Origin of the sequence: Mammaliicoccus sp. Q-M61 (assembly GCF_022386055.1) — a bacterium.
Classification (GTDB): domain Bacteria; phylum Bacillota; class Bacilli; order Staphylococcales; family Staphylococcaceae; genus Mammaliicoccus; species Mammaliicoccus sciuri_A.
In genome coordinates this window covers 57,672-227,673 of the sequence record NZ_JAJNJL010000004.1, presented here as the reverse complement: position 1 = coordinate 227,673, position 170,002 = coordinate 57,672, and the positions used below count along the sequence as shown (strand labels likewise).

179 protein-coding genes (1 of these 179 running past the window's edge) are annotated in these 170,002 nt (G+C 32.1%); 52 read left to right on the top strand and 127 right to left on the bottom strand.

The window, feature by feature from the left end; all coding sequences use genetic code 11:
• Window positions 1–441 precede the first annotated feature (441 nt).
• The 7 genes from eno to LQ677_RS08145 form a co-directional block, all read right to left on the bottom strand.
• A complete protein-coding gene (gene eno, locus LQ677_RS08175) occupies window positions 442–1,746 on the bottom strand; it encodes a surface-displayed alpha-enolase (RefSeq protein WP_025904549.1) in 1,305 nt (434 codons plus the stop codon).
• A gap of 31 nt (window positions 1,747–1,777) precedes the next feature.
• Window positions 1,778–3,310 (bottom strand): 2,3-bisphosphoglycerate-independent phosphoglycerate mutase, encoded by a 1,533-nt coding sequence (gene gpmI / locus LQ677_RS08170; RefSeq protein ID WP_239748269.1) that lies wholly within the window; start codon window positions 3,308–3,310, stop codon window positions 1,778–1,780.
• Complete coding sequence (gene tpiA / locus LQ677_RS08165; RefSeq protein ID WP_025904547.1) at window positions 3,310–4,071, bottom strand: triose-phosphate isomerase; 762 nt, start codon at window positions 4,069–4,071, stop codon at window positions 3,310–3,312. The genes gpmI and tpiA overlap by 1 nt, the downstream gene beginning before the upstream one ends.
• A gap of 22 nt (window positions 4,072–4,093) precedes the next feature.
• Entirely contained in the window at window positions 4,094–5,284 is a 1,191-nt protein-coding gene (locus LQ677_RS08160) for a phosphoglycerate kinase (RefSeq protein WP_025904546.1), read from the bottom strand.
• Window positions 5,285–5,398: 114 nt separating this feature from the next.
• A complete protein-coding gene (gene gap, locus LQ677_RS08155; RefSeq protein WP_025904545.1) occupies window positions 5,399–6,409 on the bottom strand; it encodes a type I glyceraldehyde-3-phosphate dehydrogenase in 1,011 nt (336 codons plus the stop codon).
• A gap of 48 nt (window positions 6,410–6,457) precedes the next feature.
• Window positions 6,458–7,474, bottom strand: a complete 1,017-nt coding sequence (locus LQ677_RS08150; protein ID WP_239748268.1) for a sugar-binding transcriptional regulator — start codon at window positions 7,472–7,474, stop codon at window positions 6,458–6,460.
• Between the two features lie 150 nt (window positions 7,475–7,624).
• Entirely contained in the window at window positions 7,625–7,870 is a 246-nt protein-coding gene (locus tag LQ677_RS08145) for a glutaredoxin family protein (protein ID WP_191836335.1), read from the bottom strand.
• A gap of 442 nt (window positions 7,871–8,312) precedes the next feature.
• Between LQ677_RS08145 and clpP the strand changes: the two genes are divergently transcribed.
• Window positions 8,313–8,903, top strand: coding sequence for an ATP-dependent Clp endopeptidase proteolytic subunit ClpP (clpP, locus tag LQ677_RS08140; RefSeq protein WP_025904542.1), 591 nt, complete (start codon window positions 8,313–8,315; stop codon window positions 8,901–8,903).
• Window positions 8,904–8,953: 50 nt separating this feature from the next.
• Here clpP and whiA read toward each other — a convergent pair whose 3' ends face one another.
• From whiA to LQ677_RS08020, 24 genes are all read right to left on the bottom strand, one after another.
• On the bottom strand, window positions 8,954–9,898 hold the full coding sequence (whiA, locus tag LQ677_RS08135) for a DNA-binding protein WhiA (protein ID WP_025904541.1): 945 nt from the start codon (window positions 9,896–9,898) through the stop codon (window positions 8,954–8,956).
• A gap of 130 nt (window positions 9,899–10,028) precedes the next feature.
• On the bottom strand, window positions 10,029–10,181 hold the full coding sequence (locus LQ677_RS08130; RefSeq protein ID WP_185805774.1) for a hypothetical protein: 153 nt from the start codon (window positions 10,179–10,181) through the stop codon (window positions 10,029–10,031).
• Between the two features lie 144 nt (window positions 10,182–10,325).
• Window positions 10,326–11,312 carry a gluconeogenesis factor YvcK family protein gene (locus tag LQ677_RS08125; RefSeq protein ID WP_191836336.1) on the bottom strand — a complete coding sequence of 329 codons (987 nt, stop codon included), beginning with the start codon at window positions 11,310–11,312 and terminating at the stop codon, window positions 10,326–10,328.
• On the bottom strand, window positions 11,309–12,214 hold the full coding sequence (gene rapZ / locus LQ677_RS08120) for an RNase adapter RapZ (RefSeq protein WP_037588755.1): 906 nt from the start codon (window positions 12,212–12,214) through the stop codon (window positions 11,309–11,311). Before rapZ ends, LQ677_RS08125 begins: the two co-directional genes overlap by 4 nt.
• Window positions 12,215–12,700: 486 nt before the next feature.
• Window positions 12,701–13,648 (bottom strand): thioredoxin-disulfide reductase, encoded by a 948-nt coding sequence (gene trxB, locus LQ677_RS08115; protein WP_025904538.1) that lies wholly within the window; start codon window positions 13,646–13,648, stop codon window positions 12,701–12,703.
• Window positions 13,649–13,711: 63 nt separating this feature from the next.
• A complete protein-coding gene (locus LQ677_RS08110; protein WP_239704774.1) occupies window positions 13,712–15,148 on the bottom strand; it encodes a tetratricopeptide repeat protein in 1,437 nt (478 codons plus the stop codon).
• Between the two features lie 8 nt (window positions 15,149–15,156).
• Complete coding sequence (locus LQ677_RS08105) at window positions 15,157–15,639, bottom strand: acyltransferase (protein WP_159315301.1); 483 nt, start codon at window positions 15,637–15,639, stop codon at window positions 15,157–15,159.
• 18 nt (window positions 15,640–15,657) lie between these two features.
• The gene (gene lgt / locus LQ677_RS08100) at window positions 15,658–16,476 is read right to left on the bottom strand and encodes a prolipoprotein diacylglyceryl transferase (protein WP_191836338.1); all 819 of its coding nucleotides are present in this window, start codon (window positions 16,474–16,476) and stop codon (window positions 15,658–15,660) included.
• Window positions 16,476–17,408 (bottom strand): HPr(Ser) kinase/phosphatase, encoded by a 933-nt coding sequence (gene hprK, locus LQ677_RS08095; RefSeq protein ID WP_025904534.1) that lies wholly within the window; start codon window positions 17,406–17,408, stop codon window positions 16,476–16,478. Before hprK ends, lgt begins: the two co-directional genes overlap by 1 nt.
• Window positions 17,409–17,540: 132 nt before the next feature.
• Window positions 17,541–17,867 carry an SHOCT-like domain-containing protein gene (locus LQ677_RS08090; RefSeq protein WP_126476656.1) on the bottom strand — a complete coding sequence of 109 codons (327 nt, stop codon included), beginning with the start codon at window positions 17,865–17,867 and terminating at the stop codon, window positions 17,541–17,543.
• 17 nt (window positions 17,868–17,884) lie between these two features.
• Window positions 17,885–20,719 carry an excinuclease ABC subunit UvrA gene (uvrA, locus tag LQ677_RS08085; RefSeq protein ID WP_191836339.1) on the bottom strand — a complete coding sequence of 945 codons (2,835 nt, stop codon included), beginning with the start codon at window positions 20,717–20,719 and terminating at the stop codon, window positions 17,885–17,887.
• A gap of 5 nt (window positions 20,720–20,724) precedes the next feature.
• Window positions 20,725–22,707, bottom strand: coding sequence for an excinuclease ABC subunit UvrB (uvrB, locus tag LQ677_RS08080; protein ID WP_037588751.1), 1,983 nt, complete (start codon window positions 22,705–22,707; stop codon window positions 20,725–20,727).
• 132 nt (window positions 22,708–22,839) lie between these two features.
• A complete protein-coding gene (locus LQ677_RS08075) occupies window positions 22,840–23,070 on the bottom strand; it encodes a DUF2198 family protein (RefSeq protein WP_025904530.1) in 231 nt (76 codons plus the stop codon).
• Window positions 23,071–23,078: 8 nt separating this feature from the next.
• Entirely contained in the window at window positions 23,079–23,729 is a 651-nt protein-coding gene (locus LQ677_RS08070) for an HD domain-containing protein (protein WP_025904529.1), read from the bottom strand.
• Window positions 23,729–24,304: a TlpA family protein disulfide reductase gene (locus LQ677_RS08065; RefSeq protein WP_037588750.1), complete on the bottom strand. Its 576-nt coding sequence runs from the start codon at window positions 24,302–24,304 to the stop codon at window positions 23,729–23,731. Before LQ677_RS08065 ends, LQ677_RS08070 begins: the two co-directional genes overlap by 1 nt.
• A 123-nt stretch (window positions 24,305–24,427) precedes the next feature.
• Complete coding sequence (locus LQ677_RS08060) at window positions 24,428–25,312, bottom strand: CHAP domain-containing protein (protein WP_126476658.1); 885 nt, start codon at window positions 25,310–25,312, stop codon at window positions 24,428–24,430.
• 319 nt (window positions 25,313–25,631) lie between these two features.
• On the bottom strand, window positions 25,632–25,952 hold the full coding sequence (cccB, locus tag LQ677_RS08055; RefSeq protein ID WP_025904526.1) for a cytochrome c551: 321 nt from the start codon (window positions 25,950–25,952) through the stop codon (window positions 25,632–25,634).
• A gap of 142 nt (window positions 25,953–26,094) precedes the next feature.
• A protein-coding gene (gene prfB / locus LQ677_RS08050) for a peptide chain release factor 2 (protein WP_126476659.1) occupies window positions 26,095–27,205 on the bottom strand; the annotation gives its coding sequence in 2 pieces (ribosomal slippage) (window positions 26,095–27,132 and window positions 27,134–27,205; 1,110 coding nt in all).
• 12 nt (window positions 27,206–27,217) lie between these two features.
• Window positions 27,218–29,749 (bottom strand): preprotein translocase subunit SecA, encoded by a 2,532-nt coding sequence (secA, locus tag LQ677_RS08045; RefSeq protein WP_037588747.1) that lies wholly within the window; start codon window positions 29,747–29,749, stop codon window positions 27,218–27,220.
• A 166-nt stretch (window positions 29,750–29,915) separates the two neighbouring features.
• A complete protein-coding gene (gene hpf / locus LQ677_RS08040; RefSeq protein WP_037588746.1) occupies window positions 29,916–30,488 on the bottom strand; it encodes a ribosome hibernation-promoting factor, HPF/YfiA family in 573 nt (190 codons plus the stop codon).
• Window positions 30,489–30,536: 48 nt separating this feature from the next.
• The gene (locus LQ677_RS08035; protein WP_185805775.1) at window positions 30,537–31,070 is read right to left on the bottom strand and encodes a ComF family protein; all 534 of its coding nucleotides are present in this window, start codon (window positions 31,068–31,070) and stop codon (window positions 30,537–30,539) included.
• Between the two features lie 146 nt (window positions 31,071–31,216).
• Complete coding sequence (locus tag LQ677_RS08030; RefSeq protein ID WP_191836341.1) at window positions 31,217–32,503, bottom strand: DEAD/DEAH box helicase family protein; 1,287 nt, start codon at window positions 32,501–32,503, stop codon at window positions 31,217–31,219.
• A gap of 54 nt (window positions 32,504–32,557) precedes the next feature.
• Window positions 32,558–33,424 (bottom strand): fatty acid kinase binding subunit FakB1, encoded by an 867-nt coding sequence (fakB1, locus tag LQ677_RS08025; RefSeq protein WP_037588743.1) that lies wholly within the window; start codon window positions 33,422–33,424, stop codon window positions 32,558–32,560.
• A gap of 73 nt (window positions 33,425–33,497) precedes the next feature.
• Window positions 33,498–34,013 (bottom strand): hypothetical protein, encoded by a 516-nt coding sequence (locus tag LQ677_RS08020; RefSeq protein WP_025904519.1) that lies wholly within the window; start codon window positions 34,011–34,013, stop codon window positions 33,498–33,500.
• An 80-nt stretch (window positions 34,014–34,093) separates the two neighbouring features.
• Between LQ677_RS08020 and LQ677_RS08015 the strand changes: the two genes are divergently transcribed.
• Window positions 34,094–34,744, top strand: coding sequence for a YigZ family protein (locus LQ677_RS08015; RefSeq protein ID WP_191836343.1), 651 nt, complete (start codon window positions 34,094–34,096; stop codon window positions 34,742–34,744).
• A gap of 6 nt (window positions 34,745–34,750) precedes the next feature.
• Here LQ677_RS08015 and LQ677_RS08010 read toward each other — a convergent pair whose 3' ends face one another.
• Window positions 34,751–35,806 carry a glycosyltransferase family 4 protein gene (locus LQ677_RS08010; protein WP_191836344.1) on the bottom strand — a complete coding sequence of 352 codons (1,056 nt, stop codon included), beginning with the start codon at window positions 35,804–35,806 and terminating at the stop codon, window positions 34,751–34,753.
• Window positions 35,807–36,062: 256 nt separating this feature from the next.
• Between LQ677_RS08010 and gdpS the strand changes: the two genes are divergently transcribed.
• From gdpS to pepT, 4 genes are all read left to right on the top strand, one after another.
• Complete coding sequence (gene gdpS, locus LQ677_RS08005; protein WP_037588737.1) at window positions 36,063–37,133, top strand: GGDEF domain-containing protein GdpS; 1,071 nt, start codon at window positions 36,063–36,065, stop codon at window positions 37,131–37,133.
• Window positions 37,134–37,231: 98 nt separating this feature from the next.
• Entirely contained in the window at window positions 37,232–37,999 is a 768-nt protein-coding gene (locus tag LQ677_RS08000) for a threonine/serine exporter family protein (RefSeq protein WP_037588735.1), read from the top strand.
• A gap of 13 nt (window positions 38,000–38,012) precedes the next feature.
• Window positions 38,013–38,477 (top strand): threonine/serine exporter family protein, encoded by a 465-nt coding sequence (locus tag LQ677_RS07995; protein WP_025905428.1) that lies wholly within the window; start codon window positions 38,013–38,015, stop codon window positions 38,475–38,477.
• Window positions 38,478–38,513: 36 nt separating this feature from the next.
• Window positions 38,514–39,740 (top strand): peptidase T, encoded by a 1,227-nt coding sequence (gene pepT / locus LQ677_RS07990; protein ID WP_191836345.1) that lies wholly within the window; start codon window positions 38,514–38,516, stop codon window positions 39,738–39,740.
• Between the two features lie 49 nt (window positions 39,741–39,789).
• Here pepT and LQ677_RS07985 read toward each other — a convergent pair whose 3' ends face one another.
• Together LQ677_RS07985 and ytxJ are read right to left on the bottom strand one after the other, a co-directional pair.
• Window positions 39,790–40,911 (bottom strand): glycerate kinase, encoded by a 1,122-nt coding sequence (locus LQ677_RS07985; protein WP_037588731.1) that lies wholly within the window; start codon window positions 40,909–40,911, stop codon window positions 39,790–39,792.
• A gap of 101 nt (window positions 40,912–41,012) precedes the next feature.
• A complete protein-coding gene (ytxJ, locus tag LQ677_RS07980) occupies window positions 41,013–41,333 on the bottom strand; it encodes a bacillithiol system redox-active protein YtxJ (protein WP_025905425.1) in 321 nt (106 codons plus the stop codon).
• Between the two features lie 176 nt (window positions 41,334–41,509).
• On the opposite strand from ytxJ, the gene LQ677_RS07975 reads away from it, so the two are divergent.
• A complete protein-coding gene (locus tag LQ677_RS07975) occupies window positions 41,510–41,743 on the top strand; it encodes a hypothetical protein (protein ID WP_025905424.1) in 234 nt (77 codons plus the stop codon).
• Window positions 41,744–41,786: 43 nt separating this feature from the next.
• On the opposite strand, the gene LQ677_RS07970 is transcribed toward LQ677_RS07975, so the two are convergent.
• Entirely contained in the window at window positions 41,787–42,674 is an 888-nt protein-coding gene (locus LQ677_RS07970; RefSeq protein WP_037588729.1) for an EMYY motif lipoprotein, read from the bottom strand.
• 96 nt (window positions 42,675–42,770) lie between these two features.
• Here LQ677_RS07970 and LQ677_RS07965 point away from each other — a divergent pair, with 96 nt between their 5' ends.
• Window positions 42,771–43,292 (top strand): GrpB family protein, encoded by a 522-nt coding sequence (locus LQ677_RS07965; RefSeq protein ID WP_159315306.1) that lies wholly within the window; start codon window positions 42,771–42,773, stop codon window positions 43,290–43,292.
• Between the two features lie 69 nt (window positions 43,293–43,361).
• A complete protein-coding gene (murB, locus tag LQ677_RS07960; protein WP_025905421.1) occupies window positions 43,362–44,279 on the top strand; it encodes a UDP-N-acetylmuramate dehydrogenase in 918 nt (305 codons plus the stop codon).
• Window positions 44,280–44,685: 406 nt separating this feature from the next.
• Here murB and LQ677_RS07955 read toward each other — a convergent pair whose 3' ends face one another.
• From LQ677_RS07955 to nrdI, 8 genes are all read right to left on the bottom strand, one after another.
• The gene (locus tag LQ677_RS07955; protein ID WP_159315307.1) at window positions 44,686–45,723 is read right to left on the bottom strand and encodes a ferrated catecholamine ABC transporter substrate-binding lipoprotein SstD; all 1,038 of its coding nucleotides are present in this window, start codon (window positions 45,721–45,723) and stop codon (window positions 44,686–44,688) included.
• Between the two features lie 102 nt (window positions 45,724–45,825).
• A complete protein-coding gene (locus LQ677_RS07950) occupies window positions 45,826–46,626 on the bottom strand; it encodes an iron ABC transporter ATP-binding protein (protein WP_126476667.1) in 801 nt (266 codons plus the stop codon).
• The gene (locus tag LQ677_RS07945; protein ID WP_159315308.1) at window positions 46,623–47,588 is read right to left on the bottom strand and encodes an iron chelate uptake ABC transporter family permease subunit; all 966 of its coding nucleotides are present in this window, start codon (window positions 47,586–47,588) and stop codon (window positions 46,623–46,625) included. Before LQ677_RS07945 ends, LQ677_RS07950 begins: the two co-directional genes overlap by 4 nt.
• Window positions 47,578–48,549: an ABC transporter permease gene (locus LQ677_RS07940; protein WP_025905417.1), complete on the bottom strand. Its 972-nt coding sequence runs from the start codon at window positions 48,547–48,549 to the stop codon at window positions 47,578–47,580. The genes LQ677_RS07945 and LQ677_RS07940 overlap by 11 nt, the downstream gene beginning before the upstream one ends.
• A 126-nt stretch (window positions 48,550–48,675) precedes the next feature.
• Window positions 48,676–49,092, bottom strand: a complete 417-nt coding sequence (locus LQ677_RS07935; protein WP_025905416.1) for a FixH family protein — start codon at window positions 49,090–49,092, stop codon at window positions 48,676–48,678.
• 150 nt (window positions 49,093–49,242) lie between these two features.
• Window positions 49,243–50,214 carry a class 1b ribonucleoside-diphosphate reductase subunit beta gene (nrdF, locus tag LQ677_RS07930; RefSeq protein WP_025905415.1) on the bottom strand — a complete coding sequence of 324 codons (972 nt, stop codon included), beginning with the start codon at window positions 50,212–50,214 and terminating at the stop codon, window positions 49,243–49,245.
• Window positions 50,215–50,242: 28 nt separating this feature from the next.
• Window positions 50,243–52,348 carry a class 1b ribonucleoside-diphosphate reductase subunit alpha gene (gene nrdE, locus LQ677_RS07925; RefSeq protein WP_191836346.1) on the bottom strand — a complete coding sequence of 702 codons (2,106 nt, stop codon included), beginning with the start codon at window positions 52,346–52,348 and terminating at the stop codon, window positions 50,243–50,245.
• The gene (nrdI, locus tag LQ677_RS07920) at window positions 52,311–52,709 is read right to left on the bottom strand and encodes a class Ib ribonucleoside-diphosphate reductase assembly flavoprotein NrdI (RefSeq protein ID WP_037588716.1); all 399 of its coding nucleotides are present in this window, start codon (window positions 52,707–52,709) and stop codon (window positions 52,311–52,313) included. Before nrdI ends, nrdE begins: the two co-directional genes overlap by 38 nt.
• Window positions 52,710–53,084: 375 nt before the next feature.
• On the opposite strand from nrdI, the gene LQ677_RS07915 reads away from it, so the two are divergent.
• The 4 genes from LQ677_RS07915 (at window position 53,085) to LQ677_RS07900 (ending at window position 58,521) form a co-directional block, all read left to right on the top strand.
• Window positions 53,085–53,969 carry a DMT family transporter gene (locus LQ677_RS07915; protein WP_037588714.1) on the top strand — a complete coding sequence of 295 codons (885 nt, stop codon included), beginning with the start codon at window positions 53,085–53,087 and terminating at the stop codon, window positions 53,967–53,969.
• Entirely contained in the window at window positions 53,969–54,469 is a 501-nt protein-coding gene (queF, locus tag LQ677_RS07910; RefSeq protein WP_037588713.1) for a preQ(1) synthase, read from the top strand. The genes LQ677_RS07915 and queF overlap by 1 nt, the downstream gene beginning before the upstream one ends.
• Before the next feature lie 296 nt (window positions 54,470–54,765).
• Window positions 54,766–56,280 carry a peptide MFS transporter gene (locus tag LQ677_RS07905; RefSeq protein ID WP_037588711.1) on the top strand — a complete coding sequence of 505 codons (1,515 nt, stop codon included), beginning with the start codon at window positions 54,766–54,768 and terminating at the stop codon, window positions 56,278–56,280.
• 738 nt (window positions 56,281–57,018) lie between these two features.
• Entirely contained in the window at window positions 57,019–58,521 is a 1,503-nt protein-coding gene (locus LQ677_RS07900) for a peptide MFS transporter (RefSeq protein WP_037588709.1), read from the top strand.
• Between the two features lie 39 nt (window positions 58,522–58,560).
• On the opposite strand, the gene LQ677_RS07895 is transcribed toward LQ677_RS07900, so the two are convergent.
• From LQ677_RS07895 to LQ677_RS07870, 6 genes are all read right to left on the bottom strand, one after another.
• Window positions 58,561–59,142, bottom strand: a complete 582-nt coding sequence (locus LQ677_RS07895; RefSeq protein ID WP_025905408.1) for a 5' nucleotidase, NT5C type — start codon at window positions 59,140–59,142, stop codon at window positions 58,561–58,563.
• A gap of 64 nt (window positions 59,143–59,206) precedes the next feature.
• Window positions 59,207–60,274 carry a histidinol-phosphate transaminase gene (gene hisC, locus LQ677_RS07890; protein ID WP_126476671.1) on the bottom strand — a complete coding sequence of 356 codons (1,068 nt, stop codon included), beginning with the start codon at window positions 60,272–60,274 and terminating at the stop codon, window positions 59,207–59,209.
• A gap of 102 nt (window positions 60,275–60,376) precedes the next feature.
• On the bottom strand, window positions 60,377–61,891 hold the full coding sequence (locus tag LQ677_RS07885) for an ABC transporter permease/substrate-binding protein (protein WP_037588706.1): 1,515 nt from the start codon (window positions 61,889–61,891) through the stop codon (window positions 60,377–60,379).
• Window positions 61,888–62,850 carry an ABC transporter ATP-binding protein gene (locus LQ677_RS07880; protein ID WP_191836349.1) on the bottom strand — a complete coding sequence of 321 codons (963 nt, stop codon included), beginning with the start codon at window positions 62,848–62,850 and terminating at the stop codon, window positions 61,888–61,890. Before LQ677_RS07880 ends, LQ677_RS07885 begins: the two co-directional genes overlap by 4 nt.
• A gap of 88 nt (window positions 62,851–62,938) precedes the next feature.
• Window positions 62,939–64,717, bottom strand: a complete 1,779-nt coding sequence (gene recQ, locus LQ677_RS07875; protein WP_025905404.1) for a DNA helicase RecQ — start codon at window positions 64,715–64,717, stop codon at window positions 62,939–62,941.
• Window positions 64,718–64,739: 22 nt separating this feature from the next.
• Window positions 64,740–66,611: an ABC-F family ATP-binding cassette domain-containing protein gene (locus LQ677_RS07870; RefSeq protein ID WP_196307550.1), complete on the bottom strand. Its 1,872-nt coding sequence runs from the start codon at window positions 66,609–66,611 to the stop codon at window positions 64,740–64,742.
• Window positions 66,612–66,696: 85 nt separating this feature from the next.
• Between LQ677_RS07870 and LQ677_RS07865 the strand changes: the two genes are divergently transcribed.
• Entirely contained in the window at window positions 66,697–67,512 is an 816-nt protein-coding gene (locus LQ677_RS07865; protein ID WP_037588700.1) for a ZIP family metal transporter, read from the top strand.
• A 688-nt stretch (window positions 67,513–68,200) separates the two neighbouring features.
• Here the strand turns inward: LQ677_RS07865 and ltaS are convergent.
• From ltaS to LQ677_RS07835, 6 genes are all read right to left on the bottom strand, one after another.
• The gene (gene ltaS / locus LQ677_RS07860; RefSeq protein WP_159315313.1) at window positions 68,201–70,141 is read right to left on the bottom strand and encodes a polyglycerol-phosphate lipoteichoic acid synthase LtaS; all 1,941 of its coding nucleotides are present in this window, start codon (window positions 70,139–70,141) and stop codon (window positions 68,201–68,203) included.
• A 200-nt stretch (window positions 70,142–70,341) separates the two neighbouring features.
• Window positions 70,342–71,346 (bottom strand): 5-oxoprolinase subunit C family protein, encoded by a 1,005-nt coding sequence (locus LQ677_RS07855; RefSeq protein ID WP_191836354.1) that lies wholly within the window; start codon window positions 71,344–71,346, stop codon window positions 70,342–70,344.
• Entirely contained in the window at window positions 71,337–72,038 is a 702-nt protein-coding gene (locus tag LQ677_RS07850; RefSeq protein ID WP_191836355.1) for a carboxyltransferase domain-containing protein, read from the bottom strand. Before LQ677_RS07850 ends, LQ677_RS07855 begins: the two co-directional genes overlap by 10 nt.
• Window positions 72,039–72,078: 40 nt before the next feature.
• Complete coding sequence (locus tag LQ677_RS07845; protein WP_025904760.1) at window positions 72,079–72,291, bottom strand: hypothetical protein; 213 nt, start codon at window positions 72,289–72,291, stop codon at window positions 72,079–72,081.
• Window positions 72,292–72,352: 61 nt separating this feature from the next.
• Window positions 72,353–74,101 carry a chorismate-binding protein gene (locus tag LQ677_RS07840; protein ID WP_239748267.1) on the bottom strand — a complete coding sequence of 583 codons (1,749 nt, stop codon included), beginning with the start codon at window positions 74,099–74,101 and terminating at the stop codon, window positions 72,353–72,355.
• Window positions 74,079–74,681 (bottom strand): anthranilate synthase component II, encoded by a 603-nt coding sequence (locus tag LQ677_RS07835; protein WP_126476677.1) that lies wholly within the window; start codon window positions 74,679–74,681, stop codon window positions 74,079–74,081. The genes LQ677_RS07840 and LQ677_RS07835 overlap by 23 nt, the downstream gene beginning before the upstream one ends.
• A 203-nt stretch (window positions 74,682–74,884) precedes the next feature.
• Here LQ677_RS07835 and queC point away from each other — a divergent pair, with 203 nt between their 5' ends.
• From queC to queE, 3 genes are read left to right on the top strand one after another with little or no spacing between them, the layout of a single operon-like run.
• Window positions 74,885–75,553 carry a 7-cyano-7-deazaguanine synthase QueC gene (gene queC / locus LQ677_RS07830; RefSeq protein ID WP_191836357.1) on the top strand — a complete coding sequence of 223 codons (669 nt, stop codon included), beginning with the start codon at window positions 74,885–74,887 and terminating at the stop codon, window positions 75,551–75,553.
• The gene (gene queD, locus LQ677_RS07825; RefSeq protein ID WP_191836358.1) at window positions 75,553–75,984 is read left to right on the top strand and encodes a 6-carboxytetrahydropterin synthase QueD; all 432 of its coding nucleotides are present in this window, start codon (window positions 75,553–75,555) and stop codon (window positions 75,982–75,984) included. Before queC ends, queD begins: the two co-directional genes overlap by 1 nt.
• Window positions 75,977–76,687 carry a 7-carboxy-7-deazaguanine synthase QueE gene (queE, locus tag LQ677_RS07820; RefSeq protein WP_239748266.1) on the top strand — a complete coding sequence of 237 codons (711 nt, stop codon included), beginning with the start codon at window positions 75,977–75,979 and terminating at the stop codon, window positions 76,685–76,687. The genes queD and queE overlap by 8 nt, the downstream gene beginning before the upstream one ends.
• A 96-nt stretch (window positions 76,688–76,783) precedes the next feature.
• Here the strand turns inward: queE and LQ677_RS07815 are convergent, their stop codons facing one another.
• Both LQ677_RS07815 and LQ677_RS07810 read right to left on the bottom strand, forming a co-directional pair.
• Complete coding sequence (locus LQ677_RS07815; protein WP_185805776.1) at window positions 76,784–77,452, bottom strand: DUF1129 family protein; 669 nt, start codon at window positions 77,450–77,452, stop codon at window positions 76,784–76,786.
• The gene (locus LQ677_RS07810) at window positions 77,445–77,783 is read right to left on the bottom strand and encodes a PadR family transcriptional regulator (RefSeq protein WP_025904753.1); all 339 of its coding nucleotides are present in this window, start codon (window positions 77,781–77,783) and stop codon (window positions 77,445–77,447) included. The genes LQ677_RS07815 and LQ677_RS07810 overlap by 8 nt, the downstream gene beginning before the upstream one ends.
• 185 nt (window positions 77,784–77,968) lie before the next feature.
• On the opposite strand from LQ677_RS07810, the gene LQ677_RS07805 reads away from it, so the two are divergent.
• Complete coding sequence (locus tag LQ677_RS07805) at window positions 77,969–78,610, top strand: hypothetical protein (RefSeq protein ID WP_037589261.1); 642 nt, start codon at window positions 77,969–77,971, stop codon at window positions 78,608–78,610.
• Window positions 78,611–78,661: 51 nt separating this feature from the next.
• Window positions 78,662–78,910: a GlsB/YeaQ/YmgE family stress response membrane protein gene (locus LQ677_RS07800; RefSeq protein WP_025904751.1), complete on the top strand. Its 249-nt coding sequence runs from the start codon at window positions 78,662–78,664 to the stop codon at window positions 78,908–78,910.
• A gap of 55 nt (window positions 78,911–78,965) precedes the next feature.
• On the opposite strand, the gene LQ677_RS07795 is transcribed toward LQ677_RS07800, so the two are convergent.
• The 9 genes from LQ677_RS07795 to LQ677_RS07755 all read right to left on the bottom strand — a co-directional run bounded on the left by LQ677_RS07795 (window position 78,966) and on the right by LQ677_RS07755 (window position 88,056).
• A complete protein-coding gene (locus LQ677_RS07795) occupies window positions 78,966–79,697 on the bottom strand; it encodes a YwiC-like family protein (protein ID WP_239745068.1) in 732 nt (243 codons plus the stop codon).
• Between the two features lie 76 nt (window positions 79,698–79,773).
• The gene (locus tag LQ677_RS07790; RefSeq protein WP_239748265.1) at window positions 79,774–80,601 is read right to left on the bottom strand and encodes an aldo/keto reductase; all 828 of its coding nucleotides are present in this window, start codon (window positions 80,599–80,601) and stop codon (window positions 79,774–79,776) included.
• Between the two features lie 13 nt (window positions 80,602–80,614).
• A complete protein-coding gene (locus tag LQ677_RS07785; RefSeq protein ID WP_107572598.1) occupies window positions 80,615–81,337 on the bottom strand; it encodes a pseudouridine synthase in 723 nt (240 codons plus the stop codon).
• A gap of 205 nt (window positions 81,338–81,542) precedes the next feature.
• The gene (locus LQ677_RS07780; protein WP_025904747.1) at window positions 81,543–81,860 is read right to left on the bottom strand and encodes a DUF3817 domain-containing protein; all 318 of its coding nucleotides are present in this window, start codon (window positions 81,858–81,860) and stop codon (window positions 81,543–81,545) included.
• Window positions 81,861–81,863: 3 nt separating this feature from the next.
• Window positions 81,864–83,210 (bottom strand): hemolysin family protein, encoded by a 1,347-nt coding sequence (locus tag LQ677_RS07775; RefSeq protein WP_025904746.1) that lies wholly within the window; start codon window positions 83,208–83,210, stop codon window positions 81,864–81,866.
• Window positions 83,211–83,444: 234 nt separating this feature from the next.
• Complete coding sequence (locus LQ677_RS07770; RefSeq protein WP_037589265.1) at window positions 83,445–84,233, bottom strand: alpha/beta fold hydrolase; 789 nt, start codon at window positions 84,231–84,233, stop codon at window positions 83,445–83,447.
• A 203-nt stretch (window positions 84,234–84,436) separates the two neighbouring features.
• On the bottom strand, window positions 84,437–86,368 hold the full coding sequence (locus LQ677_RS07765) for a PTS fructose transporter subunit IIABC (protein ID WP_191836361.1): 1,932 nt from the start codon (window positions 86,366–86,368) through the stop codon (window positions 84,437–84,439).
• An 18-nt stretch (window positions 86,369–86,386) separates the two neighbouring features.
• A complete protein-coding gene (gene pfkB, locus LQ677_RS07760; protein WP_037589267.1) occupies window positions 86,387–87,298 on the bottom strand; it encodes a 1-phosphofructokinase in 912 nt (303 codons plus the stop codon).
• Complete coding sequence (locus LQ677_RS07755; RefSeq protein WP_126476684.1) at window positions 87,295–88,056, bottom strand: DeoR/GlpR family DNA-binding transcription regulator; 762 nt, start codon at window positions 88,054–88,056, stop codon at window positions 87,295–87,297. The genes pfkB and LQ677_RS07755 overlap by 4 nt, the downstream gene beginning before the upstream one ends.
• 173 nt (window positions 88,057–88,229) lie before the next feature.
• Between LQ677_RS07755 and LQ677_RS07750 the strand changes: the two genes are divergently transcribed.
• Window positions 88,230–89,423, top strand: coding sequence for a M20 metallopeptidase family protein (locus tag LQ677_RS07750; protein WP_126476685.1), 1,194 nt, complete (start codon window positions 88,230–88,232; stop codon window positions 89,421–89,423).
• A 70-nt stretch (window positions 89,424–89,493) separates the two neighbouring features.
• Here the strand turns inward: LQ677_RS07750 and LQ677_RS07745 are convergent, their stop codons facing one another.
• The gene (locus LQ677_RS07745; RefSeq protein WP_025904740.1) at window positions 89,494–90,402 is read right to left on the bottom strand and encodes an aldo/keto reductase; all 909 of its coding nucleotides are present in this window, start codon (window positions 90,400–90,402) and stop codon (window positions 89,494–89,496) included.
• Window positions 90,403–90,413: 11 nt separating this feature from the next.
• The gene (locus tag LQ677_RS07740; RefSeq protein ID WP_191836362.1) at window positions 90,414–91,343 is read right to left on the bottom strand and encodes a CobW family GTP-binding protein; all 930 of its coding nucleotides are present in this window, start codon (window positions 91,341–91,343) and stop codon (window positions 90,414–90,416) included.
• Window positions 91,344–91,544: 201 nt separating this feature from the next.
• Here LQ677_RS07740 and LQ677_RS07735 point away from each other — a divergent pair, with 201 nt between their 5' ends.
• On the top strand, window positions 91,545–91,991 hold the full coding sequence (locus tag LQ677_RS07735; RefSeq protein WP_025904738.1) for a MarR family winged helix-turn-helix transcriptional regulator: 447 nt from the start codon (window positions 91,545–91,547) through the stop codon (window positions 91,989–91,991).
• Window positions 91,992–92,085: 94 nt separating this feature from the next.
• On the opposite strand, the gene cydC is transcribed toward LQ677_RS07735, so the two are convergent.
• Both cydC and LQ677_RS07725 read right to left on the bottom strand, forming a co-directional pair.
• The gene (gene cydC, locus LQ677_RS07730; protein WP_191836363.1) at window positions 92,086–93,753 is read right to left on the bottom strand and encodes a thiol reductant ABC exporter subunit CydC; all 1,668 of its coding nucleotides are present in this window, start codon (window positions 93,751–93,753) and stop codon (window positions 92,086–92,088) included.
• Complete coding sequence (locus LQ677_RS07725; RefSeq protein ID WP_191836371.1) at window positions 93,750–95,363, bottom strand: ABC transporter ATP-binding protein/permease; 1,614 nt, start codon at window positions 95,361–95,363, stop codon at window positions 93,750–93,752. Before LQ677_RS07725 ends, cydC begins: the two co-directional genes overlap by 4 nt.
• 160 nt (window positions 95,364–95,523) lie before the next feature.
• On the opposite strand from LQ677_RS07725, the gene LQ677_RS07720 reads away from it, so the two are divergent.
• From LQ677_RS07720 to LQ677_RS07710, 3 genes are all read left to right on the top strand, one after another.
• Window positions 95,524–96,369, top strand: a complete 846-nt coding sequence (locus tag LQ677_RS07720; protein WP_025904735.1) for an undecaprenyl-diphosphate phosphatase — start codon at window positions 95,524–95,526, stop codon at window positions 96,367–96,369.
• 84 nt (window positions 96,370–96,453) lie between these two features.
• Window positions 96,454–97,290, top strand: a complete 837-nt coding sequence (locus tag LQ677_RS07715; protein ID WP_239704780.1) for a hypothetical protein — start codon at window positions 96,454–96,456, stop codon at window positions 97,288–97,290.
• Window positions 97,290–97,745: a YaiI/YqxD family protein gene (locus tag LQ677_RS07710; RefSeq protein ID WP_227531867.1), complete on the top strand. Its 456-nt coding sequence runs from the start codon at window positions 97,290–97,292 to the stop codon at window positions 97,743–97,745. Before LQ677_RS07715 ends, LQ677_RS07710 begins: the two co-directional genes overlap by 1 nt.
• Window positions 97,746–97,763: 18 nt before the next feature.
• On the opposite strand, the gene LQ677_RS07705 is transcribed toward LQ677_RS07710, so the two are convergent.
• Window positions 97,764–98,015, bottom strand: a complete 252-nt coding sequence (locus tag LQ677_RS07705) for a hypothetical protein (RefSeq protein WP_078099953.1) — start codon at window positions 98,013–98,015, stop codon at window positions 97,764–97,766.
• 75 nt (window positions 98,016–98,090) lie between these two features.
• On the opposite strand from LQ677_RS07705, the gene LQ677_RS07700 reads away from it, so the two are divergent.
• Complete coding sequence (locus LQ677_RS07700; RefSeq protein WP_037589271.1) at window positions 98,091–98,660, top strand: LOG family protein; 570 nt, start codon at window positions 98,091–98,093, stop codon at window positions 98,658–98,660.
• Here the strand turns inward: LQ677_RS07700 and LQ677_RS07695 are convergent.
• The 10 genes from LQ677_RS07695 to LQ677_RS07650 all read right to left on the bottom strand — a co-directional run bounded on the left by LQ677_RS07695 (window position 98,635) and on the right by LQ677_RS07650 (window position 108,459).
• Window positions 98,635–99,105, bottom strand: coding sequence for a 2-thiouracil desulfurase family protein (locus tag LQ677_RS07695; protein ID WP_126476690.1), 471 nt, complete (start codon window positions 99,103–99,105; stop codon window positions 98,635–98,637). The two genes, LQ677_RS07700 and LQ677_RS07695, sit on opposite strands and share 26 nt — an antisense overlap.
• A gap of 12 nt (window positions 99,106–99,117) precedes the next feature.
• Window positions 99,118–99,657 carry a GNAT family N-acetyltransferase gene (locus LQ677_RS07690; protein ID WP_037589273.1) on the bottom strand — a complete coding sequence of 180 codons (540 nt, stop codon included), beginning with the start codon at window positions 99,655–99,657 and terminating at the stop codon, window positions 99,118–99,120.
• A gap of 68 nt (window positions 99,658–99,725) precedes the next feature.
• A complete protein-coding gene (locus LQ677_RS07685; protein ID WP_025904728.1) occupies window positions 99,726–100,058 on the bottom strand; it encodes a DUF779 domain-containing protein in 333 nt (110 codons plus the stop codon).
• A complete protein-coding gene (exaC, locus tag LQ677_RS07680; protein WP_103362177.1) occupies window positions 100,059–101,579 on the bottom strand; it encodes an acetaldehyde dehydrogenase ExaC in 1,521 nt (506 codons plus the stop codon).
• A gap of 675 nt (window positions 101,580–102,254) precedes the next feature.
• The gene (locus LQ677_RS07675) at window positions 102,255–103,826 is read right to left on the bottom strand and encodes a DNA-binding protein (protein WP_191836365.1); all 1,572 of its coding nucleotides are present in this window, start codon (window positions 103,824–103,826) and stop codon (window positions 102,255–102,257) included.
• Between the two features lie 86 nt (window positions 103,827–103,912).
• Window positions 103,913–104,206, bottom strand: coding sequence for a hypothetical protein (locus LQ677_RS07670; protein WP_037589276.1), 294 nt, complete (start codon window positions 104,204–104,206; stop codon window positions 103,913–103,915).
• 68 nt (window positions 104,207–104,274) lie between these two features.
• Complete coding sequence (locus tag LQ677_RS07665; protein WP_239748264.1) at window positions 104,275–105,126, bottom strand: SA0632 family lipoprotein; 852 nt, start codon at window positions 105,124–105,126, stop codon at window positions 104,275–104,277.
• A gap of 70 nt (window positions 105,127–105,196) precedes the next feature.
• Window positions 105,197–107,239: a cation:proton antiporter gene (locus LQ677_RS07660; RefSeq protein ID WP_239748263.1), complete on the bottom strand. Its 2,043-nt coding sequence runs from the start codon at window positions 107,237–107,239 to the stop codon at window positions 105,197–105,199.
• Window positions 107,240–107,257: 18 nt separating this feature from the next.
• On the bottom strand, window positions 107,258–107,695 hold the full coding sequence (locus LQ677_RS07655) for a GNAT family N-acetyltransferase (RefSeq protein WP_239748262.1): 438 nt from the start codon (window positions 107,693–107,695) through the stop codon (window positions 107,258–107,260).
• Window positions 107,696–107,706: 11 nt separating this feature from the next.
• The gene (locus LQ677_RS07650) at window positions 107,707–108,459 is read right to left on the bottom strand and encodes a sulfite exporter TauE/SafE family protein (RefSeq protein ID WP_239704797.1); all 753 of its coding nucleotides are present in this window, start codon (window positions 108,457–108,459) and stop codon (window positions 107,707–107,709) included.
• Between the two features lie 144 nt (window positions 108,460–108,603).
• Between LQ677_RS07650 and LQ677_RS07645 the strand changes: the two genes are divergently transcribed.
• Window positions 108,604–109,287, top strand: coding sequence for a DUF1129 family protein (locus tag LQ677_RS07645; RefSeq protein WP_239748261.1), 684 nt, complete (start codon window positions 108,604–108,606; stop codon window positions 109,285–109,287).
• 378 nt (window positions 109,288–109,665) lie between these two features.
• Here the strand turns inward: LQ677_RS07645 and LQ677_RS07640 are convergent, their stop codons facing one another.
• From LQ677_RS07640 to LQ677_RS07615, 6 genes are all read right to left on the bottom strand, one after another.
• The gene (locus LQ677_RS07640; RefSeq protein WP_239748260.1) at window positions 109,666–110,181 is read right to left on the bottom strand and encodes a hypothetical protein; all 516 of its coding nucleotides are present in this window, start codon (window positions 110,179–110,181) and stop codon (window positions 109,666–109,668) included.
• 57 nt (window positions 110,182–110,238) lie between these two features.
• Entirely contained in the window at window positions 110,239–110,766 is a 528-nt protein-coding gene (locus LQ677_RS07635; RefSeq protein ID WP_037589282.1) for a GNAT family N-acetyltransferase, read from the bottom strand.
• A gap of 115 nt (window positions 110,767–110,881) precedes the next feature.
• Window positions 110,882–111,586: an amino acid ABC transporter permease gene (locus tag LQ677_RS07630; RefSeq protein ID WP_239748259.1), complete on the bottom strand. Its 705-nt coding sequence runs from the start codon at window positions 111,584–111,586 to the stop codon at window positions 110,882–110,884.
• A 5-nt stretch (window positions 111,587–111,591) separates the two neighbouring features.
• A complete protein-coding gene (locus LQ677_RS07625; protein ID WP_037589283.1) occupies window positions 111,592–112,287 on the bottom strand; it encodes an amino acid ABC transporter permease in 696 nt (231 codons plus the stop codon).
• A gap of 11 nt (window positions 112,288–112,298) precedes the next feature.
• A complete protein-coding gene (locus LQ677_RS07620; RefSeq protein ID WP_103362169.1) occupies window positions 112,299–113,126 on the bottom strand; it encodes a transporter substrate-binding domain-containing protein in 828 nt (275 codons plus the stop codon).
• Between the two features lie 10 nt (window positions 113,127–113,136).
• A complete protein-coding gene (locus tag LQ677_RS07615) occupies window positions 113,137–113,880 on the bottom strand; it encodes an amino acid ABC transporter ATP-binding protein (RefSeq protein WP_239748258.1) in 744 nt (247 codons plus the stop codon).
• A gap of 190 nt (window positions 113,881–114,070) precedes the next feature.
• Between LQ677_RS07615 and LQ677_RS07610 the strand changes: the two genes are divergently transcribed.
• The 4 genes from LQ677_RS07610 (at window position 114,071) to nfsA (ending at window position 118,559) form a co-directional block, all read left to right on the top strand.
• Window positions 114,071–115,354 (top strand): homocysteine synthase, encoded by a 1,284-nt coding sequence (locus LQ677_RS07610; protein WP_037589286.1) that lies wholly within the window; start codon window positions 114,071–114,073, stop codon window positions 115,352–115,354.
• A gap of 502 nt (window positions 115,355–115,856) precedes the next feature.
• On the top strand, window positions 115,857–116,165 hold the full coding sequence (locus LQ677_RS07605) for a hypothetical protein (RefSeq protein WP_239748257.1): 309 nt from the start codon (window positions 115,857–115,859) through the stop codon (window positions 116,163–116,165).
• 254 nt (window positions 116,166–116,419) lie between these two features.
• Window positions 116,420–117,610, top strand: a complete 1,191-nt coding sequence (locus LQ677_RS07600) for an MFS transporter (RefSeq protein ID WP_239748256.1) — start codon at window positions 116,420–116,422, stop codon at window positions 117,608–117,610.
• A 193-nt stretch (window positions 117,611–117,803) separates the two neighbouring features.
• Window positions 117,804–118,559 carry an oxygen-insensitive NADPH nitroreductase gene (gene nfsA / locus LQ677_RS07595; protein WP_239748255.1) on the top strand — a complete coding sequence of 252 codons (756 nt, stop codon included), beginning with the start codon at window positions 117,804–117,806 and terminating at the stop codon, window positions 118,557–118,559.
• A 53-nt stretch (window positions 118,560–118,612) separates the two neighbouring features.
• Here nfsA and LQ677_RS07590 read toward each other — a convergent pair whose 3' ends face one another.
• Both LQ677_RS07590 and LQ677_RS07585 read right to left on the bottom strand, forming a co-directional pair.
• On the bottom strand, window positions 118,613–119,290 hold the full coding sequence (locus LQ677_RS07590) for an ABC transporter ATP-binding protein (RefSeq protein ID WP_107565335.1): 678 nt from the start codon (window positions 119,288–119,290) through the stop codon (window positions 118,613–118,615).
• A 2-nt stretch (window positions 119,291–119,292) separates the two neighbouring features.
• Window positions 119,293–120,345 (bottom strand): ABC transporter permease, encoded by a 1,053-nt coding sequence (locus LQ677_RS07585; RefSeq protein WP_239748254.1) that lies wholly within the window; start codon window positions 120,343–120,345, stop codon window positions 119,293–119,295.
• A gap of 179 nt (window positions 120,346–120,524) precedes the next feature.
• On the opposite strand from LQ677_RS07585, the gene LQ677_RS07580 reads away from it, so the two are divergent.
• Window positions 120,525–120,944: an OsmC family protein gene (locus LQ677_RS07580; protein ID WP_037589290.1), complete on the top strand. Its 420-nt coding sequence runs from the start codon at window positions 120,525–120,527 to the stop codon at window positions 120,942–120,944.
• A 55-nt stretch (window positions 120,945–120,999) separates the two neighbouring features.
• On the opposite strand, the gene LQ677_RS07575 is transcribed toward LQ677_RS07580, so the two are convergent.
• A complete protein-coding gene (locus tag LQ677_RS07575) occupies window positions 121,000–121,899 on the bottom strand; it encodes a DNA-3-methyladenine glycosylase family protein (RefSeq protein ID WP_239748252.1) in 900 nt (299 codons plus the stop codon).
• A gap of 136 nt (window positions 121,900–122,035) precedes the next feature.
• Here LQ677_RS07575 and LQ677_RS07570 point away from each other — a divergent pair, with 136 nt between their 5' ends.
• Both LQ677_RS07570 and LQ677_RS07565 read left to right on the top strand, forming a co-directional pair.
• The gene (locus LQ677_RS07570; RefSeq protein WP_107576910.1) at window positions 122,036–122,935 is read left to right on the top strand and encodes an ABC transporter substrate-binding protein; all 900 of its coding nucleotides are present in this window, start codon (window positions 122,036–122,038) and stop codon (window positions 122,933–122,935) included.
• Between the two features lie 977 nt (window positions 122,936–123,912).
• Window positions 123,913–124,470: a TetR/AcrR family transcriptional regulator gene (locus LQ677_RS07565; protein WP_239748247.1), complete on the top strand. Its 558-nt coding sequence runs from the start codon at window positions 123,913–123,915 to the stop codon at window positions 124,468–124,470.
• Window positions 124,471–124,552: 82 nt separating this feature from the next.
• On the opposite strand, the gene LQ677_RS07560 is transcribed toward LQ677_RS07565, so the two are convergent.
• The 3 genes from LQ677_RS07560 to LQ677_RS07550 all read right to left on the bottom strand — a co-directional run bounded on the left by LQ677_RS07560 (window position 124,553) and on the right by LQ677_RS07550 (window position 127,342).
• Window positions 124,553–124,885 (bottom strand): hypothetical protein, encoded by a 333-nt coding sequence (locus LQ677_RS07560; protein WP_159315799.1) that lies wholly within the window; start codon window positions 124,883–124,885, stop codon window positions 124,553–124,555.
• A gap of 63 nt (window positions 124,886–124,948) precedes the next feature.
• On the bottom strand, window positions 124,949–126,382 hold the full coding sequence (locus tag LQ677_RS07555; RefSeq protein WP_239748242.1) for a sucrose-specific PTS transporter subunit IIBC: 1,434 nt from the start codon (window positions 126,380–126,382) through the stop codon (window positions 124,949–124,951).
• Between the two features lie 123 nt (window positions 126,383–126,505).
• The gene (locus LQ677_RS07550; RefSeq protein WP_239748241.1) at window positions 126,506–127,342 is read right to left on the bottom strand and encodes a hypothetical protein; all 837 of its coding nucleotides are present in this window, start codon (window positions 127,340–127,342) and stop codon (window positions 126,506–126,508) included.
• A gap of 151 nt (window positions 127,343–127,493) precedes the next feature.
• Between LQ677_RS07550 and LQ677_RS07545 the strand changes: the two genes are divergently transcribed.
• On the top strand, window positions 127,494–128,435 hold the full coding sequence (locus LQ677_RS07545; RefSeq protein WP_025905703.1) for an agmatinase family protein: 942 nt from the start codon (window positions 127,494–127,496) through the stop codon (window positions 128,433–128,435).
• A 28-nt stretch (window positions 128,436–128,463) separates the two neighbouring features.
• A complete protein-coding gene (locus LQ677_RS07540) occupies window positions 128,464–129,687 on the top strand; it encodes an Nramp family divalent metal transporter (protein WP_239748240.1) in 1,224 nt (407 codons plus the stop codon).
• Between the two features lie 60 nt (window positions 129,688–129,747).
• Here the strand turns inward: LQ677_RS07540 and LQ677_RS07535 are convergent, their stop codons facing one another.
• On the bottom strand, window positions 129,748–130,332 hold the full coding sequence (locus LQ677_RS07535) for an adenylyl-sulfate kinase (protein ID WP_239748239.1): 585 nt from the start codon (window positions 130,330–130,332) through the stop codon (window positions 129,748–129,750).
• Window positions 130,333–130,386: 54 nt separating this feature from the next.
• Between LQ677_RS07535 and LQ677_RS14845 the strand changes: the two genes are divergently transcribed.
• Complete coding sequence (locus LQ677_RS14845) at window positions 130,387–130,488, top strand: type I toxin-antitoxin system Fst family toxin (protein ID WP_239704784.1); 102 nt, start codon at window positions 130,387–130,389, stop codon at window positions 130,486–130,488.
• A gap of 157 nt (window positions 130,489–130,645) precedes the next feature.
• On the opposite strand, the gene LQ677_RS07530 is transcribed toward LQ677_RS14845, so the two are convergent.
• Complete coding sequence (locus LQ677_RS07530) at window positions 130,646–131,017, bottom strand: hypothetical protein (RefSeq protein ID WP_025905698.1); 372 nt, start codon at window positions 131,015–131,017, stop codon at window positions 130,646–130,648.
• 159 nt (window positions 131,018–131,176) lie between these two features.
• Here LQ677_RS07530 and LQ677_RS14840 point away from each other — a divergent pair, with 159 nt between their 5' ends.
• Complete coding sequence (locus LQ677_RS14840; RefSeq protein WP_159315940.1) at window positions 131,177–131,263, top strand: type I toxin-antitoxin system Fst family toxin; 87 nt, start codon at window positions 131,177–131,179, stop codon at window positions 131,261–131,263.
• Between the two features lie 165 nt (window positions 131,264–131,428).
• On the opposite strand, the gene LQ677_RS07520 is transcribed toward LQ677_RS14840, so the two are convergent.
• On the bottom strand, window positions 131,429–131,836 hold the full coding sequence (locus LQ677_RS07520) for a GNAT family N-acetyltransferase (protein WP_239748238.1): 408 nt from the start codon (window positions 131,834–131,836) through the stop codon (window positions 131,429–131,431).
• Between the two features lie 806 nt (window positions 131,837–132,642).
• Between LQ677_RS07520 and LQ677_RS07515 the strand changes: the two genes are divergently transcribed.
• Complete coding sequence (locus tag LQ677_RS07515) at window positions 132,643–133,443, top strand: ABC transporter permease (RefSeq protein WP_239748237.1); 801 nt, start codon at window positions 132,643–132,645, stop codon at window positions 133,441–133,443.
• A 77-nt stretch (window positions 133,444–133,520) separates the two neighbouring features.
• On the opposite strand, the gene LQ677_RS07510 is transcribed toward LQ677_RS07515, so the two are convergent.
• Window positions 133,521–134,039 (bottom strand): GNAT family N-acetyltransferase, encoded by a 519-nt coding sequence (locus LQ677_RS07510; protein ID WP_126476709.1) that lies wholly within the window; start codon window positions 134,037–134,039, stop codon window positions 133,521–133,523.
• A gap of 106 nt (window positions 134,040–134,145) precedes the next feature.
• Between LQ677_RS07510 and LQ677_RS07505 the strand changes: the two genes are divergently transcribed.
• A complete protein-coding gene (locus LQ677_RS07505; RefSeq protein WP_049319665.1) occupies window positions 134,146–134,589 on the top strand; it encodes a YtoQ family protein in 444 nt (147 codons plus the stop codon).
• A gap of 51 nt (window positions 134,590–134,640) precedes the next feature.
• Here LQ677_RS07505 and LQ677_RS07500 read toward each other — a convergent pair whose 3' ends face one another.
• Together LQ677_RS07500 and LQ677_RS07495 are read right to left on the bottom strand one after the other, a co-directional pair.
• Window positions 134,641–135,102 carry a threonine/serine exporter family protein gene (locus LQ677_RS07500; RefSeq protein WP_037589302.1) on the bottom strand — a complete coding sequence of 154 codons (462 nt, stop codon included), beginning with the start codon at window positions 135,100–135,102 and terminating at the stop codon, window positions 134,641–134,643.
• A gap of 10 nt (window positions 135,103–135,112) precedes the next feature.
• Window positions 135,113–135,871 (bottom strand): threonine/serine exporter family protein, encoded by a 759-nt coding sequence (locus LQ677_RS07495; protein WP_037589303.1) that lies wholly within the window; start codon window positions 135,869–135,871, stop codon window positions 135,113–135,115.
• A 229-nt stretch (window positions 135,872–136,100) separates the two neighbouring features.
• Here LQ677_RS07495 and LQ677_RS07490 point away from each other — a divergent pair, with 229 nt between their 5' ends.
• Window positions 136,101–136,541, top strand: coding sequence for a MarR family winged helix-turn-helix transcriptional regulator (locus LQ677_RS07490; RefSeq protein ID WP_126476710.1), 441 nt, complete (start codon window positions 136,101–136,103; stop codon window positions 136,539–136,541).
• 44 nt (window positions 136,542–136,585) lie between these two features.
• On the opposite strand, the gene LQ677_RS07485 is transcribed toward LQ677_RS07490, so the two are convergent.
• From LQ677_RS07485 to LQ677_RS07470, 4 genes are all read right to left on the bottom strand, one after another.
• Window positions 136,586–137,155: a DNA-3-methyladenine glycosylase I gene (locus LQ677_RS07485; protein ID WP_191836281.1), complete on the bottom strand. Its 570-nt coding sequence runs from the start codon at window positions 137,153–137,155 to the stop codon at window positions 136,586–136,588.
• A gap of 10 nt (window positions 137,156–137,165) precedes the next feature.
• On the bottom strand, window positions 137,166–137,651 hold the full coding sequence (locus LQ677_RS07480) for a DUF1648 domain-containing protein (protein ID WP_159315806.1): 486 nt from the start codon (window positions 137,649–137,651) through the stop codon (window positions 137,166–137,168).
• Between the two features lie 86 nt (window positions 137,652–137,737).
• A complete protein-coding gene (locus LQ677_RS07475; RefSeq protein ID WP_025905003.1) occupies window positions 137,738–138,952 on the bottom strand; it encodes a NupC/NupG family nucleoside CNT transporter in 1,215 nt (404 codons plus the stop codon).
• Between the two features lie 180 nt (window positions 138,953–139,132).
• Window positions 139,133–139,342, bottom strand: coding sequence for a hypothetical protein (locus LQ677_RS07470; protein ID WP_025905002.1), 210 nt, complete (start codon window positions 139,340–139,342; stop codon window positions 139,133–139,135).
• 202 nt (window positions 139,343–139,544) lie between these two features.
• On the opposite strand from LQ677_RS07470, the gene LQ677_RS07465 reads away from it, so the two are divergent.
• The 3 genes from LQ677_RS07465 (at window position 139,545) to LQ677_RS07455 (ending at window position 143,222) form a co-directional block, all read left to right on the top strand.
• On the top strand, window positions 139,545–140,375 hold the full coding sequence (locus LQ677_RS07465) for an aldo/keto reductase (protein WP_078355470.1): 831 nt from the start codon (window positions 139,545–139,547) through the stop codon (window positions 140,373–140,375).
• A 49-nt stretch (window positions 140,376–140,424) separates the two neighbouring features.
• Window positions 140,425–141,357: an aldo/keto reductase gene (locus LQ677_RS07460; RefSeq protein WP_037589370.1), complete on the top strand. Its 933-nt coding sequence runs from the start codon at window positions 140,425–140,427 to the stop codon at window positions 141,355–141,357.
• Between the two features lie 824 nt (window positions 141,358–142,181).
• The gene (locus tag LQ677_RS07455; protein WP_159315941.1) at window positions 142,182–143,222 is read left to right on the top strand and encodes an NAD(P)/FAD-dependent oxidoreductase; all 1,041 of its coding nucleotides are present in this window, start codon (window positions 142,182–142,184) and stop codon (window positions 143,220–143,222) included.
• 77 nt (window positions 143,223–143,299) lie between these two features.
• On the opposite strand, the gene LQ677_RS07450 is transcribed toward LQ677_RS07455, so the two are convergent.
• Both LQ677_RS07450 and LQ677_RS07445 read right to left on the bottom strand, forming a co-directional pair.
• On the bottom strand, window positions 143,300–143,437 hold the full coding sequence (locus tag LQ677_RS07450; RefSeq protein WP_239748236.1) for a hypothetical protein: 138 nt from the start codon (window positions 143,435–143,437) through the stop codon (window positions 143,300–143,302).
• A gap of 93 nt (window positions 143,438–143,530) precedes the next feature.
• Entirely contained in the window at window positions 143,531–144,328 is a 798-nt protein-coding gene (locus tag LQ677_RS07445; protein WP_239748235.1) for a hypothetical protein, read from the bottom strand.
• Window positions 144,329–144,506: 178 nt separating this feature from the next.
• Between LQ677_RS07445 and LQ677_RS07440 the strand changes: the two genes are divergently transcribed.
• Both LQ677_RS07440 and LQ677_RS14705 read left to right on the top strand, forming a co-directional pair.
• Complete coding sequence (locus LQ677_RS07440; protein WP_239748234.1) at window positions 144,507–145,007, top strand: hypothetical protein; 501 nt, start codon at window positions 144,507–144,509, stop codon at window positions 145,005–145,007.
• A gap of 121 nt (window positions 145,008–145,128) precedes the next feature.
• A complete protein-coding gene (locus tag LQ677_RS14705; protein WP_258236944.1) occupies window positions 145,129–145,263 on the top strand; it encodes a hypothetical protein in 135 nt (44 codons plus the stop codon).
• A 148-nt stretch (window positions 145,264–145,411) separates the two neighbouring features.
• On the opposite strand, the gene LQ677_RS07435 is transcribed toward LQ677_RS14705, so the two are convergent.
• The 20 genes from LQ677_RS07435 to LQ677_RS07340 form a co-directional block, all read right to left on the bottom strand.
• Entirely contained in the window at window positions 145,412–146,653 is a 1,242-nt protein-coding gene (locus LQ677_RS07435; RefSeq protein WP_239748233.1) for an FRG domain-containing protein, read from the bottom strand.
• Window positions 146,650–147,216: an ImmA/IrrE family metallo-endopeptidase gene (locus tag LQ677_RS07430; protein WP_239723648.1), complete on the bottom strand. Its 567-nt coding sequence runs from the start codon at window positions 147,214–147,216 to the stop codon at window positions 146,650–146,652. Before LQ677_RS07430 ends, LQ677_RS07435 begins: the two co-directional genes overlap by 4 nt.
• A 966-nt stretch (window positions 147,217–148,182) precedes the next feature.
• Window positions 148,183–148,869, bottom strand: coding sequence for a hypothetical protein (locus tag LQ677_RS07425; protein WP_204173871.1), 687 nt, complete (start codon window positions 148,867–148,869; stop codon window positions 148,183–148,185).
• 519 nt (window positions 148,870–149,388) lie between these two features.
• Complete coding sequence (locus LQ677_RS07420; protein WP_204173870.1) at window positions 149,389–149,595, bottom strand: hypothetical protein; 207 nt, start codon at window positions 149,593–149,595, stop codon at window positions 149,389–149,391.
• Between the two features lie 57 nt (window positions 149,596–149,652).
• Entirely contained in the window at window positions 149,653–154,080 is a 4,428-nt protein-coding gene (locus LQ677_RS07415; protein WP_239748232.1) for a tape measure protein, read from the bottom strand.
• Between the two features lie 161 nt (window positions 154,081–154,241).
• Complete coding sequence (locus LQ677_RS07410) at window positions 154,242–154,508, bottom strand: helix-turn-helix domain-containing protein (protein ID WP_204168710.1); 267 nt, start codon at window positions 154,506–154,508, stop codon at window positions 154,242–154,244.
• Between the two features lie 12 nt (window positions 154,509–154,520).
• Window positions 154,521–155,006, bottom strand: coding sequence for a helix-turn-helix domain-containing protein (locus LQ677_RS07405; protein ID WP_204168711.1), 486 nt, complete (start codon window positions 155,004–155,006; stop codon window positions 154,521–154,523).
• Window positions 155,006–155,584: a hypothetical protein gene (locus LQ677_RS07400; protein ID WP_204168712.1), complete on the bottom strand. Its 579-nt coding sequence runs from the start codon at window positions 155,582–155,584 to the stop codon at window positions 155,006–155,008. The genes LQ677_RS07405 and LQ677_RS07400 overlap by 1 nt, the downstream gene beginning before the upstream one ends.
• Before the next feature lie 10 nt (window positions 155,585–155,594).
• Window positions 155,595–156,074, bottom strand: a complete 480-nt coding sequence (locus tag LQ677_RS07395) for a hypothetical protein (RefSeq protein WP_204168713.1) — start codon at window positions 156,072–156,074, stop codon at window positions 155,595–155,597.
• A gap of 109 nt (window positions 156,075–156,183) precedes the next feature.
• Entirely contained in the window at window positions 156,184–156,447 is a 264-nt protein-coding gene (locus tag LQ677_RS07390) for a helix-turn-helix domain-containing protein (RefSeq protein WP_204168714.1), read from the bottom strand.
• Window positions 156,448–157,352: 905 nt separating this feature from the next.
• The gene (locus tag LQ677_RS07385) at window positions 157,353–157,607 is read right to left on the bottom strand and encodes a hypothetical protein (RefSeq protein WP_204168715.1); all 255 of its coding nucleotides are present in this window, start codon (window positions 157,605–157,607) and stop codon (window positions 157,353–157,355) included.
• Window positions 157,608–157,863: 256 nt separating this feature from the next.
• Window positions 157,864–158,064, bottom strand: coding sequence for a hypothetical protein (locus LQ677_RS07380; protein ID WP_239748231.1), 201 nt, complete (start codon window positions 158,062–158,064; stop codon window positions 157,864–157,866).
• Window positions 158,065–158,204: 140 nt separating this feature from the next.
• Complete coding sequence (locus tag LQ677_RS07375; protein WP_204168717.1) at window positions 158,205–158,402, bottom strand: hypothetical protein; 198 nt, start codon at window positions 158,400–158,402, stop codon at window positions 158,205–158,207.
• A gap of 11 nt (window positions 158,403–158,413) precedes the next feature.
• Window positions 158,414–159,292, bottom strand: a complete 879-nt coding sequence (locus LQ677_RS07370; RefSeq protein ID WP_204168718.1) for a DnaA ATPase domain-containing protein — start codon at window positions 159,290–159,292, stop codon at window positions 158,414–158,416.
• Window positions 159,293–159,306: 14 nt separating this feature from the next.
• Window positions 159,307–160,140, bottom strand: a complete 834-nt coding sequence (locus LQ677_RS07365) for a DnaD domain-containing protein (RefSeq protein ID WP_204168719.1) — start codon at window positions 160,138–160,140, stop codon at window positions 159,307–159,309.
• Window positions 160,141–160,218: 78 nt separating this feature from the next.
• A complete protein-coding gene (locus LQ677_RS07360) occupies window positions 160,219–160,413 on the bottom strand; it encodes a hypothetical protein (protein ID WP_204168720.1) in 195 nt (64 codons plus the stop codon).
• Window positions 160,406–160,597 carry a hypothetical protein gene (locus tag LQ677_RS07355; RefSeq protein ID WP_204168721.1) on the bottom strand — a complete coding sequence of 64 codons (192 nt, stop codon included), beginning with the start codon at window positions 160,595–160,597 and terminating at the stop codon, window positions 160,406–160,408. The genes LQ677_RS07360 and LQ677_RS07355 overlap by 8 nt, the downstream gene beginning before the upstream one ends.
• A 15-nt stretch (window positions 160,598–160,612) precedes the next feature.
• Window positions 160,613–160,981, bottom strand: coding sequence for a hypothetical protein (locus tag LQ677_RS07350; protein WP_204168722.1), 369 nt, complete (start codon window positions 160,979–160,981; stop codon window positions 160,613–160,615).
• A gap of 16 nt (window positions 160,982–160,997) precedes the next feature.
• Window positions 160,998–161,264, bottom strand: coding sequence for a helix-turn-helix domain-containing protein (locus LQ677_RS07345; protein WP_204168723.1), 267 nt, complete (start codon window positions 161,262–161,264; stop codon window positions 160,998–161,000).
• A gap of 136 nt (window positions 161,265–161,400) precedes the next feature.
• Window positions 161,401–161,601, bottom strand: a complete 201-nt coding sequence (locus tag LQ677_RS07340) for a hypothetical protein (RefSeq protein ID WP_204168724.1) — start codon at window positions 161,599–161,601, stop codon at window positions 161,401–161,403.
• 133 nt (window positions 161,602–161,734) lie between these two features.
• Between LQ677_RS07340 and LQ677_RS07335 the strand changes: the two genes are divergently transcribed.
• From LQ677_RS07335 to LQ677_RS07315, 5 genes are all read left to right on the top strand, one after another.
• Window positions 161,735–162,643: a helix-turn-helix domain-containing protein gene (locus tag LQ677_RS07335; RefSeq protein ID WP_308193312.1), complete on the top strand. Its 909-nt coding sequence runs from the start codon at window positions 161,735–161,737 to the stop codon at window positions 162,641–162,643.
• An 18-nt stretch (window positions 162,644–162,661) separates the two neighbouring features.
• On the top strand, window positions 162,662–162,916 hold the full coding sequence (locus LQ677_RS07330; protein WP_204168726.1) for a hypothetical protein: 255 nt from the start codon (window positions 162,662–162,664) through the stop codon (window positions 162,914–162,916).
• A 184-nt stretch (window positions 162,917–163,100) separates the two neighbouring features.
• Entirely contained in the window at window positions 163,101–163,943 is an 843-nt protein-coding gene (locus LQ677_RS07325; RefSeq protein WP_204168727.1) for a hypothetical protein, read from the top strand.
• Window positions 163,944–164,231: 288 nt separating this feature from the next.
• Entirely contained in the window at window positions 164,232–165,188 is a 957-nt protein-coding gene (locus LQ677_RS07320; RefSeq protein ID WP_204189395.1) for an Abi family protein, read from the top strand.
• 19 nt (window positions 165,189–165,207) lie between these two features.
• On the top strand, window positions 165,208–166,425 hold the full coding sequence (locus LQ677_RS07315; protein WP_204168729.1) for a tyrosine-type recombinase/integrase: 1,218 nt from the start codon (window positions 165,208–165,210) through the stop codon (window positions 166,423–166,425).
• 145 nt (window positions 166,426–166,570) lie between these two features.
• Here LQ677_RS07315 and LQ677_RS14795 read toward each other — a convergent pair whose 3' ends face one another.
• Together LQ677_RS14795 and glpT are read right to left on the bottom strand one after the other, a co-directional pair.
• Window positions 166,571–167,392, bottom strand: a complete 822-nt coding sequence (locus LQ677_RS14795) for a helix-turn-helix transcriptional regulator (protein WP_204189398.1) — start codon at window positions 167,390–167,392, stop codon at window positions 166,571–166,573.
• A gap of 302 nt (window positions 167,393–167,694) precedes the next feature.
• Complete coding sequence (gene glpT / locus LQ677_RS07305; RefSeq protein WP_037589310.1) at window positions 167,695–169,056, bottom strand: glycerol-3-phosphate transporter; 1,362 nt, start codon at window positions 169,054–169,056, stop codon at window positions 167,695–167,697.
• A 186-nt stretch (window positions 169,057–169,242) separates the two neighbouring features.
• On the opposite strand from glpT, the gene LQ677_RS07300 reads away from it, so the two are divergent.
• Both LQ677_RS07300 and LQ677_RS07295 read left to right on the top strand, forming a co-directional pair.
• A complete protein-coding gene (locus LQ677_RS07300) occupies window positions 169,243–169,824 on the top strand; it encodes a TetR/AcrR family transcriptional regulator (protein ID WP_159315832.1) in 582 nt (193 codons plus the stop codon).
• A gap of 12 nt (window positions 169,825–169,836) precedes the next feature.
• Window positions 169,837–170,002 carry the start of a hypothetical protein gene (locus LQ677_RS07295; RefSeq protein WP_191836277.1) on the top strand. The gene runs 380 nt beyond the window's last position, so only the first 166 of its 546 coding nucleotides appear in the window; it begins with the start codon at window positions 169,837–169,839; its stop codon lies beyond the right edge, outside the window.

The window sequence follows — 170,002 nt, the reverse complement described above, 5'->3', positions numbered from 1 at the left end:
TTTTATTTTGAATTTAAAATCATACTTTTTCCTCATAAGAATGCACCCCAATAGTTTGATTTGTTTAGGTCAAATATTTGGGTTCACATCATCTTCTTCAATCTCGTGAGTTTACTACCTCTTTAACTCACATCTTTAGCAATCTCGTGTGTTTACTACCTCTTTAACTCACATCTTTAGCAATCTCGTGTGTTTACTACCTCTTTAACTCACATCTTCTCCAATCTCGTGTGTTTACTCCACCTTTAACTCACATATCCCGATAATCCACTCCGTTACTCACCCAACCGCTCCGACCACTCCACCCTTCCTCTATCTATTTTCTCCACCAAACACCTCCCTACTTTACCTACCAAAATTTCTATAGCAACTATAAAAAGCCCAAAAGATGTGACGACATCTTTTGGGCTTTATGTGAACCATTTTTATTTATATGCTCAATTATTTTGATAAGTTATAGAAAGCTTTGATTCCTTCGAATTTACCTGTTTCGAATAATTCATCTTCGATACGTAATAATTGGTTGTATTTAGCAATACGGTCAGTTCTTGATAATGAACCTGTTTTGATTTGGCCAGCGTTAGTTGCTACTGCGATATCAGAGATTGTAGTATCTTCTGTTTCACCTGAACGGTGTGATACAACTGCAGTGTAACCAGCTTTTTGAGCCATTTCGATTGCTTCAAATGTTTCTGTTAATGTACCGATTTGGTTAACTTTAATTAAGATTGAGTTACCGATACCTTTTTCGATACCTTCAGATAATTTTTCAGTGTTAGTTACGAATAAATCGTCACCTACTAATTGTACGCGGTCGCCGATACGGTCAGTAAGAAGTTTCCAGCCGTCCCAGTCATTTTCATCCATACCGTCTTCGATAGTGATGATTGGGTATTTGTTTACTAATTCTTCAAGGAAGTCTACTTGTTCTTCAGAAGAACGTTTAGCACCATTTTCACCTTCGAATTTAGCATAGTCGTATACGCCATTTTCGTAGAATTCTGATGCAGCACAGTCGAATCCTAAGAATACGTCTTTACCTGGTTCTAAACCAACTGCTTTGATTGCTTCTAAGATTGTTTCAACACCGTCTTCAGTACCTTCAAATTTAGGAGCGAAACCACCTTCGTCACCTACTGCAGTTACTAAACCACGAGATTTTAAGATTTTAGCTAAGTTATGGAAGATTTCTGCTCCCCAACGTAAAGCTTCTTTGAATGATTCAGCACCTACTGGTAAGATCATGAACTCTTGGAATGCGATTGGTGCATCTGAGTGAGAACCACCGTTAACAATGTTCATCATTGGTACTGGTAATTGAACACCGTTGAATCCACCAAGATATTTGTATAATGGTTGACCTAAGAAGTCAGCTGCAGCACGAGCTACTGCGATAGAAACACCTAAGATAGCATTAGCACCTAATTTAGCTTTGTTTGGTGTACCGTCTAAAGCGATCATTAATTTGTCGATAGAAACTTGTTCTAATACTGAGAATTCACCTTCAATGATTTCAGGTGCAATGATTTCGTTAACGTTTTCTACAGCTTTAAGAACACCTTTACCTAAGTAACGGTCTTTGTCTCCGTCACGTAATTCTACTGCTTCATATTCACCTGTTGAAGCACCTGATGGTACTAAAGCTCTACCAAAAGCACCGCTTTCAGTTAATACTTCTACTTCTACTGTTGGATTACCACGAGAGTCTAATACTTCGCGTGCATAAATATCTGTAATAATTGGCATAATTAAAACTCCTTTATAAATTTATAATTTATTATTTAATTAATGATTCACCAGTCATATCTTCTGGTTTTTCTACTCCAAGTAAGTCTATAAGTGTTGGTGCTAAGTCTGCTAAGCGGCCTCCACTTCTTACTTCTACCCCTTCTTTTGTCACAATAACAGGAACAGGGTTTGTTGTGTGAGTTGTCATAGGTGATTCGTCATCTGTTAACACTTCATCAGAGTTACCATGGTCTGCTGTAATGATAGCTGTACCATTCATTGATAAAATTTTATCAACAACTTCACCTAAACATTCATCTACTGCTTCAATTGCTTTAATTGTTGGTTCAAGCATACCACTATGACCAACCATATCAGGGTTCGCAAAGTTTAAGATAATTAAATCTAAATCACCTTTATCTAACTCACTGATTAAAGCATCTTTTACTTCATATGCACTCATTTCAGGTTTCAAGTCGTATGTTGCGACTTTAGGTGAATCGATTAATACTCTTCTTTCACCTTTAAACTCTGCATGATTACCACCACTCATGAAATAAGTAACATGAGGGAATTTTTCTGTTTCAGCAATTCTTAATTGATTTAAATTATTTTTCTCAGCTACTTCACCGATTGTATTTTTGATATCAACTGGTTTAAAAGCAACTTCGGCAATAACATCATCACTATAGTTTGTAAAAGTAACAAAGAATAAATCATCTAGTTTACGTTTAATTTCAAAACCTTCAAATTTTTCATTTGTATATACTTGGCTAAGTTGTGCCGCTCTATCTGGACGGAAGTTAAAGAATACCATAGCGTCATGGCTATTTACACCAGTGTTTTCTACACCTTTTTCTTCGTCTTTAACGATAAATGGCACAACAAATTCATCTGTTAGACCTTCTTGATAATTAGCTTCTACACCTTCAACTGCAGTTGCATATACAGGTCCAACGCCATTAGACATTGCATCGTAAGCTTTCTCTTCACGATCCCAACGTTTATCTCTATCCATAGCGTAATAACGACCAGAAATAGAAGCGAATTGACCTATACCTAGCTCTTTAAATTTATTTTCAGTTTCTTCAATATATTTAAGTGCTGATTTTTGATCAACATCACGTCCGTCTAAGAATCCGTGAACATAAACTTTTTTAACACCTTGTTTTTTGGCTAATTCTAATAGTGCAAATAGATGTTTGTAGTGACTGTGAACACCACCATCTGATAAAAGTCCCATTAAATGTAGCGTTGAATCATTTTTTACAACGTGATCCATTGCTTGTTTAAGTGCGTCAATTTCAAAGAAATCGCCATCTTCAATTGATTTATTGATTCTAGTTAAACTTTGATAAACAATTCTTCCTGCACCAATGTTTAAGTGACCTACTTCAGAGTTACCCATTTGACCTTCTGGTAGACCTACATCTAAACCACATGCTGATAATTCGTTATGTGGATATTTGTTGTAATATCTATCAAAATTTGGTTTGTTGGCTTGTTTTACCGCATTACCATGCTCTTCTTCACGATTAGCAAAACCATCAAGAATGATAAGTGCTATTGGTTGTTTAGCCATTATTTAGCACCTTCTAATAATGCTACGAATGAATCAACTTTTAATGAAGCGCCGCCAACTAATGCGCCATCGATATCTGATTGAGCCATATATTCTTTAATGTTTTCTGGTTTAACACTACCACCGTATTGTACACGTAAAGCATCAGCAGCTTCTTGAGAGAAAGCACCTGCAACAACGTTACGTACGTGTGCACACATTTGGTTAGCATCTTCAGAAGTAGAAGATTTACCAGTACCAATTGCCCAGATAGGTTCATAAGCGATTACTGTCGCTTTAACTTGATCTTCTGTGAAGCCTTTAAGTGCTGCTTCAACTTGACCACCTACTACTGATTCAGCTTTACCTGCTTCTCTTTCTTCTAATGTTTCACCAACACAAATAATTGGTGTCATATTATGAGAAAATACAGCTAATGCTTTTTTATTAACATCTTCGTCAGTTTCGTGGAAGTATTCACGACGTTCAGAATGTCCTAAAACGACATACTTAACACCTAAATCTTCAAGTGCTGCTGGAGATGTTTCACCAGTGAAAGCACCATTATCTTCAAAGTATGCATTTTGCGCACCAATTTGTAAGCCTTGTGCTACGCCTTCTTTAGTTAAGTTAACAAGTGCATCTAATTGTAAAGTTGGTGCACAAATTACTGAATCTACCTCATTAGTATCTGGTAATGCTGGAAGTTCATTAACAAAGTCTTTTGCTTCTTGAACTGTTTTATTCATTTTCCAGTTACCTGCGATAATTGGTTTTCTCATGATATATAAACTCCTTTTATGATTATTTTTCAGAAATTGCTTCGATACCTGGTAATGCTTTACCTTCTAGATATTCTAGAGAAGCTCCGCCACCTGTAGAAATGTGTGTGAAATCATCAGCAAATCCTAAGTCCATCGCTGCTGCAGCTGAATCTCCACCACCGATAATTGTTGTAGCATCTTTTAAGTTAGCGATTGCTTTACATACGCCAATTGTACCTTGTGCAAAGTTACTAAATTCGAATACGCCCATTGGACCATTCCAAACAACTGTATTTGAACCTTGTAGAGCTTCACTAAATACTTCAACTGATTTAGGACCGATATCCATTGCTTCTTGATCAGTAGGAATTTCATCAGCAGAAACAACTGTAATTTCAGCATCATTTGAAAATTCTTTAGCTACTTTACAATCAACCGGTAAAATAATTTTATCACCAGCACGTTCAAGTAAATCTTTAGCAAAATCTACTTTGTCTTCTTCAAGAAGTGATAAGCCGATTTCTTTACCTTGTGCTTTGAAGAATGTATATGCCATTCCTCCACCGATGATAACTTTATCAGCAATTGTTAATAAGTTTTCGATAACACCAATTTTATCAGACACTTTCGCGCCACCTAAAATTGCTACTAAAGGACGTTCAGGTTCACTTACAACGCCGCCGATAAATTTAATTTCTTTATCCATTAAGAAACCTGATGCTGTTTCAATATTAGATGCAATACCTACGTTAGACGCATGTTCACGGTGAGCTGTACCGAATGCATCGTTGATAAATACATCACCTAATGAAGCCCAGTATTTACCTAATTCAGGATCATTTTTAGATTCTTTTTTACCATCAACATCTTCGAAACGTGTATTTTCAAATACTAATACATCGCCTTCAGATAATCCGTCGATTGCGCTTTCTAACGCTTCACCACGAGTTTCTGGTACGAATGTTACTTCTTTATTTAATAATTCACTTAAGCGTTCTGCTACTGGTTTAAGTGACAATCCTTGTTTATCTTCTTCAGTTTTCACTTTACCTAAATGTGAGAATAAAATAACTTTACCGCCTTGTTCGATAATGTATTTTATTGTAGGAAGCGCTTGAACGATTCTGTTATCGTTTGTAATTGCACCATCTTTCATTGGTACATTAAAATCTGCTCTTACAAGTACTTTTTTACCTTTTAATTCTACGTCTTTAACATTCTTCTTTGCCATGACTTGTCTTCCTCCTCTAGATAATAGAAAATACTTTACGATTAAAAATAAGCGGAGAAGCGTTGTGCTCCCCGCTTACTCATAAGCATAACCTATTTAGTTCAATTATTTAAATTATTTGTTAGCTTGAGCTGCTAAATATTCTAAAGTACGAACTAATTGTGAAGTGTAAGACATTTCATTGTCATACCAAGATACAGTTTTAACTAATTGACGATCTCCAACTGTCATAACACGAGTTTGAGTTGCATCGAATAATGAACCGTAAGTGATACCAATGATATCAGAAGATACGATTTCGTCTTCAGTGTAACCGAATGAATCATTTGTAGCATTTTTCATTGCTGCATTGATTTCTTCAACTGAAACTTCTTTGTCTAATACAGCTGTTAATTCTGTTACTGAACCAGTTGCTACTGGAACACGTTGAGCTGATCCATCTAATTTACCTTTTAATTCTGGAATTACTAAACCGATTGCTTTAGCAGCACCAGTTGAGTTAGGTACGATGTTTTGAGCAGCTGCACGAGCACGACGGAAGTCACCTTTAGCATGTGGAGCATCTAAAGTATTTTGGTCACCAGTGTAAGCGTGAATTGTCATCATTAAACCTTCAACGATACCGAATTCATCATTTAATACTTTAGCCATTGGAGCTAAACAGTTAGTTGTACAAGATGCACCTGAAACGATTTCTTCAGATCCGTCTAATTCGTCATGGTTAACGTTATAAACGATAGTTTTTAAGTCACCTGATGCTGGAGCTGAAATTAATACTTTTTTAGCACCTGCTTCGATGTGAGCTGAAGCTTTGTCTTTGTCAGCGAAGAAACCAGTACATTCTAATACTACATCGATATCTAAATCGCCCCATGGTAATTCTTTAGGGTTAGGATTTTCGAAAGTTTTGATTTCTCTACCGTTTACGCGGAATCCGCCTTCGATAACTTCTACTTCGTCTTTGAAACGACCTTGTGTTGAATCATATTTTAATAAATGAGCTAACATTGCGTCATCTGTTAAATCGTTGATTGCTACTACTTCGATATTTTCAACTTCTTGTAATCTTCTAAATGCTAAACGACCTATTCTACCAAAACCATTAATTGCTACTTTAGTTGCCATTATGATGGCCTCCTTTTTATTTTTTATTCAAAAAGGTTAAATAACCTTTTATTCCAAATTGATTATTGCTTTTGCAGCACCTTCGTCGGTGATAAGAATTGTATTCTTTGGCGCAATCTCAAGATAAGCTTTTATCGCTTCTGCTTTAGATGTCCCACCTGCTACTGCAAAAATGTTTGTCTTTGTTGTTAAGTCTTCTAGTTGCAAACCGATTGTCTTAACACGATGCACGACCTCACCTTTGTCATTGAAATAATAACCAAAAGCTTCTCCGACAGCATGATGATGTTTCAATTGGCTTAATACTTCTTCAGAAGTCTTCCTTCTTTCCGCCATCTTCAGCGCATCACCAATACCGTGAATAATAAAATCTGAACGACCTATTGCATCTAGCACCTCAATAACTGCAGGTTCTTTCAGCAAAGTTTCGTATGAACTTTCACTCACTTGGTCTGGAACATACAAGACTTTATATGACCCACCTGTACGATTTGCCATACTTGCGCAAATTGTATTCGCTTGAAACACAACGTTTTCACCCAAACCACCACGCGCTGGCGTGAACAAAATGTCTTTATCTAATGGATGTAATGACTCACTTACTCTTGCCATTGTTGAACCACCAGTTACTGATACTGAAGCATGATCGTATAATGACTGTTCTAGTAATTCAGCAGTAACATTACCCATTTCTGCTTTAACCATCTCATCTAAATCCGAATTACCTCTCACTATATGAGTTTTCACACCATATCGATTAAAAATTTCTTCTTCAATATGATTAAAACTAGAATAAAGTGTTAAATAATGTGATAAAGAATCAAGCGTTTGCTCGCCTGTTTCAGTCAATTTCATACCAGTTGACCGAACGCTGATTAAATCTTGTTGTTTTAAAATTTCTATCTCAGTTCTCAATACCCGTTCAGTGACATTCATAACATCACTCAACGTTCTTCGACCTATAGGCTGCTTCTTCTCGATTGTCGATAAAATATTAAAGCGTCGATACATCTTGTCAATCAAATCAGGAACTAGTCTATGTTGTACTTTTAGTAAATCTTCCATAAACAAGTCGCCTCCTCAAAGATTAACAGATGGGCAATATCTAACCTGGGTTAGACGTTTTTCGTCCCATGCGGGTCAAAAAAATAATATCTGTTTACAGTTTTATAATACACCCCTTATATATAGAATGCAAGTTAAAAGCGTTTCCTATTATTTCAATTGATTATATGCCTCTGTCAATGTGATGAAATCAATATTTCCTTCTTGTAGAACTTGTCCATCATATTCAACAACTGGAATTCTTAACATATATTTTTCGAGTAATGAATCATCTTCTTCAATATTAATAGTATCTATTTTTATTTCATGATCGTACGATTCTTTAAAAAATTCAATTTGAATCTTAGCATCTTCACATAAACCACAATTTGTTCCAACATAAAATTTAATTGTCATCCAAATCATCCTTTACAAAGTAAGCCTCCCCGAGACGAATCGAACGCCCATTTCAAGAACCGGAATCTTGCGTGTTATCCGTTACACTACGGAGAGATAAGTCTTAATAAACACTTTATATCTACTTAATATATTGTCGATATAATAGGATTATCAACTATTAAGGAGTGAAGCAAAATGAATACAACTCAAAGGGAGTATTTCATCAGAAAAAGATGTGACTATTTTAATATAGAAGTCACACAAATTCACTGCACACAGCTCGTTGATTACGGAAACTATTATATCATTTATGCTAACATTGACAACTCATATCACAAATTCCCAGTGTATAAATCAGCTATTTAAGTTATAATATTCATCAGTAGGTCATATTTTTTGACCATGTTTGACTTTGTAGTGTATGATATGGTCATTAAGATATTCAAAGGAGGATTAACTGATGAATTTAATACCAACAGTTATTGAAACAACAAACCGCGGAGAACGCGCTTATGATATTTATTCACGTTTATTGAAAGACCGCATTATTATGTTAGGGTCAGCTATCGATGACAATGTAGCTAACTCAATCGTTTCACAATTACTATTCTTACAAGCTCAAGATTCTGAGAAAGATATTTACTTATATATCAACTCTCCAGGCGGTAGTGTAACAGCAGGATTTGCGATTTACGATACAATCCAACACATCAAACCTGATGTTCAAACTATTTGTATCGGTATGGCAGCATCTATGGGTTCATTCCTACTAGCAGCTGGTGCTAAAGGTAAACGTTATGCATTACCAAATAGTGAAGTTATGATTCACCAACCACTTGGCGGTGCACAAGGACAAGCTACTGAAATTGAAATTGCAGCTCGTCATATTTTACGTACACGTGAGAAATTAAATAAAATTTTATCTGAAAGAACTGGACAACCAATTGAAAAAATTGAAAAAGACACTGATCGTGATAACTTCTTAACAGCTGAAGAAGCTAAAGAATACGGTTTAATCGATGATGTTATGCATCCAGAAGATATTAAATAATTATATTAATAAAGAAGCACCTGAGACATGAATTGTCTCAGGTGCTTCTTTTATTGTTGAATTGTCTCGCCGTTTCTAATTTTTTCAGCCATCTCATTTAATTTACGTAATCTATGATTAATACCTGATTTAGATATTTTACCTGTGCTTACCATTTCGCCTAATTCTTTAATTGACACATCTTGATTATCTATTCTAAGTCTTGCAACTTCTCTTAAACGATCTGGCAAGTTATCAATACCAATTTCTTTATCGATGAGCTGAATGCTCTCAACTTGTTTCATTGCGGCGCTAACTGTTTTGTTCAAGTTAGCTGTCTCACAATTGACTAATCGGTTAACTGAATTTCTCATATCCCGAATAATTCTTACATCTTCAAACTTCAATAGTGCTTGATAGCCACCTATCAAACTTAAGAAATCGGAAATCTTTTCAGCTTCTTTCAAATAACTGATAAATCCTTTTTTGCGCTCTAATAATTTAGCATTTAAATCATATTGATTCATGAGTGCGGTTAAATCTGCTGAATGTTCTTCGTATAATGAAAAGATTTCAAGATGATAAGAAGAAGTCTCTGGGTTATTAACAGAACCCCCTGCTAGAAATGCACCTCTTAAATAACTTCTTTTACAACAATCTTTTTGTAAAATATCTTTATCTATTTCATGTTTAAACATGCCATCTTGTAAAATACCAAGCTCATCTAATATTTCTTTAGCTTTTACTTTTATTCGACTAATATATATATTATTTTTCTTAAGTTTCATTTTCTTTCTCACTAATAATTCAACTTCAACACCGAAGCATTTTTTTATTAATGAAAATATTCGACGTGCTATCGCTGCATTTTCAGTTTGTACATTTATAACAAATTGCTGATTAGATATACTTAAATTACCGTTCATTCTAATCAAAGCTGAAAGTTCTGCCTTGGCGCAACAATCATCTACTTCAATTCTTGTTAATTCATTTTTCATTTCTGAAGCAAAGCTCACAGCAGATCATCCTTTCTTAGTTTATACGCACATAAAAATAATGATATGCCAAAAGACATATCATACGTTTTGCATCTATTTCATATTACATGGAATAGCCGGGCGTATCAAGTTTTTAAACTTGAACTTTTTATGTTTTACTTGAAGGTTCTTTAATAACACCAAATAAAATCATCGCCAAGCCAATGATTAAAAATGAAATACCTATCTGCTGATTTGCGATTAAACCTATGAGTAAAAATATACAACCTAATATCACCATTAATATTTGAACACTTTTCATGACCCATCACCCCGAATTGAAAACCCTTACATTTATATTACTCGATTTCCATAAAAAAATGAAGCAAATTAGACATGAATGATTGTCTCATTTGCTTCATTTAATATTAATTTTTACGTTTGTCTGTTTTATCTAGACAAAACTTTATTTATCTTTCTTATATTGAATTGTACTGATTTCTCTCAAGGCGATTTCGTAAATGAGTTGTGCCAACACTTTATTGTTATGTCTAATGTATTGATGAGGTGTAATACTTACTAATTCATTATCATGAATGCACTGTACACCCATTTCTTTTAATTTCTCACCATCAAATTCAACTTGTTTAGCTTCTTCTTGTTCATATCTTAATAAGATATCTTTATCGAAACGCTTATTTTGACATATTACAAAGTCAATAAATGATGCGCCTACATGGTCATGAATAGCTTTAACATGGTCACTTACTGAATAACCTGTTGTTTCACCTTTTTGAGTCATAAGGTTACATACATATAATCTTTCCGCTTCAGTATTAACAATTGCATCTTTAACTTTATTCAAAATTAAATTAGGCATTATACTTGTATATAAAGAACCTGGTCCCATTACAATTAAATCCGCTTCTTCAATTGCATCTATTGCTTCTTTCATCGGTTCAATATCTTGAGGGGTTAAAAATACTTTTTCAATTTTCTTATCTGTCTTAGGAATTTTAGATTCTCCGACAATGATTTCACCATCTGACATAACTGCATTCAGTACAACACTTCTCGTTGTTGATGGAATGACTTGCCCTTTAATATTCAACAACTTACTTAATTCTTTTACAGCATGTCCAAAATCATCCGTAATATTTGTCATGGCAGCTAGCAATAAATTTCCGATTGAATGACTGCCAAGTTCTTCTTCTTCAAAACGATATTGGAATAACTTTTCAAGCATTGGTTCTGTGTCACTAAGTGCTGCTAATACGTTTCTGATATCGCCAGGGGCAGGTATATCCATCACATCACGAATTTTACCAGTACTACCGCCATCATCTGCTACAGTTACAATGGCGGTAATATCTATTGGATATTCCTTTAACCCTCTTGCTAATACAGAAAGACCGGTTCCTCCGCCAATTAAGACGACTTTTAATCTTTTCATGTTCTTGGCTTACTTTCAATATGTGCATCGCGATGTGATGTATACACAACATAGTCAAAGTTCTCTTTAATATCTTCCCCTAAACGTTTCGCAAGTGCTACAGATCTATGTTGACCACCCGTACAACCGATTGCAATCGTCAATTGGGATTTCCCTTCTTTCTTATAACCTGGCAACATAAACATTAACAGATCACTAAACTTTTTATAAAATGTATTCGTTTCTTTCCATTTCATCACATATTGATAAACTTCATCGTCGAGACCAGTCATAGGTCTTAACTCTTCAACATAATATGGATTTGGCAAAAATCGTACATCAAAAACTATATCTGCATCAATAGGCATACCATGTTTGAATCCAAAGCTCATCACTCTTACTTGAAATGTTGTAGAAGGATCTTCTTCAAATGCTTCTACAAGTTCTTGTTTCAATTCTTTAGGTTTCTTTTCAGTCGTATCAATCACAAAGTTACTGATACCTTTAATATCACTTAATAAAGATCTTTCTCTTTCAATTGCAGATAATAAACTACCTTCCTCACTTAAAGGATGTGTTCTTCTTGTTTCTTTATATCTAGAAATTAATTTTTTATCGCTCGCTTCTAAAAACAAAATATCTACTACTACTTTTTTCTCACTTTGTATATAATCTAATTCATCTCTTAAATTTCCAAAGAAATCCTTACCTCTTAAATCGATACCAATTGCAACTTTTGATAAAGAAGGATTACCCTGATCCATTAAATCAACAAATTTTTGCAATAATATAGGCGGTAGATTATCAACACAAAAATATCCTAAATCTTCTAAAGCTTGTAGCGCGACTGATTTACCCGCACCGGACATTCCTGTAACCACGAGAAGTTCATTTTTTACATTAGTTTTGTCGATAGGTTGCATAACAGTTCTCCTTTAACGATCATATATACTTTTATCTTACATGATTACACCACAAAAAACATTAAATAAATGGCCAATACTAGTGTATCTTTCCCGTAATATTAAGGTAATAATCACTTATGAAATAGCATCGATTATATTGATGTTTCGTTTTCGGGTCGATATTTATTTTTATCGGACTGAAAATCCTGTTTTCGGGTCGGTAAATTTTTTTATCGGTCCATATTCTCTATTTCTGGACCGGTAATTTTATTTATCGGTCCATATTTTCCGTTTCTGGACCGGTAATTTTATTTATCGGTCCATATTTTCCGTTTCTGGACCGGTAATTATTTTTATCGGTCCCTATTCCACATTTCTGGACCGGAAATTTTCCGTATCGGTCCATATTTTCCACATCCGGACCTACCGATAATCACATTCCGCACCTACCATCCACATAAAAAAAGAGGCGGGACATGTGTCCTCGCCTCTTCACTACTCAAATTATATTAATTGTTCTTCGTCTTCTAATGATTCGATATATGCTTGTGCATTTTGTGCTGCGATACTGCCGTCACCTGTTGCTGTAACGATTTGACGTAATGTTTTTTCACGAACATCGCCTGCTGCATATACACCTGGTACTTTAGTTTCCATTTCATCATTTGTTTCGATATAGCCATTTTCATTTAAAATGCCTAATGATTCAAATGGTTTAGTTAATGGTTTCATACCGATATAGATGAATACACCATCAGCTTGGTGTTCTGACTCTGATCCATCTTCAGTTGAAACTAATGTTACTGATCCTACTTTACCATCTTTTTCATTAATTGTTTTTAATGTTGTGTTCCAAATGAAATCAATTTTTTCATTTTTAAATGCACGGTCTTGAATGATTTTTTGAGCTCTTAATTCGTCTCTTCTGTGAACAATTGTAACTTTGTCTGCAAATTTAGTTAAGAAAATACCTTCTTCGACAGCTGAATCTCCGCCACCGATTACATATAAGTTTTTCCCTTTAAAGAATGCACCGTCACATACTGCACAGTAACTTACACCGCGTCCACCTAATTCTTGTTCACCTGGTACACCTATTTTTTTGTACTCTGCACCAGTTGCAATGATAATTGCACGAGCTGTTAATGTTTTGTCACCCATATTTACAACTTTATAAGAACCTTTATCTTCTATTTCTTTAATGTCACCATATTCATATTTAGCACCAAATTTTTGTGCATGTGTAAACATTTTAGTTGATAAGTCTGGACCTGTTATTAAATCAAAGCCAGGGAAGTTCTCTACATCTTCAGTGTTTGCCATTTGTCCACCTGGCATACCTCGTTCTATCATTACAGTTGATAAATTTGCTCTTGAAGCATACACTGCAGCAGTCATTCCTGCTGGTCCAGCCCCAACTATAATTACATCATAATCTACTTGTGTAGTCATTTATAAACTGCCTCCTCTTATTAATTCAGTAGAATTGTACATCATAATCATTACTATTCATAACTATATGCTCAAAATAGCATTGATCGCTTTATTCAAGCGATACGTCGTAATATGAAATGTATCTTTAATCTCTTTTTTAGTTATTTTTTGATTTACCATCTTTAAATAAATATAAATGGATGCTGCAACATAATGTTCAACTTGTTCAATCGATTCATTATCTGCAATGAGCATTTCTGCATGTTCAATCCATGATACAAAAATCTCTTTACCATATTTTTGATATATGGATTGTTCAATAAGCTTCATACCTTTATCAATAAAGCCTAACTTGTTTAAATGTAAATCTTGAAAAGTATACGTTATATATAACCTTTCATAGTCTGGTAAACTTTCTAGAACTTCCCATATTTCATGAGACATAACGAGTTCTCTATGTTTCATATGCCCTAATAAAAAGATGCCATATAACCTATATCGATAGTCTTCGTCTTTTAATAAAGGTAACACATGACGGTCTAACATATCTTTGAGTTCATCAATTTTCCAAGGTGGCAATTGACTATGATATTGTACACTATCTTCAAATCTTTGCCAATGTCTTTTCGCTTCATCTAAATATCCTAAATGATAGAAGTTGTAACTTAAGGCGTGGTGTAATTGTGGCGTAGCAGCTTGTGCTTTTTTTAGAAGAGGCACTAATAATTGATTAGAAGGTTTATGCTTTCCTAAATAGCTTAGAACAACACCCAATTTAAAAGATTCTTCATCATTAATAGGATGTAATTTACTTAATTGATTCAGATATTGCTCATAACGTTCTAGCTGTTGCGTGTTGTATAGCAATAACGTCATATGACATAAAGCGTAAATATCAGAAGGATTATCTTCCAATATCGTTTGTAACAATATCTCCGCTTCGTCATATTGACTATTGTATAACATAGACATCGCTTTTAAATTCATAATATGTTTATCTTCTTGTAATTTAGCACGTTGTCTATCAATATAATCATTCGCTTCTTGTAACCTGCCATGTGAAAATAAGTATTGAAAAATATGTTGAATCACAAATCTTTCCGCTTCTTCTTCCACAATTGTTTGATCATTATACTTTACTTCAAACATTTGAATCATTTCTTCAAAATAATCTTGGTCGTCCTCTTCTGTTACATATCTTAACCCAAATAAAAATGCTTTATTAGGTTCATTCGTCTTTATATACATTTGACTTAAATAAAAATAATAATCTGTCACAAAATTTTCTTTCACAATTTGATCGAACATCATTTCTTCTGCTTGAGTATTTTTATTTAGCTCTACAAGACATTCAGCATAAGGCGGTATAATCACAAAATCATTAGGTGATAGTTCAAGCGCTTTTTTAAATAAAGACTCGGCATATCCGAAATCTTGTTCTCTCATTTTTTCCATTGCTTTATGATAATAGAAGTCTTTATCAAACTTTACGTGTATGACATTTGAATTTTCTCCCAACGACTGACTCACCGCCTTTTTTTAAGTTCCATAGGATTGCCATATGCCATCATATCATTAGGTACATCTTTCGTCACGATTGTACCACTTGCTATAACAGCATTATCACCTATACTCACACCTGCAAGTATAGTGGCATTTGCACCAACTAAGACATTATCTCCAATGTTTACACGGCCAATTCTATATTCTTCGACTAAATATTCATGACATAGAATGGTTGCATTATATCCTATTACACAGTTTTTACCGATAGTGATAAGTTCAGGATACATAATATCAGGCGTTGCTTTAAATGCGAAAGCTGTCTTTTGACCAACTTTCATCTTGAGCCCTTTTCTGTATAGAAAATGTTTCCATTTAACACTCGGTAAATATCTACTAATTTCAATGATAATAACATTTTTAAATACTTTTATAAAACGTACTGTTTCATACATTTTCCATAATGGATTCGCACCATTTACTTTTTTAGTCTTTAATGCTCTCACGTAAACACTTCTTTCACATTAGTTATGATAATAACCTTTAACATCTCTGAATTTTTTCGGATTATAACGTACTCTTCTATAAATAATACAAATAATAGAAACAACAATTATCACAATAGAAATAACTTGAGCGATTCTTAAATGTTCAGTAAGCATCAAGCTATCCGTTCTTAAACCTTCTATATAGAATCTACCAATTGAATAATAAATTAAATAAGCAAAGAATGTCTCACCAATTTTCAAGTTAGGTCTAATGAGTAGTAAAATGATAAACCCAACTATATTCCAAATGGATTCATATAAAAATGTTGGTTGATAATAAATACCGTCTATTTGCATATGGTTAATGATAAATTCAGGTATATGTAAATTCTCAAGAAAACTACGTGAAACAGGTCCACCGTGCGCTTCTTGATTCATAAAGTTACCCCATCTACCAATTGCTTGTGCCAAAATGATACTTGGCGCGACAATATCAACCATTTGGAAGAATGACAAATTCTTTTTACGACAAATGATGAACCCTGTTAAAAAGGCACCAATCAATCCACCATGAATAGCTATACCACCATTCATAATAAGAGGTATTTCTGCTAAATGTTGACTGTAATAATCCCATTCAAAAGCTACGTAATAAATACGTGCACAGATAATTGCCATTACGACACACCATATAATTAAATCTATAAGTGATTCTTCTTTTATTCCAACTTTTTTAGCAGTTCTTTGTGCGATTAGATATCCAATTAATATACCGGAAGCAATGATAATACCATACCATCGTATTGCTAGCGGTCCTAATTGTATCGCTACGGGATCAATGCCTAACACTTCCATTATTCATTCTCCTTACGTGCATTTTTCAAAATTTCTGCATTAAGACGATTATTAAACTCTTCAGCAGTATTAATTCCCATGTTGTTTAATCGATAGTTCATCGCAGCAACTTCAATAATAACTGCTAAGTTTCTACCCGGTCTAACAGGAATCGTCTTTTTAGTTATTTTTGAGTCTAAGATTTTTAAAGTTTCTTCATTCAATCCAACTCTGTCATATATTTTTTCTTTGTTCCATGTTTCTAAATTGATGTTTAACTTGATTCTTTTCTCCATCAAGATAGATCCCGCACCAAATAAAGTCATAACGTTGATAATACCAAGACCTCGTATTTCAAGTAAATGTTCAATAATCTTCGGTGCTTTACCGATTAATTCGTTTTTATTAATTTCTTTAATTTCAACATTATCATCGGCAACAAGTCTGTGACCACGTTTAACAAGTTCTAATGCCGTTTCACTTTTACCGACACCACTATCACCTGTAATTAATACACCTACGCCATAAACATCGACGAGAACGCCATGCAATGATGTTTCAGGTGCTAGTTCACGCTCTAAATATCCGGTTACTTGCCCCATCAATTTAGTCGTTGAAGACTCACTTTTTAAAAGCGGTGTATTATTTTCATTACAACTTTGAACGAGTTCTTCTGGTGCATCTAGACCTCGTGTGATAATAATAGCTGGTGTTTCAGGTCTACATAATTTAGCCATTCTACCTTTTTTCTCTTCATCAGGCAACAAATTATAAAACGACAACTCAGTTGTACCTAATACTTGAATTCTATCTGATGAATAATGTGAAAAATACCCAGCCATTTCTAGACCAGGACGTGATATATCCGTTTCTGTTATTTTACGATGTAAGCCATTTTTCCCGGCAATAACTTCCAAATTAAATTGCTCTATTAATTTACTACTTGATATCATAGGGTTCACCTCTAGGTTAATATATGTTAATTCTAATGAACTTTAACCTTAACTGCAATCATTATCAATATTACAACAGTTTCTGCAAATATAAAAACCCTAGAAACGTTTTATCGTTTCTAGGGAATAAATTTAAATATCTTTATTTTGGTCGTTATTTTTATTGAAATTTCTAATGATATTTCTTAAAGATTCATCTAATTGTTGAATAGGATCTTGACCTGTTCCTTCATTATCCTTAAACTTCTTTTCAAATTCAGTTTTCCCTGATTTGGCAGTTGTCTTAAATTTATCTAACAAGTCTTCAAATAAATTTTCAACATTTTCTTTAGATTTCTTATCAAATGGTGATGATGATTTTTGATTATGAGATGTTGCATCAAGTAATTTTACCGCTTCATCAACAGTAATTTTCCCACCTTCAATAAGGTCTAAAATTTTTAATTGTACTTCGTTCATAAATAACCCCTCCTGGTTTATGATCGATCTCGTTCTAAAATTGGTTTTAAGTATTTACCAGTGTAAGATGCTTCAACTTCTACAATGTCTTCTGGTGTTCCAGTAGCTATAATTTCACCGCCACCATCTCCACCTTCTGGACCTAAATCTATAATATAGTCTGCTGTTTTAATGACATCTAAATTATGTTCAATAATGATGACAGAGTCGCCATTTTCAACGAGTCTATTTAACACACTTAATAAACGTTTAATATCATCTACGTGTAAACCTGTTGTCGGTTCATCAAGTATATATAATGACTTACCATTAGATCGTCTATGAAGTTCAGAAGCAAGTTTCACACGTTGTGCTTCACCGCCTGATAAAGTTGTTGCGGGTTGACCTAGTTTAACATATCCTAAACCAACGTCTACTATTGTTTTTAATTTTCTATTTATCTTAGGTAAACTTTCGAAAAAGTGATAAGCATCTTCTACTGTCATTTCTAATACATCAGAAATACTTTTTCCTTTATAAGTGACTTCTAATGTTTCTCTATTATAACGTTTTCCATCACAAACTTCACATGGTACGTATACATCTGGTAAGAAATGCATTTCAATTTTAATGATGCCGTCACCTTTACAAGCTTCACAACGGCCACCTTTAACATTAAAACTAAATCTTCCCTTTTGATAACCTCTCACTTTTGCCTCATTCGTTTGGCTAAATACATCTCTAATGTCATCAAATACACCTGTATAAGTTGCAGGGTTTGAACGTGGTGTTCTACCAATTGGTGATTGGTCAATATCTATAATTTTTTCAATTTCATTTACACCTTTTATAGATTTATGTTCACCTGGTTTTGTTTTCGTATTATACAATTGCTTTTGTAAACCTTTGTACAATACTTCATTAACTAATGAACTTTTACCAGAACCTGAAACACCTGTTACACATGTCATAACTGATAATGGGAAGTCTACATCGACATTTTTCAAATTATTACTTGTCGCGCCTTTAACAGATATTTTACGTTTCGTAACTTTTCTTCGTTTAGATGGTACAAACACTTTTTCTTTACCACTTAAGTATTTACCTGTTAAAGATTGTTCATTTGCCATCACTTCTTCAGGTGTACCACTCGCAACTACTTCACCACCATGTACACCTGCTTTTGGACCTATATCAATTAAATAATCCGCAGCTTTCATCGTATCTTCATCATGTTCAACGACAATTAATGTATTACCCATATCTCTCATAGATTTCAATGTATCAATTAAGCGATCATTGTCTCTTTGATGTAAACCAATAGAAGGCTCATCAAGCACATATAACACACCAGATAATCTTGAACCGATTTGAGTTGCCAGTCTAATACGTTGTGCTTCCCCACCAGATAAAGTACCTGATGCTCGATTAAGTGTTAAATATTCTAAACCTACATTATTTAAGAAAGATAATCTTTCATGAATTTCTTTTAAGATGAGCTTCGCAATTTTACGTTCTGTTTCATCTAAATCTAAATTATCAAAATGTTTGATTGCATTATAAATTGAATATCTGACTACTTCACCGATATGTTGGCCATCAATTTTGACAGAAAGTACTTTTTCATTTAAACGATAACCATCACATGTTTCACAAGTTTTTTCGACCATGTATTTTTGCATCACTTCTCTAACGTATTCAGATGGTGAATCATGGTAACGACGTTCTATATTATTTAGTACACCTTCAAAAGCCATCGTTCTTTTTCTTTCTGTTTTAACGCCATAATCTTGATTAAATTTAAATTCTATTTCATCATCATGACCTCTTAAGACGATGTTCTTTTCTTTTTTCGTTAATTTATTAAATGGTTTATCCATATCGATTTTAAAATGTTCACAAGCTTGTTTTAATAAAGTTGGATAATAATTAGAACTGATTGGTTGCCATGGCAAAATGGCACCTTCATTTAAACTTAATGTCTTATCTGGCACGACTAAGTCAACATCTACAGTTAATTTACTTCCTAAGCCATCACAAGATGGACAAGCACCAAACGGATTGTTAAATGAGAACATTCTAGGTTCTAATTGGTCTACTGAGAATCCACAAATCGGACAAGCATGGTGTTCAGAAAATTTAATTTCATCACCTTCAATAATATCAGCAACTGCATTACCGTCAGCTAATTCTAGCGCTGTTTGTAATGAATCAGCTAATCTTGCTTCAATACCTGGTTTAATGACAAGTCTATCAATCACGACATCAATAGAATGATTTTGATTTTTGTTTAAATCTGGAACATCATCTACATCTAAAATATCGCCATCTACTTTTAACCTTGCATAGCCTTTTTTAGCAATGTCTTCAATCAATTTCTTATGTGTTCCTTTACGCCCTGAAACGATTGGTGACAGAATTTGTATTTTTGTTCTTTCTTCTAATTCCATAACTTGATCGACCATTTGTTGAACCGTTTGTGATTTAATTTCAATACCATGGTTAGGACATATTGGTCTACCAACTCTTGCATATAATAGTCTTAAATAATCATATATTTCAGTCACGGTAGCAACAGTTGATCTTGGGTTTTTACTTGTTGTCTTTTGATCAATTGATATCGCTGGAGAAAGACCATCAATTAAATCTACATCTGGTTTATCCATTTGTCCTAAAAATTGTCTCGCATAGGCACTTAATGATTCTACATATCTTCTTTGGCCTTCTGCATAAATCGTATCAAATGCTAAAGACGACTTTCCTGAACCAGATAATCCAGTCATAACAACAAGTTGGTCTTTAGGTATTTCTATATCTATATCTTTTAAATTATGTGCTCTTGCACCTTTTACGATGATGGATTTGTTTTTCATCTCAGTCACCTTTCTGCTTTTAGTTCAAATAATATATCTCTTAGTTCAGATGCACGCTCGAAGTCTAAATCTTTCGCAGCATCTTTCATTTCTTTTTCTATGCGCTCGATTGTCTTTTCTCTTTCTTTTTTTGTAAGTTTCTTAGGCGCTTTTTTAGTATCTTTTTCGGTTACTTCATCCGTTTCTACTGTTGCTGATATGACATCACGTATTTTCTTGTTAATTGTTTGTGGTGTAATATTGTGTTCTTCATTGTACGCTTCTTGAGTAGCACGTCTTCTACTTGTTTCATCTAATGCTGTTCTCATAGAATCTGTAATTTTATCAGCATACATAATCACTTTACCTTTATCATTACGCGCAGCTCGACCAATCGTTTGAATCAACGAACGCTCTGATCTTAAGAAACCTTCTTTATCTGCATCCAAAATTGTAACCAGTGAAACTTCTGGGATATCTAAACCTTCTCTTAGTAAGTTAATCCCAACTAATACATCATAAACACCCATTCTTAAGTCTCGAATAATTTCTATTCTTTCTAATGTCTTTATTTCTGAATGTAAGTAATTCACTTTAATGCCGGCTTCTTTTAAATAAGTCGTTAAATCTTCACTCATTTTTTTAGTTAACGTTGTAATTAATACACGTTCATTTCTTTCTATTCTTTCATTAATTTCAGCCATTAAATCATCTATTTGATTTTCACTTGGTCTGACTTCAACAATCGGATCCAATAAACCTGTAGGACGAATGATCTGTTCGACCATTTCATCAGTATGTTCAATTTCATATGGTCCCGGTGTTGCTGAAACATAAACCAATTGTTTCGTTTTTTCTTCAAACTCTTCAAATTTAAGCGGTCTATTGTCTAAAGCACTTGGTAATCTAAAGCCGTGTTCGACTAAGACATTTTTTCGCGCTTGGTCACCATTATACATACCTCTAATTTGAGGAAGTGTTACGTGAGATTCATCAATCATCACTAACCAATCATCACCAAAGTAATCTAATAAAGTATATGGTGTAGAACCTTTTGGTCGTAACGTTAAATGCACAGAATAGTTCTCAATACCTGAACAAAAGCCCATTTCTCTCATCATTTCTAAATCATAATTCGTTCTTTGTTCAAGTCGTTGAGCTTCTAGAAGTTTATTTTCTTTTCGAAGTTCAGCCAATCGTTCTTCAAGTTCTTTCTCAATACGCTCAATCGCAACTTTCATTTTTTCTTCACGTGTTACGAAGTGAGACGCGGGATAAAATAGAAAATGCTCTCTTTCAGCAATAACTTCTCCTGTTAAGTAATTCACTTCTCTAATTCTATCGATTTCATCTCCAAAGAACTCTACTCTGACACATAGTTCATCACGTGATGCTGGAAATATTTCTACAACATCTCCTCTAACTCTAAATGTACCACGTCTAAAATCTATATCATTTCGTGAATATTGGTTATCGACAAGTTTTCTTAACAGTTCATTACGTTCCATTTCCATACCGACACGCGTACTTACAACTAAGTCTTTATATTCTTCTGGATTACCTAAACCATAAATACAGCTGACACTCGCAATAACGATAACATCATCTCGTTCAAACAATGCACTAGTAGCTGAATGTCGAAGTTTATCAATTTCATCATTTATAGAGGCATCTTTTTCAATAAAAGTATCTGTTTGAGGTACATATGCTTCAGGTTGATAATAATCGTAATAACTTACGAAGTATTCTACTCTATTCTCAGGAAAGAATTCTTTAAACTCACTATATAGCTGTCCAGCCAACGTTTTATTATGTGCAATAATCAATGTAGGTTTACCGACTTCTTTGATGACATTACTCATCGTGAATGTTTTACCTGTACCTGTCGCACCTAATAAAGTTTGATGTCTCTTGCCTTCGTTAATGCCTTTTACAAGAGATTTAATTGCTTCTGGCTGATCCCCTTGAGGTGAATAGTCAGAATGTATTTTAAAAGGAAAATGTTGCATAGGAACCTCCTCATTTTCTGTAATATATATATTTATTTTATCAAAAATTTGTAAAAATGACCAAACATTTGTTCGTTAATTTTAAAATTACATACAAATAAGAGGAAAAATCTAAATGATTATTCCTCTTATCTATCTTGATTCAATTTTATCTATTTTAAGTGTATCAACTATATAAAAGCCTGCTACTAAACTCAGTACATCTAACAACATAATAAGCTCATTGTTAAAAAAGCCTTTATAAACAGAAACACCAATTATAATGCTGGATACAAGTAATCCAATCCATTTATTTTGAGCAATTTGCGTGAAAATAATAACCATTAAACAAGGAAGAAACAAAGCTAGAATCGGCCAAATCATTCAATTCACTAACTCCTTTTTGTTTCACGTTTCTCAAGTATCGTCATTGTTATCTCTCTTAACTCTGAACGTGGTATAAATTTTTCTTGTAACATATCAGGTATAATATGTTGAATAAAATCTTGTACAGATGCTAAATGATCAAATTGCATGATTGTTTCCAATGAACTTTCATAAATTTCGAAGAATAAAGGTTCTGGATTTCTCTTTTGAATTTCACCAAAAGATTCATACAATAAATCAATTTTATCAGCAACACTTAATATTTGCCCTTCTATACTATCATCTTTACCCTCTTGTAGTCTATGTCTATATATATCTTGATATTGCTCAGGAAATTCTTCTGTTATAAATTTATCGATCATCTCTTCTTCAACTTGAGAGAATAATTTTTTAATTTCATAAGACGCATATTTCACAGGTGTCTTAATGTCACCTGTAAATATTTCAGGATAATCATGGTTCAAAGCTTTTTCATATACAAGTTTCCAGTCTATTTCTTGACCATTTTGTTCTTCTACTGTTGCTAAATATTGCGCTATTTTCGTTACTTTAAAGGAATGTGCTGCAACATTATGGTCTTGATACTTAAATTTACCTGGACATCTTACTAATTTCTCTAAATCAGACAAACTTTTAAAATATTGATGTACCCCCATTAAATTTCCTCCTTAACTTGTGTAACTAAGTTGTTTAGTGTCTTTTCAGATAATTCACCTAAATAGACTTTTTTGATTTCGCCATTTTTATCTACAAATAAAGTTGTAGGTATATTATACGATTTATATTTTTCTAGAAAATCATCTTGCGCAACGTAAACATCGTAATTCACATTTACATCGTCCATTAATTGTTTAGCTGGTTTTCGTTTATCTTTAACATTTAAACCAACTAATTCGACACCTTTATCTTCGTGCTTTGCATATTTTACAAGTTCAGGCATTTCTCGTTTACAAGGGTCACACCAAGAGGCAAATAAATTAATAACTGTAATATCATTTTTAGATGTTACCTCTTTTAATTGTTTTGATTTTTCAGTTGAAAAAACATTTACAGTTTCATTATTTACATTCATGCCTGTAGCTGGATGACTGTTTTGAAACGATTGTTTCCCTTGTTGCTCTTTAAACTGTTCGTTCGTTTGAAACTTATTTATATCTAATACTTTATAAACACTGATACTAATAATCAATAACAAAAGTATAACTAATATGATTTTTAACCTTTTTTTCATGTTTTCAAACCTCTACACTAACATTTACGTTTATTATATCAACTATAATGATAAAAAAAAGCAAATAGTTAAAATTCTTAAACTGAATTAACTACTTGCTTATTTATTAAGTTACTATAAAAACTAATGAATATAATTATATGAACCAGCTGCTGATGCTGAAATTGTACGTGAAGAAACAATACCTTCACCTTGATAATTCATTTCAGAAACTTGGATTGAACCATCAGCATTTACTTTATCAACATAAGCTACATGTCCATATCCACCTGCTGTAGATTGTAAAATTGAACCTGCCGCTGGGCTATTGTTTACAGTGTAACCTGCTTGAGCTGCTGCGTTTGCCCAGTTGTTTGCATTACCCCAAGTATTGCCAAGATCTGGACGTTTACTAAATGCATAGTACGTACATTGTCCAGAAGTATATAAATTGCTTCCGCCACCTGTATTTGGTCGGCTGTATGAAACAGGTGCAGTGTTTTGTGTTGATTGATTTTCATTAAATGTAGGTGCAACATAAGCGACTGAATCTTCACTGTTGTACACATTGCCGTATGATGTTTGTTCGAATACGTATCTTAATAATGCATCTTCTTGAGCTGGAGATTCAGGTGCGTTAACCGTTAAACTAGTAGGTTCTGCAGTTGGTTCTGATGTTTCAGATGCAACTTTTAATTCATCACCAACAATAATTAAATCAGAAGATAAATTGTTCCATTCTTTTAAGTCTGAAACCTTAACATCAAATTTCTTAGCTATTTTGTTAAGTGTATCTCCTTCTTGAATTGTATAGATGTTATCTTCTAATACTTTTAATGTTTGTCCAACTGTAACATCGGTATCAATGTTGTTTAAAGATTTAATTTCTGACACTGATGTTCCATATTCTTTTGCGATATTGTCTAATGATTGTCCTTCTTTTACTTTAATATCAGCTGCATAGGCAGATGAACTTGCTAAAGTTGTTAAAGCTGTAACAGATGCTAATGTAATGAAAGTCTTCTTCATGATGACATATCCTCCCGAAGTGTATGTATTTACGTTTATATTTATTATTTATATGATGTTCCTCAATTAATACTGGAAATAATATAGCATATTTTTTATCTCAATATTGTTTTGTTACAAATCTGTAATATAACCGTTAACATTTTATAATTTTACTGATAAAAATGTTACTGAACACTGACATGAAAGTATTTTAAAAGGTGTTGTTAATTATTTACACATAATTAACAACACCTTTATTACTTATCATTATTCAATTAAAATACATATGTTTTTCACAGTAAAATTTCCAATTTATATGCAAATTGAATATAAATGATTATTTTTGTTTAGCTAACCATTTAGCAACTTCTTTTGCTTCTTTCTCATCTACAACTTGACTCGGCATATTACCTTTACCTTCGTTGATAATTTTTTCAATATCTGATTCAGACATTTTGGCACCGACTTTTTTAAGTGATGGTCCAGATGCACCATCTAAATCTTTACCATGACATCCTACGCAAGAATTGTTTTTAAAGATTTTTTCCCCTTGTGAACTGTATTCTTCTTTGCTGCTATCATCGCTTGATTGTCCACATCCTGCAAATACTAACGATGATAATGCTATTACAGAAATCATGCCCATTTTGATTTTCATGTATAACACTCCATTCATTTTATTATCAACTATATTTTACCATGTAAACCAGCGTCTGACATCATTTTGTTCAATAGTTCACAATTTAAATTATCATAAAAGCAGCTAGGATATTTAAATCATCCTAGCTGCTTGCTTTAAATTATTTTTCATTAATTTGGCTTCTTAAATATGCATCGATAAATGGGTCTAAGTCACCATCCATAACTGCATTTGTATTACCTGTTTCTTCATTAGTTCTATGATCTTTAACCATAGCATATGGATGAAATACGTATGAACGTATTTGACTACCCCATCCAATTTCTTTTTGTTCGCCTCTAATTTCATCTAGAGCTGCTGCTTGTTCTTCAAGTTCTTTTTGGTAGAGTTTCGCTTTTAACATTTTCATAGCTTGTTCTCTATTTTTAATTTGTGATCTTTCATTTTGACATGTTACAACGATACCAGTTGGTTGGTGTGTGATACGAACAGCTGAATCAGTCGTGTTGACGTGCTGTCCACCTGCACCAGATGCTCTATAAGTATCGACTGAAATGTCTTCAGAATTAACTTCTATTTCTATTTTTTCATTATTAAATTCAGGTGTTACATCACAAGATACAAATGATGTATGACGTCTTCCTGATGAATCAAATGGAGAAATACGCACTAATCTGTGGACACCTTTTTCAGCTTTTAAATATCCATATGCATTATGACCTTTGATAAGAATTGTGACACTTTTAATGCCCGCTTCATCTCCAGCTTGATAATCTAACGTTTCTACTTTGAATCCTTTTTGTTCTGCGAAACGTTGATACATTCTAAGCAGCATTGAACCCCAATCTTGAGATTCTGTACCACCTGCGCCTGGATGCAATTCTAATATTGCGTTATTTTCATCATGTTCACCATTAAGTAGTAGTTTCAATTCAAATTGATCGATGTCTGTTTGTAACGCTTTTAAATCTTGCTCAAGCATTTCGTGCATGTCTTCATCATATTCTTCTTGTAACAATTCAACAGTCGTAAGTAAATCTTCAATCTGTTGATTTAATGTATGAAAATCACCGACTACAGACTTTAATGCATTGTTTTTGTTAATGATGTCTTGCGCTTTATTCTGATCGTCCCAGAATGATGGATCAACCATCATTTCTTCGTATTCTTGAATGTTCGTCTCTTTATTTTCTAAGTCAAAGAGACCCCCTGATATTCATTAATTTTTCATTATTTTTATTTAATGTTTGTCTAATTTCCGTTAATTCCATAAAATTACTCCTTTATGCTTGACCATGACAGTTTTTATATTTCTTACCACTACCACATGGACATGGATCGTTTCGGCCAACTTGTTCATCTTTGACGATAGGTTTTGGTTTAACTTTTTCTTTACCATCATTCGCACTCACATGTTTAGCTTCACCTATTTCAACTTGTTCACGTTCAACTTGTTCACCACGATCAATAGTTGATTTAAGAATGTATTTACTTACTTCATCTTCTATTTCATTCAACATTGTTTCAAATAAATCCAAACCTTCATTTTGATATTCTCTAAGTGGATTGATTTGACCATAAGATCTTAAGTGGATACCTGTACGTAATTGATCCATTGTATCAATGTGATCAGTCCATTTACGGTCTATTGTTCTTAACACAATCATACGTTCAAATTCAGACATTTGATCACCAAAGTCTTCTTGTTGAGCTTTGTATTGTGTTTTAATTTTTTCTAATACAATTTCTACGATATCTTCATAATCTCTACCACGAATATCATCAACTTTAATTGCATCTTGTGGTACATATGAGTCTTCAATATATTGAACGAGTGCTTCAAAATCAATTTCTTCTTCGTTTGTTGCGAAGTGATAGTTCACGCCACGCTCTAATGATGATTTAATCATATCTTTAACAATGTCTTGTACATCGTCTTTTTCAATAATATCATTACGCTCACCGTAAATGATTTCACGTTGTTTTCTTAGTACATCATCGTATTCTAATAAACGTTTACGTGCATCGAAGTTATTACCTTCAACTCGTTTTTGAGCAGATTCTACTGCTCTAGAAACCATTTTAGATTCAATTGGTGTATCATCATTCATACCTAATTTACCCATTAAAGATTGCATACGTTCTGATCCGAAACGAACCATCAATTCATCTTGTAATGATAAGTAGAATCTACTTCGACCAACGTCACCTTGACGACCTGAACGTCCTCTTAATTGGTCATCAATACGTCTTGACTCGTGACGTTCTGTACCAATTACAGCTAAACCACCAAGTTCAACAACGCCTTCTCCAAGTTTAATATCCGTACCACGACCGGCCATGTTAGTTGCAATGGTTACTGCACCTTTTTGACCTGCATTTAAAATGATTTCCGCTTCACGTTCATGGTTTTTCGCATTCAACACGTTATGTCTAACGCCTTTTTTCTTTAATAGTTGTGAAATATATTCACTTGTTTCAACGGCAACTGTACCTAATAATACTGGTTGACCTGTCTTATGAAGCTCAATCACATCTTTAACAACCGCATCAAACTTACCTTTTTGAGATGCAAAAATTAAATCCGCTTCGTCTATACGTTGTATCGGTCTATTTGTTGGAATTTGCGTAACAGTCATATTGTAAATATTTCTGAACTCTTCTTCTTCTGTCTTAGCTGTACCAGTCATACCTGATAATTTATTGTACATTCTAAAGAAATTTTGGAACGTGATAGATGCCATCGTTTTAGATTCATTTTGAATCTCTAGACCTTCTTTTGCTTCAATTGCTTGATGCAAGCCGTCAGAGAATCTTCGACCTGGCATTGTACGACCTGTAAATTGGTCGACAATCATAATTTCACCATCATCAACAACATAATCTTTATCTTTAAACATTGTTCTATTTGCTTTTAACGCGATATTTATATGATGCATTAAGTTAACATGTTTCACGTCAAACAAGTTCTCAATTTTGAACATGCGTTCAGCTTTATCAATACCTTGTTCTGTTAAAGTGATAGCTTTAGTTTTTTCATCATAACTAAAATCATCTTCACCTTTAAGCATTTTTACAAATACATTAGCTTGTGTATATAACGTTGTTGATTTTTCTGCTTCGCCTGAAATGATAAGTGGCGTTCTCGCTTCATCAATTAAAATTGAGTCAACCTCATCAATGATGGCAAAGTTAAGAGGTCTCATAACACGGTCTTTTTTATACGTAACCATGTTGTCTCTTAAATAATCAAATCCAAGTTCATTATTTGTACTATACGTGATATCTGCTGCATATGCTTCACGCTTTTGATTCGTATCCATTGAATTCAAATTAAGTCCAACTGATAAACCTAAGAAATTATACAATTGCGCCATTTCTTCACTTTGTGAACTTGATAGATATTCATTGACTGTAACAACATGAACGCCTCTACCTGTTAGCGCATTTAAATAAACTGGCATTGTTGCTGTTAATGTTTTACCTTCACCAGTTTTCATTTCTGAAATATCACCACGATGAATGGCAATACCACCCATAATTTGTACTTTAAATGGTGTCATATTAAATACCCTTGTAGATGCTTCTCTTACGATTGCATATGCTTCAGGTAGTATTTTGTCTAAATATTTTTCTTGCTTTTTATAATCTTCTATTTCTGACAATTCTTTTTTGAATTGTTCTGTCTTCTCTCTTAATTGATCATCTGTTAATTTAGCAATTTCATCTTCTAAATTGATGACTTGATCTGCTAATTTTCCGAGTGATTTAACAACTCGTTTGTTACCATCAGCTATTTTTGATAAAAAACCCATTTTGTTCTCTCCTTCAACTAGAAAACTAGTAATCTTACAACAATATATCATAACACGTTTATATCTCTTTTTACACTATTTAAGATTACCACCTCTGTAGATGAAAAGCTATCAATAGCCAAAGAAACTGGTGCAGAAATTCTGCACCAGTTCGTGTAAATGATTTTTATTGTATTGAAGTTTCAATTAGTCCATATTTACCATCTTTACGTTTATAAACGATGCTTGTTTCATCTGTTTCTGCATCAGTAAAGATGTAAAAATCATGTCCTAGTAAGTTCATTTGTAATACTGCTTCTTCAGAATCCATTGGTTTCAAAGCAAATTGCTTAGAACGAATGATTTCAATTTCATTATCGCTATCATTCTCTTCAACTTCTTCAGGTGCAGCTGAATCTGGACTTACTGCAAAGACATCTTTATCTCGCCCTTTGTCGCGATACTTTCTATTAACCTTAGTTTTGTACTTACGTACTTGTCTTTCGAGTTTGTTAGTTATTAAGTCGATTCCAGCATATAAATCTTCATGTCTTTCTTCAGCTCTTAAAGTAACATCTTTCAACGGAATAGTTACTTCAATTTTACTTCTAGAATCCTGATAAGTTTTGATTTTAACGTGGGCTATCGCCTCTGGGACATTAGTAAAATATCTTTCTAGTTTACTTACTTTGTCCTCAATATAATTTCTTATCGGATCAGTCACTGTGATGTTTTCACCATGAATTTCAAATCTGATCATAAAACACCGACTCCTTTAACGCTCAATTTCTCTTGTGTTTCTTCCTACCTATATTTTATCATTATTTACCGCTCTTGCAAATGTTAAGGCATCTATTTTTCTGATTTTTCTAATAAATAAAAGTTCTGCTAAGCGGTGAATTGTTAACCCTGTTGTATAAATATCATCTATGAGTAATATTCTCTTATTTTCAAAGTCTATGTCTTTATTTATTTTAAATGGATTATGCTGAAATGACCTTTTTATTTTAGTTAATTCTGATTGCTTTTGCCTTTCTTCAGTTTCATAAATCTGTATATATTTAATTTTTTGATTATCCAATACCGTTGTTACATGATCGAATGTTCGCTGTTCTAACTTATTAGGATGAATAGGTGCCGGAATAACATAATCATATTGCTTAAATAATTTCGGTGGTAATTGAAACACTTGATTGAGTGCAACATCTCCATTCAACTTATATTGTTGTATGAGCGTTTTGACAAGACCATCATAGTCATACAGCGTATAAAGTTGATTGATCAATGTATACTTATTTGAAAGCCACTGACAATCTAAGCAATCCTCCTCTTCTTCAGACATTACTTTCAAGCATCTTTTGCATCGTCTTGCTTCATGATTAAATGCTAATTGATTGGCACATTGCTCACATATTAAAGATTGCCTTGAAAAAAGATTTAACAAATCGATCACTTCATTGATATGATTTTGACAAATTATGCACCTATTCAAATTAACCATCCTTTCTCACGGGCTAAATCATTCATTGCAATAATTTCTCGTTTCGCCTGTATCATATTTCGTGTGATACCTTCGTGATAACACAATACCTTGCCAGTTGGACAAGATAATTTTCGACCTACACGACCTGCAATTTGAATGATGGCACTGCTTGTAAACTTTTCTGTATGCACGATGACGACATCTAATTTTTCTAGCGTAACGCCTCTTTCTAATATTGTCGTTGTAAACATAATGTCTATTTCATCATTTCTTAAACGCGTTACCTTTTCATGCCTCATCTCATCATGACTGGATACATATTCAATTTTTAAAAAGTAACTTTGAAATACTTTAAATATTTGTTCCATATAATCAATATTATGAAAAAAGACAAATGTCTTTCTATTCTGTTCTATTTGGGATTTAAGAAACGCAAGTAACTTCTGATTGAGTTTATTTTCTTTAATGTTATTAAATTGAAATTCTGGAACTGGTAATGGATGTTTATGATATCTTGCGGGGAGTTTAATTATTTGATTGTGATTAAACTTAGAAAGGAGTTGCTTGTTAGGCGTTGCAGTTAAATAAATATGACTAGATTGTTCTGAAGAAGCTTTTCGAATGGTATGCATCAGTTGATTATCCATTTCTAACGGAAATGCATCTACCTCATCAACGATGATCACATTAAAATGTCCGTCATAGCGTATAAGTTGATGGACAGTCGATACGACAAACGAACTGTTAAACTGAGCAAATTGTCCTTCATACATTAAATCAATGTGTTCATCTTTAAATGCGTTTATTAGCCTTAAATAAACTTCTTTCACGACATCTACTCTTGGTGATACAACTGCAACATTCATACCATTTTTTCGAGCTTGCGATATACCTTCAAAGATCATTTCTGTCTTACCTGCACCTGTCACAGCATGGAGTAATAAATGTTCTTGCTTTAAAATAGCGTCTTTAATTTTAGAGGATGCGAGTTGTTGCTGTTCACTTAATTCAAAATCCAACTGATAACGACATTCTGATACTTCATGCAAACTCTCAATGACATAAATATCTTTACAACTTTGAACTTTACCAAGTGCAATACAATATCTGCAATAGGTTGTAATTTGCTCGCAATGGTGGCAAAAATACTGATAAAACAATGATTGTTCTTTGTTACCACACTGATTACAAATATATTTACCTTGAACAAAAGACACGCCAGGTTTAGTATATTTAACTTTTTCAGTCGTTATATCATTTAAATCTCGGCATATACGTCCGTATAATTTCATACTAACCTCCATAAAAAAGCACAAAAAGCCTCGGCTTTTTGTGCTGTAGTTATATTATATACTTAAATCTAATTCGGTCGTTGTGAATCCTAAACCTAATGAACCTTCTCCTAAATGCGTCCCAATTACTGGTCCAAAATAACTCATAATAATTTGTGCATCAGGGAATTGTTCTTCAACTTGCGCTTTCCAAGAAAGTGCTGTCTCTTTATCATTTCCTTCAATAATAACAATAGATAAGTTTTTATAACCTTCAACTTCTTTAGCTAATTGTTCTTCAATACGTTTCATTGCTCTTTTCTTTGTTCTCACTTTATCGTAAGGGACAATTTTAGTATCAACGAAGTGTAACAATGGTTTCACTTGTAACATCGTACCGACTAATGCTTGTGCACTATTTAAGCGGCCACCTTTTTTCAAGTTATTTAAATCATCTACTATGAAATATGCATTTGTTGTTTGTTTCATATTCTCTAATTGTTCTAGAATATTATCAATAACTGTCATACCTTGCTCGATAAGCTGAGCTGCTTTTAAAGCATAGAAACCTTGTACTGAACAAGAGATTTCAGAATCAAATGCATGTACGTTTATACCTTCTACCATATCGTTTAACGTCACAGCTGTTTGGTATGTACCACTTATACCACTTGATAAGTGAACTGCAATCACATCTGTATATCCTTCGTCTCTCAAACTCTCAAGTAATTCCACATATTGACCCATAGCTGGTTGAGATGTTGTCGGTAATTGTTTTTCATTTCTCATTCTTTTATAGAAATCTTCTGTACTTATCTCTGACAATTCTTTATAAACTTCATCATTAAATATAACATTAAGCGCAATTGTTCTAATATTATATTTATCTATATATGCTTGATCTAAATATGCTGTTGAATCTGTTATAACAGCAATCTTCATAAAGTTATCCTCCTTGATTCTCTTCCATACTCATCATATCTAATTCTTGGTTATTTGAAAAGAAGTTTATAAACTAAATTGCTGCCTGTGCCATTTTAGAAAATTTATATGTGCCGTCCTTTTTAACAAGCGTCACAACTTCGTTAAATGTTTTTTTCTCATCTTTACTTCCATTCTTAGGATGAGCTGTTGTTTCCACATTATAGAATACAACCACTTGATCTTTTTTCTGTTCTAAAAACTTAATATTGGATATTTTTTTATCAAATTTATAACTTTTAAGTGTATCTTTCAACACTTTTTCTTCCTCTTTAACGTCTAGTTGTTTTGAATCTGTGTCAATTGTTTTAATGTAAGCTTCTACATCACCATCATTTAAAGACTTTCTATTTTTTTCAATAGCTTCTTTGACAGCTTTTTCAGTATCTTTATTTACTTGAATCGTATCTTTCGGATTTCCTTTTTCATCTAATAGGACACCTTGACTATCGTCCGCTTCGTCAGTCGTTTGTTTCTCTTCCTCTTTGGATCCACAAGCTGCTAACACGATAGACAACACTAAGCACAACATCAATAATTTATTCTTCAATTCATACAATCCTTTCCCGACTAATTTCAATAGTATATAATAATCGTAACAGATTACGATGTAAAGGGAGAAGTATTAACATGGCAGAAGGACTAATTACAATCAAATCAGCACATAAAACTGAAATTGTCATTAATAAATCGAGATTTATCGCGAGCATTCATCCTGCAGAAACTGAAGAAGAAGCGAAAGCATTCATACAACAAAAGAAAAAAGAACATCATGATGCAACACATAATTGCTCTAGCTATGTTATCGGTCCTACAATGCTTATCCAAAAAGCAAATGATGATGGTGAACCATCAGGAACAGCAGGCGTGCCTATGTTAGAAGTATTAAAAAAACAACAACTCCATAATGTTGTTGTTGTCGTTACAAGATATTTTGGTGGTATTAAATTAGGCGCAGGTGGATTAATACGTGCATATGGAAGTGCAGTCAGCCAAGTTATTAAAGAAGTAGGCAGAATTATTTTATTAGATGCAATACCATTTGAAGTAACATTAGACTATGATCAAACAGGACGCTTCGAGCATGAGTTACAACAAACTGATTATCAACTTGTAGATACTGCATATACAGACAAAGTAACATACACCATACATGTAATAGCATCAGAAGAAGAACCATTTATAGATTTCTTAAACGAAGTCAACCAAGGTAAGTACGAATTAAACAGACAAGATATCATCGCACTACCATTTCCATATAATAAAGAAGAAGAACGCTAATCGACATTAGCGTTCTTTTTTATACTTTGTCCTTGTTAATAAATTTAATATTGGTCTGTAATTTACATTTACGAGTCCTGTAAATTCTACGATTAATTCTATTGTTATTAATATCATGACAAACATCATTAATACGCCGTATGGTGGTGATAAATAAAGGATGACACTTGATATGCTGAATAATATGGCAATCATATAGATTAATATGACGGTTTGCCTATGTGTATAACCTAAATCTAATAATCTATGGTGTAAATGCGATTTATCTGCTTGAACGATAGATTGACGATTATGTAGTCTACGTATTACTGCAAATAACATATCGATAAATGGTACTGCTAGTATAACCATTGGGAAGAATAGCGATATTAATGTAATGTTCTTAAAGCCTAATAGTGATAACACACCGATTATATAACCTAATAGTAATGCCCCACTGTCACCTAAGAATATTTTAGCAGGATGTGAGTTAAATACTAAGAATCCTAATAATGATCCTATTAACACACTACATATCATCATGATAAAGATGTTCTGCTGTAATATTGCGATAAATCCTATTGTTACTAAAGCGATACATGATATGCCTGAAGCTAAACCATCTAAACCGTCTATTAAGTTGATTGCATTCATTACTGCAACAACCCAGAAGATTGTCATTGGAATACTAAATATTCCAAATTCAATTACTACACCAAATGGTAATGTAATAAAATCTAATGTGACGTGGTTAAAAACGACGATTAAAGATACAGCAATTTGACCTGCTAATTTAACAAGTGGTTTCATATCATACAAATCATCTACTAAGCCTATAATATAGATAACAATCGCACCTAGTATAATAGGAATTGTTTCATGTTCTACTGGTTTCCCCCACCATAAACCGATGAGAAAAGATATTAAAATGACTGAGCCACCTAATACTGATACGGGTTTAGTATGAACTTTTCTAACGTTTGGCATATCAACAGCACCAATTTTAATAGAAAGAACGATAACTAAAGGTGTTAGTATTAAACTTACAATCATAGTTAGTAATATTAGTTGTAAAGTAAACATTGAGTCACCTTCATTTTGTAGTTGCACCGAATTTGATTAAAACATTACTTCTAGAATATCAAAATTTCATTCTACATGCTATAAAAACAATAGTATACCACATTTTTGAAATCAAATATTTTTACGTATAAACTAGCTTTATAAGCAAACATGTGAAAAAAGAAACTTTTTTAACAAAATAACCTGTTATATCGTGACAAAAGCAATCTAATAGATTACAATATCATATGGCTTACTAAATGAAGGATGGTGTTAAATGATACAAGCAATTATATTCAATATATCTGTAACTATTGCAGCATTTTATCTATACCATCGAATACAATATAGCGAAACGAGAACTGTGACTTTTTCACAAAATTATATCACCATCTTAATGACAGGTGTTTCAATATTATTAATATCTAATCCTATACAGTATCATGACTATGCATTCTCTTTAAGTTTTATACCTATTCTCTTCTTAGGAAGATTTACTAATTTATTTTATTCTGTTTTAAGTGCCGTAGTTATTGTACTATTTGACATATTTGTAATGGGTACACCATTTTTAGAAGATATCCATTTACTGATTATTGCAATTGTTGTTGGGATGATAGGTCCTTTTCTTAAACAAAGTGATTTCGTGAGTATTCAATTATTGTATTTAATCAGCATTATGATTATTGCGATAACACTTATCTTTTTAAATCCTGATGCATGGCTCAATGAATGGTTGTTTCTTGTGCCAGTTTCCTTTATCCTAAGTATTATTAGTGCAAGTGTTTATAGAGACATTTGGATCTTGAAAAATTTAATTTCAAGATATGAAAATGAAGAATCCGTTGATTACTTAACTGGTTTAGGAAATGTTAAAGAGTTCGATCGTTATTTAAATAAGACGACTGAACAAATAACTGAACAAGACCAATCTATGGCATTGTTATTGATTGATATTGATGGATTTAAAGACGTGAACGATGCGTATTCTCATAAGGCTGGAGACGCGGTCTTAAAACAAATGTCGCAATTGTTAATCAACTATTTACCTAAAGATGTTAAAGCTTTTCGTAACGGCGGAGAAGAATTTTCAATTATTCTTGTTGGCGAAACATTAGATAGTGCTATTAAATTAGCGGAAAGCATTAGAGATAGTGTTCAACAATCTACTTTCCACTTACCTAACAAAGAAACAATTAAACTATCTGTTTCAATTGGTGTAGGCTATCTAAGTGAGCAAGATAACAAATCTAAACGTCGCGTATTTAAAGATGCGGATGATATGTTACATGAAGCCAAATTACAAGGTCAAAACAAAGTAATGTTCAATCCAATTATTAAGTTATAAACTGAACATAGAATTGCCTCTAGCAATTCTATGTTTTTTGTTGAATCGTTTTTAATTTGATTATTTACATAAAATTCAATACGAAACTGGAGGTTACTATGGAAGAGATACAAGACTTCACGATTATAGATGAAAATAAAATCATTGATGTTGTCATGACTGCCGGTCGCATACTTTTAGAAAGTGGCGCAGAAACATATCGAGTTGAAGATACAATGGCAAGAATCGCTACAAGTTATGGTTTAGAAAATACACATAGCTTTGTAACATCTACTGCGATTATATTCTCGCTTAATGACAGAACAAACACACGTCTGATTAGAATAGATGAACGTACGACAGATTTAGAGAAAATTTCTTTAACGAATCAAATATCACGTAAAATAGCTAACAATGAACTCACGATTGATGAAGCTAAATCAGAACTGATCCATTTACATCATGCTTCATTACAATTTCCATTTTGGTTAAAAGTATTAGCTGCAGCGATAGCATCAGCCTGTTTCTTACCAATGTTTGGTGGTAAACAAGCTGAAGTCATCCCTTCATTCATTGCAGGTGGTGTTGGATATTTAACGATGTCCCTCGTCCATAATACGATTAGAATTAAATTCTTCACAGAATTTATTAGTTCATTAATTATTGCTACAATCGCAACCATTAGTGTGAATTTCTTTATTGGCGTGAATTTAAGCTTAATTACAATCGCCTCTGTTATGCCACTTGTACCAGGTGTCTTGATTACAAATGCAATCAGAGACTTAATGGCAGGACAGTTGCTTGCAGGTATATCTAAAGGTGTAGAAGCGGCACTTACGGCATTTGCTATTGGTGCTGGTGTCGCAATCGTATTACTACTTAGTTAAGGAGGTGCTTTAAATGTTAGATTATATATATCAAATTTTGTTAAGTTTTACCGCAACGTTATTTTTCTCTGTCATTTTTAATGCACCTAAGAGACTATTAATAGCATGTGGTATTGTTGGTGCGATGGGCTGGATGATTTATACCATTTCGTTAGACTTTGGCATCGATAAAGTACAAGCATCATTCTATGGTAGCTTTGCCTTAGCGTTAATGAGTCATATTATGAGTCGTTATTATAAGCGTCCAATGATTATCTTTATAGTTGCCGGTATTATCCCTCTTGTTCCAGGAGGCTTAGCTTATGATGCAACTAAAAACTTAGTTATCAACAATTATGATGTTGCGATTAATACAACACTACAAGCGACACTTATTTCTGGTGCGATCGCGTTTGGTATTTTATGTTCTGAAATCATTTTTCAAATCTATGTCAGAGCAAAGCATTCTTTTGCTTCTAAGAAACAAAAAAGCGTATAATAAATAACGTAAATAGATGTAAAGGGAGCGAGCAATTTGAAACAACGTCTAATTGATCGATTAACAAGATATGTAAAAGTAGATACACAAGCTGATGCAGCAAGTGAAAGTACACCATCTACTGAAAAGCAATGGGACTTAATCCGTATGCTTGAAGAAGAAATTAAAGCATTAAATCTTGAAGTTGACGTAGACGATAAAGGGTATTTAATGGCCACTTTACCGTCAAATACAGAAAAGGATGTACCTACTATAGGGTTATTGGCACATATTGATACGTCTCCAGATTACCATGCATCAAATGTTAATCCTGTTATTGTAGAGCAATATAATGGAGAAGATATTACACTCGGTAATACTGACAAAGTATTAAGCACGAAAACTTTCCCACAACTTGAAAAAGTGATTGGTCATACATTAATGACAACAGACGGTACAACTTTACTAGGTGCTGATGATAAAGCCGGTGTCGTTGAGATTATGGAAGCGATCATTTACTTATTAGAACATCCTGAAATTAAACACGGCAAGATTAGATTCAGCTTTACACCAGATGAAGAAATTGGTAGAGGTCCACATCATTTTGATGTTGAACGATTTAACGCTGATTTTGCTTATACTTTAGATGGTAGCCTAGAAGGCGAATTACAATACGAAAGCTTTAATGCCGCTTCTGCAGTCGTTGAAGTTAACGGTGTAAACGTTCATCCAGGTTCTGCTAAAGACGTAATGGTTAACGCTAACACTTTAGCAATGGCATTTAATGATCAATTGCCAAGTGATGAAGTACCTGAACATACTGAAGGCTATGAGGGCTTCTATCACTTATCTGACATGTCAGGTACAGTTGAGAAAGCAACGCTACAATATATTATTCGCGATCATGATAAAGCACAGTTCGAACGTAGAAAAAATCATTTATTAGATATCGCAAAAGTATTAAATCATAAATATGATCAAGAACTGATTACTGTAACAATCAAAGATCAGTATTACAATATGGGTGAAAAAATCAAGCCACAACCTGAACTTGTGAATATACCTGAGAAAGTCATTAAATCATTAGGTATGACACCTATTATTGAACCTATTAGAGGCGGTACAGACGGTTCACAACTCTCATTCATGGGATTACCAACACCTAATTTATTTACAGGTGGCGCAAACTTCCACGGACCGTACGAGTATGCTTCCATTGATGTTATGGAAAAAGCAGTCCATACAATAGTCGGTATCGTATCAGAATTTGAACAACAGTCTTAAAACAATATATAAGAGCCTGAGACAATTACAGTGTCTCAGGCTCTTATTTTTATATATTAGCTTTTAATAATCTTAGCGATTGTGTAGTTAAATGTCTTAAAGCTATACCTAATTCTAAATCACTCATTGAATATTGATCTTTATTAAATACTTTATACATAGCTGTTACATCTTGTTCTAAGTATTGATCAAACTTTTCATCTGTTGCGCATATCGCAATATTGACTTTTTGATATTTGTTACAAAGTTCAGCAATTCTAACAGACGTCGTTTCTAACAATTGTTGATTAGGTTTCAAACCTTCACCGAAAACGATTAAGTCAGCTTGTTCAATCAACTTATCTAAATAAGTAAGCTCATTTACGACGTCTCCACCTGTAACAAGTTGCGCGTCCCATAGACTATTAAACAAGGCAGCTAAGCCACTTCCTGCACCACCGCGTTCTTCTTTACCTAATAAGATTTTATGTTGGCTCTTAAATAGTTCACTTATATACCATAAAGCATTATCAATTGAGACAGCATCTTCAACAGCAATTTGATTGATTGCTTGTTCTTTCATGATGCGACTATTCTTACCATAATACTTCGATTCAAAGTCTGTTATGACTTTGATATTTTTATCTTTTAACCTTTTATCTAAATCATATAAATCAATTGTTCTTATATATTTAATCCATTTAGCACCTTTGCTAACATCTATAAAACTACCTTCAGCATCAAAGAATTTAGCACCTAATGCTTGTAACATACCAAGTCCACCGTCGTAACTCGCAACATCACCGACTGAAATTAGCATCTCTTTGCTGTCTTCATCCAGCGCTTCTAAAATCACTTCTCCTAGTCCAAATGATGAAGTTTCAAGTGGTTTAATAATATCCTCACTTGACGTTAAGACTTTACCCGCTTCTATAACGATGATATCTTTCTCTGTTACAACATATGAAGACGACTTTGGTCTCATATAAGCGTCATGATGATCCACTGAATATTTAGTGCCAGATTGCCATAATAATACTGAATCTATAACTTCTCTTTGACCATTAAATAATGGGACTTGTACTATATCTGCTTCATTAAATTGAGACTTTATTGCTTCTTCGACAAATCGATTTGCATGGTAACTAGATAAAATACTATCAAACTCATCCATCGCAACTAATACTCTCATAATTTTCACCTCATGCTTTTTATCTTTATTCATTATACTGTTTTTTACTTCAATTAACAAAAAAACAAACAGTCCAATCAGACTGTTTGCATATGTTTCACTTACTCTTCTGCTTTCGATAAACTTGCGACTGTGATATTTTCATGATCTGCATCCCATTCAGCGTTACCATTAACAAAGTAAAATGCTTGTGGGGATTCATGTTTGATTCCAGTTTTATCAGCTATATAATCAGACAATTCTCTTTCTTCTTGAACAATTAAGTAATAACCATCCATATCTCTTTCATATAAGAATTTGTTAAATTGATCATATGCACTTGCTGAAATAGGACAAGTACTGCTATGTTTCATAACAAATACGTTTGGATTATCATTGAGTACTTTTTCAAATTGATCGATGGAAGTTAATTTCACGACCATTTTAATTCACCTCTATCATAATTTAACCAATACAATTGAACACTATATCATTTATCCATTTATATGGCAAATTCTATTTTTAATAATTATCTTTATTATCTTTACCCGTAATCTATAATATTAACCACAAGACAATTTTGGTATACTTGTTAATATATATTAAGGAGGTGCGAAATTTGTCCAAAAATACTTCACCCGTACTTATTAAAAGATGGGGTATGATTGATACGATCAATGCATGTTTACTTATTATTTCTGTCTTATTTTTATTTGATTTTAAAAACCAACCTGCATTATCGTATATTCTTGTAATAGCATTTTCTATATGGTTCATTTCACTTATAGGTAAAAATATATATTTATCAAAACGCAACAAAGACAAACCTAAAGATCCAATTGATAAGCAATAAAATAAAACACACCGATTACATAAAACAATGTATTTGGTGTGTTTTATTTATCTAGTCTATCTATCGCTTTGTTGTACTTTTCATCTTTACCTAAGTAACTAAATTGCGAACTTACGCCATTTTGTACTTGGACTTTTTGAAGTTTATCTTCAATAAGAATACCTTTTTTACGTTCTTTATAGTAATTAATTAAAGTATAATACACTTCAATTTGAGCTTGTCTCATCTCATTGACACGTTTAGATGAAATATTCGTTTGATTCAGTGATTTAATGTTTTTAGAAAATAGCGGGATAATATCTTTCTCAATATAGTCCGCTCTATCTTGCACATTTTGAGTATCATTTAAATATTTAGCTTTCGTACTTAATTCTTCACTATTCTTATCAATAACAGAAACAAGTGCATCATAATCTTCTTTATCTTCAGGATTATTTTTAGCTAATTTAGCATTTTTCTCTGCATCTGATTTATTCTGTTCGAATACATCTGTATAGTCTAATATTTTCTCATTAGATTGGATGGATTGTTTAAATAATGAAATGTACTCATTTAATTCTTCTAACGTTTTTTCTTTCTTTGCTATATTACTCATGTAAATATTATGAGCATCTTGAACCTCATTTGTGCTTACATTTATATTATGAGCTTGTTTACTAAGATCTTTAACTTCAGGTATAATTTGTTTTTCGAGTTTATCTTGAAGTTCATTCAATTCTTTGCGTTTTTCAACTGTTACTTCCGTACCAATAAGTTGATCTAACTGATTTAATCTTAATTTATCTATATCTTTCAGAATTGAATTCTCTTTTTTATAAATAGGTTTCATTTCCCTTTTATACTTTTGAAGATCTGAATGTAATTCGTTACCACAAGCTGCAATAATTAAAACAAGAACAAATATCATTAAATAAAATAATTTAATTTTCATCATTGCACCCCTGTTTCACTTGTATTATACATAATTTCATGGATAATGAAAATGTTATATAGTATATTCATGCATGGATTTTAGAAAGGAGATATTATGCTTAAACTTCCACAACCCTTTATTCAACTACAATCATCAGATGATTTTAAACTAAATTTTGAAAGTATTCAACAATTATTAATACATTTACTTGATACGCCAGTGATAGATGTATTCCATATCGGTGGTACGAAACAAACACAATATGTTACAGAACCTATCGTAGATGTACTTGTTACAGTTAAGTCTCTTCACGATATAACAAGCCTTGATGAAAAAAGACTCAATTATCACCGCATATATCGATTACATAATGGTTACAATAAAAAAGTCATGATGGCTCAATTCCAAGACATGATAAGCTTGAAGCAAACAGCACGTTTACATATTGTTGAACAAAACAATCAAATGTTATATGATTATTTAACTGTAGAGTCACTTTTAACAAATGATACAGATGTCATAAAAACATTTGAATCATTTAAGAAAGCTGCTTTACTTGAAGCAAATAGTATAAAAGATTACGAAGCTCAAAAACAAAAATGGTTTCAACAACTTGTTCAAAAACATAAAAAATAACCCATTCGCTTAAGATGATAAATCTTGATATAATAATGTGAGAGCATAATACAGAAAGGACGTCGTGCGTTGGAGAATCATACAATTTTGGAGGAGCTTTCTAAATTTCTCCCAAAATCCCTTATAAAAGTAAATGAGCCACTTAAAAAATATACTTTCACAAAAACTGGTGGCAATGCAGATTTCTACTTATCACCTACTTCTTATACAGAAGTACAAAAGATAATAGAATTTGCTTATAACAATCAAATTCCACTTACATTTTTGGGGAATGGTTCTAATATTATCATCCGTGATGGTGGTATAAGAGGAATTGTTATAAGCTTATTACAATTCGATCAAATAACGGTGAAAAATCAATCTATTACATGTGGAAGTGGTGCAGCAATTATTGATGTTTCAAGACGTGCTAGAGATCACCATTTAACTGGTTTAGAATTTGCCTGTGGTATACCTGGATCTGTCGGTGGCGCAGTATATATGAACGCTGGTGCATATGGCGGTGAAGTCAAAGATTGTATCGACCATATTAAAGCAGTCGATGATACTGGTCAGTTGCATATCATTAAAGGTGAAGACTTAGAATTGGACTATCGTACAAGTATTGTTCAACGTAAACACCTAGTCGTACTAGAAGCAACTTTTAAATTGCAAGATGGTGATATTCATTCCATTCAAGCTACAATGGATGATCTTACACAACGTCGTGAAGATAAACAGCCTTTAGAATACCCTTCATGCGGAAGTGTGTTCCAAAGACCACCAAACCACTTCGCAGGTAAACTTATTCAAGACGCTGAATTACAAGGCCATAGAATAGGTGGTGTAGAAGTTTCTACCAAACATGCTGGATTTATCGTTAATGTTGATAATGGAACTGCTACAGACTATGAGAACATCATTAAACATGTTCAAAAAGTCGTTAAAGAAAAATTTGGTGTAGAACTTAAAAGAGAAGTTCGAATCATCGGAGAACCTTTAGAATAAGTAAAAAAGCATGGGACATCGTGTCCCATGCTTTTCTTATGTTGAAGAAGTCTTAGACTTTTATGGTATTTTTTGCGCATGCTTTCCGCGGGCATGTTCTCAGCCTGTAGTCTTCGAATCATGCTGTTCCCGCAGGAGTCAGCGCTAAAAAACAATTCTATATTTCTAATTAAGTTAAAATCTTAGTAACACTTCTCCTATAAAGTGTTACTAACAGCATCCTTATTTACACTTCTCCCACAAAGTGTTACTAACGCACCTCTTATTTACACTTCTCCCACAAAGTGTTACTAACGCACCTCTTATTTACACTTCTCTCATAAAGTGTTACTAACAAACTCCCTTATTTACACTTTAATAGCGAAAAAAAGCATGGGACATCGTGTCCCATGCTTTTCTTATGTTATTATTCTAAACCTTTAATAACTTCGTCTACTTGTTTTTCAGTTGTTCTTACGCCACCTGAAGCTAAGTACCATAATTGTGCATCTACGTTAACAACTTTATTGTTTTTAACTGCATCTACATCTTTAATTACGTCGTTTGATAATGCTTGCTTAGCAGTTGATTTACCACCGATTGCTTGACCTCTGTCCATAGCATAGATGATTCCAGGGTTTTTCTCATTGATATATTCATAACTGATTGGTTGTCCGTGACTGCTTGCTTTAATATCTTTATCTACTGGTGTAACACCTAATACATCAAAGATTAAGCTACCAAATCTAGCTCCTGGACCGTATGTAGATAATTCACCTTCGTTAACTAATAAGTACATTGCTTTGTCGTCTGATTTTTTAGCTTTATCTTTAGCAGATTTTACTTTTTTATCTAAATCAGCATTTAATTCTTTTGCTTTGCTTTCTTTGTCGAAGATTTTACCTAAGTTAGTTGTGTTTTCTTCTACTGATTCTAAGTAATTGTTATCATCTGCACCAATGTATAAGCGCGCTGCATCTGGTGCTGCTTTTTTCAATTCATCTTGTACTTCAGTTCCAGCTGTACGACCAGAGAATAAGATTAAGTCTGGTTGAATTTCTGCAACTTTATCGTAGTTTACTTCTTTAACTGAACCTGTGTTTACAATGTCGTCACCTTTAAATGCATCTAAGAATTTTGGTAATGATGCGCCACCTTCACCTTTAGGTACACCTTTAACTGCATCTTTAGCACCTAAAGCTTCAACTGTGTCTAAAGCACCGTAGTCTAATACTACAACTTTTTTAGGGTTAACTGGTACTTTTACTTTTTCTTCTACAGTTTTTGAATCACTGCCATCTTTCTTTTCTCCACGAACTTGATATTTCGATTGGATTTCTACTGTTTTAGACTCACTCTTAGTATCATCTTTTGATGATTTTTCTTTACTACTTGAATTACTTCCACATGCTACAAGTACAACTGATAATACTGCAATTAAAATAAAACTGAAAACTTTTTTCATTATCGATGTCTCTCCTTCAAATATTATGATAAATTATGCGTCCAAAACCCTATTGCCCAACAAACTACAAACATCACTCCTTTCAATGTGATATCAATTTTGCTACATAGCTAATGTTTTAATTTCTTCTTCTTCGATGTATTCATCATCAAAATAGACACAAATACGTTGACCATTAATTTCTTGAATTTTAATTTCTAAGTCATAAATGTCACGTAATACATCTTCATTAATAACATCGTTTTTAATACCAGCGATTTCAACTTTACCTTCTTTGATCGCGATAATTCTATCTGAATAGCATGAAGCAAAATTAATATCATGTATAACGATTACGATTGTCTTGTTCATTTCTTTCACAAGTCTTCTTAAGATTTTCATAATCTGTACAGAATGTTTCATATCTAGATTGTTTAATGGTTCATCTAATAGAATGTATTCTGTATCTTGAGCTATCGTCATCGCGATATAAGCTCTTTGTCTTTGACCACCTGATAGCTCACTTAAGTATTTATCTTGAATTTCAGTGAGTCCTAAATAATCTAGCGCTTTATCAATCATATCTTGATCTTCTTTTTTTAATTTACCTTTTGAATATGGAAATCTTCCGAAACTCACAAGTTGTCTTACTGAAATCTTAAGTTCTGTATGATTAGCTTGTTTTAAAATTGCTAGTTTCTTAGCAAGCTCATTACTTTTCATTGAAGCGATATCTTGATCGTCTATCGTAATTTTACCGTTATCTTTATCGATTAAGCGGCTAACCATAGCTAAGACCGTACTTTTACCTGCCCCGTTTGGACCAATGAATGATGTGATTTTACCTTTTTCAATTTCTATATCTACTTCATCAACAACTTTATGATGATGATAAGCTTTTGTTAATCCTTCGACTTTAATCATGCTACATTACGCTCCTTTAAAATTAAGAATATAAAGTAAATGCCACCTATAAAGTTAATCATGATGCTTATTTCTGTATTACCTTCAAACAAGTGCTCCACGACCCATTGACCTAAAAATAAGCTGATCCAACTGATGAGTATTGAAGCCGGTAATATGTATTTATGTTCGAATTCTTTGATGAATTCATGTGCTAAATTCACGACAAGTAGACCTAAAAATGTAATGGGGCCAACGAGTGCTGTTGAAATTGTAACAAGTAGTGCAACCATAACCATCAACCATCTCGTTACATTTGTATAATTAACACCGAGGTTAATAGCTTGATCTCGCCCTAATGACAATACATCTAAGTAGTTCTTTATCTTAAAAGCAATGAATATCATAATTAATAAAACAATGCCTGATATCGTAAGTAAACCTTCATTTATTGCACCAAAGCTTGCGAACATTGCACTTTGTATTGATAAGAATTCTTCAGGATCTATCATCATTTCAATAAAACTAGATAAACTTGAGAAGAAGGTTCCAAAAACAATACCTAGTAGTAATATGAAGAATACATTTTGATCTTTAGACCTAAACAATATTTGGAATAAGAATAAACTAAATAGAATCATACCTACCAATGTAATTAAAAAGTTAAGATGATTATTGAGTACGACAGTCGATGTTGAACCAAATAAAAATATTAAAGACGTTTTAATAAACATATAGACTGCATCTAAACCAATTATGGATGGTGTTAAAATTCTATTATTTGTGATTGTTTGGAAAATAACCGTCGAAACTGCAATACTGCCACCTACTAATAACATTGCGATAACTTTTCTAACACGTCCGGTTAATTGGTACTCCAATATATTAGGATTAATGTTATAAAGTAAATAAAGTGCTGCAATTAATAGCGTTAACACAGATAAAAGGATTAATTTATGTACGGGGGTTAATTTATTGAGCATTTCTAGAACGTCCTTTCATCAGCAATACTATAAATATGAAACTACCAATAACACCTATTGTTAAACCAATTGTAATTTCATAAGGGAATATAATTAATCTTCCAATAACATCACAAATCATCACAAACAATGCACCAAATACTGCTGTATGCGGCAATGCATTTTTCAAATGATCTCCTCTGAATATTGAAACTAAGTTAGGAATAATTAATCCTAAGAATGGCATCATACCAACTGTTACAACAACAAGTGCTGTAATAATTGATGCAATGATAAGTCCAATATTGACGACTTTTTGATAATTAAGTCCTAAATTCACACTGAAATCTTTACCCATACCAGCAATCGTGAATTGATTCGCAAATATAAACGCTAAAATCAATAACGGAATACTAATGTAAAGAATTTCATATCTACCACTTGTAATAATTGAGAAATTACCTTGCATAAAATTACCAATACTTTGTACAGCATTTGTACGTAATGCAACAAAAGAAGAAAAACTCGACACAATGTTTCCGAGCATGATACCAACTAACGGTATAAAAATAACATCTTTAAATTGAATTCTACGGAGAATTTGCATAAATAGCATTGTTCCAAATAAGCTTAATAATGTAGCAAATAATAATTTAAGTAGTATATTGGCTTCTGGAAACGCGATAAGAGAAATTAATATACCTAATCTCGCCCAATCCATTGTCCCTGCAGTTGTTGGAGAAACGAATTTATTTCTTGTTAACTGTTGCATAATCAGTCCACAAATAGCTAATGAACTCCCTGAGATAATAATACTGACTGTTCTCGGAATTCTACTCGACACTAAAATGTTCTTCTGTTCGTCAGTTAAATTTAATATATGTAAAGGTTTTACTTCTGAAACACCTATAAAAATAGAGAAGAACGTTGCAATTACTAATAATATAATCAAAACATCTAAACGCATTAAAAACTTTCCCATGTCACACCCTACTTCTCTTTAGTTGATAACGATTATCATTATCTCTATTGTAATGAAGAATATGACTAAATGCAATGCTATTTATAAAAAAGAGTGATGGAATTAAATTCCATCACTCTTTTATAATTATTTTATATTAATGTCTTTGTTTGGCATTGTGTGTTGATCTCTAGCAGTAACATGACTTGTTACATTGTATTGGCCCGCTTCTTTAAATTTATATTTTAAAGTATACACACCATCTTTATTTTCTTTAACTTTCTTCATTTCTGAAGATTTTTTATCCCCATCTTTAACGATTTCAAACATCACTTCATCTGCATCTTTTACTTTTTCATCACCAAGTGTCACTTTTGCAGAAAGCTCTACTTCTTCACCACTTTTAGCTTCTTTAGGCACATCTAAAGCAACTTCCAAAGCTTGAGGTTTATCAGAAGACTTATGTTCTGAATGATGATGCTCATCCTCTTTCTTGTCATTTCCACATGCTGCTAGCACAGAAATGACCAATACAGTTAATACCCCTAGTAATATTCTTTTCATGAATATAACCCACCTTTCAATATATTATCTTCATTATAAACAATAAATATCACATAAATTCCAATAAATATTGAAAAATATGTTAACTTTTGATTTCTCATAAAAAATAGCCTAGGACAAGATACATGTCCTAGGCTATTACTTAATATTTTACTTTTCATCAAAGATGAAGTCTTCATCTTTAAGTGCTTCTACATTTAATGCTAGTACATAACCGTCACCTTTAACACTGAAGAAGTCATGGTTTTTAGTACTTGTATTTAATGCATTCTCAATAATTGGGTTGAACGCTTTTTCTTCGTAATATGGTTCAAATCCTAAATTAGCTAATGCTTTATTCGCATTATATGTTACGTAGTTCATAACATCATTTGTTAATCCTATTTCATCATATAATGTTTTTGTATATTCGTATTCATTCTTATAGAGTAAATCAAGCATACGATACATTTCTCTATCCGCTTTAATTTGTTCGTCTTGTGACAATTCATTTTTTAAACTTTGTGCATCTAGTCCAGTAAATACACCGTGGATAGATTCATCTAGTAAAATTTTACGAATGATTTCTCCTGAAGTTGTCATACGGCCTTGTCCAGCTAAATATAATGGATAGTAGAAACCTGAGTAGAATAAGAATGTTTCTAAGAACACACTTGATACTCTAGCCATGTATTGATCATAAATTGAAGCTTCTTTACCCCATAATTTATGATAATTACCTACGATCATTTCTGATTTATATTTCAAGTGTGGTTCTTCAACAACCCACTTATCTAATAATTCATTTGTTTCACTAGATGGTAATAATGTCGTGAATATATGTGAATAACTTTTCGCATGTATTTGTTCCATCATACCCATAAATGAATACACTGCTTTTTTACGTAAGTCTTTCGTATGCATCATGATTAGAGGCATGCCATCATCAGCTTGATGTGTATCTAATCCAGTAAGACCAGCTAATGCCTTTTTAAAAGCATTTTTTTCAGGTTCTGTTAATGTTTCCCAACTTGCTATATCTTTAGATACTTTAAATTCTGACTCAACCCACATTTGAGAGATGTTTTGACGCCAAAACATATTCGTCATATCTTCTTGTGTATTCCAATTTACTGCCTTCATATTAGATCTCCTATCTTAATTAAATTGATTAGATTGCGCAACTTGTACATTCTTCAACGCTTAATAATTTATTTCGTGTATAGTAAAGTGATTTTAAGCCTTTATGGTGAGCATATACGTATAATCTTGAAAGTTCACGTGTTGAAATCTCTGAATTTACATATAAAATTGTAGAAATACCTTGGTCTACATGCTCTTGAATCGTTGCAATTAAATCAATTAATTTCATTTGATCTGTATTAAATGCTGATTTGTAATACCACATTGTTTCAGGTGATAAGAATGGCATTGGGTAAAATGTTTCTGCATTACCATATGTTCTTCTTTCAATTTGGTCAACAATTGGCATAACAGAACTTGTCGCATTTTGTACATATGAAATACTTTGTGTTGGTGCAATAGCAAGTCTATATGCATGGTATAAACCATGTTCTTTAACAGCTTCTGCTAATGCTTTCCAATCTTCTGTAGTTGGAATATCAAAACCTTCAAATAATGTCGCAACATTATCGTATTCAGGTTTAATATCTTGTTGGATATATTTTTCAAAGTATTTACCTGAAGCGTAATCAGATTTGTCGAAATCTACATATGTTTCTTGTCTTTCTTTCGCAATTTCCATTGAACGTTCAATAGAATAGTAGTTCATCATCATGAAGAAGACATTTGCGAAGTCTTTAGCTTGCTCTGATTCATAACCAATTTTGTTTTTAGCTAAGAAACCGTGTAAGTTCATAACACCTAAACCTACAGAATGTAACTCATTGTTTGCTTTTCTTACACCTGGTGCATTTTTAATATCTGTATCATCAGATACAACTGTTAAAGCATCCATACCAATATGTACAGAATCACGGAATTTCTTAGATTCCATCACGTTTACAATATTTAATGAACCTAAGTTACAAGAAATATCACGTTTGATTTCATCTTCAGTTCCATAATCGTTAATAATTGACGTTTCTTGTAATTGGAATATTTCTGTACATAAGTTACTCATTTTGATTTGTCCGATATTAGAGTTAGGATGTACTTTATTCGCATTATCTTTAAACATCAAATAAGGATAACCTGATTGTAATTGCGTTTGAGCAATTGTATTTAACATATCACGTGCATCTTTAGCTTTTTTAATGATATTAGGATTTGCAACTAGCTCATCATAATATTCATCAAGATTAATATCATCTAGTGTCACACCATATTCACGTTCAACAGTATGTGGTGCAAACATATAGAAATCTTTACCTTCTTTAGCTAAATCAAAGAATTTAGATGGAACGATTAAACCAGTAGAAATAGTAGATAATCTAATATCTTCATCTGCGTTCACTTTTTTAGTATCTAAGAATTCTAATACATCATAATGGAAGATGTTTAAGTATACTGCACCCGCACCAGGTCTTTGGCCAAGTTGATCAGCATAACTAAAGCCACCTTCAAGTGATTTAGCAACTGGTAATACCCCTTTAGCGACACCTTTAATGCCTTTAATAGCTTCACCACGTGCACGTAATTTAGATAAGTTGATTGCTACACCGCCACCAATTTTACTCAATTGTTTAGCTGTTGAATCAATAAAGTTAATTGAATTTAAGCTATCATCTACTTCTAATAGGAAACAACTTACTAACTCCCCACGTCTAGCTCTACCAGCATTTAAGAAAGTTGGTGTTGCAGGTTGAATACGTTGTTCAATCATACCTTCAACAAATTGTTTAGCTTGTTCAACATTACCTTTAGCTAAATATAAAGAAACAATAATAACGTGTTCTTTATATGTTTCAAGGTATTCTGATTTATCATTAGTCTTCAAAGCGTAATCTTTGAAGAACTTACTAGCTGACATGTAACTTGCAAATTGAAAAGGAATTGAATCTGCAAACTGGTTAATCTCTTTTAATGATGCCTCACTATATTCTTTAAATAAGTCATAATAAAAGTCTTGTTCAACTAAAAAGTGTAAGCGTTCAATAGGATCATTGAATTGAATTGTTTTTTCTGCAATTTCTTCTAAATATACTTCTAATGCTTCTTGATCTTTTTCAATATCGAAAAAGCCGTCTTCTCTTCTCTTTGTTACTTTATTGTTTAATTCAATATGATTTTTCTTTTGCTTGTTTATCATTTTCATAGAGATTAACCACCTTTTCCTTAAATTCATCTGCTATAGCTTGGTTACCGTGTAACTCAAATTTCATCAATAAAGGGACATGATATTGATTCGCGATTTCTTCACTAGCTTTCGCGAAATTCTGTCCCCAATTTCTATTTCCACTACCTGCTACTGCTTTAAGATTATGATGATTCACTTTCAAAAAATCTTGTACAGTATCAGGTACTTGGCCAAATCCAATTGTACCTGTAACCATTATAAATGGTTCATTTATTTCATTTGTCTTGTTTGCCTCAGTGAGAGCCATTGTGTCAGACAATCCTGCTCTCTGTATGAACCGTCGTACATTACCAGTTAAAGAGTAATAAATTATCTTCATAAACTTTCACCTACCACATGTAAATGCTTATTCAACTGTATAAATGAAATAAAAAATACAAAAAAATGAACACTTTATTCATTTTTATTTCAAATGCACAAAACACAAGATATAGTGTTACGTTTTATAAGCACATACTATATTATGTGATTCATTATAGCACTTTAAATGATTCATAACACTTATAATACCTTATTTTTTTTAAAAAAATAGGGTTGACTTTCTTCTTGTTTCGACTAAGCGTTGCTATATCAACATTTGAAAATTGCTTTCATAAAAATTTATTTGTCGAAAACAATCACCGAACAAGTCATATACTTTTTAAAGTGAATTATGATAATATATGTTCATTGATAAAAAATAGAAGGTGTTTACATGAATTCCACAGTAAAAGGAATAATTGCAATACTCATTTCTTCGATTGGTTTTAGTTTAATGGCAGTATTCTTCAGATTATCTGGTGACTTACCAGTTTTTCAAAAATCACTTTTCAGAAATCTCATCGCAATGATTGTACCGATTTACTTTGTCATGAAGTATAGAGCACCATTTTTCGGTAAATTAGAAAATCAACCGTTACTCATTTTACGCTCTACACTTGGACTTATTGGTGTATTACTCAATATTTATGCGATTGATCACATGGTTTTAAGTGATGCGGATATGTTAATGAAATTAAACCCATTCTGGACTATACTACTTTGCGCGATATTTTTAAATGAAAAAGCACGCAAATATCAAGTGATTGCAATGATTGTAGCGATTCTTGGTGCATTGTTTATAATTAAGCCTACATTTGATTCAGATATGATGCCAGCAATTATCGGTTTATTATCTGGAATTTTTGCTGCAGGTGCATATACTGCCCTACGACCTTTAGGACAACGTGAAAAATCATATACAACAGTATTTTACTTTTCATTCTTTTCTACGGTCGCATTAATTCCATTTGTCATCTTTACATTTGAACCAATGACACTTTCACAAGTCATCATATTATTGTTATCAGGTGTCTTTGCAACAGTTGGTCAATTCGGTATAACAATTGCCTATAGTTTCGCAGCAGCAAAAGATATTTCAATATTTGTATACGCATCTGTCATATTCAGTGCCATACTTGGTTTCATCTTATTTAAAGAAATACCAGATTTACTCAGTTATCTAGGATACATTATTATATTCTTAGCAGGCTATTACATGTTCAAGAAAGCCCAAAGAAATCCTAAACCTAAAGAAGCAATTAATAAAGGAGAATCATAATGTCAGAGGGAAGAAACAAAGACGAATTAAAAGATATTACGTTATTAGGGAATCAAAACAATCAATATCATGATCAATACAAACCTGAAGTATTAGAAGTGTTCGACAATAAACATCAAGGTAGAGATTACTTTGTAAAATTCAATTGTCCAGAATTCACTTCTTTATGTCCTATCACTGGACAACCTGATTTTGCGACAATTTATATTTCTTATATACCAAACGTTAAAATGGTAGAATCTAAATCATTAAAATTATATTTATTCAGCTTTAGAAACCATGGTGATTTTCACGAAGATTGTATGAACGTTATTATGAATGATTTAATAGAATTAATGGATCCCCATTATATAGAAGTTTTAGGTAAATTCACGCCACGCGGAGGCATTTCTATAGACCCTTATACAAACTATGGAAGACCAGGTTCTAAATACGAAAAAATGGCAGAGTATCGTATGATGAACCACGATTTATATCCTGAAAATATAGACAACAGATAATAATTCAATATATAGCCGAGTCATATTCAACATGACTCGGCTTTTAATATACATAAATTTCACATTTCAAAACATATTACTCACCAATTAAGAAAACGCTTACAACTTTAAAAATTTGTTCACATTTATTTTAAGCCTTGCCACTATTGACGCTATTATTTTTAATAGTCATTATTGTAAGAATATTGTTAATCTTTACCTTGTGTTTATTTTGCGAAAGCATTACAATTTAACATGTGCTAATTTTAAGTACATCTATAAAATTGAATACAGTTTATTATGAGGGGAAGTAAAAAATGGGTAACAAACATTATACTAAAGAGGAAATTATCCAAAGTACACCACGTACAGGTTTCTTTGGTCATCCTAAAGGCTTGGCTACATTATTTCTTACCGAATTCTGGGAAAGATTTAGTTATTATGGAATGAAAGCTATTCTTGCCTACTACATTTACTATTCAGTAGCAAAAGGCGGCTTTGGTATTGATCAAGGTTTAGCACTTCAAATCGTCTCAATCTACGGTGCACTTGTTTATATGAGTGGTGTTATCGGTGGATGGATTGCTGATAGAATTACTGGTACACGTCATGCATTATTCTACGGTGGAATACTCATCATGATTGGTCACATCTTATTATCACTACCAAATAATTTTACATTGCTATTAATAGCGCTATTATTCTTAATTATTGGTACAGGATTATTGAAACCAAACATTTCTTCTACAGTAGGTTTATTATATGAAAAGAATGACCCAAGAATGGATTCAGCATTTACTATTTTCTACATGTCAATCAACTTAGGTGCTTTAATTTCACCATTATTAATCGGTTGGTTACAAGTAAACGTAGGCTTCCATGCTGGTTTTGCAGTAGCAGCAGTTGGTATGTTCATCGGTTTAATCATTTATTTCATCACAAACAAGAAATATCTAGGTTTAGCTGGTATCGAAGTACCCGATCCATTATCATCTTCTGAAAAGAAAAAAATGGTCAAAATTGTTGGTATCACTGTCGTAATTATCGCAATTGTTTGTTTCATCCTAAGTTTATTCGGACAATTAACATTGCCTAATTTCGCAAACTTTATTTCAATACTTGGTGTTGCTCTACCAATTTACTATTTCGTAAAAATTTCATTAAGTAAAAAGACGGAAGATTATGAACGTACACGTGTATATGCATATATACCATTATTCATTGCAGCAGTAGCATTCTGGATGATTCAAGAGCAAGGTTCTACAGTATTAGCACAATTTGCAGATACTAAGACACAATTAAGCATGGCTAAATTAACAGGTGGCGCAATTGATTTTAATATACCAGCAGCTTGGTTCCAATCACTTAACCCATTCTTCATTATTATTTTAGCACCAGTGTTCTCAGTATTATGGGTTAAATTAGGTAAATTCAACCCACCTACTGTTTATAAATTTGCAATAGGTGTATTCTTAGCAGGACTTTCATATATTATTATGGTCGTTCCATTATCAGACACATCAACATTAATTAACCCAGTTTGGTTATTTGCAAGTTTCTTATTAGTAACATTAGGTGAACTTTGTATATCACCAATCGCATTATCAACAACGACTAAATTAGCACCAAAAGCATTCACAGCTCAAATGATGAGTGTTTGGTTCTTATCAAACGCTATGGCTCAAGGTTTGAATGCTCAAATGGTAAAAATTTATACAAGTATTAGTTCAAATGATTATTTCTTATACTCAGGTATATTCGCTATCATCATTTCAATCATCTTACTTGTAGCAAGTCCAAAAATTAAAACATTAATGGCAGGCGTAAAATAAGATCTAGCCATTTACCAGGTAAGGGCAACGAAAGTTGTCCTTGCCTTTTTTAGTATTAAGAAAGTTTTGATTGGTGGGAGTTAGAATGCGCTAACTTCCATTATTTCGAATTCTGGTAATTAGAATACTGTAACTTCCATTATTTCGAATTCTGGTAATTAGAATACTCTAACTTCCATTTTTCTGAATTCTGGTAGTTAGAATGCTGTAACTTCCATTATTTCGAATTCTGGTAGTTAGAACGCTGTAACTTCCATTATTCTGAATTGTGGTAATTAGAATGCTCTAACTTCCACTATTTCGAATTGTGGTAGTTAGAATGCTGTAACTTCCATTATTTCGAATTCTGGTAGTTAGAATACTCTAACTTCCATTTTTCTGAATTCTGTCCCTAACGACATCTCTTACGGACATTTCTCGGAATTCTGTCCCTAACAACCTCTCTTACGGACATTTCTCGGAATTCTGTCCCTAACAACGCCTCTTACGGACATTTCTCGGAATTATGTCCCTAACGACATCACCAAGATTCCATACATAAATCCTCCCCCTCCCTGTATCTGTTACACAATCAACTAATATGTGTAAAAATACTTATTAATGATATATTAATTATTTTAGAATATTCACAATATTAGAACTTATTAAAATTTTATTGAATTTACTAACATATAGGGTTAAAATGTTCTTTAAACTTACCTGACAATCGGGGGAAGTTTAGAAAGGAAGCGATTTTTTATGGGCAAAATGACGCGAGAGGAAATGGTTGAAACTGTCCCTCAATATGGATTTTTTGGACATCCTCGCGGCTTAGGTATATTGTTCTTTGTAGAATTCTGGGAACGTTTTAGTTATTATGGAATGCGTGCAATTTTACTGTATTATTTATACTTTACTGTCAGCCAAGGCGGACTAGGTTTAGATAAAGTTACAGCTCAACAAATTATGGCCATGTATGGTTCATTAATATTTATGACAGGTATATTAGGTGGTTGGGTAGCGGATAGATTACTCGGCTCTCGTAGATCATTAATGTACGGTGCAGTACTTATTATGCTAGGTCACTTAGTGTTATCTTTACCATTTGGTTTAGGTGCATTTCTTATTTCTATGATATTAATCATTGTAGGTTCGGGACTTATGAAACCAAACATTTCAAATGTTGTGGGTGGTTTATATCATAAGAATGATAATAGATTAGATGCAGGTTTTGTTATTTTTTATATGTCAGTTAATATGGGTGCTTTATTATCACCACTTATTATCGACAAAGTACGGGTAAGCGTTGGTTTCCACCAAGGATTCTCAATCGCAGCTTTCGGTATGCTTTTAGCTTTAGTAGCATACATTCTATTCCAAAAAAGAAGTCTTGGGGAAGTTGAAAATCATCCTTCTAACCCACTCAATCATAAAGAAAAAGTTAAATACGCTAAAATGTTTACATATAGTGCAATCGGTATTGTTATTCTTTTAGCTATTTTATATTTAACAGGTCATCTTACATTTAATTCAATCAGTTTAATTGTTTTAATTATCGGTATCGTTATACCATTTGTTTACTGGACAATTATGTATAGAAGCCCTGATATAGATCAAACAGAAAAATCAAGATTACTTGCGTATGTACCATTGTTCTTAGCTTCTGTTTTATTCTGGAGCATTCAAGAACAAGGATCAAACGTACTTGGTGTGTTCGCGCAAGAACATACACAATTAGATTTAAATGCATATGGTATTAATTTCGTGATACCAGCAGGTTGGTTCCAATCTATCAACCCAATCTTCATTGTTTTATTTGCACCAGTTATTTCATTCTTGTGGCAAAAATTAGGTAAATACAATCCTTCTACACCACTTAAATTTGTAATTGGTTTAGCATTCGCTGGTATTTCATTTATTGCTATGATGATTGCAATGATGATGCAACAAGCAGAACTGATGAATCCAATTTGGTTAGTACTCAGCTTCTTCCTATGTGTTATTGGGGAATTATGTTTATCACCTACTGGATCAAGTGTTTCAGTTAAACTTGCACCAAAAGCCTTTTCAGCACAAATGCTTAGTCTTTGGTTCTTAACGAACGCAACAGCACAAGGTATTAACGGACAATTAGTTAAATTGATTGAGCCGTTAGGACAACAGAACTACTTTGGCTTAATCGGCGCAATCGCTATTGTCGTTTCACTTATTGTATTATCAATGACACCAAAAATTAAAAAACTTATGCAAGGCATACATTAAAGTAAAAGACATCAGCTTCCCAAGCTGATGTCTTTTACTTTATTTATATGATTCTGATAAAGATTCTTGTTGTTTATTATATTCCCCGTTTTCACCTAAGAAATATGCTTCTACTTCTTTCCAGTTTTGAACTTTTGGCCATTTATCAATATCAATATTATGATCTGCTGCATACATAATTGAATGATTATTGAAGCTTTCAAGTTGTTTAGGATTATCATCAATTAAATAATCTGTATTGACGATACCTTTATCTCCACAAAATACAAAGTGTTGAGGGTCTAAGAATGGCATATGTTCTCTTAGCCAAGCGTATTTATCAGCAAATGATGTTGGTACGTCCATCGCTGCTGTAACAATATAAACGTCATAGTATTCATTTAACTTCTGTACAACTTCTACAGCGTCTGGAAATACTTCTAAGTCTCTAAAAAATCCATCTTCTCTTAAAATACTTGTCAAAATACCTTGATGTTCAGGCATCATATTACGGATTTTAGTACCTTTAAGTTCTTCCATAGTAACATTAGAAGAAGTTTCTTCATTGTAACGTCTTAAAAGTTTTTTTATTGTGTCAGCTAGCACTTCATCCATATCGATACCAATTGTTTGCTTCGTCATTATACCTTCTCCTTTATATATCAATGTCTACTAGTATACCAAAGAACGTACTGCCTTTCCTTTATTACGAACTGTGTGTTTTAAAGAATTCTTCTAATACTTGTATCATCTTATCGTTATGTTCACTAAAGCCCATCGTAATACGTACACCATTTGGGAATGGTCTCGTAATAAAGCCTTCTTTTATTAAATAATCATATAATACTTGAGGTTCGTTTGTATTAACGTATATAAAGTTCGTTTGGCTATCATAAATATGTTCTTTAAAAGATGCATTTAAGAATTTTTCAATTTCATGACGATTCTTTGTTGTAATGTCTTTTAAGTAAGCTTGATCTTTAATTGCGGCATCTGCTGCAACAGCTGAAAGTGACGTTACATTGAATGGTAATCTGACAATATCTAATTGGTCTAATAATGATTCATTAGCGATTGCATAACCAATACGTTGTGCTGCTAATCCATACGCTTTAGAAAGAGTACGTAAGACAACGACTTGATTATATTTTGAAAGTAATTCTAAACTATTTGGCATGTCTTCAGCAACAGCAAATTCTATATATGCTTCATCTATTAAAACGATAATATCATCTGGTACTTTTTGAATAAATGCTTCTATAGCATCATGAGGCAAATATGTACCTGTTGGGTTATTCGGATTACAAATCCAAATCAGTTTCGTTTTATCTGTAATTTGTTCATACATTGCATCTAAATCAAAATATCCATCTTTAATTGGTGTTGTTTTAACTTGGGCACTTTCAATAATAGCATGATGTCTATACTGTCCAAATGTCATGTCACTCGTTAAGATTTCATCATCTTTTTCAAGAACTGCTCTTGAAATAATCATAATCACTTCATCTAAACCTGAGCCAAAGAATATTTGTTCTTTCTTCACATTGAGAAATGTACTTAATGTTTCTTTCACTTCAAATTGTTTCACTTCTGGATAGTAGAATAATTCGTCTAAATTAGCTTTGATTGCTTCTTTAACATTTGGTGAAGGACCATACAAATTCTCATTTGAAGCAAGTTTGACCATGTCTCCATCTATGCCGTACTTTTCTTTTAATTGTCTCGGAGATAACCCCGGTTGGTATGCTTGTAATTCACTTAATTGTTGCTTCATTTTTAGACCTCCAAGTTGAAATATAAAAACGGTAAATCGAAATTTACCGTTTGTTAATTTATTAGTATTATAGACCTAATCATTTTCATAAATCAATGGTATTTAATCAATCAAGTCATTCTTCTGTAAATATTCTTTCGCGACTTGATAAGCATCTTCATCCTTGATTGTAACTCTATAATTCATTTCTTGCATTTCTTCATCAGATATTTTGCCTTTTAATTTATTCATAGCTTTCACCACATCTGGATGCTCTTTAATTGTTTCTTTTTTCATAAGTGGTGCACCTTGGTATGGTGGGAATAATTTTTTGTCATCTTCTAAGACAACCATGCCATATTCTTTAAGCTCTGCATCTGTTGAATATGCATCGATTAAATCAATATCATTACTTTCAAGCGCTTGATATCTTAATTTAGGTTCCATTGTTTTAACATCTTTAAAGTTTAAATCATATTTCTTTTGAATACCTTTGTAACCATCTTCACGGTCATTAAACTCTAAAGTGAAACCAGGTCGTATTTCATCTTCAACCTTACTTAAATCTGAAATAGTTTTAATATTATGCTTTTCAGCATATTCTTTTTTAACTGCTAAAGCATACGTATTATTATATTTCATCGGTTCAAGTAATTGCATATCAAACTTTTTATCAAGGCTATTATTAGCTTGATTATATACTTCTTTCTCAGTTGTTGATTTAGGTGTTTCTTTCGTTAACTCACCTAGAACTGTACCTGTGAATTCTAAATATCCATCTATTTCGTCAGACTTTAATGCATTAAATAGGAAGGAAGTCTTACCCATACCTGCTTTAACTTCAACAGTGTTGTCAGTTTCTTCTTCAATTAAAATCTTATACATATTAGTGATAACTTCTGGTTCAGATCCTAACTTACCTGCTAAAGTAATTTTATCACCTTTTTGAGCAAATAAAGGTATCGTCACAGATAATAAGAATATGACTAATATTGTTCCAAGTATAATTAAAGATTTTTTGTATGAAATTCTTTCTAAAATTCTTAAAAATACATCAAAGAAAATTGCTAAAATAGCTGCAGGAATTGCGCCTAGTAATATAAGAGATGTATTATTTCGATCAATACCTAATAATATTAAATCCCCTAGACCACCAGCACCTATTAAAGCCGCTAATGTTGCTGTACCAATAATTAATACCATAGCTGTTCGAATACCAGCCATCATAACTGGCATTGCAAGTGGTAACTCAACTTTAGACAATCTTCTACCAGTCTTCATACCTATACCACGTGCCGCTTCAATCAATGAAGGGTCTACTTCTTTAATACCGGTATATGTATTCCTTAATATCGGTAATAACGCGTATATAACAAGTGCAATAATTGCCGGTATACGCCCTATACCAAATAACGGAATCATTAAACCTAGTAAAGCAAGAGATGGTATTGTTTGTAATACAGCTGCGATGTTAATAATAACTTCGGCTAGCTTTTTAGTCTTTGTCAGCAATATACCTAACGGAACTGCGATTACGACTGCGATTAAAAGTGCAATAAATGATAATTGAATATGTTCAATTAACGTTTCTAAAAGTTGCCCTTTACGGCTTGAAAGTGTTTCGATTAAGGCATTCATGAAGAAACACCTCTATTCTTTTCAGCTAAATAACTAAACACATATTGTCTTGTCACAATATGGCTTGGTGCTGCATTTTCTGAATCCATCACAATCGCTTCGTGTTCTGCTAATAATCCATATATATCGTCAATCGTTTGATCTGGTGATACTTTAGGATATTGATCAATAGATTGCGTATTTACTTCTGAAATTGGTTGCGCAATATCACCGAGCTTCACTTGCTTCAATACATGCGCATCCACATTACCAATAAATGATTTTACGAAATCATTCTTAGGTCGATGAATAAAGTCTTCTGTCGTTCCAATTTGCTCCACATGTCCTTGATTCAATAAACAAATACGGTCTCCCATTTTCATCGCTTCTTCAATATCATGCGTTACAAAGACGATTGTTTTTTTAATTTGCGATTGAAGTTCAAGTAAATCATCTTGTAGATTCTTTCTACTAATTGGATCTAGTGCACTAAATGGTTCATCCATTAAGACAACAGGCGGATCGGAAGCAAGTGCTCGAATAACGCCAATACGTTGTTGTTGTCCTCCAGATAGCTCACTTGGATATCTATCCCGATATGTTTCAGGATCTAAACCAACCATAGTAAGCAATTCATCTACTCTATTTGCAATATCTTTCTTTTTCCATTTCTTCATCTCTGGTACTTGCGCAATATTTTCTTTAATCGTCATATGCGGGAAAAGTGCGATTTGTTGAAGAACATACCCAATATCCCATCGCATCTCCGCAACATCATAATCACTTATTGGTTTATCGTTAAAATATATAAATCCTTCTGATAAAGGTATTAACCTGTTGATCATTTTAAGTGTTGTAGTCTTTCCGCACCCAGAAGGTCCTATAAGTACAAAAAATTCACCTTCATTAATATTAAAACTTACATTATCTACTGCTTTCTTATCCCCGTATATCTTTGAAACAGCTTCAAACTTAATCATTAATAGACACCACATTCCTCTTTTTTATCAGTGCTAGAATTTCTTCTATATTATTTACCCTAATTTCACAATAAAATGCCTATTCTTCTTAAATGGGTTGTTTATAATTTTTAATGGTTTCAATAAATATCGGACAATAGTGTTTCAATTTATAACTTCCAATACCGTCTATTAAAATCATTTCTTTTTTAGATTCAGGTAATCGTTTAGCAAATTGCTCTAAAATTTGATCAGAGAATATAGAAAGTGGTGAAACTTCTAATTCTTTACTTAAATCTTTTCTAACTTCTATTAATCGATCAAATAAAGATCTATCAACATCTGTAATCGTTTGGATATCAACGATTTCTTTCGGCTTAGATTTAAATGGCGTTGTCATAATTTCAACTTTTCCACGCAATACATCCATTGCATCTTGGTCAACACTTAATATTTCTTTATGTTCATTTAAATAGCCTTTATAACGCAATTCATCTAGTAAATGATGACATTCATTCGTCGTATAATCTTTTAAAATGCCATAAGTACTGAGTTCATCATATCCTAAAGATGTTATTTGAGGTGTTTGTTCGCCTCTTAATACTTGTATTATCATATTACGTTTTTCTTTTTGTTTTAATCTTGCGATACAACTTAATATTTTTTGAGCTTCAGTTGTCATGTTATATGATTTTTCTGATTGTAAACAACTAGAACATCTGCCACACTCTTCTAATTTTTCATCAGGATTAAAGTAATGAATCATCATCGCTTCTAAGCATTTAGTCGTCTTCGTATATTGAATCATTTGTCGAAGCTTTTCGCCTTGTTTTTCTTTGTATTCATCATCTGCAGAACTTGAAGAAATGAAGAATTTTTGAAGGTCTATATCACGGTCTGAGAATAATAAGATACATTCACTGTCTAACTGATCACGACCAGCTCGACCAGCCTCTTGATAATATGATTCGATATCTTGAGGCATATTATAATGAATCACGAATCTAACGTTTGATTTATCAATCCCCATACCAAAAGCATTTGTTGCAATTGCTAATTTGATATCATCTTCAATGAATTTACGTTGCGCACGTTCTCTTTCATCTTTTGGTAATCCTGCATGATACATCACATTTTTAATTTCTAAATCATCAAATGTTTCACTTAATTGTTCAACTTGTTTTCTAGTAGAACAATAAATAATCCCTGATTGATGAATATTTTTCTTCACATAATCTTTAACAAAATTAAGTCTCTGATATGTATTGTTCACTTTAAACGTTAAGTTCTCACGTTTAATAGACGTTTCAACAATATCACTTTCAGCAATTCCTAATTTTTGAGAAATATCTTCTTGTACTTCTTTAGTAGCTGTTGCTGTTAATGCCACCAATCTAAAATGATGAGGTAAGCTCATAACATGTGTAATCACTTCTTGATAACTTGGTCTAAAATCATGTCCCCACTTCGAAATACAATGTGCTTCATCAAATGCGATAAGCTGTACATTACATTTGTTCAACATTTGTATAAACTGTGGTTGATTAAATCTTTCAGGTGCAATATATAGAAATTTCAACTGTCCTGAGACAAGTTCATTCTCTACTCTTTTTTTCTCTTTAGCTGTTAAAGTACTGTTTAAAAATTCAGCTTTGATACCCATCGATCTCAAGCTATCAACTTGGTCTTTCATTAATGAAATCAATGGACTAATCACAATCGTTAATCCATCTAAATATAGACCTGGTACTTGATAACAAATCGATTTACCGCCACCTGTTGGCATAACACCTAAAGTGGGACGATGATCAATAACTTTATCAATAATTTCTTTCTGTCCATCTCTAAATTGTTGATATCCGAAATACTCTTTTAAAATATTTTGCATCTATATATACACCTCTATACGCTTATAATCTGTCTGATAAGGATGACCAACGCATATAATCTTCTTCATATTGCGTTTCAATTGATGTCTTTTCATTTGCGAGTTCATTTAATTTTTCATAATTTGTAGCATGTTCAACCATTTCTTGGTCAATTTCTTCTAATCTTGTTTCTATATATTCGATATTTTTCTCGAGTTGTTCTAGTTCACGCTTTTCTTTGAACGATAATCTAGCAGAAGTCTTAGGTTTCGTTTCTGTTTTTTGAACTACTTTATGTTGCTGTGTTGCTTTTTTCTCAAGCTCTCTTTTATATTCTAAATAATCTTCAAATGTACCTAACATAGGTTCGATTTGTTGATCATGGATATACCAATATTTATTGGCCACTTTATTTAAGAAATATCTATCATGACTTACCGTTATAACTGTTCCACCGAACTCATTAATATAAGCTTCTAATATTGTTAAAGTTTCAGTATCTAAATCGTTTGTTGGCTCATCAAGAATTAATACATTTGGTTCGTGAACTAATAGTTTTAATAAATATAAACGTTTTTGTTCTCCACCTGATAATTTATTAATTTGAGTGCCATGCGTTTGACTTGGGAATAGAAATCTTTCTAACAACTGCGTAACAGATACAACTGTGCCATCTTTTTCTTTAGCAACTTCACTTTCTTCTCTTAGATAATCAATCATTCTCTTATCTGAAGTTAAACTTTCATCTTGCTGTTTAAAATAAGCAATTTTTACAGTTTGACCTGTAATGAGATTACCTTCAAAAGTTTGATCTAACCCACTAATAATATTGAGTAATGTTGTTTTACCTGCACCGTTTTCTCCAACAATACCAATTCTATCGCCTTTTTGAATAATCGTTGTAAAGTGTTCAAATAACTTTCTATCTCCAACAGATTTAGAAATATCGTCTAACTCAAATACTTGTTTACCGAGGCGTGAATGGGCTAAATTTAAACTTGCTTCACCTTGTGTTTTTCTATTTGATATATCTTCTTCTAACGTATTAAACCTTTGAATTCTCGCTTGTTGTTTCGTTGATCTAGCTTTAGCACCTTGTCTCATCCAATGCAATTCTTGTTTATACAGCGCTTTCTTTTTAACATGTTGTTGTGCTTCAATTTCTTCTTTTTCAGCTCTTGCTTCAATATACGCTTCATAATTACCTGGATAACTTGTGAGTTTACCATTTGAAAGTTCAACAATTCTTGTAGAAACTTGATTTAAGAAATGACGATCATGTGTAACAAACATGATTGTATGGGGATATTGTTTAATATAGTTAACAAGCCATTCAATTCCTTCAATGTCTAAATGGTTTGTCGGTTCATCTAATAATAATAAATCTGGTTTACGTATTAATTCTTTTGCTAGTGCAACTCTTTTTTTCTGTCCACCACTTAATGTAGCTATTTTTTTAAGATAGTCATTTATACCTAGTTTTGATAGAATAGTTTTAACGTCTGCACTGTAATCCCATGCATTTAATCGATCCATATCAGATTGATATTTCATCATAAGATCTAAATCTTTAGATTCACCAGTCTGTTGATATTGATTTAAAGCATTTTCATATTTAGAAATCACTTTCGTCATTTCAGTTTCGTTATTTAATACTTCATCGATTACAGTTAAAGATTCATCAAGTTCAGGCTTTTGGCTTGCATATGCAATTTGATATTGGTTAGGATAAGATGTCTTCGCATCATAATCATCATCAATATTTGCAATAACTTTAAGCAAAGTACTTTTCCCTGTTCCATTGATTCCAACTAAACCAATGCGTTCTTTGTAAGAAATGGATAAATCTAAATCATCAAAAATAATTTTGTCACCATATTGCTTATTAAGTTTTTCAATTTTATATGCTTCCATGAATTAACATCCTTTAGTATTCTCAGTTTTCAATTAATATATTATACACTTTTTTTCACACAAAAGATATGAAGGAGCAAAAACTATGCAACAGATTTTTACAGAGCTACCACCATACTTGCAAGCATTATTCGCAGGTATCATCACATGGCTGTTAACAGCATTCGGTGCATCGTTCGTTTACTTGTTCAAAAATATAGACACAAAAGTTATCAATACAATGCAAGGATTTGCTGCAGGCGTCATGATTGCAGCTAGTTTTTGGTCTTTATTACAACCTTCTATAGAACAAAGTTCACATTCAGCAATGCCTTGGTTACCAGCAGCAATCGGCTTTCTTTTAGGCGGATTGTTTATTAGACTATTAGACTTTGTCATACCTCACGCACACCAAAATGCAGTTGATAAAAGCCAGCGAGTAGAAGGACCAGATACTAAATTAGGAAAAAACACTTTGCTGTTTTTAGCAATCACATTGCATAACATTCCTGAAGGTATGGCCATCGGTGTTGCTTTCGGTGGTGTTGCAACCGGAAATGAAGGCGCAACATTATTAGGCGCACTCGGCTTAGCAATCGGTATCGGTATACAAAACATTCCAGAAGGCGCAGCACTCTCGATGCCAATCCGTGCATCAGGTTTATCAAGATGGAAGTCATTTAACTATGGTCAAGCTTCCGCTTTAGTAGAACCTGTATTCGCAATGTTAGGTGCATTACTAGTTGTCATTGCAACACCAGTATTACCATATGCATTAGCATTCGCAGCCGGCGCAATGATATTTGTCGTTGTAGAAGAACTCATCCCCGAATCACAGTCAGGTAATAACACTGACTTAGCAACATTAGGATTAATGGGTGGCTTCACAATAATGATGATACTAGACGTCGCTTTAGGTTAGATAGAATAGAAATCCCAATCGTGCAGACGATTGGGATTTTTTCATTGTTTAATGTGTTGGTGTGCGAGGGTTGTGGGATATGTGGGGGTTGTGGATATTGGATAAATTGGAGCTGTTGATGATTTTGGAGATGTCGATGTTGGGAATCTCTTGGCTTTAGTTAGGCGTTAAGCCATGACTTGGTGGATCTCTTGGCTTTATTAGGAAGTTAAGCTACGACTTGCGCTATCTCTTGGCTTTATTAGGAAGTTAAGCTACGACTTGATGCATCTCTTGGCTTTATTAGAAAGTTAAGCTACAACTTGCGCTATCTCTTGCCTTTACGCAGGACTTAAGCCATTACTTCGGTAATTTTTTAAGTAATCAAAAATGTCATTTCTAAATAATCATTTAATTTTTGAAAAGATGTGAGTTTACTCCTATTTTAACTCATATCTTGACCAATCTCGTGGGTTTACTCTGTCTTTAACTCACATCTTCTTCAATCTCGTGAGTTTATTTCCTCTTAAACTCACATCTCCTACTAAATCATACTTCTCCACCCTATATCCTGTATCGCCCACATCATCTTCTAACTCATAATTCCTATTAAAAAGTACTTTTCCCAGTCACCACCCCACAACCCCCATTTCCAACACAAAAAAGTACCACAAAATCTCATGATTTTGTGGTACTCATATACTCATAATTATTTTTCTTGATAGCCATTACCGGATTTGTATTCATAGTTTGATGGCTTAACTTTCTTGAAGTCAGGGTTATCATAGAATCTGAATAAGTCTCCGTGTAATAACTGATCTGATAATTCGAGTTCTTTTTCGACGTTATTTTTATTTTCTTCTAAATCTTTAGGTTTCGTCTTCATAGGTTTATTAGTCTTATTATCGTACACAGTGCTACCGATTGATTTATATTCTGGCGTTATAAAATCACCATTTCTAAATGCAACTGTTTGATCGTGTCCTTTAGCTAATAAGTCTGTACCAAACATAATGTAGTTATTTGATTTAATACCTAATACGTCTAATAATGTAGGCATTACATCTGTTTGGCCACCGTATGTTTCATCGACGCCACCTTTAAGACCTGGCACTTTCATAAAGAATGGTGTTCTGTTTAAGTCCATGAATTTAGCTGGTGTGATTTCATCTTCACCAAGTAAATTAGCCATTGCTTTATTATGGTTCTCAGAAATACCATAGTGGTCACCGTAAATGATGATTACTGAATCATCATATAAACCTTCTTTTTTAAGTTCTGTCATGAATTTTTCTAATGATTCATCTAAATAACGAGCTGTTTGAATGTATCCATCTAATGTTGCACTACCTGTATCTGGTTTCTCTATCGTTGCATCTTCTTTACTCAATGTGAATGGGTAATGGTTAGTCAACGTAATTAAATGAGAATAGAATGGTTGTTTTTGTTCTTTTAGATGTGCAATAGATTCATCAAAAAATACTTCATCTTTTAAGCCTAAGTTTTCAAGATTTTTTTGTTGCATATCATAATAAGTTGCATCATAGAACTTATCTACACCAAAATGCTTGTACACTTGATCTCTGTTCCAGAATGTTTTGTAATCACCATGCATAACTGATGTTTCATAGCCGCCTTGTTGATTTAAAATTGCTGGTAGTGATTGATAAGTGTTGTCACCTTTTAATGAGAATGCTGAACCTTGTGGTAAACCGAAAATACTATTATCCATCGTTAATTCTGAATCGGCTGTTTTACCTTGTCCCGTTTGATGGAAGAAGTTTGGATAGTATTTGTAACCTTTATCACCTTTAGCTAAAGAGTTTAAATAAGGTGTTACTTCTTCACCATTAACTTTGAAGTTTATTAAGAAAGATTGGAAACTTTCTAAGTGAATTTTAATAACGTTCTTGTCTTTAGCGATACCAAATGTTTCTTTGTTAGGTTCTTGATACTTCTGTTTTGTATAATTTTTAACTTGTGTTAAATCATCTTCACTTGCTAATGCTTTTTGTGAATTATTTTGAATCGTTTTAACCCCGTCGTAAACTGTAAAGTTATATGGTCCTAAATATTTAACTAAATATTTATGGTCAAATGTACGTGTTAATAATTCTGGTCTATCTGATTCAGCAAATGCTAAGTTTAAGAAAAATAGTGCTACAGCTACACCCATAACAACTGGGACAAATTTCTTAGGAAATGCTTTAACTGATAAATTATTTCTCTTAAAGATCAACACAAATAAGAAAATAATCGTATCTGTGAAATATATAAAATCGTACCAAGAGAATGAACTATATACTGCACCAGACATTGATTCTACGTTACTTACTTGATTCAAAGTACTAAATGTTAAGAAATCTGAAAAGAATCTAAAGTACACGACGTTAGCATATAGTAAGAACGATAGTACAAATCCAGCGATAAAAATAAACCAGAACGACTTTCTTCCCTTAAAGAATAAGAATACGCTCAATATTAGCGCAATCAAGCTGTATGGGTTCATTAATAAAATTAAATTCTGTACGAGTCCCTTAACCCCGAGTGACAAATCTACATAATAGGCAAAATAAGTCTTTAGTGAAATTGCTAAAATCGTTAGCAAGAAGAATGTAAAGACGCCTATCTTCCTATTTTTAGTTTTCATACTGTTCCTCCGTATCTCAACTCATATCAATTTTCATTATTATTTCATTACATATTATTGAAGGTTGTAATATTCTTGTAATATTTAATGTACAGTATTATAATTTATACTATTTTACAATAAATTTCAACTAAAAACCTAAAATAGAAATAAGAAATGTGTAAAAAGTGCACACAATAGACACAATTCACACATGTAATTTATTTGTTTAATTCTTCATTTAATTTATATCTAATGCCGGTTTTTATTTGTTTAACGAATTGAGCATGTTTTCTCATATTGCGTTCCGCTTCTTGTATTGTTAATTTCTTGAAGATGAGTTTTGAACCTTGCTTTTTTTGTGCTAATTTATCGATATGATAAGAAGCAATTGTTCCAATTTGAGGATAGCTCGATAATGATTGATGATCATTCAACATTACGACCGGTTGATTCCCTTCATTTAATAGAACGGTACCTTTTTTAACACTTAAAAATGATTGATCGACGATTCTACGATTAATAACGGAGTTCCCTTCTAATGTTAATCCCGTTCGGTTAAAGCGATTAGATACTTTATAAACTTGACTCTCAAGATGTTTGATTTCTGCTTCATTAAAGTGTGTCATACCTTCTCCCGATATAACATGGAATATATCTGTTAAATAATTTAACGCTAATGTATATTGGTCAACGCCCCATGAAGCTGTTTTGCTATCTTCTAAATTTTCAAATAGCTTTTTTTGTAAAGGTGTGTAGTTACGGCACATTTCAATTTCATCGCCTGCATGTAAGGTACGACCGTGGTAGCCACCCATTTCTAAACGGATACTTGTAGATTTTGAACCTAACCATTCTTCAGCAACAATTCCACCTGCAATTGCTAAATAACCTCTCGTACCTTTTGAAGCTTCACCAAACTTTAATACTTCACCTTTATCCAGCAAATGAATTTTATATGGTGCTATTTTCTTACCATCTACAAATGCTGGGAAGTTAGCTCCTGTAAATGCGATTAAAGTTGGTTCTGTAAATTGGATAGACGGCAACTTAATCGTCATTTCGATTAAAGCTTCGCCTTCTTCATTACCTACAAGCATATTAGCGAGTCTATGGTTTAATTGATCGATTGAACCATTTTTAACAATGCCAATATGTTGTTGTTTTTGCCTTCCTAAATCTTGAATCGAAGAGTATAGTCCAGCTTCTCGAATAATTAATGACATGGCTTATACCCTCCATCCTTGCTTTGTAGTTGATCTACAATATTTAAGATGACATCATCACCAAAATTAAGCTTACAAATATTATTTTGTCTATCGTATATTTCAACATTCGTCCAACCAATGACTGGCCACTCACCACTTGTATCAGTTGTCGTAATAAATAATTTATCTCTTTCAATACACAATGATCCTTTAGGGATAAATTGTTTGAACTGTGCATTACCTGAATGCAATCGATGACTTAAACCAGATAAATAAGGACATCCTGGAGTATGACCTATCATTGAAACAAAATACGTTCTAGATTCTAACACTTGTCTTTGTTCTTCTTCAGACAAGTCCGTTAACGTATCAAAATCCGGACCATATTCGCCACCTACAATGACATCTATCATAATCGATTCCTTTGTAACTTCTCTATCATTAATGTCTTGCTTTTTCTTATAAATAATACGTTCTACAAATTCAGTCATATATTTAAATGGCTCATTGATATTATGGTTCATCATCATGCTATAAGGATGATACACAACCATTAAACTATTTTCACTAGGTATAACCTCATCTATAAAAGGCATATCTTGACTTAATATTTCTAATCTAAATTCATTAATTTCATGCGTTAACTGTCTCGAAGGTTCACGATCGCTCATTACAGTTAATGCAGAATCGCCCTTAGGATATATGCGCATTTAAGACACCTCATTCTATTCTGCTATATATAAAGCATCATTATTTACGATAAAATACATCTGTTAAATCAATAAATACATGTGTTAATTGATTTACAAATAAGCCTACAAAAACAATTGCAACGGCAAATCCAATATATAAATACGCAAAACTTTGCTTATTTTTTTCTTTTCTCAATTCACTTAAAACGATGCGCTTTAAGTAGAATGCAATAACAATCACTATTACTAAATATAATAATGTTAAGAACATCTATTTTCACCCGTCCTTATATGATGTTTACTATTTTACTATTTGTATCTTTATATTACCATCATAATTTTAAATCTATTTTTGTCCATTCTCGCAAACTATTAATCATGTATATTTCACAATTTGAACTTTCGATATCGTTGATTAACTTTTCCACAGTAATATTTTTTTCTTCGATAAGGTTATCTTCTAATAACGCTTGCCTCATACAACCATTTAAAAATTGTCCATGATATGGAGGTGTGATATATGCATCACCTATTTTAATAACGACATTACCAATATCAAATTCTGTTATTTCATTCTCTCCATTATAATACAATATGACATCTGTATCATGATTATGTTGAAAATGATGACGTTCAGTTGTTTTGTGTATCGTATAAATAGAAGAAACTGGTGTACTCGGTAACAACTGAGCTGTTAAAGATTGAGTTGAATCGACTATTGGTGAAGTTTCAGCATTAAATGTACCATCCGAATTTAATTCAACTCTTAATTTATATGTGCCATCTACATAAGTATTAACCATGTCGTTAAGCATAGTTTCCCATTCGTCTTTATTAAATCGAATATTTAACGCTTTAGCACTCGTAGAAATTCTGTGCGTATGTTCGTGACGTCTTTGGACTTTTCCATTTTCTAATCTCATCGTTTCAATAAGATTTACATGTCTGCTTCCTAATATTTTAGATTTCATTTTGAATTCCTCAATTTCAGCTTCAGCATTTGAATCTATTGTGATACCAGCTCCAACGCCATAAACTGCTCTTTCTGAATTTGAATGTATCGTTCTGATTGGAACATTAAAAATCATTCTGTTATCAGGTAACAACAAACCTATCGTTCCACAATATATGCCTCTTGGTCTATTCTCTAGTCGTTTGATAATGGCCATCGTTGATTCTTTTGGGGCACCTGTTATCGAGCCACATGGGAATAGCGCTTGAAGTAGATTAAATAATGAATGCTGTGCTTTCAATTGACTTCGAATCGTGCTAGTCATTTGATATACCGTTTGATAAGGTTCGATTTTAAATAAATCAATGGCATTAACCGTACCAACTTCAGAAATTTTACTCAAATCATTTCTAAGCAAATCTACAATCATGACATTTTCTGCTCTATCTTTTTGAGAATGCTTCAGTTGTTCATAATTTGCTTGATCTTCTACTTTATGATTCCCTCTTGAAATTGTCCCTTTCATAGGTTTCGTTAATACTGTATTTGTCATCTGTTGATAAGTACCATATTGAAAGAAAAGTTCTGGAGAAATGGATATAATCGTTTCATCTTCAAGCTCAATATACGCTTGATAATCTCCATTAGCATCCTCTGTGAGTGATTGATAATAGTCATAACCATGACGAATCGGTTCTGATTCAAGTTGTGTCGTATAATTAACTTGATACGTATTTCCTAGTCTAATTTCATCTTGAATAGCTTGTATATTGTTTGCTAAACGTTCATCTGAATCTGTTCTTCGCCATTCAATATGTTCATTTATATATGTATGTTGCGTTTTATCATTAAAGTGTGAGACAGGTTGTTCGAATACTTGAATACTTCCATAATGATGTGACGCTTTATAAACATTTAACGCTGAATCAAAAGCTGCTGCACTTTCATATGGTAAAGTCATGACAACATAGTATCCTTCTTTTTGATAGCGCTCCGCTTCATGCACAAGCTCTGATACTTCTTCAATCGTTCTTGCATATTTAATGACAATTGGATTCTCAAATTTATAATCTAATTTCTCTTCTATTTGACTGTCTGAAATATACTTAAATTGTATATGTGTCTTCAATCTCTACACCTGCCTTTACTAAGAAATTCGCAATTTGTTCTAATCCATATTCACTTAATATTGCTTCCGGATGATACTGAACCGCTTCAATAGGTAAATGTTGATGTCGTATAGCCATTGGAATACCTTCTTCTAACCATGCTGAAACCGTAAACCCTTCAGGTATATGGTGTTTATCTGCTATTAAAGAATGATATCTTGCCACTTCAAATGATTCAGGCAATCCTTCAAAAATACCTTTCCCATCATGTTTAATCGTTGCTGTATGCCCATGAACAGGACGTGGACCTTTTACGACTTTGCCACCAAAAGTAGATATCAATAATTGAAAGCCAAGACATACACCTAATATGGGTATATCTGTATAAATAGATTGAAGAAACGCCTTTAACTGTACATAATCATCTGGATGACCAGGGCCAGGTGAAATGATCATAGCATCTGGATTGATTGCACGTACAACATCACAATTTACCTCTTCAGATTTCAATATTTTTATTTGTTCATTTTTTGTCAGTATATTAATATACTCGATAATGTTATATGTAAAAGAATCGTGGTTATCTATCATTATAATCATATGTTTATTCGCTCTTCTTTCGTTAATTTCATGTCAATCATACCATATACTAAACTTGCTTTTACAATTTGATTATATTATCATTTGTATATTCAATAAACTAAGAGGTTACTAGCTTACACCCTCTATAAAAAACTAGACACCTACGTCTACCTTTTTATAGAAGGCAGGCTTTTTTTATGCCTTTATAAAGGAGAAACACTATGTCAGAAACATTAAAGAATGAAAAAGCAGTTGTTGTGTTCAGTGGCGGACAAGACAGTACAACATGCTTATTCTACGCGAAAGAACATTTTAAAGAAGTAGAATTAGTGACGTTTCAATATGGCCAACGCCATGATTTAGAAATTAAAGTTGCTGAAAATATCGCTAAAGAACAAGGATTAAAGCATCATATTCTAGATATGTCATTACTTTCACAACTATCCCCTAATGCATTAACAGACCATTCAATGCAAATAGAAAATGATGAAAACGGCATACCTAATACATTTGTGCCAGCACGTAATTTACTATTCTTATCATTTGCAGGTGCATTAGCATACCAAATTCGTGCTAAACATATTATTACAGGTGTTTGCGAAACAGACTTTAGCGGGTATCCAGATTGTAGAGATAGCTTTATTAAATCTATGAACTTATCCCTTAACTTATCGATGGACAAAGATTTCGTCATTCATACACCGCTCATGTGGTTGAATAAAAAAGAAACTTGGGCACTAAGTGATCAATTAGGTGCATTAGACTATGTTAGAGAAAAAACATTAACATGTTATAACGGTGTGATGAGTGATGGTTGCGGTGAATGTCCTGCTTGTAAATTAAGAAAACAAGGATTAGACCAATACCTAGAAACGAAAGGAAGTTTATAATGTTACAACAAATCTATCCGAGCGTTCAACACCCTTATGCTTTCGAACTGAATAAAGACTTTAATTTTTCAAGTGCACATTATATACCACATGAAGAAGCTGGTAAATGTATGAATGTACATGGGCACACATATTTTGTTAATTTAACAATTGCTGGCGACGAATTAGATAAAATGGGCTTTTTAGTGAACTTTAGCGAATTAAAATCATTAATCCATAAACGTTATGATCATCAACTTTTAAATGACTTTGAAGAATTCAAAGATTATAGTCCTTCAACTGAACAAGTTGCTCAAACTATTTATAATATCGTTCAAGCATCTCTAGATAAACGTGATAATCAACCTAAATGTGTACAAGTATTTGTGAGAGAAACACCTACAAGTTATGTCGTTTACCGTCCAACTAAGAAAGGTGACAACAATGCCTAAAATACCAGTGTTAGAAATCTTCGGTCCAACGATTCAAGGTGAAGGTGCAGTCATTGGTCAAAAAACGATGTTTGTTAGAACAAGTGGTTGTGATTATAGATGTAGTTGGTGCGATTCAAGTTTTACATGGGATGGCTCTGCTAAAGATGATATTCGATTACTTGAACCAGAAGATATTATTTCAGAATTAGATCAACTCGCTCCAAATAAATATCAACACGTTACGATATCAGGTGGTAACCCTGCTCTGATTAAAAATATCGGACCTTTTGTAGAAGCACTTAAAGCAAGAAATATAAAGACCGCACTTGAAACTCAAGGCTCTAAATTCCAAGAATGGATGACACTAATCGATGACTTAACGATTAGTCCTAAGCCACCAAGTTCTGGTATGAAACCTAATTTAACAATACTAGATGAAGTTATCGCACAATGTATAGAAGAAAGTCTTTCACTCAAAGTTGTGATTTTCGACGAAGCAGACTATCAATTTGCTAAAGATATACACAAACGATATCCTTCTATCCCATTCTATTTACAAGTAGGTAATCCATATCTAGACGATAGCGTTTCAAACCATACTGAAAAATTACTCGAAAAATATGAACAACTGATCGATAAAGTAATGAATGATACTTTAAATGATATTTTTGTTCTACCTCAGCTACATACACTGTTATGGAGCAATAAAAAAGGTGTTTAATATTTCCTAGGAAATAGCATACACAATATAAAATAAGCACATCACTTACTTGAAAATTCTCATTAAGTGATGTGCTTATTTATTTTAGTCTATTATTTATACAGCTTTTGGCTGTCTTTTCATAACTTTATATATAACATAAATCGCAATCCCTAATATAAGGAAGATCCACCAAGGAATATAAACTTTCATCATATCTTTAAATACAAGATTAGGTACTAATATTAGAATTGCTGGTATAACACCAACTAATAGTCCAGCATATGCTGATTCTTTTATTTTCTTATATTTAGATTTATCAAAGATATATCTTTGGATAATATTGAATAATGCTTTAACAATAAAGAATCCACCTATTGGTACAATAAGTAATAGGAAAAGTGTAGATATAAGTGGTGTCTTATAATCAACAAATATACCTACGATACCTGTAATAACAAAATATATACTATAGAAGTAAGCTACACCCATTCCTACCATTTTTAAAATTGCTTTATTAGATTCATTCGGTAGTTCGTTTAATATATCATCGGCATGACCTTTAACATCATGACCGAAAAATTCAATTGCAGTTGTGCCATTTGAAACAGCTTCTAATAAATGATCAAGAACATCCATTAATATGACTTCTGATTCATGTTCATTTACGCGCAAGTCTGTTCTAACATATAACAAGAAATCTTCATAAACTTCTAAATCCGTTTCATTTAGCTGCTTTCTCTTCTCGTTGTTTTCTTTGATGAGTTGTTTAGTAGTTCTAGACATCTTCATTGCTCCCTTTTAACAATTTAGTAATAGGATCCTTAATTTCAAGCCATTCTTTTCGTACGATTTCTAATTCTTCGCGACCTTTATCTGTAATATAATAATATTTTCTTTTAGGTCCTTGTTCACTATGCTTAAACTCACTATAAATAAAATCCTTCTTCAATAATCTAAGTAAAATAGGATATATCGTTCCTTCACTTACATCGGTAAATTGATGTTCATTTAATTTGCGAGATAATTCATAACCATATACTGGTTGAGATTGTATGATAGATAAAATACAAGCATCTAATAACCCTTTTCTCATCTGTGTCTTAATTGTCGACATCTTAATAACCTCTTCCAATTTTTACAGCTATTTTGTATTACAAGATAGCTTACTTTTATACTATTAAAGTTTCCTTCATTTGTCAAAGGGTCTTTAATTTTTTTCACAAAACATATATTTAGTGATTATATGTTTAGAAATTGTTATAATTCTTAGATGAGACTATTTTAAGGCAGGAGACAGATATGGCATTCCTCGTTTCAATTAATATCATTCTGTGTATCGTCTTGATGTCATATAACTTTGTAGTAATGAATAAGAAATCGCGTATCAATCATTACGCTATTTCAATCACAATTGCTTTGAATGGTTTAATATCCTTTATAATCATCAAAGAAATCAACTTCATCACGATTGCTGTAACGACTATGTTACTTATATGGGCATTTTTACATACATGGATTCAAATTAAATACGTTCCAAACTACATTGAAAATCAATATTTCGTACTTTATATCATTACGATTGTATTTAGTATGTCTTTAAACATTGTTTATTTAGATAGTACACTTTCAATTTATCAATCTGTACCTTATTTAGGTGTCAGTTTATTTATATTTGGCCAAATCATTGCTTATTTATCGTTATTCACAGAACCTATTGAATCAGACGGTAAAAGGCTCGCAAAAATTTACCAAAATGGTATATATCGATACTTTATTCATCCGCGTTTAGTTGGTGAGATATTATCGATTGTGGCGTTAATATGTATGATTGTCCTTACGCCTCATTGGTTTCTATTAATACCAGTGTTCCTTTTTTATATTATGTTTATTTTATGGCAAAAGTTATTCAAAACTTCTTATTATGTTTCACATAGTGAATAACAGGGTACTTAAATATAGAAATAAGAAATATAAATAAGGAGGTACACTCAAATGGGCTTTATATTAATGTTAATCGTAGGTGGCCTAATAGGTTGGCTAGCAGGTGTTATATTAGGTAAAGATATACCTGGCGGCATAGTCGGTAATATTATTGCCGGTTTAATTGGTTCAGCGATTGGTGGTTCTTTACTTGGAGACCTAGGTCCAGTATGGGGTGGCGTCGCAATCATACCAGCACTAATCGGTTCAATTATTTTAATTCTTGTATTATCATTTATTTTGAAATTAATCAAAAAATAATTAATCTTCAATTAATAGATAAAGTTAAAGCAACCATCCGCGGATGGTTGCTTTTTTAATGTAAAAATATCGATCCAACTACTAATACAAATACTGAATTAGCTATTTCAATTAAACCTACATGCATAATTTTTATTTTCTTACCATATAAAACGATTGATCGTATTAAACTCGGTATATACATCAACATAACTAATGGATGTATAAAGAATCCTACAACAACTATACATAAATGATAAATCCAAGATGACCATTTATATTTTACGGATTTTTTCTCTCTAATCATCGTCTTAACGTATAAAATTGTACCGAAGAAATATAAGAAACTTAATATAAAGACTGGTAACCAAGATTGTACATCTGTTATAGATACATTTAAGAAAGCGCTGATCACACCAAATAAACAGAATATCAAGACAGCTATTAAATCATTAGTAAATGCTCTTTCATTTTTCTTTTTAGCAAAATAGGCATTTAATAGTGATAAAGGTACCATCAGTAGAAAAATCCATATCGTAACGGGTTTATGTAATACGATTGGTACAAAACATATGACGACAATCAAAGCAAATATGCCTGCCGTATAAATATAACCTATTATTTTCTTCCTTTTCTTTAAGTAGAAGAAAATTTGGTCACTCATGAAATAAGATGCCAGTACACCTAAATACAATAATAAATGAAAGTATGTAAAACCAGTTGCTGCAATTCCGAATGCGATTGGTAGTACAATCATTGACCATACGCCATGTTGATTTGGTTTTTTAAATTTAAACAAATAAAACACCTCCACAGTTTTATTTTACTAAAAGATGCATATGAAATACATCTTAATTCAAACAAATCTGTGAAGGTTCTATATTTTACTTCATATCTCCAATTTTAACTTCATCTGGATCTCTAAATTGTCGTTCATCTGTATTTAATTGGTCGATTTTGGCTAAATCTTCATCACTCAATTCAAAATTAAATACATCAAAATTCTCTCTGATTCTATTATCGTTTTGAGATTTTGGAATAACGAGTCTACCTTGTTGTAAATGCCATTTAATAATAACTTGGGCAACAGTCTTATTATACTGATCTGCTATACTTTGTAAATCTGCGTTATTTAACCATTCCCCACCTCTCATTAGTGGACTCCACGCCATTAATTTAATACTTTTACTTTCACAATATGCTTGTAATGCTTTTTGATTAAATAACGGATGAAACTCAACTTGGTTAACTGCAGGGATAACTTCAGTTTCAGCTAATAATTGATCTAAATGATGTTCTTTAAAATTACATACACCAATTGCTTTAATTTTGCCTTCTTTATATAACGTTTCTAATGCTTTATACGTCTCAATAAACAATCCGTCTGCAGGACATGGCCAATGAATTAAATACATATCGATATACGTAAGTTGCAATGATTCTAATGAGTCATTAAACGCTTTAATAGTTGCATCATACCCTTGGAAGTCATTCCATAATTTAGTTGTAATAAATAAATCTTCTCGATTAATATTGACTGTTTTTAAAGCTTCGCCTAATGCTTTTTCATTTTTATAAAACCAAGCTGTATCTATCGCACGATATCCTGCATCAATTGCAGTGTGGACGACTCTCTCAACATCTGCATCTCCAATTTTGTATACGCCTAAACCTAATTCTGGTATCTCTACATTGTTATTTAATTTAACCATTTTATTATCCCCTTTATTTAGATGTCATACGGTCTCTTTTAGGTGTATAAGCGAGCGAACGTGTCAGTTCTTCAAATTCTTCTTTCGTTAAATCACGCCATTCACCATATTTAATACCATCAAGCTTAATATTCATAATGCGTATTCTTTTTAATTTTTTTACATTATATCCTAACGTTTCACACATACGTCTAATTTGACGATTCAAACCTTGTGTTAAAACAATTTTAAATGTTCTATCATTAATTTGCGATACTTTCGCTGGAAGTGTCTTTTGATTTAAAATTTCAACACCTTCAGACATTTGCTTTAAGAAGTCTTTCGTTAAAGGCTTATCTACTGAAACGACATATTCTTTTTCATGATGATTTTCAGCACGCAAGATTTCATTAACGATATCTCCATCACTAGTAAGGAGTAATAATCCTTCTGAATCTTTATCTAATCTACCAATATGAAAAATTCTTTCATGGTGATTGACGTAGTCTACAACATTACCTTTAACATGTCTCTCAGTAGTAGATGTAATACCACGCGGTTTATTGAGTGCTATATAAACATAACCTTTATCAATTGTAATGACTTCACCATCAACCTTCACAACATCCGTACTTTCAACTTGAGACCCTAGTGTCGCATATTCGTCATTAATTTGAACGCGATTAGCACTTATCCATTTATCAGCACCTCTCCTCGAACATACACCAGCTTCACTTAGAAATTTATTAATTCTCATAAAAATGGTTCCTCTCTCAATCTATCTACTATATTCCCTATTTTACATGATGATCTTCATTAAAACAAAACAGTATGTGTCTATTTTGGACTTCTGACGACTTTTGTATGGGCTGCCTTAGTTACACTTCCACCGACTTTTGTAATTAATACAATAAAAAAAGAGCACAGGATCCAAATGTTTGTCCCATGCTCTTCGTATCAATTTATGATTGCGTTATCTTTTCATAAGATTTGCCATTTATAAAGAAATGATCAAATATAAATGTTCCAAAAGGAATAAAAGCTGTTATAAAAGCAATGACTGGCCACTTTATATGAATTCTAACAATCAGTGCCATTACCAATATCATAATGACATACATTGAAAATAATCCACCATGTATCATGCCTAATACTGAAACTACATTTGGATTACTCAACATATACTTGATAGGCATTGCTATAAATACTAATAACAGTAATGATCCACCTTCTAAATATCCTGTAAACCTAAATAATGATGTTAATGTAGTTTTGCTCACGTTTTAATCCTCGTCTTCTTCGTCTTCGTCAAAGATACTTTTTCTTTCTTTTATAAAATCTTTGTGTAAAGCAACTGTCTTAATTTGGTGATTTTCAACATCAATGACAACCCATTTATCATATTCTGTATCGACATAGTCGTCTTTTTCAATTTCTGGGTTATGTGCTTGTAACCAACCACCGATTGTATCAATATCGTCTGAATCTACAAATTCAATTCCGAATTTTTCTTCTAGTTCTGATAAAGTTACACGTCCATTAATTTGGTAAGTATCTTCACCAGTTTGAATGATATCATTTACTTCATCATCATCAAATTCATCACGAATTTCACCAACGATTTCTTCTAATATATCTTCCATCGTGATGACACCAGCTGTACCACCATATTCATCAATAACTAACGCCATATGAACATGATCTTTTTGCATTTTTACTAATGCATCACTAATTCTTGTAACTTCGTGAATAAGTGGTAAGTCATGTACGTAGTTATTAATTTTAATTTGTTCACCTGAAGCGTATTCTGTTAAAAATTCTTTAACATTGATAAAGCCTTTAATATGGTCTTTATCGCCATCTTCAGTAATTGGGTAACGTGTGTAATGATGTTCATTTATAATTTCTAATAATTCTTCAATATTAAATGGTTCTGTTAATGTAACCATTTGTGTTCTAGGTACCATGATATCTTTTGCTAATCTTTCATCGAATGAGAAAATATTTTGCATATAAGCTAATTCAGTGTGGTTGATTTCACCACTTTGATAGCTTTGAGTCATGATAAGCTTTAATTCTTCTTCTGACATTGCTTGTTCTTCGTTAGTAGGTTGAATACCTATTGCCCTAACTAGAATACGTGCTGCGCCATTCATTGACCAAATTAACGGTTTCATAACGATACCGAAATAATATAATGGTCGGCCGAAGACAAGTGTAAGTCTTTCTGCCTGTTGAATTGCTACCGTTTTTGGTGCTAATTCACCAACTACTACATGGATAAACGTTACAATTAAGAAACTGATCGCTATGGAGAAAGTTGTAGTTAATGCGTCTGGCAAGTTAAAGAAGTCTAATACAGGATGTATTAAAACTTCAAATGTCGGTTCACCAATCCAACCTAATCCAAGTGATGTTACAGTAATACCAAGCTGACATGCAGATAAATAATAATCTAGTTCTTTGATCATTTTATGTACAATTTTAGCTGATTTACTTCCTTCAGAAATTAATTGTTCAATTCTAGTTATACGCACCTTTACAAGCGCGAATTCAGATCCTACAAATACCATTGTAAATGCAATTAATATAAAGAATACAATAAAGTTTATTATGGTCGAAATTTCCAATTAGTTCCCTATTTCTAGGGATTCACCTCCAAATATTTTGCGGTGACGCTATGGCCACCTTTGTATGATTTTGTTCAATAAGTTTATTTATGATATACGTTTTCAAAACTAAATCCTTCCCATTTAGCGTCACCTCCCCCGATATTAGCATATTATTTTTAGTGTACCATATTTTTATCTCAATTTAAATGATATAAGAAAGAATGTAAATGTAGAAGTCTACACATACATTCTTTATATAGTCGTCGTTCCAACGTGTTGCATGATAAATTTAGAACTAATTTTATTAAAAGCTTCTGGTTGATCAATATTACATACGTGACCAGCTTGCTCTATTATTTCTATTGAAAAGTTTTCATTTTCTTTAACAAGTCTTTCTACTGGTGGCATAAATAAATAGTCTTCTTCTCCCATGATAAAGAGCGTTGGAATATCTCTTGTTGCAACTTGTAAATGTGCTAAATAAGGATTCACAAGCTTCGTTAATTTAACCCATTTAATAAATTGTTTTTGAGACACTTTCTTAGCTTCATTCACAAATCTCAAGCGAGATTCTTCATGAGCTTTCTTAGGCATAATGATGTAAGCAAATAATTTATAAAGCAACATATACGGTACAAAATTCATAATCGTACGGCCGATAGCTAACAAGAATTTAGTCCTTAAATTCACATTAATGATGGCCCCACCTAAAACCAATGTCGTTATTCTCTCCGGATATGATTGCGCCATTGTTTGACCAACAATTGTGCCAAGGCTCATACCAATAATATGTGTCTTGTCTATATTTAAATAATCCAATACATCTACAACTTCTTTTGCTAAATGTTCAAATGAATCATTTTTCTTCCATTCTTTATTCGCAGACTTCCCGTGCCCTCTTAAATCTACGAGTAATATATTAAAATGTTTCCTATAATATCTCATTTGTTTAAACCAAATTGAAGAACTACCACCAGCTCCGTGTATCAACGTAACCCATTCTGCGTCATTTGATTTAATAATTGTCTTGTAATATAACATTGTTCACATCTTTCCCTATGTTTACCATTTTCTACATATTATAATAATTTAATTTAATCATATAAAAATTTCCCCAACTTTTCAATTTTAAACATGTTAAATCAGTGTCATACTTTTGGCCGAGGATTTAAGGTAATGATAAAAAAAGCTGTCTACAAAGTCACAACTCTGTAGACAGCTTATAATTTAATACGATATATTGATTATTCTACTTCTTCAGCGATTTCAAGTTGCTCTTTCGTTAATTTAGGTTTAATAACACCATAAATAATTGCTGCAACTAATGCACCGATAACTACTGCTAGTAATGTTTGTAATACATGACCGAAGTCAGTTGCAAATATAACAAAGATACCGCCATGTGGTGCTTGAATTCTTGAACCTAATCCTAAAGCTAACGCTCCGCCAATACCTGAACCAACCATCATTGATGGAATGACACGTAATGGATCTGCTGCTGCAAATGGAATAGCACCTTCTGTAATGAATGATAATCCCATCACATAGTTTGGAATAATAGAACCTTTTTGTGCTTTCGTAAATTTCTTTCTAAAGATTAACATCGCTGTTGCAATTGCAATTGGTGGAATCATACCACCAACCATAGCTGCCGTAATTGCTGCTGCATTTCCTTCTGTTAACGCTGCTGTCGCAAATACATATGCCGCTTTATTAAATGGACCACCCATATCTATTGCCATCATTGCACCAATTACTAAACCTAATAACATAATATTAGAACCGGATAAGTTATTTAATCCATCTAATAATAAATTGTTTAACCATGCTGTTGGTGGATTCACCACGTACACCATAAGTAATCCAGTAAGTGATACTGATAAAATTGGATAAATTAATGTAGGTTTTAAACCTTCAAACATTTGAGGTAAGTTCTTAAATACATATTTGATACCTTCTGTTAAATAACCTGCAAGGAAACCAGCGATAATACCACCTAAGAATCCTGAACCACCTGCTACTGCTAACATACCGCCGACTAAACCGGATGCGAAACCAGGTTTATCTGCAATACTTCTAGCGATGAAACCTGCTAAAATAGGCACGATTAATTTAAAAGCACTTTCGCTACCAATCGACCATAAATTAGCTGCAAATTCGTTATATTGTCCACTCTTTGGATCGAATGAGTTTTCACCAAATAAGAATACGATTGCCATCAAGATACCACCAGATATAACGAGTGGTAACATATTAGAAACACCATTCATTAAGTGTTTATATATCGTCTTCGATACACTTTGTTTTTCATTGCTAGCAGCACTACTTTGTTTCGTACCTTTAGCTACGAATGGTTTACGAGATGTATCTTGCGCCATATTGATTAATTCTTCTGGACGTTTAATACCATCAGCAACCGGAACTTGAATTACATTTTTACCATCGAAACGATCTGTTTCAACATGCACATCCGCAGCTACAATGATACCTGATGCTTTTTCAATTTCTTCATCTGTTAAGTGATTTTTAATACCGCCTGAACCATTTGTTTCAACTTTAATAGGTACACCCATTTTTTTAGCTTGATTTTTCAATGCATCCGCAGCCATATAAGTATGTGCAATACCTGTAGGACATGCTGTTACAGCTAATACAAGTCCTTTTTCTGAATCCGCTTCTGCATTCGTTGCAGCTGCTGCTTCTGAAGTTTCATCTGAAGCTTCATCATCATGCTTATTAATGATATTTAATACTTCTTCTTTACTTTTCGCTTGTAATAACTCTGCTCTTACATCTTCATCCATCAAAATACCTGAAAGTTTTGCAAGGGCATCTAAATGTGTTTGTGCACCACCAGCTGGCGCAGCAATCATAAAGAATAAATGAGCTGGTTGCATATCTAATGATTGATAATCTACACCTTCAACAGATTTACCAAAAGCAATCGCTGCAGACTGTACAGCATCTGTTTTAGCATGAGGAATCGCAATCCCTTCACCAATTCCTGTTGTACTTTGTGACTCTCTTGCATGAATCGCTTCTTTAAAAGTTGCCTCATCGCTTAATTTCCCAGCGCTGTTTAATTGTGCAACTAACTCATCAATGACTTGATCTTTACTTGTTGCAGAAAGATCCATTGCAATGGTTTCCTTCGTTAATAGTTCTGTAATTCTCATTTTAATAACCTCCCTATTTTAAACATGTTTAATGATTACTTTAGAAATTATTTTTTCTATATCTTCTTTATTAGCTAAATCCGCATTAAATGCTGTTGCTGTACCACAGCTTACTGCCAATTTAAATGCTGATTCTATATCTTTGCCAGCTTCTAATCCTGCTACCATACCAGCAACAGTACTGTCACCTGAACCAACTGTATTCACAACTTGACCACTTGGTACGATAGCTTTTAATCGTGTTTGTTGATCCACATAAATAGCACCTTCTCCACCGAGTGAAACGATGACTGCTTGAGCACCTTCATTCAATAATTGCTCAGCACATTCAATAACTTCTTGATCTGTTTCAATTTGTTTATCAAATATTTCTTCTAATTCATGTTTATTTGGTTTAACAAATTTCGGATTATACGCTAATACTGATTTCATCAAATCTTTCTCAGCATCAACGATTAAATTTGCACCAGTTTGTTTAAGTATTTCTGCTACTTCTTGATAGACTGGATTTTGTAATGAACTTGGCACACTGCCCGCAATTATAACCGTATCTTCTGATTGCGTATTTTTCATTTTCGTTAAAAATTCTTCATAGTTATGTGGTTCAATATTTGGTCCCGGACCATTGATTTCAGTTTCTAAACCAGATTTTAATTTCACATTGATTCTTGTATCATCTTTAACCTCTACGAAGTCAGTTAAGATGTTTGCTTGATTAAGTGCATCTTTAATAAAATCTCCAGGAAATCCACCTATAAAACCTGTTGCTGTACTTTTGATATCTAATGTTTGAAGTACTCGAGAAACATTGATACCTTTTCCACCAGCAAACTTGTTTGTTTCATGTGCTCTGTTTAATTCACCTACTTCAAATTGATTGGTAAACATTACATAATCAATTGATGGATTAAACGTAACTGTATATATCATTTTTGTCCTCCGTTAATGTTATATTTTTCTTTAAATTGATTTAAATTATTTAATGTTTGAATCGCTTTTTGTGAAGTTAGTATCTCTATTGATTTATCATATGTTACTTCCGCAAACGATACTTCATTAAATTTAGAATGATCTAACAAGACATATACTTGAGATGCTAAATGAATGGCCGTTTCTTTCATTTCTGATTCGTAAGGGTCTGGTGTCGTTAACCCATAGTTCAAATCAATGCCATTCATACCAATAAAAGCTTTGTCAAAACGATATCTTTCAAGGGATTTAACTGCATTTACGCCTATATTCGCAAATGTCGTTGCCTTTACTTCTCCACCTGTCATATAAACAGAAATGCCTTTCTCTAATAACGGTCTTACATGTGTTAAACCATTTGTCACAACGATAATATCTTGTTGTGTAATGAACGGAATCATTTCTAAAGTAGTTGTCCCAGCATCTAAATATATCGTATCTCCATCTGAAATTTGACTGACAGCTAATCGTGCAATCTCTCGTTTTTCATCTTGATGTCGCGATTCTTTATCTGTCATATTACGCTCTTCATGGCGCTTTGTTATTTGAGTTGCACCACCATGAACTCTTTTGAGCATACCTCTTTCTTCAAGCTGAGATAAATCTCTCCTAATTGTTGATGTACTTGAATTCGTCAAATTAATAAGTTCTTGTAGAGATACTGTTTCCCGTAGATTAATCTCTTCTAATATTAATTGATGTCTTTCAGTCGTTAACATACAATCTCCCCTATTCCTCTACATAATAAAACGTTTTCATTTCATTGTCAATCACTTTCGTTCACAATCAACCAAAATCAACCAAAATTTTTTAGTTGTTTTATAAGTGCAATCATTTTATACAGTAAAAGATTACTGTTATACTTTTCTAGTATAATTTTAGGAGGTAAATCATGAATAATTTAAAAGAAAAGCTTTTTAACCTAATTGAAAAGAAAGAAAGTGCCATGATTGATATTAGAAGGCATTTGCATCAACACCCAGAACTATCATTTGAAGAAACGCAAACTGCTGAATATATTAAATCATTTTACGAAGGCAAAGATGTTAAAGTAACACAACCTTTAGAAAAAGAACATGCTATTATTGTAGAAATTAAAGGTGGTCAAGAAGGTAGAACGATTGGTTTAAGAGCTGACTTTGATGCTTTACCTATAACAGAAGAAACAGATGTTCCTTTCAAATCACAAAATGAAGGTGTTATGCATGCTTGTGGTCATGATGCTCATACTGCTTATTTAATGGGGCTTGCAGATGCACTTATTGAAATTAAAGAAGAATTACCTGGCACAGTTAAAATCATTCATCAACATGCTGAGGAGAAACCTCCTGGTGGTGCTAAAGCACTTGTAGAATCTGGTGCACTTGATGACTTAGATGAAGTTTATGGTATCCACATCGTTCCAGTAGCTGGACCAGAATTTATTGGTTACAATAAAGGACCTTCATTCTCAGGAAGTTCAACATTCAAGTTGACGATTAATGGTTTAGGCGGACATGCAGCAAGTCCACACAAAACACATGACGCATTAGTTGCTGGGACAAACTTTGTAAATGCTATTCAAACGATTGTATCAAGACGTATCGATCCATTAGATATGGGTGTCGTTACGATTGGCGCATTCGAAGCACCAGGCGGATACAATGTAATTCAAGATAGCGTTACAATCAAAGGTACTGCTAGATATTTAAATCCCGAATTAGAAGAAACAATGTATCAAGAAATCAAAAAAATTGCAGATAGTGTTGCAGTAGGCTTTGATATTGAATATGACTTAGATTATCAATTTGGTTATCCTGTACTTTACAATCACCCGGAACAAACTGATAAAGTAGCAGAAATATTATCAAATAGTAAAGGTGACTATTTCCAACAATTAGTTGAAATACCTCAAGTTACAGGTTCAGAAGACTTCGCATACTATCTACAAAAAATTCCTGGTTCATTCTACATTGTAGGCAGTAAACCTGAAGGCGTAACAGAACCATATATGAATCATCACCCTAAATTTGATGTGAATGAAGATTGCTTGCAAGTTGCAGCAAAATCTTTAGGAGAAATTACATTAAACAGACTAGAAAAATAAATATTATTAAAAATAAATGAGGCTGGAACCTGTATATTGGTTCTAGCCTCATTTTTATATCATTATCATACTATAATATATCTTCACCACGTGATGCGACATAAATATCGAACCACTCTTGATCTGTTAATTGTAATTTCGTAGCATTTACAGCTTCGTCAACTCTTTCTATCTTACTTGAACCTACAATTGGCATTACTTTTGATGGCAATCTGAGTAACCAACTGTAAATCACTGTGCTCACTGATACGTTATATTTTTCTGCTAACGGTTGTATAACTGCCATAATGCGTCTTGCTTTTTCATCATTTTGATCAAATAATTTACCACCAGCTAATGGACTCCATGCCATTACTTTAACATCATGTTGCAACATTCTATTTAATGTACAATCTTCAATATTTTCAAGTTGATATGGTGAAACTTCAACTTGATTAACTGAGATATGAGACATTTCTTTCTTCAAACTTTCATTTAATAATTCATATTGATTACATTTAAAGTTTGAAACACCGAATGCTTTTATTTTTCCTTGTTCAACTAAATGCATCACTGCACGCGTTACTTCATCTGGATCCATTAATGGAGATGGACGATGAATCAGTAGCGTATCGATGTAATCCGTCTTAAGATTTAATAGCGATTTATCAACTGATTCAATAATATGATCATAACTTTGATCATATCGATGACCAGTATTTTTAGCAATTTGATCATTCGGTAAAATAATACCGCATTTTGTGACGATTTCAATTTTCTCTCTTAAATTAGGTGTTAATGCTAATGCATCACCAAATAATGATTCACATGTATAATTACCATATATATCCGCATGATCCATTGTTGTAATGCCTCTATCAACTATTTCATGTATGAAATCATTTAATTGTTGATTGTTATAACCCCATTCATTCAATCTCCAAAAACCATGTACAATTCTAGAATAACTAACATGTTTATTTATACGAATTCTTTCCATCCCATCATCTCCTAAGAAAAATTCAACATATCTAACTTGTTACGAATACTTGCTTTATCTATAGATTCACCTATTATGACAATTGTTAAAGGCATATTCATTATTTCTGGTTCATATTGAGGTACCCCAAATGCATATTGAAATAAATAAGTTTGTTCTGGTTCTTCTCTAAATTTAACAAATCCTTTAATTCTAAGAATTGAATCAGGTAATTGTCTTAAGAAATTCATTAATAATTCCATTTCTATCGGACCACTAAATGTATAATTTATGGATTGAATACCGTGATGATGACTATGTTTAGCTTGAAGTGACAAAGCCTCATTTACAGGTATTTCAACACCATCAATATTTGAAAACTGCGTAAAGTGTAGAACTGGTTGATGCTTAATCGTTTGTAATGACGTTTCTAATGACGCTTTTTCTTCAGTAGATAATTCATCAGACTTATTAATAATAATCAAATGTGAATATAACATTTGTTCTTCCATTAATTGCTTCGTCTGAACGGTATATCTCGATCTTTCTAAATATCTTTTCCCGTCCATTACACCAATAATTGTTGGCATTTCAACTTTATCTACTAATGTAGGGTTTTGACATGCGTCTACTACTTCTACAGGATGCGCAATACCAGTCGCTTCAATTAATACAAGATCAGGCTGGTCTTTATGATATAAATTATGTAATACAACTTCAATATCATCTTTCAATGAGCAGCATATACAACCATTTAATAAACTTTGAGTAGAGACATCATCACCTAACAAATTGCTATCAACATCAAAAGAACCAAATTCATTCATAATGATTGCGACCTTTTGACCAGATTCCTTTGCTTTCATGATGAGTCTTTGAAGTAATGTTGTTTTACCACTACCTAAAAAACCTGTCAAAATTGTTACTGCCATTTTATTTTTATTCTTCATACTTTGACTCATATTCAAACCACCTTTCTGTAATTATATGATATAAGTTCAGAAACTACAAAGACTTAAAGTTTATCCTATAACTTATACTTTAAATATTTATAAATTACACACCACTAAAATATTTACAAAATAAAATTATTCATTATATAATGAATTAGGAGATTTCAAAAAAATAATGAACCATTGCATTTGTAGTTTGGGGGAAAGATTATGCCGGATAAATTAGATATCCAAAACCAATTGTGTTTTAATTTGTATAATGCGCAACGACAAGTTAACCGCTATTATTCAAACAAAATTTTCAAGACGTACAATATTACATATCCACAATATTTAGTATTAACGATTTTATGGGAAACCGCACCGGTCAATGTCAAAAAGCTTGTAACAGACTTAGCCCTAGATACAGGTACTGTATCCCCTTTATTAAAAAGAATGGAAAATTTAGATTTAATCAAACGTGTACGTTCTGAATTAGATCAAAGAGAAGTGTTTGTTCATCTAACTGAAAAAAGTGAACAAATGAAACCACATTTACACCAAGCTTCACATTTAATTCAAGATGTATCAGAGTTAAATGATGAAGAAACTAATCAATTAAACAACTTATTACAAAAATTGATCAATAATGTAGATAAAATCAATCAAGAAAAATAATACAGCAAGCATCTATCATCTTGCTCAAAATAAATAAGCATATCACGCAACTGAATGCTCAGTTTAAAGTGATATGCTTATTTTTTTCTAGTATTTATTCTAATTGTTCATTATATTGAATGACTTTATATAAATAACCTTGTTCTTTAATGAGTTGAGAATAACTACCTTGTTCTATGATATGTCCTTCATTCATGACGATTATATGATCGAAGCTTTGTAAATATTTCAAGTTATGCGTCACAATCACAATTGTATCATCTTTATTTAATAAGAGATTCATAACATTTTCTTCGTTTTCTTCATCTAATGAAGCTGTTGGTTCATCAAGCAACCATATTTGTGCTTTTCTTAACAATAATCTTGCTAATGATAAACGTTGACGTTCCCCACCTGAAATATTCTCAGCGTTTTTAGTTAGCTGCTGATCTAAGTTTAAATGATTTAAATTTACGGCAGCAAGAACGTTTGTCATCAGCTCATCTTCTACTTCAATTAATAAATTCTCTCTTACTGTGCCTTCGAAATAATGATTATGTTGCAACATTGTATTGATTTCATTCACATAATCTTCTTGAATCACATGAGACAACTGTTCATTTTTATAGGATAAAGTACCATCGTTCACACTATATAATCCCATTAATATATTAAGCATCGTTGTCTTACCTGAACCTGAAGGACCTATAATAGCTACATGATCTCCTTTATTTATTTCAAAGTTAATTTGAGATAACGTTTCTCTTTCTTGAAAATCATATTTAAACATTACATTCTCTGCTTTATACAATGCATGATTTTGAACTGAACGTTCTTGAGGTAATTCAAATGATTGATTGATGACTTCTTCAATATTTTTAAGACTTCGCTCTGTATCCGCTTTGTAAAAAGCAACATTAGTCATCGGGATAGCTTGTTCAAATAACGTAATTGTAATCATTAATATACTCGCAAAGAATACAGCGTTTAATACACCTTCTTGAATTTGCCAAATACATAAGATCGTCATACACCAAATACTCACCATCGATGATAAATTCAGCATAAAGTCATAAGAACTTAAAAATTTCTGTTCTTTATATTTTTTATCTTCATATTGATATTGTTTATTTAACACTTTCTCTTTAAATGCACGATATTGTTGGAATCTTTTTAATTCTGAACGTCCTTTTTCAAAATCAAAGTATTCAGCAACATATGTTTCTTCACTTTGTTGAACAGATTCAGCCAAACTTTCAGCTCTTTTAGCTGATAAATAAGGGATGATGATGACTGACATCAACATTGAAAGTCCTATAATCACACCTGCATATATATTGAAATTAATCATCACGAGTATTGTTATAACTGTCGTTATAATAATAACAATTGGTGGATAATAAACTCTGAGTAAAATATTTTGTAATCGTTCAACGTGGTTTACCATTTGCGTTAATAAATCGCTCGAACGGTATCTTCTAAATACGTTTGGAACGATTGGAATGAGTTGATTAAACAAGTTAACACGTATATCTCTCAACATTGTAAATGTAGAACGATGCGAATATAATCTTTCGAAATATCTAGTTATTGCACGAACAAAACCGAATAACTTAATAGATACAATTAAAATCATTAATGCATATAAAGGTGTTCCAAGCGCACTTTTAGATATCATATATCCACTTAAAGCAAACATTCCAAGTGCAGTTAGCATGCCAAATACGCCTATTACAATAGAAAGATAGAAGTCTTTATCAAATTTAATTTTTAATTTTTTCATGACGTAGCACCACCTTTTTGAGATGCGTCATATGATTGAACTGTTCCATTATGAATTTCTATATAATCAGTGGCATATCTCAACACTTCTTTTCGATGTGCGATTGTGAGAATAGTCTTTTGATGCGCAAATTGGTTAACAGTTTGCACGATAAGTTGTTCGGTTTCAATATCTAATCCAGTTGTCGGTTCATCAAAAATAACCACATCTGGATCAAGTAATAGTAATCTGGCTAGTTCTATTCTTCTCATTTCTCCACCAGACAACATTTCATAACCATCACCAATCATCGTATGCATACCTTTAGATAATTGTTTTACTTTTTCAAGTAAACCCACTTCAGTTAACACTTCACTAACACGATTTTCATCATAATTTTGGAACATTGTGACATTTTCATACAAAGATGCGCTGAAAATATAAGGTCTTTGGGATAGATACCCCATTTTGAGTGGTTTTTTATAAATAATCTTACCTTCATTGGGATTCAATTCATTTAACATAAGTTTGATTAATGTCGATTTACCTGCACCACTCGGTCCAATAATTGCTGTATGATGATTTTCTTTTATACTTATATTGATTTGATCAAATGCAAAATCTTTACGCTCTGGGTAAGTGAATGACACATGATCAAATTGAATGATATCTTCATCATTCATATTTGAATAAATTTGAATGTTTGAAGCTTGTATAGATTCTTCATTATTCATATCTTCAATCAATTCTATATAACCTTCACTTTGTTTACCCGTATGGAAAGCTTGTCCTAGGTCTTTAATCGCATTATAAAATTCTGGTGCTAATAATAAAGTAATAATGGCAACTACAAAAGATACATCGTGAAATACGATTAATCTTAACCCTACTTCTAGCGCAACTATACCTATTCCAAGCATCGAGATAAATTCCAACATTAAGCCTGATAAGAAGGCACTTTTCAAAATTTCCATCGTTAAATCTCTAAATGACGTACTTGATTTATAGATTTTTTCAGTCGTTTCATGTGTTCGATTGAAAAGTTTTAACGATACGAGACCTTTTGTTAAATCTATAAATTCTGCTGCAAATTGATCTAACGATTGCATTTGGTCTTTCGCTTTATCACGAGTTCTCAGCCCAAATACAATATAGAACAGTGGAATAAACGGCGCTGTAATCATCATAATTAACGCAGCTGGCCAATGAATAAAGAGTAATGTAACGATAATCGATACTGGGATAATGGTTGATTTGAAGACTTGTGGCAAATATGATTCATAAAAAGGATGTATACCCTCAACCACTTCAGTAATCATTGTTATTTTAGTTCTATCTGTTTCATTATTTATCAATTGATGTCTAACATCTCTTTTAACTTTATAAGAAAGTTTTTGTCCTGATAATTGATTAAGGTAGTTAAAGCATGCTCTTAAAAGCAATACAATGAGCAAGATTGCTAGCCATAAATAAAGTTGTTGTCCATTTGATTTTACGACGAGCATTTGGTTAATAATTTTTCCTAAATATATATTTTGAAATACGACTGTTAAACTTAATAAAAACGAAGCGAGAAACATAAATATTTGCAACGTTTTATACTGCATACTATACTTTGTTAAATCTTTCACAATCTCACCACCTTGTTCCATTATAACGCCTTTACGAAAAAAATAAACTAAAATGTATTATTAAATATTAGCATATTACAATGTAATATTTGGTACAATGATGATACGGTGATTGTCTCTAGATAACCACAGACTTTCATAAAAACAGAGGAGCAAAGCTATGTTTATATTAGAATTAATAAAAGCTATTATATTAGGTATTGTTGAAGGTTTAACAGAATTCGCACCTGTTTCATCTACAGGTCATCAAATTTTAGTAGATGATATGTGGTTAAAATCTAAAGCCTTTCTTGGAAGCGAATCAGCATTCACATTTAAAGTTGTGATCCAATTAGGTTCGATCCTTGCAGCAGCATGGATATTTAGAAATCGATATTTTGAAATGTTACATATTAAACAAAATGAACAGCAAAAAAGAAAATTAAAATTATCACATATTATTGTCGGGCTTGTACCAGCTGGTATTCTCGGACTATTATTTGATGATTTCATTGAAGAACATTTATTTAGTGTCCCAACTGTATTAATCGGTTTATTACTTGGAGCTATATATATGATTGGTGCGGATATGTATTCTAAACGCGTCACAAATCCACACAAAGTAGATGATATGAACTATCCAAAAGCATTTGTAATTGGCCTATCTCAAGCAATTGCATTATGGCCAGGATTTAGTCGTTCAGGTTCAACTATTTCAACAGGTGTCTTCTTAAAGTTAGATCACAAGGCAGCTTCTGACTTTACATTTATTATGGCAGTACCTATTATGTTTGCAGCAAGTGCAAAAGCGTTACTTGGAAATCTACAATTTATAACATTAGATCAAATACCTTTTTATATTGTAGGGTTTATCGCATCATTTATATTTGGACTGATTTCAATCAAATTATTCTTAAAACTGATTAATAGAGTAAAATTAATACCTTTTGCGATTTATCGTATTATTTTAGTTATTATTATTGCTATTGCATATTTCGGTTTTGGAATTGGTCAGAATATCGGCTAACACATCGTACCAATCGTTTGAAGATTATGATATAGGGTATTGGAGTAAGATATATTATAAGAAATAACTACGGAGGAATGACTCATGAATGATAAAGTTAAATTAATTGTTAACACATTACCACTTGTATTAGTACCATTAATTAGAGAACGCAAAAAAATAAAAGAACATCCAGATGTTAAACATGTAACTGAGACGACTGTTGATTTTTCACATAAAGTAAAAGATAAAACAATCGAAACGAAAGATAAAGTTGCAGAAAAAACACAACCTGTAAAATCATATGTCGTTCAAAAGAAACGTTTATATGAGTACAACAAACAAATGAAACAACCTTTTAAAGAAGAACAAAAAGAAGCAAAACAACAACAAAAAGAAATTGATCATTTAGATAAAAAACTTCAAAAAAATATCGATGCTCGTAAAAAAGAAGAAGAAAAAGCACAAAAAGAAAATAAAAAAGCGCGTATTAAAGAACTCACACACTACCAAAAGCTTGAAGAACAACAAGCTAAAAAAGGTGAAAAACTTCAAAAAGAAAACGAAAAAGATGTATCTAAGTTAGATAAAAAGTTACAAAGTAATATCGAAGCACGTGAACAAGAAGAACAAAAATTAGAGCAACAAAACAAAGAAGAACGCATTAAAGAAATAAAGAAATATGAGGGACATCAAATGAACACAGCAACTACACAAAGCAGTCATGCAAAATCAATCAACGACGTAAGCTCTAAACAAGCAAAACCAAACATTCAAGAATTAGTCAATGAAAGAGTTAGAAATGAGAAAGAAGAAAAATCTAGTCATCTTCTATTTAATCAACATAGATCGTCTATGTCTCAACATATCAGTCAATTTCCATATGATGAACATACATCTGAACATAAAAAATCTAAAAAAAGATTTCGCCGCAATAAATGATTAACAGAATTATTATAGATGGAGATGCTTGTCCAGTTACGGATGATATCATTCGCTTAACTCAACATACAGGCATCTCTGTTCTTATTATTAGAAGTGTTAACCATTTTTCACTAACAGAATATCCCGATTATGTTTCAACAATATATGTTGATCATGGTGCTGATAGTGCAGACTTTAGAATTGTCAAATTGACGCAACCAGATGATATCGTTGTAACGCAAGATTACGGACTAGCGAGTCTTCTATTAAATAAAGCCCTTCACGTTATCCACCATAAAGGTTACGAGTATACGCCTCAAAATATTGAACAACTGTTAACGCAAAGACATATTTCTGCTCAAGTACGTCAACAAGGTGGTAGAACGAAAGGTCCTAAAAAACTCACACAAGAAGACCATAAAGTTTTTTCAGAATTTCTATCAAAATTAATAAAAAAACATTCTGGACAATGATAATCGTCCAGAATGTTATTATTCTATCATTTGTTTTTTAGCTTTTTCTAAATTAACTTTATCTGTTTCTTTCATTTGTTCTAATTCTAAACGCATCTTATCTGTTTCTAATAGATAGTTCTCATGCTTTAGTTTCTCAAGTTCTAATTCATCTTTAACACGTTGGGATTTAATTTTTTCTATTCTAACCGTTTTACTTTGATGGTTTTTTATAAGACCCGCTACTGATGAAATAAGTACAATAAGCACGACCATTAAAAATATATTCACAGTTATACCCCCTTCTTAAATAAATAGAAGTATCTTTTAAGTTATTATACTACATATGTGAGAGGAGTAATATATATGAAGAAAATTGCTGTTTTCTGTGGTGCAAGTAAGGGAAATGACCCAATTTATACAGAACAAGCTTATGCGTTAGGTAAATATTTAGCCGAAAATAAATATGAATTAGTATATGGTGCCGGATCAACTGGCATGATGGGAGCAGTAGCCAATGGTGTCATTGACCATGATGGTATTGCTATTGGCGTAATGCCAAGATTTTTAGGAGAACGTGAAATCGCTCATGAAAATTTAACAGAATATCATGTTGTCGAAACAATGCATGAAAGAAAACAAATGATGTCTGATATGGCTGATGCATTCATTATGTTACCTGGTGGTGCTGGTTCTTTAGAGGAATTCTTTGAAATTTATACATGGTCTCAAATAGGACTACATCATAAACCAATTGGTGCATTAAATACTAAACAATTTTTCAATCCATTAAGTTTAATGATTGATCATTTAATATCGACTGAATTTATCAGTTCAGATTATAAAAATTTAGCGATTATTAAAGAAAATATCGATGATTTATTTAGTGCTATGAAAATGGCACAACCCGTTAAACTTCGTGATTATCAAAAATAGTTAAAAATGTTTTTTCATCATAGACGTTAATATCATTTAATGTAAAGAGGGCTGTCGTAACACCGACACCTTCTTTTTTATTTCCCGTAAATGTACCATCGTATATAACAGTACTACCACATGAAGGACTGTCACTTTTCAGAATAACTGTATCGGCATTTAAATCTTTAATAATAGAGAGTGCACGTTTAGCGCCTTCTTTAAATTGTATTGTGACATCACGACCTGTAACAGTCATGACCTTTGCTTGATCATTCCACACATCATAACCATCTCCTCCGATGATTTCTGCTGGTTCTCTTGGAACTTGTAAGCCACCTAATATTTCAGGACAAATACTAATCGCTTTCTTCTCATCTATTAAATTCTTATAGAATAAATCCAACTTATGGTTGCCATCATACCTTACTTTTTCTCCAACTAAACATGCACTAATAACGATCATATCATCTACTCCTTACAATACTTTATGATATAAAACATGTGCTGCTAAATCATCATCATGTATGACTTTTGGATGCAAGAAATTCCTAATATGGTTCATTTCTAATTTTTCCATGACTCTTCTGGAAGGTTTATTAATTTCCGACGTAAAACTATACACTTCATCGATACCTTTTGATTTAGCATACGTTAATACCGCTTCCGCCGCTTCTGTTGCTAACCCATTACCCCATACATCCTTATCCATTCGCCAACCTATTTCATAAAAAGGTAATTCTGGGAAACTTAATTCGCTACCTTCTGGAATATAATTCAAACCTACCATACCGATAAAGCTTTTAGTTTCTTTTAATTCCACAGCAAATAAACCAATTTCATGTTGATCGATGACTGATTTCATTTGGTTAATCGTATTTTCAGTCGCACGATAGCTCAATATATCTGGAAAGTATCTTCTCACTTCAGGACTTGCATTCATACTTTGAAATAATGCAACATCCTCATCTTTCCAATTTCTAAGTATTAAACGTTTTGTTTCAATGTAATGTTTCATTTCATTCACCCAACCTTTATCATATTCAAAAAAGGATGTACTAATATTTTAGCACATCCTTCAAAAAATTATGATCTTACTGAACTCCTAATGTGAAACCTCTTCCCAGTTGGGCCTTCTATACTAAACATACCGCCTCTTCCATCGACAACATCGACTTCTAAATTCGTATGTTTCCAATATTCATATTGCTTATTATTCATATAGAATGGGACACCTTCAATTTCACCTAATTTCACATCTACATCTCCAATAATTAATGTTCCTTCAACAAATAACATTGGAGAGCTACCATCACAACATCCACCTGATTGATGAAAAATAAGGTTTTCACCATGTGTTTTCTTTAATTCTCTAATGAGTGATTTGGCTTTTTCAGTAGCAGTGACTTGTTCAGTCATTTAGAACAGTCCTGCAGGCTTCTCGTCATAACTCACGAGTAAGTTTTTAGTTTGTTGATAATGTTCTAACATCATCTTATGGTTCTCACGGCCAATACCACTCATTTTGTAACCACCGAAAGCAGCGTGAGCTGGATAAGTATGGTAGTTATTCACCCATACACGACCTGCTTGGATACCTCTACCAAAGCGATAAGCTTTATTTTGGTTTCTAGTCCAAATACCTGCACCTAAACCATATAAAGTATCATTCGCCATTTCTAATGCTTCTTCATCATCTTTAAATGTTGCTAATGATAATACTGGTCCAAAGATTTCTTCTTGGAATATTCTCATATTTTGTGTGCCTTTAAATATTGTTGGTTCAATATAGAAACCATTTTCTAATTCTCCAGCTTCTTCTCTTACATTACCACCAACTAATACTTCTGCACCTTCTTGTTTACCAATATCTAAATAGCTCTTAATTTTTTCAGCTTGTTCTTGTGAAGTTTGTGCACCAAGCATTGTTTCTGGATCGAGAGGATTACCTGTCTTAATTTGTTTTACACGTTCGATACATTTTTCGATGAATTTATCATAAATATCTTCATGTACCAATGCTCTTGATGGACATGTACATACTTCACCTTGGTTAAGTGCGAACATTACTAATCCTTCAACAGCTTTATCTAAGAAGTCATCATCTTCATCCATAATATCTTTGAAGAAGATATTTGGTGATTTACCACCTAATTCAAGGGTTACTGGAATTAAGTTTTGACTCGCATTTTGCATGATGATACGACCAGTAGTTGTTTCACCTGTAAATGCAACTTTATTAATATTTTCATGTGTTGCTAAAGCTTGTCCTGCTTCTGCACCAAAACCATTTACAACATTAATCAAGCCTTCTGGTAATAAGTCTTGAATCAGTTCAATAAGATGTAAAATAGATACAGGCGTTTGTTCTGCTGGTTTAAGTACAACAGCGTTACCTGTAACAATTGCTGGCGCTAATTTCCAAGTAGCCATTAATAACGGAAAGTTCCATGGAATAATTTGACCTACAACCCCAATAGGTTCCTTAAAGTGATACGCTACTGTATTGTCGTCAATTTGAGAGATTGCCCCTTCTTCTGCTCTGACCACACCAGCAAAGTATCTAAAATGATCCACAACTAATGGTAAATCAGCTGCTAAACATTCTCTAATAGGTTTACCATTATCAAATGTTTCAATAACTGCTAATTCTTCTAAATTTTCTTCAATACGATCGGCTATATCTAAGAGTAATTGCGAATGTTCAGCTGGCGATTTTTTCGCCCACTCAACTTGTGCTTTATGCGCTGCTTTAACTGCTTCATCTATGTCTTCTTTTGTAGAACGAGGAATTTTTGCATATACTTCACCAGTTACCGGTGATCCATTATCAAAGAATTCACCATTTTTAGGATCCACCCATTTACCACCGATAAAGTTCTGATACTTGTCTTTAACTTTGTATTTTGCATTTGCTGCAGTTGGATATTCAAAAGCCATATTAAAACGCCTCCCTTAAATTAATTACACTTTAATTTTAATCTAGGAAAACGCTTACATCAAATAAAATGCATTTTATATTATTAATAAAAATTTAAATAAAAAGTTACAAATATCTATATATAAAAAGCGTCTGGAGCATAAACTTATGCCCAGACGCTTAAATGTCGTTATATGAATTTTATTGAGATAGCGCTAAATGTCAGAATTCTGAATTCTGGTAATTAGAACGCTGTAACTTCCATTATTCTGAATTCTGGTAATTAGAACACTGTAACTTCCATTATTTCGAATTGTGGTAATTAGAACGCTGTAACTTCCATTATTCTGAATTCTGGTAATTAGAGCCCCCCCTTTACGGACATTTCTCAGAATTCTGTCACTAACAACCACTCTTACGGACATTTCTCAGAATTCTGTCACTAACAACCACTCTTACGGACATTTCTCGGAATTCTGTCCCTAACAGCACCTCTTACGGACATTTCTCGGAATTCTGTCCCTAACAGCACCTCTTACGGACATTTCTCGGAATTCTGTCCCTAACAACGCCTCTTATGGACATTTCTCGGAATTCTGTCCCTAACAACGCCTCTTACGGACATTTCTCAGAATTCTGTCCCTAACAACGCCTCTTACGGACATTTCTCAGAATTCTGTCCCTAACGACACCCGTTATTGTACATTTAATGTCGTTTTGGCTATCACGTTGCCGCCTGATAAGACTTCAACTTCTACTTCGTTATCCGCTTCGTTTGCTATTTTGGATTTAAAATACCAATCGGTTACACCGTTTTTAATTTTTGGTGATACTGAACTTGAAACACCTGGTGCTTGTCCGTCGAACATACCTACTTCTTGTCCGTCTTTATTTTTAATCGACAACTGGAATTTATGATTTACTAATTTCGATTCATCGACATGGACTGTTATTTGAAATTTCTCTTGTTTCTGAACAGATGATGGCATTTCAAATGCACCTTGGTCACTCTTAGATGATTGATTATTATTTTGTTCTTTTGAACGAGGTGTTGTTGATTGATCATCTTTATTATTCTTACTTTCAGAGTTTGCACCATAACTTCCAGATGCATAAGTTGACGAATCATACCATTTATATCCTTGTTTAGGTGTTCCCCAAGGTTCTTTTTCATTTTCTCTACTATTTTCTGGTTGTTCAAAATTTAACAACTGCGTTTTTTCATCAAGTTGAACATTCAAAGATGATAAATCTTGTTGGTCATCTTTTTTATTTAACCATTCTACAATTTGCATAATCATTTTTTGGTTATCTTCTTCTTTAAATCCATCATAAGTCTTTTTAGTTTCACCATTGTCTTCACGTTTATACTTTGGTGACTTATCTTCTACCATTGAAGAATCACCTATAAATGCGCCTTTACCTTTAGATACTTTACTCACAGCTATATATGGACCTTCATTGCGGCCACCACCATTGTATATACCTTGGTCAACAGCATGATTCCATGCATCATCTTTTGATAATTTAGGAACAAAAGCGACACCTTTTGCTTTATTAGGATCTGTAATGGCGATTGTTGAACCGGCATGCATCGATACTGCTTTAACACCTTTAGTAATTCCAAAGCTATCTTTTTCATCCGCTAAATCATCTACTTTAATGTTACCTAATGCATTGTATCTAAATCTTAAGCCAAACACTTCGTTTAAGAAATCTCTACTTTGAACATCTTTCATCTTATCTGACGAGCTTTCTTCAGCGTTCATGCCTTTTGTAGGATTATCAAACGCACCTCTTCTATAACCATTCATCACTTCTGAAGAGTCATATCGATTAAAGTTTCTATCGGCATTATAATGATCACTAATCATTAATATACTGCCACCAGACTTCACATACTGCTCTATAGCGTCTTGTTCACTCGCTTTAAGTGGATTATTAGCCTCTGGAATAACAACGACTTCATAATTTTTCATTTTGTCATAATCTAATAATTGGTTATACCCTAAATCTGTTACTTCATAGTTTTCTTTAGTTAATGCATCAGCAAAATCAGAAAAGCCACCATTGATGACCCAATCTGCGCTGCCTGCTGTTTGACCATGTGCACTATCAAACAAGACTTTCCCTTTTATATCATCACTTTTAGGTGATAATACAATTTTTCCATCTTTACCTTCTTTCTCAGTTGCGTCATTTGAACAACCTGCAATAACAAAGACAATCAGTGTTATTAAACTCAATATCGACAGTTTAGACTTCATTATATTTCTCCTTATGTATAAAATATGGAGCGAGTGAGAAATCTTTTAAACTTAAAAGATTTCATCATCCCGCTCCGTTATGTGTTCTATGCTTTTCTAATATATGTTAGCAGTTTAATTGTTACAGGATCAGTATCATAATTTTTAAAGCCTCTAGGAACTTCAATCGTTGCATCAATCAAATCGTTAACATCATTAAAACGATATGTGACTTGATTAATATTAGATTTGCGATTAAAATTTACTGCTTCTGATGGCCAACTTCTAACCTCACCTGTTGTTGATTGTAATGTTCGACCTGTGATTGTTTCGATTTCATGACCTAATTCTAATAATGTCATTTTTCCGCCTTCAATCAGAACAAATTCTTTTTCGTGCACGATGACATCCCTCTTTTCAAATAATCCTTTGTTGTTTATTCCCTAATACAATTCAATCTAAACGCGACTTATAAATCTAATTTAAATGATTTTACTTTATCAGTTGCATCATCAAATGTAGCTGATTTACTTACACCACCGTGTATATTAAAAGTAGCACGGTTATTTTTAAGCGCAACATAGGCTTCATGAGAAATTGGAATAGATTTTAAACTTTTTGTCTTTTCACCAGGCTGATATTCATCTGTATTTTCTTTAGACTTTTTCATGTACTTTTCATTGTGAGAGTCTGGTATAAATGATGCATAATCAGATCGTTGTTTATGACTGCCATCTTGAATAGATGCCGTATTATCATAGTATAACTTATGATTAGAAGTATTTTCAGTTAATACTTCATACATCACGACATAACCATTTTTCGCACCGTTAAACAGTAAGACCTGTCCTTCAGGCATGTTATGCACTTGGAAAATTTGCAAATGATCAATATTGACTTTCATGCCACTGTCTTCAAATTGAAAATGTTTATCTTTAAGATCATGAATGAGTTCAACATCTCCATTTGTTGACGTTCGAATTGTATTAGGAAATGGCTTTTTTGCTGAGTCCTCTTTACTTTCAGCACTTGAAGTTTCTTTTTTGTCTGAAGAATCTTCTTTGCTACTTTTAGATTCTTCTGTATCTGATTGATTACTTTTCACTTCATCTTCAAGTTTTTTTAATTGTTCTTCTTTATCTTTAATACTTTCTTTTAACTTTTCATTTTCTTTTTCTAAAGACTTTTTATCTTTTTGATAATCTTTAGTCGATTTCTCTAAAGATTTAATTTCTTGTTCTAGATTTTTCTGTTCATCATCATTGCCACACGCTGCTAGAATAATTGATGAGCTCACCATAAGTAAAAGTGCCTTCTTCATAGGTGTCGCCTCCTATATATAGTCTTAAACATTTTACCACACAACATGTAAGCTATCTATTGAAAACAAACTATATGCTGTTACCGAGAACAATCATTTCATCATAATTAACAGATTCTCTTAGTTTGATTGCCATTGAACGACTGACTTTACCTTCTTCTGTTAACTGATTAATCATTTCTCTTTGAATTCTTAATGCGTAAATTTCCATTTCTGTATATACAGCAGTGTGATTACCTTTAAAGTAATCAGGCGTTAATCTTTCAACTTTGTTTAAGTAAGAATCACATACAATACTAATTTCAAATTCATTGTTGTCATTCATTTCTTCGGTTAATCTTTTAACAACATTGAAATGCACTTCTTTACTGATAAATCTCATTTCTTTAATGTTACTTTCAATTGAAAGTGAACTTGTAGCATTGATGAATGTTTTAATTTTTCTACGTCTAACAAATAATTTCAACATTAAATTCACTTTTGTATATAATGAAGCATTTTTAAATGTTGATGAACGTTCAGTAATTTGTCTGTAGTTATCAAATGTACTTTGAGATATTTTATTTTCTTTAATGAGTTTATCCAACGTATTGAATTCTGTATCAATCGCAATGCGTTGCATACGTTCTAACTCTTTAATATCTTCGTCTTTTTCTTCATTTTCTCTTAAGAATGATAATTGCATATGATAACTACGTGTGATTTTACCGTAAATATAGCTTGTTTCTTTACTGTAAAATTCTTGTAGATTTTCTAATGCACTTTCAATTAATAAAATTTTCGCTTCGTTAAACGTTAATAAACTTTGATCTTTCGGTTTAGCTTTTGGTGTAACGAGCGGCAATATTAATTGCGCGAGCACAAGACTGATTAAAATAACACCTGTTGCGATAAACAATAGATGATCACGATAAATAAAATCAGTGTGTTCTGACAATTTAAATGGCAACATCAATGCGATTGCTAATGAAATGGTACCGTGAACACCACAAATCGTCATAATAAACGCATATTTAAAGCGATTTGGTTTATCTATTTCTGACTCTGGCGCAATATCTTTACCCGTATTTAACATTTTAGAAAATCGACTTTCTGGTAAATAGAAATATGGATATGAAATAAGCACCCAAATGTATCTAAATAGATACACTAATGCAGCTACAAATAGTGTAATACCAATAACATGCATAATTTCATGTTGTGGTTCTTCTAATATATTAATCATGACCTCAGGTATTAAGAAACCTAATAAAATAAATACAAAACCGTTTAATAAATAACTCAGTAAATCCCATGTATGATTATATGTTACTTGCTCTTTCGTCGTTGCTTGAGCAATTCTGTCTTTTTCAACACCGTGAATTAAACCTGCAACAACTGCAGCAATAATACCTGATGAATGGAATGTTTCAGCAATAATATAAACTAAAAATGGTGTAATAACTTGGATGAACGTCAACATATTACCGTTATTAATCCCATTACGTGTTAAATAAACACGTAATTGTACAACACCATAACCAATGATTAGACCAACAATTGCGCCACCGATTGCAGTTATAAAGAACTGGCCAACTGCACCAGTTAATGAGAATGAACCGCCTACTAATGCGGCTAATGCAATCTTAAATGATAAGATACCTGCAGCATCATTTAGTAAAGATTCACCTTCTAATATAGTCATAGAACCTTTAGGCAATAATTTACCTTTCGCAATAGCTTGAACGGCTACCGCATCTGTAGGTGACACAATTGCACCAATTGCAAAACATGCAGCTAATGGTAATTCTGGCCAGATAATATGTAATAAGAAGCCGAGACCAATAACTGTTGAGAATACAAGCACTAATGCCATTGACATAACAGGTTTCAAATATCTCGCTAAATGGAAACGTGATACCGAAATACCTTCTAAAAATAGCAATGGTGCGATAATTCCTACCATAAATACTTCTGACTCAAAGTTTAATTCAACTGGAATTGGAGATAAGAATATAACAAAACCAATTATGATTTGAACAAAACTTAAAGGTATCTTAGAAATATAATGATGTATGATTGAACTTAGGATGATACCCATGATGAACCATAAGAAACCTTCAAATATGGCCATAAAATTCCTCTCTTCTGTTTAAAATAACTTTTTACGCATAATAACTTTTTCAACTTCGTAGTCCATTGATTCATTTATTTGAATCATTGTTTTATTGTGAGCATGGACTGTTGAAACGATGGTATACGCACCCATTTCTTTCGCCCACTTTTCTATTTCTCGTTTCAAAGCGGTTGCTATACCTTTATTTCTTTGACTTTTCTCAACGAGAAGGTTGTATATCTTAACCTCTCGATCATGAACATTATATTTCGCCCATATAAAACCGATGCATTCATCTTGAATTAAAGCACCTTTCAAAACACTCTTCTCATATTCAAGAGATCGCTTTATTGCTTCGTATTCTAATGATGTAGCAAGTCTCAAGCTTTGATTTTCATCTTTAAATGAAGAAGCAGCCATTTCACTAATGCTATATATCGTTGCGTCATCTTCTATATTTTTTATGACAAACATTTTTACCCTACCTAATTATTCTCGATTAATAATTTAATTGCTAAAATAAATATAATAATAAACATTATGATTTTTAGTTTCTTTTCAGGTAAAGAAACTGTTAAACGACCACCTATAAAGCCACCTAATCCTGAACCAAGTGCTAAACTTATGGCAAATGGCCAATTAACATAACCTTGAAAAATAAAAACAAAAGTAGATAATGATAAGTAAATCGTTATAACTAACGTCTTCATACACTGAACTTCAGCATAAGTCAGTCTTGGCATAATTAAATTTAAAGCTATAATAAATAAAAATCCTACAGCAGCTTGAACAATGCCACCATAAATACCAAGTGCTAGAAAAACAATAATGAGAAGTACAATTCTAAAGATAGATAATTTTTCAGATTGTTTTTGTGTATCTTTCCATCTGGTAGGAATAATCATAACGATTAAAACGAGAAGCATAATAATACCTAACATGCGGTTAAAGACAGCATCCGGGAGATTTATAGCGAAATGAACGCCAATGAAAGAGCCAATAATAGCAGGCACACTTAACATCAAGCTCAACTTAACATTTTTCATGCCTTTTATATAAAACACATATAACGCTAATAAATTTTGAACTAAAATCGCAACCCTGTTCGATGCGTTCGCAACAGTAGTTGGTAGTCCAAAAAATATAAGTAATGGCAAAACAATTAATGAGCCACCAGCAGATACGATATTAATCGTTCCTGCAAAAACCCCTACTAAAAAGATAATAAATAATGTCATGATCTCCAAGACTACACCACCTGTTACATTTAATAATATCGAAAAATGAATCATCTGTAAAAAGTATAAACCTCAAATTTGTAATGTTTTTATTAGAAAATACTTGTTAAAATAAAATTATTGATAACAGAAAGGAAAACGCTGATGAAAAAATCAACACGCGACCTTATAATAGAAAACAACGTAAAACGATTAAGACTCAATAGTCACGATAGAGAAGTTTACGAAAATTATATAACATATGTACGTGCAAATTTGAGCATCAATGAATATGACTCAGAGAAAATGTTGCTCAATATACTTAATCATTTGTTAAGTGCCGAAAAAGACGGCATGCATGCCATGGAATTTTTTGACCACGATCCAAAAAAACATGCCGATACGATGATTAAAAATATGCCAAATAGAACATTCCAGAATATATTTAAATTTATCGGATTACACATCCTTATTTTGTTAGGTGTCTTCTCATTTATAAGAGGATTCACAGGATTCTTCACACAAGTTGAATTCACATATCTTTATACATTCCTCATCACCTTTGTAACAGGATTTACGATGATTTTTATATTTATATGGATGATATTTAAAGTCGTTCAAATACGAATATATAGCGAATCCAATTGGACAACCATGATTACTAATATATTGATATTTGGAACTTTAGTTGTCACGATACTAGCCTTTTATTTACCAGGCGTCTATTTACAATTAGGACCTAAAATATATACATCAAATTGGGCATATATCATACTTTCATTCATACTAACACCACTTGGGTTATATATAGATCACCATAGAAAAATAGACCAACCAGATTCAAGGTAGATGACAAGCAGAGCAGGACAATAGAGAAGAACAAGCGGAACCATCGTTGATTATGGTTCCGCTTGTTTCATTTAATGCGATAACAGGAAATTACCAGGCCGATAATTTATTTTATCGGCCTGGTAATCTCATTTTCGGGTCGATATTTATTTTTATCGGCCTGCAAATCCCATTTTCGGGTCGATATTTATTTTTATCGGCCTGCAAATCCCATTTTCGGGCCGATATTTTTATTTATCGGCCTGCAAATCTCGTTTTCGGGTCGATATTTTATTTTATCGGCCTGCAAATCTCGTTTTCGGGTCGATATTTTATTTTATCGGCCTGGTAATCCTGTTTCTGGACCGGTAATTATTTTTATCGGTCCAGAAAGTCACCTCATATAACAAAAGTTCCTATATATAGAATTAAAAATATCAATAGTGTTTCAATATTTATAAAAATCACATTTGGACTAATACCTTTCTTGTGTCTTGTTAAATAATTTATAAGGATGCCAATATTATAGACAATCGTTATGCCCCATATGAGAACTAGTAATCCTATCCCATAGTCATTGTTTTGAATTAAATGTATGCCTAATAGTAATAACCATACTGATTTCATTACATTACCAGCTACCTCAAATGGATCAGATACAATTTTGAACATTTTATCTATGGTTTTTGTTTTAAACAAATTCGTATAAGCTAATAAATCACAAATCACTTGTAGAAACATCGACACACTCATCAGTATTGTAAATATCAATCCAAATACCAATACAATGCCATTTAAGTCCCCATCAAGTTTTGCATAATAAATTAAAGGAATTTGGCTAAAACAAATAAAGATTATTGTAAACATCGTATGAATAATATAGAATTTTTCATTTTTAATTAAGTAATTAGCCAATAATAACAAACATATATAAACACCCAGCCCTACTACCACCATGCTACTCACCTGTCTTTAATAGTTTTCATTTACGATGGCATATAGGTAATGGTCTTTCCATTCGCCATTGATTCTTACGTTAGATCTGTTTAGTCCTTCGCGTGTCATGCCTGCTTTTTCTAATACTCTAACTGAACCTATATTTGTTGGTTGTACGCCTGCTTCAACTCTATGAAATCCTAATTCATTAAATGCGATACGAATGACTTCTTTTGCTGCCAATGTTGTAATACCTTTTCCGTTATATGCCTCGTCTAATGCATAACCCATCATACAGCTCTGAATATTGTGTCTAACGACTGCAAATAAATCTATCGTTCCGATTACTTTATTATCTTCTTTATGTACAATGACATAGTGATAACCCTTATCTTCAGTCATATCTTGCAAATGTTTATCGATAATTTTTCTGTAATTATAGAGTTGGTAGTCTGAATCTTTTCTATCTGCTGCTGAATATGATTCAAATAGCGCTCTATTACGTACATCTATATCTAATAATTCACTTGCGTCGTTCATTTCTACTGGTCGGATTTCAATCATGTTGCACCCCCGATATTTATTTATCTATTAGTATACACTTATACGATGTAAAGTTATAAAAAAACAAGGTCATGGTTAAAATTTCCTAGGAAATGATAATCTATGACCTTGCGCTTTATGTTTGATATAAATATTTTCCAACTCTGTTTTCTATCTTGCCAAAAATCCATTCGAAAAAGATAGCCATAACCCAATATATTGCACTAGCTATAATATATACTTCAACAAAACGATAACCATCGTTAGCAATAATTTGGCTGATTGCGAGTATTTCTGTTACTTGCACAACAAACGCGATTGCTGTCCCTTTAATTAAAGCAATAAATTGATTACCTAAGTTCGGAATTGCATAACCTAAAGCTTGAGGTATCACAATTCTCATGAGTATATGACGTTTTCTAAGTCCTACTGTAAGTGCCGCTTCTATTTGTTTATCATCAACACTTCGTAAACCACCACGCATCACTTCTGTTAAATAAGCAGCTGAATGTAATGTAAATACAAATAATACAATTGCTAAAGGATTTATGCCATCTGGATTAATGTTCAAATGCCACATTTTGTTTAACCACTCTATGACTACAGGCGTCCCATAATAAAAAGCAAACAACTGAACGATGAGTGGTGTCGATCTAAAGAATGAAACAAATATGACAATAAGTTGGTTAATAACTGGATACTTAGCTTGTCTTATTAATGCAAAAGCAGTACCTATCACTAAACCAATTACCATACTGACAACTGCTATTAATAACGTTGTTGGCACACCTTTTAAAATATCTCCAACATGTTCATACATAAAAGGAAAATCTATCGTCAAATTGCTCACCTCATTTGTTCAGTTTGATATGGAATATTGTATTTCTTTTCTAAAAGCATCACGATAAATTCGACTATGATACAGATAACCCAGTAAATGATACAAATCGCGACATATACGGGAAACATGCCTAGTCCGTAGTTATTACCGATAATTAAATTTACTTGTCCCATCATGTCGATTAAACCGATTGTAAACGCTAATGATGTGTCTTTAATCAGTTCTATAACTTGATTACCGATGTTTGGTAAACTATTTCTAAATCCTTGTGGAATAATAATTCTTAATAAAATTGTACGATCATTAAGACCGACTGTTTTCCCCGCTTCAATTTGACCTTTATCAACAGAGTTATATCCAGCTCTCATCACTTCTGATAAATATGAACCAGTATGTAGCGTGAATGTCAAAATCACAAAGAAAAGTCTACTAAAATGATTAATATCAATGTAAATCCACTGCAATATGATTGGTAACGCAAAATATACTAAAAATAGTTGTAATATAAGTGGCGTACTTCTAACAAAGGATACATATAATTTTACGATTTGGGATAGTGCAGGTACTTTTTTGATTCTAATAACTGCTAATACTAGCCCTAATATCATCGCAAATAAAAGAGAAAGAACGGTTATTAACAATGTTATTGGTAGTTTATCCAGTATTTGCACAAACAAATCTGGCCAAGTAGTTGTTCCCATATGTCTCCTCCTTATAAGCGGTCTTTAATATCATTTAATGACTCTTTATCATCAAATATATTAAATCCAAACCATTTTTTAGATAATTCCTCTAGCGTACCGTCTTCTTTTAATTCTTTAGTCGCTTTGTCTATATCTTTTTGTAATTGCGTATTTTTCTTGTTATATAAAATATGAACAGATTCTTTTGAAACAACGCCACCAACTTTTACATCAGCATTGAGCTCTTTTTGAATCGCTTGGTAAGTTGTTAAGTTTAAGAACATGGCATCTCTTCTTTTAGATTCAATCATTTTGAAATTCTCACCATTTGAAACTTTATGAATTTCATCAATGTCGATTTGATTTTTATGTGTCTTGTTGTAACCAGTTAATATTGAATATAAGCCGCCACTCGGTGACATAGGCGTCAGCCTTTTATGTTGTAAGTCATCTAAAGTTTCAATATCATTTGTATCGTTATGTACAATAAGCGTTGTTAAAGAATAAACATAAGGTTCTTTCTGATATAAGAATTTCTGCTCTCTTTCAGGCGTTTTGAAGAACCAATTAATGCCCATATCAAATTTACCAACACCAATACCAACAACGTTAGATTCTTCTTCTCCGAATTCATATTGAAAATCATACTGCGGTAATTTCTTTTCAAGTTCTTTCATATAATCCATATCGTATCCGACTGGTTTATTATCACTATCTGTATATAAATAAGGTGGATTAACTTCTGCAGATAAAGCTACTTTAACTACTTTTTTACCGTTATTTTCTTTCGTGATTGTGCCGCAACCAGATAAAGAAATGATGAGCATCATCAAAATCAATAATTTAATATACTTCATTCTTTACCTCCTACAATCCGACTGGTGTTAAACGACTTAAGAATCTTCTCGTACGTTCAGACGCTGGATTATCAATAACGGCTTCAGGTGTTCCACTTTCAATAATTTCACCTTTATCCATAAACACAACTTGATCAGATACTTCTTTCGCAAATTGGATTTCATGCGTTACAATAACCATCGTTCTACCTTCGCTTGCGATTTCTTGAATAATATTTAACACACCTTGTACAGATTCCGGATCAAGTGCTGAAGTTGGTTCATCTAATAACAATACTTCAGGCTCGATACTGAGTGCTCTCACGATACCAACTCGTTGCTGTTGTCCACCTGACAATTGAACAGGATAAACATCTGCTTTATCATCTAAAGATACTTTCTTAAGATACTTCATAGCTTTTTCTTTAGCATCTTTCTTCTTCATTCCTTGTCCGTATATTAAACCTTCTGTAATATTTTCTAAAATCGTACGGTTTTTAAACAAATTATAGTGTTGAAAGACCATTGCAGATTGACTTCTTAAGTGCGTAACATGCTGCTTTTGATAATTTTCCACATCGAACTTACAATTCCCTAGTTCGATCAATCCTTTATATGGTGTTTCAAGCATATTTAAACTTCTTAGTAGCGTCGTCTTCCCCGATCCACTTGGTCCAATAATTGTTGTGACGGTACCTTTTTCTTGTTCAAAATTTATATTTTTCAAAATTTCTTGTGTACCAAATTTATGATACAACCCTTCAACTTTAAGCAAGTCATTCACTCCCGAACGTAATAATATTTTGAATTTATCACAACTATTCTTATAAGTAAAGTCGGTTTTAATCTAAAATTGCATTTTAAAAGGCTTTATAAAATTTTCTTATCTTTTAACTCGGATTTAATTGAATTTTTTAAATTATCTGACTATAATGACATATATAACTTTAGGAGGGATTATTTTTATGACACAAGAAAATTGGAATAAAGAAACTTTAGCCATTCATGGTGGACAAGTACCTGATCCTGTAACAGGTTCTACAGCTGTACCTATTCATCAAACAACTTCATATACGTTTAAATCTACTGAACATGCGAAGAACTTATTCGCTTTAGCTGAAGAAGGTAATATATATTCTCGAATCATGAACCCAACGAATGATGTATTCGAGAAACGTATCGCTTTATTAGAAGGCGGACTAGCAGCATTAAGTGTTGGTAGCGGTCAAGCAGCCATTACGTTGAGTATATTAAATATTGCAGAAAGTGGCTCTGAAGTAGTCGCATCTACTAACCTATATGGTGGTACATATAATTTATTTGCTGTAACTTTAAAGAAATTTGGCATTAAAGTTCACTTTGTAGATCCAGATGATCCAGCAAATTTTGAAGCAGCAATCAATGAAAATACGAAACTTATTTTCGCTGAAACAATCGGTAACCCACGTATAGATGTATTAGATATTGAAGCTGTTGCTAAAGTTGCACACGATAATGGTATTCCATTAATCGTCGATAATACATTTGCTACACCTCACCTACTACAACCAATTAAATTTGGTGCTGACATCGTTGTCCATTCTGCGACTAAATTTATTGGTGGTCACGGTACATCAATTGGTGGTGTGATTGTAGATAGTGGTCAATTTAACTGGGATAATGGCAAATTCCCCGGATTAGTCGAACCTGATCCAAGTTATCATGGTGTATCTTATGTCAATGACGTTGGTGCAGCTGCATACATTACGAAAGCACGTGTACAATTATTGCGAGACATTGGACCAGCACTATCCCCATTTAATGCACAACAATTCCTAATCGGACTTGAAACTTTACATTTAAGAACAGAACGTCATTCTGAAAATGCTCAAAAAGTTGCAGAGTTTCTAGAAAATCATGAAAAAGTAAGCTGGGTTAATTATCCTGGTCTTAAATCTAATCAATATCACGAACTCGCAACTAAATACTTACCAAATGGCCAAGGTGCTATCTTAACATTTGGTGTTAAAGGTGATTCAGAAGCTATTCCAGAATTTGTTGAAGCACTGAATTTATTCTCTTTATTAGCAAACGTTGGTGATTCTAAATCACTTATCATACATCCAGCAAGTACAACACACCAACAATTAACAGATGAAGAACAACTTGCATCAGGCGTTACAAAAGACTTAGTCCGCTTATCAGTAGGTACAGAATCTAGCGAAGACATTATTAAAGATTTAGAACAAGCGTTAAATAAAATTAAATAAGTTTCACTTAATAAGCGTTTAGGATAAAATTACTAACTCAAATTAAATACCACCTTATTTACTGATTTATTCAGTATATATAAGGTGGTATTTTTTTAAATCTACGATTTTGTTCGTGCATGCTTGCCTAGGGTATGGCTCGAGCCTGTAGTCTCTCACTCATACTATTCCCTCAGGCGTCAGCACTTTACAAAATCGCTGCAAATTTTCACTGTATTTTTCCTTTCTAGAATATTTCTACCCCAGACTTATTGATCGTTATATTCAGTTCTCTCAATCTGTAACACTGAGATACATTGGAATTAATCAGGATGTTGTTAATGAATCAATTGATTTAGCAATGCAAAGTATATACGATTAAAATTCAGAAAATTCATTTTTTTCAAATAAAATCGATAATTTATATTTACTTTTATTCCCTACGGTTATAATATAAAATCATAAGTTACATAATATGTAAATTATGTATATATTATGTAACTTAAATAAAGGAGATTTTATAATGATTTTAAAACTAATAATACTAATATACAGTATTTTAAATATACTTGTTTCTATACTTTCAATAAAAAAGAATTTACCTATTTTAAATATATCTATATTCATTGTTGGTTCGATACTTATGATTTACTCTGTGTGGGGTGACTTTTCTCTTAATAAAATGATTTCTTTACTAATTGGATTACTATTAATACAGTTAGGGGCTGTTTTAAATGGTAATTTTTTAAAAGGAAAATTTTCTTTGGCACATCAAATTATACGTTTAACTATCTCTCTGGTTATTATATTTATTTATTGGAGATTAATGTGATGAGCTATCTATTAATTAATTAAATTCTATATAAATCTGTCTTAAAAAAATTTGATAGTTTTTCGGATATTTTAGATAAATTTCCGGTTAATTATAGTTATGGTGATGTAGATATTAATGAATATGATATGTATTTGTTAGAAAAAGATCCAAATCTAAAATTAGAAATATGGAATAATTTTAAGGATAGCAATTTAATATTGTCAAATAAGGTTACCTTTGTGTAAATATTTTATGGAAGGTTTGATACAAAAATGTCTAAATTTGTAAAAACACTTTTGTTTACTAGATTTGTTAGTGTTCTAGCAGATAGCATGTCTTTAGTAATTTTAAGTATTATATTTGCAGAAAAAGGGGGGGTGCAATATTTAACATTTTTTTGGATTATAAGACTAACAATGCCCTCTATAATTGGTTTGATTTCTGGTAGCATCGTAGACAGAACTAATCATAAATATGCACTTATAATTTGCGAGTTAATAAAAGGCATATGCCTTTTATCATTCATGTTTTTTTTAAATAATAACGAAATATATATTTTTTTAATTACAATACTGTTTTTTTCATTATCACCGTTTATTTCAGCTTCAATAAACCCACTAATTACTACATTTACGAATAAGTCCAATAGACATAAGGTTAATTCATATAGAGCAACTATATCATCTATAGCATATATATTGGGTCCTATAATTGGAGCATTTTTAATTAGTATAGATATAAAATATACATTTGTTTTTCAATTTGCGTGTTTCATGTCTTCTGTCTTATTAGTTTCGTTCATAAGATATAATAATCATCCAAATTATAGAACTTTTAACAAAAAGGGTATATCTTTTAAAATATTATTAAATGATATAAAGTCTTCATTAGTATATATAAGTAAAACTCAAATATTGAAAATTTTATTATTATGTGATTGCTTTTTTGTTTCTCTAAGTGTTTCAATTGACTCTTATGAAATTGTTTATTTGAAAGAATTATTTAATGTTACTGATAAAGAATATTCTCTTATTATTTCTTATTCAGGATTAAGTTTTGTATTGGCAGGAATTTTAAATGCAAAGTGTACTAATAGACTTTCTGTAAATTTTTTATTCAAAATAGGGCTTATAATATCAGTTATCTCATATATTCTTTTTACTATAGCACCCGATAAGCTAGTTATATATATTTCCTTATTTATATTAGGTTTTGGATATACTACCTTAACGTCTGCTATAAACTCAATCATTCAAAATGAAGTATCTGTTGAATTTCAGGGAAGAATATGGAGTCTGATTGATACATTACCGCAAATAGCAACTTTAGTAGCTATCTTATTATGCAAGTTAACTATTGACAGTATAGGTATCAAATTTACCTTTAATATTATTGGAGGAATAATGTTCATTTCTCTATTTCCTTTATTATTAATTAAGTTACCTAAGAGAGAAAATATATAATCAGACAAAAAGAAAATTCTGGATTTATTTATGAGAATTTTGGAAGAGAAGTAAAATCACTAAGTAATGATACTTATAGAAATCATTGGCAACGCTCTTTTTTATTTACTCTTTAAAGCACCTTATATGAATATTTTTAATATTTTTGATAACATTTATATATCATAAGTATTATAAAGGAGCACTGAACACAATGAATCAAAGCGTATTTGACTTAACACAACAGCACCGATCTGTTAGACATTTTAAAGATGAACCTCTTTCTAAAGAGACTGTAGAAAAATTAGTAAAAGCAGGACAAATGGCTTCAACTTCAAGTTACGTTCAAGCTTATTCTATTATTGGTATTACAGACCCAGAAATTAAACAAGCATTAAAAGAAGTATCAGGACAACAACATGTTGTCGATAACGGTTATTTATTTGTGTTTGTGATAGATTATTACCGTCATAATTTAATTAACCAAGAAACACAAGGCAATATGCAACCTAGTTTTGAGTCAGCTGAAGGCTTGCTCGTTGGTACAATAGATGTTGCGCTTGCTGCACAGAATGTAGCATTAACAGCTGAAGATATGGGGCTAGGCATTGTTTATTTAGGATCATTACGTAACGATGTTGGTCGAGTGAGTGAGATATTAAACTTACCTGAGCATGTCTTCCCACTATTCGGTATGGCTGTCGGTGTACCAAGTGATGACGATCAAGGGTCACCTAAGCAACGCTTACCATTTGAACATGTCTTCCACGAAAATCAATACAATGCTGACAAAGAACAACAACTTAGTCAAATTAAACAATATGACAAAGACATTCAAGAATATTATGAAAAACGCACACAAGGTAAACGTTCAGAATCTTGGTCAGAACAAATTAAGAATATGATGAGCAAAAAAACAAGACCAGACATTCTAGAAAAATTAAATCTCAAAGGATTTATTAAAAAATAAACATACAAAAAGCGACTGTGAGATGATTAACAATCTCCAGCCGCTTTTTCTAATTATGATACTTGTTCCTCAATTCTTCCGTCACTTAATTTAATCACTTTATCTGCAAATTCAAATATTCTTTCATCATGTGTAATCATAATACCAATTGAATTATTTTCTTTTACACTATTTTTAATCATTTTTGCTACTTCTATTGCACGTTTTGAATCTAAACTTGCAGTAGGTTCATCTGCTAAAATCATTTTTGGATGATTCATCCAAGCTCTCATAATTGCAACACGTTGTTTTTCTCCGCCTGACAATTCATTTGGATATGATTTAAGTCGATGAGATAAACCAATTTGTTTTAATAATTTTTCAGCTCTTTCTTTAGCATCTTTTTTACGCATGCCAGCCATTTCTCCAACATAAACAAGTTGATCTGTAACATTTAAATATGGTATTAAGTGCGATGATTGAAAGATAAATCCAATTTGATTCAATCTCATATCTGTTAGTTTTTTATCTGATAAGTCTACATAATCTAAATCGTCTAAAGTTATTTCTCCTGAGCTTTTGCCAAGTAATCCACCAATAATAGAAAGCAATGTAGATTTCCCTGAACCAGAAGCGCCATTCAAAATAACAAGCTGTCCTTTTTCTGCTGTAAATGTAATGTCATTTAATACTTGTGTTTTTGCTTCATTTTCTCCGAATGATTTTGTAACATGTTCAACAACTAATCCCATTATTATTCTCCTCCTATAGCTTCAAGTGGTTCGATTTTTGTCACTTTAATCAGTGATAGTACTGCGCCGATTAATGAAACTACGATGAATACGGCTACCATTAACATCATTAAGTTTCCGTCAATATAGAATGGCATTGAAACTGGCATCACACTGTTGATGATAAATATAACGGCAATGGATAAGACCACGCCCACTAATGTAATCATCAGAATTTGCAGCATTAATGATGCGATAAGTGATATGTTTTTTGTACCGATTGCTTTTAAAATACCAAATTGGCTTGTTTTTTGAATTGTCATAACATAGAAAAATGCCGTAATAACTATCGCTGAAATAACGAATAAGAATACAATCATCAAGTTCAATGGTTGTTGTTCTGCATTATAACTAGGAATAGCATTTAACATGTCATCTTGTGAAATGACTTTAACATTGTCTATGTCGTTGATTTCACTTTTTTGATGATCATTCAAGTTGTCATATGCAATGACTGAAATATGATGACCTTTCAACGCATCCATACCATTTTCATTTACATATGCCATAGATGTATGTGAGAACATGATGTTATCAGCGAATCCTGAGATTTTATATGATTGATCGCCTTCTGATAATTTAATTTCGTCCCCTACTTTAAAACCTTCTGCTTTTAATTTTTCATTCAATAACACTTCGTTTTTATTTTGAGGTAAATGTCCTTCTGTTGGTTTCGGTTTAATGTTATTTGTCATTTGTGTAAACATTAAATCCGTTTTCCCGCTTTTAGTATCTATTTTTTGCATTGCTGTTTTGATTGTGTCGCCTTTAGTGATTGTATTAACAGCGTCATCAGTTTTCGTCGTAATATTAGACTGACTCAAGTTATTGTCAGCATCACTGGCGATTACGTACGTACTTTTATTCCATTGTTCAATTCCCGATACATTCTCTTTAGCTAACCCTTGTGCTAAAGCTGATATAAATAACACTAAAAATGCTAATAAGAATAAAATTAATGTTACGAGTAGATATTTAAATTTGTAATAAGTAAGCTCTTTAAGTGCTAGTTTCATGTCTATCCGTTCCTCTCTCTTTAATGTATATACATATCATAGCGAGGCAATATGAACTGAATATGAACAAAAAGACATAAAACAAATTTTTTTATTTTATGAATGATTATGGGAAAGACGATTTACTAGTCTATATTATTTGAAGTTGATACAATTTAGAAAAAGAGGAGGAGAGCTTAATGATTAAGTCTACTTGGCAAGGTAAGAAAACTTTTAAAGCACAATCCAAATTTGGCCATGACATCATCTCTGATGCACCAACAGAATCAGGTGGAGATGACAACGGTCCATCTCCTGTTGAACTTATGCTAAGCGGTTTAGCTGGATGTACTGGAATTGATGTTACCAATTTAATGAAAGAACGTTTAGCACAAGTTACGAAATTAGAAATTACTGTAGATGATGAAAGAGAAGATACAACATCTCGAGCAGTGAAACATGTCACATTAATCTTTGATGTTGAAGGTGAAGTGGATTTAAAAAAATTAAAGCGTTCCATAAAACTGAGTGTCGAAAAATATTGTACGGTTGCACATTCTTTAAAAGCAACAATTGAACCGAAACTTATCTTTAATGGTGAAGAACAAACTTTAGACTAAACAATAAGAGTTGGATGAAATACCCTATTTATCGTAGAGATTTCAATCCAACTCTTTAATTTTGAATATGTGGCGCTCGCCATATATAAAACGTTGCATATGAACTCCACTCATGCCAACCTTCATTCAAACTCAACATTTGTTCTTTAGATGGTTTCTTACCTAAATTCAAGATGTCTTTCAATGCGTTTTGTAAACCAACATCCCCGATTGGAAAAGCATCCTGAACACCTAACGCACGCATCATAACATAATGTGCTGTCCAAGGACCAATCCCTCTATTTTTAATAAGTGTGCGCTCAATTTCATTTGTATCTTCAATATCCAACAACATGTCTTTAGATAACATTTGAGAATGCATTCTTTTCGCAATATCTATTAAATATTCTGCTTTTCTTCTTGAAAATTTTAAATCCATTAACTCTTGTACAGAAACATTCGCAATCACTTCAACTGTAGGATGGATATAATAAGCTTTATGATTGTAAGTTATTTTTTCGCCATATGTTTGAACAAGTCTCTTTTTAAGTTGGTATGCAAATGTTAAATTAATTTGCTGTCCAATTATGCCCCAGGAAATAGCTTCAAATAAATTTGGAATTCTAATCAATCTTAAACCATATAATTCCTGGATTAATGGCTTTAGTATTTCATTTTTTCTACCATATTGGTAAAACGATGATAAATCTGCTGAGAAATCGAACCATTCTTCTATATATGCAATTATTTTTTCAGTAAGTGCGGGATTTACAGAAACATCATTTAAAATCTCAACAATTAAGTAATGGCGATGATAATAAATACACATCAACAGTCGCTCGCCATCTAAATTAATCGCACGATAAATTTTATGATCTTCAACTTCAAATAACACTTCATTCTCATCTCTTTTTAAATAATCTAAGCATTTTTCATAGTCGAATATTTTGGGACATTCTATTCTAATTTCATGCATGATACATCACCTCCATCGTTACAGTTTATTATCCATTATTTACAATTCATAAACAAATTTAAAATAAAAAAATGGATACTATTTAACAAATTAACATGATATAATTGAAAGTAATTATCACTTAGGAGAGAGAAAAATGACAAAAAAATTACTTGTATTCCTCGCTACATTGTTACTTGTATTAGCAGCTTGTGGCAACAAAGATGATGACTCATCTAAAAGCAAAACTCACAAATATAAAACAGATGAAGGTAAAACAGTTGAAATTCCTAACAATCCAAAACGTGTTGTCGTATTAACAACTAACCAAGGTAACTTCCAAAAACTTGGTGTAGATCCAGTCGGAACAGATGCTGATTTCCCTAAATCAAAATATGTTGACGATAAAGACGGGAAACGTGTTGGTTCTGAAGATGTTGAAGCTGTTACAAAGCTTAAACCAGATTTAATCATTACTTATAATGCTAACCCACAAATTAAAAAATATGAAAAAATAGCACCTACTGTACCATTCGACCACAGTAAACGTACTTTTAAAGAAGTACACATTGAAATCGGGAAATTATTAGGTAAAGAAGATAAAGCTAAAGAACAAGTTAAAGAATTAGAAGATATCATGGCTAAAGACGGGAAAGAAGTTCAAGACAAAATTGGTAAAGACAGCACAGTTTCTATCATGGAAGTTGGACCTAAAGAACTTACATTAATCGGTAAGAACTTTGGTAGAGGTTCAGAAGTCATTTATCAAGGATTTGGATTTAAACATCCAGAAGCAGCACAAAAAGACATTCCTAAAGAAGGTTGGTTAACAACATCATTCGAAAACTTTAATAAATACACTGGTGATTATTTATTAATCCCAACTGAAAATGGAAAAGCACCAAGTTCTTCATTAACTAAAGGTAGCATTTGGAAAAACACACCAGCAGTTAAAGAAGACCACGTGTACTACTATCCAAGAAATGAATTTATGTATTCAGATCCAATTTCAATCGAAAAACAATCTAAATACTTCAAAGATATGTTAACTAAGTAATAATGCAGAGACTAGGTCATTGTGACCTAGTCTCTTCTATTATATATGGGGGTTGTTAAATATGTACGTAACGACGGGCTTGTGAACACTTCTGGCCAAACTTGTTCATAACGATGGCTTTGTGAACACTTCTGGCCAAACTTGTTCGTAACGATGGCCTTGTGAACACTTCTGCCCAAACTTGTTCATAACGGGGGTCTTGTGAACACTTCTAGCTAAACTTGTTCATAACGGGGGTCTTGTGAACACTTCTAGCTAAACTTGTTCGTAACGGGGGTCTTGTGAACACTTTCTGCCAAACTTGTTCATAACGAGGGCCATGTGAACACTTCTAGCTAAACTTGTTCGTAACGGAGTTGTTAATTACAAAACTACTGAGAATTGTTACTATGGACCTCCTTAATTACAAAACTCCGCTGAAGTGTTACTATAGACCTCCTTAATTACAAAACTCCGCCGAAATGTTACTATAGACCTCCTTAATTACAAAACTCCGCCGAATTGTTACTATGGACGGCCTTAGTTACAAAACTCGGCCGAAGTGTTACTATGGACCTCCTTAATTACAAAACTCCGCCGAAATGTTACTATGGACCTCCTTAATTACAAAACTCAGCCGAATTGTTACTATGGGCCGCCTTAGTTACAAAACTACTGAGAATTGTAATTACTGGTCTCCTTATTTGCACTTCTCACCAAAACTGCTAATAACGCACTCAGTATTTGCACTTCTCACCAAAACTGCTAATAACAACACCAGTATTTGCACTTCTCACTAAAACTGCTAATAACAACCTCAGTATTTGCACTTCTCACCAAAACTGCTAATAACAACCTCAGTATTTGCACTTCTCATCAAAACTGCTAATAACGACACGCTCCCATACAAAACTCATATCAACTGTAATTCACAACCTCCCTATTTGCATTTCATAATTTTTATGCATACACTGTATATTAAAGGAGTGGAATTAATTTTGACTAAACAAACGGATTTACGCGTGATTAAAACTAAAAAAGCACTCACAGAAACATTAATCTCGATTCTTAAAGAGAAGAATTTTTCAGAGATTACTGTAAATGAAATTTGTCATGAATCTCTTATACATAGAACAACATTTTACAAGCATTTTATGGATAAGTTTGATCTCTTACAATATGCATTAAGCGAATATACAAAAGATTTCTTTGAATTAGATTTATACGACCGTCTACATCATCCATTTCAATCGATGGAAAAGGCATTTATCAGTGAGTTAAGTGACGTATTTGAAAAGCAAAAAGATAATAGTGATACTGCATTTATGGACGAAATCGCTAAGTACTTTATTGAAGTATTCAGCAAAGATTTCAAAAATAATATCAATATGGTTTCAACACCAGAGCATTTACCTCAATCTTTACTACCTTTTATTTACGCTTCTAATTTAGCTGGTATTATACATTGGTCAAAGTCCACAAATAATGATTTAGACTATGAAAAGCTTGATAAAATATTTAACGAAGTCAATATTATTGGATTGAATAACAGTTAATCTATTTCATCATTTGTATATAAAAAAACCTTTCAATTTAGACCAGTTCTAGTCTTCATTGAAAGGTTTTTAACGATGTTATTTATTGTTGAACAAGATTGTTAACGTAATCTTTGAATGCTTCTTTGTCGCCTTCTTCAATATCAATCATTGCAACTTTTCCTTGTGGGAGGAATTCAATAAATAATACACCTTTATCTTCTATTGTAACTGCTTTGATATCTTGATAACTAAATACTCTTTTATAAGGTTCACCGTTCATATCAACGCTCATAATAACACGTTCATTTGTTGTAATATATGCCCCTTTAAATTGGCTTTGTTCGCCTACTTTATAAATAATTGTTCCTAATACACTTGGACCAACTTTTTCTGTAGGATATAATTCATTTTCATCAATTTCATTTAATTTCATGTTCAATACCTCCATTTAATAACTACTTCTATTGTACGAAATAATGAGAGGTCGTAACAAATATTATGATTGCATATCTCTATATGCTTTTCTTCTAGATAATACAATTGTAACAACGAATGCGACAACAATTGCTATCGCCATACCGATAATATAGTTAAACCAACTACCTGGAGCTATAGAAATAAATCCTGGCAATCCTGCTGTACCGAGTGCAATAGCTTTTACTTTTGTTGCAGCTACATAACAAGAACCAACACCTGATCCTATAATCGCACCGATAAATGGATAACGTAATTTTAAGTTTATACCAAACATAGCTGGCTCTGTAATACCTAACAATGCAGAAATACCTGCTGCTGAAGCAGTACCTTTCATCTTATGATTCTTCACAATAAAGAAAGCTGCAAGTGTTGCTGCCCCTTGTGCAACGTTAGACATTGCTGCAATTGGGAATATAAATGATCCGCCTGTATTTGCTTTATCTGCAATCAATGTTGTTTCAATAGCGATAAAGCTATGATGCATACCAGTAATAACAATCGGTGCATATAATAATCCAAATAATAATCCACCGATTGCGCCACCCGTTTCATATAACCAAGTTAAACCGTCAGATAAGAATGTCCCTGCAGTTCGTGTAACTGGTCCAACGACTAAAAATGTAACAAATGCTGTAAAGAATAATGACAGTAATGGTGTTAACAAATTATCTAAAGTAGAAGGGATGACTTTTCTAAATCCAATTTCTAATTTAGCAAGTATGTAAGATGCGACTAATATAGGTAACACTTGTCCTTGATAACCAACCATTTTGATAGAAAGTCCAAAAATTTCCCACGTTGGGATTTCGTCGCCTTTTACTAAAGCTTTAGGATAATCATAACCATTCATTAAACTAGGATGCACAAGTATCATACCAAGTGCAGCTCCAAGAAATGCATTTCCTCCAAACCGCTTCGCTGCACTAAACCCTATTAGAACTGGTAGAAATACGAATGGTGCATTTGCGAAAACATTAATCATATTAGCTAAACTTGCAAATTGACTATGTACATCAATAAATGACGCTTTATCATAAAATAAATCTTTAGCTGTCAAAATATTGTTAATCCCCATTAATAAACCACCTGCTACAATTGCAGGAATAATAGGAACAAATATATCTGATAACATTTTTACAAATTGCTGAATCGGATTTAATTTCTTAGTCGACTTTTCTTTTACTTCTGATGTCGTAGATGGCTCTAACCCTGTTAAAGATTCCATTTCCGCAAAGACTTTATTTACCGTTCCAGAACCTATAATAATTTGGTATTGACCACCCGTTGAAAAAGTCCCCTTAACAACATCCATATCATTTAATTGATCTTCATTTACTTGAGACTCGTCTTTTAATACAAGTCTTAAGCGTGTGGCACAATGCGCAATAGCTTCAATATTATCTTTCCCACCTATTGCTTCAGTAATATTCTGAGCTTCCTTTTTATAATTCATTCATTTCACTCCTTATTTATCCCGCCCTTTTTGGTACCGGTACCAAAAAGATTCAAAAAAATATATTAACATGATATGATTGTAATCGGTTCCATTAAAATTGTCAACGCTACGAATGTAATTTTACTGATTTAAATTAATATAACCAGCTCTAATTTTTTTGCCATTTTCATTAAAGGATTCAACATATCCATCTTCACTAACATTATAAGAACCAAGTAGTTTGCCATCTTTACTTGAATATGAAAATCCAAACACGTCACCTTTCTTCTTAGGTTCTTTCCAAATGATATGATCTGTATCATCTTTATCTATACCTTCAAATGCTTCTACTGCATCAAATACATTCTCTCTCGTAATAGTTGTTTGTTGATTATCCCTTGAATTTTCAAACTGAAAGTCATCTGGAAATTGCATGATATATTGAATATTATCATCGTCAGTATTTCCTTTTGTATATACAGCAACTTGATAGCCGTTATGATTCGTCTTGTTATAAACAACAAATGAATGTCCTTGTCTCGTTCTTAAATCTTGTGTTGGTTCACCATGAAAATCTACAAAGTCTTTGTAAGTAACGTGATTACTAGGAACGATACTAAATTGTTTAACTGGATAACCTTCACTCAAATAATACATAACCATAAAATTCCCATAAACATGCCCTTCTCTTCCTAAAAAATTACGTACTTCTTCTTCATCTCCATATTTAGATTCTATTTCTGATTTATCCATTGTCTTCACTAATCCTCTATATCCCGTAACATGGTTTTCATTCATATAATGATCAGAAAAATCTTGTGATAAAACATTAATTTTTGGCGTTTCTTTTTTATTTTTCTGCTGTTTATTATTGGATTTCGAAGGTTTTTGATTGTGATTTTGAGGATCTCCTATTGTGATACTACATCCTGTTAATAGCAATATAGCAGTAACCATCCATACACATTTATATATCATGATTATAAATCCCTCCAATCATTTTAAGTGAAATTTAATTAATATATTAAAATTAATATTCCCTTTTTCAAAAATAATATTCAGAAAAGTTTGAAAACGCATGATTACTTTTATATAATGTGAATAAATAATTGAAAGGAGAACTTTTACAATGACAGAACGAATTTATGGCAATACACCTTGCTTTTTAGGTGGTAAAAACTTAACAAAAGAAAAAGATTATTCTACAGACGTTCTCGTATATGGCGTCCCTTTCGAAGGACCTTGCACTTGGGGAGATTATACTGGGTGTGAATTAGGGCCGAAGCAAATTAGATTATCTTCTGCTAGATATAGTGGATATTTACCTGAATTAGATCACATAGATGTACATAAACATTTATCTATCGGGGATGTAGGTGATGTTTCAACTGTACCACATGATGTTGATCAAACGGTTCAGAACATCGAAGCATTTGCTGAAGATTTATGGAAATCTAATAAATTTTTAGTTGGATTAGGTGGCGATCACGGTATCACCTATCCAATTTTAAAAGGATTAACGAACACCGGGAAAAAAGTAGGAATTATTCATTTAGATGCGCACTATGATAATATGCCTCACTATGAAAATGAACAATTTGCGCGTAATACACCTTTCATGAGGTTGTACGAAACAGAAGGCATTCGAAATGAAAGCTTAATTCATACTGGTATTCATGGACCTCGTAACCAGCCTGAAACGGGACAATTCGCTAAAGAAAATGGTGCGGTTACTATCACAATTAATGAAATTAAAGAAACATCTGATTTACGTCAGTTTGCGCGTGATATTTATGCTCAAGCAAGTAAAGATGTAGATGTCGTTTACTTAACGATCTGTAGTGATGTACTCGATTTCGCTTTTAATCCAGGCGGCCCTGTTGATGGCAATGGGTTAACAAGTTATGAACTATTAACAATGATTTATGAATTTGGAAAGTTAGGTCTTATTGGTATGGACTTTGTTGAAGTTTATCCAATGCAAGATGCGAATCAGAACTCTGCTCACTTTGTTTCAACTGCTGTACTTTATGTATTAGCCGGCCATATTAAGTATTTAAACAAAGTTTAACGCCTTACAAACGAAGGGATGACAAGATATGACTGAAAAGAGAGAAAGAAGTAAGTTTAGTATTTTTGGTCCCGGAATGATTATTACTGCATCATTTGTTGGTCCTGGTACCGTTACAACCATGACTCAAGGTGGTGCAGGATTTGGATACAGCTTACTCTGGGCAGTAGTCTTCTCAATCATTGCAACGATTGCACTTCAAGAAATGGTTGCTCGATTGGCGCTTGTTACAAATGAAGGTTTAGGAGAAGCTATACGGGATATTTTTAATCACCAATTACTTAAACTCATCACAGTTTGGTTCAGTATGATTGCTGTCGCAGTTGGTTGTGCAGCATACATATCGGGGGATTTATTAGGAACATCGTTAGGTGCTGCCTATTTACTAGGTATTCCTGAAAATTATATTGCACCTGTCATTGGTATTGTTATTTTGTTAATCGGGTTAAGCGGTAGTTATGATTTAATAGAAAAAGTTATGACCGTACTCGTGCTCATTATGGGTGTCATCTTTATAACAACAGTGATTGTCATTCAACCAGATTTCGGTGCTGTCTTAAAAGGTGCATTCATACCGAGCATACCTAACGGCTCATTATTAACTATTATCGCACTAATAGGTACAACAGTAGTACCTTATAATTTCTTTATCCATGCCAGTTCCATACACGAACGATTTAATGGTATAAAAGATTTAAAAATTGTAAGAATCGATACAATTGTTGCGATAGGATTAGGTGGACTGATTTCTGCTGCCATACTGATTACTTCAGGCACACTCATCCATGGAAAAGAAGTCTCAAGTTTAGTCGAGTTATCTGAACCACTTAAGCCAATTTTAGGAGACTTTGCACCTATATTTATGAGTGTCGGATTATTCTCAGCAGGTCTATCTTCAGCAATTGCCTCTCCAATGGGTGCCGCAGCAACAATCAGTAGTTGTCTCCGTTGGGAAGGTGGCGTGAAAAGTAAAAAATATAGACTCGTGTTCGCAATCGTCATTTTCATAGGTATCATCACCTCTTCACTCGGATTCGAACCATTAGAAGTCTTACTAATCGCACAAGCATTAAATGGCATCATTTTACCGCTCATCGCAATATTAATCTTTGTAATATTAAATAAAAAGAATATGATGGGTAAATTTGCAAACGGCATCGTCCTTAACATCATCGGACTATTCGTCGTACTTGTCGTATCATTTTTAGGTGTCTACAGTTTAATAGATGCTATACAAAGCTTTATCGGATAAATCAAAACCCCTTCACTATCACATTAGTGAGGGGGTTTCGTCTTGGAAAATAACATTTAATCATCTAATATGCTTAAATGTCGTTAAAATTCTATCGAGTTTTCTCTTTAGCCAATTTCTATTTTTTAATAGCTTTAATTGACTCTTTTGAGCGACTTCATTAACAACTTGATCAACATTTAATTGATCTGTGTATATTTTATATTCTGTAACAACATTATCAAAAAACTCAATACAGTCGTCCATATGAATACGAGCAAATGTTTCTCCCAATTCCAATCTTTTATTCAAACGTCTATTTAAAGTTTTCTTATTTGCATACAGTATATAATGTTCTAATCGAATCCCATCTTTTTTTAAGCGTTCAATTATTTCTTGGTAGTACTCAATATTAATGATCGTCATAGGTACAATGATTATACCGTCATATGACTCTGCTATATACTTTAATAAATCATAATTAAAGTATCTCCATTGATTATGGTCTTGAAAATTATCTTTATGTAAATTCTTAGGTATATTATGACGTATAAAGAAACCTAAATTTTCAGGATCATAAACAAAAGATTTAGATAATCTCTTATTCAATTCAAAAGCCACAGTCGTTTTTCCAGAACCATACGCCCCATTTAACCAAATAATCATAAGTTCACCCTTTTCTATAGAAGACACTCAAAATGTTCACAATATAGATTAAAATTGTTTTTAACCATATACCGCTCTCCAAGAGTAAGAAACATTATATGTGGATGTGCAATAGCTTACTTTTCTCATTGGTTAGAGAATCGTAAGAAAAAATAATAGGCGACATTTAGCCGACACCACTAATAAAAACCCCTCACTACGGCCATAGTGAGGGGGTTTGGTGTTGAGTCACAACAATTGCTTTTGTTAGTAACATTATACCACCTATTGCATTTCATGTCATGTGTAAAATTAACATTGATGTTCAAAAAATTCATTTACTTTTAGCAATAGACATACCCATTTCATTCTTTATGTGATTTGCTACAGTCTGTAATTCAGGAAAATAATTATTAGCAAAACCTATAATGATTTTGTTCTTCACAAATTCATTTAATTGTCTATCCTCTGGAATAGTCTGATCTATCAATTCCAAAAGTTCTCTATGATTTATATCATCTAAACTTACATTACCCAAATACTTCATAATAGCTAACATAAGTTTATCAAACACCTCATGCTCAAAATCAAAATCCAATAATAATAAACTTACAGAGTTTGTCTCTAATTGATTATCACCAATTCTAACTGATAGTTCGCTTATAGCTTGATAAAGTAATCTAAAACTCTCTTTATTCTCAAGCATATTCAAACACCACTTGATTTTAAAATAATTAGTATGTGTATTACCACAATCATCTTCTAAAATAATGATAACCAAAACTCTAAATCAAGTCCAAACGATAAATGAAATATTGCATTAAAAACCCCCTTACTACTGGCATAGTGAGGGGGTTTTACAGTAATTACTTTTGTCCACATCGTTGCACCCATTATATATGAATGTGCAATAGCTTACTTTTCTCATTGGCCAGAGAATTATAAAAAATAATAGGCGACTTTTAGCCAACACCATTAATAAGTTCAAGCACTACTCCATATAAAAATGAGATAAAATGTTAAAATATAACAATTATTTCTATTTATTACATTATACCACCTATTACATGTCATGTCATGTGTAAAATATACATTAATCACCTTATTTTTATACCTTTCAGAACTCTTTGATACACTTATATCTAATAATTCCTGGATATTTCTCCCCTAAAGAAATAATTTTAAATCCTATTTTAGTATAAAAACCTACTGCGTCATTATCCGTTTCAGCTACTAACTTCTGTTTAGGGAATAATTGATGTATTTTATTTATAATCTCAGTTCCTAGCCCTTTATTCTGTAAGTGACTTTGAATAGCGATATGTTTAATCACAACTTCTTGTTCAGTACTGATTAACCCCACTAGTCCTACTATACGTTCATTATTACTAACAGAATACAGTTCATTTTCAGTTATACTGTAATACTCTTCAACATCTTTTATACTTTCTATGTTCAATATATTTTGAAATAGATCCCTAATAATTGAGTTACTTTCGACACTGGTTATTTTGTTGAATTTCATCAATACCTGCACCTTCTATAGAATTATATTCCACTCTAATATCACACACTTATGTTTATTGTATAATCTTCATCAAATATAGCATTAGTATCTTAATATGGTCTACCTACAACTTAAGTAAGTTAACAATAGTACGACTATAAAATCTACGTGACTAAGTCTTTCACCAGATGAAAGTAATATATGTTTAACTATGTAGTTATTTTTTGTTCTTCTTTGTTGTTTCAAAAACTTTGCGCAGATAATGTATAATTTCCAAAATAAATAATAAATCACAAAAACAATTGAAAATATAAAGAGCATTTTAATCATAAATACCCCTCCTAACATTAATCACTTCTTTCATTTCAATATGAGAAAATTATGAAGATAAAATATTCTATATGATTCCAAACATCTTCAAATGCATCTGTATCTTTATTAAGGAAAACAGATATAGAAGATGATTAATATTATAGCGAACGCTAAATTTGTTAGTAATATACTTCTAAATAGCTTTTTGGAAACTTTTTTATTATACCTCTTTAATCCATATACCTGTACCCACGTGTTAAATGCAGTATAACCTACAATGAATAAAATAATTATTAAGTATAGCAATGCAATCACTCCTAAATACACCATTATTAAGATCCTTTGTCTAAGGTGCAGTGATTTACATAATATATTTTTCTTCCTATGATTCACTACGTTTAAGTTAATTTTACAACAAAGATCGCCTACTTCAAAACAACATTTACAAATAAATGGAATTGTGGTTAAATTATGTAAAAATAATAAATATTAAATAAAGTAGGCGCACGTGTATGTCATCTTTTGTATTCATTTTAAAAGAACAGGTTAAAAATATTTATTTAATTAAAAGGTTAGCTAATTTTGAAATTAGAATTGCAAATACTAATAACTATTTAGGTACTGCTTGGGAATTAATAAATCCTATGATCCAAATTGCAATATACTGGTTCATTTTTGGGCTAGGATTTAGAAGTAATCATGAGATGGAAGGAATTCCATTTATTTATTGGCTAATAGTAGGTATAAGTATGTGGTTTTTTATTAATCAGGGGATTCTAGATGGAACTAGGTCTATTACTATGAAATATTATCAAGTAGCAAAAATGAACTTTCCAATTTCAATCTTACCTAGTTATATCGTTGTGAGTAAATTTTATAGTCATTTAGTGCTATTGGGCATTATAACTTTAATATGCTTTATTGCTGGATATACACCATCAATATATTTAATACAATTATTAATATTTATTCCATATGCACTTTTACTTTCGATATCTATAGCTATATTTACATCGACTTTAAACGTCATAATAAGAGACACTCAAATGATTATACAAGCTTTAATGAGAATGTTATTTTTTGTATCATCTATTCTTTATCTACCAGATAATAAAATTGTCATAAATATTATCAAATATAACCCCATTTATTTTCTGGCTGAAGGATACCGTTCAGCGATTCTATATAAAGAATGGTTCTTTATTAATAATTGGGATTTAGTGATATATAATTTTGCTTTTCTTTTAATCACTTTTATTATTGGAGCATATGTTAACTATAAATATAGAGATTACTTTTCAGATTTTATGTAGAATTTATAAAATGATTCATAGTTACTTTAAAAAAGAGACCTGGAATTAGGTCTCTTTTTTATGTATTATATTCATCACTAAATTTCTGTCTCAACGATATAGTCGGTTGATATGTCATTACCTGCAACGAATTGATGTGATCCTACTATTTTATACCCATGTTTAGTATAGAAGTTCAGTGCTTGGTGATTATGTTCCCATACGCCTAGCCACAGTTTTGATTTTTGTTGTTCTTTAGCAATTTCAAAGGCTTTTTTCATGAGTTCACTGCCGATTCCTTTTGACTGAAATTGCTTATACATGTATAAACGTTGTACTTCTAAATAGTCATCTCCCATTGGTTCTGTTTGTGCTGATCCAATGTTGAGTTTCATGTACCCTGCTATTTCTTGATTGATTTTTGCAAAGAAGTACCATGATTCTTTATTTTGCAGTTCGCTTAAAAGTATTTCATGATTATATGCTTCTTCAAAATATTGATTCATATCTTCTTGTGGCATGTCGTCTATAAATGTATCTTTAAAAGTCGTTCTACATATTGTTGATAAAGCTTCTATTTCATTTTCTTGAATAGCTGTTATTTCGATTGTATGCATATTGAGAGCCTTCTTCCATACTTTTTTATTTATATTTTTCTAATCATATCAAAGAAAGCAATTGTTTTAAATATGTTAAACTAATAAAAAAGGAGTGAATATTCGTATGACAAATTTAACGATTTATTTAGCAGGACAAATTCATGATAATTGGAGAGAAGAAATCACTCAGAAAGCTGAACAGCACAATTTACCGTTAACGTTTGTTGGTCCACAAACTAACCATGATCGTTCTGATAATATTGGTGAATCTATTTTAGGTGAACAACCTAATAATTATTATAAAGATCATGCCGCTTCTGATATTAATAATTTCCGTACGCAAGTGTTAATGAATAAAGCAGATGTTGTCATTGCATTATTTGGTGAAAAATATAAACAATGGAATACAGCAATGGATGCTTCTACGGCGATTGCTTTAAACAAGCCGTTAATACTTATACGACCAACTGACTTAATTCACCCACTTAAAGAGTTATCTAACAAAGCAAATGTCACTGTTGAGACAGTAGACCAAGCATTAGAAGTCCTTAAATATATTTACGAATAAAAATAAAAGGTTATGACGCTTATTAATGACAATACATGCGTGATAACCTTTTTATTTAACTTTATTTAATTGTCGATGTTTCTTAAATTTATAGTAAACTTTCGATAATAAATCTGCTATGAGCAATCCAAGTGCTATTGAACTTGAGATAAGCGCAACTTTTATCATCGTAATTAATGCTTCATGATAATCATTTAATATTAAATTTTTAATCGCTTCATAGGCTGTGCCCCCAGGTACAAGTGGTATGATACCAGGAATAATAAAGAGAATAACTGGTGAGAAGAATTTTCTACTCATGATATGTCCTGCCACACCTATAAACAAACCGCCAATAAACGAAGATTGTACATCAGATCCATTGACTATCATACCCGTTTGAAAAGCAACCCACCCGATGGCACCAACGATACCAGCAGGAGTTAATAAATATTTAGGTGAATTAAATAATAAAGCAAAAAAGAAAGCAGTACCAAAACTAAATACAATGTTTAATATTATCGTAATAACCATAATTCACCTCTTATGAGAATATTAACAACACAATACCTACACCGACACCAATGGCAATAGAAGTAAAAGTTGCTTCTAATCCTTTAGATATACCAACTAATAATTGTCCTAAAAATAAATCTTGAATCGCATTCGTTATGAGTACACCTGGCACAATCGGCATAACTGCAGATATAATCGCAATATTTAAAGCATCTCCACCAAATAACATTTGATTATAAATAGCGATTAATGCGATGACACTTGCGGCAATAATTTCTGCTATAAATTTAACACGTGTCCATGAATGTAGGATTTCCACTATAGAATAACCTATTGCACCACCAATAAATGTAGCGATGATATCTTCTTTATGTCCACTAAATAAATATAGGAAGAAAATTGAAATGAAACCTGCAGCAATCATTTTAAACGGTAATGAGTATGGTAATGGAGATTTATGTATAGTACGAATACGTTTCAATGCTTCTTCAGCAGATATTTGCCCTTTATCTAACATTCTAGAAATATTATTTACTCGGTGGATATTGCCTAAATTAGTATCTCGTTTACTAACTCTATAAACTCTAATATTATCATCAATATCTAAAGCGAAATTTATAATCGTTGAACTGACATAACATTGATTATTCGGATACCCTAATCGTTTAGCCATTCTATACATCGTATCTTCAACTCTAAAAGCCTCCGATCCCGCTTCTAACAATACTAAACCAGCATTCATCACAATTTCTTGAACTAAAGATTTAGGATAACGTTGTTGATTCATATACTATACACCTCACTTTATCTTTATATCTATAATAGAATATCAAAAATAACATTACAATTTAACTTTTCCTTCAAAAAAATTCTAATTTATATTTATATTATAACTGAGATTTTCCAAAACTGAATTGAGCGCGATAATTTTTGCTATTTTATGAACATTTCGTAAATAGCTTGACTTTGTTTTCATTTCATAATAGGCTTAATTTTGACGTAAGGAGGATAATGAAATGGATATACCACCAATCAACAAACAACTTGGATTCATGTTATATGTTGCGTCAAAAGAGCTTATAAAAAAATATACACCGATATTGAAGAAATATAACCTAACATATACAGGTTATATCGTTCTTGTAGCTATAGATAAAAACGAAGTAATCAATATTAAAACTTTAGGCGACAGACTATACTTAGATTCTGGGACTTTAACACCGTTATTAAAGAAACTTGAAGAAAAAGGATTCGTTAATCGTGAAAGAGCGATTAATGACGAAAGAAACTTACGTGTTTCTCTTACTGAATCAGGTGTCGAAACACAAGGTCAAATCTTAGAGGAAATTTATAAAACATTCAAAGGTTTGAACATGGATACCGAGCAATTTAACGAATTAAGAGATTCAGTAGAATCATTTATTCAAACAAATCTTAATAATGACAAAGATGCATAATTTTGAAATAACATAAAGGGTTAGGACAAGCTTTAATGATTGTCCTAACCCTTTTTATTTCTATTATAACTGTGATATGGACAGATGATGAGATGGTCATCTATAATACCGATGCTTTGTAAAAAAGAATACATAATTTTAGGTCCAACAAATTTGAATCCTAATTTTTTTAAGTCTTTACTTAGTTTAATAGAAAGCTCCGTTTCTGCCGGTACTTCTGACATGTCATGCCATTCATTTATAATTGGCTCGTCGTCTACATATGACCAAAGAAAATCAGCAAAGCTACCATATGTTTGTTGTATTTCTTGAACTAATAATGCATTACTCTTTACGGATTTTATCTTACCTATATGTTTAATGACATTATATTCAGTTTTAATGCTTTCTAATTCTTCATCTGTTAACGCTGCGCATCGATCAATGTTAAATTGTTTAAAAGCTGCTTGATAGGCTTCACGCTTTTGAATAACCGTTTCCCATGACAGACCAGCTTGCGCACCTTCTAATGATAACATTTCAAAGATGTAATCATCATTTTTATTAATTCTACACCATTCATCTTCGTGATATTTTTTCATTAAATCACTACTTGGCCAAGTACATTCAGACATTTATCTTCACTCATTTCGTATTTTCATTTTTATCTAACATATGATTTCGAGCCATAAATATGATAATCGTCAAGCCTAACACACTTAAAATAATAATCGATTCCCAAACACCCAATTTAAAAGGCATACCAAGTGCCGTATACAAGTCTTTAATGACGAGAAATGTAAATAATGCCATCATTTCAAATTTAATAAAGTAAATTAATAATTTAGCATTTTCTATTTGGGCTTTATTTGGTTGACCATAAAGTGATGGAACATGTATGTATTTATCTAACTTTGGATTGCTGACTAAATAATGAAGCATAAGCCATATCAATAATCCTAATACCGGCATAAAGAATATAAAAGTCTTCGTCGACCATGCATCTGCATCTCCAGCAAAATTATAATGACTCGGTATTTTATCCGGTAAATCGGCAAAGTTAATCAATATTAATATGACAGAAATTAACCACAAAACAATACTCGATATATCTAATACTTTTTTGAGCATGATATATCCCCCTTTATAAAAAAAGCAACAAGTACATTAAATGTGCTTGTTGCTTTTAAATTTAACTTTAAAAGTGTTTATTGAACTTACCAAGCAAATAATCCAACGAATGCTGCTGTTAACAGTGATACTAATATACCTGATAACAACATCATTGGTACATATTTAGATACGAAATTAGATACATCTTCTTTGACGATACCTTTCAAAGTACCTATTATCATACCAATAGTAGAGAAATTAGCAAATGATACTAAGAATGTACTAATTACTGCTGCTCTATGTGTTGAATATTCACTTATTTCTTTACTGATTGTGCTCATGACAACAAATTCATTTGTTACAATCTTAAGTGCCATTTGTTGAGCAACTACCCATGCTTCTCCAACTGGCATACCAAGTAAAATTGCAAATGGGAACATGAAGATTCCGAGAATATACTCTAATCTTATGTTTGGTAAGTATGGAATTGGATCCATAATACCTAGTAATTTATTGATCAAGTCTGCAATCGCAACAAATGCGATAACAAATGCGATAATGATTAATACAAGTTTACCTGCATTGATAACTGAATCCCCTAAGAATGAGAAGAATGGCTGTTTTTCCCCTTCGTCTATCTCAGCCACAACATCATCTTCTGGGTCTAAATCAAATGGATTTAAAATTGTTGTTACAATAATCGCATTAATGATGTTTAATGGTATTGCCGTTAATACATATTCTCCTGGTATCATTGTGACATACGCACCAACAATTGCCCCTGATACAGAACTCATAGACATCATTGCAAGCGTAAGTACTCTGACTTTATTCATAGATGTTAATTGTTTAGATGAAACCGCTAATGCTTCCGTATTTCCTAAGAACATCATTTCAATTGAGAAGAATGACTCAAATTTAGGTTGTCTTGTTACTTTTGAAATAACCCAACCTAACATTGAAATAAATTTCGGTAAAATACCTAAATACATTAAAATATCAAATACTGGTACAACTAGTAAAATTGGTAGTAACGCTGAAACTGCCATATCCATTTTCCCTGGTCCTGGTGCTGTAAAGCTACCAAATGCAAATCCAATTCCCGAAAAAGCAGATTCTAAAAGCCATGATACGCCGTCAGCCGCACCTTTAACGAATCTCGCCCCGAAAGAAAATTGTGTGAAGAACCATGCTAATACTAAGTTAATAACAATTAGTATTAAGACTGATTTCCAATCAACATTCTTTTTGTCTCTAGAAAAAAGAAAAGCGACACCAATGAATACCAACAAACCAATTATGTTGATGATTAAAAACATTGTTTATTGTCCACCCTTTTCGTTTAATTAAAAGCACCATTATTATAACATGCAACGTAAAAGTATGTTACTACATTTTTACATACTATTTACGATTTTTTTAAATAAAATAAACGAACAAACCATAATGGCTTATTCGTCGAATTTTCAATCATATACATTTTTACTCGTTAAATTTAATTATTTAGAAAATTGATCAAATTGATTAATAGATTGATCACATTTCATACTGATAGCTAAATATACAATATAACCAGAAACCAGTACCATGATTAAAGCATAAACTGTTAATACATAAATATTAGAAATAATTGCCGTATTAAACAGTACCAACATGAGTATCATGATTGCATCTATAATGCTTAATGATATGACACATACACGCTCCATTTTAACCCTTCTTTTCTCAATAATATGACTCTAGCTATTAGCTACTTATCTTGCGCAATGAGATACATCTTACTACATTCACTATATGAATTCAATACGTTTTACAAAAATATTTATAAGCTGATTATTCCTATCTACAAAAAGAGGTATGATATAGTTTAAAAGTGTACAGTCATTATATTTATATAGGAGGCATTTTATCATGGAAAATTATCATTTAAATGATGGACAAGTGTTACCGCAAGTAGGATTCGGCACATATAAATTGAACGGATCATCTGGTGTTCATGCAATCGTAAATGCATTAAACAACGGATATCGCATATTAGATACTGCATATAACTACGAAAATGAAGGTACTGTCGGAAAAGCGATACAAGAAAGCCATGTTAGTCGCGATCAAATTATCGTAACATCAAAGCTACCTGGTCGTTATCATAGTTATGATCAAGCCATTACTGCTATACAAGAATCGATTTATCGATTAGGTGTAGAATATATTGACTTATATTTAATTCACTGGCCAAACCCTAAACAAGGCAAATATGTAGAAGCTTGGAAAGCACTCATAGACGCACAGAAACTTGGCCTTATTAAATCTATTGGTGTATGTAATTTCTTAGAAGAACATATTGATACATTAGAAAAAGAAACTGGCGTACTACCTGCAGTTAACCAAATAGAATTACATCCTTATTTCAACCAAAAAGATGTACTCGAATATCATCAAGAAAAAGGTATTATAATAGAAGCTTGGAGTCCATTAGGTCGCGCTTCAGAAGTTATAAACGATAAAGAAATTGGTAAAATCGCTGAAAAATATAATAAAACAATTCCACAAATCATTTTAAAATGGCACGTTCAAAATGGTATTGTTCCAATTCCAAAATCAACATCTAATGAAAGACAACTACAAAATTTAGATGTGTTTGATTTCTATTTAGAATCAGAAGATTTACACGCAATTGATGCATTAACAAAAGCTGATGGACGACTTAAAGATCAAGATCCAGCAACTTATGAAGAATTTTAATTCAAACTTATTCAAATTTAAAACAAACAATGAGAAAAGGATGATTGAAATGGCAAATCGCGTAAAATTAGGTAAATCAAATATTGAAGTTAATCCAATCGGTTTAGGAACAAATGCTGTTGGCGGTCATAATTTATATCCAAACCTTGATGAAGAACAAGGTAAAAATGTTGTAAGAGCTGCCCTAGACAATGGTGTTAATTTATTAGATACTGCTTTCATCTATGGTCCAGGAAGATCAGAAGAACTTGTCGGAGAAGTCGTTAAAGAATACAATCGCGAAGATGTCGTGATCGCTACTAAAGGCGCTCACTACTTTGACGGTGATGATACGAAATTATCTAACGACCCTGAATTTTTAAAAGAACAAGTTGAAAACAGCCTTAAAAGATTACAAACTGACTATATCGATTTATATTATATTCATTTCCCAGATGACGAAACACCTAAAGACGAAGCAGTTGCAGCTTTACAAGAATTAAAAGATGCTGGAAAAATTAAAGCAATCGGTGTTTCTAACTTCACATTAGAACAACTGAAAGAAGCCAATAAAAATGGTAATGTAGATGTGATTCAACATGAATATAATTTATTAAATCGTGAGAATGAACACATCTTGGAATATACAGCAGAACATGATATTACATTTATTCCATATTTCCCATTAGCTGCAGGATTATTAGCTGGTAAATATGATGAAAATACAACGTTTGATGACTTACGAGCAGAAAAACCTGAATTCCAAGGTGAAGCTTTTAAAGAAAATCTTAAAAAAGTAGACAAACTTAGAGAAATCGCACAAGAACATGGCGTAGACGTAGCACATATTGTGTTAGCATATTATTTAACAAAACCATCATTAGATGTGATCATACCAGGCGCTAAACGAGGCGAACAAGTTATCGACAACTTAAAAACATTAGAAGTGAACTTAACAGAAGAGAACATTCAACTTATCGAATCACTCTTCCCAATCGCATAAGTATGATAAGAAGGCTGAGACATGAAAAATTGTCTCAGCCTTTCATTATGTATGAGTGTGCTAATTTTCATTTTGCTGAATTGTGGTAGTTAGGTGAGCGCTAACTTCCATTTTTCTAAATTCTGGTAATTAGAACGCGCTAACTTCCATTTTTCTGAATTGTGGTAGTTAGAATCAGCTAGCTACCATTATTCTGAATTCTGGTAGTTAGAACGCTGTAACTTCCATTATTCTGAATTCTGGTAGTTAGAATCGGCTAGCTACCATTATTCTGAATTCTGGTAGTTAGAATCGGCTAGCTACCATTATTCGGAATTCTGGTAATTAGAATACGCTAACTTCCATTTTTTTGAATTGTGTTAGTTAGAATCGGCTAGCTACCATTATTCGGAATTCTGGTAGTTAGAACCCGCTAACTTCCATTTTTCTGAATTGTGGTAGTTAGAATCGGCTAGCTACCATTATTCGGAATTCTGGTAATTAAAATGCGCTAACTTCCATTATTCGGAATTCTGGTAGTTAGGTGAGCGCCCTCTTACGGACACTTCTCAGAATTATGTCCCTAACAACCCCTCTTACGGACATTTTTCGGAATTCTGTCCCTAACACGACTCATTTTTTCGACAATACTCAAATACATCCTCACTATCACCCCCCGATTCACATAAATATTCTCGCCCAATTTTTATTCATCTAAAAATATTTTACATATGTATTTAAATTAAAAAATTATGACAATTTTGTTATTGATATTGATTATCATTTGCAAATATAGGATAATAATCGTAAGTTGAAATAATTAGGAGGAATCATGACTGATGAATATTACAGACGTTACGATTATCGGCGGGGGTCCAGCGGGATTATTTGCAAGTTTCTATTCCGGGTTAAGAGGAATGAGTGTTAGAATAGTTGATTTCCAAAATAAATTAGGCGGTAAAATGCACGTCTACCCTGAAAAAGTCATTTGGGATATAGGGGCACTTGCGCCAAAACCTTGTTATGAAGTTATTCAAGATTTAGTTCAACAAGGCTTACATTTCGGTCCAGAAGTGTGCTTAGAAGAAAAAGTTATTGATATTAAAAAAGTTGAAGAACAACATTTTATTATATATACAGAAAAAGGTCATGAGTATCATTCAAAATCTGTCATTATTGCTGTTGGTAGTGGCATTATTAAACCATTAACTTTAGATATTGAAGGTGCTGAGCGTTTTGAATTATCTAATTTAAATTATGTTGTACAGTCAATTCAGAAGTTTAAAGACAAACACATATTAATTTCGGGAGCGGGAAACTCTGCATTAGACTGGGCTTGTGATTTATCAGAATATGCGAAAAGTGTTACGCTTTGCTACAGAAAAGAAGAAATTTCTGGCCATGAGCATATGAAACAATTATTAGATAAACTTGATATCTCTAAGAAACCAAGTATGGTTATTAAACAACTTAACAGTGATCCTGATAAACCTGTCATTACAGAAGTTGTTTTAGAACATGTTGATACAAAGGAACAAGAAATCATACCTGTTGATGAAGTTATCATTAGTCATGGTTTTGATCGTGAATCAGAATTACTTCATAACGCACAAACTAAAGTTAACTTAGTAAATGAATTCTTTATTGAAGGTTTAGGAAATGCTCAAACTTCAGTACCCGGCATATTCGGTGCTGGGGATATCCTTAAACATGATGCAAAAGTTCATTTGATTGCTTCTTGTTTCAATGATGCTGCAAATGCTGCAAACTTAGCTAAAAGCTATATCGATCCTGAAGCACAAGCAGGTGGTCGCGTATCGAGCCACAACGACGTCTTCAAAGAAAAGAACAAAGAAGTTATTAAAAAATATATCGCACAATCATAATGCGAATCATTTACCTTCCAATCTCTTTAACCTTATAAAAGATTGGGAGGTTATGTTTTGTTAAAATTACTAAATTTTTATGTACATATCATACTTGAATAATCCTCTTGAAACTTTTTCAAATAATATTTAACTTCCTCATCTGATAAATCTTGCTCATGATCTACTTCATTAATAAAATCAATATACAAATCATTCATAGTTTCCCAAAACATTGATTTAACAGTATTTATTTGGTCTGAAACCCTTAAAGTTGTTTCAGACCTTTGCCCTTTTTATCATTTACTCGCCCTTTTTTTGCCCTTTTACTATGATAAATTATTAATCCTTATCAGTTCTTTATATACTTCATCTATATAATATGCCATAACAACGTCTAATACTCTTAAAAGTTCATCAATTGCACTTATTAAAAGTTCTGACATTTCATTCAAGTTTACTTTATATCCTTTTGCTGCCTTGCTTTTTATTGGATTTACACCATTAATAGCATCTTTCAATCCATCTTCTACAGATTTCTTTATATCATTACCATCTAGAGTTATCTGAAATATACTTGTTGTTCCATCTTCGTATTCTTCCATATGTCCATTATGTTTAACATAATTATTGTAAAATCTAAGTTTTTTCATATGTTCCTCATAATAATTGTTAAGCATATTTATTAATTCCGTGTTTTGTGGAACTCTTTTTATATTTTTTATTCTAAAGTTAATTTCGGTATTAATTCTTTTTTGATCGTTTTCGTAGAATGTTTTATTATCATATTCATCATAAGTCATGAAGTTTAATAATTGGTATAAATTATCATATGCTGATTGTAGATATGAGTTACTAGATTGTATATTGATTAGTTTGTGGTAATCATTCATGTCATTTTTATCACCACTTGAAAATTTAATATAGTTATTCAAATATACTATTGAAGTAACTATATTAAATATAACCGCTTTATACTTTAAAAAAAGCATCTTTTGTGTACTTTTTATCTTAAAATTATTTTTAAACTGTTCTCCAACTGCTAAAAAAGTATCGGCTATATAATATTTATTAATTACATCTCCATTCTCAAAATGTATCTGAACACCTTCCAATGAAAATTTCATATAATAACCCCTTTTTAGAAGTATTATAGCATTCTTATCAAAGTTGATGTATTTAATTTTGAAGTATGCGAGATTAATAAATTTGATAGTGAGCGTAACAAGTTAGAGATACTAGAGAATGGCGAAAAAGTGTTATTGAGTATGGATTGTATTGTTGGGATAGAGTAGAATTATAATAATGGAAGTTCGAAAAAATGAAGGGAATGGTAGAATGAACATTTTAAAAGTTGTAATGTCTTTCTTAGTTATAGCTATTTTGATGATAGGATTATCTTTTGCTGCGTTTATGGTGTATGAGAACACAATAGCAAAAAAGGATGATGTATCAACCAGTGTTAATGAAAAACATCAAACTGCCGAAAACGATACTAGTATGAATAGTGGACAAATAGCAGAGGATAACAACGAAGTGTCAGAAGAAAAGCCCGAATACTTACCTCACTTATCTGATAAAAATTATGCATTCAGACTTATGACAATTAATAGAGATGCATTACCTGAGGGAAGTAGAGAACAAAAAGAATATGATGGCACTATACAAACTGCACGTACAAACATTGCAAATGGTCTAGGTAAAAACTTTGATTACAAAATTGTTGAACAATACGAAGCAATGGCTGCTGCAGGTAGCAATCAAGGTAACACAAAAGAATATATTAAAAACCATCCATATAAATAACTCACCAATTAAGGTGGGTTTAACTTTTTAAATATGGATTGTATTATTGAGATAAAGTAATAATCATACTAATCTAATCAATATATTGTATAATGAATTATCACACTAAGGAGAAAACATCATGAAAATTAGCAAACCACTTAAAGAAACAGGTTGGACTGAAGATGAGATTCATAAAAGATTAGATTCAATTATTGAAGAAGAAATTGTTGATGTTACAGAGATTGAAGATATAGACGAAATAATAGAAGAATAAAAAAAGAGGAAACCGTAATTAACAGTCTACCTCATATATACTTCTAACCTCTTCCACCTAATTAAATTATATCATAAAAAAAGCCCACCAATTAAGGTGGGCTTTTTTTATTGTAAAAACTATTAATATAATCCTTTATACAAACAATTTATATTAAGAAATTAGCAATTAAGTTTTTAGCATTAACATTTTCTCGAGTTTCCGCTTTAGTATTTTCTTTCATTCTTTTTTCAACATATTCCGACTCAACATATTGAATATGTTTATATAAATCTGGGTATAAATGTTTTTCACGATAATGATATTCTGCTAATTTATTTTTTATATCCATTCTTATTCTACTTAAGACTATTTTTTCATAATACTCTTTCTGAGATTTCACTGATCTTTTTAAAGCATTTACACTTCTACCTAATTCGAAGTATTCTCTGATTTTCCCCTGAATATCTTCTTTACGAATTTCTTCGTTATTATCATTTTGTTCATTCGATCTATCCATCATGGTAAGGTATTCTTCTTTTAACTCATTATGACGACTTTTTTCTTTTTCTAATAAACGTTTAGTTTTCTTTAAATGTTTAAAGCTAATCTTAAGTTTGATTCTAATTAATGGTATTTTATTAATTTTACTTGGTGTGGGAGTAGTTAAGGATACTTTATCAAAATTTAAAAATGCTCCTTTTTGTGCAATAATTCTTTGATTAGTGTTTAACTGTTTTACTTTACTAAATAAATTAAACTTATCATGTATCTCTGGATCAATGTTATATAAATCTAAAGTTGCAAATTCAAAGTCATTAGCACTAGTATCAGACACCATAAATAGCAATGCTATATATGGATTTTCAGTTATATCAATCAAACTTGTTTTCATACCATAATGCTGTAAATGAGCAAGCTCTTGCTCTCTCATTTTTATATTACTTTCATCAGAAATTGCAGGATAGTACTGAACTAAGTCTGGATACCTATACATAATATCTTTATAGGTTATTTCAAACTTATTTTTAAGTTCATCATTAGTGTTTTTTCTAATTATACCAGGTAACATTTCCCAATCCGTACATTGTCCTCTTGAAAATTTATATTCTCCATCAAGTTGTTGTAGAAGTTCTTTATATAAATAAAATAAACTCCAATTATTATTAAACTTTTGCGAGTCATCGATTAATCTGACGTTTATTTTTTCAGTTATACTACCCACTTTTTTTGCGAGTTCTTCATTATTGCATTTAGTATTTGAAGAAACTCCTTTTATTTTGTATAAAGTATTGTTACTTTCATCAGGGTTTCGAACTTTAACCTTTATATCAATATTAATAACATCAAAATACAAATCTTCCTTATAACTTTTTTCAATGTCACTATAACTAAATTCTAAATTTGTCATATCAAGCCTAAATTTATCAACCTATAACTAGCAGCTGACTCAGATACTTTTAATTTTTCGGAAACATATTCATATAACTTTCGCTTTTGTTCAGAAGTTAAATTAGTATTTTGATCTAAATTATTAATTTTTAAAAACGTATCATAGAGTGTTTCAACTTGAATTTCAGGCATTAAAATACTTGCAGCAAAACTATTTGCAGCAATTTCATTTGAATAATCTACTGGATTTTTATAATTTGATTTATCTATTGTTCTAAGATTAGTGCCATCGTGATTGAGAATAAAATGAGCAAATTCATGTGCTATAGTAAATCGTTTTCTATTTTCAGAATGATTTTCATTAACAATTATTTTATTCCCTTCAAGACGACCAGAAATATCATAACCTAAGTTTTCTTCAACGATTTCAAGATTAAATGCTTCAACAATATCTCGAATCTTGATATGAAAGTCTTTAGTCGATATTGAATGTTGCTGATCATTTAACTTTCCACCAATAACACTGAGTATCGATTCATTAAACAATTGTCTGTAGGGTAATGTTTGTTCTACTTTGCTCATATTATCTCCTCCTTTAGATTAAATATAAGCTATAAATATAGCATATTCAATACATACGTTCTAAAAAAGGTTACAAAATGTAAACTTTTCGTACAATATGTGACACATTCTTCTATTAATTCCATACAAAAACCACTCTAGATGATAGTAAAAGGTCTAGAGTGGCTTATTAAAATAGAATCATTCAACAATAAGGAATGTTAAATCGGGTATTAAGCCATTCCTTGTATTACTAAATTACCAAATTATGCTAAATATGGCAATAAAAATTTAAAAATAACCCCATCACACAAAGTAACAGGGCAAGTTAATGGTTATTTATATATGAAAATCCAGCACTATATAAGTGCTTATATATAGTAATACTACACTTTAGGTATTAAATCAAATAAATAACACCCCACATAAGTGAGGTGTAAAAAGGTATTACCAAATATGAGTTTAAAACTAAAACGGAGATAATAGGTTTAAACTAATTTAATTATATCACTATGGATAATCTAGTCAAAATAATAACCTACTCAATTGTATGAATAGGCTCGCCGTCATATTGTGTTTAATATGTCTGTTTAAATAGTAACATATAAAATATTAACTTTAAACAAAGAATCCCTCATCTAAAAATTGATGAAGGATTCAATACATTTGTAATTAAAAGATTAAAGTTTATATGAGCAAACACAATTTAAAGGGTCTATATTTATATTATCATTTTCTGACTATTCTTACAACTGATGTCTACATAAAAAATAACCCTACCTAGTTTACGCTAGATAGGGTTTTGAATTTGTAGCAACGGAACTGCTACAGATTATCGAATTTAGTTAGCAAGTTGATTACATCTGGTTCTTACAAAACAGTTAAATCACAACGAGAAGGGAATGGTTCAACTATCAAGAATCAATCTCAATATGTATATTATATCTTAAATTTTGGTTAATAACTAATATTATCTTTCCCAGTTATTTATCTTATAGTTCTTTTTTCTTCTTCTTCAAACATTGGGAATAATATTCTCTTACATTTTTGAACAGAATATTTAATATTATTTATATCTTTATTAATATCTGATTTATATTGTTCTAACAAATCTACCTGTTTAGTTCTAATTACTTCAGCATTTAAATCATACCAGCTTGTCATTCCGTCTTTCTCAATAACTGGATCCACTATTAAATCCACACCTTCATGAGTGAAAATATGTCTATCATTTACTGTGAATTTATTTATAGTATTTATGTTGGGCAATTCCAATTCGTTATGTTTATCTTTTTTGACTGTATTCTTGTAAAAATTAGTGTAATCCCATGCCTTCTGTCCTTCAAATTTTATTTTCTCGTTATGGTAAAGATATATTTTCACAATCAATTTATTCATAATGTCATCAAGAGTCGAAAGCAATCTTATACAATAATTCACATGATAAGTAGTATCCAACAATTTTTGAAAAGTCTCTTCTTTTGCTAATTTATAATTATTAAAACTATCATCAAAATGACTATAAGCTTTTATAACGTGAAAGAAATTACCATCGAATAAACTTATTATCTCGTATAGCTCATAGAGTGGCTCATTATTTCTTTTTATCAATTCTTCTGCCATAAAATTAAATGAATACAAAAATTGCTCATCCGATTCTTTATACGTCCCCATAAATACCCCTCATTTCTATTTTAAAATTATATACTAACAAATCATATTTATCTATATTCATTTATATACCTAGTCACTAACATATAAATAATTGTATAATATAGGTAGTTGCTATAAGCACCCCTTTTAATTTATATATTTCCCTCTAACATTCATTCCACTTGTTAGAGGGTTTTTGATATCATTGTCACTAGCAAATGTATGGTGGTATAATAAACGAATTATGTAAAAAGAACTAGTGTTGTTAGCTATCGAAGATTTTACTTGTTATGCATTCAATCATTTTCTATAATGCTTAAAGTCTGGTCGTTTCATTTTACTTTTCACTTACTTTCACAAATGTGAAGCCCTGTACATTATAGTAAAGGGCTTCTTTTTTAACTTTATATATACTTCATTTGTTCTCTAACTTCATTTATCATTTCACTAGTATCATCTTTAATTTGGAAGCGGCGTTTACTAAGAAGTTTAAAAATATCATATGGATCATACATATTTCGAATACACTATTTAATACAGCTAATTTAATTTGCTATTATCACTTAGTTTATCCGCTTCTTCTTTAAATTCTCTATTTATCGTATACAACTTTTCATTTTCTTCATTCACTTCATAATTATAGTTTATAGTATTTTCATATTGCTTAACAGATTGAGCATACATAATCATTACACGCTTTACTTGTTCGACTGATTGTTTTATATCTCTTAATTGTTTGATATTCATTTTAAGCCTCCTTATTTAAGAAGAAAGGGTACCTACTTTTCGGTACCCAATCATCATTTATCCACCTAAATTATAACTTCTTTGACGATATAATTGCCCCTGTCTTTGGTTAACCACTTTAGCGACCTCTTTTCCGTCCATGTAAACATTAGTATCTTTTCTGGCAATTTGTTCTTGTGTTCTTCTGCTTGACTCTTGAATATTCTTACTTTGTTTAAGTACTTCCAATACATTTGTAAGAATTTCTTCTTCTTTACTAAATCCAAGCATTTCACCTGTTCTATCCCAAATCACTTTATTTCTCGCACGCTTAGCTGGATCGTGACTGATTACAGATTCACTAAATCCACCTTCAGCAAGCCAAGCTATTTCAGGCATGCTCACAATACCACCATCTGCATATCCATGACCTTGACCAATATTTCCTAACAATCTTGAACCATATGTCTTTTTGGCATAGTTCATGCCTGCTACAAGATTGTGTAATGGATTCCAAATGTCACCCATACCTTTACCTTGATTGGCTTTGAAAGTACCAGGCTTAACTTGCACAAGACCCATTGCATTTCCGTCTGCTAATCCGTCATTGCCACCCATAGCATTAGGATTACCGCTTGATTCAGTTTCAATCTGTTTTATCCAAGCATTGATATATCTTTTTGTAACAGGTAGATTGGCAATTTTCAGTGCAGTTCTAACTGCATTTAACCAACCGCCGCCACCAGATTTACCACCTTTACTATTTAAGAAAGCTACTGGATCTTTAGTGTTCTTGTTTGTTAAAGCATTTGCTGCTGGGTCTTCAATTTGTGTATGCAAGTGTGGACCAGAAGTATAGTGACCACTGTTACCTGTTTGAGCGAATGTATCACCTTGTTTAATTTTTCCTGTCTTCAGTACTCTATCTAAGTGAAGATAGTATTGAGCAACTTTACCACTTAAAATTTGAGCGATTGTACCTCCACCAAAATCACTTTGCTCTCTGACAATACCACCAGTTGGCGCTTGTATCTTTTCGTGAATATGTGGTGTATCAATACCGAAATGTCGTCCACCATTGATTGATAATGGATAACCTGGCAATGGTTTGTTTGGACTGTATCCGAAACTAATTCCATGTTTCAAGATACTTGAGCCGTCAACATTTCCGTATCCACCCGCTTCTTCAAACCATTCAGCAACCTTTTTAACAAATGCTTTTTTAAGACCTGCATAACCATGCTTCAAGAAATCTCTCATTGCTACAATTCTTTCTTTAGGTATCTTAAGTAAATCGAAACTAACTCCAAATTTACTCAAAGCAAGCTGGACTAAATCTGCTGGATTTTCAATATAATCCCACACTTCAAAGGCTTTAGAAACACCTTTACCAGCTATCTCTCCACCTTTTTTAGCAAGTGTATCTGTTCCAGCATTCCAATAAGCTTTTGCTACGTCAAAACCTTGTTCAAATGCTGATCTCTTATTATTGGTTTGCTTCTTAGTTGCTGAACCTGCACTAAATCGAGGTATACCACCATACATATTTTGCGTATCTCGCCCATTGATTACTTCCATACCTTTTCGAAGCGGAAGTATTACATCTCGTCCTCTAGGTGCAAATAATGAGCCGTCTTTATCTCTGATTAGTTCTTGATGTCCGTTACGACCTTTTCCGTTACCTGGTCCTTTATCGTTAACCATCGCTAATGTATCTTGTTGTAATTGACCTTTAGAATTTGTTTTAACTGAATTAGTGCCACCAGTACCTGTAGATAATTCGGCAATCTTATTCTTGATTAAGTCTTTATCCATAATCTTATTAGATAACCAGTTAACACCATCAATCATTGAATTTAAGCCTTTGATTGCACCATTAGCTACTGAATTACCTAAATCTTTAGCTACATCAAAGAAACCGTCTTTTGCATCAATTATGAATTGCTTAATTTTGCCTATCCATTCAGTTGCTTTATTGTACATAGATTCAAAACCATTAATTACGTTGTTTTTAGTCGTGTTTGCTAAATCAGTAATCTTGTCTTTAATTGATATCCATGTATCACGTGAGTAATTGTATATCTTATTGAATATTGATTTAACACTATTCCACAATCCATTAAATTTGTTTCTAATATTACTCCAAATATTTTGAGCGATTGATGTTACTTTGTTCTTCAATCCATTCCATAAATTAACTACAAAATTACGTATACTCGTGAATATCGACTTTATGCTATTCCATAATCCTGTGAACTTAGTACGCACATTATTCCAAATTGTTTGTGCAATGCTAATGACTTTATTTTTTATAAAGTTCCACGTGTTAACTAGGAAGTTTCGAATTGAAGTGAATATTGATTTGATACTATTCATCAATCCAGTAAACCTATTTTTTACACCGTTCCAAATATAATTAACTGCATTCATAAACGTTGCTTTAATATTATTCCACATGTTGATAAAGTAACGTTTTATATTAGCACTAAATCTTATGATCACTGCTATAATCTGACCAACAAATGATGATTTAATTAATCCGACAATGATATTAAAAGCGCCTATGAATATCTGTTTAATACCAGACCACATTAATTTAAAGTTGCCTGTTAATAATCCAGTAAATACTTTGATAACACCCATAATGACATTTAATGCGCCACTAATGATTTGTTTAACCGCTTCCCATGTATTTCTTATAACTGTCTTAATAACTGGCATCATCCATTTAATGATATTTACAATTGCTGTTGAAACAGTCTTTATTAAATTCCATAAACTAATCAAATTAGGCTTCATGTTTTGATAAGTTGTATTGATATTCTTACCAATCGTTTGTATGAATGTACCTAAGTTTTTCATACCATTCATGATTGCTGGTTTCATTTCATTCCAGAATTTAATTAATTGTCCACCAATTTGTAAACCAAACTTCTTAACCTCACTAACAACAACAGAGAAAATACTTTTAACGTTGTCTGCGAATATTGTTAACCCTTGTACTACTGAAGGTGGCAGTATCTTACTTAATGTGATCACGCCATCTTGACCGTTTCCTTTAAACAGTTGGAAGAAACCTTTTACAACATCAAATACTGTCATAAATGTTTTTTTGATACCATTTAAAGCACCATTAACAATATTTCTAAATGTTTCTGATTTCTTATAAGCGACAATAAATGCTGTACTTAGCGCAACTATACCTAACGTTACTAGACCAACTGGACTTACTAATTTAGCTAAAGTCCATCCTATTTTTGGGAATTGCTTTGTAATACCTGCAATTGCACCTTCTGAACTTTTAGCAGCAGTACCAAATTTAGATAAGAATTGTAGAAATCTACCGAATGGTCCGAATATACCTGCGATGATACCTGTAAATTTACTAAATACAGTAAGAAGCGGTCCAACAGTTACTAAAGTTATTGCTCCCCATTGCATCACACTATTAATCAGCTTTTGAGTATTCTTGTCTAAACTGTTATACCATCCTACAATACCTTTGATACCGTTAACGACTTTATCAAGCACTTGCCCTAGAGTTTCTCCCCACTTTGCAGCAGTACCTTCCATTCCGTCAATAGCAGTAGTTAAATCATTCATTAAAGGTTTCATTTTACTGAAGAAACCTCCACCTTTACCACCAGCATCTAAGAAACTAGCACCAAGTCGTCCAACTGCTGCCCACATGTTAGCAAGAGATGCAGTAAAGGACTTTTGTCCCATTTTTTTAGCTGCGCCACCAATATTTGTTTCGATAGCATTTAAGAACATCTTACTTGAAATTTCTCCGTCACTTGCCATTTTAAATACTTCATCAGCAGTGACTTTTGCCTCTTTAGCAATCCATTGATAAATAGGTATACCACGTTCAGAAAGTTGTTGTAACTCTCCGTTATACGCTTTGTTCGAAGTTTGGACTTTGTTTATAATTGAACCCATTTCTCCCATACTTGAACCAGCTATCGCAGCTGCATCTCCTGTTAAACTTAAATATCTAGTAAGTTCTTTACCTGGTTTGATTCCAGCTGCAACTGCACTAGATGCAGTCGTAGCAGCTTCACCTAATCCGAACGATGTGCCTTTAACTGATTCTAAGGCGTTATCCATGATTTTTTGAACACTTTCACTACTATGACCTAAACCATCTAACTTAGCTTTAGCGTTATCAATCTCAACCAAACGCCCGAAACCTTTACCAATGGTTATACTTGCTAAAGCACCACCAGCAATCATTGCAGGCTTTGTAATTTTATTTGTAAGGCTAGTTCCTAGTTCAGCTGATTTATTTGAGATATTTTTAAAAACCGAACCAACCTTTTCAAAGCCTTCGCCCGTTTTGAACACTCTATTCATTCCACGAGTCATATTCTTTTCAATACTTCTTGCAGCACGATCAGATGCTTTCTCAATATCATTTAATCGATTAGAAATAGCATTAAACGCCGATTCCATTCCACTTTGGTTGGCGCTAAATTTAGCTTGTAACTCTTTAATAGTTGCCATATAAACACTCCCCCTTTTGGTGAGTATTTATAATCATTTTATCTTCTCCTATTCGTTTAATTGCGATAATTTCATTAAAAATCAATTCAATAACCGCTTCTATTCTTCTAAAACCACACTTTCAAAATACCTTAATTACTTTTTGTCATTTAAAAAATCAATTATATCCATTTTTTATGTTTCTTCTTTAAAAATTCTTCTAGTTTTTGAATGTTGATTAACGTTAGTCCAGGTGTTAAGTCGAGGTATAGTCCTTCAACTCCTAAATTGTCTTGTTCATACGATTTCAACCAGCTATACACTGTTGTTCTACCTACTCCAAATAATTTACTAATTGGACCAGGTTTAGCATATATAGGGTTAAACACAACTTGACCTGAATCTACTACTACATTATTTTTATTCGGTTGTATGTTTGGACTATGCATAGTTCAGCCCTCCTATTCAGCTAACTTTACTAACTTACGCAATTCATCTTCTGTCATGTTCGTCATGATGTCGTCAGTAAATGTAATGTCTCCTGTATGTTCGACAGAGTGTTTATCATTCCATTCGGATTTTCTATTTTTAAGCCAAAAGATAATCGCTGTTGTGTCTGGTGCTACATGTTTAGTAACCTCTTTAGTTACTACTAGTTCATACTTGCCTGTTTTCTTGTTGAACACTCTTTCCGTTGTCTTCTCGACAATTTCATATCCCATTGCTCTTTTGTGTAGAGAACTTTCAACTTCTCTGTCTACAACTTCCTTGCCTCTTTTTAAGGCCTGTAAAATTGGTACATGAGCCTTTTTCCAGTTATATAATGTTTTCACACTACACCCTATATTATAGGCTATTTGTTCATCAATTAGACCGTCTCTAGCCCACCCTTCAATCTTTGATAAGCCCTCGTGTGTTATCCAGTCTTTATACGATACCCTCGCCATTAAATCACCTCCTTTCTACGTTTGAAGTCATGATGCTCATATTGGTGCTTATTTTTTAAATGGTCATATACTTCTCGCCAATCAATGACTTCTGGCTCTATGTTAAACTCATAGTCAAGATATCCTTGAATTTCATTTGATAATTCGTTTACTTCTTCATCTTCAATCGGTTCATCTTTCTCTCTTTCGTCTTGTATTTCTGCCAATGTTCTTTTGAATTTATTTATAAAATGCGAGTCTCCACTAATCTTTCTCTTTCCATATTTTTGATAGTACAAAATAGCATCAATTGTTCTTACACAACCTAAACGATAAAAAGCTTCATCAACATCTTCGTTAGCTTGTTTAAACACTTCAATTTTGCGTTGTAAACGTTCTTTACGCTCTATAATGTGAATAGATAGATCACATGTATTAAATACTTTAGTAGACAAACCCATAGCATCATCTATCCCCATTGTCGAACAATTCAAATGATATAATTCTTCTATTTCAGCTTTTTTATTCTCTATAACTACTCGTTGAAACCTTTTGTTATATTTTGTTAATAACGCTCTATCAGTAACTGAATAAGTCATTTAGTACACCTCACAGAAATTTAGTAAAATCAAGTTCTTCAGGTTCTATTTCTGCTTTATTTTCTGGCGTTTCATTCACTGTTTCTTCTTCAATATTTCTTTCACTTTCTTCATTTACTAGTACGATTTTTTTAATAAGTTCATTTATAAAAGTTATATAATCCTCTGGCATGTTAGGGTATGATTTCATTTCTTCTAGTAGATATATATAAGCTTCAAGTCCTTTTTGTTTAGTACTAACTAGGTACTCGTAAAACTTAAGCCTAGTGTAATATTCTGATATCATTTCTTCTTTCGTTATACGTTCAAGACCTCTCTCTGTTATAACCTCTTGTAATACTTCTAGCATCGTGTTGTTATAACAAACGTTTGGATCCCCACCGAGATATTCATTTCTAAATAATTCCCAACGTAAAAAGTTGTCTTCCCATTCTTTACTCACCATTTTTTTATAATTAGCTTTAAATTCAAGAAGATGTTGATTATCCATACTTACCTCCCATATTTGCATGAAGTCCCAAAATAGGACTTCATTATATTTTTTGACCTGAGGTACTGATTTGGTACTTTAGCTTGTCTTCTTCATTTATATCTCTCCTTTACATCCATTCTTTATGTCTTCTATTTAGATACTGTTTAAATTTCTGAATATCTACTAACGTCAACGTTGCTGATAAACCTACATATAATTCTTTTACTCCTTTATTGTCTTCGTCATATTCTTTTAGTAGCTTATAAACTGTACTTCGTCCTATCCCAAATAATTTATGCAGTTGATTTGGTTTTGCATATACTTGTTCTACAATCTTTTCTTCACCTATAAATGTATTGATTTTAGTAGGTGGTATAATTCTTTTTGGCAATTCTATTTCCTCCTTTAGTTTTAAGTTATGGACTTTTTTTGTCTTCAATCGTAGTTGTAACTACACTTGTACAATTTTGTCCAACTGTATTTTATTTATAGTTTGCTGTTACTTATTTTTGAGTAATAGCTATCGCTCATTTTTGAGCAATAGTATGCGATCATTTTTGGGCGTGTACTTTTCAATGTGCTCAAATTTGAGCGTGTTCATAGTCATTTCTGACTATATACTTTTTAATGTGTCAATTTTGTCAATTAGAAAAGAAGCGGATTAACGATATATAAATCTATATAAGGTTGCCCCCAATTTAAAGCCATCCTTTAACGAACGCATTTTTACGTTGGTTAAAATATACGAACTCAATTTTGAGTTGGTCGAATAAACGAGTCCTCATTTGGCTCGGTTAAATTAACGAGCCGACATTTCGGTTTTCTAATAGCAAAACGCAATTTTGCGTTTTGAGAAATTAGCCATTAATATACAGAACCCAATTTTGGTTTTTGACCCACCGTACCGTTTCTGTACTTCAGCTTTTCTAATATCACATTTTGTAATTAGAATCATCTAGTCGTATTGGCAATGTGGTTTTATATCATAGATTTTTTATGAGGTCGTGAATCTCTACCCCATGTTAAAGGAGGTCGTGTTTCACGCACCCCTTTGAAAGGACGGAACAAATCGTTCCCCCATTAGAAAATGGATATTTGCGTTTTCTAATCCAGAGAACTCAAAATTGAGTTTTGACGTGATGCACTAAATTGGTGCATCAGTTTATCTAATTGTTTCAAGATGTTGTTTAATCCCAATCGATGACCTCGTGATTCACGTCTCAAATTTGGGAGTCTGTATTTCACCGACACCTTATGATGGGGTAACGAATCGTTACCTCATAAACCTTAGAAAACCTAATATAAAACCTTTTCAAATATTGACTTTTGAGTTTGTTCACGTCTTTTTAATCTTGCTGGCGACATTTTACTAACGTGATTTTGTTTTTGTTTATCTAACCAATCTAATAGTTCTTTATCCGCTTCCTTCAATTCATTTAATTGCTGCTTACGTTTGGCTTTACGTTTTAAATAATTACGTCTATTACGTTCTCTCGTTTGTTCTTTATTGAGTTCGTTATATTTTTTCATATATTTAGATTTTTTTGACATGTCACTTCACTCCATATCACTTTTTACTAAATTCAAATAATTTCTGACTGTTACTTACATCTATGTTCTATACTCACATTTTCCAACAATTTTCTTAATAAGTATTTATATCAACATTTTTCATCATTTTTGAGAGGTTGGGAGGGATGAAAATCACCACACCCCTCCTATATTTGAAAATCCTTAGCATTTCAGCCATGTTTACCACATATAAAAGCCCAATATATCAGGCTTTTATACCAACATATCCCAATAATTACTTATTAGGATCATATAGAATAGTCCCATTCGTTCTCACCCAAATAACATGTAATGCATAATTTTCCGCTTCAAGTTCTTTAATATAATTTGGATCAGCATCATCATGTTTTGCATGCTCTATTTTTTCTGATAAATACCTCTGAAGTTCTTGCAATTCCTTGTTAAGATTTTTATATTCATTTTCATAATAATCCAATAAATGATACCTCTTTCCTATATAGCATATTTGCGTTTTAAAGGCTTAATTTGGGACGTTAAACATTTTATAACTATTTGTATTACTCAATATGCTAACGCCCTAAATTAGCTATCCTTTCACTTGAATATCGTAAGTAATCAATTATCAATGAAATATATTTGGTCAAAGTGTTTTTCTTTAAAATCATTATCGAACAGCAAACCAAATTGATAGTTAAACCAGTCATACTTAATTCCATCTTTTGTAACTTCGGTTGGAATTAGATGATAATTATCACCACGAGTGAAATGTTCAGTTGATTTAATACATTTATGTTCCGTTTCATCAATGTGCATTCAATAACCTCCTAAAAAGGTGGATCACTGATATCATAGGGTAATCCGTTCGTTGTTTTTTGGTCTGGTTTCTTTTCTGCTTTTTTTGTTACATTACTTGATGTGTCCTTAAATTTCCCTTTTCTCCTTCTGTCCTTACCTCTCATTTCAATTGGCGTTGTATTCTCCATCATTCTCGAGAATATCCTTTCCCAATCTTTATCGGTCGACAGTTCTTTTTGATCAAGGTTGGTCGTATAAATGTTGTGCTTGCCTAATCTTGATTGAATGATAGTTAGTAATAATGACATTTGCGTTTTATAGTTAGCTGAAGCGCCAACATCATCGAATATTACTAAATCAGCTGTTCTGATTAGTTGTAGCATTGTTTCTTGATAGTTTTGTTTTGCCAATAATGTATTTGAGTTCCAACTCATTGTTATGTTATTTAAAAGCAAGTTAATATCTAAATACATAACTCTATGATTCTTTCTCACTTCATTCATAATAGAAGCGGCTAACATTGATTTACCTATCCCATAATCCCCAAATATGAATAAAGATTGAGGATTATATAAATCAAAGTTAGCTGCGTACCTTTGACATATCCTAGAGGCTCTATCATTCATCGAGTTTTCTGGTTCATATTTATTGAAACTAGTGTTTTGAAAGTTCTTAGGAATAAAAGATAATGACTTCTTAAAATATTTATCTCTGTTAATCTTTTCGAAATGCTTTATATTGCTTTTTGCCAATTCATTCAAGTTGCAGTGACAGTTATAACTCCATTCGTAACCATTCTCATGCTTTATGTCGCTAACTATTCGACCACAGCCTGAACAAATATAAGAGTCCGATTCATAAGTTACAGGTGACCCCTTTTCTGCTTCTCTGTACTTCATCTGTATCATTTTCTAACCTCCAATCAAAAAGGAAGATTTTCATCGGGTATTTCAGCAAATTCCATTTCCTGATATGGTGAATAATGTTCTTCTTCCTTTTGCCATTTATTTTTATTATTGAATCTATGTTGCCTTTTCAGTAAATATTGTTCAGCATCTTCTTTCGTCTTAACTCCGTTTCTATTCCAATCCATTAGTACACTATTGATATACGAATACTTTTGGGCGCTATTACGTGCAGCTTCTTGTATTGCTTTACAAACTAATTCTTTACCAAATTTATCGACATCTTGTCCTAAATATTCATAATCAGTTCCGTTTAATGCTTGAATTGATTTGTTGTAATAATCGACTATCTTTTTAAAATCTTCATTGCTTACGCTCTGAGGATTATTAACATTATTATCGTTATTAACCTTATTAACATTATTGTTTGTTTCTTTCTGTTTCTTTTCTGATTCTTTTCTGTTTTCTTTCTGTTTCTTTTCTGTGTCATTTCTCTGTCTTTTTTCAATATCTTCATTTTGGTAAACATCATAGTTTACAATGGTTACAAGTGTTTTTTTAGTGTCTTTTTTCAGCACTATCATTCCATCGTCATGTAAGATATTTAGAAACTTATCTACTTTAGTAATTGACCAATTCCATTGATTGCCTAACTTCCTTAATGATGTTAATTTTTGACCACGTTTTACAGTTATCAATTGGCCATCATGCATAACTTTTCCATCTTTATGATTCGCAATTAGAATTAAATCAATCCATGCTTCGAATTTAGAGAACTTTCTTTCTTCTTGAAATAACCAGTGATTTTGTATTGATCTGTGTAAGCTTATCCAGCCTAAACCTTTGCTCATTCATCACTCCCTCACTTTCTGAATCCATGCTATAATTTAGGAAGATGAAATTTTAAATCGAATGATTTCATCTATGTTCTAAATGCCTTGCACACTTGAAGTTTGGTCGCTACGGTGTGTGAGGTTCTTTTTATGCGATTCTTTAATTAAACGGTTCATATGTTGTTCTAAGAACTTAAGGAAATGGTTATCATTCTTTTCAAGTAAATTCTTTTCTTCTTTAGTTTCTGCTACTACTGATAAACCCGCTTCGATTTGTTTGAATTTAACCATGTTGAACCTCCATGATTGCTGACATTGATAATTCTGCAGTTGCTAGGCATGTATTCTCACTAAAATTAGGTATTAATTTTTGTATCGTTTCTAATGGTGCATTGAGCAATAGTTCGTCTGTCTCACTAGATCGTATATTGAGCCATCCTATTGCTGTCTTAATTATTTTCACTTGTACTTTCATATTTATTACCTCCAATTAATATCTTTCTATTTTTAATGCTTCTTTCAGTTCGTTTATCACAAAAATTAGAGCCATTCGAATCATGGTCATTTTGTCTATTGGTGACGAGCCGAAATATAACACTCCGTCATCAAAGTTAGCCGCTTCACTTAAAACAATTATCATGCTTGTTACCTTCATCTTAGCTACAGGTTTAAAACTTTCTAAAGGATCAGTAGAGAGCATCCCACGTACTTTAAGCATCGTATAATTCAGATAATTCACTCGGTTGACAACACTTGATTTACCTTCTAATTCGATCACATATACGTCACGAACATCTGCTAACGCTTTTTCTAATTCTTCAATACTCTTTTTAATATTTTTAATTGCCTTTGATTTCAAAATTAGTCCTCCTAAATTAAAGCCATGTTTTATGTCTAGTATTGAGATAAGCCTGAAATTTCTTAATATCAACTATCGTTAAAGTAGCTGATAGTGAAACGTACATGTTCTCAATACCATTTTGTTCCTCATCATATTCTTTCAAAATACGATAAATACTAGATTTACTAATGCCTATTAACTTAGGTAGTGCAGAGACCTTGCAATACAAAGGCGATACAACAATTTGAGTTGGATCGGTAACAGTATTTTGTTTTGTTGGAATTTCTTTTACATCTGACATTTGTATGCCTCCTCTTTGAGCTGTTGTTAAAGTAATATTTTGTAGACTTATAAATCTTTCTGTAGATCCATTTTGAGGTTTATATTTCATTTTTCACCGTTATTCATACCTAAAAGAAACTTTTTGACACTTGAATTTAAAAAAATATTTCATCAATTGTTATGTCTGGAAAATGAGTCTTTCTTAACATATCTCTAAAAACCAACATTTCTTTTTTCTTAAAACTTATCTTTCCAATCTCTTTTAGTCTGTATGCTGTCACAGAAATATTAAATTTTTCAGCTAAATCTTTTTGAGTATATCCCAACATTTTTCTGTATCCTAAAACTTTATTCACCTAATCACCTCCAAAGAAACTTTTTGACACTTAAGAGTATAACATCCTGTTGTTATTATTTCAACTAATTATTGAAACTTTTTGACTTTTGATGTATTGTTAACTTATTAGTAAACAGAAATGAGGCGATAAAGTGGACTTAAATAAAGAAAATGTAGGAAGCAGGATAAAATCTATAAGACTGTCTAACGGGTATACAATGGAAGAATTTGGGCAATTGATAGATAACGCTAATAAAAGCCTTGTCTCGAAATGGGAACGTGGTGCTTCATTCCCTAACAAACACCGAATAAAAATAATTTGTGAATTCGGTAAATGTAGTATTTCTTACCTACTATATGGATCATATGAAGAGTTAATTAAAGGCTTAATTAATGATTATTTTAAAAATCATTCTGAACTAGACTTTTTAGATAAAGATGAGCTTATTTCTAAATATATTCAAGAATATAACACTCGTAAGATTTTATTATTTGAGGAAGTTAGAAGAAATATGAAAGTTGCAAACGAAGAAATAAAAACTTCATCTTGGGACTTAATAAATAATAGAGATCAGATTTTATATGATGAGATAAACAATACTATACTTTCTGATTTAGAAAAATTATTCGATATATATACTTCGAATACTGGAATCCAAAGACTAAAACGTTTCAAAAATATGTCTAATATTTTGCAAACAAACTTTAAAGATGATGAAGATGCTCTATCCGAATTTTTAACGTCTAAATTAAATGAGATGTATGAGGATGAACGTATTGTTTATAGTTTAGAATCTCATGACATTATTAAAAAAGACGTCATAAAGTTCTATACTTCTTTATTAAAAGGGAAGTTTCTTCACGTATTATTTATAAATCTTCCTAATTTGATAGGTTATGTCCATGATGAATTAGCAAATGTACTTGAGGGGATAAGTTACGAACTTAACTTCAATAAATTTGACGGTTGGAATAATTTAGATGATGAAACCAAAGAAAGAATATTTAATCAAATAGATGAAATGGCATCATTATTGATTGAAATAGAATTAAGAAATTAAATCAGTTGAGGAATATAAATGTCACTAGAAAATTTAAAAATTGAATTAAGAAATCACTTAATAGAATTATTTCAATCAGCTTATGAAGCGGGTTTATATGACAAAAAATATCCTGCTGTTATAAATAGACACCAAGCAAAAGAAATACTTCAAGTTGGAGATACAAAGTTTTCCGAAATCATTAACAGAGAAGATTTTCAATTTGTAAAAGTGAAGTACACACAAGGTAAATTTTCGTATTCAAATTTATTGAAATGGATCAATAACGATTAACAAATATAATTAACAAGCACGTAAATTTAACGTATCAGATTAAAGTAATATTAATAAGTGAAAGTAGCTTATGTGATATAAATTTCATTTTAATTAGTTTCTAAATAGCTGCTTGATAGATGATATATCTAATTTAAAGTTATATCACACTATATATAGAAAATATTTAAAGGAGATATGTGGAATGAAAAAGGTTTTATTATTAATGTTTTTATCTCTTATTGTTCTATCAGCATGTGGTAAAGAAAATAAAGAAGAATCAATTAAAGACCCAAATATGAGCATTGAAGAACAAGAAAAAATACTAAAAATAGAAACTAAGAAGTTAGGTGAAGTTCTTGTTGATACTACAGCTAAAGAAGATGTGGTAGATATATCAAAAGATGATTTGGATAAATTAGATAATGCTATTAAAACATTCGAGAATAACACTGCAGACATCAAAGAAGTAGATACAAGTATTAGTGATCCAATATACAAAGTAGCTAATATGAGTTATATCGCTGCGAAGAACATACAAAAAGTTGAAAAATTTAAAGACAATAACCCTGATTTAACAGAAACATATAATTTGGCAAACGCGGATATTTATTATCACCTTGTGCTAGTAATGAACACAATAGATATGGAATATGAAGATGTAGATGCAGAATACAAAAATGATTTCTTAGGTAAAGAATTAAATAGTGATATCACTGATATAATTTTTAGTGAAGATGATCTAGTGGACTTTACTGATGGTTTTGGAAATTTAGCCTTTGATTATAGTGAACAAATGACAAATGAACAATTAAAAGAATTACCTGATACAGCATATAGAGAACAACTGAAGAAATTTGCATATTTTGATGAAGAAGATGTTAGTAAGAATGAATATAACAAAAGTGTTGATGAATACAATGAATTAACACCAGAATTTTTACACTATAAAAAGGTGAATCACATGGTTTCTGCAGACGAAAATATAAGTATGACTGACTTAAGAAATGGTGTAGTTTCAGCTAGAACAGATTCAGAAGTTGAATAATTTTATTCTGGTTAATCAAGAAAGACAGACCAATAATTATTAATTTATAAGAAGGTTTAGCTTATGTTGTATAAATAGGTATACTGAAATTACACTATAACAAAGTTATCTTTCTAAAATGTAAACTTCATAATTGACAATTAACTATTGTAGATATAGAATAAGAATCAAGTTAAGCAATAAGTATCTGACTCAACTATTTGTTGGGAGGACTTATTAGCGCAAAACGCCTCTTATTCTACTTTTAGTAGCTATAAGGGGCGTTTTTGTTATGGGGAGGATTAAAAATTGAGACCATTTAAAACAATTGATGAGCAAATTAATATACTCATTGATAGAGGTTTAACTATTAGGGACAAGGAAGAGGTTAAACGTTATCTAATTCATAATAATTATTACAATGTTGTAAATATGTATAGCAAACTATTTCAATCTAAAGAAAATGTATATATATCTGGAACAACTTTTGACGAAATTAAAGCTTTACATATTTTCGATACGGAAATTAAAAATTTATTGATGAAATTTATAATTATTGCTGAAAAACATTTTAAATCTATATTTGCATACCATTTTGCAAAAAAATTTCATAATAAAGCATTCGCTTATTTAGATACATCCAATTATTCAAGTAATGATCCTCTTTCATTAACACAAACGTTATCATATATCTCTAAAAAAGTTAATGACTTAATCAGATCAAAAAAAGAGAATTCCGTTAAACATCACTTCAAGAATCATGGAGATGTCCCTATTTGGGTAATAGTAAATGATTTAACACTGGGTAATGTTATAAAGCTTTATAAATTTATAGATAATAAAACACGAAACAATATCGCCAAAGAATTATCTGAAATATTAAGCACAAATATAGATAAAAAAATCAATCTAGAACCAAACTATTTAGACAATATATTAGATAATGTTCTAAACATTAGGAACTGCGTTGCTCATAACAATAAACTATTAAAATATAAATGCAAAAACAATATAAAATATATACCCGAATTATATGAATCTTTAGAGGTTGATTCTAAATCTTCACGTCAAACACCATTTCACGTATTTATTGCACTCAAATGTTTCTTGCCCAAAGATGATTATGCTATCTTGCATAATTCACTATTAAAAAGGACGAATAACATTAGTAAAAAATTGACTAATGAAATTATGGATTCAGTATTAACTTCTTATGGCTTTCCATCTTCTTGGCATAAAGATGTCTCAAAAATCGTACAAAAATAATTTTTTAGGTGGTGTTAAAATGTGGTATGAAGAATTTACTAATAAGCATGACATTGTGCAGTACCGCTTTTATGAGAAATATAAAGATCCATTAACAGATAAATGGAAGCGTGTAAGTGTAGTTATGAATAAGAATGGTAAACAATCACAGAAAGAGGCACAGAAGCGATTAAATGAGCGTATTAAGGAGAAGTTAAACGACAAAACACCAATTACTCTAAAAACATTAACGTTTCATCAAGCATGTGACGAATGGTTTGAACACTATAAAACTGTGTCTGGAAGTAAGTTATCGTCAATTACTACGATAGCAAGTAGACTAAAATTAGTGAAAAAACATATTCCTGATGATGTTCTAGCCCAAAAGATAAATTCAAATTTAATTAATAAGTTAATTAAAACAGCTATTGATGAAAATAAAAGTCATAAGTACATTAAAGACATATTGAGATTAGTAAAACAAGTTATGTATTACCTAAAGAAAAAATATAAAATGGAAGATGTTTCTTTCATAGATGATATTGATATTCCTAAGCAAGCAAGAACAAGAGATGAAATATTAGCTAAACGTGAAAATTATTTAGAATTAGATCAAGTTATAGATGTATCAAATAGATTAATTGAAATTTCTAAAGAGAAAATATCCGAAGATATAAAAAGAACTTACCTATTTACTGCATATATTGTTGAATTTCAAGCTTTAAATGGAATGCGAATAGGCGAGTTACTAGCTATCCAGCCACAAGATATCGATTTTGATAATAAAACTTTAACAATAGATGGTACTATTCAATGGACTAAAGATAAAGACAATCATATAGGTATCAAAGACACTACTAAAACAGAAGCATCATACAGAACAATATCATTAACTACTAGAAGCTGCGAAATACTGAAAAAGGTTATGTTAGAAAACAAAAAGTCTTTAAAATGGGGAGAAGTTTATGTCGAAAGAGGTTTTATATTCACAAACTTTAAAGGTAGTCCTTTAATGATTCCTTCTATAAATAGAGTTATACAAAAAGCATGTACTGATATCGGAATAGAAAAGCATGTCACAACTCATACAATGAGACATACACACATATCTCTATTATCACAGTTAGGAGTTTCATTAAAAGCTATCATGCAACGAGTAGGACATACAGATCATAAGACAACACTACAAATATATAGTCATGTTACCGAACAAATGGATAAAGATATGATGAACAAATTAGAAGCGGTTAGTAGTTAGTAGAGTCGAAATATCGGCTCTATTTTTTATGGGCAAAATACCAACTTTCTCACACATTGCCCTTTTTCTGCCCTTTTTATATATTAAAAGTGTATATTAACCTATCCGAAATACTGATATTAAAGCTTTTATCTATTGTTTGTTATTAATCTACTTCATTAAAAAAGCTTTGTCGCTCAATTTGTACGTGTTTACGTTGTGTCATATCACGATACTTTTTCGGTGTAACGCCATAATACAATTTAAAGCAATAAATATAAGACGATACATTATAAAATCCATGTTTTTCTGAAATGTCGATTACTTTTTCTTGTGTATGAATTAAATCATACGTGCTATTTAACAATCTAATGTCCGTTAAATAATCTTTAAAGTTCACACCCATCTGTTCTTTAAATAATTTCGAAAAATATGATTCAGAAATATGATATTTATCGGTGAATGTATTGATCGTTATACGTTCATTATAATGCTCATAAATATAATCTTTAATTTCATCAATTATTGGGTTCATATGCCGATTAACAAGTGGACATTCTTTTGAATAAACCGTCAATCGTTCTCTATAAAATTCTAATATCGTAATAAGTTGCTTCATGATTTTTAAATTGCGATTGTTTTCTTGTATTAAATATAAATCACACAGGCAAATTAAATGGTCTCGTAAAGGGACTAACTTTGTTTGCATACTTACATGCTGATGATATGAAAGTAACTCTGGTATCATCGTTGTTATGATTGACTCATACAGATGAATTTGTACGACGATATTCCCTTCTGATACATCGAGTTTATACCACTCATTATGTTTAACAACAAACGTTTCTCCTTCTTTATATTCTTTACTATGCTCTTTGATCGTGACCATAACACGACCCTTTAATACTACAAAAAAAGAAATACCTATATGATTGCGATATTTAGTAGCAGAATATTTTAGGTATTTGATTTCATATATATTTCTCACAACAAATCTCCTAATTCTTTGATATCTTAATATATTTAATCCAAATTCCAAAAGTAAACATCAAATTACTAATGTAAAAATATTGAATTATAATGACGTTATTATAATTCGAAAACTTAAATCAGTAAATATATAAATTGAAGAAAATCAGATTAAGGTAAATGTTTTAATATTTTGAAAGAATCATACAATTTATTAAGTGAGAATTTATTGAATCGTGTCATTGAATTTCGCGAACGTTTATCATTAAATAGGAAAAGAGACTAAGGTAAAATGCCCTAGTCTCTTTACACTTTATATAATTATGATTTTACAACTTCTTGTCCACGTTTGTTCCAAGTTAAGATGAAACTTAACATTGCTAATACACTAATGATTGTTAATAATAAGAATCCTGAATCCCATCCTAATTTATCAACAGTTAATCCCATAATGATATTAGCCATTACAGCTCCACCTAAATAACCAAACAATCCTGTTAATCCTGCTGCAGTACCTGCTGCTTTTTTAGGTACATAATCTAATGCTTGTAAACCAATCAACATAACTGGTCCGTATATTAAGAAACCGATCGCAACTAATGCAATATTATCTACTAATGGGTTTCCTGCTGGATTTAACCAATATACAATGACAGCGATTGTCACACCTAACATGAATATAAATCCTGCTGGTCCCCTTCTACCCTTGAACACTTTATCTGAAATATAACCACATAATAATGTTCCTGGAATACCTGCCCATTCATATAAGAAGTATGCCCAACCAGATGCATTTAAATCGAAACCTTTTTCTTCACTTAAATATGTTGGTGCCCAGTCTAACACACCATATCTAACAAAATAAACAAAGATATTTGCGATAGCAATCATCCAAACCCATTTGTTATTCAATACATATTTAAAGAGAATATCTTTTGTTGTAAGCTCTACTTCTAACGTTTTCTGCTCTTTATTAGGGTAATCATTTCGATATTCTTCAATGGGTGGTAATCCCATCGATTGAGGTGTATCCCTAACTAGAACATATGAAATAATCGCAATAATTAACGCGATAATAGCTGGATATATAAATGCACCTTCAAATCCTTTTAAATAACCAAATGACAATGTTCCTGTAATTGAAATACCTAATAAAGCTATCGGTGCCATTAATCCGCCACCAACATTATGCGCGACATTCCAAATAGCTGTCTTACCGCCACGTTCACTAACGCTGTACCAATGTACAAGCACTCTTCCAGATGGTGGCCATCCCATACCTTGGAACCAACCATTTAAGAAAAGCATAATAAACATGATAAATACACTAGATGTTAAGACCGGTATAAAACCCATCAATAAATTAACGATTGCCGTTAATACTAAACCTAATGTTAAAAATATTCTTGCGTTACTCCGGTCACTCACTGTACCCATAATAAATTTACTAAAACCGTATGCAATTGAAATAGCTGATAAAGCAAATCCTAATTCCGTCTTACTAAAGCCTTCATCGATCAATGCAGGCATTGCAAGTGAAAAGTTTTTCCTTAATAAATAGTAACCAGCATAACCAAGAAATATCCCTATAAAGACTTGTAGTCTCAATTTCTTATATGTATCATCTACCTGTTCACTTGGTAGAGGATCTATATGTTTCGCTGGCTTCAAGAAATTCGCCATACTCTTACCTCCTATTATTAATTTTTTGTAAAGAATGTAAAGATTTTGTAAAATGCAATTTATAATTTCATCATATGTATTGCAAACGTTAATGTCAATGCATTTTTATATTTTTATTATTTAATATATTTTATTTTTCAAACTTTTATTTAACACAGGTGTATTAAAATATGTTAGACTTCTACTATGCCAAAAATTATTAATCATAAAGAAAAAAAAGAACAAATTATTCAATATGCCTTTCAGTCAATTGTTGAAAATGGTGCAAAGGGATCTACGGTTAGACAAATTGCTAAACTCGCACAAATGACACCGGGACAAATTAGATATTATTTTCCAAGTCATTCAGAATTACTCAGTGCCGTTATGTCTGAAGTAGAACTAAAGGTAAGAAGGAGAATCGAATCAATACTCACGTCTGATAACCAAGATACAATTGATAAAGTAAAAGCATGTTTACTCGCCGTTTTACCGTTAGATGAAGAAAGATTAGCTGATATGGAAGTATGGATGGCCTTTCGATATGACATCCATGAATACGGACAGAGTACTTTAGATGATGGATTAGATGAACTATGTGTAACGGTATTAACAATTTTAGAACGCGATCACTTATTAAAAAACAACATCAATATACATCTTAATTCAATGAGACTTCACGCATTAATTGATGGATTAGCACTACATAAATTGTTAAATCCAGAACAGACCTCTAATGAAGATATTGAAGCAATTGTATTTGAAGAAATTTCAAAGCTTACAAAATAAAGGAGGATAATCATGAATTTTATTGTGTGGCTCATTATTTTTTGTGAAGTTGCTTTCTGGGTCGTTATATTACTTGGACTCGTCACAAGGTATGTCTTCAGACAGAAAAAGCTTGGGCTCATTTTTCTAGCACTTACACCCGTAATTGATTTGATTCTATTAATTACAACAGCTGTGG

What these genes read in the sequence shown, in the direction of transcription:
- eno (WP_025904549.1), bottom strand. Translation starts at nt 1,746, where the DNA reads ATGCCAATTATTACAGATATTTATGCACGCGAAGTATTAGACTCTCGT.
- gpmI (WP_239748269.1), bottom strand. Translation starts at nt 3,310, where the DNA reads ATGGCTAAACAACCAATAGCACTTATCATTCTTGATGGTTTTGCTAAT.
- tpiA (WP_025904547.1), bottom strand. Translation starts at nt 4,071, where the DNA reads ATGAGAAAACCAATTATCGCAGGTAACTGGAAAATGAATAAAACAGTT.
- LQ677_RS08160 (WP_025904546.1), bottom strand. Translation starts at nt 5,284, where the DNA reads ATGGCAAAGAAGAATGTTAAAGACGTAGAATTAAAAGGTAAAAAAGTA.
- gap (WP_025904545.1), bottom strand. Translation starts at nt 6,409, where the DNA reads ATGGCAACTAAAGTAGCAATTAATGGTTTTGGTAGAATAGGTCGTTTA.
- LQ677_RS08150 (WP_239748268.1), bottom strand. Translation starts at nt 7,474, where the DNA reads ATGGAAGATTTACTAAAAGTACAACATAGACTAGTTCCTGATTTGATT.
- LQ677_RS08145 (WP_191836335.1), bottom strand. Translation starts at nt 7,870, where the DNA reads ATGACAATTAAATTTTATGTTGGAACAAATTGTGGTTTATGTGAAGAT.
- clpP (WP_025904542.1), top strand. Translation starts at nt 8,313, where the DNA reads ATGAATTTAATACCAACAGTTATTGAAACAACAAACCGCGGAGAACGC.
- LQ677_RS08130 (WP_185805774.1), bottom strand. Translation starts at nt 10,181, where the DNA reads ATGAAAAGTGTTCAAATATTAATGGTGATATTAGGTTGTATATTTTTA.
- LQ677_RS08125 (WP_191836336.1), bottom strand. Translation starts at nt 11,312, where the DNA reads ATGAAAAGATTAAAAGTCGTCTTAATTGGCGGAGGAACCGGTCTTTCT.
- rapZ (WP_037588755.1), bottom strand. Translation starts at nt 12,214, where the DNA reads ATGCAACCTATCGACAAAACTAATGTAAAAAATGAACTTCTCGTGGTT.
- trxB (WP_025904538.1), bottom strand. Translation starts at nt 13,648, where the DNA reads ATGACTACACAAGTAGATTATGATGTAATTATAGTTGGGGCTGGACCA.
- lgt (WP_191836338.1), bottom strand. Translation starts at nt 16,476, where the DNA reads ATGGAAGTGTTAGGCATTGATCCCGTAGCGATACAATTAGGACCGCTA.
- hprK (WP_025904534.1), bottom strand. Translation starts at nt 17,408, where the DNA reads ATGATATCAAGTAGTAAATTAATAGAGCAATTTAATTTGGAAGTTATT.
- LQ677_RS08090 (WP_126476656.1), bottom strand. Translation starts at nt 17,867, where the DNA reads ATGAACGAAGTACAATTAAAAATTTTAGACCTTATTGAAGGTGGGAAA.
- uvrA (WP_191836339.1), bottom strand. Translation starts at nt 20,719, where the DNA reads ATGAAAAACAAATCCATCATCGTAAAAGGTGCAAGAGCACATAATTTA.
- uvrB (WP_037588751.1), bottom strand. Translation starts at nt 22,707, where the DNA reads ATGCAACATTTTCCTTTTAAAATACATTCTGACTATTCACCTCAAGGG.
- LQ677_RS08075 (WP_025904530.1), bottom strand. Translation starts at nt 23,070, where the DNA reads ATGATTTGGCCGATTCTAGCTTTGTTTCTTCCTTGTTTAATGGTTATT.
- LQ677_RS08070 (WP_025904529.1), bottom strand. Translation starts at nt 23,729, where the DNA reads ATGGGGGTACATCAATATTTTAAAAGTTTGTCTGATTTAGAGAAATTA.
- LQ677_RS08065 (WP_037588750.1), bottom strand. Translation starts at nt 24,304, where the DNA reads ATGAAAAAAAGGTTAAAAATCATATTAGTTATACTTTTGTTATTGATT.
- LQ677_RS08060 (WP_126476658.1), bottom strand. Translation starts at nt 25,312, where the DNA reads ATGAAGAAGACTTTCATTACATTAGCATCTGTTACAGCTTTAACAACT.
- cccB (WP_025904526.1), bottom strand. Translation starts at nt 25,952, where the DNA reads ATGAAAATCAAAATGGGCATGATTTCTGTAATAGCATTATCATCGTTA.
- secA (WP_037588747.1), bottom strand. Translation starts at nt 29,749, where the DNA reads ATGGGTTTTTTATCAAAAATAGCTGATGGTAACAAACGAGTTGTTAAA.
- hpf (WP_037588746.1), bottom strand. Translation starts at nt 30,488, where the DNA reads ATGATCAGATTTGAAATTCATGGTGAAAACATCACAGTGACTGATCCG.
- LQ677_RS08035 (WP_185805775.1), bottom strand. Translation starts at nt 31,070, where the DNA reads ATGTCTGAAGAAGAGGAGGATTGCTTAGATTGTCAGTGGCTTTCAAAT.
- LQ677_RS08030 (WP_191836341.1), bottom strand. Translation starts at nt 32,503, where the DNA reads ATGAAATTATACGGACGTATATGCCGAGATTTAAATGATATAACGACT.
- fakB1 (WP_037588743.1), bottom strand. Translation starts at nt 33,424, where the DNA reads ATGAAGATTGCTGTTATAACAGATTCAACAGCATATTTAGATCAAGCA.
- LQ677_RS08015 (WP_191836343.1), top strand. Translation starts at nt 34,094, where the DNA reads ATGGCAGAAGGACTAATTACAATCAAATCAGCACATAAAACTGAAATT.
- LQ677_RS08010 (WP_191836344.1), bottom strand. Translation starts at nt 35,806, where the DNA reads ATGTTTACTTTACAACTAATATTACTAACTATGATTGTAAGTTTAATA.
- gdpS (WP_037588737.1), top strand. Translation starts at nt 36,063, where the DNA reads ATGATACAAGCAATTATATTCAATATATCTGTAACTATTGCAGCATTT.
- LQ677_RS08000 (WP_037588735.1), top strand. Translation starts at nt 37,232, where the DNA reads ATGGAAGAGATACAAGACTTCACGATTATAGATGAAAATAAAATCATT.
- LQ677_RS07995 (WP_025905428.1), top strand. Translation starts at nt 38,013, where the DNA reads ATGTTAGATTATATATATCAAATTTTGTTAAGTTTTACCGCAACGTTA.
- LQ677_RS07985 (WP_037588731.1), bottom strand. Translation starts at nt 40,911, where the DNA reads ATGAGAGTATTAGTTGCGATGGATGAGTTTGATAGTATTTTATCTAGT.
- ytxJ (WP_025905425.1), bottom strand. Translation starts at nt 41,333, where the DNA reads ATGGTCGTGAAATTAACTTCCATCGATCAATTTGAAAAAGTACTCAAT.
- LQ677_RS07970 (WP_037588729.1), bottom strand. Translation starts at nt 42,674, where the DNA reads ATGAAAATTAAATTATTTTATTTAATGATATTTGTTCTTGTTTTAATT.
- LQ677_RS07965 (WP_159315306.1), top strand. Translation starts at nt 42,771, where the DNA reads ATGCTTAAACTTCCACAACCCTTTATTCAACTACAATCATCAGATGAT.
- LQ677_RS07955 (WP_159315307.1), bottom strand. Translation starts at nt 45,723, where the DNA reads ATGAAAAAAGTTTTCAGTTTTATTTTAATTGCAGTATTATCAGTTGTA.
- LQ677_RS07950 (WP_126476667.1), bottom strand. Translation starts at nt 46,626, where the DNA reads ATGATTAAAGTCGAAGGATTAACAAAAGCTTATCATCATCATAAAGTT.
- LQ677_RS07945 (WP_159315308.1), bottom strand. Translation starts at nt 47,588, where the DNA reads ATGCTCAATAAATTAACCCCCGTACATAAATTAATCCTTTTATCTGTG.
- LQ677_RS07940 (WP_025905417.1), bottom strand. Translation starts at nt 48,549, where the DNA reads ATGGGAAAGTTTTTAATGCGTTTAGATGTTTTGATTATATTATTAGTA.
- LQ677_RS07935 (WP_025905416.1), bottom strand. Translation starts at nt 49,092, where the DNA reads ATGAAAAGAATATTACTAGGGGTATTAACTGTATTGGTCATTTCTGTG.
- nrdF (WP_025905415.1), bottom strand. Translation starts at nt 50,214, where the DNA reads ATGAAGGCAGTAAATTGGAATACACAAGAAGATATGACGAATATGTTT.
- nrdE (WP_191836346.1), bottom strand. Translation starts at nt 52,348, where the DNA reads ATGAAAATGATAAACAAGCAAAAGAAAAATCATATTGAATTAAACAAT.
- nrdI (WP_037588716.1), bottom strand. Translation starts at nt 52,709, where the DNA reads ATGAAGATAATTTATTACTCTTTAACTGGTAATGTACGACGGTTCATA.
- LQ677_RS07915 (WP_037588714.1), top strand. Translation starts at nt 53,085, where the DNA reads ATGAATTCCACAGTAAAAGGAATAATTGCAATACTCATTTCTTCGATT.
- queF (WP_037588713.1), top strand. Translation starts at nt 53,969, where the DNA reads ATGTCAGAGGGAAGAAACAAAGACGAATTAAAAGATATTACGTTATTA.
- LQ677_RS07905 (WP_037588711.1), top strand. Translation starts at nt 54,766, where the DNA reads ATGGGTAACAAACATTATACTAAAGAGGAAATTATCCAAAGTACACCA.
- LQ677_RS07900 (WP_037588709.1), top strand. Translation starts at nt 57,019, where the DNA reads ATGGGCAAAATGACGCGAGAGGAAATGGTTGAAACTGTCCCTCAATAT.
- LQ677_RS07895 (WP_025905408.1), bottom strand. Translation starts at nt 59,142, where the DNA reads ATGACGAAGCAAACAATTGGTATCGATATGGATGAAGTGCTAGCTGAC.
- hisC (WP_126476671.1), bottom strand. Translation starts at nt 60,274, where the DNA reads ATGAAGCAACAATTAAGTGAATTACAAGCATACCAACCGGGGTTATCT.
- LQ677_RS07885 (WP_037588706.1), bottom strand. Translation starts at nt 61,891, where the DNA reads ATGAATGCCTTAATCGAAACACTTTCAAGCCGTAAAGGGCAACTTTTA.
- LQ677_RS07880 (WP_191836349.1), bottom strand. Translation starts at nt 62,850, where the DNA reads ATGATTAAGTTTGAAGCTGTTTCAAAGATATACGGGGATAAGAAAGCA.
- recQ (WP_025905404.1), bottom strand. Translation starts at nt 64,717, where the DNA reads ATGCAAAATATTTTAAAAGAGTATTTCGGATATCAACAATTTAGAGAT.
- LQ677_RS07870 (WP_196307550.1), bottom strand. Translation starts at nt 66,611, where the DNA reads ATGGAAGCATATAAAATTGAAAAACTTAATAAGCAATATGGTGACAAA.
- LQ677_RS07865 (WP_037588700.1), top strand. Translation starts at nt 66,697, where the DNA reads ATGCAACAGATTTTTACAGAGCTACCACCATACTTGCAAGCATTATTC.
- ltaS (WP_159315313.1), bottom strand. Translation starts at nt 70,141, where the DNA reads ATGAAAACTAAAAATAGGAAGATAGGCGTCTTTACATTCTTCTTGCTA.
- LQ677_RS07855 (WP_191836354.1), bottom strand. Translation starts at nt 71,346, where the DNA reads ATGTCATTAATTATTCGAGAAGCTGGACTATACTCTTCGATTCAAGAT.
- LQ677_RS07850 (WP_191836355.1), bottom strand. Translation starts at nt 72,038, where the DNA reads ATGCGCATATATCCTAAGGGCGATTCTGCATTAACTGTAATGAGCGAT.
- LQ677_RS07845 (WP_025904760.1), bottom strand. Translation starts at nt 72,291, where the DNA reads ATGTTCTTAACATTATTATATTTAGTAATAGTGATTGTTATTGCATTC.
- LQ677_RS07835 (WP_126476677.1), bottom strand. Translation starts at nt 74,681, where the DNA reads ATGATTATAATGATAGATAACCACGATTCTTTTACATATAACATTATC.
- queC (WP_191836357.1), top strand. Translation starts at nt 74,885, where the DNA reads ATGTCAGAAACATTAAAGAATGAAAAAGCAGTTGTTGTGTTCAGTGGC.
- queD (WP_191836358.1), top strand. Translation starts at nt 75,553, where the DNA reads ATGTTACAACAAATCTATCCGAGCGTTCAACACCCTTATGCTTTCGAA.
- queE (WP_239748266.1), top strand. Translation starts at nt 75,977, where the DNA reads ATGCCTAAAATACCAGTGTTAGAAATCTTCGGTCCAACGATTCAAGGT.
- LQ677_RS07815 (WP_185805776.1), bottom strand. Translation starts at nt 77,452, where the DNA reads ATGTCTAGAACTACTAAACAACTCATCAAAGAAAACAACGAGAAGAGA.
- LQ677_RS07810 (WP_025904753.1), bottom strand. Translation starts at nt 77,783, where the DNA reads ATGTCGACAATTAAGACACAGATGAGAAAAGGGTTATTAGATGCTTGT.
- LQ677_RS07805 (WP_037589261.1), top strand. Translation starts at nt 77,969, where the DNA reads ATGGCATTCCTCGTTTCAATTAATATCATTCTGTGTATCGTCTTGATG.
- LQ677_RS07800 (WP_025904751.1), top strand. Translation starts at nt 78,662, where the DNA reads ATGGGCTTTATATTAATGTTAATCGTAGGTGGCCTAATAGGTTGGCTA.
- LQ677_RS07790 (WP_239748265.1), bottom strand. Translation starts at nt 80,601, where the DNA reads ATGGTTAAATTAAATAACAATGTAGAGATACCAGAATTAGGTTTAGGC.
- LQ677_RS07785 (WP_107572598.1), bottom strand. Translation starts at nt 81,337, where the DNA reads ATGAGAATTAATAAATTTCTAAGTGAAGCTGGTGTATGTTCGAGGAGA.
- LQ677_RS07770 (WP_037589265.1), bottom strand. Translation starts at nt 84,233, where the DNA reads ATGTTATATTACAAGACAATTATTAAATCAAATGACGCAGAATGGGTT.
- LQ677_RS07765 (WP_191836361.1), bottom strand. Translation starts at nt 86,368, where the DNA reads ATGAGAATTACAGAACTATTAACGAAGGAAACCATTGCAATGGATCTT.
- pfkB (WP_037589267.1), bottom strand. Translation starts at nt 87,298, where the DNA reads ATGATATATACAGTTACGTTTAATCCATCAATTGATTATGTAATGTTT.
- LQ677_RS07755 (WP_126476684.1), bottom strand. Translation starts at nt 88,056, where the DNA reads ATGTTAACGACTGAAAGACATCAATTAATATTAGAAGAGATTAATCTA.
- LQ677_RS07750 (WP_126476685.1), top strand. Translation starts at nt 88,230, where the DNA reads ATGAATAATTTAAAAGAAAAGCTTTTTAACCTAATTGAAAAGAAAGAA.
- LQ677_RS07745 (WP_025904740.1), bottom strand. Translation starts at nt 90,402, where the DNA reads ATGGAAAGAATTCGTATAAATAAACATGTTAGTTATTCTAGAATTGTA.
- LQ677_RS07740 (WP_191836362.1), bottom strand. Translation starts at nt 91,343, where the DNA reads ATGAGTCAAAGTATGAAGAATAAAAATAAAATGGCAGTAACAATTTTG.
- LQ677_RS07735 (WP_025904738.1), top strand. Translation starts at nt 91,545, where the DNA reads ATGCCGGATAAATTAGATATCCAAAACCAATTGTGTTTTAATTTGTAT.
- cydC (WP_191836363.1), bottom strand. Translation starts at nt 93,753, where the DNA reads ATGAAAAAATTAAAAATTAAATTTGATAAAGACTTCTATCTTTCTATT.
- LQ677_RS07720 (WP_025904735.1), top strand. Translation starts at nt 95,524, where the DNA reads ATGTTTATATTAGAATTAATAAAAGCTATTATATTAGGTATTGTTGAA.
- LQ677_RS07715 (WP_239704780.1), top strand. Translation starts at nt 96,454, where the DNA reads ATGAATGATAAAGTTAAATTAATTGTTAACACATTACCACTTGTATTA.
- LQ677_RS07700 (WP_037589271.1), top strand. Translation starts at nt 98,091, where the DNA reads ATGAAGAAAATTGCTGTTTTCTGTGGTGCAAGTAAGGGAAATGACCCA.
- LQ677_RS07695 (WP_126476690.1), bottom strand. Translation starts at nt 99,105, where the DNA reads ATGATCGTTATTAGTGCATGTTTAGTTGGAGAAAAAGTAAGGTATGAT.
- LQ677_RS07690 (WP_037589273.1), bottom strand. Translation starts at nt 99,657, where the DNA reads ATGAAACATTACATTGAAACAAAACGTTTAATACTTAGAAATTGGAAA.
- LQ677_RS07685 (WP_025904728.1), bottom strand. Translation starts at nt 100,058, where the DNA reads ATGACTGAACAAGTCACTGCTACTGAAAAAGCCAAATCACTCATTAGA.
- exaC (WP_103362177.1), bottom strand. Translation starts at nt 101,579, where the DNA reads ATGGCTTTTGAATATCCAACTGCAGCAAATGCAAAATACAAAGTTAAA.
- LQ677_RS07675 (WP_191836365.1), bottom strand. Translation starts at nt 103,826, where the DNA reads ATGAAGTCTAAACTGTCGATATTGAGTTTAATAACACTGATTGTCTTT.
- LQ677_RS07665 (WP_239748264.1), bottom strand. Translation starts at nt 105,126, where the DNA reads ATGAAGAAGGCACTTTTACTTATGGTGAGCTCATCAATTATTCTAGCA.
- LQ677_RS07660 (WP_239748263.1), bottom strand. Translation starts at nt 107,239, where the DNA reads ATGGCCATATTTGAAGGTTTCTTATGGTTCATCATGGGTATCATCCTA.
- LQ677_RS07655 (WP_239748262.1), bottom strand. Translation starts at nt 107,695, where the DNA reads ATGTTTGTCATAAAAAATATAGAAGATGACGCAACGATATATAGCATT.
- LQ677_RS07650 (WP_239704797.1), bottom strand. Translation starts at nt 108,459, where the DNA reads ATGACATTATTTATTATCTTTTTAGTAGGGGTTTTTGCAGGAACGATT.
- LQ677_RS07645 (WP_239748261.1), top strand. Translation starts at nt 108,604, where the DNA reads ATGAAAAAATCAACACGCGACCTTATAATAGAAAACAACGTAAAACGA.
- LQ677_RS07635 (WP_037589282.1), bottom strand. Translation starts at nt 110,766, where the DNA reads ATGATTGAAATCCGACCAGTAGAAATGAACGACGCAAGTGAATTATTA.
- LQ677_RS07625 (WP_037589283.1), bottom strand. Translation starts at nt 112,287, where the DNA reads ATGGGAACAACTACTTGGCCAGATTTGTTTGTGCAAATACTGGATAAA.
- LQ677_RS07620 (WP_103362169.1), bottom strand. Translation starts at nt 113,126, where the DNA reads ATGAAGTATATTAAATTATTGATTTTGATGATGCTCATCATTTCTTTA.
- LQ677_RS07610 (WP_037589286.1), top strand. Translation starts at nt 114,071, where the DNA reads ATGACACAAGAAAATTGGAATAAAGAAACTTTAGCCATTCATGGTGGA.
- LQ677_RS07605 (WP_239748257.1), top strand. Translation starts at nt 115,857, where the DNA reads ATGATTTTAAAACTAATAATACTAATATACAGTATTTTAAATATACTT.
- LQ677_RS07600 (WP_239748256.1), top strand. Translation starts at nt 116,420, where the DNA reads ATGTCTAAATTTGTAAAAACACTTTTGTTTACTAGATTTGTTAGTGTT.
- nfsA (WP_239748255.1), top strand. Translation starts at nt 117,804, where the DNA reads ATGAATCAAAGCGTATTTGACTTAACACAACAGCACCGATCTGTTAGA.
- LQ677_RS07590 (WP_107565335.1), bottom strand. Translation starts at nt 119,290, where the DNA reads ATGGGATTAGTTGTTGAACATGTTACAAAATCATTCGGAGAAAATGAA.
- LQ677_RS07585 (WP_239748254.1), bottom strand. Translation starts at nt 120,345, where the DNA reads ATGAAACTAGCACTTAAAGAGCTTACTTATTACAAATTTAAATATCTA.
- LQ677_RS07580 (WP_037589290.1), top strand. Translation starts at nt 120,525, where the DNA reads ATGATTAAGTCTACTTGGCAAGGTAAGAAAACTTTTAAAGCACAATCC.
- LQ677_RS07575 (WP_239748252.1), bottom strand. Translation starts at nt 121,899, where the DNA reads ATGCATGAAATTAGAATAGAATGTCCCAAAATATTCGACTATGAAAAA.
- LQ677_RS07570 (WP_107576910.1), top strand. Translation starts at nt 122,036, where the DNA reads ATGACAAAAAAATTACTTGTATTCCTCGCTACATTGTTACTTGTATTA.
- LQ677_RS07560 (WP_159315799.1), bottom strand. Translation starts at nt 124,885, where the DNA reads ATGAAATTAAATGAAATTGATGAAAATGAATTATATCCTACAGAAAAA.
- LQ677_RS07555 (WP_239748242.1), bottom strand. Translation starts at nt 126,382, where the DNA reads ATGAATTATAAAAAGGAAGCTCAGAATATTACTGAAGCAATAGGTGGG.
- LQ677_RS07550 (WP_239748241.1), bottom strand. Translation starts at nt 127,342, where the DNA reads ATGATATATAAATGTGTATGGATGGTTACTGCTATATTGCTATTAACA.
- LQ677_RS07545 (WP_025905703.1), top strand. Translation starts at nt 127,494, where the DNA reads ATGACAGAACGAATTTATGGCAATACACCTTGCTTTTTAGGTGGTAAA.
- LQ677_RS07540 (WP_239748240.1), top strand. Translation starts at nt 128,464, where the DNA reads ATGACTGAAAAGAGAGAAAGAAGTAAGTTTAGTATTTTTGGTCCCGGA.
- LQ677_RS07535 (WP_239748239.1), bottom strand. Translation starts at nt 130,332, where the DNA reads ATGATTATTTGGTTAAATGGGGCGTATGGTTCTGGAAAAACGACTGTG.
- LQ677_RS07530 (WP_025905698.1), bottom strand. Translation starts at nt 131,017, where the DNA reads ATGCTTGAGAATAAAGAGAGTTTTAGATTACTTTATCAAGCTATAAGC.
- LQ677_RS07520 (WP_239748238.1), bottom strand. Translation starts at nt 131,836, where the DNA reads ATGAAATTCAACAAAATAACCAGTGTCGAAAGTAACTCAATTATTAGG.
- LQ677_RS07515 (WP_239748237.1), top strand. Translation starts at nt 132,643, where the DNA reads ATGTCATCTTTTGTATTCATTTTAAAAGAACAGGTTAAAAATATTTAT.
- LQ677_RS07510 (WP_126476709.1), bottom strand. Translation starts at nt 134,039, where the DNA reads ATGCATACAATCGAAATAACAGCTATTCAAGAAAATGAAATAGAAGCT.
- LQ677_RS07505 (WP_049319665.1), top strand. Translation starts at nt 134,146, where the DNA reads ATGACAAATTTAACGATTTATTTAGCAGGACAAATTCATGATAATTGG.
- LQ677_RS07500 (WP_037589302.1), bottom strand. Translation starts at nt 135,102, where the DNA reads ATGGTTATTACGATAATATTAAACATTGTATTTAGTTTTGGTACTGCT.
- LQ677_RS07495 (WP_037589303.1), bottom strand. Translation starts at nt 135,871, where the DNA reads ATGAATCAACAACGTTATCCTAAATCTTTAGTTCAAGAAATTGTGATG.
- LQ677_RS07490 (WP_126476710.1), top strand. Translation starts at nt 136,101, where the DNA reads ATGGATATACCACCAATCAACAAACAACTTGGATTCATGTTATATGTT.
- LQ677_RS07485 (WP_191836281.1), bottom strand. Translation starts at nt 137,155, where the DNA reads ATGTCTGAATGTACTTGGCCAAGTAGTGATTTAATGAAAAAATATCAC.
- LQ677_RS07480 (WP_159315806.1), bottom strand. Translation starts at nt 137,651, where the DNA reads ATGCTCAAAAAAGTATTAGATATATCGAGTATTGTTTTGTGGTTAATT.
- LQ677_RS07475 (WP_025905003.1), bottom strand. Translation starts at nt 138,952, where the DNA reads ATGTTTTTAATCATCAACATAATTGGTTTGTTGGTATTCATTGGTGTC.
- LQ677_RS07470 (WP_025905002.1), bottom strand. Translation starts at nt 139,342, where the DNA reads ATGGAGCGTGTATGTGTCATATCATTAAGCATTATAGATGCAATCATG.
- LQ677_RS07465 (WP_078355470.1), top strand. Translation starts at nt 139,545, where the DNA reads ATGGAAAATTATCATTTAAATGATGGACAAGTGTTACCGCAAGTAGGA.
- LQ677_RS07460 (WP_037589370.1), top strand. Translation starts at nt 140,425, where the DNA reads ATGGCAAATCGCGTAAAATTAGGTAAATCAAATATTGAAGTTAATCCA.
- LQ677_RS07450 (WP_239748236.1), bottom strand. Translation starts at nt 143,437, where the DNA reads ATGTTTTGGGAAACTATGAATGATTTGTATATTGATTTTATTAATGAA.
- LQ677_RS07445 (WP_239748235.1), bottom strand. Translation starts at nt 144,328, where the DNA reads ATGAAATTTTCATTGGAAGGTGTTCAGATACATTTTGAGAATGGAGAT.
- LQ677_RS07440 (WP_239748234.1), top strand. Translation starts at nt 144,507, where the DNA reads ATGGAAGTTCGAAAAAATGAAGGGAATGGTAGAATGAACATTTTAAAA.
- LQ677_RS14705 (WP_258236944.1), top strand. Translation starts at nt 145,129, where the DNA reads ATGAAAATTAGCAAACCACTTAAAGAAACAGGTTGGACTGAAGATGAG.
- LQ677_RS07435 (WP_239748233.1), bottom strand. Translation starts at nt 146,653, where the DNA reads ATGACAAATTTAGAATTTAGTTATAGTGACATTGAAAAAAGTTATAAG.
- LQ677_RS07430 (WP_239723648.1), bottom strand. Translation starts at nt 147,216, where the DNA reads ATGAGCAAAGTAGAACAAACATTACCCTACAGACAATTGTTTAATGAA.
- LQ677_RS07425 (WP_204173871.1), bottom strand. Translation starts at nt 148,869, where the DNA reads ATGGGGACGTATAAAGAATCGGATGAGCAATTTTTGTATTCATTTAAT.
- LQ677_RS07420 (WP_204173870.1), bottom strand. Translation starts at nt 149,595, where the DNA reads ATGAATATCAAACAATTAAGAGATATAAAACAATCAGTCGAACAAGTA.
- LQ677_RS07415 (WP_239748232.1), bottom strand. Translation starts at nt 154,080, where the DNA reads ATGGCAACTATTAAAGAGTTACAAGCTAAATTTAGCGCCAACCAAAGT.
- LQ677_RS07410 (WP_204168710.1), bottom strand. Translation starts at nt 154,508, where the DNA reads ATGCATAGTCCAAACATACAACCGAATAAAAATAATGTAGTAGTAGAT.
- LQ677_RS07405 (WP_204168711.1), bottom strand. Translation starts at nt 155,006, where the DNA reads ATGGCGAGGGTATCGTATAAAGACTGGATAACACACGAGGGCTTATCA.
- LQ677_RS07400 (WP_204168712.1), bottom strand. Translation starts at nt 155,584, where the DNA reads ATGACTTATTCAGTTACTGATAGAGCGTTATTAACAAAATATAACAAA.
- LQ677_RS07395 (WP_204168713.1), bottom strand. Translation starts at nt 156,074, where the DNA reads ATGGATAATCAACATCTTCTTGAATTTAAAGCTAATTATAAAAAAATG.
- LQ677_RS07385 (WP_204168715.1), bottom strand. Translation starts at nt 157,607, where the DNA reads ATGTCAAAAAAATCTAAATATATGAAAAAATATAACGAACTCAATAAA.
- LQ677_RS07375 (WP_204168717.1), bottom strand. Translation starts at nt 158,402, where the DNA reads ATGCACATTGATGAAACGGAACATAAATGTATTAAATCAACTGAACAT.
- LQ677_RS07370 (WP_204168718.1), bottom strand. Translation starts at nt 159,292, where the DNA reads ATGATACAGATGAAGTACAGAGAAGCAGAAAAGGGGTCACCTGTAACT.
- LQ677_RS07365 (WP_204168719.1), bottom strand. Translation starts at nt 160,140, where the DNA reads ATGAGCAAAGGTTTAGGCTGGATAAGCTTACACAGATCAATACAAAAT.
- LQ677_RS07360 (WP_204168720.1), bottom strand. Translation starts at nt 160,413, where the DNA reads ATGGTTAAATTCAAACAAATCGAAGCGGGTTTATCAGTAGTAGCAGAA.
- LQ677_RS07355 (WP_204168721.1), bottom strand. Translation starts at nt 160,597, where the DNA reads ATGAAAGTACAAGTGAAAATAATTAAGACAGCAATAGGATGGCTCAAT.
- LQ677_RS07345 (WP_204168723.1), bottom strand. Translation starts at nt 161,264, where the DNA reads ATGTCAGATGTAAAAGAAATTCCAACAAAACAAAATACTGTTACCGAT.
- LQ677_RS07330 (WP_204168726.1), top strand. Translation starts at nt 162,662, where the DNA reads ATGTCACTAGAAAATTTAAAAATTGAATTAAGAAATCACTTAATAGAA.
- LQ677_RS07325 (WP_204168727.1), top strand. Translation starts at nt 163,101, where the DNA reads ATGAAAAAGGTTTTATTATTAATGTTTTTATCTCTTATTGTTCTATCA.
- LQ677_RS07315 (WP_204168729.1), top strand. Translation starts at nt 165,208, where the DNA reads ATGTGGTATGAAGAATTTACTAATAAGCATGACATTGTGCAGTACCGC.
- glpT (WP_037589310.1), bottom strand. Translation starts at nt 169,056, where the DNA reads ATGGCGAATTTCTTGAAGCCAGCGAAACATATAGATCCTCTACCAAGT.
- LQ677_RS07300 (WP_159315832.1), top strand. Translation starts at nt 169,243, where the DNA reads ATGCCAAAAATTATTAATCATAAAGAAAAAAAAGAACAAATTATTCAA.